Origin of the sequence: Streptomyces sp. Je 1-4 4N24 (genome assembly GCF_026239515.1) — a bacterium.
Lineage (GTDB): Bacteria > Actinomycetota > Actinomycetes > Streptomycetales > Streptomycetaceae > Streptomyces > Streptomyces nigrescens.
In genome coordinates this window covers 2,343,861-2,574,546 of sequence record NZ_CP110836.1, presented here as the reverse complement: position 1 = coordinate 2,574,546, position 230,686 = coordinate 2,343,861, and the positions used below count along the sequence as shown (strand labels likewise).

The 230,686-nt window shown below is 70.1% G+C and carries 170 protein-coding genes, 1 tRNA gene, 6 rRNA genes, 5 pseudogenes and 1 riboswitch (1 of these 183 running past the window's edge); of the genes and pseudogenes, 127 read left to right on the top strand and 55 right to left on the bottom strand.

The features are described from left to right. Positions 1-178, bottom strand: partial view of a ferritin-like domain-containing protein gene (locus SLV14N_RS10830; RefSeq protein ID WP_208680755.1) — the 5' portion only. It extends 338 nt beyond the left edge of the window; 178 of the gene's 516 nt are visible here — the first part of the coding sequence; it begins with the start codon at positions 176-178; its stop codon lies beyond the left edge, outside the window. A gap of 46 nt (positions 179-224) precedes the next feature. Continuing rightward, the gene (locus SLV14N_RS10825) at positions 225-770 is read right to left on the bottom strand and encodes a hypothetical protein (RefSeq protein WP_208680754.1); all 546 of its coding nucleotides are present in this window, start codon (positions 768-770) and stop codon (positions 225-227) included. Between the two features lie 160 nt (positions 771-930). Between SLV14N_RS10825 and rimP the strand changes: the two genes are divergently transcribed. From rimP to SLV14N_RS10780, 9 genes are all read left to right on the top strand, one after another. After that, positions 931-1,473 carry a ribosome maturation factor RimP gene (rimP, locus tag SLV14N_RS10820; RefSeq protein WP_208680753.1) on the top strand — a complete coding sequence of 181 codons (543 nt, stop codon included), beginning with the start codon at positions 931-933 and terminating at the stop codon, positions 1,471-1,473. A gap of 2 nt (positions 1,474-1,475) precedes the next feature. Beyond that, complete coding sequence (nusA, locus tag SLV14N_RS10815) at positions 1,476-2,465, top strand: transcription termination factor NusA (protein WP_127153267.1); 990 nt, start codon at positions 1,476-1,478, stop codon at positions 2,463-2,465. Between the two features lie 136 nt (positions 2,466-2,601). Beyond that, complete coding sequence (locus tag SLV14N_RS10810; RefSeq protein WP_063822565.1) at positions 2,602-2,889, top strand: YlxR family protein; 288 nt, start codon at positions 2,602-2,604, stop codon at positions 2,887-2,889. Between the two features lie 161 nt (positions 2,890-3,050). Further along, positions 3,051-6,164 (top strand): translation initiation factor IF-2, encoded by a 3,114-nt coding sequence (gene infB, locus SLV14N_RS10805; protein WP_093645242.1) that lies wholly within the window; start codon positions 3,051-3,053, stop codon positions 6,162-6,164. Between the two features lie 194 nt (positions 6,165-6,358). Continuing rightward, positions 6,359-6,652: a DUF503 domain-containing protein gene (locus SLV14N_RS10800; RefSeq protein ID WP_208680752.1), complete on the top strand. Its 294-nt coding sequence runs from the start codon at positions 6,359-6,361 to the stop codon at positions 6,650-6,652. 65 nt (positions 6,653-6,717) lie between these two features. Next, positions 6,718-7,173 carry a 30S ribosome-binding factor RbfA gene (rbfA, locus tag SLV14N_RS10795; RefSeq protein WP_018093375.1) on the top strand — a complete coding sequence of 152 codons (456 nt, stop codon included), beginning with the start codon at positions 6,718-6,720 and terminating at the stop codon, positions 7,171-7,173. Next, a complete protein-coding gene (gene truB, locus SLV14N_RS10790; protein ID WP_262042533.1) occupies positions 7,170-8,099 on the top strand; it encodes a tRNA pseudouridine(55) synthase TruB in 930 nt (309 codons plus the stop codon). The genes rbfA and truB overlap by 4 nt, the downstream gene beginning before the upstream one ends. A 325-nt stretch (positions 8,100-8,424) precedes the next feature. Further along, a complete protein-coding gene (locus SLV14N_RS10785) occupies positions 8,425-12,498 on the top strand; it encodes a serine protease (protein ID WP_263269175.1) in 4,074 nt (1,357 codons plus the stop codon). A gap of 205 nt (positions 12,499-12,703) precedes the next feature. Beyond that, on the top strand, positions 12,704-13,651 hold the full coding sequence (locus SLV14N_RS10780; protein ID WP_208680749.1) for a bifunctional riboflavin kinase/FAD synthetase: 948 nt from the start codon (positions 12,704-12,706) through the stop codon (positions 13,649-13,651). A gap of 450 nt (positions 13,652-14,101) precedes the next feature. On the opposite strand, the gene SLV14N_RS10775 is transcribed toward SLV14N_RS10780, so the two are convergent. From SLV14N_RS10775 to eccE, 3 genes are all read right to left on the bottom strand, one after another. Beyond that, a complete protein-coding gene (locus SLV14N_RS10775) occupies positions 14,102-16,894 on the bottom strand; it encodes an SCO5717 family growth-regulating ATPase (RefSeq protein WP_263269173.1) in 2,793 nt (930 codons plus the stop codon). A 333-nt stretch (positions 16,895-17,227) separates the two neighbouring features. Continuing rightward, entirely contained in the window at positions 17,228-18,070 is an 843-nt protein-coding gene (locus SLV14N_RS10770; RefSeq protein WP_208680747.1) for a hypothetical protein, read from the bottom strand. Beyond that, positions 18,070-19,254, bottom strand: coding sequence for a type VII secretion protein EccE (gene eccE / locus SLV14N_RS10765; protein WP_259670232.1), 1,185 nt, complete (start codon positions 19,252-19,254; stop codon positions 18,070-18,072). Before eccE ends, SLV14N_RS10770 begins: the two co-directional genes overlap by 1 nt. A 386-nt stretch (positions 19,255-19,640) precedes the next feature. Between eccE and SLV14N_RS10760 the strand changes: the two genes are divergently transcribed. From SLV14N_RS10760 to SLV14N_RS10725, 8 genes are all read left to right on the top strand, one after another. Beyond that, positions 19,641-21,236: a type VII secretion protein EccB gene (locus tag SLV14N_RS10760; RefSeq protein ID WP_263269171.1), complete on the top strand. Its 1,596-nt coding sequence runs from the start codon at positions 19,641-19,643 to the stop codon at positions 21,234-21,236. Between the two features lie 365 nt (positions 21,237-21,601). Next, positions 21,602-21,925, top strand: a complete 324-nt coding sequence (locus SLV14N_RS10755; protein ID WP_208680744.1) for a WXG100 family type VII secretion target — start codon at positions 21,602-21,604, stop codon at positions 21,923-21,925. 122 nt (positions 21,926-22,047) lie between these two features. Next, the gene (locus SLV14N_RS10750) at positions 22,048-22,341 is read left to right on the top strand and encodes a WXG100 family type VII secretion target (RefSeq protein WP_018093366.1); all 294 of its coding nucleotides are present in this window, start codon (positions 22,048-22,050) and stop codon (positions 22,339-22,341) included. A 315-nt stretch (positions 22,342-22,656) separates the two neighbouring features. Continuing rightward, positions 22,657-23,781 carry a type VII secretion-associated serine protease mycosin gene (gene mycP / locus SLV14N_RS10745; protein WP_263269169.1) on the top strand — a complete coding sequence of 375 codons (1,125 nt, stop codon included), beginning with the start codon at positions 22,657-22,659 and terminating at the stop codon, positions 23,779-23,781. Positions 23,782-23,801: 20 nt separating this feature from the next. Next, positions 23,802-24,104: a hypothetical protein gene (locus SLV14N_RS10740; protein ID WP_263269168.1), complete on the top strand. Its 303-nt coding sequence runs from the start codon at positions 23,802-23,804 to the stop codon at positions 24,102-24,104. Positions 24,105-24,174: 70 nt separating this feature from the next. Further along, entirely contained in the window at positions 24,175-25,638 is a 1,464-nt protein-coding gene (locus SLV14N_RS10735) for a WXG100 family type VII secretion target (protein ID WP_263269166.1), read from the top strand. 90 nt (positions 25,639-25,728) lie between these two features. Continuing rightward, positions 25,729-27,036 carry a S8 family serine peptidase gene (locus tag SLV14N_RS10730; protein ID WP_263269165.1) on the top strand — a complete coding sequence of 436 codons (1,308 nt, stop codon included), beginning with the start codon at positions 25,729-25,731 and terminating at the stop codon, positions 27,034-27,036. Positions 27,037-27,116: 80 nt separating this feature from the next. Further along, a complete protein-coding gene (locus SLV14N_RS10725) occupies positions 27,117-28,457 on the top strand; it encodes a S8 family serine peptidase (protein ID WP_263269163.1) in 1,341 nt (446 codons plus the stop codon). A 222-nt stretch (positions 28,458-28,679) separates the two neighbouring features. Here SLV14N_RS10725 and SLV14N_RS10720 read toward each other — a convergent pair whose 3' ends face one another. Both SLV14N_RS10720 and SLV14N_RS10715 read right to left on the bottom strand, forming a co-directional pair. Then, positions 28,680-29,708 (bottom strand): PE-PGRS family protein, encoded by a 1,029-nt coding sequence (locus tag SLV14N_RS10720; protein WP_263269162.1) that lies wholly within the window; start codon positions 29,706-29,708, stop codon positions 28,680-28,682. A 145-nt stretch (positions 29,709-29,853) separates the two neighbouring features. Further along, positions 29,854-30,186, bottom strand: a complete 333-nt coding sequence (locus SLV14N_RS10715) for a WXG100 family type VII secretion target (RefSeq protein WP_263269160.1) — start codon at positions 30,184-30,186, stop codon at positions 29,854-29,856. Positions 30,187-30,649: 463 nt separating this feature from the next. On the opposite strand from SLV14N_RS10715, the gene SLV14N_RS10710 reads away from it, so the two are divergent. After that, entirely contained in the window at positions 30,650-30,949 is a 300-nt protein-coding gene (locus SLV14N_RS10710; RefSeq protein WP_208680737.1) for a hypothetical protein, read from the top strand. 70 nt (positions 30,950-31,019) lie between these two features. Here SLV14N_RS10710 and SLV14N_RS10705 read toward each other — a convergent pair whose 3' ends face one another. The 3 genes from SLV14N_RS10705 to SLV14N_RS10695 all read right to left on the bottom strand — a co-directional run bounded on the left by SLV14N_RS10705 (position 31,020) and on the right by SLV14N_RS10695 (position 35,276). Beyond that, a complete protein-coding gene (locus tag SLV14N_RS10705) occupies positions 31,020-32,351 on the bottom strand; it encodes an SUKH-4 family immunity protein (protein WP_263269159.1) in 1,332 nt (443 codons plus the stop codon). Then, positions 32,348-34,489, bottom strand: coding sequence for an ATP-binding protein (locus SLV14N_RS10700; protein ID WP_263269158.1), 2,142 nt, complete (start codon positions 34,487-34,489; stop codon positions 32,348-32,350). The genes SLV14N_RS10705 and SLV14N_RS10700 overlap by 4 nt, the downstream gene beginning before the upstream one ends. A gap of 379 nt (positions 34,490-34,868) precedes the next feature. Continuing rightward, positions 34,869-35,276: a hypothetical protein gene (locus SLV14N_RS10695; protein WP_208680734.1), complete on the bottom strand. Its 408-nt coding sequence runs from the start codon at positions 35,274-35,276 to the stop codon at positions 34,869-34,871. 239 nt (positions 35,277-35,515) lie between these two features. Here SLV14N_RS10695 and SLV14N_RS10690 point away from each other — a divergent pair, with 239 nt between their 5' ends. Then, positions 35,516-35,824: a hypothetical protein gene (locus tag SLV14N_RS10690; protein WP_208680733.1), complete on the top strand. Its 309-nt coding sequence runs from the start codon at positions 35,516-35,518 to the stop codon at positions 35,822-35,824. Further along, a complete protein-coding gene (locus SLV14N_RS10685) occupies positions 35,821-36,567 on the top strand; it encodes a WXG100 family type VII secretion target (RefSeq protein WP_263269156.1) in 747 nt (248 codons plus the stop codon). The genes SLV14N_RS10690 and SLV14N_RS10685 overlap by 4 nt, the downstream gene beginning before the upstream one ends. A gap of 114 nt (positions 36,568-36,681) precedes the next feature. On the opposite strand, the gene eccCa is transcribed toward SLV14N_RS10685, so the two are convergent. After that, positions 36,682-40,638 (bottom strand): type VII secretion protein EccCa, encoded by a 3,957-nt coding sequence (gene eccCa, locus SLV14N_RS10680; protein WP_208680731.1) that lies wholly within the window; start codon positions 40,636-40,638, stop codon positions 36,682-36,684. 254 nt (positions 40,639-40,892) lie between these two features. Here eccCa and eccD point away from each other — a divergent pair, with 254 nt between their 5' ends. The 6 genes from eccD to SLV14N_RS10650 all read left to right on the top strand — a co-directional run bounded on the left by eccD (position 40,893) and on the right by SLV14N_RS10650 (position 47,944). Then, the gene (gene eccD, locus SLV14N_RS10675; protein ID WP_018093354.1) at positions 40,893-42,356 is read left to right on the top strand and encodes a type VII secretion integral membrane protein EccD; all 1,464 of its coding nucleotides are present in this window, start codon (positions 40,893-40,895) and stop codon (positions 42,354-42,356) included. A gap of 158 nt (positions 42,357-42,514) precedes the next feature. Further along, complete coding sequence (rpsO, locus tag SLV14N_RS10670; protein WP_006602744.1) at positions 42,515-42,802, top strand: 30S ribosomal protein S15; 288 nt, start codon at positions 42,515-42,517, stop codon at positions 42,800-42,802. A gap of 294 nt (positions 42,803-43,096) precedes the next feature. Beyond that, positions 43,097-45,316, top strand: a complete 2,220-nt coding sequence (locus tag SLV14N_RS10665; RefSeq protein ID WP_208680730.1) for a polyribonucleotide nucleotidyltransferase — start codon at positions 43,097-43,099, stop codon at positions 45,314-45,316. Then, positions 45,313-46,692, top strand: coding sequence for a pitrilysin family protein (locus tag SLV14N_RS10660; protein WP_208680729.1), 1,380 nt, complete (start codon positions 45,313-45,315; stop codon positions 46,690-46,692). Before SLV14N_RS10665 ends, SLV14N_RS10660 begins: the two co-directional genes overlap by 4 nt. A gap of 38 nt (positions 46,693-46,730) precedes the next feature. Then, complete coding sequence (gene dapB / locus SLV14N_RS10655; RefSeq protein ID WP_018093351.1) at positions 46,731-47,483, top strand: 4-hydroxy-tetrahydrodipicolinate reductase; 753 nt, start codon at positions 46,731-46,733, stop codon at positions 47,481-47,483. A gap of 5 nt (positions 47,484-47,488) precedes the next feature. Beyond that, a complete protein-coding gene (locus SLV14N_RS10650) occupies positions 47,489-47,944 on the top strand; it encodes a hypothetical protein (RefSeq protein WP_263269152.1) in 456 nt (151 codons plus the stop codon). 79 nt (positions 47,945-48,023) lie between these two features. Here the strand turns inward: SLV14N_RS10650 and SLV14N_RS10645 are convergent, their stop codons facing one another. Together SLV14N_RS10645 and SLV14N_RS10640 are read right to left on the bottom strand one after the other, a co-directional pair. Further along, positions 48,024-48,581, bottom strand: a complete 558-nt coding sequence (locus tag SLV14N_RS10645; RefSeq protein ID WP_263269150.1) for a hypothetical protein — start codon at positions 48,579-48,581, stop codon at positions 48,024-48,026. A 101-nt stretch (positions 48,582-48,682) separates the two neighbouring features. After that, positions 48,683-48,919, bottom strand: a complete 237-nt coding sequence (locus SLV14N_RS10640; RefSeq protein ID WP_127153296.1) for a hypothetical protein — start codon at positions 48,917-48,919, stop codon at positions 48,683-48,685. A 233-nt stretch (positions 48,920-49,152) separates the two neighbouring features. Here SLV14N_RS10640 and thyX point away from each other — a divergent pair, with 233 nt between their 5' ends. From thyX to SLV14N_RS10600, 8 genes are all read left to right on the top strand, one after another. Beyond that, a complete protein-coding gene (gene thyX / locus SLV14N_RS10635; RefSeq protein ID WP_263269149.1) occupies positions 49,153-49,911 on the top strand; it encodes an FAD-dependent thymidylate synthase in 759 nt (252 codons plus the stop codon). Positions 49,912-50,108: 197 nt separating this feature from the next. Continuing rightward, positions 50,109-51,008: a 4-hydroxy-tetrahydrodipicolinate synthase gene (dapA, locus tag SLV14N_RS10630; RefSeq protein ID WP_018093346.1), complete on the top strand. Its 900-nt coding sequence runs from the start codon at positions 50,109-50,111 to the stop codon at positions 51,006-51,008. 114 nt (positions 51,009-51,122) lie between these two features. Further along, complete coding sequence (locus tag SLV14N_RS10625) at positions 51,123-52,808, top strand: ribonuclease J (RefSeq protein ID WP_208680725.1); 1,686 nt, start codon at positions 51,123-51,125, stop codon at positions 52,806-52,808. 607 nt (positions 52,809-53,415) lie between these two features. Then, a 16S ribosomal RNA gene (locus tag SLV14N_RS10620) occupies positions 53,416-54,944 on the top strand. Positions 54,945-55,245: 301 nt separating this feature from the next. After that, positions 55,246-58,367, top strand: a 23S ribosomal RNA gene (locus SLV14N_RS10615). Positions 58,368-58,441: 74 nt separating this feature from the next. Next, positions 58,442-58,558, top strand: a 5S ribosomal RNA gene (gene rrf, locus SLV14N_RS10610). Together the 16S, 23S and 5S rRNA genes form the textbook arrangement of a ribosomal RNA operon. A 114-nt stretch (positions 58,559-58,672) precedes the next feature. Further along, complete coding sequence (locus SLV14N_RS10605; RefSeq protein WP_208680724.1) at positions 58,673-59,350, top strand: DegT/DnrJ/EryC1/StrS family aminotransferase; 678 nt, start codon at positions 58,673-58,675, stop codon at positions 59,348-59,350. A 62-nt stretch (positions 59,351-59,412) separates the two neighbouring features. After that, positions 59,413-59,488, top strand: a tRNA-Thr gene (locus tag SLV14N_RS10600). 67 nt (positions 59,489-59,555) lie between these two features. Here the strand turns inward: SLV14N_RS10600 and SLV14N_RS10595 are convergent. Beyond that, positions 59,556-60,602 (bottom strand): YncE family protein, encoded by a 1,047-nt coding sequence (locus SLV14N_RS10595; protein ID WP_263269146.1) that lies wholly within the window; start codon positions 60,600-60,602, stop codon positions 59,556-59,558. Positions 60,603-60,746: 144 nt separating this feature from the next. Further along, positions 60,747-63,389, bottom strand: a complete 2,643-nt coding sequence (locus SLV14N_RS10590; RefSeq protein ID WP_263269144.1) for a SpoIIE family protein phosphatase — start codon at positions 63,387-63,389, stop codon at positions 60,747-60,749. Between the two features lie 288 nt (positions 63,390-63,677). Between SLV14N_RS10590 and SLV14N_RS10585 the strand changes: the two genes are divergently transcribed. From SLV14N_RS10585 to SLV14N_RS10545, 9 genes are all read left to right on the top strand, one after another. Beyond that, a complete protein-coding gene (locus tag SLV14N_RS10585) occupies positions 63,678-69,209 on the top strand; it encodes a HAMP domain-containing protein (protein ID WP_263269143.1) in 5,532 nt (1,843 codons plus the stop codon). A gap of 255 nt (positions 69,210-69,464) precedes the next feature. Further along, a complete protein-coding gene (locus tag SLV14N_RS10580; protein WP_018092947.1) occupies positions 69,465-70,124 on the top strand; it encodes a two-component system response regulator in 660 nt (219 codons plus the stop codon). A 93-nt stretch (positions 70,125-70,217) separates the two neighbouring features. Then, positions 70,218-72,977, top strand: a complete 2,760-nt coding sequence (locus SLV14N_RS10575; protein ID WP_263269141.1) for a DNA translocase FtsK — start codon at positions 70,218-70,220, stop codon at positions 72,975-72,977. 224 nt (positions 72,978-73,201) lie between these two features. Continuing rightward, positions 73,202-74,014: a helix-turn-helix domain-containing protein gene (locus SLV14N_RS10570; protein ID WP_263269139.1), complete on the top strand. Its 813-nt coding sequence runs from the start codon at positions 73,202-73,204 to the stop codon at positions 74,012-74,014. Positions 74,015-74,117: 103 nt separating this feature from the next. Further along, a complete protein-coding gene (gene rimO / locus SLV14N_RS10565) occupies positions 74,118-75,602 on the top strand; it encodes a 30S ribosomal protein S12 methylthiotransferase RimO (protein WP_208680719.1) in 1,485 nt (494 codons plus the stop codon). Further along, entirely contained in the window at positions 75,599-76,249 is a 651-nt protein-coding gene (gene pgsA / locus SLV14N_RS10560) for a CDP-diacylglycerol--glycerol-3-phosphate 3-phosphatidyltransferase (RefSeq protein ID WP_208680718.1), read from the top strand. The genes rimO and pgsA overlap by 4 nt, the downstream gene beginning before the upstream one ends. Next, positions 76,246-76,782, top strand: a complete 537-nt coding sequence (locus SLV14N_RS10555; protein WP_263269136.1) for a CinA family protein — start codon at positions 76,246-76,248, stop codon at positions 76,780-76,782. Before pgsA ends, SLV14N_RS10555 begins: the two co-directional genes overlap by 4 nt. 94 nt (positions 76,783-76,876) lie before the next feature. Further along, positions 76,877-77,260: a helix-turn-helix domain-containing protein gene (locus SLV14N_RS10550; RefSeq protein ID WP_018092941.1), complete on the top strand. Its 384-nt coding sequence runs from the start codon at positions 76,877-76,879 to the stop codon at positions 77,258-77,260. Positions 77,261-77,454: 194 nt separating this feature from the next. Next, on the top strand, positions 77,455-77,925 hold the full coding sequence (locus SLV14N_RS10545; protein WP_263269134.1) for a Dps family protein: 471 nt from the start codon (positions 77,455-77,457) through the stop codon (positions 77,923-77,925). Between the two features lie 455 nt (positions 77,926-78,380). Here SLV14N_RS10545 and SLV14N_RS10535 read toward each other — a convergent pair. The 3 genes and pseudogenes from SLV14N_RS10535 to SLV14N_RS10525 form a co-directional block, all read right to left on the bottom strand. Then, positions 78,381-78,792: pseudogene (locus SLV14N_RS10535) on the bottom strand (SDR family oxidoreductase). Positions 78,793-78,852: 60 nt separating this feature from the next. Then, positions 78,853-79,662, bottom strand: coding sequence for an Fpg/Nei family DNA glycosylase (locus tag SLV14N_RS10530; RefSeq protein ID WP_263269132.1), 810 nt, complete (start codon positions 79,660-79,662; stop codon positions 78,853-78,855). 173 nt (positions 79,663-79,835) lie between these two features. After that, the gene (locus tag SLV14N_RS10525; RefSeq protein ID WP_263269131.1) at positions 79,836-84,608 is read right to left on the bottom strand and encodes a DEAD/DEAH box helicase; all 4,773 of its coding nucleotides are present in this window, start codon (positions 84,606-84,608) and stop codon (positions 79,836-79,838) included. A 125-nt stretch (positions 84,609-84,733) separates the two neighbouring features. On the opposite strand from SLV14N_RS10525, the gene SLV14N_RS10520 reads away from it, so the two are divergent. The 3 genes from SLV14N_RS10520 (at position 84,734) to SLV14N_RS10510 (ending at position 86,885) form a co-directional block, all read left to right on the top strand. Then, complete coding sequence (locus SLV14N_RS10520) at positions 84,734-85,615, top strand: AraC family transcriptional regulator (RefSeq protein WP_208680713.1); 882 nt, start codon at positions 84,734-84,736, stop codon at positions 85,613-85,615. A gap of 134 nt (positions 85,616-85,749) precedes the next feature. Continuing rightward, the gene (locus tag SLV14N_RS10515) at positions 85,750-86,580 is read left to right on the top strand and encodes an AzlC family ABC transporter permease (protein WP_259670740.1); all 831 of its coding nucleotides are present in this window, start codon (positions 85,750-85,752) and stop codon (positions 86,578-86,580) included. Beyond that, positions 86,577-86,885, top strand: coding sequence for an AzlD domain-containing protein (locus SLV14N_RS10510; RefSeq protein WP_127153313.1), 309 nt, complete (start codon positions 86,577-86,579; stop codon positions 86,883-86,885). The genes SLV14N_RS10515 and SLV14N_RS10510 overlap by 4 nt, the downstream gene beginning before the upstream one ends. A gap of 3 nt (positions 86,886-86,888) precedes the next feature. On the opposite strand, the gene SLV14N_RS10505 is transcribed toward SLV14N_RS10510, so the two are convergent. Continuing rightward, the gene (locus SLV14N_RS10505; RefSeq protein ID WP_208680711.1) at positions 86,889-87,809 is read right to left on the bottom strand and encodes a hypothetical protein; all 921 of its coding nucleotides are present in this window, start codon (positions 87,807-87,809) and stop codon (positions 86,889-86,891) included. A 77-nt stretch (positions 87,810-87,886) separates the two neighbouring features. Here SLV14N_RS10505 and SLV14N_RS10500 point away from each other — a divergent pair, with 77 nt between their 5' ends. Next, on the top strand, positions 87,887-88,081 hold the full coding sequence (locus tag SLV14N_RS10500) for a DUF3046 domain-containing protein (RefSeq protein WP_208680710.1): 195 nt from the start codon (positions 87,887-87,889) through the stop codon (positions 88,079-88,081). Between the two features lie 181 nt (positions 88,082-88,262). Then, positions 88,263-89,435 (top strand): AI-2E family transporter, encoded by a 1,173-nt coding sequence (locus SLV14N_RS10495; protein ID WP_208687809.1) that lies wholly within the window; start codon positions 88,263-88,265, stop codon positions 89,433-89,435. Positions 89,436-89,576: 141 nt separating this feature from the next. Here the strand turns inward: SLV14N_RS10495 and SLV14N_RS10490 are convergent, their stop codons facing one another. After that, on the bottom strand, positions 89,577-90,050 hold the full coding sequence (locus tag SLV14N_RS10490; protein WP_208680709.1) for a carboxymuconolactone decarboxylase family protein: 474 nt from the start codon (positions 90,048-90,050) through the stop codon (positions 89,577-89,579). A 374-nt stretch (positions 90,051-90,424) separates the two neighbouring features. On the opposite strand from SLV14N_RS10490, the gene recA reads away from it, so the two are divergent. Both recA and recX read left to right on the top strand, forming a co-directional pair. Beyond that, positions 90,425-91,546 carry a recombinase RecA gene (gene recA / locus SLV14N_RS10485; RefSeq protein WP_208680708.1) on the top strand — a complete coding sequence of 374 codons (1,122 nt, stop codon included), beginning with the start codon at positions 90,425-90,427 and terminating at the stop codon, positions 91,544-91,546. 6 nt (positions 91,547-91,552) lie between these two features. Beyond that, positions 91,553-92,209, top strand: coding sequence for a recombination regulator RecX (gene recX, locus SLV14N_RS10480; RefSeq protein WP_208680707.1), 657 nt, complete (start codon positions 91,553-91,555; stop codon positions 92,207-92,209). A 105-nt stretch (positions 92,210-92,314) separates the two neighbouring features. Here the strand turns inward: recX and SLV14N_RS10475 are convergent, their stop codons facing one another. From SLV14N_RS10475 to SLV14N_RS10445, 8 genes are all read right to left on the bottom strand, one after another. After that, positions 92,315-92,707 (bottom strand): rhodanese-like domain-containing protein, encoded by a 393-nt coding sequence (locus SLV14N_RS10475; protein WP_208680706.1) that lies wholly within the window; start codon positions 92,705-92,707, stop codon positions 92,315-92,317. Beyond that, positions 92,704-93,246, bottom strand: a complete 543-nt coding sequence (locus tag SLV14N_RS10470) for a cysteine dioxygenase (protein WP_208680705.1) — start codon at positions 93,244-93,246, stop codon at positions 92,704-92,706. Before SLV14N_RS10470 ends, SLV14N_RS10475 begins: the two co-directional genes overlap by 4 nt. 78 nt (positions 93,247-93,324) lie before the next feature. Then, the gene (locus tag SLV14N_RS38790) at positions 93,325-93,411 is read right to left on the bottom strand and encodes a putative leader peptide (RefSeq protein WP_311044721.1); all 87 of its coding nucleotides are present in this window, start codon (positions 93,409-93,411) and stop codon (positions 93,325-93,327) included. After that, the gene (locus SLV14N_RS10465; RefSeq protein WP_263269126.1) at positions 93,404-95,233 is read right to left on the bottom strand and encodes an FAD-dependent monooxygenase; all 1,830 of its coding nucleotides are present in this window, start codon (positions 95,231-95,233) and stop codon (positions 93,404-93,406) included. The genes SLV14N_RS38790 and SLV14N_RS10465 overlap by 8 nt, the downstream gene beginning before the upstream one ends. Before the next feature lie 185 nt (positions 95,234-95,418). After that, positions 95,419-96,354 carry an amino acid ABC transporter permease gene (locus tag SLV14N_RS10460; RefSeq protein WP_263269124.1) on the bottom strand — a complete coding sequence of 312 codons (936 nt, stop codon included), beginning with the start codon at positions 96,352-96,354 and terminating at the stop codon, positions 95,419-95,421. A 73-nt stretch (positions 96,355-96,427) separates the two neighbouring features. Continuing rightward, positions 96,428-97,075, bottom strand: coding sequence for an amino acid ABC transporter permease (locus tag SLV14N_RS10455; RefSeq protein ID WP_208680702.1), 648 nt, complete (start codon positions 97,073-97,075; stop codon positions 96,428-96,430). A 130-nt stretch (positions 97,076-97,205) separates the two neighbouring features. Next, entirely contained in the window at positions 97,206-98,114 is a 909-nt protein-coding gene (locus SLV14N_RS10450) for a glutamate ABC transporter substrate-binding protein (protein ID WP_208680701.1), read from the bottom strand. Between the two features lie 56 nt (positions 98,115-98,170). Further along, entirely contained in the window at positions 98,171-98,956 is a 786-nt protein-coding gene (locus tag SLV14N_RS10445) for an amino acid ABC transporter ATP-binding protein (protein WP_208680700.1), read from the bottom strand. Positions 98,957-99,235: 279 nt separating this feature from the next. Between SLV14N_RS10445 and SLV14N_RS10440 the strand changes: the two genes are divergently transcribed. The 3 genes from SLV14N_RS10440 (at position 99,236) to SLV14N_RS10430 (ending at position 101,823) form a co-directional block, all read left to right on the top strand. Then, a complete protein-coding gene (locus tag SLV14N_RS10440; RefSeq protein ID WP_208680699.1) occupies positions 99,236-99,976 on the top strand; it encodes a response regulator transcription factor in 741 nt (246 codons plus the stop codon). A 16-nt stretch (positions 99,977-99,992) separates the two neighbouring features. Beyond that, positions 99,993-101,408, top strand: coding sequence for a HAMP domain-containing sensor histidine kinase (locus tag SLV14N_RS10435; protein ID WP_263269122.1), 1,416 nt, complete (start codon positions 99,993-99,995; stop codon positions 101,406-101,408). A 211-nt stretch (positions 101,409-101,619) separates the two neighbouring features. Continuing rightward, positions 101,620-101,823, top strand: a complete 204-nt coding sequence (locus SLV14N_RS10430) for a cold-shock protein (protein WP_006602702.1) — start codon at positions 101,620-101,622, stop codon at positions 101,821-101,823. A gap of 97 nt (positions 101,824-101,920) precedes the next feature. Here SLV14N_RS10430 and SLV14N_RS10425 read toward each other — a convergent pair whose 3' ends face one another. Further along, positions 101,921-102,916 carry a TAXI family TRAP transporter solute-binding subunit gene (locus SLV14N_RS10425; RefSeq protein ID WP_208680698.1) on the bottom strand — a complete coding sequence of 332 codons (996 nt, stop codon included), beginning with the start codon at positions 102,914-102,916 and terminating at the stop codon, positions 101,921-101,923. A gap of 383 nt (positions 102,917-103,299) precedes the next feature. Between SLV14N_RS10425 and SLV14N_RS10420 the strand changes: the two genes are divergently transcribed. From SLV14N_RS10420 to SLV14N_RS10410, 3 genes are all read left to right on the top strand, one after another. Beyond that, positions 103,300-103,842, top strand: a complete 543-nt coding sequence (locus SLV14N_RS10420) for a DoxX family protein (RefSeq protein WP_208680697.1) — start codon at positions 103,300-103,302, stop codon at positions 103,840-103,842. Positions 103,843-103,975: 133 nt separating this feature from the next. Beyond that, the gene (gene miaB, locus SLV14N_RS10415; RefSeq protein WP_263269121.1) at positions 103,976-105,490 is read left to right on the top strand and encodes a tRNA (N6-isopentenyl adenosine(37)-C2)-methylthiotransferase MiaB; all 1,515 of its coding nucleotides are present in this window, start codon (positions 103,976-103,978) and stop codon (positions 105,488-105,490) included. A gap of 70 nt (positions 105,491-105,560) precedes the next feature. Continuing rightward, on the top strand, positions 105,561-106,271 hold the full coding sequence (locus SLV14N_RS10410; protein ID WP_263269120.1) for a class III extradiol dioxygenase subunit B-like domain-containing protein: 711 nt from the start codon (positions 105,561-105,563) through the stop codon (positions 106,269-106,271). Positions 106,272-106,341: 70 nt separating this feature from the next. On the opposite strand, the gene SLV14N_RS10405 is transcribed toward SLV14N_RS10410, so the two are convergent. Then, a complete protein-coding gene (locus tag SLV14N_RS10405) occupies positions 106,342-106,698 on the bottom strand; it encodes a hypothetical protein (protein WP_263269118.1) in 357 nt (118 codons plus the stop codon). 187 nt (positions 106,699-106,885) lie between these two features. On the opposite strand from SLV14N_RS10405, the gene miaA reads away from it, so the two are divergent. The 6 genes from miaA to hflX all read left to right on the top strand — a co-directional run bounded on the left by miaA (position 106,886) and on the right by hflX (position 115,562). Next, the gene (gene miaA / locus SLV14N_RS10400) at positions 106,886-107,824 is read left to right on the top strand and encodes a tRNA (adenosine(37)-N6)-dimethylallyltransferase MiaA (RefSeq protein WP_018092913.1); all 939 of its coding nucleotides are present in this window, start codon (positions 106,886-106,888) and stop codon (positions 107,822-107,824) included. A 108-nt stretch (positions 107,825-107,932) separates the two neighbouring features. Further along, the gene (locus SLV14N_RS10395; RefSeq protein WP_263273095.1) at positions 107,933-108,484 is read left to right on the top strand and encodes a hypothetical protein; all 552 of its coding nucleotides are present in this window, start codon (positions 107,933-107,935) and stop codon (positions 108,482-108,484) included. Between the two features lie 368 nt (positions 108,485-108,852). Further along, entirely contained in the window at positions 108,853-109,728 is an 876-nt protein-coding gene (dapF, locus tag SLV14N_RS10390) for a diaminopimelate epimerase (RefSeq protein ID WP_263269116.1), read from the top strand. A gap of 197 nt (positions 109,729-109,925) precedes the next feature. Then, on the top strand, positions 109,926-112,121 hold the full coding sequence (locus SLV14N_RS10385) for a bifunctional (p)ppGpp synthetase/guanosine-3',5'-bis(diphosphate) 3'-pyrophosphohydrolase (RefSeq protein WP_263269115.1): 2,196 nt from the start codon (positions 109,926-109,928) through the stop codon (positions 112,119-112,121). Between the two features lie 143 nt (positions 112,122-112,264). Further along, positions 112,265-113,893, top strand: coding sequence for a M1 family metallopeptidase (locus tag SLV14N_RS10380; protein WP_263269113.1), 1,629 nt, complete (start codon positions 112,265-112,267; stop codon positions 113,891-113,893). A 181-nt stretch (positions 113,894-114,074) separates the two neighbouring features. Next, entirely contained in the window at positions 114,075-115,562 is a 1,488-nt protein-coding gene (hflX, locus tag SLV14N_RS10375) for a GTPase HflX (RefSeq protein WP_127153333.1), read from the top strand. Positions 115,563-115,674: 112 nt separating this feature from the next. Here hflX and SLV14N_RS10370 read toward each other — a convergent pair whose 3' ends face one another. After that, positions 115,675-116,865: a serine protease gene (locus SLV14N_RS10370; protein WP_208680691.1), complete on the bottom strand. Its 1,191-nt coding sequence runs from the start codon at positions 116,863-116,865 to the stop codon at positions 115,675-115,677. A gap of 282 nt (positions 116,866-117,147) precedes the next feature. Between SLV14N_RS10370 and SLV14N_RS10365 the strand changes: the two genes are divergently transcribed. From SLV14N_RS10365 to SLV14N_RS10345, 5 genes are all read left to right on the top strand, one after another. After that, positions 117,148-118,536, top strand: coding sequence for a diaminobutyrate--2-oxoglutarate transaminase family protein (locus tag SLV14N_RS10365; protein WP_263269111.1), 1,389 nt, complete (start codon positions 117,148-117,150; stop codon positions 118,534-118,536). Next, entirely contained in the window at positions 118,533-120,557 is a 2,025-nt protein-coding gene (locus SLV14N_RS10360; protein ID WP_263269110.1) for an IucA/IucC family siderophore biosynthesis protein, read from the top strand. The genes SLV14N_RS10365 and SLV14N_RS10360 overlap by 4 nt, the downstream gene beginning before the upstream one ends. Before the next feature lie 186 nt (positions 120,558-120,743). Further along, a complete protein-coding gene (locus SLV14N_RS10355; RefSeq protein WP_259670737.1) occupies positions 120,744-121,355 on the top strand; it encodes a GNAT family N-acetyltransferase in 612 nt (203 codons plus the stop codon). 105 nt (positions 121,356-121,460) lie between these two features. Beyond that, on the top strand, positions 121,461-123,227 hold the full coding sequence (locus SLV14N_RS10350; RefSeq protein WP_208680687.1) for an IucA/IucC family siderophore biosynthesis protein: 1,767 nt from the start codon (positions 121,461-121,463) through the stop codon (positions 123,225-123,227). Positions 123,228-123,268: 41 nt separating this feature from the next. Beyond that, positions 123,269-125,239, top strand: coding sequence for an ATP-dependent DNA helicase (locus tag SLV14N_RS10345; protein ID WP_208680686.1), 1,971 nt, complete (start codon positions 123,269-123,271; stop codon positions 125,237-125,239). Between the two features lie 100 nt (positions 125,240-125,339). Here SLV14N_RS10345 and lexA read toward each other — a convergent pair whose 3' ends face one another. Beyond that, positions 125,340-126,137: a transcriptional repressor LexA gene (gene lexA, locus SLV14N_RS10340; protein WP_208680685.1), complete on the bottom strand. Its 798-nt coding sequence runs from the start codon at positions 126,135-126,137 to the stop codon at positions 125,340-125,342. 548 nt (positions 126,138-126,685) lie between these two features. Here lexA and nrdR point away from each other — a divergent pair. Next, entirely contained in the window at positions 126,686-127,216 is a 531-nt protein-coding gene (gene nrdR, locus SLV14N_RS10335; RefSeq protein ID WP_018092899.1) for a transcriptional regulator NrdR, read from the top strand. A 124-nt stretch (positions 127,217-127,340) separates the two neighbouring features. Beyond that, on the top strand, positions 127,341-130,217 hold the full coding sequence (locus SLV14N_RS10330) for a vitamin B12-dependent ribonucleotide reductase (RefSeq protein WP_208680684.1): 2,877 nt from the start codon (positions 127,341-127,343) through the stop codon (positions 130,215-130,217). A 168-nt stretch (positions 130,218-130,385) separates the two neighbouring features. Here SLV14N_RS10330 and SLV14N_RS10325 read toward each other — a convergent pair whose 3' ends face one another. Both SLV14N_RS10325 and SLV14N_RS10320 read right to left on the bottom strand, forming a co-directional pair. Beyond that, positions 130,386-130,907 (bottom strand): TerD family protein, encoded by a 522-nt coding sequence (locus SLV14N_RS10325; RefSeq protein WP_263269108.1) that lies wholly within the window; start codon positions 130,905-130,907, stop codon positions 130,386-130,388. A 204-nt stretch (positions 130,908-131,111) separates the two neighbouring features. Further along, the gene (locus tag SLV14N_RS10320) at positions 131,112-131,699 is read right to left on the bottom strand and encodes a TetR/AcrR family transcriptional regulator (RefSeq protein WP_263269106.1); all 588 of its coding nucleotides are present in this window, start codon (positions 131,697-131,699) and stop codon (positions 131,112-131,114) included. A 137-nt stretch (positions 131,700-131,836) separates the two neighbouring features. Here SLV14N_RS10320 and SLV14N_RS10315 point away from each other — a divergent pair, with 137 nt between their 5' ends. Both SLV14N_RS10315 and SLV14N_RS10310 read left to right on the top strand, forming a co-directional pair. Next, positions 131,837-133,249, top strand: a complete 1,413-nt coding sequence (locus tag SLV14N_RS10315) for an amidase (RefSeq protein WP_263269104.1) — start codon at positions 131,837-131,839, stop codon at positions 133,247-133,249. Between the two features lie 69 nt (positions 133,250-133,318). Then, positions 133,319-133,924: a YdbC family protein gene (locus tag SLV14N_RS10310; protein WP_208680680.1), complete on the top strand. Its 606-nt coding sequence runs from the start codon at positions 133,319-133,321 to the stop codon at positions 133,922-133,924. Between the two features lie 12 nt (positions 133,925-133,936). Here the strand turns inward: SLV14N_RS10310 and SLV14N_RS10305 are convergent, their stop codons facing one another. Beyond that, positions 133,937-134,698 carry a TetR/AcrR family transcriptional regulator gene (locus tag SLV14N_RS10305; protein ID WP_263269103.1) on the bottom strand — a complete coding sequence of 254 codons (762 nt, stop codon included), beginning with the start codon at positions 134,696-134,698 and terminating at the stop codon, positions 133,937-133,939. A 65-nt stretch (positions 134,699-134,763) separates the two neighbouring features. On the opposite strand from SLV14N_RS10305, the gene SLV14N_RS10300 reads away from it, so the two are divergent. From SLV14N_RS10300 to SLV14N_RS10280, 5 genes are all read left to right on the top strand, one after another. Further along, positions 134,764-136,383 (top strand): ABC-F family ATP-binding cassette domain-containing protein, encoded by a 1,620-nt coding sequence (locus tag SLV14N_RS10300; RefSeq protein ID WP_263269101.1) that lies wholly within the window; start codon positions 134,764-134,766, stop codon positions 136,381-136,383. Positions 136,384-136,643: 260 nt separating this feature from the next. Further along, a complete protein-coding gene (locus SLV14N_RS10295) occupies positions 136,644-137,303 on the top strand; it encodes a histidine phosphatase family protein (protein WP_208680677.1) in 660 nt (219 codons plus the stop codon). Between the two features lie 11 nt (positions 137,304-137,314). Further along, a complete protein-coding gene (locus SLV14N_RS10290; protein ID WP_263269100.1) occupies positions 137,315-138,226 on the top strand; it encodes an ADP-ribosylglycohydrolase family protein in 912 nt (303 codons plus the stop codon). Positions 138,227-138,534: 308 nt separating this feature from the next. Further along, complete coding sequence (locus tag SLV14N_RS10285) at positions 138,535-139,236, top strand: ribonuclease HII (protein ID WP_208680675.1); 702 nt, start codon at positions 138,535-138,537, stop codon at positions 139,234-139,236. 66 nt (positions 139,237-139,302) lie between these two features. After that, positions 139,303-139,953 carry a hypothetical protein gene (locus SLV14N_RS10280; RefSeq protein ID WP_208680674.1) on the top strand — a complete coding sequence of 217 codons (651 nt, stop codon included), beginning with the start codon at positions 139,303-139,305 and terminating at the stop codon, positions 139,951-139,953. A gap of 153 nt (positions 139,954-140,106) precedes the next feature. Here SLV14N_RS10280 and SLV14N_RS10275 read toward each other — a convergent pair whose 3' ends face one another. Both SLV14N_RS10275 and SLV14N_RS10270 read right to left on the bottom strand, forming a co-directional pair. Then, positions 140,107-140,814, bottom strand: coding sequence for a hypothetical protein (locus SLV14N_RS10275; RefSeq protein ID WP_263269098.1), 708 nt, complete (start codon positions 140,812-140,814; stop codon positions 140,107-140,109). A 217-nt stretch (positions 140,815-141,031) separates the two neighbouring features. Next, complete coding sequence (locus tag SLV14N_RS10270; RefSeq protein ID WP_208680672.1) at positions 141,032-143,197, bottom strand: RecQ family ATP-dependent DNA helicase; 2,166 nt, start codon at positions 143,195-143,197, stop codon at positions 141,032-141,034. Between the two features lie 125 nt (positions 143,198-143,322). On the opposite strand from SLV14N_RS10270, the gene SLV14N_RS10265 reads away from it, so the two are divergent. The 6 genes from SLV14N_RS10265 to SLV14N_RS10240 all read left to right on the top strand — a co-directional run bounded on the left by SLV14N_RS10265 (position 143,323) and on the right by SLV14N_RS10240 (position 152,716). Next, positions 143,323-144,954, top strand: coding sequence for a DUF4192 domain-containing protein (locus SLV14N_RS10265; RefSeq protein WP_263269096.1), 1,632 nt, complete (start codon positions 143,323-143,325; stop codon positions 144,952-144,954). Positions 144,955-145,169: 215 nt separating this feature from the next. Continuing rightward, positions 145,170-147,173, top strand: coding sequence for a glycogen debranching N-terminal domain-containing protein (locus SLV14N_RS10260; protein ID WP_263269095.1), 2,004 nt, complete (start codon positions 145,170-145,172; stop codon positions 147,171-147,173). A gap of 48 nt (positions 147,174-147,221) precedes the next feature. Beyond that, positions 147,222-147,986 carry an NUDIX domain-containing protein gene (locus SLV14N_RS10255; protein ID WP_176740734.1) on the top strand — a complete coding sequence of 255 codons (765 nt, stop codon included), beginning with the start codon at positions 147,222-147,224 and terminating at the stop codon, positions 147,984-147,986. A gap of 824 nt (positions 147,987-148,810) precedes the next feature. After that, positions 148,811-149,812, top strand: coding sequence for a FadR/GntR family transcriptional regulator (locus SLV14N_RS10250; RefSeq protein WP_037743267.1), 1,002 nt, complete (start codon positions 148,811-148,813; stop codon positions 149,810-149,812). Positions 149,813-150,209: 397 nt separating this feature from the next. Continuing rightward, entirely contained in the window at positions 150,210-151,769 is a 1,560-nt protein-coding gene (locus SLV14N_RS10245) for an RNA polymerase sigma factor (protein ID WP_263269094.1), read from the top strand. 137 nt (positions 151,770-151,906) lie between these two features. Further along, the gene (locus SLV14N_RS10240; protein ID WP_263269093.1) at positions 151,907-152,716 is read left to right on the top strand and encodes a serine protease; all 810 of its coding nucleotides are present in this window, start codon (positions 151,907-151,909) and stop codon (positions 152,714-152,716) included. A 125-nt stretch (positions 152,717-152,841) separates the two neighbouring features. On the opposite strand, the gene SLV14N_RS10235 is transcribed toward SLV14N_RS10240, so the two are convergent. Continuing rightward, positions 152,842-153,072: a hypothetical protein gene (locus tag SLV14N_RS10235; protein WP_006602664.1), complete on the bottom strand. Its 231-nt coding sequence runs from the start codon at positions 153,070-153,072 to the stop codon at positions 152,842-152,844. Positions 153,073-153,514: 442 nt separating this feature from the next. Here SLV14N_RS10235 and SLV14N_RS10230 point away from each other — a divergent pair, with 442 nt between their 5' ends. From SLV14N_RS10230 to SLV14N_RS10205, 5 genes and pseudogenes are all read left to right on the top strand, one after another. Then, positions 153,515-155,635, top strand: coding sequence for a type IIA DNA topoisomerase subunit B (locus tag SLV14N_RS10230; protein WP_018092879.1), 2,121 nt, complete (start codon positions 153,515-153,517; stop codon positions 155,633-155,635). Positions 155,636-156,568: 933 nt separating this feature from the next. Continuing rightward, positions 156,569-156,770 (top strand): annotated as a pseudogene (locus SLV14N_RS10220) (response regulator transcription factor); the annotation flags it as partial. A gap of 95 nt (positions 156,771-156,865) precedes the next feature. After that, a complete protein-coding gene (locus SLV14N_RS10215) occupies positions 156,866-157,357 on the top strand; it encodes a DUF485 domain-containing protein (RefSeq protein ID WP_263269092.1) in 492 nt (163 codons plus the stop codon). After that, positions 157,354-158,958 (top strand): cation acetate symporter, encoded by a 1,605-nt coding sequence (locus tag SLV14N_RS10210; protein ID WP_263269091.1) that lies wholly within the window; start codon positions 157,354-157,356, stop codon positions 158,956-158,958. Before SLV14N_RS10215 ends, SLV14N_RS10210 begins: the two co-directional genes overlap by 4 nt. Before the next feature lie 62 nt (positions 158,959-159,020). After that, positions 159,021-159,497, top strand: a complete 477-nt coding sequence (locus tag SLV14N_RS10205) for an IS5 family transposase (protein WP_263269090.1) — start codon at positions 159,021-159,023, stop codon at positions 159,495-159,497. A 193-nt stretch (positions 159,498-159,690) separates the two neighbouring features. On the opposite strand, the pseudogene SLV14N_RS10200 reads toward SLV14N_RS10205, so the two are convergent. Continuing rightward, a pseudogene (locus SLV14N_RS10200) lies at positions 159,691-160,961 on the bottom strand (IS110 family transposase). 420 nt (positions 160,962-161,381) lie between these two features. On the opposite strand from SLV14N_RS10200, the pseudogene SLV14N_RS10195 reads away from it, so the two are divergent. The 4 genes and pseudogenes from SLV14N_RS10195 to SLV14N_RS10180 all read left to right on the top strand — a co-directional run. After that, positions 161,382-161,690: pseudogene (locus SLV14N_RS10195) on the top strand (transposase); the annotation flags it as partial. Between the two features lie 101 nt (positions 161,691-161,791). Further along, entirely contained in the window at positions 161,792-162,877 is a 1,086-nt protein-coding gene (locus tag SLV14N_RS10190) for an IS630 family transposase (RefSeq protein WP_263268278.1), read from the top strand. Positions 162,878-162,922: 45 nt separating this feature from the next. Beyond that, entirely contained in the window at positions 162,923-164,260 is a 1,338-nt protein-coding gene (locus SLV14N_RS10185) for an IS630 family transposase (RefSeq protein ID WP_263268279.1), read from the top strand. 57 nt (positions 164,261-164,317) lie between these two features. Next, a pseudogene (locus tag SLV14N_RS10180) lies at positions 164,318-164,650 on the top strand (integrase core domain-containing protein); the annotation flags it as partial. Here the strand turns inward: SLV14N_RS10180 and SLV14N_RS10175 are convergent. The 5 genes from SLV14N_RS10175 to SLV14N_RS10155 form a co-directional block, all read right to left on the bottom strand. Continuing rightward, positions 164,647-165,321 (bottom strand): response regulator, encoded by a 675-nt coding sequence (locus SLV14N_RS10175; RefSeq protein WP_208680665.1) that lies wholly within the window; start codon positions 165,319-165,321, stop codon positions 164,647-164,649. The pseudogene SLV14N_RS10180 and the gene SLV14N_RS10175 sit on opposite strands and share 4 nt — an antisense overlap. Then, a complete protein-coding gene (locus tag SLV14N_RS10170; protein WP_263273093.1) occupies positions 165,318-166,973 on the bottom strand; it encodes a sensor histidine kinase in 1,656 nt (551 codons plus the stop codon). The genes SLV14N_RS10175 and SLV14N_RS10170 overlap by 4 nt, the downstream gene beginning before the upstream one ends. A gap of 397 nt (positions 166,974-167,370) precedes the next feature. Beyond that, complete coding sequence (locus SLV14N_RS10165; protein ID WP_208680664.1) at positions 167,371-167,517, bottom strand: hypothetical protein; 147 nt, start codon at positions 167,515-167,517, stop codon at positions 167,371-167,373. Between the two features lie 588 nt (positions 167,518-168,105). After that, a complete protein-coding gene (locus SLV14N_RS10160; RefSeq protein ID WP_263269089.1) occupies positions 168,106-169,104 on the bottom strand; it encodes a sucrase ferredoxin in 999 nt (332 codons plus the stop codon). Positions 169,105-169,296: 192 nt separating this feature from the next. Next, on the bottom strand, positions 169,297-170,544 hold the full coding sequence (locus SLV14N_RS10155; protein WP_263269087.1) for a citrate/2-methylcitrate synthase: 1,248 nt from the start codon (positions 170,542-170,544) through the stop codon (positions 169,297-169,299). Positions 170,545-170,657: 113 nt separating this feature from the next. On the opposite strand from SLV14N_RS10155, the gene SLV14N_RS10150 reads away from it, so the two are divergent. Together SLV14N_RS10150 and SLV14N_RS10145 are read left to right on the top strand one after the other, a co-directional pair. Beyond that, on the top strand, positions 170,658-171,827 hold the full coding sequence (locus tag SLV14N_RS10150; RefSeq protein ID WP_208680661.1) for a citrate synthase/methylcitrate synthase: 1,170 nt from the start codon (positions 170,658-170,660) through the stop codon (positions 171,825-171,827). A 97-nt stretch (positions 171,828-171,924) separates the two neighbouring features. Then, positions 171,925-173,049, top strand: coding sequence for a GTP-binding protein (locus SLV14N_RS10145; RefSeq protein WP_263269085.1), 1,125 nt, complete (start codon positions 171,925-171,927; stop codon positions 173,047-173,049). Between the two features lie 64 nt (positions 173,050-173,113). Here SLV14N_RS10145 and SLV14N_RS10140 read toward each other — a convergent pair whose 3' ends face one another. After that, positions 173,114-175,561 (bottom strand): DNA topoisomerase (ATP-hydrolyzing) subunit A, encoded by a 2,448-nt coding sequence (locus tag SLV14N_RS10140; RefSeq protein ID WP_263269084.1) that lies wholly within the window; start codon positions 175,559-175,561, stop codon positions 173,114-173,116. Between the two features lie 289 nt (positions 175,562-175,850). On the opposite strand from SLV14N_RS10140, the gene SLV14N_RS10135 reads away from it, so the two are divergent. From SLV14N_RS10135 to SLV14N_RS10120, 4 genes are all read left to right on the top strand, one after another. Further along, a complete protein-coding gene (locus SLV14N_RS10135; protein ID WP_018093435.1) occupies positions 175,851-177,188 on the top strand; it encodes a pitrilysin family protein in 1,338 nt (445 codons plus the stop codon). A gap of 38 nt (positions 177,189-177,226) precedes the next feature. Then, positions 177,227-178,609 (top strand): pitrilysin family protein, encoded by a 1,383-nt coding sequence (locus SLV14N_RS10130; RefSeq protein ID WP_263273091.1) that lies wholly within the window; start codon positions 177,227-177,229, stop codon positions 178,607-178,609. Between the two features lie 208 nt (positions 178,610-178,817). Then, a riboswitch (cyclic di-AMP (ydaO/yuaA leader) is annotated at positions 178,818-178,973 on the top strand. A gap of 12 nt (positions 178,974-178,985) precedes the next feature. Continuing rightward, on the top strand, positions 178,986-179,786 hold the full coding sequence (locus tag SLV14N_RS10125) for a M23 family metallopeptidase (RefSeq protein WP_263269083.1): 801 nt from the start codon (positions 178,986-178,988) through the stop codon (positions 179,784-179,786). 263 nt (positions 179,787-180,049) lie between these two features. Next, entirely contained in the window at positions 180,050-180,739 is a 690-nt protein-coding gene (locus tag SLV14N_RS10120; RefSeq protein WP_026170333.1) for a GntR family transcriptional regulator, read from the top strand. A 350-nt stretch (positions 180,740-181,089) separates the two neighbouring features. On the opposite strand, the gene SLV14N_RS10115 is transcribed toward SLV14N_RS10120, so the two are convergent. Then, on the bottom strand, positions 181,090-181,371 hold the full coding sequence (locus tag SLV14N_RS10115; RefSeq protein ID WP_026170334.1) for an HPr family phosphocarrier protein: 282 nt from the start codon (positions 181,369-181,371) through the stop codon (positions 181,090-181,092). A gap of 208 nt (positions 181,372-181,579) precedes the next feature. On the opposite strand from SLV14N_RS10115, the gene SLV14N_RS10110 reads away from it, so the two are divergent. From SLV14N_RS10110 to SLV14N_RS10095, 4 genes are all read left to right on the top strand, one after another. Further along, positions 181,580-184,576 (top strand): bifunctional GNAT family N-acetyltransferase/acetate--CoA ligase family protein, encoded by a 2,997-nt coding sequence (locus tag SLV14N_RS10110; RefSeq protein WP_263269080.1) that lies wholly within the window; start codon positions 181,580-181,582, stop codon positions 184,574-184,576. A 38-nt stretch (positions 184,577-184,614) separates the two neighbouring features. Next, the gene (locus tag SLV14N_RS10105; protein ID WP_006602644.1) at positions 184,615-185,205 is read left to right on the top strand and encodes a DUF5998 family protein; all 591 of its coding nucleotides are present in this window, start codon (positions 184,615-184,617) and stop codon (positions 185,203-185,205) included. After that, a complete protein-coding gene (locus SLV14N_RS10100; RefSeq protein WP_263269079.1) occupies positions 185,205-186,395 on the top strand; it encodes an alkaline phosphatase family protein in 1,191 nt (396 codons plus the stop codon). The genes SLV14N_RS10105 and SLV14N_RS10100 overlap by 1 nt, the downstream gene beginning before the upstream one ends. A 66-nt stretch (positions 186,396-186,461) precedes the next feature. Further along, positions 186,462-187,127 carry a thymidine kinase gene (locus tag SLV14N_RS10095; RefSeq protein WP_208680657.1) on the top strand — a complete coding sequence of 222 codons (666 nt, stop codon included), beginning with the start codon at positions 186,462-186,464 and terminating at the stop codon, positions 187,125-187,127. A 136-nt stretch (positions 187,128-187,263) separates the two neighbouring features. Here SLV14N_RS10095 and SLV14N_RS10090 read toward each other — a convergent pair whose 3' ends face one another. Next, positions 187,264-188,049: a VOC family protein gene (locus SLV14N_RS10090; RefSeq protein ID WP_263269078.1), complete on the bottom strand. Its 786-nt coding sequence runs from the start codon at positions 188,047-188,049 to the stop codon at positions 187,264-187,266. A 250-nt stretch (positions 188,050-188,299) separates the two neighbouring features. Between SLV14N_RS10090 and SLV14N_RS10085 the strand changes: the two genes are divergently transcribed. Beyond that, entirely contained in the window at positions 188,300-189,139 is an 840-nt protein-coding gene (locus SLV14N_RS10085; protein WP_208680655.1) for a sulfurtransferase, read from the top strand. A 101-nt stretch (positions 189,140-189,240) separates the two neighbouring features. Here SLV14N_RS10085 and sepH read toward each other — a convergent pair whose 3' ends face one another. Then, positions 189,241-190,311, bottom strand: a complete 1,071-nt coding sequence (sepH, locus tag SLV14N_RS10080; RefSeq protein WP_018093446.1) for a septation protein SepH — start codon at positions 190,309-190,311, stop codon at positions 189,241-189,243. 496 nt (positions 190,312-190,807) lie between these two features. Here sepH and SLV14N_RS10075 point away from each other — a divergent pair, with 496 nt between their 5' ends. Then, positions 190,808-191,998 (top strand): hypothetical protein, encoded by a 1,191-nt coding sequence (locus tag SLV14N_RS10075; RefSeq protein ID WP_263269077.1) that lies wholly within the window; start codon positions 190,808-190,810, stop codon positions 191,996-191,998. Positions 191,999-192,112: 114 nt separating this feature from the next. Here SLV14N_RS10075 and SLV14N_RS10070 read toward each other — a convergent pair whose 3' ends face one another. Both SLV14N_RS10070 and SLV14N_RS10065 read right to left on the bottom strand, forming a co-directional pair. After that, complete coding sequence (locus SLV14N_RS10070; RefSeq protein ID WP_263269076.1) at positions 192,113-193,456, bottom strand: D-arabinono-1,4-lactone oxidase; 1,344 nt, start codon at positions 193,454-193,456, stop codon at positions 192,113-192,115. A 240-nt stretch (positions 193,457-193,696) separates the two neighbouring features. Beyond that, a complete protein-coding gene (locus SLV14N_RS10065; protein WP_263269075.1) occupies positions 193,697-194,965 on the bottom strand; it encodes an MFS transporter in 1,269 nt (422 codons plus the stop codon). Between the two features lie 178 nt (positions 194,966-195,143). Here SLV14N_RS10065 and SLV14N_RS10060 point away from each other — a divergent pair, with 178 nt between their 5' ends. Then, the gene (locus SLV14N_RS10060; RefSeq protein WP_263269074.1) at positions 195,144-196,298 is read left to right on the top strand and encodes a ferrochelatase; all 1,155 of its coding nucleotides are present in this window, start codon (positions 195,144-195,146) and stop codon (positions 196,296-196,298) included. Positions 196,299-196,343: 45 nt separating this feature from the next. Next, entirely contained in the window at positions 196,344-197,189 is an 846-nt protein-coding gene (locus SLV14N_RS10055) for an inositol monophosphatase family protein (RefSeq protein ID WP_262042457.1), read from the top strand. Between the two features lie 80 nt (positions 197,190-197,269). On the opposite strand, the gene SLV14N_RS10050 is transcribed toward SLV14N_RS10055, so the two are convergent. Then, the gene (locus SLV14N_RS10050; protein ID WP_018093452.1) at positions 197,270-197,446 is read right to left on the bottom strand and encodes a hypothetical protein; all 177 of its coding nucleotides are present in this window, start codon (positions 197,444-197,446) and stop codon (positions 197,270-197,272) included. Positions 197,447-197,768: 322 nt separating this feature from the next. Here SLV14N_RS10050 and SLV14N_RS10045 point away from each other — a divergent pair, with 322 nt between their 5' ends. From SLV14N_RS10045 to SLV14N_RS10030, 4 genes are all read left to right on the top strand, one after another. Beyond that, positions 197,769-198,422, top strand: a complete 654-nt coding sequence (locus SLV14N_RS10045; protein ID WP_006602630.1) for a response regulator transcription factor — start codon at positions 197,769-197,771, stop codon at positions 198,420-198,422. A 4-nt stretch (positions 198,423-198,426) separates the two neighbouring features. Next, positions 198,427-199,689 carry a cell wall metabolism sensor histidine kinase WalK gene (locus tag SLV14N_RS10040; RefSeq protein ID WP_263269073.1) on the top strand — a complete coding sequence of 421 codons (1,263 nt, stop codon included), beginning with the start codon at positions 198,427-198,429 and terminating at the stop codon, positions 199,687-199,689. 526 nt (positions 199,690-200,215) lie between these two features. Continuing rightward, complete coding sequence (locus SLV14N_RS10035) at positions 200,216-200,518, top strand: DUF4193 domain-containing protein (RefSeq protein ID WP_003982531.1); 303 nt, start codon at positions 200,216-200,218, stop codon at positions 200,516-200,518. 101 nt (positions 200,519-200,619) lie between these two features. After that, complete coding sequence (locus tag SLV14N_RS10030) at positions 200,620-201,396, top strand: hypothetical protein (RefSeq protein ID WP_208680649.1); 777 nt, start codon at positions 200,620-200,622, stop codon at positions 201,394-201,396. Between the two features lie 22 nt (positions 201,397-201,418). Here the strand turns inward: SLV14N_RS10030 and SLV14N_RS10025 are convergent, their stop codons facing one another. After that, a complete protein-coding gene (locus tag SLV14N_RS10025) occupies positions 201,419-201,862 on the bottom strand; it encodes a DUF3093 domain-containing protein (protein WP_208680648.1) in 444 nt (147 codons plus the stop codon). A gap of 58 nt (positions 201,863-201,920) precedes the next feature. Here SLV14N_RS10025 and SLV14N_RS10020 point away from each other — a divergent pair, with 58 nt between their 5' ends. The 8 genes from SLV14N_RS10020 to SLV14N_RS09985 all read left to right on the top strand — a co-directional run bounded on the left by SLV14N_RS10020 (position 201,921) and on the right by SLV14N_RS09985 (position 210,112). Then, complete coding sequence (locus SLV14N_RS10020; RefSeq protein ID WP_263269072.1) at positions 201,921-202,514, top strand: PaaI family thioesterase; 594 nt, start codon at positions 201,921-201,923, stop codon at positions 202,512-202,514. Continuing rightward, a complete protein-coding gene (gene dut, locus SLV14N_RS10015) occupies positions 202,511-203,032 on the top strand; it encodes a dUTP diphosphatase (RefSeq protein ID WP_208680646.1) in 522 nt (173 codons plus the stop codon). Before SLV14N_RS10020 ends, dut begins: the two co-directional genes overlap by 4 nt. A gap of 1 nt (position 203,033) precedes the next feature. Then, positions 203,034-203,801, top strand: coding sequence for a DUF3710 domain-containing protein (locus tag SLV14N_RS10010; RefSeq protein ID WP_208680645.1), 768 nt, complete (start codon positions 203,034-203,036; stop codon positions 203,799-203,801). A gap of 324 nt (positions 203,802-204,125) precedes the next feature. After that, a complete protein-coding gene (kdpF, locus tag SLV14N_RS10005) occupies positions 204,126-204,215 on the top strand; it encodes a K(+)-transporting ATPase subunit F (protein ID WP_116214304.1) in 90 nt (29 codons plus the stop codon). A gap of 31 nt (positions 204,216-204,246) precedes the next feature. Beyond that, positions 204,247-205,962: a potassium-transporting ATPase subunit KdpA gene (gene kdpA / locus SLV14N_RS10000; RefSeq protein WP_208687805.1), complete on the top strand. Its 1,716-nt coding sequence runs from the start codon at positions 204,247-204,249 to the stop codon at positions 205,960-205,962. Positions 205,963-205,994: 32 nt separating this feature from the next. Next, entirely contained in the window at positions 205,995-208,094 is a 2,100-nt protein-coding gene (kdpB, locus tag SLV14N_RS09995) for a potassium-transporting ATPase subunit KdpB (protein WP_263269071.1), read from the top strand. Continuing rightward, complete coding sequence (gene kdpC / locus SLV14N_RS09990; protein ID WP_263269070.1) at positions 208,091-208,768, top strand: potassium-transporting ATPase subunit KdpC; 678 nt, start codon at positions 208,091-208,093, stop codon at positions 208,766-208,768. The genes kdpB and kdpC overlap by 4 nt, the downstream gene beginning before the upstream one ends. Positions 208,769-209,422: 654 nt before the next feature. Beyond that, complete coding sequence (locus SLV14N_RS09985; protein ID WP_259670736.1) at positions 209,423-210,112, top strand: ABC transporter ATP-binding protein; 690 nt, start codon at positions 209,423-209,425, stop codon at positions 210,110-210,112. A 136-nt stretch (positions 210,113-210,248) separates the two neighbouring features. On the opposite strand, the gene SLV14N_RS09980 is transcribed toward SLV14N_RS09985, so the two are convergent. Beyond that, entirely contained in the window at positions 210,249-210,812 is a 564-nt protein-coding gene (locus SLV14N_RS09980) for a GNAT family N-acetyltransferase (RefSeq protein ID WP_259670219.1), read from the bottom strand. A gap of 692 nt (positions 210,813-211,504) precedes the next feature. Here SLV14N_RS09980 and SLV14N_RS09975 point away from each other — a divergent pair. From SLV14N_RS09975 to SLV14N_RS09960, 4 genes are all read left to right on the top strand, one after another. Continuing rightward, entirely contained in the window at positions 211,505-214,057 is a 2,553-nt protein-coding gene (locus tag SLV14N_RS09975; RefSeq protein WP_208680642.1) for a sensor histidine kinase KdpD, read from the top strand. 79 nt (positions 214,058-214,136) lie between these two features. Continuing rightward, positions 214,137-214,820, top strand: a complete 684-nt coding sequence (locus SLV14N_RS09970; protein ID WP_018093578.1) for a response regulator — start codon at positions 214,137-214,139, stop codon at positions 214,818-214,820. Between the two features lie 89 nt (positions 214,821-214,909). After that, positions 214,910-215,308, top strand: a complete 399-nt coding sequence (locus SLV14N_RS09965) for an OB-fold nucleic acid binding domain-containing protein (protein ID WP_018093579.1) — start codon at positions 214,910-214,912, stop codon at positions 215,306-215,308. A gap of 3 nt (positions 215,309-215,311) precedes the next feature. Next, positions 215,312-216,196: a DUF3159 domain-containing protein gene (locus SLV14N_RS09960; protein WP_208680641.1), complete on the top strand. Its 885-nt coding sequence runs from the start codon at positions 215,312-215,314 to the stop codon at positions 216,194-216,196. A 123-nt stretch (positions 216,197-216,319) separates the two neighbouring features. On the opposite strand, the gene SLV14N_RS09955 is transcribed toward SLV14N_RS09960, so the two are convergent. After that, a complete protein-coding gene (locus SLV14N_RS09955) occupies positions 216,320-216,991 on the bottom strand; it encodes a TrkA family potassium uptake protein (protein ID WP_030088864.1) in 672 nt (223 codons plus the stop codon). Next, positions 216,988-217,656 (bottom strand): TrkA family potassium uptake protein, encoded by a 669-nt coding sequence (locus SLV14N_RS09950; RefSeq protein ID WP_018093582.1) that lies wholly within the window; start codon positions 217,654-217,656, stop codon positions 216,988-216,990. Before SLV14N_RS09950 ends, SLV14N_RS09955 begins: the two co-directional genes overlap by 4 nt. Before the next feature lie 329 nt (positions 217,657-217,985). On the opposite strand from SLV14N_RS09950, the gene SLV14N_RS09945 reads away from it, so the two are divergent. The 6 genes from SLV14N_RS09945 to rrf (SLV14N_RS09920) all read left to right on the top strand — a co-directional run bounded on the left by SLV14N_RS09945 (position 217,986) and on the right by rrf (SLV14N_RS09920) (position 230,565). Next, entirely contained in the window at positions 217,986-219,959 is a 1,974-nt protein-coding gene (locus SLV14N_RS09945; protein WP_208687802.1) for an NAD(P)-binding protein, read from the top strand. A 380-nt stretch (positions 219,960-220,339) separates the two neighbouring features. Beyond that, positions 220,340-222,391 (top strand): APC family permease, encoded by a 2,052-nt coding sequence (locus SLV14N_RS09940; protein WP_208680640.1) that lies wholly within the window; start codon positions 220,340-220,342, stop codon positions 222,389-222,391. A 327-nt stretch (positions 222,392-222,718) separates the two neighbouring features. Further along, a complete protein-coding gene (locus SLV14N_RS09935; RefSeq protein ID WP_263269069.1) occupies positions 222,719-224,047 on the top strand; it encodes a class I SAM-dependent RNA methyltransferase in 1,329 nt (442 codons plus the stop codon). 1,374 nt (positions 224,048-225,421) lie between these two features. Next, positions 225,422-226,950: ribosomal RNA gene (locus SLV14N_RS09930) — 16S ribosomal RNA — on the top strand. A 301-nt stretch (positions 226,951-227,251) separates the two neighbouring features. Continuing rightward, a 23S ribosomal RNA gene (locus tag SLV14N_RS09925) occupies positions 227,252-230,374 on the top strand. Between the two features lie 74 nt (positions 230,375-230,448). Then, a 5S ribosomal RNA gene (rrf, locus tag SLV14N_RS09920) occupies positions 230,449-230,565 on the top strand. Positions 230,566-230,686 lie beyond the last annotated feature (121 nt).

Here is a 230,686-nt window from a genome sequence, read left to right as displayed (position 1 = left end):
GGCCGTCGTACGCCGCCTGGGCCTCCTTGCGCCGGTCACCGGCGATCCGCCCGCCGACCACGCCGTAGCCGTACACCGCCGCATGCTCGGCGGCCAGCGCCGCCTGCACCGCCGTCAGCTCCTCGTGCCCGCTGTCGTCGTTGTCGCGCCTGCTGCCGCGAGCCGTTCCGGCCGTCATCCGCACGCCCCTTCGCTGGTCCTTGCCCGGCGTCCCGCCGTGCCCGTCATCCGGCCCGCTCCGCCAGCAGATACGCATGCACCGCACCGGCCGCCGCGACCGAGGCCAGCAGCCGGGCCAGTTCCGGGGGCGCGGCGAGCAGCGCCTTGGTGCGGACATCGGCGAGCCGGCGTTCCGCGTCGGCGAGCGCCGAGCGGGCGGCCCGCTCGTCCCGGGGGACCGGGGGACCGGACGGCCGGTCGCCGTGCGGCGAGGGACCGGACGCGGGCGCTCCGGCGTCGCGCGCCGGGCCGTCGGAGGCGCCGCCGCCGGGGGAGGGTGCGGTGCGGTCGTCGCCGAACGCCTCGGCGTGCCGGGCGACTTCGGAGCGCAGCGGGCTCAGCCGTGACTCCAGTGCCGGATGCGCGGCCAGCGTCGCGTCGTAGCGCGCCAGCAGGGCCGTGCTGTCGCGGGCCGAGCGTTTGCGCAGCCGTTCGGCGGCGGAGGAGTGTTCGGCCCGTTCGGGGCCGGAGTCCTCCGAGCAGCCCGTGAGCAGGGCCGCGCCCCCGAGGGCGGCGCCGGCCAGCAGGGTCCTTCTACGCGCGTACGCCACTTTCGGCACGTTGCACTTCCCGGGGTCTTCCGTAGTGATCACCGCAGGCGAGAGTATCCGTGACCACCCACCGAATCGTCAGTACCCCGCCGGAACCGATAGGCTTTGACCCGACACGCGACCTACCCACAACAGCACACGCGGCCGAGGAGTCACCCGGATGAGCACCACCCAGAGCGAGAGGCTGCGCGGACTGCTTGAACCGCTCATCGCCGCGCGCGACCTGGATCTGGAAGAGATCGAGGTGACACCGGCAGGCAAGCGGCGGGTGCTGAGGATCGTGGTCGATTCCGACGAGGGCGTTCAGCTGGACGAGTGCGCCGCGCTGAGCCGCGAGGCCTCCGGGGTCCTGGACGACTCCGATGTGATGGGCGGCGCCCCGTACACCCTCGAGGTGACCTCACCCGGCGCCGACCGCCCGCTGACCGAGCTGCGGCACTACCGCCGCGCCGTCGGCCGCCTCATCAAGGCCCAACTCCACGAGGGCGGCGAGCTGGTGGCCCGGATCACCGCCGTCGACGAGTCCGGACTGGACCTCGAGGTGCCGGGCGTCAAGGGCCGCAAGCCGACCGCCCGCCGGGTCTCCTTCGACGAGATCGCCAAGGCGCGCGTCGAGCTGGAATTCAGCCGTAAGCCCGACAAGACAGACAAGCGCGACGCGCAGCACGACGAGAAGATCGACGAGAACAAGGAGGAGGCGTAGCCGTGGATATCGACATGAGTGCCCTGCGGGGTCTGGTGCGGGAGAAGGAGATCTCTTTCGACCTGCTGGTCGAGGCGATCGAGTCGGCCCTCCTCATCGCCTACCACCGCACCGAAGGCAGCCGCCGTCGGGCGCGGGTGGAGCTGGACCGCAGCACCGGCCATGTGACGGTGTGGGCGAAGGAGGATCCGGAGGACCTGGAGGAGGGCGCGGAGCCCCGCGATTTTGACGACACCCCCTCCGGCTTCGGAAGGATCGCGGCGACCACTGCCAAGCAGGTCATTCTCCAGCGGCTGCGGGACGCCGAGGAGGAGATCACCTTCGGCGAGTTCGCCGGGCGCGAGGGCGACGTCATCACCGGCGTCGTCCAGCAGGGCAAGGACCCCAAGAACGTGCTGGTGGACGTCGGCCCGATGGAGGCCATGCTGCCGGTGCAGGAGCAGGTCCCCGGTGAGGACTACGCACACGGCACCCGGCTGCGCTCGTACGTCGTACGGGTGACCAAGGGTGTCCGCGGCCCGTCGGTGACGCTCTCGCGCACCCACCCCAATCTGGTGAAGAAGCTCTTCGCCATGGAGGTCCCGGAGATCGCGGACGGCTCGGTGGAGATCTCCGCCATCGCCCGAGAGGCCGGCCACCGCACCAAGATCGCCGTACGGTCGACGCGCTCCGGCCTGAACGCCAAGGGCGCCTGCATCGGCCCGATGGGCGGCCGGGTGCGCGCCGTGATGGCCGAGCTGCACGGCGAGAAGATCGACATCGTGGACTGGTCGGACGACCCGGCCGAGCTGGTGGCGAACGCGCTGTCGCCGGCCCGGGTCAGCAAGGTCGAGGTCGTGGACCTGGCGGCGCGCTCCGCCCGGGTCACCGTGCCCGACTACCAGCTGTCACTGGCCATCGGCAAGGAAGGGCAGAATGCCCGGCTCGCCGCCCGCCTCACGGGCTGGCGGATCGACATCCGCCCGGACACCGAGCACACGCCGCAGGACTGAGACCGTCCGAGGCAGCCGGCTGCGCCGCGGCCCCCGAAAAATCGGTGGTGCCGCGGCGCTCCGCCGGGAATTCTGAGCAGCGCTCCGGCCTTCACCCCATCGGGGCCGGGCCGGCGCGGGGAGGTAGACTTAAGCAGTGTCTGGCCGGACGCATGCCCGCGCATGCCCTGAGCGCACCTGTCTGGGATGCCGGGAGCGAGCGGCCAAGGGCGATTTGCTGCGCATCGTGGAGATCGAGGGTGAGTGTGTCCCCGATCCTCGCGGTACGCTGCCCGGCCGGGGTGCTTACGTGCACCCGACACTGGTCTGCCTCGACCCGGCGGTTCGCCGCCGGGCGTTCAACCGGGCCTACCGGGCCCGGGGACCGTTCGACACGACGGCCTTGCGCCAGTACGTCGAACGCGCCGAGCAGCCCCTGCAATAACGCACAGCACGAAATGCACAGCGCACGGAAAACCGTGCGGTCAGGTACCTCGCGAGTCGGAAGTAGGTCGAGATTGCGATGAGCACTCGATGAGTACGCGATGAGTACGCCCATGAAGTAGCGACGGTCCGGTGGACAAACCCGGACCTAGAAGGAGCGAAGTGGCTAAGGTCCGGGTATACGAACTCGCCAAGGAGTTCGGCGTTGAGAGCAAGGTCGTCATGGCCAAGCTCCAAGAACTTGGTGAATTCGTCCGTTCGGCGTCCTCGACGATCGAGGCGCCGGTTGTTCGCAAGTTGACCGACGCTTTCCAGGCAGGCAGCGGCAATGGCCGCGCCGCCGGTAAGCCCGCGGCGCCGCGGAAGTCGGCCCCCGCGAAGCCGTCCGCGCCCTCCCCGGCGCAGGCGGCGCGTCCTGCTGCCCCGAAGCCGGGCGCCCCCAAGCCGGGCCCCGCGGCTCCGGCAGCCCCCGAGGCACCGAAGGCCCCCGAGGCCCCGGTGGCTCCCAAGAGCACTCCCGCCGCCGGCCCCACCCCGGGCCCGCGGCCCACGCCGGCCCCGAAGGCTCCGGCACCCAAGCCCGCTCCGGCCGCCCCCGCGCAGCCCGAGTTCCAGGCTCCGCCGTCCGCGCCGGCCGCTCCCGCCGCCGGCCAGTCGGCTCCCCGTCCCGGTGCCCCCGCCCCGCGTCCGGCCCGTCCGGCGTCCGGCCAGGGTGGTCAGGGCGGCCAGGGTGGTCAGGGCCGCGGTAACGCTCCGCGTCCCGGTGGCGAGCGTCCGGGCCCGCGTCCCGGCGGCCGTCCGTCCGGCCCCCGTCCGGGCAACAACCCCTTCACGTCCGGTGGCTCCACGGGCATGGCCCGTCCGCAGGCTCCCCGTCCCGGTGGCGCTCCGCGTCCCGGCGGCCAGGGTGGTCCCGGCGGCCCGCGTCCGCAGGGCGGCGGCCAGGGTGGCCCCCGTCCCCAGGGCGGCCAGGGCGGCGCGCGTCCGACCCCCGGCGGTATGCCCCGTCCGCAGGGTGCGGCCCCCGGTGGCGCTCCGCGTCCCGGTGGTGGCGGCGGTAACCGTCCGAACCCGGGCATGATGCCGCAGCGTCCCGCTGCCGGCCCGCGTCCGGGCCCCGGCGGTGGCGGTGGCCGTGGTCCCGGCGGCGCCGGTCGTCCCGGTGGTGGCGGCGGTCGTCCCGGTGGTGGCGGCGGCTTCGCCGGCCGTCCCGGTGGTGGCGGCGGTCGTCCGGGTGGCGGCGGCGGTTTCGCCGGTCGTCCCGGTGGCGGCGGTCCCGGTGGTGGCGGCGGCTTCGGCGGCCGTCCCGGCTTCGGTGGCCGTCCCGGCGGTCCTGGTGGCCGTGGTGGCACGCAGGGTGCGTTCGGCCGTCCCGGCGGTCCGGCGCGCCGTGGCCGCAAGTCGAAGCGGCAGAGGCGTCAGGAGTACGAGGCCATGCAGGCCCCGTCGGTGGGCGGCATCATGCTGCCGCGCGGCAACGGCGCGACGGTTCGCCTGTCGCGTGGTGCCTCGCTGACGGACTTCGCCGAGAAGATCAACGCCAACCCGGCGTCGCTGGTCCAGGTCATGCTGAACCTGGGTGAGATGGTCACGGCGACCCAGTCGGTCTCCGACGAGACGCTGCAGCTGCTCGCCGAAGAGATGAACTACGTCGTCGAGATCGTCAGCCCGGAGGAGGAGGACCGCGAGCTGCTCGAGTCCTTCGACATCGACTTCGGTGAGAACGAGGGCGGCGAGGACATGCTCGTCGCGCGTCCGCCGGTGGTGACCGTCATGGGTCACGTCGACCACGGTAAGACGCGACTGCTCGACGCGATCCGCAAGACGAACGTCATCGCGGGCGAGGCCGGCGGCATCACCCAGCACATCGGTGCCTACCAGGTCGCGACCGAGGTCAACGACGAAGAGCGTCGGATCACCTTCATCGACACCCCGGGTCACGAGGCGTTCACCGCCATGCGTGCCCGTGGTGCCAAGTCGACCGACATCGCGATCCTCGTGGTGGCGGCCAACGACGGTGTCATGCCGCAGACGATCGAGGCCCTGAACCACGCCAAGGCGGCCGAGGTGCCGATCGTGGTCGCGGTCAACAAGATCGACGTCGAGGGCGCCGACCCGACCAAGGTGCGCGGCCAGCTCACCGAGTTCGGTCTGGTGGCCGAGGAGTACGGCGGCGACACCATGTTCGTCGACATCTCCGCCCGTGAGGGTCTGAACATCGAGCAGCTGCTCGAGGCCGTCGTTCTGACCGCGGACGCCTCGCTCGACCTGCGCGCCAACGCGGAGCAGGACGCGCAGGGCATCGCGATCGAGGCTCACCTCGACCGTGGCCGCGGCGCCGTGGCGACCGTCCTGGTCCAGCGCGGCACGCTGCGCGTCGGCGAGACGATGGTGGTCGGCGACGCGTACGGCCGGGTCCGTGCGATGTTCGACGACAAGGGCAACAACGTCGAGGAAGCGGGTCCGTCGACCCCCGTCCTGGTCCTGGGTCTGACCAACGTCCCGGGCGCCGGCGACAACTTCCTGGTCGTCGACGAGGACCGTACGGCCCGTCAGATCGCCGAGAAGCGCGCGGCGCGCGAGCGCAACGCCGCCTTCGCCAAGCGCACCCGCCGGGTGTCCCTCGAGGACCTGGACAAGGTGCTCAAGGCCGGCGAGGTCCAGCAGCTCAACCTCATCATCAAGGGTGACGCTTCTGGTTCCGTCGAGGCCCTGGAGTCCTCGCTGCTCCAGCTCGACGTCGGCGAAGAGGTCGACATCCGGGTGCTGCACCGCGGCGTCGGTGCGGTCACCGAGACGGACATCAACCTGGCGTCCGGCTCCGACGCGATCGTCATCGGCTTCAACGTCCGCGCCGAAGGCCGTGCGACGCAGATGGCCGAGCGCGAGGGCGTCGACGTCCGGTACTACTCGGTCATCTACCAGGCGATCGAGGAGATCGAGGCGGCCCTCAAGGGCATGCTCAAGCCGGAGTACGAGGAGGTCGAGCTCGGTACCGCGGAGATCCGCGAGATCTTCCGCTCGTCCAAGCTCGGCAACATCGCGGGTGTGCTCATCCGCTCCGGCGAGGTCAAGCGCAACACCAAGGCGCGCCTCATCCGCGACGGCAAGGTGGTCGCGGAGGACCTCAACATCCAGGGTCTGCGCCGCTTCAAGGACGACGTCACCGAGATCCGCGAAGGCTTCGAGGGCGGTATCAACCTCGGAAACTTCAACGACATCAAGATCGACGACGTCATCGCGACGTACGAGATGCGCGAGAAGCCGCGCGGCTGATCGTGCAGCAGCCCGCGCGTAGCGCGGTCCACCCGGGGTGGTGGCCGCGCGACGGGCGGGCGGCCGGCCGGGGCCGGTCGGCGGAGAAATTTCCGTCGATCGGCCCCGGCCGTTCCGTGTACGGTTCGAAATGACCCTCCGGCGGACGCCGGGCGGTGACCCCAGGGCCCCGCGGGTGGCTTGACCCGTCTTGCATGTACGTAGGGACACTGTCCTTTGACCTGCTTCTCGGCGACGTACGGTCGCTGAAGGAGAAGCGCTCCGTCGTCCGCCCGATCGTCGCCGAGTTGCACCGCAAATACGCGGTGAGCGTCGCGGAGGTCGGGGACCAGGATCTGTACCGCAGGGCCAGGATCGGCCTGGCGGTGGTGTCCGGGGACACGGGGCATCTCACCGATGTCATGGACCGCTGCGAGCGCCTGGTCGCCGCACGGCCCGAAGTGGAGTTGCTGTCGGTACGCCGACGGCTGCACGGCGACGACGACTGACCTGATGACCAGGCATCCCGCCGCCGGCGGAAGCACAATTGTGGAAGAAAGAAGGAGACGGACCAGTGGCCGACAATGCGCGGGCGAAGAAGCTGGCGGACCTCATCCGGGAGGTGGTCGCCCAGAAGCTGCAGCGCGGTATCAAGGACCCGCGGCTCGGTTCGCATGTGACCATCACGGACACCCGGGTCACCGGCGACCTGCGGGAGGCTACGGTCTTCTACACGGTCTACGGGGATGATGAGGACCGCGCCAGCGCCGCCGCCGGACTGGAGAGCGCCAAGGGCATCCTGCGTTCCGCGGTCGGCGCGGCCGCCGGCACGAAGTTCACGCCGACCCTGGCGTTCGTGGCGGACGCCCTGCCGGAGACCGCCAAGACCATCGAGGACCTGCTCGACAAGGCACGGGCCTCGGACGCCAAGGTGCGCGAGGTCTCCTCGGGCGCGCAGTACGCCGGTGAGGCCGATCCGTACCGCAAGCCGGGCGAGGACGAGGACGACGAGGGCACCGCGGCAGAATGAAGCGTGAGAGCAACAAGCCGGGCGGGCTCGTCATCGTCGACAAGCCGTCCGGCTTCACTTCGCACGACGTGGTGGCGAAGATGCGCGGTATGGCGCGCACCCGCCGGGTCGGGCACGCCGGCACCCTCGACCCGATGGCGACGGGCGTACTCGTCCTGGGCATCGAGCGGGCCACCAAGCTGCTGGGCCATCTCGCGCTGACGGAGAAGGAGTACGTCGGCACGATCCGGCTCGGCCAGACGACCGTCACCGATGACGCCGAGGGCGAGATCACCGCGTCGAAGCCGGCGCACGGCCTCGCTCGTGAGGACATCGACGCGGGCGTCGCCGAGCTGTCCGGCGCGATCATGCAGGTCCCGTCGAAGGTCAGCGCCATCAAGATCAACGGCAAGCGTTCGTACTCGCGGGTCCGTGAGGGCGAGGACGTGGAGATCCCGGCCCGCCCGGTGACCGTCTCCTCGTTCGTGGTGCACTCCGCCCACGAGGCCGAGGCCGAGGACGGCACCCCGGTGACCGATCTGCTGGTCTCCGTCGAGTGCTCGTCCGGTACGTACATCCGCGCGCTGGCCCGCGATCTTGGGGCCGGGCTCGGCGTCGGCGGCCATCTGACCGCGCTGCGCCGCACCCGCGTCGGCCCGTACAAGCTGGACCGGGCGCGCACGCTCGAACAGCTCCAGGCCGCGGTGGACGACACCGAGGGCGAGGGCCTGCCGGTCATGCCGCTCGGCGACGCGGCAGCCGCGGCGTTCACCCGCTGGGATGTCGCCGAGCCGCAGGCGCGGCTGCTGCTCAACGGGGCGCGGATCCCGATGCCGCGCTTCGAGGGCTCCGGCCCGGTCGCGGCGTTCGGGCCGGACGGCCGGTTCCTGGCGCTGGTGGAGAACCAGGGCGGGAAGGCCAAGAGCCTGGCGGTGTTCGCGGTCTAGGAAGGGCTCGTGGCCCGACATCGAGGGCCGGGTCCGGAGCGTGGAGACACGCTCCGGACCCGGCCTTCTGCATGGCTGCACACGGGGCACCGGAGGCCACCCGGCGGCGGGGACATGCGTGTGCCGCCGCAACCGGTACCGGCGCCGGCCCGCGCGCCACCCTCCTCTCCTCCCTCCGCTCCGACAGGTTCCGGCCATTCACTCATTCGGTGAGGCGCTCGGAGTGAATCAAGGAGTGGACGGGGGCGCGTTGGCAGCGGTCCCTGTCGGGGCGATCACCGCCTGCTTACCGTTCGGAGGACGGGACAGGGCGAGAGGACCGGCGATGGCATTGCTGGATGCCGATGCGGACGTGGCACTGGTGCGTATCCGCGATCTGGCAGGTCGGACGCGGGGTACGGGCTTCCTTGCGGACCACGACGGCACCGTGGTCACCAGCCACGAAGCGGTGGACGGCGCGGCGCAGCTGGTGCTGCAGCCCATGGCGGACGGCGCGGGCGGGGGTGCGGCCGGGGGCGGCGGATGGACCTGCCTGGTGGCGGCCGATGCGATCACGCCCCTTCCGGAGGCCGGGCTCGCTCTCGTACGGACCGACAGTTTCGGGCCGCACCGGCTCGCGCCGCTCCCCCTCGCCACGGGCCGGCCGGCCCCGGGCACCCGCGCCCGGCTCTGGGCGGGCGGCTGGCTGGACGGCACGGTCGTCGGCCCGGGCTCCGGGGTGATGTACACGGCCACAGCGCGCGTCCATCTGCTCGACGAAACGCTGGAACTCGGCCTCTGCGCGGGCGGCCGGGAGGCGTTGCGGCTGGGCGGTCCCGCGGTCGGCGGACCGGTGCTGGACGCACGGACGGGCGTGGTGCTCGGGGTCCTCGGCACCGCGCTGCACCCCCAGGCCCCCGGCGCCGTCCGGGCGGGGCAGACCCCCGGGCGCCGGGCGGACGGCTTCGCGATCCCGCTGCGCGCGGTCGCCGAGGCCGCGCCGCGCGGCCCGCTCGCCGCACTGCTGGAGCGCAATGCGGCGCAGGTACCGGCCTACGGCAGCGAGCTGAACCAGGCCGGCGCGCAGCACCTCACCGAGGTGGCGCTGGGCTCCGCCGCGCGGCCACGACTGTGGCGCGAGCCGGTCGAACGGCCGGACGTGGCGGCGGAGTTCACACGCTTCGGGGACGGCGGGGCAGCGGGTGCACACGTCCTGGCACTGGTGGGGGAGCCGGGGACCGGGCGGAGCACCGAGCTGGCCGGGCTGGCCGGCCGCCGGGCGCAGGGCCCGGCCCCCGCGCCGACCGTCTGGCTGCGCGGTGCGCAGCTGCGGCCCGGCGACGACGGCGTCCGCAGCGCGGTCGAGCGCGCGCTGCGCTCCGCGGGCCGGACCGTCGCCGACGCGGGCCGTACGGCCGGTGATCCGGCGGACATCACGGCGCAGGGCGTGGCGTGCGCGGCGGCCGCGGCCGGATGTCCGCTGCTCGTGCTGCTCGACGGGCCGGAGGAGATGCCGACGGGCCTGCTGCGGCGGCTGGCCGAGTGGACCGGGGCGACGGCCGACTGGCTCGGTACGGCCGGGGTGCGGCTGGTGATCGCCTGCCGTCCCGAGTACTGGGAGCGGGCCGGTGCGCTCTTCCCGCCCGGCCTGCTGCACCGCCCGCACCGTCCGGTGCCCGCGCTGCCCGCCTGTGTGGAGCTCGGAGACCTTCCCCAGGAGGCGGCGGAGCGCGCCCGCGCCCGCTACGGTCTGACACCCGGCACACCGGCCGCGCCGGACGCCCGCCATCCGCTGGCCCTGCGGCTGCTCGCGGAGGTCCGGGCGGCGCTGCCCAAGGGGGACACGTCCGGACGGGACACCGGCATCGGCACTCCGGACCGCCACCAGATCTTCGACGCCTACCTGGACCTGGTGTGCCTGCGCATCGCCGTACGGATCGCGGCCGCGCACCGGCCCGTGCTGCGCGGCACCGCCGTACGCAGGCTGGCCGCCCAGGTCGCCGGCCAGGTGCACGAGGCGGCCCGCCGCTGTCTCGGCCCCGGTTCGGGCGCGCTGGACCGTACGTCCTTCGAGGAGGTGTTTCCGCGGGCGGCCGGCTGGGCCTCCGCGGTGCTCACCGAGGGGCTGCTGGTCCCGGCGGGCGCGGGATACCGCTTCGCGCACGAGGAGTTCGCGGAGTGGCTGCAGGGCGCCCATGTCGACCTCGATCTGCTGCCCGTCCCCGGACACCGCGCCGGGCCGGTCGTACAGGCGCTGCTGCGGCTCGCCGCCCGGGAGGGCTCGGTACAACTGACCTTCCGGCTGGCGGAGTTGGTGCCGATGGCGACCGCCCCCGCCGCCGGTACACCGGCCCCGCACGCCGTGGACGGCCGCTGGTGGGCCGCCCGCGTGCTCTCCGGGGTGCTGCTCCGGGTCCCCGATGCGAGGCCGTACACGGGCGTGCTGCGGCTGCTCGCCGACCGGATCACCGAACGGTCGCTCCGGGCGGGCGGTTTCACGCACACCGGGCTGGAGACCTTCGGGCCGTGGTTCTGGGAGCGGCTGGCGCTGCCGGACGAGGACCGGATGGATCTGCTGCGCCGCCTGCTGCCGGCCGACGGGCCACCGGCCGGGGCGGGCCGGGTGCGGTGCGAGTCGGGCCGGGCGCCGGGTGGCGGGGAGCGGCCCGGCGCGGCGGACGCCACGGCCGGTGCGCCGGGCGGCCCGTCGGTGCCGCGCAGCCGGTCATCCTTGTCCTCGTCATCGTCCGCCGCCGTCGCTCCTCCGTCCGGACTCTCGTCGTCCGGCCCGTCATCGTCCGGTCTGGCGTCGTCCGGTCCGTCATCGTCCGGCTCGTCTTCCTCCGGCTTGGCGTCGTCCGGTCCGTCGCCGGGTGATCCGTCGTCGGGCGATCCCGTGCCGCCCGACGGCGGGCCGTGTCCCGGCCGCGCCTTCGCCCCACCCCCGCGCGTACGTGTCCATCCCGCCGATGACCCGTCCGCCGGCCGGTGGGACGGTGAGACCTCGCGGGGCCGGACGCACCCGGCCGGAGCGCCCCGCCCCACCCCCGCTGCGGACACCGGCGACGGACCGTCCGGCGAGGACGGGGCCGCCGGAGCGTCCATGGCCGAGGCCGGCGCACCGCGTTCCTCGCGCTTCCTCGACGCCGCGGCCGAGCTGCTGTGCGCGGACCCGGAGCGGATGCAGCCGCTGCTGTGCGCCTGGTTCGACGATTCCCGCCCGCTGCAACGCCCCGGTGGCGACGAGGCCGGCGGCCCGGCTCGCAGTGCCCTGCCCCGCGAGATCACCGTGGCCGCCGCCGCGCAGGCCCTGTTGCACACCCACCGCCGACCGGCGCTCGACGCGCTCACGGAGGCGCTGGTGGAGGCCGCGCACCCCAAGGGCGACGAGCTGATGGACGCGCTCGCCGAGGACGATCCGGCGGCGGTGTGCCGGGCCGTGGACCGCTGGGCGCACGACAAACGCCCCGAGCGCCGGGCCGCCGCCGCGTCATACGGCCTGCGGGCCGCTCCGTACGTCACCGCCGCAGCCGACCGCGCCCTGCTGCGCTACGCCGCCCTCTGCCTCCTGGCCCGGACCGCCGACAGCGCCCACCACGGCTCCGCGCTCGCCCTGTTGATCGGCGACCCGGCCACCCGCGCGCGCTTCCTGGACCGGGCACTGGCCCGCTTCGTGGCGGGGGATCCACAGCTGCCGCCCACGGCGTTCCGGGCCGCCCTCACCGACCATCCCGGGCCGGTGCTGGACGCCTTCCGGGCCCGGCTGGTCGGCGGCGCCGGTCCGCCGGTGGCCGCCGGGCTGCTGCGGATGCTCGCCCGCACCGAGGAGCCGGTGCTCGCCGCCCGTATCGACGGTCTCGTCCGCGACTGTGCCCGGCACTGCCCGGACCGCGCCGCGCGGCCGGTCGCGGAGTTCGTCGAGCGCCGTCTCGAACGCGGACCGGCCGCCCGCGCGGCGCTCCGCCCGCTCGCCGCCGAGCTGCTGACCGGATACCCCGTACCCATCCGGTGCGCGCTCGCTGCGGTGGTGGCTGAGGTCGGTTCCGGCGACTCGGCCCCGCTGCGCCGTGAGCTGCTGGAGGTGCTGCTGACGCAGGAGGCGTCGTACGCGGCGCCGCACAGCGGGTACGAGGAGACCGGGCGGGACACCCGGGTGCTGGAGGCGCTGTTGCAGGCGGCAGCGGAGGGAGCGGAGCGGCGGCCGGCCGAGCGCACCCGGGAGCTGGTGCACCGCACCGGGATGCTGCTGGCCCGTACGCCCGAGGGCGCGGCCTGCTTCGACCGGCGGCTGGTGGAGCTGGGGCGGCGGGTGCCCGGCTTCGCGCGGCGGGTGCAGGACTGGGTGGCGGACGAGCCGGGGGAGTGGGCGGCAGTGGTGGGTCCCGGCGCCCGCGCCACGCTCGCCGGGTCCCTCGGCTGACCGGCGGGCGGGCGGGCCGGACATGCCGCCCGGCCCGCGTGGACGCACCGGCTCGCACCTGCCGGCCGTCCCGCGGACCGGCCGTGAACGGCTGCCCTGAGCCACCCTTCGCGCGGAGCACCACCCACGGCATGGCAGTCTTAGACCTGCGCCATGCCGACGTGGCGCAATGGACGGACAAGGGTTCGGGCGAGGAGCGGGCACAGTGCAGCGCTGGCGTGGCTTGGAGGACATCCCCGAGGGCTGGGGGCGCAGCGTCGTCACCATCGGCTCGTACGACGGAGTGCACCGCGGCCACCAATTGATCATCGGCAAGGCCGTCGCGCGCGCCCGTGAGCTGGGGATTCCCGCGGTGGTCGTCACCTTCGACCCGCACCCGAGCGAGGTCGTGCGGCCCGGCACCCACCCGCCGCTGCTGGCGCCGCACCACCGGCGCGCGGAGCTGATGGCCGGGCTGGGGGTGGACGCGGTGCTGATCCTCCCGTTCACCAAGGAGTTCTCGAAGCTGTCCCCGGCCGACTTCGTGGTCAAGGTGCTGGTCGACAAGCTGCATGCGCAGGTCGTCGTCGAGGGCCCCAACTTCCGCTTCGGGCACAAGGCGACCGGCAATGTCGACACCCTCGCCGAGCTCGGGACCACCTACGACTACACCGTGGAGGTCATCGACCTCTTCGAGCGCGGTGCGGCGGGCGGCGGCGAGCCGTTCTCCTCCACGCTCACCCGCCGGCTGGTCGCCGAGGGCGATGTGGCCGGGGCGATGGAGGTCCTCGGCCGGCCGCACCGCGTCGAGGGCGTCGTCGTACGCGGTGCCCAGCGCGGCCGTGAACTGGGCTTCCCGACGGCCAATGTGGAGACCCTGCCGCACACCGCGATCCCGGCCGACGGTGTCTACGCGGGGCTGCTGCAGGTGGAGGGCGAGGCGATGCCCGCGGCCATCTCGGTCGGCACCAACCCGCAGTTCGACGGCAAGACGCGCACCGTCGAGGCATACGCCATCGACCGCGTCGGCCTGGACCTGTACGGCCTGCACGTCGGGGTGGACTTCCTCGCCTACATCCGCGGCCAGGAGAAGTTCGACACGCTGGACGCCCTGTTGGAGCGGATGGCGGTCGACGTGAAGCTGGCGCGGGGGCTGATCGCGGCGGCGGGGTGAGGGCAGGGGCTGGGTTGTTCCCTCGGCTGGGGTTGTTCCCTCCCTGATTCTCCTGCCTCTGGGTGTTTCCTTTGCTTCTGGGGCTGTTCCCTTGCTGGGGTGTTCCGTTGCGTCTGGGGTGTTCCTTGCTGCCGTTCTTCCGGGGGGGCTGCCGCCTTACTTCCCCCATGCCCCCCATGCCCCCATGCCCCCCATGCCCCCCACGCTCCCCGTGCCCCCCGCCAGGTTTTTCCCCGCCGCCCACCCCCCTTCGGGGGGTGGGCGGGTGTAGGAGGTGAGGTGCGGCAGCTTCGGGGTGGGCGAATCCAGCGGTCGCGCCGTCCCAACTCGGCTGATAGCAGGTGGAGTTCGGCTGGGATCGGTTCACTCGACCGGGGGATGACGTGATAAGGGGCGGGGCCCGGCACTTCACAAGTGCCGGGCCCCGCCCCGTTTTGCGCTACGCCTGTCTCACTGCGGAGGCGGCTGCTGCTGCCACCCCGGCGCCAGACCGGGCCCGTCCGGCTGCGGTGCGTCCGGAGCGGGCTGTTGCTGCTGCCAGTGAGCCGGCGGCTGGCCCTGCTGTGGCTGCTGGGTCCAGCCACCCTGCTGCGGCGGGTAGCCGGCCGGCGGCTGGCCCTGTTGCGGCTGCTGCGGCTGGCCCTGCTGGGGGTACTGCTGCTGCGCGTACGGGTCGCCACCCATCTGCTGCTGGGCGTACGGATCCCCGCCCATCTGCTGCTGCGGGTACATGCCCTGCGCCTGCTGCGCCCGCGCGAAGTCCTCGGCCACCAGGGCGGAGAGGTTGAAGTACGCCTCGCGGGTCTTGGGCCGCATCATGTCGAGGTCGACCTCGGCACCGGCGGCGAGATGCTCGTCGAAGGGGACGACCACGACACCGCGGCAACGGGTCTCGAAGTGCGACACGATGTCATCGATCTTGATCATCTTGCCGGTCTCACGGACACCCGAGATGACCGTGATGCCGCGCTGGACCAGGTCGGCGTAGCCGTGCGCGGACAGCCAGTCCAGGGTGGTGCTCGCACTGCTCGCACCGTCCACGGACGGGGTGGAGATGATGATCAACTGGTCGGCGAGGTCGAGCACTCCGCGCATCGCGCTGTAGAGCAGACCGGTTCCCGAGTCGGTGAGGATGACCGGGTACTGCTTGCCGAGGACATCGATCGCCCGCCGGTAGTCATCGTCGTTGAAGGTCGTCGAGACGGCCGGGTCGACGTCGTTGGCGAGGATCTCCAGGCCCGAGGGGGCCTGCGAGGTGAACCGGCGGATGTCCATGTAGCTGTGCAGATGCGGGATCGCCTGCACCAGGTCACGGATGGTCGCACCGGTCTCGCGGCGCACCCGTCGGCCGAGCGTGCCGGCGTCCGGGTTCGCGTCGATCGCCAGGATCTTGTCCTGCCGCTCGGACGCGAGCGTGGAGCCCAGTGCGGTGGTCGTGGTGGTCTTGCCGACACCGCCCTTGAGGCTGATCACCGCGATCCGGTAACAGGACATCACCGGCGTACGGATCAGCTCCAGCTTGCGCTGCCGCTCCGCCTCTTCCTTCTTCGCGCCCAGCTTGAACTTGGACGGCTGGGCATTGGCGCCCGGCTTGCGCTTCTTGGGCTGGTTGCGCAGCAGCCGGTCAGAGGTCAGCTCGACGGCAGCGCTGTAGCCGAGCGGTGCGCCGGGAGCGGCCCGCTGCTGCGGCTGCTGCTGTCCCGGCTGGGAGTACGACGCGTAGTTGGCCGCGGCGTTCGGGTCGCCGGTCTGCTGACCGGGCAGCGGCTGGTACTGCTGCGCTTGCTGGGCCTGGGCCTGCTGCGCTTGAGCCTGTTGCGCTTGCTGGGCCTGCTGGGCCTGGTGTGCTTGCTGCGCCTGCTGGGCTTGTTGGGCCTGCGCCGCCTGAGCCTGGGCCTGGGCCTGCGCCTGGGCGGCCTGAGCCTGCGCCGCCTGCTGGGCGGCCTGCTGCTGGGCGTAACCGGACTGCGCCTGGCCTTGCTGCGGATAGCCCTGCGCACCGGTCTGCGGGTAGCCGTAAGCCGACTGCTGCGCGGCCGCATGGGGTTGCTGCTGAGCCTGCGGCTGCGGTTGCGGCTGGGCCTGCTGGGGGTAGCCGTACGCGGGCTGCGGGTAGCCGTACGCGGGCTGTTGCTGTTGCTGCGCGGGCGCCCCCTGCTGATGCTGCGGGTAGCCGGCCTGCTGTGTGGGCTGCCCCTGTGCGTACCCGGCCTGCGGCTGCTGGGCCTGCGGTTGCGGCTGCGCCTGCTGCTGGGCCGGTGCCTGCTGCTGGCCCTGCTGCGGCTGCTGAGCGGCCTGGGTCTGGGCCTGTGCCTGCGCCGTCCGCGGGTCCGCGGGCTGGTACTCCGGGGGCAGCGGCGGCAGCGTGCCCTGTCCGGGCACACCCTGCTGCTGACCCTCCGCCGCTGCGCCCCAAGGAGCGCCCTGCTGAGGAACTCCTTGCTGCGGAACGCCCTGCTGGGGGGTCTGCTGCGGAGTTGCCTGGTGCGGCGTCGCCTGCTGCGGAACGTCCTGCTGCTGCGGGGCCGTCTGCTGGGGAACCTCCTGCTGCTGCGGAACACCCTGCACGGGCACGCCCTGCTGGGGCACGCCCTGCTGCGGCTGCGGCTGGGCCGGTGCGGGCTGTGCGCCCTGCGTGGCGGCCTCGGGCGCGGGCTGTGCGGGAATCGCGGCCTCGGCGTCCGGTGCACCGTCCTCGACGGGGGCGGGCGCAGCCGAGGTCTCCGGCTGCGGTGCCGCGTCGGTGGGCGCGACCTCGGGTTCGGACGCGTTCTGCGCCTCCGGCTCCGTGTCATCGTCGTCGTCGCCCCAGAGGGAGACCGAGGGATCGACGCCCGTGCCCGAGCGCTGATTACCGGTACCGGCCCCCTCGTTCGCGGCTGGTGCGGCCTCCGCGGGCACCTCCGGCGTGGCCGGGGGAGCGGCGGCGGCCGGGGCGTCATTGCCCGTTTCCTGGGGGCGCAGCGTCGGGAATCCCGGCGGTGCGGCCTCCGCGGGCCCGGGAAGCGGCTGGCCCAGGGGCGGCCCGACGGGGGGCTGGGCCCCGGCGGTCGGAGTGGCGGGCGAAGACGCAGGAGGAGCCGCGGACGAAGCGGTGGCACCGGTGCCGCCACCGCTGGTGTCGTTGCTCGCGTACCAGGCCGGTGCGGCGAAATCGATCTTGAACTCACCGGTCAGGTCGAACTCGGACTGGTCGTCGTCAGGATCGTTTCCGTCCGGACGGAAAGCCTCCTGCTCGTTCACTGTGCCTCCTGGTGTACTGCAACGCACCTGAACGGCAGGACCGGATACAGGCGGATCGATCGGATGTAGCGGAAGTCGGAACACACCACCCGGGGTTGCGCCAACACTAACTGTCTCCATCCCCGTATCGACTGCCGTCGTGCTGTGCTCCTGCGGCTCTCCCACACAGCCTAATCAAGAGTCGGCCCATAACGGCAGTCGATGTCATGTCGTCTTCATACCGTTCGGCACACTTACGGGCGCACCCGTGGATGCGCCCGTAAGTCGTGCCCCGCGGCCGGTTGCGGACGCGCTGCACACAGCGCTCCGCGGGCTACCGGCCCGCAATGACGGTCAGTCCATCCGGCGTGGCCCGCCGAGCAGGTTGGTCTCGGCCTCCGTGGGCTGCGTCATGACGAACTGGTGGCCATCGCGCGAGCACCACAGCATGGCGTTGTCGCTGAGCGTCGGCAGCACCGCGCCGACCTGCTCCGGCAGCCGCATGATTCGTGTCACAACGTCCGCCTCCTCGGGCGAAAGCCGCTGCAGACCGACCAGATCGGCGCGGCCGAGCATCTGCGGCGACCGCGGTCCGAGGAACGGCAGCACGGTCAGCACCGACTGCCAGGGGCTCGGGGCGAGCTGATTGCGCGGCGGGCGTGCGCCCATGTCCCGTACGACCAGCACGGGGCTGGAAACCGACGGCCCCTGGGGCGCGATCTGGCGTACGTCGTGGACGGACACGCACTGCTGTCCGCCGCCCGCGGCCTGCGCCATCTGGCCCCAGGCCTGCGGACGCGCCGTCTCGACCGCGACCCGGGCGCCGATGGCGACCGTACGCAGCGCCAGTACCTGCGCCATCCACATGCTGCCGACGAGCGCGATCTCCATCGGCGCGGGCCGCAGCAGGCTCAGTACGGCGGGCTGGTTCTGCGGGTCGATGCCGATGATCACGCCGTCGTCGCCGACCGGCAGGGTCAGTGAGGCGAGCGATTCGGCCGTCAGCACATGCGGGCTGCGCCGCGGACCGCGCAGGCCGTAACCGGGCCGCGGCTTCGGACCGGTCGGCCCCGACTGGTCCTCGTCCGGGCGCGGCTGGTGGGAGAGCCGACGGCCGCCGGCGTCGCCGCCGAGAGGGGGATTGCGCCAGCCGTTGCCGCTGGTGTTGACACGGGGCTGATAGGTGGGAGAGGCCATCAGCGGGTACCTCCGAGGGGAAGCGTGGCCAGCAGGCCGGGCAGCTGTTCCCGGTCGAGCCGTACGAGGCCGACCTTCACGGAACCGGAACGACGCTCCAACTCGCTCTGTGCGGCGGAGAGTTCGTTCTCGCTGCGGGTGGAAAGACGGATGTAACCCGAGATCGCCGGGGCGCGGCCGCCGCCGTGGGTGGCGGTCAGCGCGAAGGTGCTGGCCATCGCCCTGGTGCTGGTCAGCAGCTGGGTGACGGCCGCCAGCGGCGCACCGCCCTCGCCCAGTTGGGGCCACCGGCTGATCCAGTACGTGGAGTGCCACCGGTCGTCGCAGCGCATCGCCCGGGTCGTCTCCTGGGTGCGCCGGGCCGCCCGGCCGTCGCGCCCCATCGCACCGTTGGCGGCCCGCGGGCTGACGCACACCGCGGTACCGATCGCGGCCACGACCTCGCGCTCGGCGAGCACCTTGGCGCGCACCCCGTGCGCGGTCAGCCGGCTGACGAGCTGGTCGGCAGCGCGCAGCAGTGAACGCTCGGCGCCCTCCACCCCGCCGCCGCGGGCCTCGATCGCCTCCGCGCACAGCTCGGGGTCGAGCTTGAGCGCGATCCAGGTCAACTGCAGACCCGGGGTCTGCGACTGGGCCTGCAGCGGCGCGTACGAGCGGGCCGCGACGGCCTGTTCGGGCAGATGCGGGGCGGGTGCGGGCTGGGTGTACTGGACGAACTGCACCGACTCCAGGTGGATGTCCTCGATGTCGAGCGCGGTGTGCAGCACCTCGAGCGGCAGCATGTGGCTGCCGCGCTGCGGCCGCAGCGGCTCGTCGCGGGCGTCCACCTGGACGATGGCGGTCAGGAACGTGCCGTCGCCGACGAACCCGATGGCGCGCTGATCCGATTCGGTCGTGAACTCATAGGTCCGCAGCGCCGGTTCGCACTCCACCACCGGGGCGATCGCCGGGTCGACGCCCTGCGTGGCCGCGAGGGCGGCGGCGCTCTCCTTGCCGCGGCGCTTCATGGCGCGCACGGTGGTGATCCATTCCGGCAGCGGAATCCTCCGCCGCCGGCCGAGCGCGAAAATGACCAGAATCGCCGCGATCACGATGGCCGCGGTCAGTGCGGCCGGGTGGATCGACCAGCCCACCAGTACCAGGGCCGCGGCGAGTTCGATGATGGCCAGCTGCTGAACGCGCACCCCGCCGATGGTTCCGGCCTGTTGGCGCAGCCGCGGTGCCACCGGACCTGCCGGGCGGGCCGCGGAACCCCGGCCGCCATTTTCTCTGTTGCCCGGAGCTGTGCCGTTTTGGCCAGCATTTCCCGCGTATTGCGGTGCAGCGGAAGGCTGTTGCTGCTGTTGCCGCCCGTTGCGGCGTCGAGCCCTGGTGGCGCTGGACATCCCCCGGCCTGCTCCTCTACTGGTGGTGTGGCCTCTAGGCGTATCGGCCGCCGCTGAGACTGGTGCGTTGGAAGGTGGCACCCGTACCGTACGGGTCGATCGACACACGGCATAGTAGAGGGCGCTACGGCGTGAGTGCCGGGGGCGGTCGATGTGGATCCGACAGGCGGGGAGAGAAAGCAACAATGGCATCACGTCGGGACGAGCTGAATGCGTATTCGTTCGCTCGAAAGCGCACGAATGCGGCATTTCTGAAGCCGCTGCCGAACGGTTCGATCGAGAGCGCCCCCCGCCCCCTCAAGGCGGTGGTACCCAGCATCGTGATGGGCGTTGTCATCCTCGTGGGATTCGGTGCCTGCGGCATTCTCAAGCCGGTTGCCCCGCAAGGCTGGGACGAGGTCGGGAAGAATGTCGTCGTCGGGGATAAATCCACCACGCGTTATATCGTCCTGAACAACGGCAAGGGTGGCGAGAAGCTGCTGCATCCCATCCTTAATCTCGCCTCCGCCCGACTGCTTATCGACCCGAACTTCAAGGTGGTCAAGGTCAAGGAATCCGAGCTGGACGGAAAGATCCCGCACGGACCGGCCATCGGTATTCCCTACGCCCCTGACCGGCTGCCCACCACGGAGGACGCCGACAAGCCGAAGACCTGGGCGGTGTGCAACCGCCCCGGCAGCGGCCTCAACAGCAAGCCGCAGCAGACCGTGTTCGTCCTCGGTGGCAAGGACAAGAAGGCCGTCGAGGGCAAGGGCAAGCTCGACCCCCGCCAGGCGCTGTACGTCCAGGACCCCGAGAAGAAGAAGTGGCTCGTCGACAGCGAGGGCAAGGCCTTCGAGTTCAACGGCGGCAGCGAAGCGGTCAATGACAGGCTGCGCCGCATCATCTTCGGCTCCGCCAAGCCGCAGCAGGTGTCGCAACAGTTCATGGACACCCTCATCGTCCTCCCGCGCCAGCTCGGGATCACCATGCCCGTGGTTCCCGGGGCCGGCGGAGAGAGCACCGACCCGAAGGTCCCGGCGCGGGCCAAGGAGATCGGCTCCATCCTCCAGGACAGCAACGGCCAGAAGTACGTCGTGGAGCAGGACGGCGTCGAGCAGGTGTCGGACTTCGTCGCGTCCCTCCTGGAGGACGGCGCGAACGCGGACAAGGTGAACGGCGACGGCACGCCGATCAAGCCCGCACCCGTCGCCGCCATCGTCCCGAAGAAGGACGACTCGGGGAACCCGACGAACTTCATGGGTGAGTTCGGCAGCTTCCCCTCCCCGTGGCCGACGGAGAGCCTCTCGGTGGCCAACGACTTCGAGCACGGCTCCCAGACCGGCGGACTGACCCGGCCCACGCCCAACGGCGTGTCGTGCAGCGTCTACAACGGCAAGAACATCAAGCTGCCGGGCGGTGCCGAGAAGGCCCTCCGGTACCCGAACGGCGTGCCCGAAATGCAGGCTTGGGTCGGTACGGACTACCCGGTGAAAATCGCCACCGGAGCCAACTCGTACGTCACCCCCGGCAGCGGCCTGCTCTACACGCAGGTGCGCACTCCCGAGGACAAGACCGGCAGCCAGTTCCTGATCACCGACACCGGACTGCGCTATCCGCTGCCGCGGAACAACGACAGCGACGACAAGTCCGGCAAGGCCGATGACGAACAGGACAAGGCGAAGATCCACCTTGGCTACGAGAGCACGCATCCGCCGCTCATCCTGAAGGCCTGGTCCGAACTCCTCTCGACCGGCCCATCGCTGGACATTCAGAGTGCCAAGAAGCCGCAGTCGTCCTGATATGAGCGATGGCCGCGCCGAGCCCTGGAAAACGGGGCATTCGGCGCGGCCTCGGCGTAGCCCAGATTCCGCCGTCCCCGATTTCCTCCGGGGCCCGCTGTGGACTTCTCGGTGTGATCTTCGCCGGTCCGGCACCCTTGACGAATGACCGATAGCAGTGCATCTGTCCGTTTCTTGTGAACAACGTTTCACTGACGGCCAGTTGACATTGTTGTGATCCCGTCACAACAGCGCTCCCCCTGTTGGGAACAGCCATATCGAGTGGTTAAAGTAGCCAAAGGCGTCAGCAGGAGATGCCTGCCGCGTTGAGCGCCTGTGGCTGCCCGGTGCGGTACGACGTACAAGTCTCATGGGGGACGTTGACTATGGCTGGTCAGCAGTACACAACCACCGAGGAGGAGATGGTCGCGTTCAGCGGCAAGATCTCCTCGGTCAACCAGTCGATCCAGGGCGAGATCTCGCGCCTGAACACGGTCGTCGACACCATCACGTCTGGTTGGAAGGGTGCTGCGGCCTCCTCGTACAACCAGCTCCAGTCAAAGGTGAACGAGGACGCCAACCGTCTCAACCAGCTGCTGGCTGAGATCAAGGAAGCGGTCGACCAGACCACCAAGAACTACTCCGCCTCCGAAGAGGAGCAGGCGCAGTCGATCTCGCACATCTCCGCCTCGGCTTCCCCGTTCGGATGATGGGGCCGCGCCGCTGACCGCGGCGCACGGCCCAGCCGCCGCAGCACGGGCCCGCCGGTCATACCGCCGGCCCGCTGTGGTGCGTGATTCGACCAGGCATCATCAACTCCTGAGGAGACACCATGTCAGGCCAGATCCTCGTTAATTTCGCGACGATCTCGCAGGCCAGCTCCGACGTGCGCGGAACGGCCAACAACATCCGTCAGCAGCTCGACGACCTCGAGGCGGGCGTCAAGAAGATCGCCGCGAGCTGGGAAGGTGCGGCGCAGGAGGGCTACCAGGCCCGCCAGCGCGAGTGGGACCAGCGTGCCGCTTCCCTGCACTCGACGCTCGAGGCCATCGCCAAGGCGCTGGACCAGGCCGCTCAGAACTACCAGGCCACTGAGCACAAGAACTCCGGCATCTGGGGAGGCTGACCTCCGGTCAGTCGAGCCGGATACGGCCAGACCTGAGCAGCCCGGCTGCTCGCACAGTGGTCCATAAGGGCGAGCGCGCTGCATCAGTGCGCTCGCCCTTCTGCCGTCCACCACTCCTTCACCCCTCCGCCTCCTTCCTCTCACCCTTCATTCCTGCCTAATTCGCCACACATGGAGAGCTGAAAGCCCGTGGGATCTCGCGCCATTGGTCACCGATCCGGGCACCGCCGCCGAGCGGCGGGTGCACTGGTCACGGCGGCGTGCATCGTCGGCCTGTCGAGTGCCACCGCCACGCCGGCGGTCGCGGACCCGAACGTGCCGCTCAACAGTGGTGAGTGCAAGTTCGGCACCAACGACATCAAAGAGACCCCCTGGTCGCTCCAGCGCCTCCTGACCAACCAGATGTGGAAGGACACCCGGGGGAAGGGCGTCCGGGTCGCCGTCATCGACACCGGTATCGACGCGGGCAACTCGCAGATCAAGCCCAACATCGAAGGCGCCGGTAAGAAGTTCGTCCCCGGTCCCGGCAAGCCGACCGTCGATCAGGTCGGCCACGGCACCAAGGTGGCGGGGATCATTGCCGCCCGCCCGAAGCTGGGTTCGGGTTTCTACGGAATCGCCCCCGAGGCGAAGGTCATTCCGCTGCAGCAGACCAGCGAGGAAAAGGCCGGCACCTCCGCAAGCCTCGCAGCCGCCATCGACCACGCGGTCGGGCTGGGGGTCGACATCATCAACATCTCCCAGGGTACGGACGCCGGCCCGGAAAAGCTGGGCCCCCTCAGGGCGGCGATCCAGCGCGCCGCCCAGAAGAACATCCTCATCGTCGCGTCGGCGGGAAATGACGGCGCGAGCGGCGAGAAAAAGAACATGTATCCCGCTGCGTTCCAGGAGTTCGACAACGTCCTGTCCGTTGCTGCCTCGGACCGCAACAACGAGCGCGCGCCCTTCTCCCAGCCGGGCGACTGGGTCGACATCGCCGCGCCGGGCGTGAACATGGTCTCCACCGTCCCTGACGGCGGCAACTGCGTCGACCAGGGCACCAGCTTCGCCGCACCCTACGCCGCGGGCGCCGCGGCCCTCCTGATCGCGAAGCACCAAAACGAGACCCCGAAGTGGACTCCGCAGCAGGTCATCTGGCACCTGGAACAGACCGCGGAGCGCGTGCGCCCGAAGGCGGACCAGAACATCGGCTGGGGCGTCGTCGACCCGGTGGCCGCCCTCAACGACGACACCAGGCCCACCGCCTCACCCCAGCCAGACAAGCTCTCCAACGCGGCTGACGGCTCCAATATCCAGCCGGCCGCCGTCACCATCGGCGAATCCGCCGAAGAACGGCGCGCCCGCATTTCCGTCTATATCGTCGGCGGCGGGCTCCTTGCCGTCGCCGCGGTCGTCGGCTCCGCCATCGCGCTCCGCGACTGGCGTCGGAAGAACGCATAGAAGACACGGGGAGGCCAGAAATGGCTAAGGAATATCGCGTTGATCTGGATGCCCTGGATGAAGTGGTCAGGAAGCTCAACGGAGTCCTGAAGGACATGAATGGCACGAAGGGTAAGGCCGGTAGTGGCACTTACCTGCCGCCAAGTTCTTTGGGGAAGAAGTATGAAGAGCACGAAATGTTGCACAAGGCTCACACTGACATGAAGAAGTTCATCGACAGTGAAATCGTCGCCAAGATCGAGAAGTTGGTCGAGGACTTTGGTCAGAAGTCCAAGAAGACGAAGGAAGCCTACGACGATGCCGAGCACGACAACAAGATGTGACATCGAGTGCATCGGTTGAATGTCAGCTGACGGGAAAGGGGGCCCACAGGTGGGTGAAGGAAAGAGTGGCGTGCCTGAAGACAGGTACGAGAGCTATCGGCATGTGACGGACTTCAACCAGAGCAACTTCAATGGTCTGAAGGATATGCTCGATGGTGCCGATCCCGAAGTGCTTTACGCTGTCGCTCAGCACTGGCAGGACCTTGCCGACGCCTTGGAGACACACAAGAAGAGTTTCTCTAAGGCCGTGGATGATGTGATGGAACACTGGCAGGGCGAGTCCGCTGAGCGCTTCCAGAAGAGGGCTCAGCAGATCATCGCGAACTTCGAGTCCGGGAAACCTTGGTGCACTCACACGGCACGGGTTATGGACGAGTCGGCCCAGGCCCTTCAGACGGCCATCGATAAGGTCAGGACGAAGGACGAAAGCTGGGACATCGGCGACCTCAATGACTGGGGGTGGTCGATCTCCGACGACGAACTGGATGAAGCCCTCAAGAGGGGTGAAAGCGCCAAGGGCCTCCTGGAGGCGAACAAGGACGATCTCGACGACGAGCAGACGCTTCGGCTCGAGTCGACCATCGCCATGGAGCAGCTGGGCTCGTCGTTTGTGAGGGCCTCGAAGGCGCTGAAGGCGCCGGCGCCAGGGAGTATTGGCCGTGACGACAAGGTCCCCGACCACCAAAAGGACCCGTCAAACGATCCAGGCGCCATTAACACCCCCATGATTCCGACGGGTGGTGGACCGAAAGGTGGCGGGGGTGGACTCAAGCTCCCGAGCCGGCGCCCGAGCTCCGGTAGCACCCCCAAGATGCCCAGCCCCCCGAGCCTCAAGCATCCGGGCGTCAGCGGTGGTCTGGGAGAGCTGAAGCCCAAGGGGCCCAGCGTGGGGACTGGCCTTGACGGCCTCCACGATGGCCCCAGCGGCGGGCTCAAAGCCCCCAGTGGCAGCCCCGGCGGTGGCGGTCTCCACGCGCCCAGCGGCGGTGGCCCAGGCGGTGGGCCTGGCTTGTCCGGAATGCCGGGCGGCATGCCTGGGGCTGGCGGTCTCAAGAGTGCCGGCTCTGGCGGCCTCAAGGGCAGTGGCCCCGGCGGTCTTAAGAGTGGTGGCCCTGGCGGTCTCAAGGGCGGCGCACCCGGTATCAGCCCAGGAGGTACCCAATCGGGGGGCCGTGCCGGGATGCCGGGCATGGCTGGCGCACATGGTGGTGGCGCAGGCAAGGGCGCGGGCGGTGGGGGCGTCAGCTCCGGCGGTGCCCAAGCGCGGCAGAAGGGCGGGATCATCGGGTCGCCCGGTGGTAGAGCCAGCGGCGGAGCCCAGGGTGGATCCGGCCTGCACCGCAGCCGAGGGGGAACTGCCGGGTCCGATTCGGGTGGCGGGCGTCGCCCGGCAGGCATGATGGGTGGCGCGCATGGTGCGCCCGGCGCCAGGGGCGAGGGCGGAGGTGGGGACGCGAGCCGTCCCGACTACCTCGTAGAAGACGAAGAGACCTGGACGTCCAAGCGTAATGTGGCTCCCCCGGTCATCGAGTAGGAACGGCCGGTCAAGTAATCGGCGGACAGGCTTGGGGCCCGCAGCCCCTCGGGCTGCGGGCCCCACTCTGTGAGGAAGGTGTTATACGGCATGAGCTTCACGCGGACGCTGCGTGCGGTGGGCGGCGCGGTGGTGGCGGGGGCACTGCTCTTCGGCACCGCGCCGGTTGCTTCGGCAGATCAGATCAGGCATGACCAGTGGCCGTTGAGGTCCTTCGGTGCTGACGATGTCTGGAAGGTGTCAACCGGCAAGGGTGTCACCGTCGCGGTTATCGATGCCCCAGTAGATGGAAGTCATCCTGATCTCAAGGGAAGTGTGCTTCCCGGCAAGAGTTTCTTCGCGGGTGGCGGGCCGGCAGATCGCCCGGATGGGAAGGAGGAGCATGGCACCGCCATGGCTTCGCTCATCGCTGGGCACGGGCATGGTCCTGGGGGATCCGAAGGGGTGAAGGGGCTGGCGCCTGACGCCAAGATCCTTCCTGTCGGAATTGACCTTGGCGACGCAGGGACGTCCTATGCGCAACCGTTGAGGTATGCCGTGGACCATGGCGCGAAGGTCGTCAATATGTCTTTCGAGGATTACGAGGACACGTCGCCTGCTGAACGGGCGGCTGTTGACTATGCTCGAAAGCATGATGTTCTGGTAGTTGCGTCATCCGGAAACACTGGCTCTAGCATTCCTCGTCTTCCTTCTGCGGTACCGGGGGTTCTCGCTGTCGGAGCGGTGGACATTGACCTCAAGGTCTGGAAGTTCTCCAGCTACGGGCCTCATATCAAGCTGCTGGCGCCAGGGCTTCATATTCGGTCGGCGGGAGTTGAGACCCCTTATCGCCTGGCCAACGGTACGTCGGACTCCGCAGCGTACGTATCTGCCGCCGCGGCGCTTCTCCGCTCCAAGTTCCCGGACCTGACCGCCGGCCAGATCGCCAACCGTCTGGTGAAGACTGCCGGTCTGCCGGATGACATGAAGGGGAAGAAGCTTCCTGACCCGCGCTACGGCTACGGTTTCATCAGGCCGTCCAAGGCATTGACCGCGAATATTCCTGCTGGCTCGAAGAACGGGCCGCTGCCTCCCCTCAGTGATGGCTCGTCCAAGGAATCCGGTGACGGCAAGGACGCTCAGCAGGCCACCGAGAGCGATAAGGGCATGAGTACGGGCGTCATCATCGGCATTGTCGGTGGTGTGGTCGGCCTTCTCGTTGTCGTGCTGATCGTTGTGCTGGTAGTCAAGAAGAAGAGCGGCCGTAATGGTCCGCCTCCGAGTGGCCCTAGTGGCTTCGGGGGGCCGGGCGGATCCGGTGGCTTTGTGCCGCATCCGCCGAACTCGGGCTACCAGCAGCAGCCGAGCGCGCCTGGTTCGTATCCGTCGGCGCCGCCCACGCAGCCGCCGGGACGGTAAGTCCGAACTTGTTCATCAAAGATGGCGGCCCGCAGCTTTCGAGCTGCGGGCCGCGGCCTGTTGAGGAGAGGTGTTACAGCATGAGCTTCACGCGGACGCTGCGTGCGGTGGGTGGCGTAGCGGTGGCAGGAGCGCTGCTCTTCACCGCCGCGCCTACCGCTTCGGCGGACTACATCAGGGACGGACAGTGGGCGCTTGACGCGTTCAATCCGCAGAAGGTGTGGAATGAGTCGACCGGTAAGAACGTCACCGTGGCGGTCATTGACTCCGGTGTCAACGGGGATCACGTCGACCTCAAGGGCAATGTGCTTCCAGGGAAGAGCTTTGCCGACGGGGGCGGTACAGCCGATCATGAATCCGGCGATGACCACGGCACAGCAATGGCGGCCTTGATCGCGGGGCATGGGCACGGCCCCAACCATGCTGACGGCATCATGGGTCTGGCGCCTGATGCGAAAATCCTTCCGATCAAGAGGAACGAATCGGTTGGTGGAAACGCGAACAGTATCGACGCTCCCATTCGATACGCCGTTGATCACGGCGCAAAGGTCATCAACATGTCCTTTGCGGGGCCTTACGCGCTGAATGAGCAGGAAAAGAGTGCTATCAGCTATGCCGTAAAGAAGGACGTGTTGCTGGTTGCTGGTTCTGGTAACGAGGGCACCAGTAAGCCGTCGTATCCAGCTGCAGCGCCCGGTGTATTGGCGGTCGGCGCAGTAGCCGAAGACGGCAAGGTCCTTGACAAGTCGAACTACGGGCCCCACATCCGCCTGATTGCTCCGGGTGAGAAGATCTACTCTGCCGGAACTTCCCTGAAGTATCGGCAAGCCACCGGCACCTCCGACGCCACGGCCTACGTATCCGCCGCCGCGGCCCTCGTTCGTTCGAAGTTCCCGGATCTCACCGCGGGTCAGGTCGCCAATCGGCTCACGAAGACGGCGATCACTCCTGACGGCAAGACGGGCATCACGTCCCCCGACCCCAAGTACGGCTACGGCGTGATTCGTCCGTACCGGGCCCTCTCGGAAGACGTCCCTGACGGGTCGAAGAACGGGCCGCTCACCATGCCGAAGGATTCTCAGCCTTCTGCCGGCGCGGGTGCGGATGCTCCGGGGAACGATGCTCAGGAGAGCGCGAGCGACGAATCGGGCGGCCTGAGCCCTCTCGCGCTCGCCGGTATGGCTCTCGGCGTGGTTGTTGTGCTGGGAATTGTCATCGGTGTGGTCGTTGCCGCGAAGAAGCGTCGCAACGGTCCGCCTCCGGGCGGCTCCGGTTTCGGTGGTCCGGGTGGCGGTGCGGGAGTTCCGCCTCAGCAGCAGTTCGGTGCCTACCCGCAGTCGGGAGGCCCTGGTGCTTACCCGCAGCCGGGAGGACCCGGCGCTTACCCGTCGGCGCCTCCCACTCAGCCTCCGGGGCAGTGAGGTCTCCCCGCCTTCCCCTGTAGAGATCTCAGGGTGGTGACCAGACGCCGGATCCAGTGATTCACCAGGGCCCCGCTCCTGGTGACGAGCTGGTCGCAGGCGCCTGGCGTAGTAACCGGCCACCGCCCAGCCGCAGTTCAGCAACCGCACAGGGCCCACAGCCGAAGAGGCTGTGGGCCCTACTGGTGCGACAGCGGGATGCCGGATCAGTGGGATGCCGGATCAGCCGAAGACCGAGCGGACCTCGTCCGTTGCGTCCTGGTTGCGGGTGGCCGCGCCGCCGGTGTGGCGGTCGGTGTGGCGCTGGGCGGCGTCGAGGCCTCGGTTGGTGAGGTCTTGCCTGGCGTGGTCGATGTAGGTGCCGGGGTCGGTGAGGCTGGTGACGCCGTCCTTGTACTCCTGGGCGCCTTCCTTGATGCCGTCGACGTATTCGCCGGCCTTGTCCTTGGCGATGTCGGTGGTTTCGCCCCAGTCGATTCCGTCGCGGGCGCCGAAGTGGCTTTCGATGCCCTGCTGCGCGACGTTCTGGGCCATCTCCGTGGCGGCTTCCTGGGCCTTGGCCTTGCCCTCTTCGATGATTTTGTCCCGGGCGATTTCCTTCGCCTGATCGACGACCTTGTCCTTGACGGTTTCCTTGACCGTCTTCTTCACATAGTCCGCCGCAATCTTGCGGGCTTCCTTGGACACGGCCTTCTTCGCCATCTTCTTGATGGCGTCCATGGTGGCGTGCTCCATGGCCTTGGTGGCCGCCTCCATGACCTCGCGTTTGATCTTGTCGAGGATCTGGCGGACGATCACCCGCGTTGCCTGAGTGGCGCCTGCGGCACCGATCTCGGACAGGCCGAGAGTGAAGGGCGCGGCGGCCTGTGCCGCGATGATCTCGGCGGCCAGAATCACGAGCTGGACAATGACCGCGATTTTGCCGGCGAGAACGGCGAGGGCGGCCGCGTCGAAGGCGAGAGCGATGATTTCAGCCGCCGCGGCGGCGTCACGGAGGTAGCTGTCCCCGCTGTCTCCGCCGCCGGAGAAGGAACCCCATTCGTTCGCAAAGCCCTCGATCGCATCGCCGGAGTTGGCGGAGACGACTTCATTGGCTGCCGAAGAGCCCTGGGAGGAGGCTTGGTTGACGGACTCGGCGAAGTTGCGCCAGGCCTGCGCGCATTCGTGGAGCTTGTCCTCGTCGGCGTCCGGCCAGTTGTAACCGAGGAGGTCCAGGACCCAAGCTACCTCGCCTGGCAGCGTCAATGACACAGTGATCGTCCCCCGTGCAGTTGTAGCCGATTGCGGAGTGCAATGGTGGTGGAGAAGAAGGAGAGGCTGATGACGCGCGTCAGGGTGCGGGGTGCGGTGCGGGCCTCAAAGGGCCGGGCCGGGCTCAGATGCGGCGGGCCGGGTGTCAGATGGCCGGGCGGCCGACCGCGCTGATGGTGTGAATGCCCTGCTCGTCGGATTCGGTGTACGAGCCGGCCATCTCCTGGAGCTTGTCGCCGATACCTTCGAGGCGTTCGCCCAGGGAGTCCATCGACTCGAACATACCGTCCCTGATGGGCGTGTAGATCGTTTCGAAAATATCGCCGAAGTCGCAGTTCTCCCAGGGGCTGCCAAGGCCTTCAAGATCGTCTTGAAGCTTTTTCGACGCCTTGGAGAAACCGCTGCCGATGTGAACGAACGCGTTGCCCTGCGTGCGCAGCACATCCGGATCTACATCAAACGCCTTGCCTGTCACCATTGCCCCCGTTTTGCGGGATGTCCCGCACAGATACTTGTCGCATCCTCAGTGATCCCACATTAGGCGATCTGAACGCAGACATGTCAAGGCGAGAGGTGTGGAGGGAATGTGGGCATCCTGCTGCATCAACGTCGTTTGGATTCGGGGGAATTGACCCACCTGGGGTATTGGTGAATCTTGTGGGGGCGGCATGGGTGCGTGTGCCGCGGCGACGTACCGAAAGGGGAGGTTAAATATGGGTACGCCGTTGGTCAATCATTTGGATTTGCGGTGCGGAGCGCCGGGCGGTGGTGGGTGGTGAGTTCTCGTTGCTCGGTGTTGAGTGTTCCGGCGCCGGCCGGCCCGGAATTTGTTCCGCCCGGGAGGGGGAGGCGGCCTAACCAGCCCCTTCGCGGAGTGAGTTGAGGCTCGGTCCGGGGATCGGGGCGGACCGGCGATCACTCGTCCCGTAGCATTCCCGCTCATGGACGCACCCGGCGATGAAGAGCCACTCTCCGAGACTCGTGTGGGACTGACACCTCGTCAGGCCCGGCGAATACGCATCGTCCTGGCCTCGGTGCTGATGGCCGCGATGGCGGGGGTGCTTGTGGTGCGCCTGGCGTCGCGTACGTCGGTGCTGGTGGTCGGGGTGTACGGAGCCGCACTGGTGCTCTGCGGTGTGGTGATCGAACTCAGCCGTAACGGGCGCACCCGGCTCGGCACCTGGCTGCTGGGCATCGGCCTGGCGACCGCGCTCGCCTCTGACTGGCTGCTGTTGCCCTGAGGTGAGGCCGGGGGAGGACCGGGGAGAAGGGGAGAGCAGCCCCAGCCCCCCGATCAAAGCCCCCGGGCCCCTAGAACAACCCGTGCCACATCTGCTCAATGACCAGCGACCACCAGTTGCTGTCGTCGTCCAGGGCCCAGGAGTCGATCGCCGCGATCTGGTCCTGGAAGGTGGCGACCGCCGTTCCTGCCGCGTACGGGTCCATGCCCTGCATCTGCCGGCGCGTGGTGACCAGCAGGGCGAGCGAGCGGAGGTAGGCGGACAGGGTGCGGTTGACGAACCGGCCGCCGCCCGAGGACGGTTGGACCGCCCAGACGGTGCCGACCAGGTTCTGGTTCTCCTCCGCGGCGGTGCACTGGACGGCGAGCGTGTAGAGGCCGTCGGTGCCGATCCGTACGTAGCCGGCGAGGGTGGCCAGGGTCTGCTCCTGGGCCTCGGTGCCGGTTTCCCGCAGGTAGGTCGCCACGTCCGGGAACAGTCCGCCGGCGGGCGGGGAGTCCGGCCGGTCGGCGGTGAAGAAGAACGGCACCTGAGCCGGCAGACCGGCCCAGACCAGGGTGTTCTTCGTGGCCTCGGGCAGCCGGCCGGTGGCGAGGTCATCGGCGTCCGGGCGGGTGACGCCCTGGGGCCCGAAGACCTCCACGAGGTGCTTGCCGAGTGCCACGTCCCGCATCGGCGGTGCGGCCTCGACCCGCTGCGGTACCGGCAGCCGGTGCGGGCGCGGCGGTGCCTGCCGGCCCGCCAGCTGGTGCATCATCTCGACGTGCCGCAGCAGTCCGGCGATGCCCTCGGCGCGTTCCTCGGGCCGCATGCCGTAGCCCTCGGTGCAGGAGAACGTGGCGTTCGGGAAGGTGCGGAGGATGAAGTCGCCGGGGTAGCCGCCGGGCAGCAGTGCCGACCGCAGATCGGTGTGGACCGCGCGGACGTTCGCGGGGTGCACGCCCAGTCGCTGCAGCTCGTCGAAGAGCTGGAACTCGGCGGGCGGCAGTCCGGGCGCAGAGACGCGGGCGAGGCTGGTCTCCTCGCCGGTCGCCGGGTCGGGGTAGGTCGCGACGGCGGTGTTGCCGGGGCCGGTGACCGGAGGTTCGGCGGGTGCCGCCGGAGCAGCGACGGCCCCGGCACCGTGCTTCTGCTGGTACATCCGCACGACCTCGTCGACCGGTACGGACGGCCACACCGTCAGCTCGCCGGACGCCCGGTCCACGACGCCGCAGGCGGCGCCGACCTCGGCGGGCGGGCGCCGCTGCCCGGTCTGCGGGTCGACCTCCGGGGGCGGCGGTACGGCCCACACCACCCAGCCGAGGTCGAACTCCTGCATGGCCACCTCACGCGGGGGACCCTGATGCCCCTCGGGGTTGAGCCAGCGGGCGGCGGTGGCATGTGCCTGCGCCTGGTTGATCACGAGTGGTCTCCTTCGAGGCCGTCGGAAGCATCGGAGTCGGCGGGGCCGGTGCGCTGGGCCGGCACGGTGGGGGTGACCGCGGGTGCCGCGGCGAGGATCTGCCGGGCGGTCACCCCGCGTGCGGTGGCGACGACAAGCACCCCGTCGGGCGAGAGATCGGCGCCGGTGAGCGGGGCGTCCGAGAGCAGTGCGGCCACCACCTCCTGGCCGGCGCGGTCCCAGACCCGCAGATAGTCGGCGCCCCGGCTGAACCCGAAGGGCGCCGCCGCCTTCGCCTCCTCGGAGGGCAGCTGCACCTGCGCCGGGTCGGCGTCGACATATCCGGGCCGCAGCAGATCGTGAAGGAGCAGCGTCGAGCCGCCGCCCTCGGAGGAGTCGCCGTCCGGGCCGGGCACCGTACGGGAGCCGGGAGTGCCCTCGGGGACGACGAAGGCGGCAACGGGACGGGGGGCGGCCTCGCCGGACGCCGGTGCCGGTCCTTCCCCGCCGGCCCCGGTGCCGTCCGCGCCCGGGGCCGTCTCCGCGGTCGCACCCTCCCCGCCCTCCTGGGGCAGGGAACCGGTGGTCACGGCGCGGACGCCGGCCAGCGGTACGCTCCACAGCGTGCGCCACGGCAGCGCGAAGTCGAGGGTGTGCAGTGCCTCCGCGTACGGCGCCAGCCCGTCCTCGACGAAAGCGGTCTCCAGAAAGGCCGCCCGCATGCCGGCCGGGGCCTGGGAGCGGGTCAGCAGCGGAGCGGTGCGCAGGTACGTACGGGCCGGGGCGCCCAGCTGCTCGAGCGGTACGGCCTCGATGGCGGCCCGCATCGTCACCGGGTCGGCATGGGCGAACAGGCCCGGGTCGGTGAGGAGTTGGGGCAGCAGACCGGCGTCGAGGGTGTGGGCGGCGAGATGGTCGCGGATGTACGGATCGGCCTTGGACCAGTTCTGCTGCGGCACCGCTTCCAGCAGCGCCATGGCGATCTTGGTCTGGGCGTCCCGGACGTCCGGCAGCCCGGAGCGGATCTCCTCGGCGATCCCCGGGTGCTGCAGACGCAGCAGCGTACGGCCGCCGTCGGCCCCGGCCTCGTCCTCGGCCTCGTCGTCCGCCTCCCCGGCCTGCTCGACCGGCTGGATGAACGGCGCGGCCAGCAGCATGCCGTCGGCGAGGTCCTGGCTCATGTCCCGTCCGGCCACGGCGTTCGCCAGCGCACCCCACAGCTGGACGGGCAGGCCCTCGCCCTCGGCGAAGGCGAGCGGAGCCAGCAGCAGCCGCAGGGTCTGCGGATCGGCGCCCAGCCGGCGCGCATGCAGATCGAGGGCCTCGCCGACGCTGCCGGGCAGCAGGGCCCCGTCCGCCGGGTCGAAGCCCTCGGGCTGCATGAGCAGCGACTGCACGGCGAGCTGGACGGTCAGCCGACTGCCGTCCGCGCGCCGGGCGAGGTCCTCGGCGAGCGTCCGGCGCACGGCGGGGTCGGTGGTGAAGGGGAGTTCGGGCGCCCCGGCGTCGGGGTCGAGCGCGGTCGTGGCGTGCAGCACCAGACCCTCGGGGTCGGCCCACTCGGCCGCATCGAGATCGATGATCTGCACCTGGCCGGGCGGCAGCGCCTCGGCCAGCTCCGCGGCCAGTTCGCGCGGCACATCGGCGAGCAGCTGCACCGTTTCGGTGGCGGCGAGCGGCTTGAGCACCTCCCGTACGAGGCGGGCCGGCTCGTTGGCGGCACGTACCGGGCCGGCCCGGTCGACATCCGGCACCACAATCGTCACCGGCTCTTCACGAGCGGCGAGTTCGGGGCAGATGTCGTCACTGCGGACCGCGCTCAGTCCGAAATGGTCGGCGATGAGCCACAGGACCTGTGCCGCGGTGCGCCCCGAGGGGCTCGGTACGGCGGGCGCCGGCAGGTCCGGGGGCACGGTCGCCGGGTCCAGGTCGTCCAGCGGCAGCTGCTTGCGGTAGCCGGGATCGCACATCATCAGGAAGCCGGTGACCAGGCGCGAGCGCCCGCTGCCCGGGTTTCCGGTGAGCACGACGACGCGCGGGGCGCCGGGCCACCGCATCCGCCAGGCCGCGAGCGCGCGGAGCGCGGCGGTGCGGCCGCCGACGAACGGATGAGGTGCATATCCGGCCGCTGCGGCGTTTCCTTCATCTGAGGCGCTCATGGCTTCCTCGTCCCCCATCAATCCCGCCTCCACCTTTGTGGATTCCTGCGTGTACCGGCTCGATCCTATGATCCGGACCGCGCAGACGGGACGGCGCGGGGGTGGCTGTGCCGGAACTGGAACACGCAGGCCGGGACCGTGCCGGGCGACTGCGTCAGATGGCTCGCGAGGCGCGCGTCAAGTGAGTTGTCCCTGGGATGTGGTGTGGAGAAATCGGGAATGCCCTGTGCCGAAAGGAAGCAGACCGGCCCGAGGAATCCGGCGGCCGATCTGCTTTCTTCCGTATCGCCTCCATGGACCCTTTGAACTGATTTCGGCGGCGGAAAAGATCAGCCGCTCGCGCCGCACCGCCGCCCGGCATCGCGCGGGCGGTGGCCGGTCAGCCCCGGTGCCCGCCGCCCCGGCCGCCGCGCCGCGGAGTGGACACGATGTTGCCCGTCGGACCGTCGCGCTCGGCGCGCTCCGCGTCCTCCTTGGCCTCCTGCTCCTTCTGCCAGGCGGCGAACTTCTCGCGTGACTCCTCGCGCTCGGCCATGGTCTGGTTCTCCGCGGCCCGCCGGATCTCGTTCATCCGGTCGCCCAGCGCGTCCATGTACCGCGGCGTCTCGATCGCGTCCTTCATGCCGATGCGGCCGGAGAGCACCTCCTTGGCCATCTCCTGGAGCTTGCCGCCGACGTTGGGGTTCTCCGCCAGGACCTTCAGCGCCTTACGCAGCCGGTGTGCCTGCTCCGGATCCTGGGCGACGTCCATCAGGTCCTCGTCCTGGATCTGCCGTTCGTTGCTCATCCCTGCCCCCTTGAACGTGATGGCACAGCAACCGCATGTGCTGCACCGGCGTCCTGAAGTCTAATGACGGATGTGAACAGGTCGTCAAGGAGGGGCTTGTCGGTATTGCCGCATATTGCTCCGTATGCATTCCGCGGTTCGCCGTCCGCCCGTTCCGGAGAGGGCTTCGGGCCTATTGCGGGTGTGCTAGACCTGAGGCGATGTTGGCAGGTAGCTGTCATTCAATTCGGGGAGAAATGATGTCCGACGAAGTCCGGCTCAGTACAGAGGAGTTGCACAAGCTCGGTGCGACCTTCGAGATACGCGCGGAAGAACTGGGCCGGCAGCTTGCCGCATTCAGACGACGGGCCGACGCCGAGGCCCTCCGGGACGGTTTCGGCAGCGAGGAGGAGGCCCGGCCGTTCCGTGAGCTGTACGAGCAGGCCGAGCAGGCCCTCGTCCAGCTGCAGCGGCGGCTCGCCGAGGTCGGCGGAGGGATCAAGGAGACCGTCGCCCATACGGAGGCGGCCGAGGAAGAGCTGGTCGAGATGATGCGGAGCGTCAAGTGAGCGAGCGACGCAACCCCGAAGCCCTGCACGAAGCGGCGGCCGGCTGGCGGGAGATGGGCAAGCACCTCGACGGACTCGTCCGCGACCTGGACCGGCACGTCGGCACCGCCGCCGCGGCCAACTGGCACGGCCCGGCCGGTGAGGCGTTCGCGGGGGAGTGGCACCGCCTCAAGCGGTCCGTCGACGACTCCCTGCCGGCCTTCGAACTGGCCGCCGCCGACCTGGAGAACGCGGCCGCCGCACCCCCCGAGGACAAGGGCGGCGAGGAACACCACGAGGCACCGCCGGTGAAGAACTCCGCCACCACGCAGTCGTCGTCCGGCCCCGAGGTCGCCTACGGCTTCATGGCGCTCGGCCAGCTGGCCAACGGCCTCGGCGGCGCGTTCGGCAAGCGCGGCGGGGGCGGCGGCCAGTCGCGGGGACCGGTCGTACGGCACACCTGGGAGACCTCCACGGCCGCGCAGGGGCCCGACCCGTTCGGACCGGCGAAGAACGGCGACGCCAAGACGCGTGGCGGCGAGGGCCTCGCCAAGGGCGTACGGACCCAGCCGGCCGCCGCGGAGCCGGCCCCGGGCGAGGAACGGGCCCCGAAGACCGAGCAGGACAAGAAGGGGACGGCCGCCAAGCCCGCCGCCGCTGCCGCCACCGGCGGCGACGCCTCCGCCAAGGGCACCCCGGCGTCCGGTGGCGAGACTTCCGGTCAGCCCGCTCCCGACGTCACCCAGCACGGCGCGTTCGGCTGACCGCGCCCGGCCACCGGCCGGCACCCGGCGCGGACGCACCGCGCACCCAAGAAAAACGGCGGTGGGGCGCCCCTCCCAGGAGGGACGCCCCACCGCCGTTCCGTGTGTGACCGGTCAGCGGCCGTTCGCCGGCAGCCAGCCCGTCTGGACCAGCTGCGCACCCCGCTTACGCGTGATGAACGTGGCCCGTCCGGGCGTCAGGCTCTGCCCCTTGATGTTGCCCATCAGCGGCCCCTCGGCCGGATCGGCGGACAGGATCAGACCCTGCGCACCGAGCTCCTTGGTGCGCTGCATCACGGGCTCGAAGGACGACCGTCCGGCACCCGAGGAGCTGCGCGCGATGATCAGGCGCAGACCCAGGTCACGGGCGAACGGCAGATACTCCAGCAGCGGCTGCAGCGGGTTGCCGCTGCTGGTCGCCACCAGGTCGTAGTCGTCCACGATGACGAACGCGTCCGGCAGGTCGTACCAGCTGCGGTTGCGCAGCTGCTCCGGGGTGACGTCCGGGCCCGGCATCCGCCGGCCCAGCGAACCGGCCAGACCGCTGATGACCTCCTGCAACTGCGGCCCTGCGGCGCAGTACTTGTACAGGTGGCTCTCGGGAACCTCGCCGAGCAGCGCGCGCCGGTAGTCGGAGACCACCATCAGCGCCTTGTCGGACGGGTACCGCTCGGCGATCTGCTTGGTCAGCAGGCGCAGCAGCGACGACTTGCCGGACTCGCTCTCGCCGTAGATGACCAGCAGCGGGTCGGTCTCGAAGTCGATGAACGCCGGCGACAGCGTGGTCTCGTCGACACCGATCGCGATGCCGTGGTCCGGGTAGTCGCTGCCCTTGGGCAGCTCGTTGACGTGCAGCATCGTCGGCAGCATCCGCACCGCGGGGGCGGGGTCGCCCTGCCAGTGCTCGCTGACCGTCGACACCAGGTTCGCGACGCCGTCGCTGAGCGTCTCCGGGTCGCTCATCCCGTCCAGCCGCGGCAGCGCCGCCAGGAAGTCGAGCTTCTCGGGGGACATACCGCGACCGGGCTTGCCCATCGGGACGTTCTCCGCGCGCTTGCGGTCGAACTCCGACTCCATCGGGTCACCCAGGCGCAGCTCGACGCGGTTGAGGAGCTGGTCGCGCAGCGCGGGACGCACCTCGGTGTAGCGCGCACCGGCGATGATCAGGTGGACACCGAAACCGAGACCCCGGGCGGCGATGTCCAGGATCACCGGGTCCATCTGCTCGTAGTCGGTCTTGAACGTCGCCCAGCCGTCGATGACCAGGAAGACGTCGCCCCACTTCTGGTCGGGGTAGGTGCCCGCGGCCCGCCGCTGGCGGTAGGTCCCGATCGAGTCGATGTTGTTGGCCCGGAAGAACTCCTCACGCTCGTTGAGGATGCCGACGACCTCGGAGACCGTACGGCGCACCTTCTCCGCGTCCAGACGCGAGGCGACACCACCGACGTGCGGCAGGCCCTCCATGGACAGCATGCCGCCGCCACCGAAGTCGAGGCAGTAGAACTGCACCTCGGCCGGGGTGTGGGTGAGCGCGAACGAGGCGATGGCGGACCGGATCAGCGTGGACTTACCGGACTGCGGACCACCCACGACCAGACCGTGACCGGCACCGGCGGAGAAGTCCAGGTACATCACGTCACGCCGCTGCTCGAACGGCTTGTCCACCAGCGCGACCGGCACCACGAGCTTGCCGAGCGCGGTGTACTCCGGTGCGTGCACACCCCGTTCGGGCGTGACCGCGAGCGTGGGCAGCAGCTGGTTGACCGTCGGCGGCTCGTCCAGCGGCGGCAGCCACACCTGGTGCGCCGGCGGGCCCTGGCCCTGCATGCGCTGCACGATGACGTCGAGCACGGTGTCGGCGAGCGCGTCGTCCTGCTCCGGGGCGACCGGCTCGACCGGCGTGGGGTCCTCGATGATCTGCTCGACGACCGGGGCCGCCGTGAACGGCACCGGCAGCCGCCGCGTCCGGCTGCCGCCGGCGCTGCCGCCGGCACCGGGACCGCGGTAGGGGCCCGAGACATACGCGGCCTTGAACTGGACCATCGTCTCGGTGTCGTACTTGAGGATGCCGGAACCGGGGACGTTCGGCAGGTGGTAGGCGTCCGGCACACCGATCGCGGTCCGCGACTCGGCCGCGGAGAACGTCCGCAGACCCAGCCGGTAGGACAGGAAGGTGTCCAGACCGCGCAGCTTGCCCTCTTCCAGACGCTGCGAGGCGAGCAGCATGTGCACACCCATCGACCGGCCGATACGGCCGATCTGGATGAACATGTCGATGAAGTCGGGCTTGGCGGTCAGCAGCTCGGAGAACTCGTCGAGCACCATCACCAGCGACGGCAGCGGGTCCAGGGGCGCACCCGCGGCACGTGCCTTCTCGTAGTCGGTGATGTTGGCGTAGTTGCCCGCGGAGCGCAGCAGCTCCTGACGGCGCTGGAGTTCACCGGTGATCGAGTCGCGCATGCGGTCGATCAGGGTGACGTCCTCACCGAGGTTGGTGATGACGGCCGCGACGTGCGGCATCTCGGACATACCGGTGAAGGTGGCGCCACCCTTGAAGTCCGCGAGGATGAAGTTGAGCGTCTCCGAGGAGTGGGTCACCGCGAGCGCGAGCACCAGGGTGCGCAGCACCTCGGACTTACCGGAACCGGTCGCACCGACACACAGACCGTGCGGGCCCATGCCCTCCTGGGAGGCCTCCTTGATGTCGAGCATGACGGGCTGGCCGTCCTTGTCGACACCGATCGGCACCCGCAGCCGCTCGTGGAGCGTGCGCGGCCGCCAGGTACGCGACACATCGACGGAACCGGCGTCACCGATGTTCATCAGGTCGGTGAAGTCCAGGTTCGACAGCAGCGGCTCCTCGCCGTCCGCACCGGAACCCGCCCGCAGCGGGGCCAGCTGACGCGCCAGCGCCTCCGCCTCGGGGATCGACAGGGTGTCGCAGCGACCGTGGTAGACCGCGCCGCTGGCCGACTCCAGCACCAGCTTGCCCGGCTGGACCTGTACGGCCAGACCGCCCCGGATCTCGTCCAGATCGCCCGGCACGACCTCCAGGATGGTGACGCCCTGCAGGCCCTCGGCCCCGGCGATCACCGAGTCCATCGGCACATCGCCGCCGTCCAGCACGATCACCACGTGCGGGGAGTCGGTCACCGGAGTGCCCTGCGGGTTGAACCGGCCGCGGCCGTCGAGGTCGTCCGCGAGCAGCTCCTCGACCTCACCGAGGTCGCCGACGACCAGCCGGCGCGAACCGGCGCCGTCCGTGGTCTTGTCCTGCACGTGCGGCAGCCACTTCGTCCACTCCCACTCCGCCTGCGCACCGGGCGCGGCGACGACCGCGACCATCAGGTCCTCGGGCGAGTGCAGAGTGCACAGCTGGGCGATGACGGCCCGCGAGGCGCCGTAGACCGTGTCGGGGTCACCGGAGACGGTCAGGTGGTAGAAGGCGCGCAGCGAGACCGCCAGCGGCAGGTTGTCCAAGTGCCCGTGCTTGTCCAGGAACTCCTTCATCGCATGCGCGGTGAGCGGCTCCAGCTCGTCGACCGGAGCGGTCTCCGGAGCCCGCAGGGGAGTGGCCAGCTGCTGCGGCCCGAGCCCCAGCCGTACCTGTCCGAAGTCCGGATCGCCCGACCGGCGCTCCCATACCCGTTTGCCCTCGGCCACGATGGACCACAACTGGCTCGGGTCGGGGTGGGTGTACAGCTGGGCGTCCCGCTGCTTACGCGCGGTGCGCCGTACCTCTTTTCGCTTCTGCGTAAGGTACTTGAGGTAATCCTGGCGCTCTTGGAGCATTTGCCCGGAAGGCCCTTGGCGGGCCTTGACGATCTGCACGATCGCCATTGCCAGAGTGGACGCCACCATAAAGCCGCCCATGATTTTCATGAACGGCTGATTGCCCATGAACAAGAATCCCGCCGAGGACGCCATGCCCATCATGGGCATAAGGGTCATCAGCATGTTCTCTGATTCACCCTCACGCGGAAGCTCCGGAGGTGCCTCGAGTGTCACCTCCTCCGAGGGGACTTCGGGTGGCAGCGCGCGGGGCGGGCGCTTGACGATGACAACGCTCACCGAGGCATCAGTCCTTCATGCATCTCGCAGTCTCGGACCGCCCCCGTTGGATTCGACGGTCCCCCGAGCCAAGTACTTGGCCCGACGCAGGCGTTGATCCTACTGTTAACCGTCAAGTCTCGGGGCGGGTGGGGCGGTCGCTGAATTGGACGGTACGCTGACGCCTCGCGAGCGTGCCACAGCCCCGTAGAGACGGCTCTATATATAGGGCGCGCGACGCGACAAAACGCCCAACGGATAGGGGGAACCGCCAGGTGAGCACGAGCACTGGCACCGGCTTTTGCCGGGTCACAGTCGCCGCGCCGGATGCACGGATCGACGTGGCTCTGCCGGAGGACGTCGCACTCGTGGACATTTATCCGGAGATTCTGCGGCTCTCCGGTCAGTCCCAGGCGGAGGGCGCCCCGACCGGCTATCACCTTGTACGCCGCGACGGCACGGTACTTGACGCCGGTCAGTCGCTCGCGCAGCAGCAGATCCTCGACGGCGACCTCCTTCTTCTGAAGCCGTTCGCCGAGTCGCTGCCGCTCCCGGTCTTCGACGATGTCTCCGACGCCGTCGCCTCCGCGGTCAAGCGCAACCGCAGCCGCTGGAGCGACGACCTCATGCATGTCGTCGGCCTCACCGCCGGTGTGCTCCTGCTCGTCATGATGGCGTTCGCCCTGTGGTTCTCGAACCCCATCGACCGCGACATGCACCGCCTGCCCGGCATCATCGCCGGTGTCGTCGGCATCGTCCTGGTCGCGCTGGCCGGCGTCCGCGCCCGCGTCTACGACGACCACGGCTCCTCCATCGCGCTGGGCCTGGCCGCACTTCCGCATCTGCTGCTCGCCGGCTCCGGGATCTTCCCCGTCGAGGAGGGCGCCGGCCCCGGCCGCCTGCACCTCCTCGTCGGCTGTGTGACGGTGCTGATCGCCTCCGCGCTTCTGGTGGTCCTGCTGCCGCGCGGTGACGCACCCTTCGTCGCCGCCGCGTTCCTCTCCGCCATGGGCACCCTCGCGGTCTTCGCCGCGATCCTCACCGACGCCGGGCCCAGCGAGGTCGCCGCCGTCACCGCCGTCGTCGCCATCGCACTGGTCGCCTGGCTGCCCGGCCTCTCCGCCCGCTTCGCCCGGCTGCCCATCGGCTACAAGTCGCCCGACCAGATCGCCAAGGGCTCCTACGACAACAGCGGCGAGACCGAGTCCGTCGACTTCGTCAAGATCGGCAACCAGGCCAAGCGCGGGCACGAGCTGCTGCTCGGCCTGGTCGCCGGCTGCGCCGCCCTGGTCGTCGGCTCGGCCGGTGCCGTCCTCGGCTTCTCCGACAACATGTGGGCCCAGCTGCTGGCGATGGCCGCAGGCATCACGATCATGCTCCGCGCCCGGCTCTTCGACTACACCGCGCAGGTCGCCTGCCTGACCATCGCGGGCATCCTCACGATCGTCCTGCTGATCCTGGGCATCGCGCTGAACCCGCCGACGGAGATCTTCGTCGAGCTGCAGCGCTTCCAGGACTCCGGTCCGCTGAACATCCGGACCGTCTGGTTCTCCAGCAGCATCGCGGCGGGCGCCGCCCTCCTGGTGGGCGTCGGCCTGGTCGTCCCGCGCAAGGGCGTCACCCCCTTCTGGGGCCGGATCTTCGACCTCTTCGACGGTCTGATCCTGCTGTCCCTGGTGCCGCTGTGCCTGGCGGTCCTGGACGTGTACGCCACGGTGCGCGGCCTCACCGGCAGCTAGCGCCCCCGCTTCACCGGGCTTTTCCGCGGCCCCCCGACCAGCCGGTCGGGGGGCCGTTGCCAGCTGGTACGCTGTGTGACGGCCCGGTCGAGTCATCCAAGATTCCCTGTGAAGCAAATCCAGGGGCGCTCACGGGCCGAAACCAAGAGGAGTACCGCGTGTCGCTCGACGCCGCCACGAAGAAGCAGATCATGGCCGAGTTCGCCACCAAGGAGGGTGACACCGGTTCCCCCGAGGTTCAGGTCGCGATGCTCTCCCGTCGCATCTCGGACCTGACCGAGCACCTCAAGACCCACAAGCACGACCACCACTCCCGCCGTGGTCTGCTGCTGCTCGTCGGCCAGCGCCGCCGCCTGCTGCAGTACCTGGCGAAGAAGGACATCACGCGCTTCCGTGCGCTGGTCGAGCGCCTGGGCATCCGCCGCGGCGCGGCGGGCGCCAAGTAAGACGCCGTAGAGGGAGCGGTTCCCACCGGGGGCCGCTCCCTTTGCCATATGCACCGGACCTCCGCCCCGCCGCGAGGTGGACGGAAGCTTTGTAGTCTGGTGCCATATCGCAAAAAGCGAACGCGGTAGGAGCGCCACCTGGCCGCCGGTCCTCGGTAGTGGCCCCCGGATGATCCATGGAGATCCATGGCCCTCGCTCCGGGTGCTTCGATCGAAGACCGGCCCGTACCGGCGCTCCACCGAAGACGGTCCCCTGCCACACGGGCAGCGGACACATACGAGGAGATATCCCTGGTGGAGAACGAGACCCACTACGCCGAAGCCGTGATCGACAACGGTTCCTTCGGCACCCGCACCATCCGCTTCGAGACGGGCCGCCTGGCCAAGCAGGCCGCCGGTTCCGCCGTGGCGTACCTGGACGACGACACCATGGTGCTGTCGGCCACCTCCGCTTCCAAGACGCCGAAGGACCAGCTGGACTTCTTCCCGCTGACCGTCGACGTCGAGGAGCGGATGTACGCAGCCGGGAAGATCCCCGGTTCCTTCTTCCGCCGTGAGGGCCGCCCCTCCGAGGACGCGATCCTCACCTGCCGCCTGATCGACCGGCCGCTGCGCCCCTCCTTCAAGAAGGGCCTGCGCAACGAGATCCAGATCGTCGAGACGGTCATGGCGCTCAACCCCGACCACCTCTACGACGTGGTCGCCATCAACGCCGCCTCCTGCTCCACGCAGCTGGCCGGTCTGCCCTTCTCCGGCCCGGTCGGCGGCACCCGTGTCGCCCTGATCAACGGCCAGTGGGTGGCGTTCCCGACCCACAGCGAGCTCGAGAACGCCGTCTTCGACATGGTCGTGGCCGGCCGCGTCCTCCCGGACGGCGACGTCGCGATCATGATGGTCGAGGCCGAGGCCACCGAGAAGACCATCCAGCTGGTCAAGGACGGCGCCGAGGCCCCGACCGAAGAGGTCGTCGCCGCGGGTCTCGAGGCCGCCAAGCCCTTCATCAAGGTCCTGTGCAAGGCGCAGTCGGACCTCGCCGCCAAGGCCGCCAAGCCCGTCGGTGAGTTCCCGATCTTCCTCGACTACCAGGACGACGTCCTGGAGGCGCTCACCGCCGCGGTCAAGGACGAGCTCTCCCAGGCGCTGACCATCGCCGGCAAGCAGGAGCGCGAGACCGAGCTGGACCGCGTCAAGGGCGTGGCCGCCGAGAAGCTGCTCCCGCAGTTCGAGGGCCGCGAGAAGGAGATCTCCGCCGCGTACCGTTCGCTGACCAAGAGCCTGGTCCGTGAGCGCGTCATCAAGGAGAAGAAGCGCATCGACGGCCGCGGCGTCACGGACATCCGTACGCTCGCCGCCGAGGTCGAGGCCATCCCGCGGGTGCACGGTTCCGCCCTGTTCGAGCGTGGCGAGACCCAGATCCTGGGCGTCACCACCCTCAACATGCTCCGCATGGAGCAGCAGCTGGACACCCTCTCCCCGGTGACCCGCAAGCGCTACATGCACAACTACAACTTCCCGCCGTACTCCGTCGGTGAGACCGGCCGCGTGGGTGCGCCCAAGCGCCGGGAGATCGGCCACGGTGCGCTCGCCGAGCGCGCCATCGTGCCGGTGCTGCCGACCCGCGAGGAGTTCCCCTACGCGATCCGCCAGGTCTCCGAGGCGCTGGGCTCCAACGGCTCGACGTCCATGGGCTCGGTCTGCGCCTCGACCATGTCGCTGCTGAACGCCGGTGTGCCCCTCAAGGCCCCGGTCGCCGGTATCGCCATGGGCCTGATCTCCCAGGAGATCGACGGCCAGACCCACTACGTCGCCCTCACCGACATCCTCGGTGCGGAGGACGCCTTCGGCGACATGGACTTCAAGGTCGCCGGCACGAAGACCTTCGTGACCGCCCTCCAGCTGGACACCAAGCTGGACGGCATCCCGGCCTCCGTCCTGGCCGCCGCGCTCAAGCAGGCCCGCGACGCCCGTCTGCACATCCTCGATGTGATGAACGAGGCCATCGACGTTCCGGACGAGATGTCCCCGAACGCCCCGCGGATCATCACCGTCAAGATCCCGGTGGACAAGATCGGTGAGGTCATCGGCCCCAAGGGCAAGATGATCAACCAGATCCAGGAGGACACCGGCGCCGACATCACGATCGAGGACGACGGCACGATCTACATCGGTGCCGCCGACGGCCCGGCCGCCGAGGCCGCCCGCGCCACGATCAACGGCATCGCCAACCCGACCATGCCGGAGGTCGGCGAGCGCTACCTGGGCACGGTCGTCAAGACCACCACCTTCGGTGCGTTCGTCTCCCTGCTCCCGGGCAAGGACGGCCTGCTCCACATCTCGCAGATCCGCAAGCTCGCCGGTGGCAAGCGGGTGGAGAACGTCGAGGACGTGGTCGCGGTCGGCGCCAAGGTCCAGGTCGAGATCGCCGAGATCGACCAGCGCGGCAAGCTCTCCCTGATCCCCGTGATCGAGGAAGAGGATGCGGCCGAGGACACGAAGGACGACGCCGCCAAGTGACGTCTCGTACGCACACGACGACGGCCCGCACCTCCACGGAGGGGCGGGCCGTCGCCCGTACCCAAACGCTTCTCAAGGGCACCGCGGGCGCCGGTACGGTCCGCCGGACCACCCTGCCCGGGGGTCTGCGCATCGTCACCGAGACGCTGCCGACGGTCCGCTCCGTCACCTTCGGGATCTGGGCGAACGTCGGCTCCCGTGACGAGACCCCGTCCCTGAACGGCGCCACGCACTACCTCGAGCACCTGCTCTTCAAGGGCACCGAGCGGCGCAGCGCGCTGGACATCTCCGCCGCCATCGACGCGGTCGGCGGCGAGATGAACGCCTTCACCGCGAAGGAGTACACCTGCTACTACGCGCGGGTGCTCGACACCGATCTGCCGCTCGCCATAGACGTGGTGTGCGACATGCTCACCGGCTCGCTGGTGGAGGCCGAGGACGTGGACGCCGAGCGCGGCGTCATCCTCGAAGAGATCGCGATGACCGAGGACGACCCGGGCGACTGTGTGCACGACCTTTTCGCGCACACCATGCTCGGCGACACCCCGCTCGGCCGCCCGGTCCTGGGCACCGTCGACACCGTCAACGCCCTCACCCCCGAGCGCATCCGCCGCTTCTACAAGAAGCACTACGACCCCACCCACCTCGTCGTCACGGCCGCCGGCAACATCGACCACGCCAAGGTCGTCCGCCTGGTCCGCCGCGCCTTCGAGCAGGCCGGGGCCCTGGACCGGACGGACGCCGCCCCGATGGCGCCGCGCTCCGGCGCCCGCGCCATCCGCACCGCCGGCCGCGTCGAACTGCTCAACCGCAAGACCGAGCAGGCCCATGTGATCCTCGGGATGCCCGGGATGGCGCGCACCGACGACCGGCGCTGGGCGATGGGCGTGCTGAACACCGCCCTGGGCGGCGGGATGAGCTCCCGCCTCTTCCAGGAGGTCCGCGAGAAGCGCGGCCTGGCCTACAGCGTGTACTCGTACACCTCGGGCTTCGCCGACTGCGGGCTGTTCGGCGTCTACGCCGGCTGCCGCCCGAGCCAGGTGCACGACGTCCTCAAGATCTGCCGCGACGAACTCGACCAGGTGGCGTCCCACGGCCTCACCGACGACGAGATCCGCCGGGCGATCGGCCAGCTGCGCGGCTCGACCGTCCTCGGGCTGGAGGACACCGGCGCGCTGATGCACCGCATCGGCAAGAGCGAGCTGTGCTGGGGCGAGCAGATGTCGGTCGACGAGATGCTCGCCCGGATTGCGGCCGTCACCCCGGACGAGGTGCGCGAGGTGGCCCGTGACGTACTGGGCACCCGTCCCTCGCTGTCCGTCATCGGCCCGCTGAAGGACCGGCAGGCGGCCCGGCTGGACGACGTCGTCGCCTAGGCCCCGCTGCGATACCACCAAGAGAGAGACGGGAAACGATGAGCAAGCTGCGCGTGGCCGTACTGGGAGCCCAGGGGCGCATCGGCTCCGAGGCCGTACGGGCCGTCGAGTCCGCCGAGGACATGGAGATGGTCGCCGGGCTGGGCCGGGGCGACAAGCTGGAGACGCTGGTCGAGGCCGGTGCCCAGGTCGTGGTCGAGCTGACCAACCCCGGCGCGGTGATGGGCAACCTCGACTTCTGTGTGCGTCATGGGATTCACGCCGTGGTCGGGACGACCGGGTGGACCGATGAGCGCCTCGCGCAGCTGCGCACCTCGCTCGCCGCCTCGCCCGGCGCGGGCGTGCTCATCGCCCCGAACTTCTCCATCGGTGCGGTGCTGACCATGCAGTTCGCCCAGCAGGCGGCCCGCTTCTTCGAGTCGGTCGAGGTCGTCGAGCTGCACCACCCGAAGAAGGCGGACGCCCCGTCCGGCACCGCCGCCCGCACCGCCCAGCTGATCGCCAAGGCCCGTGAGGAGGCCGGCTGCGCCCCGCAGCCGGACGCCACCAGCACCGCGCTGGACGGCGCCCGCGGCGCGGACGTGGACGGCGTCCCCGTGCACTCCGTACGGCTGCGCGGTCTGCTGGCCCACCAGGAGGTGCTCTTCGGCGGGGAGGGCGAGACCCTCACCATTCGCCATGACTCCCTCCACCACAGCAGCTTCATGCCGGGCATCCTGCTCGGTGTGCGCCGGGTGGTGAACACTCCGGGCCTGACCGTGGGCCTGGAAAACTTCCTCGACCTGGGCTGACGGGCATGGGCGGAAAGATCACGTACTTCTTCCTCGCCACCGTGCTGGTCCTGGTGTTCGGCGTGGTGGCGCTGGAGGGCGTACTCCTTGTGCTGACCGGTGAGCCGGCGGCCATGGGCATGGGAGCGGTGGCCTTCCTGCTGCCGTGCGTCGGCGGCTGGTTCCTCTGGCACAACACCCGCTTCGCCCGCGACGCCCACCGGCTGTCCCGGGTGCTGGAGGCCGAGGGCGGACTGCCCGCCGACGAACTGCAGCGCACCCCCGGCGGCCGGATCGACCGGGACGCGGCCGACGCGGTCTTCACCCGGCGGCAGGCCGAGACGGAGAAGGCCCCCGGCGACTGGCGTACGTGGTTCCGGCTCGCGGTCGCCTACCACGACGCCCGGGACACCCCGCGGGCCCGTAAGGCGATGCAGCGCGCCATCGCCCTGCACGACAACAGGCCCGTACCGGCCGCCTAGGCCGCGCCCATGGATCAGATCCGGCCGGGTCCTGATCGACAGGCGCGGCGGGTGCCCGGTGGGGGTCCGGGCCCGGGACTCAGGCGCGGTACTCCGCCGCCCATGCCTCCAGTACGTCCGCGGCCCGCTCGAAGGCCTCCGGACGGGACAGGAAGTCGCCGTTGTGGTCCGTGACCAGGGTCCGCAGTGGCTCACCCTGGGTGCGCTCGATGATCAGGGCCTGGCCCTGCACCGTCCGCGGCAGCCCCAGCCAGCGCACCGGCTGCTGGCGGGTGCGGACGGAGCCGATGGCGCTCCACGGCTCGGTCGCCGTACGCAGCAGGTTCACCTGGCGCAGACCGTGCGAGCTGACCCACAGGCCGACGCGCAGCAGTCGTAGCGCGAGGGCGATCATCAGTGCCCCCACCACCGAACAGGCCGCGGCGCCGGGCAGCGAGCCGGCCATCGCGATGATCATCGCGGAGAGCAGGACGAACGAGGCGAGCAGCAAAAGCACCGCCGCCGCCCCTACGCGCCACGGTCCGGGGCGGTAGGGACGGCGCCAGTGGTCGGGCTCGTCATGCGGGAGTGCGGCGGCATCCGCGGCACCGGTGTCGAGGTCGAGGTCGCGGTCGGCCGTCAGAAAGGGCAGGGGCACGGCTGATCCTCACTCATGGGCACGCTGACGGAAGCTGTGACCGGTGAGGTTATCGGGACCGGCGGAGCGGAACCACTTTGCGGCACGCCCCGCCCGCCCGTTCAGCGATGCGCCTCGGACTGATGCACCCGGCTCGACCCGGAACTGTCCTGCTGCAGCGCAGGAACGCCGAACAGCAGGGCGCCGGCCAGGCCGCCCACGACTGTCAGCGTGATGAGAGACTGGCCGAGGAGCTGCGCGCGGGAAGCGCGCTGACGCGGCGGGGGAGTGACATTGCTGCGGAACCGGTCTGCCTCGGCAACGAAGGCGAACGGGACGGGCTCTCGCCGGCGGAACATGAGCGGGCTCTCCTAGGAACCTCGAGGTGGGCACTGTCACAGGGTTAGACGTCTGCGGCGTCCGGTTGGTGCCCGTTTTCAGGGACTTCTGTGAAAAATATCAACTGCCGCTCCCCAGGCTGCTACAGAGCCGCCCGTTTTGCGGCTAACGCGGCATCACGTCGCATTTCCCGGACTGTCACCGGCGGGTCGTAGGCTGGGCGCGCACGAGGAACGAATGGAAGGAACCGCCGGTGTCCCAGACCCCTGCCGAGAGCACTGAGAGCCCCGACAGTGCAGCCGTCAGCTTCCGGAGCGAGGTGACGGTCGAGCTGGTCAAGCACAGCGCCGCGGACAGCGATGTGCTCTGGGCGGCCCGTGTCTCCACGGCCGGCGAGCAGTCCCTCGAGGAGCTCCAGAAGGACCCGGAGCGCTCCAAGGGGTTGATCAACTACCTCATGCGGGACCGGCACGGCAGCCCCTTCGAGCACAACTCCATGACCTTCTTCATCAGCGCGCCGATCTTCGTCTTCCGCGAGTTCATGCGGCACCGCGTCGGCTGGTCGTACAACGAGGAGTCCGGCCGCTACCGCCGGCTGGATCCGGTCTTCTACGTCCCCGGCCAGGACCGCAAGCTCGTCCAGCAGGGCCGCCCCGGCAAGTACGAATTCGTCGAGGGCACCCCGGGGCAGCAGGAGCTCACCGGCCGCGTCATGGAGGATTCCTACCGACGGGCCTACGAGGCGTATCAGGAGATGCTCGCCGCCGGCGTCGCCCGCGAGGTCGCCCGCGCGGTGCTCCCCGTCGGCCTGTTCTCCTCGATGTACGCGACCTGCAATGCCCGCTCCCTGATGCACTTCCTGGGGCTGCGCACGCAGCACGAGCAGGCGAAGGTGCCCTCCTTCCCCCAGCGGGAGATCGAGATGGTCGGCGAGCAGATGGAGGCCCACTGGGCCAAGCTCATGCCGCTCACGTACGGCGCATTCAATGCGAATGGCCGGATCGCTCCGTAAGGCCCAGGTTGCGGGCCGGATACCGGAGCGCGCAGGACAGACGTGCGAAGTGTCCGGATTGCGGCATTTTGAGAAGTTCATCTACGCTGAACAGACGGACCCGGCACTGCTTGAACCCCCGAGCAGGCAGTGCCGGTGTCCACATCCCGGCTCCCCAGAGGCGCATCCCGCGGTGAGCTACGAGTAGCGTGGGACCCATGGCTCCGACTTCCACACCGCAGACCCCCTTCGGGCGGGTGCTGACCGCCATGGTCACGCCGTTCACGGCGGATGGCGCTCTCGATCTCGACGGCGCGCAGCGGCTCGCCGCCCATCTGGTGGACGCCGGCAATGACGGCCTCGTCGTCAACGGCACCACCGGAGAGTCCCCGACCACCAGCGATGCGGAGAAAGCGCAGCTGGTCCGCGCGGTGGTCGATGCGGTCGGCGATCGCGCCTTTGTCGTAGCCGGAGCCGGCACCAACGACACCCACCACAGCCTCGAACTGGCCCGCGCCGCCCAGGACGCCGGCGCCCATGGCCTGCTCGCGGTGACCCCGTATTACAGCAAGCCCCCGCAGGAGGGCCTGCTGCGCCACTTCACGGCGATCGCGGACGCCACCGAGCTGCCGGTGATGCTCTACGACATCCCGGGCCGCAGTGGTGTCCCGATCAACACCGAGACCATCGTCCGGCTCGCCGAGCACCCCCGGATCGTCGCCAACAAGGACGCCAAGGGCGACCTCGGCCGCGCCAGCTGGGCGATCGCCCGCTCCAGCCTGGCCTGGTACAGCGGCGACGACATGCTGAACCTCCCGCTGCTCTCGGTCGGCGCCGTCGGCTTCGTCTCCGTGGTCGGCCATATCGTGACCCCCGAGCTGCGCGCGCTCCTGGACGCCCATCTCAATGGCGATGTCACCAAGGCCACCGAGATCCACCAGAAGCTGCTGCCCGTCTTCACCGGCATGTTCCGGACCCAGGGCGTCATCACGACCAAGGCCGCGCTCGGCCTCCAGGGTCTGCCCGCCGGTCCGCTGCGGCTGCCGCTCGTCGAGCTCTCCCCCGAGGAGACCGAGCAGCTGACGCGCGATCTTGCCGCCGGCGGGGTACAGCTCTGATCACAGACTTCATAACTGAATACGGACCAACAATCGCCCTACAGCAAGTGCACGAATGTCATGCGCGCCACGTGCCCACGACGGCAGCGTGGCGCGTGTGGTGAGGAGAGTCTTTTGAGTCATCCGCATCCTGAGCTCGGCGCTCCGCCGAAGCTTCCCAAGGGTGGCCTGCGCGTCACCCCCCTCGGCGGCCTGGGTGAAATCGGCCGCAACATGACGGTCTTCGAATACGACGGCCGGCTGCTGATCGTCGACTGCGGAGTGCTCTTCCCCGAGGAGGAGCAGCCCGGAATCGACCTGATCCTTCCGGACTTCACGTCCATCAGGGACCGCCTCGACGACATCGACGGCATCGTGCTCACGCACGGCCACGAGGACCACATCGGTGGTGTCCCCTACCTCCTGCGCGAGAAGCCGGACATCCCCCTCATCGGCTCGAAGCTGACCCTCGCCCTCATCGAGGCCAAGCTTCAGGAGCACCGCATCCGCCCCTACACCCTTGAGGTGAAGGAGGGGCACACCGAGAGGATCGGCTCGTTCGACTGCGAGTTCGTCGCCGTCAACCACTCGATCCCCGACGCCCTGGCCGTCGCGATCCGCACCCCCGCGGGCATGGTCGTGCACACCGGCGACTTCAAGATGGACCAGCTCCCGCTGGACCGCCGTCTGACCGACCTCCCCGCCTTCGCGCGACTCGGTGAGGAAGGCATCGACCTTCTGCTCTCCGACTCCACGAACGCAGAGGTCCCGGGCTTCGTCCCGCCCGAGCGGGACATCTCCAACGTCCTGCGCACGGTGTTCGCCAACGCCCAGAAGCGCATCATCGTCGCCAGCTTCGCCAGCCATGTGCACCGCATCCAGCAGATCCTCGATGCGGCCCATGAGTACGGCCGCCGGGTCGCCTTCGTCGGCCGCTCGATGGTCCGCAACATGGGCATCGCCCGCGAGCTGGGCTATCTGAAGGTCCCCGCCGGCCTGGTCGTCGACGTCAAGGCGCTGGACGATCTTCCCGACGACGAGGTCGTGCTGGTCTGCACGGGTTCCCAGGGCGAGCCGATGGCCGCCCTCTCCCGGATGGCCAACCGCGATCACCAGATCAGGATCGTCCAGGGCGACACGGTGATCCTGGCCTCGTCCCTCATCCCGGGCAACGAGAACGCGGTCTACCGCGTGATCAACGGCCTCACCCGATGGGGCGCGGACGTGGTCCACAAGGGCAACGCCAAGGTCCATGTCTCGGGCCACGCCTCGGCCGGCGAGCTGCTGTACTTCTACAACATCTGCAAGCCGAAGAACCTCATGCCGGTGCACGGCGAATGGCGCCATCTGCGGGCCAACGCCGAGCTGGGCGCCCTGACCGGCGTACGCAAGGACCGGATCGTCATCGCCGAGGACGGCGTGGTGGTCGACCTGGTCGACGGCGTCGCCAAGATCGTCGGCAAGGTCCAGGCCGGCTATGTCTACGTCGACGGCCTCTCGGTCGGCGATGTCACCGAGGCCCATCTCAAGGACCGCCGCATCCTCGGCGACGAGGGCATCATCTCGGTCTATGTCGTCGTGGACAGCACCACCGGCAAGATCGTCGGCGGCCCGGACATCCACGCCCGTGGCTCGGGCATCGACGACGGCGCCTTCTCCGGCGTGATGCCCAAGATCGACGAGGCCCTGGCCAAGTCGGCCCAGGACGGCATCACGGAGCCCCACCAGCTCCAGCAGCTGGTCCGCCGCACCGTCGGCAAGTGGGTGTCGGACAACTACCGCCGCCGCCCGATGATCCTCCCCGTGGTCGTCGAGGTCTGACGCACAGAGTCGGACGAACGTACTCAAGTAGGAGCGGGGCGCCCGGATTTGCATCCAGGCGCCCCGCTCCAGTACGTTTACGGCTCCGCCTGAACGGGAAGCGCCGCACGCCGTGCGTACGGAGCGCCCCGGGAAGATCGGGCGGAATTCCGACCCAGAGCAATCTGATAAAGTCGGATCAGCCGAAAGGCACCCCCCTCCGACGGGAAATCGGAACGAATTCGAACCGGAAACGGAACGAAATCGGATCTGGTAGAGTCGGAAAAGCGAAGAAGCCGAAAGGTGGAAACGCGCCGGCGAAAATCGGGCCCGCAAGGATCTGATAGAGTCGGAAACGCAAGACCGAAGGGAAGCGCCCGGAGATCCTGGTGAAACAGGAACAAAGGAAGCGTCCGTTCCTTGAGAACTCAACAGCGTGCCAAAAGTCAACGCCAGATATGTTGATACCCCGTCTACCGGAACACTTCCGGCGGATGAGGTTCCTTTGAAAGTCCACCACGGCCCATGCGGTCGGGGTGGCACACACAGCGAGGACGCTGTGAACCACCAGACTTATTCCGTCCGGTGGTTCCGCTCTCGTGTGTGTTGACCCGATTACGGGTAAACATTCACGGAGAGTTTGATCCTGGCTCAGGACGAACGCTGGCGGCGTGCTTAACACATGCAAGTCGAACGATGAACCTCCTTCGGGAGGGGATTAGTGGCGAACGGGTGAGTAACACGTGGGCAATCTGCCCTTCACTCTGGGACAAGCCCTGGAAACGGGGTCTAATACCGGATACGACTACCGACCGCATGGTCTGGTGGTGGAAAGCTCCGGCGGTGAAGGATGAGCCCGCGGCCTATCAGCTTGTTGGTGGGGTGATGGCCTACCAAGGCGACGACGGGTAGCCGGCCTGAGAGGGCGACCGGCCACACTGGGACTGAGACACGGCCCAGACTCCTACGGGAGGCAGCAGTGGGGAATATTGCACAATGGGCGAAAGCCTGATGCAGCGACGCCGCGTGAGGGATGACGGCCTTCGGGTTGTAAACCTCTTTCAGCAGGGAAGAAGCGAAAGTGACGGTACCTGCAGAAGAAGCGCCGGCTAACTACGTGCCAGCAGCCGCGGTAATACGTAGGGCGCAAGCGTTGTCCGGAATTATTGGGCGTAAAGAGCTCGTAGGCGGCTTGTCACGTCGGATGTGAAAGCCCGGGGCTTAACCCCGGGTCTGCATTCGATACGGGCAGGCTAGAGTTCGGTAGGGGAGATCGGAATTCCTGGTGTAGCGGTGAAATGCGCAGATATCAGGAGGAACACCGGTGGCGAAGGCGGATCTCTGGGCCGATACTGACGCTGAGGAGCGAAAGCGTGGGGAGCGAACAGGATTAGATACCCTGGTAGTCCACGCCGTAAACGTTGGGAACTAGGTGTGGGCGACATTCCACGTCGTCCGTGCCGCAGCTAACGCATTAAGTTCCCCGCCTGGGGAGTACGGCCGCAAGGCTAAAACTCAAAGGAATTGACGGGGGCCCGCACAAGCAGCGGAGCATGTGGCTTAATTCGACGCAACGCGAAGAACCTTACCAAGGCTTGACATACACCGGAAAACCCTGGAGACAGGGTCCCCCTTGTGGTCGGTGTACAGGTGGTGCATGGCTGTCGTCAGCTCGTGTCGTGAGATGTTGGGTTAAGTCCCGCAACGAGCGCAACCCTTGTTCTGTGTTGCCAGCATGCCCTTCGGGGTGATGGGGACTCACAGGAGACTGCCGGGGTCAACTCGGAGGAAGGTGGGGACGACGTCAAGTCATCATGCCCCTTATGTCTTGGGCTGCACACGTGCTACAATGGCCGGTACAATGAGCTGCGATACCGCGAGGTGGAGCGAATCTCAAAAAGCCGGTCTCAGTTCGGATTGGGGTCTGCAACTCGACCCCATGAAGTCGGAGTTGCTAGTAATCGCAGATCAGCATTGCTGCGGTGAATACGTTCCCGGGCCTTGTACACACCGCCCGTCACGTCACGAAAGTCGGTAACACCCGAAGCCGGTGGCCCAACCCCTTGTGGGAGGGAATCGTCGAAGGTGGGACTGGCGATTGGGACGAAGTCGTAACAAGGTAGCCGTACCGGAAGGTGCGGCTGGATCACCTCCTTTCTAAGGAGCATCTAGGCAGCCGCAAGGTTGTCCAGAGCCACTACGTCGGCAAATGTTCGACGGTGGTTAGCTCATGGGTGGAACGTTGACTATTCGGCGCACTTGATTGGTTGTCACTAGTACTGCTTCGGCGTGGAACGTGGGGATTGATGGAGTGGGCCGGGCGCGCTGTTGGGTATCTGAGGGTACGGACTGTTGTCTGGACCTTCGCGATGCCGGCCCCGGTGAAGCATCTGATTGCAGGTGTGTGACGGGTGGCTGGTCGTTGCTTGAGAACTGCACAGTGGACGCGAGCATCTGTGGCCAAGTTTTTAAGGGCGCACGGTGGATGCCTTGGCACCAGGAACCGATGAAGGACGTGGGAGGCCACGATAGGCCCCGGGGAGCTGTCAACCGAGCTTTGATCCGGGGGTGTCCGAATGGGGAAACCCGGCAGTCGTCATGGGCTGTCACCCGCTGCTGAACACATAGGCAGTGTGGAGGGAACGCGGGGAAGTGAAACATCTCAGTACCCGCAGGAAGAGAAAACAACCGTGATTCCGGGAGTAGTGGCGAGCGAAACCGGATGAGGCCAAACCAGTCACGTGTGATACCCGGCAGGGGTTGCGTGGTTGGGGTTGTGGGATCTCTTTTCTGCAGTCTGCCGGCTGTGGGACGAGTCAGAAACCGTTGGTGTAGGCGAAGGACATGCGAAAGGTCCGGCGTAGAGGGTAAGACCCCCGTAGCTGAAACATCAACGGCTCGTTTAAGAGACACCCAAGTAGCACGGGGCCCGAGAAATCCCGTGTGAATCTGGCGGGACCACCCGTTAAGCCTAAATATTCCCTGGTGACCGATAGCGGATAGTACCGTGAGGGAATGGTGAAAAGTACCGCGGGAGCGGAGTGAAATAGTACCTGAAACCGTGTGCCTACAAGCCGTGGGAGCGTCGCACAAGGACTTGTTTCTTGTGTCGTGACTGCGTGCCTTTTGAAGAATGAGCCTGCGAGTTTGCGGTATGTTGCGAGGTTAACCCGTGTGGGGAAGCCGTAGCGAAAGCGAGTCCGAATAGGGCGTTGAGTAGCGTGCCCAAGACCCGAAGCGGAGTGATCTAGCCATGGGCAGGTTGAAGCGGAGGTAAGACTTCGTGGAGGACCGAACCCACCAGGGTTGAAAACCTGGGGGATGACCTGTGGTTAGGGGTGAAAGGCCAATCAAACTCCGTGATAGCTGGTTCTCCCCGAAATGCATTTAGGTGCAGCGTCGTGTGTTTCTTGCCGGAGGTAGAGCACTGGATAGGCGATGGGCCCTACCGGGTTACTGACCTTAGCCAAACTCCGAATGCCGGTAAGTGAGAGCGCGGCAGTGAGACTGTGGGGGATAAGCTCCATGGTCGAGAGGGAAACAGCCCAGAGCATCGACTAAGGCCCCTAAGCGTGTGCTAAGTGGGAAAGGATGTGGAGTCGCAGAGACAACCAGGAGGTTGGCTTAGAAGCAGCCATCCTTGAAAGAGTGCGTAATAGCTCACTGGTCAAGTGATTCCGCGCCGACAATGTAGCGGGGCTCAAGCACACCGCCGAAGTCGTGTCATTGCAGCATGAGGGCCAACGCCCGCTGTGATGGGTAGGGGAGCGTCGTGTGCCGGGTGAAGCAGCCGTGGAAACGAGTTGTGGACGGTTCACGAGTGAGAATGCAGGCATGAGTAGCGATACACACGTGGGAAACGTGTGCGCCGATTGACTAAGGGTTCCTGGGTCAAGCTGATCTGCCCAGGGTAAGTCGGGACCTAAGGCGAGGCCGACAGGCGTAGTCGATGGACAACCGGTTGATATTCCGGTACCCGCTTTGAAACGCCCAATATCGAATCCATTAATGCTAAGGCCGTGAAGCCGGCCTGGAGTCTTCGGACAAAGGGACGTGGTGGAGCCGCCGATCCAAGGTGGTAGTAGGTAAGCGATGGGGTGACGCAGGAAGGTAGTCCAGCCCGGGCGGTGGTTGTCCCGGGGTAAGGGTGTAGGCCGTGTGGTAGGTAAATCCGTCACACGTTAAGGCTGAGACCTGATGCCGAGCCGATTGTGGTGAAGTGGATGATCCTATGCTGTCGAGAAAAGCCTCTAGCGAGTTTCATGGCGGCCCGTACCCTAAACCGACTCAGGTGGTCAGGTAGAGAATACCGAGGCGTTCGGGTGAACTATGGTTAAGGAACTCGGCAAAATGCCCCCGTAACTTCGGGAGAAGGGGGGCCATTGCTGGTGATCCGATTTACTCGGTGAGCTGGTGGTGGCCGCAGAGACCAGCGAGAAGCGACTGTTTACTAAAAACACAGGTCCGTGCGAAGCCGTAAGGCGATGTATACGGACTGACGCCTGCCCGGTGCTGGAACGTTAAGGGGACCGGTTAGTCAACTTTCGGGTTGGCGAAGCTGAGAACTTAAGCGCCAGTAAACGGCGGTGGTAACTATAACCATCCTAAGGTAGCGAAATTCCTTGTCGGGTAAGTTCCGACCTGCACGAATGGCGTAACGACTTCTCGACTGTCTCAACCATAGGCCCGGTGAAATTGCATTACGAGTAAAGATGCTCGTTTCGCGCAGCAGGACGGAAAGACCCCGGGACCTTTACTATAGCTTGATATTGGTGTTCGGTTCGGCTTGTGTAGGATAGGTGGGAGACTTTGAAGCGGCCACGCCAGTGGTTGTGGAGTCATTGTTGAAATACCACTCTGGTCGTGCTGGATGTCTAACCTGGGTCCGTGATCCGGATCAGGGACAGTGTCTGGTGGGTAGTTTAACTGGGGCGGTTGCCTCCTAAAGAGTAACGGAGGCGCCCAAAGGTTCCCTCAGCCTGGTTGGCAATCAGGTGTTGAGTGTAAGTGCACAAGGGAGCTTGACTGTGAGACTGACGGGTCGAGCAGGTACGAAAGTAGGGACTAGTGATCCGGCGGTGGCTTGTGGAAGCGCCGTCGCTCAACGGATAAAAGGTACCCCGGGGATAACAGGCTGATCTTCCCCAAGAGTCCATATCGACGGGATGGTTTGGCACCTCGATGTCGGCTCGTCGCATCCTGGGGCTGGAGTCGGTCCCAAGGGTTGGGCTGTTCGCCCATTAAAGCGGTACGCGAGCTGGGTTTAGAACGTCGTGAGACAGTTCGGTCCCTATCCGCTGTGCGCGTAGGAGTCTTGAGAAGGGCTGTCCCTAGTACGAGAGGACCGGGACGGACGAACCTCTGGTGTGCCAGTTGTCCTGCCAAGGGCATGGCTGGTTGGCTACGTTCGGAAAGGATAACCGCTGAAAGCATCTAAGCGGGAAGCCTGCTTCGAGATGAGGACTCCCACCCCCTTTGAGGGGTTAAGGCTCCCAGTAGACGACTGGGTTGATAGGCCAGATATGGAAGCCTGGTAACGGGTGGAGTTGACTGGTACTAATAGGCCGAGGGCTTGTCCTCAGTTGCTCGCGTCCACTGTGTAGGTTCTGAAGTAACGACCTGTGTTTGTGCCGGGTTGGTTAACTTCATAGTGTTTCGGTGGTCATTGCGTTAGGGAAACGCCCGGTTACATTCCGAACCCGGAAGCTAAGCCTTTCAGCGCCGATGGTACTGCAGGGGGGACCCTGTGGGAGAGTAGGACGCCGCCGAACAATTCTTCAGCTCCGGTCCCTGAACCTCTGGTTCAGGGACCGGAGCTTTTTTGTTCTGCCCCCCGGGTGATGGGCGTAACTCGAAGTTCATCTCAGCTGACCAGGATCCGCTGTATGCGGACAGTAGGAACGCTCAAGTCGGCCGGTGTACGTGCGGGTGATGAGGTCGTGGTGCCGGCGTATGGCAGCGCCGAAGTGGCCCGGGCCGTGGTGGAGTTGGGCGCGGTGCCGGTGTTCGCCGATGTGGACGGCGACAGCTACTGCCTCGATCCGGCCGCGGTGGCGGACGTGGTGACGACTCAGACCGCCGCCGTCGTGGCGGTCAACCGCTTCGGGCGGCGGGCGGACGCCGGCTGGATCCGTGAAGTGGGTCAGCGGCACGGACTGCTGGTGCTGGTGGAGGACGAGCCCGGAGCGGACCCGGCGGGCGCGGACCTGCGGCGGGCACATGCGGCGTATCTCGACGGCAGGCTCAACGGGGTCCGGACGCCGGCGCCGGCGGCGGGGCACACCTACGAGCGGTACGTGGTGCGGGTGCCCGGCAACGGGCGGCCGGACCGGGACGCGTTCGCGCGGACGTTGCGGGCCAAGGGCGTGGCGTGCAGCGTGCCCGTGCTGGCGCCGGTGTACCGGATGCCGGGGCTGCGGCGGGATGTGTTTCTGCCGCAGACCGAGCGGGCGGTGGACGAGACGCTGGCGCTGCCCGTGCATGCGGGGATGTCGCGGCGGGAGCTGCACAAGATGGTCGGTGCGTGCAACGCACTGGGCGGATTGCTGCAGCCCGCTTTTTAGCGAGCGGTGCCCCGCGGTTCGAACCTGTCGCCGAGTTGGGGTAATATCTATTCCGCTGCCGCGCCCCAATAGCTCAGTCGGCAGAGCGTCTCCATGGTAAGGAGAAGGTCTACGGTTCGATTCCGTATTGGGGCTCCAGAGGAGAAAGGCCCCCGCCAAGTGGCGGGGGCCTTTGTCATATCGGGACGCGGTGCCGCGGTACGCGTCAGTTTTGCGGGGCTTCGATATAGGCCAGGCCGTGGGCGCCGGATATGTCGGTGCGGTCGACTTCCAGGGTGGCGAGCGGGCTCAGGGTGGTCAGGTCGACGACGGTCACGGTGCTGGAGACATTTCCGGAGACATAGCCGAGGCGGCCGTCGGGGGAGGAGGTGATGGTGAGGGGGAACCGGCCGACCTCGACCTCACCGAGGGGGGCGAGAGTATCGGCGGCGAAGACGGTCAGGGCTCCGGGGAGTTGCGCGCCGAGCGGTCCGCCGGGTGTGGTGTCCGGGCGCAGTTCGCCGGCGAGGAGCAGACCGGTCGACGTGGCGTGGACCGGCATCACCTGTCCCTTGGTGGGGAGGGTGCGGATGATTTCGTGGGTGGCGGTGTCGATGACGTGGATGCCCGTAGGTGCCGAGGACGGGGTGGCGAAGTCGGCCTTGGGAGCCGCCACATAGGCATGACGGCCGTCGGGGGCGATGGTGAGGCCTTCGCTGCCGGCGACGGGGATGCGGCCCGTGCACTCCCCGCGGTCGAGGTCGACGACGGAGACGAACGGGGCTTCCTTGTTGGTGGCGTAGCCGTACCGTCCGTCGGGGATGATGGCGAACCAGTGCGGGCCGGGGGCCATGGTGGAGATGCGGCCGAGGCGGGCGTGGGTGCGGGTGTCGATGACCAGGACGCCGCCGGGCTCGGTGTCGGTGGCCTCGACGCTGGCGTACAGGCGGCCGCGGGCGCGGTCGAGGGCCAGGCCGTGCGGGGCGTGGTCGGGGCTGGTGTCGAGGGTGTCGACGATGGTGCGGGTGTCGACGTCGATGACGGTGATCCGGTGGGCCCGGCCTTCGTGGGCGTGGTAGAAGCCGGAGCGGTAGGTGCTGGCGCAGTACAGCAGTCGGTGGTCCGGGTCGAAGCAGAGTTCGTGCGGCTGCGGCGGGAGTTGCAGCACCTCGAGGCGTTCGTGGGTGGCGGCGTCGAAGAAGGTGACGGTCGGACCGGTCTGGCTGACCACGGCGAGCAGGTCACCGGGCGAGCCGGCGGGTGTGGAAGTCATGGTCCGTATCGTGGGCGGCCGTGGGGAGTGACTCCAGTGCAGTGCGGGCAAGGGTGCTCTGCACCGTACGCAAGGATGCAGGTGGTGGCAGGGGGAGCGGCCGGTGGGCTGTGATCCGGTTCACACGGGCCGCTGCCCCCCTGGTCAGCCCGCCTGGAATTCGGGGACGCGCATGGCGAGGATGGCCATGTCGTCGGAGGCCGGTTCGGCGGCGAAGCGTTCCACGGCGCGCAGCACGCGGGTGGCGACGGCGCCGGCGGTCAGTCCCGTACAGGTCGTCAGGACATCGGTGAGGCCGTCGTCGCCGAGCATGCGGGTGCCCTCGCGGCGTTCGGTGACGCCGTCGGTCACGCACAGCAGGACGTCGCCGGGGTCGAGGGTGACGGTCTGTTCGTAGAGCTCCAGGTCGTCCATGACGCCGAGGAGCGGCTGGGGCTCGGCGGCCGGTTCGACCGTGCCGTCCTGGCGCAGCCGGAGCGGAAGGGGATGGCCCGCGCAGACGACCTTGAGGACGGCGCTGCCGTCGTTCTGCGGCCAGAGCTCGCCGTAAAGGAGCGTCAGGAAGCGGCTGCGGGCGCCCTCGTCGAGGATGGCGGCGTTGAGCCGCTCCAGGACGGCGGGGCCGCCGAAGCCCTCGCGGGCGAGCAGCCGCAGGGCGTGCCGGGCCAGGCCCGTGACGGCAGCGGCCTCCGGGCCCGTACCGCAGACGTCGCCGATGGCGAAGCCGTAGACGCCGTCACGGATCGGGAAGATGTCGTAGAAGTCGCCACCGACCTCGTTGCCCTCGCCGGCCGCGCGGTAGATGACCTCGACCTCCACACCGGGGATCTCGGGCTGCTCGGGGGGCAGCAGACTGCGCTGGAGGGACTGGCTGATGGCCGTGCGCTCGGAGTAGAGGCGGGCGTTGTCGAGGGCGAGCGCGGCCCGGCGGGAGAGGTCCTCGGCGAGTTCCAGGATCTCCTGGCGGAAGTGTTCCTCGGTGGGCTTGCCCAGGGTGAGCATGCCGATGACGCGGTTGCGGGCGACGAGGGGGAGCACGACGGTCTCACCGCCGACGGCGGAGGCGGTGGCGAGCGTGGCGCCCGGACCGGTGGACGGGCGGGCGGAGTTGCCCAGGCCCAGGCTGCGCATCGAGGTGCGCAGCGCGGCGTCGTGGGCGGCGTCGCTGGGGGCGGTCCACACCCGGGCGCCGGGGGTGGGCACCGGCTCGGGCGGATCGACCTTCATCAGAAGGGTCTTGAGGCCGTCGATCCGGTCCTCGTCCTCGTGCAGGACATAGGAGAGTTCGGGTTCGGAGGTCTGGTCGGCGACGGTGTAGACGGCGCACCAGGTGGCGAGGGTGGGGACCGTCATCTGCGCCATCAGGGCCAGGGTCTGGTCGCGGTCGAGGGTGCCGGCCAGGAGGTCGGAGGCCTCGACGAGGAAGGAGAGGGAGCCGCGGCGCAGCTTCTCCAGCTCGGTCAGGCGGGCGCGTTCGACGGCGAGGGCGATGCGGTCGGCGGCGAACTGGAGCCGTAGCGCTTCCTCGTTGGTGTAGCGGCCGGCTCCCTCCGCGGCGACGCCGAGGGAGCCGGTCAGCCGGCCCTCGACCTTCAGCGGGACGGTGACGACCGAGCGCATGCCCGTGCCGCTGAGGAGGGGGACGGCGCCGGGGACGGCGGTGAGGTCCTCGTGGACGGCGGGCATCCGGGCGGAGCCGTAGCGTCCGGATCCGGCTTCGACGGGGACGCGGGCGAACCGCTGGCGGGCGGAGGGCAGGCCCGTGGAGGCGCGGACCTCCAGCTCGGTCTCGTCGTCGGTGGCCAGGAGGAGGTAGGCGGCGTCGCCGTCGAGCATGTCGCGGGCGCGTTCGACGGTGCGCTGGAGCAGCCCGTCGAGGTCGTCGGGGGCCGGGGAGCCGATGAAGACCTCGAACGGGTCGGAGGGGCGTCCCTCCGACGGCGAGGCCTGGGAGGCGGCGTCGGGGGCGGGTGTGCGCTGGGGGCTCTGCAGGATCGCGCGCTCGTGGTCGCGCACCAGGAGGCAGACCGTGGAGGCCTCGCCGTCGGCGTCGCGGACGCGCAGGTGGGAGGCGTAGACGGGGACGACCCGGCCGTCGGCGCCCCTTATGCCGTAGGAGCCCTCCCAGCGGGACAGCTGGAGGGCCTCGGCGATGCCGGTGCCGGTGCCGGGGGTGTGCGGCCAGGCGGCGAAGTCGGTGAGCGGTTTGCCGATGACCTGCTCGGGGTCGTAGGCGAAGAGGTCCTGGGCGTCCTCGTTCCAGAAGCTGACGCAGCCGCCGCGGTCGATCTGGATCACGGCGACCCGGACGCGGGTGTCGGTGACCGGGAGGGCGTCCACGGGCAGCGCGGGGCCCGCGGAGCGGGTGCCGGCTGGGCGCTCGGGGAGGTCGAGCTGGAACCACACGTGTTTTTGTGCGGCGGTGTACTCGACGCCCCAGCGGGCGGCCAGCGCGCCGCACAGCAGCAGGCCGCGGCCACCCTCGCGGTCGGGGTGGACGACGACCTGGCCGGCGTTCTGGAGCGGAATCTCACGTTCGGGGTAGCGGTCGGCGACGGAGATCCGCACTCCGCCGTCGGTGCGCAGACACAGCACATCGGCGGCGGTGCCGGCGTGCACCACGGCGTTGGTGACCAGCTCACTGGTCAGGACGACGGCGTCGTCGACGATGTCGGCGCAGCCCCAGCCCTGGAGGGTGTCGCGGACGAATGCACGGGCAGTGGCGACCGAGCGCCCGACCGGCTCGAAGGTTGCGGCGGCCCGCGCGGTGATCACTGGTCTCCTCATGCGTGTGTCGGTGATCTGCTCCCCCATGGTCGCGGCGCCCCTCCGAATACCTGTTGTGCTCGCCCCACCGCCCGTGCTCGATGGCCGGGGCGGTGGACAGCCGTATGCCAGGTTACTTACCTTCGCCGCACCCAAGGATGCCGGTCACGTGTGTTTCCGCCCCAATCGTGCACCGGGACGGTGTGCGATGCTGCCGAACTGTTATGGCCTGGTTGGGCCATGGTGAAACACTGGGCAAGTATCAAGAGAAAGCCCGGGTAGAACGGTCGACCCTGCGGGAGGGACAACGTGGAGTCTGGCGCAGCGGCGCGGGGCGCAAGCACACGCGCGAAAGGCGGACGATCCCGGAACAACGGGACGACCGAGGTGGATACGGCTGCGCTGAATCGGCTGTTGGTCGCGTTGGTTGCCATGCGGGACGGGAACTTCCGCAAACGGCTCACGGTTTCCGGCGACGGCGTCATGTCGGAGATCGCGGCGGTCTTCAACGAGGTCGCGGACCGCAATCTGCACCTCACGGGCGAGCTGACGCGGGTGCGCCGGGTCGTCGGCCGTGAGGGCAAGCTCACGGAACGGCTGGAGGTCGGCGCCGCCGAGGGCTCCTGGGCCGCGGCGATCGACGCCTCGAATGCGCTGGTCGACGACCTCGTACGGCCCGTCTCCGAGGTGGGACGGGTGCTGTCGGCGGTGTCCGAGGGCGACCTGGAACAGCGGATGGATCTGCGCTCGCGCAGTTCGGACAGCTCTTCGGAGCACCCTCTGCGGGGTGAATTCCTGAAGGTCGGCCGGACCGTCAACGGGCTGGTGGACCAGCTCTCCGCCTTTACCGACGAGGTCACGAGAGTGGCCAGTGAGGTCGGTACGGAGGGCAAGCTCGGCGGCCAGGCGCGGGTGCGCGGAATGTCGGGTTCGTGGAAGGACCTCACGGAATCCGTCAACACCATGGCGTCCCGGCTGACGGCCCAGGTGCGTGACATTGCTCTCGTCACCACGGCGGTGGCCAAGGGTGATCTGTCGCGCAAGGTGACCGTCCATGTCTCCGGCGAGATGCTGGAGCTGAAGAACACCGTCAACACGATGGTCGACCAGCTCTCCTCGTTCGCCTCCGAGGTGACGCGGGTCGCCCGTGAGGTCGGTACGGAGGGTGAGCTCGGCGGTCAGGCGCAGGTCCCCGGTGTCGCCGGCGTGTGGAAGGACCTGACGGATTCGGTCAATCTCATGGCCGGCAACCTCACCGCGCAGGTGCGCGGGATCGCTCAGGTCACCACCGCCGTCGCGAACGGCGATCTGTCGCAGAAGGTCACGGTCAGTGCACGCGGCGAGGTCGCGCAGCTGGCCGACACCATCAACACCATGACCGAGACGCTGCGGACGTTCGCGGACGAAGTGACGCGGGTGGCGAACGAGGTCGGCGCCGAGGGCCAGCTCGGCGGTCAGGCGCAGGTGCCGGGCGCGGCCGGTACGTGGAAGGACCTCACCGATTCGGTGAACACCGCCTTCCGCAACCTGACGGCGCAGGTGCGGGACATCGCACAGGTGACGACGGCGGTCGCCAACGGCGACCTCTCGCAGACCGTCACCGTCGATGTCGCCGGTGAAATGCTGGAGTTGAAGAACACCGTCAACACGATGGTGGGTCAGCTCTCCTCGTTCGGCGCCGAAGTGACGCGCGTTGCGCGGGAGATCGGTGTCGAGGGTGAGCTGGGCGGCCAGGCGGCGGTGCCCGGTGCCGCGGGGACGTGGAAGGACCTCACGGACTCCGTGAACACCGCCTTCCGCAACCTGACCGGGCAGGTGCGCAACATCGCCCAGGTGACGACCGCGGTGGCCAACGGTGATCTGTCGCAGAAGGTCACCGTCGATGTCTCCGGCGAGATGCTGCAGCTGAAGAACACCGTGAACACCATGGTGGATCAGCTGTCCTCGTTCGCCGACCAGGTCACACGGATGGCCAGGGACGTGGGCACGGAGGGCCGGCTGGGCGGTCAGGCCCGGGTGGACGGCGTCAGCGGCACCTGGAAGGAACTGACCGACTCCGTCAACTTCATGGCGGGGAACCTGACTTCACAGGTGCGGCAGATCGCCCAGGTGACGACGGCGGTGGCCCGTGGTGACCTGTCCCAGAAGATCGACGTGGATGCGCGCGGCGAGATCCTGGAGCTGAAGAACACCATCAACACGATGGTGGACCAGCTCTCCGCCTTCGCCGAGCAGGTCACCCGGGTCGCCCGGGAGGTCGGTACGGACGGCAGGCTGGGCGGCCAGGCGCAGGTGCCGGGCGTCGCCGGTGTCTGGCGCGATCTGACCGACTCCGTGAACGGCATGGCCGGCAACCTCACGGCTCAGGTCCGCAACATCGCGCAGGTCGCCACGGCGGTCGCCCGGGGTGACCTGTCGCAGAAGATCGATGTGGACGCCCGGGGCGAGATCCTGGAGCTGAAGAACACCCTGAACACCATGGTCGACCAGCTCTCCTCGTTCGCGGAGCAGGTCACCAGAGTCGCCCGCGAGGTGGGCACCGAGGGCATCCTGGGCGGCCAGGCCGAGGTGCAGGGCGTCAGCGGTACGTGGAAGGACCTCACCCAGTCCGTCAACTTCATGGCGAACAACCTGACCTCGCAGGTGCGCAACATCGCCGAGGTGACGACCGCGGTGGCCCGCGGTGATCTGTCCAAGAAGATCACCGTCGATGCCAAGGGTGAGATCCTCGAACTGGTCACGACCGTCAACACGATGGTCGACCAGCTGTCGTCGTTCGCCGAGCAGGTGACCCGGGTGGCCCGTGAGGTGGGTACCGAGGGCCAGTTGGGCGGTCAGGCGCGGGTGCCGGGTGCCACCGGTATCTGGCTGGACCTCAGCGACAACGTGAACCTGATGGCCAACAACCTGACCATCCAGGTGCGCAACATCTCCCAGGTCTCGGCGGCGGTCGCCAACGGAGACCTGACGAAGAAGGTCACGGTCGAGGCGCGCGGCGAGGTCGCGCAGCTCGCCGACACGGTCAACACGATGGTCACGACGCTGTCGTCGTTCGCCGACGAGGTCACCCGGGTGGCCCGTGAGGTGGGCACCGACGGCATCCTGGGCGGTCAGGCCCGCGTCCCCGGCGTCGCCGGTACGTGGAAGGACCTCACCGAGTCCGTGAACTCGATGGCCAACAACCTGACCGGCCAGGTCCGCAACATCGCCATGGTCACCACCGCCATCGCCAAGGGCGATCTGACCAAGAAGATCGACATCGATGCGCGGGGCGAGATCCTCGCTCTGAAGACCACCATCAACACGATGGTCGACCAGCTCTCTTCCTTCGCCGAACAGGTCACCAGGGTGGCCCGCGAGGTGGGTACGGAAGGGCAGCTCGGTGGGCAGGCGCAGGTGCGCGGTGTGGCGGGCACCTGGCGGGACCTGACCGAATCGGTGAACGAGATGGCGGGCAACCTGACCCGCCAGGTGCGGGCCATCGCCGCGGTCGCCGCGGCGGTCACCCTCGGCGATCACAACGTCCGAATCGATGTGGACGCGGCCGGCGAGATCCTGGAGCTCCAGGACAACGTCAACACCATGATCTCCACGCTCCGGGAGACCACCCTCGCCAACGAGGAACAGGACTGGCTCAAGGGCAACCTGGCCCGGATCTCCGGTCTGATGCAGGGCCGGCGCGACCTCAAGGACGTCGCCACGCTCATCATGAGCGAGCTCTCGCCCGCGGTCTCCGCCCAGCACGGCGCGTTCTTCCTCGCGGCGCAGCCCGACAGCCAGGAGATCGGCGCGGACGGCGGCGAGGCCGGCGCGTACGAACTGCGGCTGATGGGCTCGTACGGCTACGCCATGGGCGGGATGCCGACGACCTTCCGGCCGGGCGAGACGCTGATCGGCACGGCCGCGGAGGAGGGGCGCACGATCCTGGTGGAGAACGTCCCGTCCGGCTATCTCAAGATCGCCTCCGGGCTGGGTGAGGCGCCGCCGGCGAATGTGATCGTGCTGCCGGTGCTGTTCGAGGACAAGGTGCTCGGGGTGATCGAGCTGGCGTCCTTCCAGCCGTTCACCCAGATCCAGAAGGACTTCCTCAGCCAGATCGCCGAGATGATCGCGACCAGCGTCAACACCATCTCGGTGAACACCAAGACCGAGGTGCTGCTCAAGCAGTCGCAGGAGCTGACCGAGCAGCTCAAGGAGCGCTCGGGCGAGCTGGAGAGCCGGCAGAAGGCGCTGGAGCTGTCCAACACGGAGCTGGAGGAGAAGGCCGAGCAGCTGCGTGCGCAGAACCGCGACATCGAGGTGAAGAACACCGAGATCGAGGAGGCGCGGCAGGTCCTGGAGGAGCGTGCCGAGCAGCTCGCGGTCTCGATGCGCTACAAGTCGGAGTTCCTGGCGAACATGTCGCACGAGCTGCGTACGCCGCTCAACTCCCTGCTGATTCTGGCCAAATTGCTGGCCGATAATGCCGAGGGGAATCTCTCCCCGAAGCAGGTCGAATTCGCCGAAACCATCCATGGGGCCGGTTCCGACCTGCTCCAGCTGATCAACGACATTCTGGACCTGTCCAAGGTCGAGGCCGGCAAGATGGACGTCAGCCCGACGCGGATCGCGCTGGTCCAGCTCGTCGACTACGTGGAGGCGACGTTCCGGCCGCTGACCGCGGAGAAGGGACTCGACTTCTCCGTACGGGTCTCCCCGGAGCTGCCGGCGACACTGCACACCGATGAGCAGCGGCTGCTGCAGGTGCTGCGCAACCTGCTGTCCAACGCGGTGAAGTTCACCGACAGCGGCGCCGTCGAGCTGGTGATCCGGCCGGCCGGTGCGGATGTTCCGGTGGCCATCAGGGAGCAGCTGCTGGAGCACGGTTCGCTGCGCGACCCGGACGCGGACATGATCGCCTTCTCGGTGACCGACACCGGTATCGGTATCGCGTCCAGCAAGATGCGGGTCATCTTCGAGGCGTTCAAGCAGGCGGACGGCACGACCAGCCGCAAGTACGGCGGTACGGGCCTGGGCCTGTCCATCAGCCGGGAGATCGCCCGGCTGCTGGGCGGCGAGATCCATGCCGCGAGCGAGCCCAACCGCGGCTCCACGTTCACGCTCTACCTGCCGCACAACCCGGGCGGGCTGCCGCCGCAGGGCTACCCGCAGCTGGTGGCCGGCGGGATCGCGATGGACGCGGAGGCGCGCGAGACGGAGGTCGGGCAGCAGGAGGCCGAGGAGCAGCCGGACCACGAGCAGGGCGTCGGAGGCAGCCTCAGCCGGCGCCGCCGCCGGGCGATTTCGGGGACCCCGCGGCGCTTCGAGCTCTCCGGGCGGCAGTCGTCCGCGGCGCCGCAGCAGGCCCCGCAGCAGGCTCCGCAGGCGCCGCCGCAGACACCGCAGCCGGTCCCGCAGCAGCCCGCGGAGGAGCCCTGGATCGGCAACGGCCAGGATCTGGTGGACCCGGCCTTCGAGGGCGGATTCCACGGTGAGAAGGTGCTGATCGTCGATGACGACATCCGCAATGTCTTCGCGCTCACCAGCGTCCTGGAGCAGCACGGGCTGTCGGTGCTGTACGCGGAGAACGGGCGCGAGGGCATCGAGGTGCTGGAGCAGCACGACGACATCGTCCTGGTCCTGATGGACATCATGATGCCGGAGATGGACGGTTATGCGACCACGGCGGCGATCCGCAGGATGCCGCAGTTCGCCGGACTGCCCATCATCGCGCTGACCGCGAAGGCGATGAAGGGCGACCGGGAGAAGAGCATCGACTCCGGAGCCTCCGACTACGTGACCAAGCCGGTGGATACCGATCATCTGTTGTCGGTCATGGAGCAATGGATGCGCGCGGAGTGACGGAGCGTCCAGTATGGAGGCGAAAGGGGATCATCGCGTGCTGACTCAGTGTTGCCGCGGACGTGTGGAAGCGTGGGATACGGGGAACCTTCTGGTCTCTGTCTGCGTTTCTGCTACGTGCACAGTGACATCGCGGTGACAGGGTGTGGCGACAGGCGGGGTGCAGCTACCATGACCGGCACAAGGACGGGCGGCGTGACGGAGTCGTCCCCTGGGGCGGCGTCCGGTTCCATGCCGGGGCGAGGAGGACGGGCCATGGTGCAGAAGGCCAAGATCCTCCTGGTCGATGACCGGCCGGAGAATCTGCTGGCGCTGGAGGCGATCCTCTCTGCGCTCGATCAGACACTGGTGCGGGCATCGTCCGGGGAGGAAGCGCTCAAAGCACTGCTCACGGACGATTTCGCGGTGATTCTGCTCGATGTGCAGATGCCGGGGATGGACGGTTTCGAGACGGCCGCGCACATCAAGCGGCGCGAGCGGACCCGCGACATCCCGATCATCTTCCTCACGGCCATCAACCACGGCCCGCATCACACCTTCCGCGGATACGCGGCCGGCGCGGTGGACTACATCTCCAAGCCGTTCGACCCGTGGGTGCTGCGCGCCAAGGTCTCGGTGTTCGTCGAGCTGTACATGAAGAACTGCCAACTGCGGGAGCAGGCCTCCCTGCTGAGGCTGCAGCTGGAGGGCGGGCGGCCGAGCGCCGACGAGGCGCGGGAGTCCGCGGGGCTACTCGCCGAGCTCTCCGCGCGGCTGGCCGCGGTCGAGGAGCAGGCCGAGGCGCTGTCCAAGCAGCTGGACGAGACGGCGGATGCGGCGGCGGTCGCCACCGCGGCGCATCTGGAGCGCAAACTGACCGGACTGCGCAGGGCGCTGGACGCCCTGGAGCCGGGGTCGGGGAGCGCCGCGGGGTGAACTGACACCCCTTCATGAGACGGGCGCGCGACACGTTCGGGTGAAGCGCCGTGCGCTCGTGTCATGCCTGCTTTCGCCTGTAATCTCGTCGCCATGGCCTCACGTACGTCCGGCAAGGGAACCCAGAGCACGGCGGGCCCCTCGAAGCAGCGCGCCGGACGGACCGCGGGCGCCGCGAAGAAAGCGCCCGCGAAGCCACCGGCCAAGAAGGCCGCGGCCGCGAAGAAGGCACCGGCCAAGAGGGCACCCGCCAAGAAGGCCGCCCCCAAACCGGCGCCGTCACCCACCGGTGGTGTCTACCGCCTCGCGCGTGCCTGCTGGCTGGGGCTCGCACACGGCATCGGGGCGATGTTCCGCGGTATGGGCCGCGGCGCGAAGAACCTCGATCCGGCGCACCGCAAGGACGGGCTGGCGCTGCTGTTGCTCGGGCTGGCGCTGGTGATCGCGGCCGGTACCTGGTCCAACCTCAGCGGCCCGGTCGGCGACCTCGTCGAGCTGTTGGTGACCGGCGCGTTCGGCCGGCTCGATCTGGTCGTACCGATACTGCTGGGCGGCATCGCCGTACGCCTCATCCGGCACCCCGAGAAGCCGGAGGCCAACGGCCGGATCGTCATCGGGCTGTCCGCGCTGGTCGTCGGCGTCCTCGGACAGGTCGCGATGGCCTGTGGCTCTCCGGGCCGGGACGACGGACTGGCCGCCGTACAGGACGCCGGCGGCTACCTCGGGTGGGTCGCGTCCAAGCCGCTGATCTTCACCGTCGGCCAGACCCTGGCGGTGGCGCTGCTGGCGCTGCTGACCCTCTTCGGGCTGCTGGTGGTCACCGCGACGCCGGTGAACGCCATCCCGCAGCGGCTGCGGGCGCTCGGCATCAAGCTGGGCGTGGTGCACCCGGTGGCGGACGAGGCGGACTACGACGAGGTCGAGGAGTATGCGGAGGAGTGGCGCGAGCAGCCCGTCCGCAGGCAGCGCCGCAGCGCCGCAGCCGCACCGGCCGCGAACGATCCGGACGCGATAGAGGAAGCGGCCCTGGCCAAGCGGCGCCGACCGCGCCGGGCCTCCGCACAGACCGCCCCGGACCGGCCGATGGACGCGGTGGATGTCGCCGCCGCGGCGGCCGCCGCGCTGGACGGCGCGGTGCTGCACGGTGTCCAGCCCTCACCGCTCGTCGCCGGCCTCAGCAGCAGCATCTCCGGGGACCGCCGGGGCCACGACGGCGAGGACACCGCGGGGGAGAGCGGCACGGTGCCGCCGGCCCGCGGCGCGGAGCCGGAGCCGCCCGCGGCCGAGCACACTCCCGCCGTGCCGGACTTCACCAAGGCCCCGCCCGAGCGCTCGGGCGAGCTGCCGGCCCGTGCCGAGCAGCTCCAGCTGTCCGGTGACATCACCTACTCGCTGCCCTCGCTGGACCTGCTCTCGCGGGGCGGGCCCGGCAAGACCCGCAGCGCCGCGAACGACGCCATAGTGACCGCGCTGACCACGGTCTTCCAGGAGTTCAAGGTCGATGCCGCGGTCACCGGCTTCACCCGGGGCCCGACGGTCACCCGCTACGAGGTCGAGCTCGGCCCGGCCGTCAAGGTCGAGAAGATCACCGCGCTGGCCAAGAACATCGCCTACGCGGTGGCCAGCCCCGACGTCCGCATCATCAGCCCGATCCCCGGGAAGTCCGCGGTCGGCATCGAGATCCCCAACACCGACCGCGAGATGGTCAACCTCGGTGATGTGCTGCGGCTGGCCGACGCCGCGGACGACGATCATCCGATGCTGGTGGCGCTCGGCAAGGACGTCGAGGGCGGCTACGTCATGGCCAACATGACGAAGATGCCGCACGTCCTGGTGGCCGGTGCCACCGGCTCCGGAAAGTCCTCCTGCATCAACTGCCTGATCACCTCGGTCATGATGCGGGCCACGCCGGAGGACGTCCGGATGGTGCTGGTCGACCCCAAGCGCGTCGAGCTGACCGCGTACGAGGGCATCCCGCATCTGATCACACCGATCATCACCAACCCCAAGCGGGCCGCCGAGGCGCTGCAGTGGGTGGTGCGCGAGATGGACCTGCGCTACGACGATCTCGCGGCCTACGGCTTCCGGCACATCGACGACTTCAACGAAGCGGTGCGCAGCGGCAAGGTCAGCGCACCGGAGGGCAGCGAGCGCGAGCTGGCGCCGTACCCGTATCTGCTGGTCATCGTCGACGAGCTGGCGGACCTGATGATGGTCGCGCCGCGCGATGTGGAGGACTCGATCGTCCGCATCACCCAGCTCGCCCGTGCGGCAGGCATCCACCTGGTGCTCGCCACCCAGCGCCCGTCCGTCGATGTGGTCACCGGCCTGATCAAGGCCAATGTGCCCTCCCGGCTCGCGTTCGCCACCTCGTCGCTCGCCGACAGCCGGGTCATCCTCGACCAGCCGGGCGCCGAGAAGCTGATCGGCAAGGGCGACGGCCTGTTCCTGCCGATGGGCGCCAACAAGCCGGTGCGTATGCAGGGCGCGTTCGTGACCGAGGCGGAGGTCGGGGCGGTCGTCCAGCACTGCAAGGACCAGATGGCGCCCGTCTTCCGCGACGACGTCACCGTCGGCACGGCCAAGAAGAAGGAGATCGACGAGGACATCGGCGATGACCTCGATCTGCTGTGTCAGGCCGCTGAGCTGGTGGTTTCCACCCAGTTCGGGTCGACGTCCATGCTTCAGCGCAAGCTGCGGGTGGGGTTCGCCAAGGCCGGGCGGCTGATGGACCTGATGGAGTCGCGGAACATCGTCGGTCCGAGCGAGGGGTCGAAGGCTCGTGACGTTCTTGTGAAGCCTGACGAACTGGACGGAGTGCTGGCGGTGATCCGGGGGGAGGCTACGGAGTAGCACAGATATCCGGGTCACCCGCAGGAAAGAAGAAGGCAACCGTTTCTCCTGCCGATACGTCAAGTTGAGGGAGATGAGGGAACGATGCTTCACCATCGAGCCCCAGGGCACCGCCGACGGCGTTCCGATGGCGTACAAAGTCCGCTCTCCCGCTTGCCCGACCCTTTCGCCCCACCCCTAGACTGAACTTCCAGCAGGTGGCTACACGCTCGAAAGGCGCCTCCGTGTCCATCGGCAACTCCCCCGAAGCAGACCGGCCTTCCGTCGGTTCTGCCCTCCAGAAGGCCCGTATCGGAGCGGGACTGACCGTCGAAGAGGTCAGTACGACGACACGGGTGCGCATTCCCCTCGTGCACGCGATCGAGCAGGACGACTTCTCCCGCTGTGGCGGCGACGTCTACGCCCGGGGGCACATCCGGGCGCTCGCCCGCGCCGTATCCCTCGATCCCCGACCCCTGATCGACCAGTTCGACGCCGAGCACGGCGGCCGGCCCGCGCCGACCCCCGCCGCGCCCCTCTTCGAAGCCGAACGGATCCGCTCCGAGCCGCGCCGCCCCAATTGGACCGCGGCGATGGTCGCGGCGATCGTCGTGGTGGTCGGCTTCGCGGGCTTCACGCTCTTCACGGGCGGCGACAAGAGCGACGGCGGCCCGATCGCGGCCGGCGACGCCCATGCGAAGCCGGCGCCGGCGCCCACCCGCCATCCCTCCACCATCAAGCCGCCCATCAAGCCCGACCCCGAGCCGTCCGACAGTGCCGTGGCAGGGCTGCCGAAGGACAAGGTCACGATCAAGGTGACCGCCCGCGACGGCCAGAGCTGGATCTCCGCCAAGGACGCCAACGGCAAGCTCCTGGAGGACGGTCTGCTCAAGCAGGGCGAGTCCAAGACCATCACCGACAAGAAGCGGATCGACCTGGTCCTCGGTAACGCCGGAGCCGTGCAGCTGTACGTCAACGGCAAGGAGGTCAAGCGGGTCGGCGAGAAGGGCACCGTAGAGCGGCTCAGCTACACGCCAGGGGACCCCCAGGCGGGCTGAGCGCCCTCACCGGGGGGCGTCCGCCGCCCGGCCCGGCGGCCCGGGTCCGGCGGCGGAGACCTGCGCGCCAAGGGGGTGGCGGGGACAAAGTAGGCTGAGGCCTATGCCCGAACGCCGTACCGTCGCCCTTGTCACTCTTGGCTGCGCCCGTAACGAGGTGGACTCGGAGGAGCTCGCAGGCCGCCTGGCAGCGGACGGCTGGGACCTCGTCGAGGAAGCCGCCGATGCCGATGTCGCCGTCGTCAACACCTGTGGTTTCGTCGAGGCCGCCAAGAAGGACTCCGTCGATGCCCTGCTGGAAGCCAACGATCTGAAGGATCACGGCAGAACCCAGGCCGTAGTGGCCGTCGGCTGCATGGCCGAGCGCTACGGCAAGGAGCTCGCCGAGGCGCTGCCCGAGGCGGACGGGGTGCTCGGCTTCGACGACTACGGCGATATCTCCGGCCGTCTGCAGACCATCCTGAGCGGCGGCATCCACGCCTCGCACACCCCGCGCGACCGCCGCAAGCTGCTGCCGATCAGCCCGGCCGAGCGCCAGGACGCCGCCGAGGTCGCGCTGCCCGGCCATGCCCAGGACACCCCGCCCGAGGATCTGCCGGAGGGCGTCGCACCGGCCTCCGGACCGCGGGCCCCGCTGCGCCGCCGTCTCGGCAGCAGCCCGGTGGCCTCGGTGAAGCTGGCCTCCGGCTGCGACCGGCGCTGCTCGTTCTGCGCCATCCCGTCCTTCCGCGGCTCCTTCATCTCCCGCCGGCCCTCCGATGTGCTCGGGGAGACGCGCTGGCTGGCCGGGGAGGGTGTGAAGGAGATCATGCTGGTCTCCGAGAACAACACCTCCTACGGCAAGGACCTCGGCGACATCCGGCTGCTGGAGACGCTGCTGCCGGAGCTGGCGGCCGTCGACGGCATCGAGCGGATCCGGGTCAGCTACCTGCAGCCCGCGGAGATGCGGCCCGGCCTCATCGACGTGCTGACCGGCACCGACAAGGTGGCGCCCTACTTCGATCTGTCCTTCCAGCACTCGGCGCCCGGTGTGCTGCGCACCATGCGGCGCTTCGGCGGCACGGACAGCTTCCTGGAGCTGCTGGAGACGATCCGTACCAAGGCGCCGCAGGCCGGTGCCCGCTCGAACTTCATCGTCGGCTTCCCCGGGGAGAGCGAGAGCGACCTGGCGGAACTGGAGCGCTTCATCACCGAGGCCCGGCTCGATGCCATCGGCGTCTTCGGTTACTCCGACGAGGACGGCACCGAGGCCGCCTCGTACGAGGACAAGGTCGACCCGGACGTGGTCGCCGAGCGGCTGGCGCGGGTGTCGCGGCTGGCCGAGGAGCTGACCGCGCAGCGCGCCGAGGAGCGGATCGGCGAGACGCTGCGGGTGCTGGTCGACCGGACCGACGACGAGGACGGTGTCGTCGGGCGGGCCGCGCACCAGGCTCCGGAGACCGACGGCGTCACCCTGCTGTCGACCGGCCAGGAGCTGGAGCCCGGTCGTATGGTCGAAGCAAAGGTGGTGGCGAGCGAGGGCGTGGACCTCGTCGCGGAGGTGCTGTCGGTGGAGGGCACGGGGTGTACCGAGGAGGCGGGCAGATGACCGGAGTCCCGGCATCCGCAGCTGGTGGCCCGCGCACGGCGCCGGTCGTCCGGCAGGCCGGGCTGTGGAACATCGCCAACGTCCTGACGATGCTGCGGCTGGTGCTGGTTCCGGCCTTCGTGCTGCTGCTGATGCACGACGACGGAACGGATCCGGTCTGGCGCGTCTTCGCCTGGGCCGCGTTCGCCGTCGCCATGATCACCGACATTTTCGACGGGCATCTGGCGCGCGCTTACAACCTGGTCACCGACTTCGGCAAGATCGCCGACCCGATCGCGGACAAGGCGATCATGGGTGCCGCGCTGATCTGTCTGTCGGTGCTGGGCGATCTGCCCTGGTGGGTGACCGGAGTGATCCTCTTCCGGGAGCTCGGCATCACGCTGATGCGGTTCTGGGTGATCAAGCATGGAGTCATTCCGGCCAGTCGTGGCGGCAAAATCAAGACATTGGCGCAGGGCACCGCGGTCGGTATGTACGTCCTGGTGCTGACCGGTCCGCTGGCCACTTTCCGCTGGTGGGTGATGGCGGTGGCGGTGGCACTGACCGTCGTCACCGGGCTCGACTACGTCCGGCAGGCCGTGGTGCTGCGCCGGGCCGGGCTGGCCCGGGAGCGGGCCGATCGCGCCGAGCGGGACGCGGCACGGTGAGCGGGCCGGGTTCTGCCGCGGCCGGGGCGCTGGAGCTGCTCGCCGGGCGGGGTCAGAGCCTGGCCGTGGCGGAATCGCTGACCGGTGGACTGGTGGCGGGCGCGCTGACCGCGGTCCCGGGGGCCTCACGGGTGGTCCGGGGCTCCGTCACGGCGTATGCGACCGAGGTCAAGCGGGAGGTGCTGGGCGTGGACGGCGCCCTGCTGGCCGCGCGCGGGGCCGTCGACGGCGAGGTCGCCCGGCAGATGGCGAGCGGTGTGCGGCGGGTGCTGGGTGCCGACTGGGGCCTCGCCACCACGGGTGTGGCCGGCCCCGATGCTCAGGACGGGCATCCCGTGGGCACCGTTTTCGTGGCGGTCCAGGGACCGGACGGTGCCGGAGCGGTGCGCCGCCTGTCGCTGGCGGGTGATCGCGACCGGATCCGCCAGGACACCATTCGCGCCGTGCTCGCACTGTTGTTGAGCGAACTGACAGAAAATACGCGGGCACAGGATACGGAACAACACGGGGGGAATGGATGTTTGCAGCCCTGAGTGAACACGTACTTGCGCCCGGCACTGGTACCGCCCGAGGCGGTACGGTGGGGCGAGAAGGATCCGGATCCGAGGTCCGAGGAGGGAGCCAGCGATGATTCTGCTTCGTCGCCTGCTGGGTGACGTGCTGCGCCGACAGCGTCAGCGCCAGGGCCGAACCCTGCGCGAGGTCTCTTCCTCCGCCCGGGTATCGCTCGGCTATTTGTCCGAGGTCGAGAGGGGGCAGAAGGAGGCGTCCTCCGAACTGCTCTCGTCGATCTGTGACGCGCTGGACGTGCGCATGTCCGAGCTCATGCGGGAGGTCAGCGATGAGCTGGCGCTCGCCGAGCTGGCAGCGTCCGCGGCCGCGAGCGATCCGGTGCCCGCACCGGTGCGGCCCAAGCTCAATTCGGTGTCCGTCACGTCCCTGGCCGGTGTGCCGGAGGACCGCGTGACCATCAAGTCCCCGGCAGACGTCGTGGATGTCGTCGCGGCCTGACACCCCAGTTCGTACGCATCGAAGCCCTGGTAGGCGGAAGCCTGCCGGGGCTTTGTGCTGCCCGCACGGGGGCGGGTGTGCGTGGCGGGCCGGGCCCCGGCGGGCGCCTGCCCGGACGGTCCGGGCAGCTCGGAACGGGCGATTCATTTGTACGATGGCTAAATCGGATAAATCGCCCGAACAGGAGTATCTGGATGTCTGTCGTCAAGAGCACACTCTCCGACGAGGACCTCGGCATCGTCGGGAACGCCCTGCAGGGAGCGCTCGTCGACCTGGTGGATCTCTCCCTCGTCGCGAAGCAGGTGCACTGGAACGTCATCGGTCCGCGCTTCCGCTCCGTCCATCTCCAGCTCGACGAGGTGGTCACCAGTGGGCGGCTGCATGCCGACACGGTGGCCGAGCGGGCGGCCGCGATCGGGGTGTCCCCGGACGGGCGGGCGGTCACCGTCGCCAAGACCAGCGGCATCGGCGAGGTCAAGGACGGCTGGATCAAGGACGGTGACGTGGTGCGGGCGATGGTGGACGCGCTGAGCGCGGTCATCGGCCGGATGCGCGAGCGGATCACCGCCACCGCGGACCCGGACCCGGTCAGCCAGGACATTCTCATCGGTCTGACCGCCGACCTGGAGAAGCACCACTGGATGTTCCAGGCCGAGGCCCGGTGACGGACGGCGAAGGGCGCTGAGGCTCCGGGACTCGGTGTGCCTTCCGGGGCCGGCGTCGTCGAGGCCCGTTCCGGGGCTTGCGGGGCCGGCTGCGCGCCGGAAATGCCCCGGTGCGCCCTCCCGTCGGGCGGCGGGACCCGTCTAGCGTCGGCCGGAGGAGGCAGCCATGAGGTGGCGTGACTTCGCGGCCCGCGGACCGACCGGACGGCGTCCGCGCACCGTGCCGGGGCGCTGGATATCCGGGGCCGTGGTCGGGGGGCTGTGGTGGTGGGCCGCGGTCCGGCTGGTGGTGTGGCCGCAGTCGGCGGGGGTGGTCGAAGGGGCCGTGATGCTGGGCGGCTGGGGGCTCAGTCTGCTGCCGGTGCACTGCGTTCCGCGGGCGAGGCGGAACGACGGGATCTCTCCTCGCGCCATGGCACGGGCGGGCCTGCGGGTCCGGGCAGGCCGGAAGGCGCTCACCAGGGCATGGCGACACCACCGTTCGGGCGGCGGACCAGGCCGGTCATGAAGGGCGAGGCGTCCGACGCCAGGTGCGGCACGGTGTGGGCGACGTCCTCCGGCTCTCCCACCCGCCCCAGCGGTGACATCCGGATCATCGGCGCCTCCGCGTGCTGACCTGGTCGCGCCGGGTGACATCGAGCCGATGGGCGTGCGCGGAGCCCTCTGCCGCGGTGATGGGAGCGGCGGTCGCCTTCGCGCCCTGTTCGTCGAGATCGGCGCAGTGGACGGTGGCTCCGGCCGCGGCGAGGAGGGTGGCGGTGGCGCGGCCGATACCTCCCCCACTGCCTGCAGGGCGTGGGAGGTGCCCCCAGCCGCGCCGGTGACGAGCCCGGTGCGGCCCGTGAGGTCGTACGCCGGGAGGGGCATGGTGCGAGGGTAGGGACAGATCTGACGGGGCGTCAATTGGTGTGCGGGAGGTGCTTCGGGTCAGTCGGCGCGGTGGCCGTCCGGTGGGTCCGGCTGGCAGGCGGGGCACCAGTAGGTGACGCGTTCCTCGGCGGTGGGGTCCTGGTCGGCGGTGCGGATCTCGGTGCCGCAGCGCAGACAGGGGCGGCCGGCCCGGCCGTAGACCCACAGCCGTCGGTCGGGGCGTGCGCTGGGCGTGGTGATACGGGCGGGGCGCCGCTTGTTGGCCTCGAGGAGCTTCTTGGCGAGCGTGGGCACGCGTTCCGGCCGGGGCAGCGCGCCCAGCGGGAGCCAGGGCGAGGCTCCCAGCAGGAAGCACAGCTCGGATTTGTAGACATTGCCGATTCCGGCGAGATTGCGCTGGTCGAGCAGGGCCTCGCCGAGGGGGCGCTCCGGGGTGGCGAGCAGTCGGCGCAGGACTTCGACGGGGTCCCAGTCCGGGCCGAGGAGATCGGGCCCCAGATGGCCGATGACCCGGGACTCGTCGGCGGTGCGCAGCAGATCGAGTACGGGGAGGCGGTAGCCGACGGCGGTGTGGTCCGCGGTGCCGAGGATCGCCCGGATCTGGTGGGCGGGGCCACCGCGCCAGCGCTCGGCCGGGGCGTAGATCTTCCATGCGCCGTCCATCCGCAGATGGGAGTGGAGGGTGAGACCGCCCTCGAAGCGGGTGAGCAGGTGCTTGCCGCGGGGGAGGACGTCCAGCACCTCGCGGCCGGTCAGATCCACCGTCGCCAGCCGGGGGACGCGGAGATCGCAGCGGGTCAGCGGACCGCCGGCCAGCGCGTCGTGGAGCCGCTGGGCCAAGCGCCAGACGGTGTCACCTTCGGGCATGCCACCATCATGCCGGGAGCCGGGAGCCGGGAGCCGGGAGCCGGGAGCCGGGAGCCGGGAGCCGGGAGCCGGGAGCCGGGAGCCGGGAGCCGGGAGCCGGGAGCCGGGAGCCGGGAGCCGGGAGCCGGGAGCCTTCGGCGCGCGCTGTGGGGCGGAGCAGGGCGTTGCTGCGGTCACCCGCGCAGGCGCAGCCCCCGTGGGGTCGGGTGGAAGCCGGCGGTCTCCAGGGTGGCGGCGAAGGGGGAGGTGAGGGCCGCGGTGCCGTTGATGCGTTCGGTGGTGATGGTGCCCAGGGCGCCCGCGCGGGCGGCATCCGTGAGTGCCTCGACGGCGAGCTGGAGGCGCGGGTCCATGGCGGCCCGCTCCGGTTCGTGGCCCAGCGGCCAGAGGAGCAGGGTCTTGCCGCCGCGCTCCATGTAGAGCGTCAGCTCACCGTCGACGAGGATGACCAGGGAGCCCGCCTTGCGGCCGGGCTTGTGCGTTGAGCCCTCGGGCGGCTCGGGCCAGGGCAGCGCGGCGCCGTAGGCATTGGCGGGGTCGGCGGCGGCGAGGACGACGGCGCGCTGCGGGCCGCCGCGCCGGGACTGCGCCGGGCCGCCGTCCGCCAGTGCGTCACCGGCGGTGCGCTCCCGCTGGGTGCTGACCGCGCGCAGCCGGTCCACCGCGCCGTCCATCGCGAACTGGGCGGCGCCCAGCCCCTCCACCACATAGCCGCGACGGGCCTGACCGGACTCCTCGAAGGCGGCCAGCACCCGGTATGCGGCGGAGAACCCGCCCTCGACCCCCTCGGCGGCGACCGCCCCCCGGGTGACGATGCCGTGCCGGTCCAGGAGCGCACGGGCCAGGGCATGGGCGCGGTGGGTGGGGTCCGGCTCGGCGGTGGGCAGGAGCGACCATCGGCCACCCACCGTCGGCGGACCGGAGCGGGAGGCGGTGGGCCGGCCGCCGCGGCCCGCGGCAGCGGTGAGGGAGCCGTACCGCCCCCGGGGGACGGCGCGGCGGGCGCGGTGGGCGGTCGAACCGGCCGTACGGCCCGAGCCGAGGAGGGCGCGCAGCGGGGCGAGGGTGTCGTTGGTCAGCCGGCCCGACCAGGCCAGGTCCCACAGCGCGTCCGCGAGTTGCGGATCGGTGGCGTCCGGGTGGGTGGTGGCGCGGACCTGGTCGGCGAGCTGGCGGAAGAACAGGCCGTATCCGGGGGCGAGGGCGGTCAGCAACGACTCGTGCAGTGCGGTCACTTCCAGCGGGAGCGGCGGTGGGAGCAGCAGCGGGGCGGAGTCGGCGAGATGGAGGGAGAGCCAGCCGTCCTTGCCGGGGAGCGCACCGGCGCCGGCCCACAGCACCTCACCGGTGGCGGTGAGCTCGTCCAGCAGGGCAGGGGTGTAGCCGCCGACGCGGGACGGCAGCACCAGCTTTTCCAGGGCGGAGGCGGGCACCGGAGCGCCCTGGAGCTGCTCGATGGCGCGCACCAGGCCGTCGATGCCGCGCAGGCTGTGCGAGGCGCCGCCGAGTGGGGCCGGCATCCCGCCGGCCGGTGCCGGGCGCGGTGCACCGACGTTCTGCCACTGGGGGAGGAAGGCGGCGAGCGCGGCGGGCGGCACCGGCTCCAGCTCCTCGCGCAGCGCGGCGAGGGAGCGGCGGCGCAGCCTGCGCAGCACCTGGGCGTCACACCACTCCTGGCCGATGCCCGCCGGATGGAACTCGCCCTGGACGACCCGCCCGGCGGCGGCGAGACGCTGCAGCGCCCCGTCGGTGACGGCCGCGCCGAGGCCGAAGCGCGCGGCGGCCTGCTCGGAGGTGAACGGGCCGTGGGTGCGGGCGTAGCGGGACAGCAGATCGCCGAGCGGGTCCTTGACCGGTTCGGTGAACGACTCCGGGACACCGACCGGCAGCGCCGTGCCCAGCGCGTCACGGAGCCGGCCGGCGTCCTCGACGGCGGCCCAGTGGTCGGCACCGGCGATCCGCACGCAGAGGGCGCGGCGGGTGGCGGCCAGCTCCCGGGGCCATGCCGGGTCCGCGCCGCGCTCGGCCAGCTCGGCGTCGGTCAGCGGCCCCAGCAGCCGCAGGACGTCGGCGACGCCCTCGACGTCCTTGACGCGCCGGTCCTCCGTCAGCCACTGCAGCTCACGCTCCAGCTCGGCCAGCACCTCGGCGTCCAGCAGCTCACGCAGCTCGGCCTGGCCGAGCAGCTCGGCGAGCAGCCGGGAGTCCAGGGAGAGCGCGGCGGCGCGGCGCTCGGCGAGCGGGGAGTCGCCCTCGTACAGGAACTGGGCGACATAGCCGAAGAGCAGCGAGCGGGCGAACGGGGACGGCTCGGGGGTGGTGACCTCCACCAGGCGGACCCGGCGGGCCTCCAGGTCCCCCATCAGCTCCGTCAGACCCGGGACATCGAAGACGTCCTGGAGGCATTCGCGGACGGCTTCCAGCACGATCGGGAAGGACCCGAACTCGCTCGCCACCTGGAGGAGTTGGGCGGCCCGCTGGCGCTGCTGCCACAGCGGGGTGCGCTTGCCGGGGCTGCGCCGCGGCAGCAGCAGGGCACGGGCGGCACATTCACGGAACCGGGAGGCGAACAGCGCGGAGCCGCCGACCTGGTCCGTGACGAGCTGGTCGACCTCGCCCTGGTCGAAGGCGACATCGGCGGCCCCCACGGGGGACTGCTCGGGGTCGTACTCCGTGCCGCGGCCGAGCGGGCCGGCGGACGGGGCGAAACCGCCGTCGCCGTCGAGGAGATCGAGGCCCATCAGATCGGCGTCGGGCAGCCGCAGCACGATGCCGTCGTCGGCATGCATCACCTGCGCGTCCATGCCGTAGCGCTCGGCGAGACGGGCGCCGAGGGCCAGCGCCCAGGGGGCGTGGACCTGCGCACCGAACGGGGAGTGGATGACCACCCGCCAGTCGCCGAGCTCGTCGCGGAACCGCTCCACGACGATCGTGCGGTCATCGGGGACATGGCCGCAGGCCTGCTTCTGCTCGGCGAGATAGCCCATCACATTGGACACCGCCCAGTCGTCCAGCCCGGCGGCGGACAGCCGGGCCCCGGCGTCCTCCGGCGCGAGCGAGCCGATCTCGCGGAGGAACGCGCCGAGCGCGCGGCCCAGTTCCAGGGGGCGGCCCAGCTGGTCGCCCTTCCAGAAGGGCAGCCGCCCCGGCACCCCGGGGGCGGGGGTGACCAGGACCCGGTCACGGGTGATGTCCTCGATGCGCCAGGACGTCGTGCCGAGTGTGAAGACATCGCCGACGCGGGACTCGTAGACCATCTCCTCGTCGAGTTCCCCTACCCGTCGCCCACCACCGCCCTTTCCGGAGTCGCCGCCCGCCAGGAACACCCCGAACAGGCCGCGGTCGGGGATGGTGCCGCCGGAGGTGACGGCCAGCCGCTGGGCCCCGGGGCGGCCCGTGACGGTGTGCGCGACGCGGTCCCACACCAGGCGCGGCCGCAGCTCGGCGAAGGCATCGGAGGGGTAGCGGCCGGCGAGCATGTCCAGCACGGCCGTGAACGCCGACTCGGGAAGGGAGGCGAACGGGGCGGCCCGCCGGACCAGGGCCAGCAGCTCCTCGACGTCCCAGGTGTCCATCGCGGCCATGGCGACGAGCTGCTGGGCGAGGACGTCCAGCGGATTGGCCGGCACCCGCAGCGCCTCGATGGCGCCGGAGCGCATCCGCTCGGTGACCACGGCGGCCTGCACCAGATCGCCGCGGTACTTGGGGAAGACGATGCCCGTCGAGACCGCGCCGACCTGATGCCCGGCCCGGCCGACGCGCTGCAGCCCGGAAGCGACCGAAGGCGGCGACTCCACCTGGACGACCAGATCGACCGCGCCCATGTCGATGCCCAGCTCCAGACTCGAGGTGGCGACCACGGCCGGCAGCCGGCCCGCCTTCAGGTCCTCCTCCACCTGGGCGCGTTGTTCCTTGGACACGGAGCCGTGGTGGGCACGGGCCAGCAGCGCCGGCGCGCCCTTGGCGGCACCGGCCTCGGCCATCAGCTCCGCGGGGGAATGGTGCTCGGGCAACGCCTCACCCGTGGACCGCTCGTAGGCGATCTCGTTGAGGCGGTTGCACAGCCGCTCCGCCAGACGGCGGGAGTTGGCGAAGACGATCGTGGAGCGATGGGCCTGGACGAGATCGGCGATCTTCTCCTCGACCTGCGGCCAGATGGACGGCTTCTCGCCGGTGTCGCCCTCCTGGACGGGCGAGCCGCCCAGCTCGCCCATGTCCTCCACCGGGACGACCACCGAGAGGTCGAAGCGCTTCCCGGACGGCGGCTGGACGATCTCCACCCGGCGCCGCGGCGACAGATAGCGGGCCACCTCCTCCACCGGGCGGACCGTCGCCGACAGCCCGATCCGTCTGGCCGGGCGGTCGAGCAGCTCGTCCAACCGCTCCAGGGACAGCGCCAGATGCGCCCCGCGTTTCGTGCCGGCGACGGCATGGACCTCGTCCAGGATCACCGTCTCGACGCCCGCCAGCGCCTCTCGCGCCGAGGACGTCAGCATCAGGAACAGGGACTCGGGGGTCGTGATGAGGATGTCCGGCGGGCGGTTGGCGATCGACCGGCGCTCGGCGGGCGGGGTGTCCCCGGAGCGGATGCCGACCGTGATGTCCGGCTCCGGCAGCCCGAGGCGCACCGACTCCTGGCGGATGCCCGTCTGCGGACTGCGCAGATTGCGCTCGACGTCGACGGCCAGCGCTTTCAGGGGGGAGACGTACAACACCCGGCAGCGCTTCTTCGGCTCGGCGGGCGGCGGGGTGCTCGCCAGCGCGTCCAGCGACGCGAGGAAGGCGGCGAGGGTCTTGCCGGAGCCCGTCGGCGCCACCACGAGGACATCGGAGCCCGCGCCGATCGCCCGCCAGGCGCCTTCCTGCGCGGCCGTGGGCGCGCTGAACGCCCCGGCGAACCAGCCGCGGGTCGCGGCGGAGAACGAGTCGAGCGCTGCCTTGGCCATGTTCCCCATCGTGCACCGGACCACTGACAACGCGGTCCCGCACGCCGCGCCGGCCGGGCCCTCCCCGGCCGTCCACGCTTCGGACGCGCAGGTCGGCGGCCACCCGGCGGACGCACAATGGCGGCATGGTCATGGTCAGCGGGGAGCGCGCGGCCGACGGCGGGCCCGGTGCGGCCGCCGTGCCGCGGGCGCGCGGTGAGTGGGCGCGCCACTGGCGCTACGAGGGGCTGCCCGGCCTCGACCTGCTGCGCGCCCGCTACGTCCGGCACTCCTTCCCCCGTCACGCGCACGACGGCTATGTCGTCTGCGCGGTGACCGCCGGCATCGAGGAGGTCGGGCTCCGGGAGGGCACCGTCCGGGCCGGCCACGGCGGCGTCATCATGCTCAACCCGGAGGTCGCGCACACCGCTCGGGCGGGCGCACCCGAGGGCTGGGCCTACGCCACCCTCTACCCGTCCTACGAGGCCGTCGCGGAGATCGCCGAGGAGACCACGGCGCTGCGCGGCACCGCGGGGTTCGACCGGACGGTCGCCGAGGACCCGCAGCTCGCCGGCATGATCACCGAGATCCACCGGGCCGCCGAGACCGGCAACGCCCTGGCCGCCGACAGTCTGCTGCGGATCGCCGTGGCCCGGCTGCTGCGCCGCTACGGAGGCCCGCTCCCGGCGCGTACGCCCCGCACCGCGGGCGCCCGGACCGCCGCCCGCGCCCGGGCCGTCCTGGAGGAGCGGATGGCCGACCCGCCCTCCCTGGAGACGCTGGCGCGGGAACTCGGTACCGGCCCGTTCGCGCTGCTGCGGGCCTTCAAGGGCGCGTACGGCATGCCGCCGCACACCTGGCTCACCGACGCCCGGGTGCGCCGGGCACGCAGGCTCCTGGAGGCGGGCTGCACACCCGCCGATACGGCCGTCGCCGTGGGCTTCACCGACCAGCCGCATCTGAACCGGCACTTCACCCGGATCGTCGGCGTACCGCCCGGGGCGTACCGGAGGGAGCGCTCGGCCTAGCTAGGGGCGGGCGGTACGGGAGGGGGACGGGCCCTGTGAGCGCCGTGCGGGCGGTGCGTGCCCGGGTGCAAGAACGTACAAGACGTGTGAGGAACCCGAACCCTAAGGTCCGGGACGTGCCAGAACAGACAGAGATACGCACCACGGAGCGGGCCGCGCCACCGCCGCCGGCACCGCCCGCGACATCCGACGCCGCCGTCATCAGGGACGCCCTCGGCGTCGGCGTCGCCGTCGGCCTTTCCGGATTCGCCTTCGGTGTGACGTCGGCCGGCGTCGGGCTCAGCCTCCTGCAGACCTGCGCGCTCAGCCTGCTGGTGTTCACCGGGGCCTCACAGTTCGCCCTGGTCGGCGCGCTGGCGGCGGGCGGCAACCCGCTCACCGCCGCGGCCGGCGCGTTCTTCCTGGGTGCCCGCAACGCCTTCTACGGGCTGCGGCTGTCCGCCGTCCTCGGGTACCGGTCCACGGTCAAACCCTTCGCCGCCCACTGGGTCATCGACGAAACCTCGGCCGTCACCCTGGCCCAGCCCGACCGGCGCACCGCCCGTCTGGGCTTCACCGTCACCGGACTGACCCTCTACGTCCTGTGGAACCTCACCACCCTGGTCGGTGCCCTGGGCGCCGAGGCGCTCGGCGACACCGAGGCCTGGGGGCTGGACGCGGCCGGCCCCGCGGTCTTCCTGGCGCTGCTCGCGCCGATGCTCAAGGAAACCGTGGAACGGGTCGCAGCCGGGCTCGCCGTGGTGCTGGTCATGGTGACGCTGCCGCTGCTGCCCACCGGTGTGCCGGTGCTGGTCTCGGCACTCGCCGCACCCGCCGTCCTCGTCGTCCAGGGGCGCCGCGACCGGGCGAAGGAGGCCGGCACGGCGCAGGAGCCGGGCGCCGTCCCGGCCGGCACCCCCGTGCCGCCCGCGCGCCCGGACGAGGCCCCCGAGAGCCGCACCGCCACCGAGGAGGACCGGGCATGAACGTCTGGATCGCGATCGCCGTCACCGCCGTCGGCTGCTACCTGGTCAAGTACCTCGGCCTGGCGGCGCCCGCCGGCGTGCTGGAGCGCCCGCTCGTCAAGCGGCTGGCCGCGCTGCTGCCGGTGGCGCTGCTGGCCGCGCTCACCGCCCAGCAGACCTTCAGCGACGGCAGCCACCTGATGCTCGACGCCAAGGCCGCGGGGGTGGCCGCCGCGGCCGTCGCGCTCGTCCTGCGGGCGCCGTTCCTCCTGGTCGTCGGCGTCGCCGTGGCGGTCACGGCAGGGGTGCGGGCCCTGGGAGGGTGAGCCCTAGAGAGGACGCCCGTACGCCCGGAGGGTCAGCAGGGCCCTGAGCGTCACCATCGGGCGGCTCTCCAGCGCCGTCCCGGGTGCCCACACCCGCCAGTTGACCGGCCAGCCGCCGTCCTCCTCCTGGAGGGCGACGAGGTGGTCCAGCGCCCGCTCCATCTCCTCGTCGGTGAACCATTCGCGGGCCAGCGAGCCGGGCGCGGGCGCGAAGTCGTACGCCAGGTGGTGTTCCCCCGGGGCGTACCCCGGAGCCACCGGGACGTCCGCGGCCTCCTCCGGGTCCAGCAGCACCAGACGCCGGTCCCGTACCAGCCGGCCGAGCCGCTGGGCCGCCGCGGCGGCCCGCGGCCGGTCCGGGGCCCCGTCCAGGAAGGCCACCGCCGCCTCCACCTCGTACGGGTGGGTCTCTTCCATCGACTCCACGGCCGCCCAGCAGTAGTCCGTGGCCCGGAACAGCCAGGCGTGCCACACCTCGTTACGGTGCAGGACGCCCACCACGGGACCGGTGGCCAGCAGCGCGCTCGGCGGATCGTCGACCACCGGGATCCAGGGCGCGGCCGGATAGCCGCGCAGCGAAGGGTGCAGCGCGGGCAGCGCGCCCTCCGGCGTGGAGATCTTCGTCAGATAGCGGCAGATCCGCTCCACCTGGCGGCCGTCGCACCGCCCGATCAGATCGAGGACCTTCAGGGCGTGCGCGGTGTGCAGCGGCTGGCTGACCGGGCCACGGAGATCGGGCTCCAGCGCGTGGCCGAAGCCGTCGTCGTCATTGCGGTACGCGGCGAGCGCGGTCTCCACGGGGTCGGCCCCGCCGCCGAGGAAGTGGTACTCGAAGAGCCGCTGCTCGAGCACCCGGGCGGTCAGCCAGACGAATCGCTCGGCACGCGCCAGAGGAGTCGAAGGTGAGCTTACGTTTTCGGCCATGGGCTGACCGTAGGGCGGTTTTCTCCCGGTGGCACCGGCTCGCGACCGCTGCCCTCCCAGGGCGGGATACTGAAGGCATGCGGTTGACGGTCTTCTGGCAGCGGATGGCGGATCACTTCGGTGCGGCGTATGCCGACTCCTTCGCGCGCGATCATGTGATGTCCGGCCTCGGCGGCCGGACCGTGCACGAGGCACTGGACGCGGGGTGGAGCGCCAAAGAGGTGTGGCGGGTGGTCTGCTCGGTCATGGATGTGCCGTCCGAGAAACGCTGAACGGGGTTGTCGCAGGGCTCTGACCTGGGCGGAAGAGGGCGCGGTGGCCGGGAATCGCCGCCCGGGGCACGGCCCCGGGCCGGGAGTGTCATGACCGTACGCGACACTTGGCTCCGTGCCCGAGTCAGATGAGATCACCAGCAACGACGTCCCACGCTCCGAGGACCGGACCGATGCGCGGATGCCGCGCTGGCTGCCGCGCGCCATGGTGCTCGCGCTCGCCCTGGTGGCCTGCTTCCAGCTCGCCACCTGGGGATTCCACCAGCTGATCAACCTGCTGCTGAACGTGCTGATCGCGTTCTTCCTCGCGCTGGCCGTCGAACCGGCCGTCGACTGGATGGCGGCCCGGGGCATGCGGCGCGGCCTGGCCACCGGTCTGGTCTTCGTGAGCATCCTCGGCGTCGCGGCCGGATTCTTCGCGCTCCTGGGCTCCATGCTCGCCGGCCAGATAGCCAACATGGTCGAGGAGTTCCCGCAGTACCTGGACTCCGTGATCAGCTGGATCAACAGCACCCTGCACACCCATCTCTCGCGGGTCGAGGTGCAGAACAACCTGCTCAAGTCGGACTGGCTGCAGAAGTACGTCACGGACAGCGCCAACAATGTGCTGGCTGTCTCCGCGACGGTGCTGGGCAGCCTGTTCAACCTTCTGACGGTGGCCCTGTTCTCCTTCTACTTCGCCGCCGACGGCCCCCGGCTGCGCCGCACGCTGTGCTCCGTGCTGCCGCCGCACCGCCAGACGGAGGTGCTGCGCGCCTGGGAGATCGCGGTCGCCAAGACCGGGGGGTATCTCTACTCGCGCGGACTGATGGCGCTGATCTCCGGTATCGCGCACTATGTGCTGCTGGAGGTCCTGGGAGTGCCGTATGCCCCGGCACTGGGCATATGGGTGGGCCTGGTCTCCCAGTTCATCCCGACCATAGGGACCTATCTCGCGGGCGCCCTGCCCATCCTGATCGCGTTCACCGTCGACCCCTGGTACGCCCTGTGGGTCTTCGGCTTCGTGGTGATCTACCAGCAGTTCGAGAACTACGTCCTGCAGCCGCGGATCACCGCCAAGACGGTGGACATCCATCCCGCCGTCGCCTTCGGCTCGGTCGTCGCCGGCACCGCCCTGATGGGTGCGGTGGGCGCACTGATCGCGATCCCGGCGACGGCGACGCTGCAGGCCTTCCTCGGCGCGTACGTGAAGCGGTACGAGGTCACCGACGACCTGCGGGTCCACGGCAGGCGCGGGCGCGGTGTCAGGGTCCTGGCCCGTATGCGGCGGAACCTGCACGAGGCCCAGCCGTCGGCTCCGCTGGAGGACCGGAAGGCGGACGGTACTCAGGTGGAGGGCGAGGACGCCCGCTGACGGAGGGGCGCATCATCGGAGCGGCAGGGCGGCGTTGGCGCGGGGCGGGCCACGGCGACGCCCCGGGACCCGGCGAGGGGTACCCGGGGCGTGTGATGCCGCGGACGCGGGGGCGGCAGTGGTCCGGCCAGGCTCTCCGGGTCAGGCGAACTGGCCGGGCCGGTAGTCGCCGGCGGGCTGCTGGATGATCACGTTCGCCCGGTTGAAGGCGTTGATGAGGGCGATCGCGCACACCAGGGCGGCCAGCTGCTCCTCGTCGTAGTGCTTGGCGGCGTTCGCCCAGGCCTCGTCCGTGACCCCGCCGGCCGCATCCGCGATGCGGGTGCCCTGCTCCGTCAGCTCCAGCGCGGCCCGTTCGGCCTCGGTGAAGACCGTGGCCTCCCGCCACGCCGCGACCAGGTGGAGACGTACCGAGGTCTCCCCGGCCGCGGCGGCGTCCTTGCTGTGCATGTCGGTGCAGAAGCCGCACCCGTTGATCTGGCTGGCGCGGAGCCTGACCAGCTCCTGCGTCGCGGCCGGCAGCGTCGAGTCCTCGAGCACCTTGCCCGCCGCGATGATGTGCTTGAAGACCTTGCCCACGGTCGGGCTGCTGAAGGCGTCCAAACGGGCATTCATGGCGATCTCCTCTGCGTTTTTGATGCTTGCACCCTCATGACGGCCCAGCTCGGCAGGGTGTGACATGAACGCCCGACCTGTGTCTTCCCTTCCGCCGCAGCGGGGCCGGGCGACGGCGTTCACGGCCCCCTGCCGAGAGGCCACGACAACGATCAACCTTTGACCGCGCAGGACGGCGCTCCCCGTCGGCGACGTACGGGTGATGCCGCTTGACACCAAAATCGAACATCCATTCTCATGGGAGATCCGGCCTCTGTTCTCGGGCTTTTCGCGGAGTTATCCACAGGCCGCAGCCGGGTCCGGGCGCATTGTCAGTGGCAGGCGTTAGCGTCATGGACGTGAAGCGATCGACTCAAGCAAATCGGGTGGAACCCATGGCAGGCACTGACCGCGAGAAGGCGCTGGACGCCGCGCTCGCACAGATTGAACGGCAATTCGGCAAGGGCGCCGTGATGCGCATGGGGGAGCGGTCGAAGGAGCCCATCGAGGTCATCCCCACCGGCTCCACCGCCCTCGACGTCGCGCTCGGCGTCGGCGGCCTCCCCCGCGGCCGCGTCATCGAGGTCTACGGCCCGGAGTCCTCCGGTAAAACGACCCTGACCCTGCACGCCGTCGCGAACGCCCAGAAGGCGGGCGGCTCCGTCGCGTTCATCGACGCCGAGCACGCCCTCGACCCGGAGTACGCCAAGAAGCTCGGCGTGGACACCGACTCCCTGATCCTGTCCCAGCCGGACAACGGCGAGCAGGCGCTGGAGATCACGGACATGCTGGTCCGCTCCGGCGCGCTCGACCTCATCGTGATCGACTCCGTCGCCGCCCTGGTGCCGCGGGCCGAGATCGAGGGCGAGATGGGCGACTCCCACGTCGGCCTCCAGGCCCGGCTGATGAGCCAGGCACTGCGCAAGATCACCAGCGCGCTCAACCAGTCCAAGACCACCGCGATCTTCATCAACCAGCTCCGCGAGAAGATCGGCGTGATGTTCGGCTCGCCGGAGACCACGACCGGTGGCCGTGCGCTGAAGTTCTACGCCTCGGTGCGCCTCGACATCCGCCGCATCGAAACCCTCAAGGACGGCACGGACGCGGTCGGCAACCGCACCCGCGTCAAGGTCGTCAAGAACAAGGTCTCCCCGCCCTTCAAGCAGGCCGAGTTCGACATCCTCTACGGCCAGGGCATCAGCCGCGAGGGCGGTCTGATCGACATGGGCGTGGAGCACGGCTTCATCCGCAAGTCCGGCGCCTGGTACACCTACGAAGGCGACCAGCTCGGCCAGGGCAAGGAGAACGCCCGCAACTTCCTCAAGGACAACCCGGATCTCGCCAACGAGATCGAGAAGAAGATCAAGGAGAAGCTCGGCATCGGCGTGAAGCCGCAGGACCCGGCGGTGGAGCCCGGCGCGGACGCCGCGGTGGCGGCGGCCGACCCGGCTGCCACGGCTCCGGCACCGGCGGCCAAGGGCGCCAAGGGTTCCAAGGCCGCCGCGGCCAAGAGCTAGCCCGCCATGACGCGGCGAACGGAATGGCCGGGCAGCGAGGACGAGACCCACAGCGCTGCCGGCGACGCCGAGACCCGTAGCGGCCGCAGGGGCCGTCGTGGCCGTGAGGACAGCGGTGGCCCCTCCTCGTCGAGGGCCGAGTCGGGGCCACCGCGTACGCCCGAGGAGCAGGCGCGGGCCATCTGCCTGCGCCTGCTCACCGGGAATCCGCGTACGCGCAAGCAGCTCGAGGACGCTCTGCGCCAACGGGGCATCCCCGAGGAGGCCGCGGAAGAGGTGCTGTCCCGCTTCGAGGACGTCGGGCTGATCGACGACGCGGCCTTCGCCGACGCCTGGGTGGAGTCCCGCCACCACGGGCGCGGCCTGGCCCGCCGTGCCCTGGCCCGTGAACTACGCACCAAGGGTGTGGACTCCGCCGTCATCGAGGTGGCCGTCGGCCGCCTCGACTCCGATCAGGAGGAGTCCACCGCCCGTGAGTTGGTCGATCGCAAACTGCGCGCCAGCAGAGGCCTGGACCGCGAAAAGCGCCTTCGCCGACTGGCCGGGATGCTGGCACGCAAGGGGTACCCGGAGGGCCTCGCCCTCCGCGTCGTCAAACAGGCGTTGGAGGAGGAAGGCGAGGATCCGGATCTCCTGGAGGAGCGCTGTCTGCCGGATGCGTGAGGGGTGGCGGCGAGGACAACGACAACTTCCTCGCCGCGGGTGCCGGGTGCCGGATGCGGGTGTGGGCGCAGACCTCGGGCAGCCCCACCGTCACCCCCAGCTCCCTCAGCCCCCACCACCGACCTCAACCCCCAACCCAGCCCCCCGCCAAGCCTGGAACCCGCCCGCCAGGTCGGTTGCCCGGTGCAGTCCCAACTGGCGCAGGGAGAGCGCGGCGAGGGTCGAGGCGTAGCCCTCGTTACAGATGACCACGACCGGGAGGTCGTGATGCGCCGCTTCCGGGGCGCGGTGGTCGCCCGTCGGGTCGAGCCGCCATTCCAGCTCGTTGCGCTCGACGATCAGCGCGCCGGGGATGGTGCCGTCGCGCTCCCGCAGCTCCGCATAGCGGATGTCCACCAGCAGCCCGCCCGCCTCCTGGACGGCGACGGCCTCCTGGGGGTCCACCCGGTGCCCCAGCTCGCGCCGGGCCTGCGCCAGCAGTGCGTCGATCGCGCTCATCCCCACTCCTCCGGCTGCTCGACCGCTTCGAGCCGCAGCACCGGCCCGGTGCGGCTGTAGCGGCGCATCAGCGGCAGCGGCGGGTAGTAGGCGTGCACCGACACCGCATGGGTGTCCGCGGAGAGATTGAGCACCTGATGCACATGGTGCGGGCCGAACGCCCTGCCGCGCCCGTCGCTGAGCCGGCGCTCCCGGTCCACGCCGTCGGCGAGTTCCAGGGTCTTCCAGCCCTCGGTGGGCAGCGCGGCGGCGAGCGACTGTTCGGTCAGCTCACCCGCGGCCGCCGCGAAGGCGCCGCGCGAGCCGCCGTGGTCGTGCCAGCCGGTGCCGGTGCCGGGCGGCCAGCCGATCAGCCAGGCCTCGCTGCCGCCCGGTCCGTCCAGCCGGATCCAGGTGCGGCCTTCGGGGTCCAGGGGGAGCGAAGCGACAAGGGCCGGGTCGGTGGCGGCCCGGCGGGCGAAGTCGAGGAGTTCGGAGGCGCCGGGCCCGCCGTCATGGCCGGTGGCAGGCGGGCGCGCAGGGGTACGTACGTCGGGCACGGAAACCGTCCTGAGTGATCGCGAAGAGGCGCGGCTGCCGGACAGAGGCGGGCGGCCGCGCGGGGAAGGAGATGCGGATCAACAGGACGGACGACACATGCAGCCCGCATAGCGGACCAGGTCGAGATGGACCCTCCGCCAGAATCGCGAGCTGTGATCAGTCACTTTCGGAGTGAAGCATGGAGCTTCCCACAGGGTCAACCGCGGAAGCCTCCCCCTCCCCGGCCTCCCCCTCCCCGGCCTCCCCCTCCCCGGCCTCGCCGCCCCCGGACGCCGCCGCGTCCCCGGACCGCCGGGCCCGGCCGGACCCGGTCACCGGCCCGTGTGCCCCGCCCCGCACCGCGTTCGCACACGCCGCCATCTCGGCCGGACGGACGCCGGACAGCGCGGTGACCAGATGCCCGTCCGGCCGCACGAGCAGCACGGTGTGCGCGGCCGCGCCCGGGTAGGCCTCGGTGACCAGGACCTCGGCGTCCATCGGCAGTGCGTCGACCGCGTCGGCCAGCTGGGGCATCAGGCCCGCCGACCGCCAGTGCCGACGGTCCCAGACGCCGGTGCCGGGGGCCACCAGCACCACCAGCAGCCCGCGCCCGAGCCGGTCGCGCAACCGCACCACCGAGCCGTCCGACGCGGTGACCGCCACATCCGTGACCGGTGCGCCGGGCGGTGTCTCGACGAGGAGGCTGCCGCTCTGCCCGTCGGGCGGCGCCAGCGGGGTGCGGGCATAGACCGGCGGTGCGCCGAGCGGGCCGCGGCCCAGGTGGCCGTCGGTCAGCAGGGTGCTGCGGCCGCGGGCCGCGCCCGGGAGGACCGTCCGCCAGCGGACCGCGCGGCCGTCCCGCAGCAGCGGCAGCGCCTGGTCCGCCGCGCGCAGCCGGGCAGCGACCGCGCCCCGGCGCTCGGCCTGGTAGCTGTCGAGCAGCACGTCGGACGCGCCGTGATGCCAGGCCAGCCCCAGCTTCCAGGCGAGGTTCTCGGCGTCCCGCAGCCCCTCGTCCAGGCCCTGGGTGCCGAGCGCGCCCAGCAGATGGGCGGCGTCCCCGGCGAGGAAGGCGCGGCCCTGCCGCCAGTCCCGGGCCAGCCGGTGGTGGACGGTGTGCACACCCGTGTCGAGGAGTTCGTACGGCGGGACCAGCCGGCCGTGGCCGCGTCCCCGGGGGAGCGTGCCGTCGCCCTCCGCGCCGGTCGTGTCCGCCGGGGACTCGCTGGTCCAGCCGGCGAGCGAGTCGCGGATCCGGGCGACCAGGGCGTCCGGTGTGACGAGTTCACGCCCGGGGGGCAGCAGCCAGTCCAGCCGCCAGACATGGCCGGCCAGCGGGCGGGCGGAGACCTCGCTGCCCGGTCCGCCGCCCTGCCGGGGCGGAGAGCGGTGCAGCAGGGCCTCGCCGGGCCAGGGGAGCTCGCAGCGCAGCGCGGCCACCGCATGCCGCTCGACGGCCGTACGGCCCGGGAAACGGACGTCCAGCAGCTTGCGGACGGTCGACCGGGGGCCGTCGCAGCCGATGAGGTAACTCCCGCGCCACCACGTCCCGTTGGGGCCGCGGGTGTGGGCGCTGATGCCGTGCCCGTCCTGTTCGAGATCGGCCAGCCGGCTGCCGGTGACGATCTCGGCGAGCTTCTCGTGGGCGAGTGCGGTGCGCAGGGCGCGGCTGAGCGCGTGCTGCGGGAGGTGGACCGGGGACGCGGTGGCGGGGGCGGCCGCGCCGTCCGGGGTCCGTGGGGCGAAGGCGACGCGTTCCCGCAGGCGCCGGCGGCGCATGGTGCGCCAGGCCGTCCAGTGGGCGCCGGCGCTCTCCAGGGTGTCGGCGCAGCCGAGCCGGGCGACGAAGGCGGCGGTGTCCGGGCGGAGCACGACGGTGCGGGCGGGCCGGGTTTCCTCCTGGCCGGTGGTCTCGTCGAGGACGACGGTGGGGACGCCGAGGCGGGCGAGGGCGAGCGAGAGGGAGAGGCCGACCGGGCCGGCCCCGACGACGATCACCGGGTCCACGGCGCAGCTCCCCGGGGCGGCTGGTACGTACGGGACATGCGGGAACTGGCAGTTGGAGCCCGGTGCGTGATCACACAGCGTATGCAACCCACTGCGACCGCTCGCGTCAAGTGACGGAGGCGGTGGCGAGGGTGCCACCGCCTCCGGACGGATCGTTATCGGCCGCGGGACGGCCTGCTGTGCCGTCAGTCCTTCGTGCCGGCCGCCCCGTCGGGCCTCGCGTCGGCGGTCTCCATCGCGTCGGCGGCCGTGACCGGCTCGCCGGCCGTGGCGACATCGATGCCCGTCTTGGCCCGCCGGCCGCGCCGCTCGATCCAGTTGGCGAGGGCGGACAGCGCCAGGCACATCGCGACGTAGAGGGTGCCGATGACGATGATGAACGGCACGTAGGTGTCATTGCCGTTGACGATGATGTTGGTGCTCATCTGGCGGGCGGTGAAGAGCAGTTCCTCGAAGGTGATGATGTAGCCGAGGGAGGTGTCCTTCAGGGTGACCACGAGCTGGCTGATGATCGTGGGCAGCATGGCCCGCACGGCCTGCGGGATCAGCACCGTCGTCATGACCTGCGTCTTGCTCATGCCCAGGGCGTACGCGGCCTCGCGCTGCCCCGTGGGCACGGAGTTGATGCCGGCCCGCAGCACCTCGGCCTGCACCGAGCCGTTGTAGACCGTCAGTCCGATGACCAGTGCCCAGAACTGCGGCTGGTCCCCGGTCAGGCCGATGGCCTCCCGGTTGGTCAGGAGGATCACCCACAGCGCGTAGATGGTGATCAGCAGCGGAACGGCGCGGAAGAGCTCGATGAACCCGGTCGCCAGCCAGCGGACCGGCTTGTGGTCCGAGAGCCGCGCCACCGCGAGCAGCACGCCCAGCACCAGCGACAGCACCGCCGCGACCGCGAAGACCTGAAGCGTCGTCAGCACACCGTCGCGGATGTTGGTCCGCACACCGGCGTTGTTGAAGATGTTCCACACCTCGGGCGCGAGCTGGCCCTCGGTGTTCAGCCGCATCACGACGAAGGCGATCAGGGCCAGCACCGCGAGCGAGCCGACAACGCTGTAGACGAGGTTACGTGCCTTCGCCTTCGGTCCTGGTACGTCGTAGAGAACGCTGGCGCCGCTCATGCCCTTACCTCGCTTTGTTCCGCCCCGCCTGCGCGTGGCACCCACGTCGTGCTGATCCGCCCCTCACGTCCGTTCATCGGGCGACCCCCATACGGCGCTCCAGCAGCCGGAAGAGGGCGCTGAGGGAGAAGGTGATGACGAGGTAGGCGAGCGCGGTCCACAGGAAGATCCAGGCGATCGCGTATCCCTTGTCGTTGAGCAGCTTGGAGACGTTGAACAGCTCACCGAAGCCGAACGCTCCGGCGATCGCGGAGTTCTTCGTCAGCGCGATGAAGATGCTGCTCAGCGGGGGCAGTACGGTCCGGGTGGCCTGCGGGAGGACGATCTGGCCCAGCGTCTGGGTGAACGTCATACCGAGGCTGCGCGCGGCCTCCGCCTGTCCCAGCGGCACGGTGTTGATGCCGGACCGCACCGCCTCGCACACGAAGGAGGAGGTGTAGAAGCCGAGTGCCAGAGTGGCCAGCACGTACGGGCTCGCGCCCTGGAAGAGGACCTGCGGTACGACGAAGAACGCGACGAGGAAGAGCAGCGTCAGCGGTGTGTTGCGCAGCACCGTGACCCAGGCCGTCCCGAAGGCGCGCAGCGGCGGAATCGGAGAGACCCGGAACCCGGCTATGAGCACGCCGAGTACCAGCGCGAGCAGGGCGCTGGACGCGGTGATCGCCAGGGTTCCGAGGAATCCGTCCCGGAACTCGGGCAGATAATCGAGGAGTACGTTCATGGGGTCTCCGCGGTAGCGGTCATCGGGTCGACGGCGGGAAATGAGTCAGCGGCGGGCGAAGACACTGCGCCCCGTACGCCCGCCGCGGCGGGCGTACGGGGCGGCAGAGTCCGGTCGGTCCGCGAGCGCCTCAGTAGCGGGGCAGCGGCGTTTCCGGGGCGACGAACTTCGACCCGGACTTGCCGAGCGTGCCGTCGTACGCCTTCTTGTAGTCACCGTTCTTGATGTGGTTCTCCAGCGCATCGGTGATCGCGTTGCGCAGGGCCTTGTCGTCCTTCTTCATGCCGACGCCGTAAGGCTCCTTGGTGAACGACTTGCCGACGACCCGGAGCTTCTCGGGACGCTGTGCGGCGTAGCCCTTGAGGATCGCGTCGTCGGTGGTGACCGCGTCGACCTGGCCGTCCAGCAGGGACTTCACACAGTCCGAGTACTTGGACTGCTCGCTGGTCTTGGCGCCGTACTTCTTCTTCTTGATCTCCTGGAGCGGAGTGGAGCCGACGATCGAGCAGACCTCCTTGCCCTTGAGGGCGTCCGGTCCGGTGATGTCCTTCTCGTCCTTGCGCACCAGGAGGTCCGCGCCGGCCGTGTAGTACGGGCCCGCGAAGCCGACCTGCTTCTTGCGCTCGTCGTTGATCGTGTAGGTACCGACGTAGTAGTCGACCTGGCCGTTGGAGATGGTGGTCTCACGGACGTTGGAGTCGATCGTCTTGAACTCGATCTGCTTCTCGGAGAAGCCGAGGTCGGCGGCGACCATCTTGGCGATCTCGATGTCGAAGCCGGAGTACTTGCCGGTGGTGTCCTTGAACCCCAGGAACGGCTGGTCGGCCTTGACGCCGATGACGATCTTCTTGGCCTTCTGCGCCTTCTTCAGGACCGCCGAGTCGATCTTCGGCGCCGAGGCGACCTTGTAGTTGCCGCTGAAGACATCGCCGCCGGCCGGCTTGTCGCCCGCCGCACCCTTTTCGCCGCCACAGGCGGTCGCCGTCGCCGCCAGCGCGAGCACCACCGCACCGGCCGCAGCCGTCTTACGAATCCTCATGGTGAACATCCTTTGGTTCAACAGGTGTTGGCAATGATGGTGGCCCAACTGCGGCCTCAGTGATGGAGGATCTTCGACAGGAAGTCCTTCGCGCGGTCGCTGCGCGGGTTGTTGAAGAACTGGTTCGGCTCGGCCTCTTCGATGATGCGGCCGTCCGCCATGAAGACGACCCGGTTCGCTGCGGAGCGCGCGAACCCCATCTCATGGGTGACCACGACCATCGTCATGCCGTCCCGGGCGAGCTGCTGCATGACGTCCAGCACCTCGTTGATCATTTCCGGGTCGAGCGCGGAGGTCGGCTCGTCGAACAGCATCACCTTCGGGTCCATCGCCAGCGCGCGGGCGATCGCCACACGCTGCTGCTGACCGCCGGAAAGCTGTGCGGGGTACTTGTCCGCCTGGGTGCCGACACCGACCCGGTCGAGCAGGGCGCGGGCCTTCTTGGCGGCTTCCGCCTTGTCCGTTTTGCGGACCTTGGTCTGGCCCAGCATCACGTTCTCGAGCACTGTCTTGTGCGCGAAAAGGTTGAAGGACTGGAAGACCATGCCCACGTCGGCGCGCAGCCGGGCCAGTTCGCGGCCCTCCTGCGGCAGCGGCTTGCCGTCGATCGTGATGCTGCCGCTGTCGACGGTCTCCAGGCGGTTGATCGTGCGGCAGAGCGTCGACTTGCCGGAGCCCGAAGGCCCGATCACGACGACGACCTCGCCGCGGTTGATCGTCAGGTCGATGTCCTGGAGCACGTGCAGCGCGCCGAAGTGCTTGTTCACGTTGTCCAGCACGACCAGCTGGTCCCCTGCCGGCGCGGGACCCTCGGCGTTCTTGGTCACCGATACTTCGCTCATCGGCGTGTAGCTCCGTCCTCCTCGGTTGTGGAGGACCCTAGTAACGCCCTGCGACCAGCGTCATTACATCTGAGGGGAACTTGAGCATAACGATCCGGCTGCGGCGGGACGCCGTGTGCGCGGCGCGGCTCCCGCGGTGGACACACCGCCATGGTGGTGTCTTGGGCGTACCGGCTGGGTAACGGATGGCGGCGCGGAGGTGGCCGCCTCTTGACGCGTAGGCCTCCTATCGCCGTAGATGCCCTGTGGCCTGTACGCACGCACCCGGGAGGAGGCCTGATGAGACTGCTGCTCGTCGAGGATGACGATCATGTGGCCGCGGCCCTGTCCGCGGTGCTCGCCAAGCACGGCCTGGCCGTCGTGCATGCGCGCAACGGCGAGGACGCGCTCAAGGCCCTGCTGCCCGACGAGGCGGAGCCGTTCGCGGTGGTGCTGCTCGACCTCGGGCTGCCCGACCAGGACGGCTTCGAGGTGTGCGGCCGGATCCGCAAGCTCTGCGCCACCCCCGTCATCATGGTCACCGCGCGGTCCGATGTGCGCTCCCGCATCCACGGGCTCAACCTCGGCGCGGACGACTATGTCGTCAAGCCGTACGACACCGGTGAGCTGCTGGCCCGTATCCACGCGGTGAGCCGGCGCACGGCGCCCGGCGGCGGTGAGCAGCCCGCCGAGGAGGGCGCCCCCGAGGAGGCGCTGCATCTGGGCGCGGTCACCGTCGAACTCTCCACCCGGCAGGTGTCGGTGGACGGCGCCGCGGTCCCGCTCACCCGCAAGGAGTTCGACCTGCTCGCCCTGCTCGCCCAGCGTCCCGGTGTGGTCTTCCGCCGGGAGCAGATCATCAGCGAGGTGTGGCGCACGAGCTGGGAGGGCACCGGCCGGACGCTGGAGGTGCATATCGCCTCACTCCGCGCCAAACTGCGCATGCCCGCACTGATCGAGACGGTGCGCGGCGTCGGCTACCGCCTGGTCGTCCCGGCCGCCGGCCCGGGGGTGCGGACGTCCGCCGCCCCGGCCTCCTGAAGGCCGCCGCGACCAGGTGCGCACCCGACTCCTCCCGCTCCTCATCGTCCTCATGGCCGGTGTGCTGCTCGCGCTCGGCATCCCGCTCGGCGTCATCACGGCCGGGGTGGAGCAGCAGCGGGTGGTCGTCGACCGGATCGACGACGCCGCCCGCTTCGCCTCCCTCGCCCAGTTCGTCACCGCCCGCCCCGACGCCGACGCCCGGAACAAAACCCCGGAGGAGGACGAGCGGCGCGCCACCCTCCGTACCGAGCTCGCGCGCTACTACGGCCTCTACGGCATACGTGCCGGTGTCTTCTACCGCGATCGCACCCCCATGGCCGCCGCACCCGCCGGTCTGCCGGTACCCCAGGACGGTGAGGCCGCACGGGCCTTCAGCGAGGCGCTGGCCGGCCGCCGCAGCCATGACCCGCACCAGGTCTGGCCCTGGGACGACACCGGCCGCATCCCGGTCGCCTCACCGGTGATCCGCGACGGCGATGTGGTCGCCGTCGTCATGACCGACTCGCCCACGGACCAGATGCGTGCGCACGTCCTGCGCGGCTGGCTGCTGATCGCGGCCGGCGAGTGCGCGGCCATGCTCGTCGCCGTCGCCGCGGCCTTCCGCCTCACGGGCTGGGTGCTGCGGCCCGTACGGGTCCTGGACGCGGCCAGCCACGACATCGCCACCGGCCGGATGAACGCCCGTGTCGCCGCCACCGCGGGCCCGCCCGAACTGCGCCGGCTGGCCCGCTCCTTCAACGAGATGGCCGACAACGTCGAGGACGTCCTGGAGCAGCAGCGCGCCTTCGTCGCCGATGCGTCCCACCAGCTGCGCAACCCGCTGTCCGCGCTGCTGCTGCGGATCGAGCTGCTGGCCCTCGAACTCCCCGACGGCAACGCGGAGATCGCCTCGGTCCGCACCGAGGGCAAACGGCTGGCCCGGGTCCTGGACGATCTGCTCGATCTGGCCCTCGCCGAACACACCGCCGCCGACCTCCAGCTCACCGATGTCGCGGCGCTGGCCGCCGAACGCGTCGACTCCTGGCGCCCGCTGGCCGACGACAAGGGCGTCGGCCTCACCTACGAGGGGCAGAGCGCCGTCACCGGCTGGGCCGACCCGGTGGCCCTCTCCAGCGCCCTGGACGCCGTGATCGACAACGCCCTGAAATTCACCCCGGAGGGCCGTCCGGTCACCGTCGGCGTCGCACCGGACGGCGAGCGTGTCCACGTCACCGTCGGCGACCGGGGCCCCGGCCTCACCGACGACGAGCTCTCCCGGGTCGGCGACCGCTTCTGGCGCAGCAGCCGCCACCAGAACGTCTCCGGCTCGGGACTCGGTCTGTCGATCACCCGTGCCCTGCTCACCGCGGGCGGCGCCACCATCGCCTACGCCCCGCACCCGCCGCACGGGCTGAAGGTCACCGTCACCGTGCCGCGCACCGCGCCGTGAGGGGAGCCGCGCGGGGCGCTGGACAGCCCGGCCGACTGTGCTAACGTGAACGGCGTTGCAGTTGTGGTACCCATGAACTTTGTGCGCGCCCGGTGGCTGGAAGCCCCGGGCGTTCCTTGTTATCCGGACCTGTTCCGGTGTGGGGCAATCATCTCGGCGACAAGGAGGCCGCGCAGTGTGGTCTCCGGCTTGCCCCATGAAGGAGAAAAACATGGCTTCCGGCACCGTCAAGTGGTTCAACTCGGAAAAGGGCTTCGGCTTCATCGAGCAGGACGGCGGCGGCCCCGATGTCTTCGCCCACTACTCGAACATCGCCGCGCAGGGCTTCCGTGAGCTCCTCGAGGGCCAGAAGGTCACCTTCGACGTGACCCAGGGCCCCAAGGGCCCGCAGGCGGAGAACATCGTCGCCGCCTGACGCACCTCGCGTCCCGCGATCGGGGCCCGCACCGGCACGTCCGGTGCGGGCCCCGGTCCGTTCGTGGGCCCGTCCTCCGGCGCCGGGCCGGAACGCCTCAGGGTTTCTGGGACACGTAATAGCGGCGGGCGCCGGTGTGCAGCTCCAGCGGGTCGGTGAACACCGCCGTCCGCAGATCCACCTTCTGCGCGGCATGCACCTGGCGGCCGATCCAGTCCCGGCTGTCGATGACGGTCCGGGTGATGCCCTCGGTCATTGCGGCATCCTCGCGGTCCGTGGTCACCAGCAGATTCGCCACCGCGATCGTCTTCACCGCCTGCCCGCCCTGGGCCATGGGATAGGCATCGGCAGGCATCACCGCGGCACGGTAGTAGCGGGTGCGCTCCCCCTGGCGGTGCAGTGCCTCGCTCAGATCTCCGAGCTGGACCAGCCGCACCGGGAAGCGCTGCGCCAGCCGCTGCACCGCCGTCGTCGGCAGTCCGCCGGACCAGAAGAACGCATCCAGCTTGTCCTGCTCCAGCAGCTCCGGCATCCGGTCGATGCCGACCCGCACCGGCTCGATGTCCTTGTTGAAGTCCAGCCCGGCCGCCTCCAGCAGCCGCCGGGTGATCAGCTGGACACCGGACCCGTCGGCCCCGACCCCCACCCGCAGCCGCCGCAGATCCTTCGTCGAGCGCACCGCGGAGCCCTTCGGCACCACCAGCTGCATGTAGTCGTCGTACAGCCGCGCGCAGGCCCGCAGCCGGTCCGCGCCCGGCTCGCCCCGCACCTTGTACGCGGCGACCGCGTCCGCCGTCGCGATGGCGAAATCCGCGCGCCTGGCGACCAGCTGCCGCAGATTGTCGATCGAGCCCTCGCTGCGGGCCAGCCGCAGATCCACCTCCGGCAGGTCATGGGCCAGATCCTGCTTCAGCAGCTCCCCGTAGCGCGCATAGACGCCGGTCGGCACGCCCGTCGCCAGCGTCACCTGCCCCCGGGGAGCGGGCGTACCGCCCATCGACATCAGCCACCACAGTCCCAGCCCGAGAACGACCAGGGCCGCGATCGCCGACTGGACGGCACGGCTGCCGGTGCGGGGGAGTGCTGTGACCATGGGCGGGATCCTGCCAGGACCACGCCGGGAAGGGGAGGGGTGGGCCGGTCCGGCGATGTCACATGTGGCCCGGCCCGGTCTCCCGACTGCCGGTGCGGCACGGCCGGCCGCCCTCGGCTCTCGCTCAGGGAGAGGCCGGGCGTCGCGGCCCGGACCATGGCTTGCGCGCAGATCAGCAGGAGTTACGGTGGCGAAGTGGCGCCCGGTCCGCTCCGGCGGCAGCGGCAGCCCCTCCCCCCTTCTCGACCCCGCGGGGACCCGGCACGTCCCCACCGCGCGCCTGGCGGCGCGCACGCCCAGAGAATCCCTCCACCCTGAGCGCACCGGCGCCAGGTGTCCCACACCGCGGCCCCCTGACGCGCCGGTGCGGGAAGCGGCACCTCATGAAACCGCCCACCGAACTGCGGCCCCACACCCGTGCCCGGTCCGAAGCCGTCCGCCCGCCCCCCGTCGCCGCCGATGCCGGGCTGCTCCTCCTGCGGCTGACCGTCGGACTGATCCTGGCCGGCCACGGCGCCCAGAAGCTCTTCGGTCTCTTCGGCGGCCCCGGGCTCGACGCCACCGGCAAGGGCTTCGAAGCCTTCGGCTACCGCCCCGGCGCATTCTTCGCCGGCCTCGCCGGAGCCTCGGAGGTCCTCGGCGGCCTCGGCCTCGCCGCCGGGCTGCTCACCCCTCTGGCGTCCGCCGCACTGATCGGCGTGATGATCAACGCCATGGCTCTTGCTGCGCCCAAGGGGCTCTGGGCGGAGACCGGCGGCTTCGAGTATCCGCTGATCATCGCCGTCGTTGCACTGACCGTCGCGGCCACCGGACCCGGCCGCTTCGCGCTCGACCGGCCCTTCCGCTGGGGGCACGGCGGCTGGCGCAGCGCGGCCTTCGCCCTGGTGGCCGGCGGTCTCGGCGCCGCCCTCGTGCTGGCCCTGTGAGCGGACCCCCGCCCCACTCTCGTGCCGGCCCTGTGAGCGGACCCCCGCCCCGCCCTCCTGTGCCCGGAGCCGGATGATCCCGCCCGGGCCTCCGGCGTCGGGAGGTACTTCCGGCACCGCCTACCCTTGTGGCATGAGCAGCAGCGACCGGAGCCAGGCAGTGGGCGTGAACAAGAGTTACGAGATCCGCACCTACGGGTGCCAGATGAACGTCCACGACTCCGAGCGGCTGTCCGGCCTGCTGGAAGAGGCCGGATACGTCCCCGCTCCCAAGGACGGCGAGGGCGCCGATGTCGTGGTCTTCAACACCTGCGCGGTGCGGGAGAACGCCGACAACCGGCTCTACGGCAACCTCGGTCAGCTCGCCCCGAAGAAGGCCGCGCGGCCCGGTATGCAGATCGCCGTGGGCGGCTGCCTCGCCCAGAAGGACCGCGACACCATCGTCAAGAAGGCCCCCTGGGTCGATGTGGTCTTCGGGACGCACAACATCGGCAAGCTGCCGGTGCTGCTGGAGCGTGCCCGCATCCAGGAAGAGGCGCAGGTCGAGATCGCCGAGTCGCTGGAGGCGTTCCCCTCGACCCTGCCCACCCGGCGGGAGAGCGCCTACGCGGCCTGGGTCTCCATCTCCGTGGGCTGCAACAACACCTGCACCTTCTGCATCGTGCCCGCGCTGCGCGGCAAGGAGAAGGACCGCCGGCCCGGCGACATCCTCGCCGAGATCGAGGCGCTGGTCTCCGAGGGCGTCAGCGAGATCACCCTGCTCGGCCAGAACGTCAACGCCTACGGCTCCGACATCGGCGACCGCGAGGCCTTCAGCAAGCTGCTGCGCGCCTGCGGCACGATCGAGGGCCTGGAGCGGGTCCGCTTCACCTCCCCGCACCCCCGTGACTTCACCGACGACGTCATCGCCGCCATGGCCGAGACGCCGAACGTGATGCCGCAGCTCCACATGCCGCTGCAGTCCGGCTCCGACCGCGTCCTGAAGGCGATGCGCCGCTCGTACCGCCAGGAGCGCTTCCTCGGCATCATCGAGAAGGTGCGCGCCGCGATGCCGGACGCCGCGATCTCGACCGACATCATCGTCGGATTCCCGGGCGAGACCGAGGAGGACTTCGAGCAGACCCTGCACACGGTCCGTGAGTCCCGCTTCGCCCAGGCCTTCACCTTCCAGTACTCCAAGCGCCCCGGGACCCCGGCCGCCGACATGGACGGCCAGATCCCCAAGGCCGTCGTCCAGGAACGCTACGAGCGCCTGGTCGCCCTCCAGGAGGAGATCTCCTGGGAGGAGAACAAGAAGCAGGTCGGCCGCACCCTGGAGGTCCTGGTCGCCGAGGGCGAAGGCCGCAAGGACGAGGCCACCCACCGCCTGTCCGGCCGCGCCCCCGACAACCGTCTGGTCCACTTCACCCGCCCCGACGAGCCGGTCCGCCCCGGCGATGTGGTGACCGTCGAGGTCACCTACGCCGCTCCGCACCACCTCCTGGCGGAGGGCCCGGCCCAGGCGGTCCGACGTACCCGGGCCGGGGACGCCTGGGAGAAGCGCAACGCCGCCCCGGCGGAGAAGCCCCAGGGCGTGCTGCTGGGCCTGCCCACCATCGGGGCCCCGGCGCCGAGCCCGGCGCCCGCCGCCGGCTGCGGCTGCGACTGACCCGGCCTGCGACGGGCGGTCCGCAGGCCATGGCGAACGGCTCCGCACCAGGGGCGTTACGCTGCGTGTCATGCTCGTAGCCGCCGCCCTCTGCCCCTGCCCGCCGCTGCTCGTCCCGGAGGTGGCCGCCGGGGCGGCGCCCGAACTCGATGCGCTGCGCGCCGCCTGTCTGGACGCGATCGGCGTGCTCGCGGCGGCCCGTCCCGACCGGCTGGTCGTCCTCGGTCCCGTCGACGAGGCCGGCGGCGGCCCGTATCCCCAGGGCGCCATCGGCTCCTTCCGCGGCTTCGGGGTGGACCTCGAAGTGCCGTTGGGCGCCGCGGAGACCGCACCGGACCGGGAACTCCCGCCGTCGCTGTCCGTCGGCGCCTGGCTGCTGTCCCGTACGGACTGGGACGACGCCCCCGTGGAGGCGCTGGGGGTGGCACGGTCGCTGCCCCGCGACCGCTGTCTCGCCATGGGACAGGAGATCGCCGCGGCCGCTCCCCGGGTCGCCCTGCTGGTGCTGGGGGACGGCAGCGCCTGCCGGACGGTCAAGGCACCCGGCTACTTCGACGAGCGGGCCGAGAGCTTCGACGCCGAGGTGGCCCGCGCCCTGGGCGACGCCGACATCGCCGCCCTGGCCGCGCTCGGCGAGGAGCCGGCCGCCGGCCTCCAGGCGTCCGGACGGGCCTGCTGGCAGGTCCTGGCGGGTGCGGCGCAGGGCGCGGGCCTGAGCGGCCGGCTGCTCCGCGAGGAGGCCCCCTACGGCGTGGGCTACTTCGTGGCGGCCTGGTCGTAGCGCGGCAGCACGACGGGTACGACAACGGCCGCGAGGCGCTGTGCCCGCGGCCGTTGTGGCGGTGCTCCGATCAGCGCGCCTGGTGCCGCGTGCTCTCGCTGTCCGCGGCGGCCTCCACCGACTGCTGCCGGGGAATCCCGGCGCTCTCGCCGGCCTGCTCCGCGCGCGCCTCCCCGGCGTCCGGCGCCCCCGCCGTCGTGTCACCGGACGCCTCCGGAGCCGCCGCCTCCTCCGCTTCGGCCTCGGCCTCGGCCGCTGCCGGGCGCCCGGCAGCGGCCGCGTCGTTGGCGTCCCCGTGATCCCCGTGGTCCCCGGCGTCCGCCGAAACGGCCGTCGCCGTCGGCTCCTCCGCCTCGGGCGTCACCGCCGTAGCGGCGCTCTCCTCCGTCATCGCTTCGGACTTACGGCGGCGAAACCGCGAAAACACGCCCATAACTGCTCCTACGCTCTTCATGTGGCGAAATCCCCGGCCGCCCGGGAGCGGACCGTTGCGCCGCCCGCGGGCGCCGGGTGCTGCTCCGGCTCTCGGGACCTCGCAACAGGCAACGAGGTCATCGGTGGCCCGTCACGTCGCTCGTTCGAGATGGGGGCGTGATGTTTGCGAGACTGACGGGGTGAACACCGCCGTTCCCGCTCCGCGGGTCATCGCCGTCGTCGGTCCCACCGCGGCCGGAAAGTCCGATCTGGGCGTCGCGCTCGCACAGCACATGGGGGGCGAGGTCATCAACGCCGACTCCATGCAGCTCTACCGCGGCATGGACATCGGCACCGCCAAGCTCACGCCCGAGGAGCAGCAGGGCGTTCCGCACCGCCTCCTGGACATCTGGGATGTGACCCGCGCCGCCAGCGTCGCCGAGTACCAGCGGCTGGCCCGCGCCGAGATCGACCGGCTGCTCGCCGAGGGCCGCACCCCGGTCCTGGTCGGCGGCTCCGGCCTCTACGTACGCGGCGCCATCGACGCGCTCGACTTCCCCGGCACCGACCCCGAGGTGCGCGCCCGACTGGAGGCCGAACTGGCCGAATCGGGCAGCGGCGCCCTGCACGCCCGGCTGGCCGCCGCCGACCCCGAGGCCGGCCGCGCGATCCTGGCGAGCAACGGCCGCCGTATCGTGCGCGCCCTGGAGGTCATCGAGATCACCGGCCGCCCCTTCACCGCCAACCTCCCCGGCCACGAAGCGGTCTACGACACCCTGCAGATCGGCGTCGACGTCGCCCGCCCCGAGCTCGACGAGCGGATCGCGCGGCGGGTCGACCGCATGTGGGAGGCGGGCCTGGTCGACGAGGTGCGCCGGCTGGAGGGCGAGGGGCTGCGCGAGGGCCGTACGGCCTCCCGGGCGCTCGGCTACCAGCAGGTGCTCGCCCAGCTCGCGGGGGAGTGCACCGAGCAGGAGGCGCGCGACGAGACGGTGCGCGCCACCAAGCGCTTCGCGCGCCGCCAGGACTCCTGGTTCCGCCGGGACCCGCGGGTCCACTGGCTCAGCGGCGCCGCCGAGCACCGGGGGGAACTTCCGGGGCAGGCGCTGGCGTTGCTCGAACGACCGGTCACAGCCTGATCACGTCATGGCATCGGGACGCTCCGGCCGTCATCCGGGCCCCTGAGGGCGTGTCATCATCGACCTTCGATCGAGGCGTGCAGTCTGCAGTGGGGAGGGCGCGTGGCAATGGAGGCCGGCCCTCGCAACGGAGCGCAGCAACCGGACAGCGGCGCCGACACGGCACCCCTGACCGATGACGGGCCGGACACCGACGACGGCCTGTCCGGCACCGAAGGTGCCGGCAGCGGACCGATCACCGACCCCGGCGCCCTGGACGACCCCAACGCCTTGGACGACTCCGACGCCCCGGACTCCGGAGCCGACGGTCCCGAGGGCGGTGAGTCCTTCCGGGAGCTGCGCCCGCCGCGCCGGCTGCGGCTGTGGCAGCTGGCGCCGATCGTCGCACTGTCCGCCCTCGGCTCGCTGATGTTCGCCTTCCCCCTCGCCTTTGAGCTCGGCGGCGACGGCGGCGCGATGATCGCGATGCTCGGCCTGCTGCTGTGCTGCTGCGCCGCGGGCTGGGGCATGATGGCCGCGCGCCGCGTCGGCTACACCTGGCCCGGCCTCCCGGCGCAGGGCTCCGGCCGCCGCGTCGGCTGGCGCGTGGTGCTCATCTACGCCGTCCTGGTGGCCATTCCGGCATCGCTGGCCATCTGGCGAGTGGCCCGGCTGCGCTGAGGCCCGGCTGAGCTGAGGACCGGCTGAGCTGGGCGGACGGCCGTGGGGTTGCTCGGTTTCATGAGGGGGCCGCGTGTTTTCGGGCGGCCCGCTTTCCTGTTTCAGGCAGCTCTCAGGCAGCTTTCAGGCAGCTTTCAGGCATTCAGGCAGCCCCTTTTCATGCGGCCCGTTTTTTCCCCGCCGCCCACCCCCCTTCGGGGGGTGGGCGGGTATAGGCGTGCATCTCCGTGGGCGGGAGCAGACCAGCCGGAGCCCCCCCCCAGGCGGGTGCAGACGAGGCCGAGCACCTCCCCAGGCGGTGCAGACGAGGCCGAGCACCTCCCCAGGCGGTGCAGACGGGGCCGAACGCCTCCCCGTACGATGCAAGGGTGACCAGCACGCAGCGCATCGCCTTCCTCAAGGGCCACGGCACCGAGAACGACTTTGTGATCGTCCCCGACCCGGACGGCCGGCTCGATCTGCCCGCCACCGCCGTCGCCAGGATCTGCGACCGGCGGGCCGGCCTCGGCGGCGACGGTCTGCTGCACGTCGTACGCTCCGCCGCGCACCCCGAGGCGCAGATCCAGGCCGACGAGGCCGAGTGGTTCATGGACTACCGCAACGGCGACGGCTCGGTCGCCGAGATGTGCGGCAACGGCGTCCGCGTCTTCGCGCGTTATCTGCTGCACGCCGGCCTGGTCGAGGCCGGCGACCTCGCCATCGCCACCCGTGCCGGCGTACGCCGCGTCCACGTCGCCAAGACCGGCGATGTCACGGTCTCCATGGGCCGCGCCGAACTCCCCGAGGAGAGCGTCGTCGTCACCCTGGACGGCCGCAGCTGGCCGGCCCGCAACGTGAACATGGGCAATCCGCACGCGGTCGCCTTCGTCGAGGATCTGGCCCACGCCGGCGAACTGCGGGCCGTACCTCCGTTCAGCCCAGCGTCGGTTTATCCCCAGGGCGTGAACATCGAGTTCGTCGTCGACCGCGGTCCGCGCCATGTGGCGATGCGGGTCCACGAGCGCGGTTCGGGTGAGACCCGCTCCTGCGGCACCGGCGCCTGCGCGGTCGCCGTCGCCGCGGCCCGCCGGGACGGTCTGGACCCCGCCGAGACCGCCGTGCCCGTCACCTACACGGTCGATGTGCTCGGCGGCAGCCTCTCGATCACCGAGCAGCCCGACGGCACGGTCGAGATGACCGGCCCGGCCGAGATCGTCGCCGAGGGCACCTTCGACGCCGCCTGGCTGGCCGCCGCGCTCGCCTGACGCGACCTGCGGCGTTCCCTGATCCCGGGCCCTGTTCGAGAAACGGTTCCGGCCAAAAGATTCGCTCGAACGGGTGATCCGTATCACGCTGAGCGAGAGGTGGACAGCGGTGCGTGATGGGCTCGGTAGCATCAAGCACCGGCCCGGACGCCCGAACTGACGCGCCCCACCGCCGGTCGACGCTGCCGGAGGTGCCCATGAGCGCAGAGGCCACTAACCCTGGTAATCCTGGAGCAGCGGGCCGCAAGCGCGGCCGCCGCCGACTGGAACTCAGAGGGCTGCGCCGCATCGGCCGCGCCGCGCTGCTCGGCCCGGCCCCGCGCGACGGCCTCCCGCACGCCCTCGAACACGTCGCCAAGGTGCACCGCGGCCACCATCCCGACGCCGACCTGGATACCCTCACCAGGGCCTATCTGCTCGCCGAGTCCTCGCACCGCGGGCAGCTGCGCAAGAGCGGCGAGCCGTACATCACCCACCCGCTCGCGGTGACCCTCATCCTCGCCGAACTCGGCGCGGAGACCACGACGTTGACCGCCTCCCTGCTCCACGACACCGTCGAGGACACGGAAGTGACACTGGACCAGGTGCGGGACCTGTTCGGCGACGAGGTCTGCTATCTCGTCGACGGGGTCACCAAGCTGGAGAAGGTCGACTACGGTGCGGCCGCCGAGCCGGAGACCTTCCGCAAGATGCTGGTGGCGACCGGCAACGACGTCCGGGTGATGTCCATCAAGCTCGCCGACCGGCTGCACAACATGCGCACCCTCGGCGTGATGCGCCCCGAGAAGCAGGCCCGGATCGCCAAGGTGACCCGCGATGTGCTGATCCCGCTCGCCGAACGCCTCGGTGTGCAGGCGCTGAAGGCCGAGCTGGAGGACCTGGTCTTCGCGATCCTGCATCCGGAGGAGTACGCCACCACCCGGGCCCTGGTCATGGAGTACACCGCCCGGCCCGATCCGCTCGCCGCCCTCGCGCTGCGGGTGCGCTCGGTCCTCGACGAGGCCGGTATCGACGCCGAAGTCCTCGTCCGGCCCCGGCACTTCGTCTCCGTCCACCGGGTGCGTCTCGCGCGCCGGGAGCTGACCGGGGCTGACCTGGGGCGGCTGCTGGTGCTGGTGGCCGAGGACGCCGACTGCTACGCCGTCCTCGGCGAACTGCACACCTGCTTCACCCCGGTCATCTCCGAGTTCAAGGACTTCATCGCGGCCCCCAAGTTCAACCTCTACCAGTCGCTGCACACCGCGGTCACCGGCCCGTCCGGGGAGGTCGCCGAGACCCTGATCCGTACGCACCAGATGCACCGGGTCGCCGAGGCCGGGGTGATCGCGCTCGGCAACCCCTACGCCCCCACGGACGGCGTGGACGCCCCCGAGGGCGAGCGGGCCGACCCGACCCGCCCCGGATGGCTCTCCCGGCTGCTGGAGTGGCAGCGCACCACCCCCGACCCGGACACGTTCTGGACCTCGCTGCGCGACGATCTCGCCCAGGACCGGGAGATCACCGTCTTCTGCACCGACGCCCCACCGGACGGTCCGTCCGGCGGCACGGGCGGTGTCATCGGTCTGCCGGCCGGGGCGAGTTGCGTGGACGCCGCGTACGAACGGCACGGCGAGGCGGCGCACTGCTGCATCGGCGCCCGGGTCAACGGCCGGCTCGCCACCCTCTCCACCGTCCTGCGCGACGGCGACAGCCTGCAGCTGCTGATGGCTCCGGACTCCGCGGCCGGCCCCTCGCCCGAATGGCTCGAGCACGCCCGTACCCCCGCCGCCCGGCTCGCCATCGCCCGGTGGCTGGCCGGGCCACGGGAGTCCTGCGCCCGCCCGGCAGGCCCCGGCGAGGGGTTCGGCGCGGCGCCTCCCGCCGACCGCGGCGCCGTGGGGCAGGACCGCCCCGGAGCGGGGCCGGTCGCCCCCGCCTCGGTCCTCGCGGTGGCGGATCTGCCCGGTGCCGCGGTCCGGTTGGCCGGCTGCTGCACCCCGGTGCCGCCGGACGCCGTCACCGGCTTCGCCGTACGCGGCGGCACGGTCACCGTGCACCGCGCCCTGTGCCCCGTCGTGGCGCGGATGGCGGCCACCGGCCGGCCGCCGGTCGGGGTGCGCTGGCGCGGCGCGGACCAGGGGGGCCACGGCTGCCGGGTCACCCTCCTGGCCGAGGCCTTCAGCCGGCCGCACCTCCTTGCCGACCTCACCGAAGCCATCGCCTCCCAGGGCGCCGCCGTGGTGTCGGCCGCCGTCGAACCCCCGCACGAGCAGCGGGTCCGCCACACCTACACGCTGCATCTGCCGAACGCCGCCGGGCTGCCGTCCCTGATGCGCGCCATGCGCCAAGTGCCCGGCGTCTTCGATGTGTTGCGCGCGGGCCGGGCCCGGCAGCCCGCGGCCCTGCGTCCCTGAAGCGGTCAGGGGGACGGCATCTGACGGCCCATCGGGAGCTGCTCCGCCCGGCGGCGTAAGACGGGTGCCCGATCCGCCGCCCGTTCGGGTGCCGTTTGCCCCGTCACCCGCGGGGGAGGGGGCCGCGTTGGTAGCCGTAGTTCATGTCCCTTCCCTTGCGCCGCCCGTCCCGCGACCCCGACCGCCCCGTTCCCGCCCTGCCCCGTGGCCCGAGCAGGCGGGGCCGGCGGACCGGCCTGCGGGCCGCCGCCCTCGGGCTGGCCGGCCTGGTCACCCTCGGCGTGGCCGAGCTGCCGGCCGTGGGGCCGCAGGGCCTCGGCGACCGGCTCTTCCCCACTCTCGGCAACACCGGCTACGACGTCACGTCCTATGACGTCACCCTGGACTACTCCGGCCACAACGACCGGCCGATGAACGCCACCACCGAGATCACCGCCCGCGCCACCGGCGAGCTCGACCACCTCAACCTCGACTTCGCCCGCGGCGCCGTACGCTCGGTGAAGATCGGCGGCCAGGCCGCCCGGCACGAGCAGCACGGCGAGGACCTGGTGCTCACCCCGCCCTCCCACATCTCCCGGGGCCAGGAGCTGAAGATCTCCGTCGAGCACACCAGCGATCCCCGCATCAAGAACGACGGCGGCTGGATCCGCACCTCCGACGGGCTGGCGATGGCCAACCAGGCCGACGCCGCACACCGCGTCTTCCCCTGCAACGACCACCCCTCCGACAAGGCGCTCTTCACCTTCCACATCACCGCGCCCCAGCAGCTGACCGCCGTCGCCAACGGGCTGCCCCTGCGCCCCGGCACCCGCGCGGGGCGCCGCACCTGGACCTACCGCACCACCCACCCCATGGCCACGGAGCTGGCGCAGGTCTCCATCGGGAAGTCCAGCGTGCTGCTGCGCCACGGGCCGCACGGCCTGCCCCTCCGCGATGTCGTACCGACCGCGCACCGCGCCGCGCTCAAGCACTGGCTGGCCAAGACCCCGGGCCACGTGTCCTGGATGGAGCGCAAGATCGGTCCCTTCCCCTTCGAGGCGTACGGGGTGCTGATCGCCAACGCCAAGACCGGTTTCGAGCTGGAGACCCAGACCCTGTCGCTCTTCGAGAAGGGCCTGTTCACCTCCGACCATCTGCCCGCCTGGTACGTCGAGTCCGTGATGGTGCACGAGCTGGCCCACCAGTGGTTCGGCGACAGCGTCAGCCCGCGCCGCTGGTCCGACGTCTGGCTCAACGAGGCCCATGCCACCTGGTACGAGGCCCTCTACGCCCAGGAGAAGGGCGGCCACCGGGCCTCTCTGGACGCCCGTATGCGCCACGCCTACGAGCAGTCCGACGGCTGGCGCGCCGAGGGCGGGCCGCCCGCCGCGCCCAAGACTCCCAGCCCGGGACAGAAGATCAGCATCTTCCGCCCGATCGTCTACGACGGCAGCGCGCTGGTCCTCTACGCCCTTCGCCAGAAGATCGGCCCCGCCGCCTTCGACCGGATCGAACGCGAGTGGGTGACCCGGCACCGCGACGGTGTGGCCGACACCGCCGACTTCATCCAGCTGGCCTCCCAGATCTCCGGAGAGAACCTCACGGCCTTCTTCCAGGGATGGCTCTACGGGGACCGGACCCCGCCGATGCCGGGGCATCCGCAATGGGCGCCCAGGAAGGGCGCGGACAAGCCCGGGGCCAAGGGGGCCGCCCCCGGCCACGGGGCCAAGGGAGCCGCCCCGACACCCGGGGGACCCAAGGGAGCCGCCGGACACCCCGGAAAACCCGCGTGACGGCCCCTTCCGGCCGTGGGACCATCGTCAGGTCGGCACCGTCCCGGCCCGGGAATCTCCCGGACGGCTCGGACGTTGACATCAGCGACGGCCGCGGGACCACCGCGACGGTCGCCATGACGACAGTCCCGGCGGGACCACCAGGTCCCCGTGAGGGCTTCCCAACGACGCGAAGGATCAAATGACCTCCTCTTCTTCCCTTCCGCAGGACCGGCAGCGCCTCCCCGAGAGCCTTCGGGCCAACGCCCTGATGGAAGAGGACGTCGCCTGGAGCCACGAGATCGACGGGGAGCGTGACGGCGACCAGTACGACCGCTCGGCACGTGCCGCACTACGCCGTGTAGCGGGCCTTTCCACCGAGCTCGAGGACGTCACCGAGGTCGAGTACCGGCAGCTCCGCCTGGAGCGGGTGGTGCTCGTCGGCGTCTGGACCACGGGCACGGTCCAGGAAGCGGAGAACTCGCTCGCCGAGCTCGCCGCCCTCGCCGAGACCGCCGGCGCCATGGTGCTCGACGGTGTCATCCAGCGCCGTGACAAGCCCGACCCGGCCACGTACATCGGCTCGGGCAAGGCCCTGGAGCTGCGGGACATCGTGCTCGAATCCGGGGCGGACACCGTGGTGTGTGACGGTGAGCTCTCCCCGGGCCAGCTGATCCACCTGGAGGATGTCGTCAAGGTCAAGGTGGTCGACCGGACCGCCCTGATCCTCGACATCTTCGCCCAGCACGCCAAGTCCCGGGAGGGCAAGGCGCAGGTCGCGCTGGCGCAGATGCAGTACATGCTCCCCCGGCTCCGTGGCTGGGGTCAGTCGCTCTCCCGGCAGATGGGTGGCGGTGGCTCCGGTTCGGCGGGCGGCGGTATGGCCACCCGTGGTCCCGGTGAGACCAAGATCGAGACGGACCGGCGGCGGATCCGCGAGAAGATGGCGAAGATGCGCCGGGAGATCGCGGAGATGAAGACCGGCCGGGACATCAAGCGCCAGGAACGCCGGCGCAACAAGGTCCCCTCGGTCGCCATCGCCGGCTACACCAACGCCGGCAAGTCCTCCCTGCTCAACCGCCTCACCGGCGCCGGCGTCCTGGTGGAGAACGCCCTGTTCGCCACCCTGGACCCGACCGTCCGGCGGGCCGAGACTCCCAGCGGACGGCTCTACACCCTCGCCGACACCGTCGGCTTCGTCCGGCATCTCCCGCATCACCTCGTCGAGGCCTTCCGCTCCACGATGGAGGAGGTCGGCGAGTCCGATCTCATCCTGCATGTGGTCGACGGCTCGCACCCGGTGCCGGAGGAGCAGCTGGCCGCGGTCCGTGAGGTGATCCGCGAGGTGGGCGCGACGGACGTGCCCGAGATCGTGGTGGTCAACAAGGCCGACGCGGCCGATCCGCTGGTGCTGCAGCGACTGCTGCGCCAGGAGAAGCACGCCCTCGCGGTCTCGGCCCGTACGGGCCAGGGCATGGCGGAGCTGCTGACCCTGCTCGACGAGGAACTTCCCCGCCCGCAGGTCGAGATCGAGGTGCTGGTGCCCTACACCCAGGGCGCCCTGGTCTCGCGGGCCCACGCCGAGGGCGAGGTCATCTCCGAGGAGCACACCGCGGACGGCACGGTCCTCAAGGCACGGGTGCACGAGGAGCTGGCCGCCGAGTTCGAGCCGTTCGTGCCGGCTGCCTGACGGCTCCGCCACAGCAGACACAAGGCCCGCCCCCGGGAGACCGGGGGCGGGCCTTCGTCCTGCCCATGGGCGCAGTGGGTGGTGCCGTCCCGGCACCACCCACCTCATGCGGCTACTGCTTGCTCGCCCACTTCTTGCTCATGTTGTCGAAGAGGGTCTTGGCCTCGGGGCCCAGGTGCGGGCCGGCCGACCAGCGGGCCGGACGCGGCCCCATCGACATGTTGGAGACCAGCACCGGCTTGCCGTCCGCGCCCTTGACGAACCAGGGGCCACCGGAGGATCCACCGGTCATGGTGCAGCCGATCCGGTACATGGTCGGCTTCTTGGCGTCCATCGACAGCCGGGTCGGCTTGTCGGTGCACTGCTGCTGCGCCGCACCGTCGAACGGCGGCTCGGCCGGGTAGCCCTGCGCGGTCAGGCTCGGGATCTTGGCCATCGCCGGGGCGTTGAAGTCGACCTTGTAGGCGCCGCCGGCCATCTCCTCCAGCGACTTGCCGCCGGTGCTCTGCTCCGGCTTCACATGCATCAGCGCGTAGTCGTACGGAGCCATCGGGACACCCGGAACGGCGCCGCCGGCCTTGATCCACTGCTGGGACGTCGCCATGTCGTCCGCCCACCACTTGCCCGACGGGACCCGGTCCTCGAAGGGCTTGTTCTTCAACTGGCCCGCGGAACCGCCGGTCTTGTTGAAGTTCGGCACGAACATCATGTTGCGGTACCAGCCGCCGCTCTTGCCGGCGTGCACACAGTGCGCCGCGGTCCACACGAGGTTGGACTTACCGGGGTGCGCCGGGTCCTTGACGACGGTGGCGGAGCAACGCGACTCGCCCTTCGGGGTGCTGAACAGCAGCAGGCCCACGCCGGGGGCGGTGGAGGTGTACGGGGTCTTGACGGCCTGAGCCGGGACGGCGGCCGGCTCGGGGTCGGTCTTGCCCTGGTCCTCGGAGATGTCCTCGGGCTTGCTGGGGTCCTGGGGCGGCTTGACCTTGTCGATCTTGTCCTTGTCCCAGAAGTCCTTGATGATCGGGTTGATGAACTCACCGGCTTCCCGGAGCCACTTGTCCCGGTCCCAGTTCTTCCACTCGCCGTTCTTCCACTTGTCCAGGTCGACGCCGTGTTCCTTGAGCTTGTCCTGGATCTCCTGAGGGATCTTGAAGTCACCCCCGCCCGTGGTGTCCTGGGCCGCGGACTGGCTGGGATTGGCGTCCGCGTTGTCGCCCTCCGGCCCGCAGCCGGTGGCAGTCAGCGCCATGACGGCGGTGAGAGCGGCGGCGGCCAGGACTGGCCGACGTATGGATCGCATGGGTGAGTTCCCCCTGGTGAATCGGACTGAGCCGGTGTGACGTGAGCTGATTTTGCGCCGGTCCCGTTCTTTGTCATGAACCTCAAGATCCCGGCGCAACACCCCACTATGCCGGTGACGATGGGGACGGCGGTACTCGGGTCCCCGGTTCCAGGCCGCCAAGGATCTTGGCGACAACCGTGATCCCGCGTCGCCACCGTCGTTGGTACGGACGGGGGACGGCCGGGCCGCCCGCAGGGCCCGCGGCCTTCAGCAGCTCACCAGCAGGAGGACACAACTGCCGTGGCGTTGACCGAAACCGTGCCGGCGGCACCGGCCCACGAGGGGATCCTGCGCCGGCAGTCCCTGCGTGAGTCCGCTGCCCGCACCTATGCGCGCTCGCTGCCCATCGTCCCGGTCCGCGCCCGCGGGCTCACCATCGAGGGCGCCGACGGCAGGCGCTATCTCGACTGTCTCTCCGGCGCCGGCACCCTGGCGCTCGGCCACAACCACCCGGTGGTGCTCGAAGCGATCCGCACGGTCCTCGACTCCGGCGCGCCGCTGCACGTCCTCGACCTGGCGACGCCCGTCAAGGACGCCTTCACCACCGAGCTCTTCGCCACGCTGCCCCGAGAGTTGGCCGAAAAGGCCCGTATCCAGTTCTGTGGCCCGGCCGGCACGGACGCCGTCGAGGCCGCCTTCAAACTCGTCCGCACCGCGACCGGGCGGGACGGTCTGATGGCCTTCTCCGGCGCCTACCACGGCATGACCGCGGAGGCGCTCGCCGCCTCCGGGGGAGCGCAGCACACCAGCGTGGTCCGGCTGCCCTATCCGTATGACTACCGCTGCCCCTTCGGGACCGGCGGCGAGCGCGGCGCCGAACTCGCCGCGCGCTGGACGCAGAGCCTGCTGGACGACCAGAAGAGCGGGGTGCCCCACCCGGCCGGAATGATCCTGGAACCCGTCCAGGGGGAGGGCGGGGTGATCCCCGCACCGGACAGCTGGCTGCGGCGGATGCGGGAGATCACCGCCGCCCGGCAGATCCCGCTGATCGTGGACGAAGTGCAGACCGGTGTCGGCCGCACCGGCGCCTTCTGGGCGGTGGACCACAGCGGCATCGTGCCCGACGTGATCGTGCTGTCGAAGGCGATCGGCGGCAGTCTGCCGCTCGCCGTGATCGTCTACCGCGAGGAACTGGACTCCTGGCAGCCCGGCGCCCACGCCGGCACCTTCCGCGGCAACCAGCTCGCCATGGCCGCCGGTGCCGCCACCCTCGCCTACGTCCGGGCGAACGGCCTCGACCGGCGTGCCGGGGAGCTCGGAGCCCGGATGCTCACCCGGCTCGATTCCCTCGCCGCCGCCCACGACTGCATCGGCGAGGTCCGCGGCCGCGGCCTGATGCTCGGCGTCGAACTCGTCGACCGTGAAGCCGCCCCCGACGCCACGGGAGCCCGCCCCGCCGACCCCGGGCTCGCCGCCGCCGTCCGGGACGCCTGCCTGGACCGTGGCCTGATCGTCGAACTGGGCGGCCGGCACTCCGCCGTCGTCCGGCTGCTGCCACCCCTGACCATCACCGACGAACAGGCGGACGCGATCCTCGACCGCCTCGCCGACGCCCTCACGGCGGCGGTCCGCACCACCCCCGGGCCGACGGGCTCGTCCCCCACGACAATGCGAGGCACCACCCCATGAACGAACGCCCCGGCCCCGACGGCGGCCAGCCCGCCGAGCGCGTCCCCGCCCACCAGGGCGCGGGCACCATCGAATCGGTACCGCGCCAGCAGCGGCGCGCCCCGGACGAGACCTGCCACCAGCAGCCCCATGAGCCCCCGGACCGGGCCGTTCCTCATGGCGTCCCCGGCCCCGCCGACCACGCCCGCAGCGGTGACCACGACCCGCTCGACCACCCGGATCCGGCGGTCGCCGCCGACGCCGCGGGCATCGAGCACCTCCTGCGCTGCTGGCTCCGGGAGAGCGGACCCCACCACCCGGCCGAAGGCCGGCTGCGCCTCCCGCTGCAGGCCGCCGCGAGCGCCCTGATCATCCCCGTCCGCTACTGGTCACCCACGGGCTGGCACCGCCTGGGCGCCCCCACCCTCGAAGGTGCCCCTCCCGGCGCCGCCCCGCTGGATGCCGTCACCCTCGCCGCGCTGCTGCGCCGGGAGGCCGCGCACGGCGACCGGCGGGCCTCCGACGGCGGTGAGCACCGCGTGGCGGACGGCGAGCAGGGTCCGGCGCCGGCCGGCGCGCCGCAGCAGGCACCGGACGGTGTCGGGGCCGAACTCGTCGGCCGGGTCGCCAACTCCGTCCGCAATGTCGCCGTCTTCCTCACCGACCGGCGCGCCCGGCCCGCCGACGACCACGGCGCCCTCTTCCTCGAAGCCGAACAGTCCCTCCTCCTCGGCCACCCGCTGCACCCCACACCCAAGAGCCGCGAAGGTCTCTCCGAGGCCGAGACCCGCGCCTATTCGCCCGAACTGCGCGGTGCCTTCCCGCTGCACTGGATGGCCGTGCACCGCTCCGTCCTGGCCACCGACTCCGCCTGGACGGAGCGCGGCAAGCCCGTACCGGCCGAGCAGCTCACCAGGGGCCTCGCCGGGGGAGACTGCCGGCTCCCCGACGACACCGTGCCGTTGCCGCTGCACCCCTGGCAGGCCAGGGAACTCGCCGACCGTCCCGACATCGCCGCCCTCCGCGAGGCCGGTCTGCTGCACGATCTCGGCGCCCACGGCCCGCTCTGGCACCCCACCTCCTCCGTCCGGACGGTCTACCGCCCCGACGCGGACGCCATGCTCAAGCTCTCCCTCGGGCTGCGCATCACCAACTCCCGGCGGGAGAACCTCCGTAAGGAGCTGGCCCGCGGTGTCGAGGTGCACCGGCTGCTGCGCACCGGCCTCGCCAAGCAGTGGCAGACCGTCCACCCCGGCTTCGACATCGTCCGCGACCCCGCCTATCTCGCCGTCGACGGCCCCGACGGCGCGCCCGTACAGGGCCTCGATGTCGTCATCCGCCACAACCCCTTCAGCACCACCGACGACGCCGTCTGCATCGCCGGCCTCACCTCCCCCCGGCCCTGGCAAGGCCGCTCCGGCGTACGCTCCCGGCTCGAAGATCTCGTCGGCACGCTCAGTGCCCGCACCGGCCGCCCCCTCGGCGCGGTGGCCACCGAGTGGTTCCTGCGCTACCTCGAAGCGGTCGTACGGCCCGTGCTGTGGCTCGACGGCACGGCCGGCATCGTGCTGGAGGCCCACCAGCAGAACACCGTGGTGCTGCTGGACCCCGACGGCTGGCCGGTCGGCGGCCGCTACCGCGACAACCAGGGCTACTACTTCCGCACCTCGCGCCGCGCCGAACTGGAACGACGGCTGCCCGGCATCGGCGCGGCCAGCGACACCTTCGTCGCCGACGACGTCACCGATGAACGCTTCGCCTACTACCTCGGCATCAACAACGTCCTCGGCCTCATCGGGGCCTTCGGCTCCCAGCGCCTGGTCCGCGAGGAGATCCTGCTCGCCGCCTTCCGCCGGTTCCTCGCCGATGCCGCCGCGGCCCCGCCGGCGCACCGCTCGCCGCTCCCGGAGCAGCTGCTGGCCGCCCGCACCCTGCGCTGCAAGGCGAATCTGGCGACCCGGCTGCACGGCCTGGACGAACTCGTCGGCCCGGTAGAAACCCAGTCCGTCTACGTCACCCTCCCCAGCCCCCTCGCCCCGTAGCCGCCCCTCACGACCCCCGACAGCAGACCCCCGCATCCAGCCCCCGGCGCCGGCGCCCCGCGACCGATACGGCCACGCGGCACGCGGCCACGAGAGGAGAGCGTCGCCGTGCCACCCACCGACCCCGGCCTCAGCTTGAGCTCCGCCGACCCCCTTGGCCGACGGCTGCCGCCGGAATGCCGCGCATTGTCCGACGACGGCCGGCGGCCGCCCGCCCCGGCCGCCGGCCCGCTGCTCGACAACCTGGCGGGCTGGGGAGCGGCCGACACCTCCGCCGGGCCGTTCGCGCTCGTGCCCGTCCGGCCGGACCGCGATCTCGACCGGATCACGGGCTGGATGAACGATCCGGCCGTCGCGGCCTTCTGGGAGCTGGCGGGCCCGCCGGAGACCACCGCCGCCCATCTGCGCGGCCGGCTCGACGGCGACGGCCGCAGCGTGCCCTGCCTGGGGGTGCTGGCCGGGGTCCCGATGAGCTACTGGGAGATCTACCGCGCCGACCTCGACCCCCTCGCCCGCCACTACGCCGCCCGGCCCCAGGACACCGGTGTCCATCTGCTCATCGGCGGGGCCGGCGACCGGGGGCGCGGGCTGGGCAGCACCCTGCTGCGCGCCACCGCCGATCTCGTCCTCGACCACCGCCCGCAGTGCACACGGGTCGTCGCCGAGCCCGATCTGCGCAACACCGCCTCCGTCGCGGCCTTCCTGAGTGCGGGGTTCCGCTACGCCGACGAGATCGAACTGCCCGAGAAACGCGCGGCGTTGATGGTCCGCGACCGGGCCCGCCGCCACCTGCTCTGACCGCGGGGCCGTCTCTCGACGGCCCCGCTCCGGTCCGCCGTCCACCGCGCTGCCCCGGTTGTCCCCCGTACGAGCCGGGGCGGTCCCGCTTCGAGGAGTCCCGCCTTGTCTCCTGAGCCCCAGCCTTCGCACCGCGCCTGGCAGCACGCCGCGCGCCGACTGTTCGCCAAGACCCTGGCGGAGTTCGCCTACGAGGAAGTCCTCACTCCCGAGCCCGACGGCACCGCCCCCGACGGCACCCCGCAATACCGCCTGCCGGTCACGGACACACTGGTCTACCGCTTCCGCGCCCGACGCGGCGCCTACGGCCACTGGCGCGTCGACCCCGACTCGATCACCCCGGACACGGACCCCTTCCACTTCCTCACGCATGCCCACGACGCCGTGCTGGGCCTGTCCGGCGACACCACCGGCCACCTCATCCGCGAGCTGACCGCCACCCTCGCCGCCGACACCCGCCTCGACGCCGGCGCGCTCAGCGCCGCCGAACTCGCCGACCTGGACTACGCCTCCCTCGAAGGCCACCAGACCGGCCACCCCTGGCTCGTCGCCAACAAGGGCAGGCTCGGCTTCTCCGCCACCGACGCGGCGACCTGGGCCCCCGAGGCCCGCACCGCCCGGCGCCTGCCCTGGCTCGCCGCGCACCACAGCATCGCCCACTACCGCGGTATCCCCACCCTCGCCACCCCCGATCGTCTCTACGGCGAGGAACTCGCCCCCGCCACCCGGCACGCCTTCGCCCGCACCATCAGCGACCAGGGCCTCGACCCCGCCGACTACCTCTATCTCCCCGTGCACCCCTGGCAATGGGACGAGACCATCGCCCCGCTCTTCGCCCCACAGCTCGCGGACAGATCCATCATCGCGCTGCCCACTGACAACGACCTCCGCCTGCCGCAGCAGTCGATCCGCACCTTCCTCAACCTCAGCCGGCCCGAGGCCCGGACGGTCAAGCTGCCGCTGTCCATCCTCAACACCCTCGTCTGGCGCGGTCTTCCCACCGAACGCACCCTCGCCGCGCCCGCCGTCACCCGCTGGGTCCACGGCCTGCGCGACGCCGACCCCTATCTGCGCGACGAGACCCGGGTGATCCTGCTCGGCGAGACCGCGTCCGTCACCGTCGAGCACCCTCTCTACGACCGGCTGCCCGGCGTCCCGTACCAGTTCAAGGAGCTGCTCGGCTGTATCTGGCGCGAGCCGGTCACCGGCCATCTGGACCCCGGCGAACGCGCCCGCACGCTGGCCGCGCTGCTGCAGACCGATCCCCGTGGCCGCGCCCTGACCGCGGAGCTGGTGCGCCGCTCGGGTCTGGCCCCGCGCGCCTGGCTGGCCCGGCTGTTCGCCGCGCTGCTGCCGCCGCTGCTGCACTTCCTCTACCGGTACGGCACGGTCTTCTCCCCGCACGGCGAGAACGCCATCGTCGTCTTCGACGAGCAGGACGTCCCCACCCGCCTCGCGGTCAAGGACTTCGTCGACGACGTCAACACCAGCTCCCGGCCGCTCCCGGAGCACGACTCCATGCCGGACGACGTACGGGCGGTGCTGCTGACCGAACCGCCCGCCTTCCTCACCCAGTTCATCCACTCAGGCCTCTTCGTCGGCGTCTTCCGCTACCTCGCGCCGCTGTGTGCGGACCAACTGGGCGTGCCCGAGGCCGAGTTCTGGTCACTCGTACGGGCGGAGATCCTGCGCCACCATGAACGTTTCCCCTCCCTCAAGGAGCGGCACGAGACCTTCGACCTGCTCACCCCGCGGATCGAGCGGCTGTGTCTGAACCGCAACCGTCTGCACGTGGATGGCTACCGGGACCGCACCCACCGCCCGCACGCGGCCGTGCACGGCACCGTCCCCAATCCGCTCCACATGCTGTGACGGACCCGGCTGTCAGTGGTCCCGCGTAGGCTTGCAGCGCTATGACAAAGCCCTCCCTCCCCGATCTGCTCCACGCCGCCGTCACCGCCGTCGGCGGCACCGAGCGCCCCGGCCAGGTGGCGATGGCCGAAGCCGTCGCCGAGGCCGTGGACGAACAGGCCCATCTGCTGGTGCAGGCCGGCACCGGCACCGGCAAGTCCCTCGGCTATCTGGTCCCGGCGCTCGCGCACGGCGAGAGAGTGGTGGTCGCCACGGCCACCCTGGCGCTGCAGCGCCAGCTCGTGGAGCGTGATCTGCCGCGGACGGTCGAGGCCCTGCATCCGCTGCTGCGCCGCCGCCCGGAGTTCGCCATGCTCAAGGGCCGCTCGAACTACCTGTGTCTGCACCGCCTCCATGAGGGCGTCCCGCAGGAAGAGGAGGACGGCCTCTTCGACGTGTTCGAGCAGGCGACGCCGACCAGCAAGCTCGGCAAGGACCTGCTGCGGCTGCGCGACTGGGCGGACGAGACCGAGACCGGCGACCGCGACGCGCTGACCCCCGGGGTCTCCGACCGCGCCTGGGGCCAGGTCTCGGTCTCCTCCCGGGAGTGCCTGGGCGCCTCGAAGTGCGCGTACGGGGCGGAGTGCTTCGCCGAGGCCGCCAGGGAGCGCGCCAAGCTCGCCGATGTGGTCGTCACCAACCATGCGCTGCTCGCCATCGATGCGATCGAGGGCGCTCCGGTCCTCCCGCAGCACGAGGTCCTGATCATCGACGAGGCCCATGAGCTGGTCTCCCGGGTCACCGGCGTCGCCACCGGCGAGCTCACGCCCGGCCAGGTCAACCGCGCCGTCCGCCGGGCCGCCAAGCTCGTCAACGAAAAGGCCGCCGACCAGCTCCAGACGGCGTCGGAGACCTTCGAGCGCCTCATGGAGCTGGCCCTGCCCGGCCGCCTCGAGGAGATCCCCGAAGATCTCGGCTACTGCCTGATGGCGCTGCGGGACGCGGCCCGTACGGTCATCTCGGCGCTCGGCTCGACCCGCGACAAGTCGGTCCAGGACGAGGACGCCGTCCGCAAGCAGGCCCTCGCCGCGGTGGAGAACGTCCATGCCGTCGCCGAGCGCATCGCCAACGGCTCCGAGTACGACGTCGTCTGGTACGAGCGCCATGACCGCTTCGGCGCGTCCCTCCGGGTGGCTCCGCTGTCCGTCTCGGGCCTGCTGCGCGAGAAGCTCTTCGACGACCGCTCGGTGACCCTCACCTCCGCGACCCTCAAGCTGGGCGGCGACTTCAACGGGGTCGCCGCCTCCCTGGGCCTGGCCCCCGAGGGCACCGAGGGCGAGGACGTCCCGCCCTGGAAGGGCCTGGATGTCGGCTCCCCCTTCGACTACTCGAAGCAGGGCATCCTGTACGTCGCCAAGCATCTGGCCCAGCCGGGCCGGGAGGGCAGCCGTACGGACATGCTCGATGAGCTCACCGAGCTGATCGAGGCGGCGGGCGGCCGCACTCTCGGCCTCTTCTCCTCCATGCGCGCCGCCCAGGCCGCCGCGGAGGAGCTGCGCGGCCGTCTGGACGTGCCGATCCTGCTCCAGGGTGAGGAGACCCTCGGCGAGCTGATCCGCGCCTTTGCCGAGGATGCGCGTACCTGTCTGTTCGGCACCCTTTCCCTCTGGCAGGGCGTCGATGTGCCGGGGGCGAACTGCCAGCTGGTGGTGATGGACCGGGTGCCGTTCCCGCGTCCGGACGACCCGCTGATGAGCGCCCGGCAGAAGGCCGTGGAGGAAGGCGGCGGCAATGGCTTCATGGCGGTGGCGGCGACCCATGCGGCTCTGCTGATGGCCCAGGGCGCCGGCCGTCTGGTCCGCGCCACCGGCGACCGCGGTGTGGTCGCGGTCCTCGACCCCCGGGTGGAGCGGGCCCGCTACGGCTCCTTCCTCCGCAAGTCCATGCCGGAGTTCTGGTACACGACGGACCGCAACCAGGTCCGCCGGTCGTTGGCGGCGATCGACGCAGCGGCGAAAACGGCGGAGAACTAAGGCCTGTCCGGATCACGTCCGGACAGGCCCTGGCCGCGGAGCACAACACAGAGCCCCGGAACCGGCGCAGTGGTTCCGGGGCTCGGCCGTGAGGGGTGGGTCAGACGCGGCGCAGTACCGCCACCACCTTGCCGAGGATGGTCGCCTCGTCACCGGGGATCGGCTGGTACGCGGAGTTGTGCGGCAGCAGCCACACATGGCCGTCCTCGCGCTTGAAGCGCTTGACGGTGGCCTCGCCGTCCAGCATGGCGGCGACGATGTCACCGTTCTCGGCGACCGGCTGGCGGCGGACGGTGACCCAGTCGCCGTCGCAGATGGCGGCTTCGATCATGGAGTCGCCGACGACCTTCAGTACGAACAGTTCGCCGTCGCCGACGAGCTGGCGGGGGAGCGGGAAGACGTCCTCGACCGACTCCTCCGCGAGGATCGGACCGCCGGCGGCGATCCGGCCGACCAGCGGGACGTAGGACGCGGCGGGCTTGCCCGCGGTCTCCGTCGCGGCGGTGCTGGCCTGGTCCGAACCGCGGACCTCGTACGCCCGGGGGCGGTGCGGGTCGCGCCGCAGGAAGCCCTTGCGCTCGAGCGCCATGAGCTGGTGGGCGACGGAGGAGGTGCTGGACAGGCCGACGGCCTGGCCGATCTCGCGCATGGACGGCGGGTAGCCGCGCCGCTGCACGGAATCCCGGATCACTTCGATCACCCGGCGCTGGCGGTCGGTGAGCCCGGAGCTGTCGGCCCGGATCCCTGGGGGCCGGCCGGGCAGTGCGCGGGCGGGCTTCTGCTCTTCGGAGTCCAACGTGGCGTCGTCCATCGGCCGCTGTACCTTCTGCGGGTGCTCGAACCGGCTCTGGGAGTGGCTTTGTGCAGTGATGGTCGCGCTGTCTGCGGTGGTGGTCACGTCGGCCCCTCTCGAAATGTTCTCCCTAGTTAGCCAACGGTAGTTGCTTTCGAAAGGTTGCGCCAAACACACGTTCGAGTGAAATATTCGCTGATTGCCTACCCGGATCAAGTGGCTGGGTGTATGGCCGAGCGGTATTTCGGGTCCTGGGCCGCACGCGTCCGCCCGGATTTTGCGGGCGGACGGGGGCCGGGCCGTCGTCGTACGGAGGCCTCGGCGGCCGGCCGTTCCGACCCGGCCGATTCTGTCATCCCGGCCCCACCGCGCCGCCGGCCGGGTGGCTTCCCGTACTCTCATGGGCGACCGCACGGCCCGTCTCCGCCGCGACACGCGGTAGGCAGATGTAAGCGGGCCGACACCACATCTAGTGGTTGAATGCGTTCGGTCGCCCAGAAGTTGTGGTGCCTGGTCCCTCAGGGGCTGGGAATCGCCTATGCTGGTGGCTGCTCCGAAGGGCCCGTACGGACCGGCTGCAGGTCTGTCGCCGTACGCCGGGCCCGATGGCGTACGTACGTCCGTATATCAAAGGGTGAGGAGGGTGGAGAGTCATGCACTGCCCCTTCTGCAGGCACCCGGACAGCCGGGTCGTCGACAGCCGCACCACCGATGACGGGACGGCGATCCGCCGGCGACGCCAGTGCCCCGACTGCTCCCGCCGTTTCACCACCATCGAGACGGCGTCACTGATGGTGATCAAGCGGAGCGGGGTCACCGAGCCCTTCAGCCGCAACAAGGTCATCGCGGGGGTGCGCAAGGCGTGCCAGGGGCGCCCGGTCACCGAGGACGCCCTCGCCAAGCTCGGCCAGCGGGTCGAGGAGGCGGTGCGTGCCACCGGCAGTGCCGAGCTGTCCACCCATGACGTGGGGCTCGCCATACTGGGGCCGCTGCAGGAACTCGACCTGGTCGCGTACCTGCGCTTCGCGTCCGTTTACCGGGCCTTCGATTCGCTTGAGGACTTCGAGGCGGCCATCGCCGAGCTGCGGGAGCAGCGCGAGCAGGGGCCGCCCGGGCAGGAATGCGGGACCGATGGGGAGGCCGGCGGACCGGCCGTCCCCGTCCCCGCCACCGCCGCCGACTGAGCTCGGCGCGCATCCAGGACCTGTGTCGGGGCGAGAGCAGGGCGTCCCGGTATCAGAAAGACATACACCGTGCCACGGAATGCGTGCGCACATATGGGCGTTTGCCCGTATACAGGGAGGCGGCATGACAGAGACGACGAGCGGCCCGGCACGAGGCTCCCGCGCCAAGGGCAGCAAGGCGAGCAAGGGTCTGCGTATCGAGCGCATTCACACCACACCCGGCGTGCATCCGTACGACGAGGTGGAGTGGGCGTCTCGTGACGTCGTCATGACCAACTGGCGCGACGGCTCGGTCAACTTCGAGCAGCGTGGCGTCGAGTTCCCCGACTTCTGGTCGGTGAACGCGGTCAACATCGTCACGAGCAAGTACTTCCGTGGCGCGGTGGGTTCCCCGACCCGCGAGGCGAGCCTCAAGCAGCTCATCGACCGCGTGGTCAAGACCTACCGGAAGAGCGGAGAGGAGAACGGTTACTTCGCCTCCCCGGCGGACGCCGAGATCTTCGAGCACGAGCTGGCGTACGCCCTGCTCCACCAGGTCTTCAGCTTCAACTCGCCGGTGTGGTTCAACGTCGGCACCCAGCAGCCGCAGCAGGTCAGCGCCTGCTTCATCCTCTCCGTCGACGACTCCATGGAGTCGATCCTCGACTGGTACAAGGAAGAGGGGATGATCTTCAAGGGCGGCTCCGGCGCCGGCCTGAACCTCTCCCGCATCCGCTCCTCCAAGGAGCTGCTCTCCTCCGGCGGCAACGCCTCCGGCCCGGTCTCCTTCATGCGCGGCGCCGACGCGTCCGCCGGAACGATCAAGTCGGGCGGCGCCACTCGCCGTGCGGCCAAGATGGTCGTCCTGGACGTGGACCACCCCGACGTCGAGGCCTTCATCGAGACCAAGGTGAAGGAGGAGGAGAAGATCCGCGCGCTGCGCGACGCGGGCTTCGACATGGACCTGGGCGGTGACGACATCACGTCCGTCCAGTACCAGAACGCCAACAACTCGGTCCGCGTCAACGACGAGTTCATGAAGGCCGTCGAGACCGGCTCGAAGTTCGGGCTGCGCGGCCGGATGACCGGTGAGGTCATCGAGGAGGTCGACGCCAAGGGGCTCTTCCGCAAGATGGCGGAGGCCGCCTGGGCGTGCGCCGACCCCGGTATCCAGTACGACGACACCATCAACCACTGGCACACCTCGCCGGAGTCGGGCCGGATCACCGCGTCCAACCCCTGCAGCGAGTACATGCACCTGGACAACTCCTCGTGCAACCTCGCCTCGCTCAACCTCCTGAAGTTCCTGCGCGACGACGACCTGGGCAACCAGTCCTTCGACGCCGAGCGCTTCGCCAAGGTCGTCGAGCTGGTCATCACCGCGATGGACATCTCCATCTGCTTCGCCGACTTCCCGACCCAGAAGATCGGCGAGACCACCCGCGCCTACCGCCAGCTGGGCATCGGCTACGCCAACCTCGGCGCCCTGCTGATGGCCACCGGCCACGCCTACGACTCGGACGGCGGCCGCGCGCTGGCCGGTGCCATCACCTCCCTGATGACGGGCACCTCCTACAAGCGCTCGGCGGAACTCGCCGCGGTCGTCGGCCCGTACGACGGCTACGCCCGGAACGCCGACGCCCACAAGCGCGTCATGAAGCAGCACTCCGACGCCAACGGTGCCGCGGTGCGCATGGACGACCTGGACAACCCGGTGTGGGCGGCGGCCACCGAGGCCTGGCAGGACGTCCTGCGCCTCGGCGAGAAGAACGGCTTCCGCAACGCGCAGGCCTCCGTGCTGGCCCCGACCGGCACCATCGGCCTGATGATGGACTGCGACACCACGGGCGTCGAGCCGGACCTGGCGCTGGTCAAGTTCAAGAAGCTGGTCGGCGGCGGCTCCATGCAGATCGTGAACAACACGGTCCCCAAGGCGCTCAAGCGGCTCGGCTACCAGCCGGAGCAGGTCGAGGCGATCGTCGCCCACATCGCCGACCACGGCAATGTCGTCGACGCCCCCGGCCTCAAGCCGGCGCACTACGAGGTCTTCGACTGCGCCATGGGCGAGCGTGCCATCTCCCCGATGGGCCACGTCCGCATGATGGCCGCGGCGCAGCCCTTCCTCTCCGGCGCGATCTCCAAGACGGTCAACGTCCCCGAGACCGCCACCGTCGAGGAGATCGAGGACGTCTACTTCCAGGGCTGGAAGCTCGGCCTGAAGGCGCTGGCGATCTACCGCGACAACTGCAAGGTCGGCCAGCCGCTCTCCGCCAAGAAGAAGGAGGAGGAGAAGAAGCCCGAGCCGGTCGCCGAGAAGAAGGTCGTCGAGTACCGCCCGGTCCGCAACCGCCTCCCCAAGGGCCGTCCCGGCATCACCACCTCCTTCACGGTCGGTGGCGCCGAGGGCTACATGACCGCCAACTCCTACCCGGACGACGGTCTCGGTGAGGTCTTCCTGAAGATGTCCAAGCAGGGCTCGACCCTCGCGGGCATGATGGACGCCTTCTCCATCGCGGTGTCGGTGGGCCTCCAGTACGGCGTGCCGCTGGAGACCTACGTCTCGAAGTTCACCAACATGCGCTTCGAGCCGGCCGGTATGACGGACGACCCGGACGTGCGGATGGCGCAGTCGATCGTCGACTACATCTTCCGCCGCCTGGCGCTGGACTTCCTGCCGTTCGAGACCCGCTCGGCGCTCGGCATCCACTCCGTCGAGGAGCGCCAGCGCCACCTGGAGACCGGTTCGTACGAGCCGTCCGAGGACGAGGTCGACGTCGAGGGCCTGGCCCAGTCGGCGCCCCGTCAGACGGAGTCGGTGAAGGAGTCCACCCCGGCGGTGAAGATCGTCGAGGACGCCGCCGCCCCGGCCCCCAAGCAGGCGCACACCAACGCCGAACTCGTCGAGATGCAGCTGGGCATCAACGCCGACGCTCCCCTGTGCTTCTCCTGCGGGACGAAGATGCAGCGGGCCGGCAGCTGCTACCTGTGCGAGGGCTGCGGGTCCACCAGCGGCTGCAGCTGACACCGCCCGGAAGGCGTCCGGCGCACCTCTGAGCATCTGCCGAGGACGCTGAGCCGCACGTGAGAGAGGGTGCCGACCACCGGTCGGCACCCTCTTCCGCATTGCCACCCCGCGCAGGCCCGTGAACTTCGCCGTGGTGCCCGTCCGGGGGCGCCGGCCAGGGGTGCGTCAGCGGCCCATTTCCGAGGTGAACGCGTGCGGGTCGGTGTCGAATCCCCGGAGTGCCGGGTGGATGCGCCACTGTCCCGCCTCGTCCCGGACGAATTCGGCGACCGTCGCGGCGGTCGCCCCTGCGATCTCGGTGAAGTCGTGCTCCACCAGATCGGTGTAGCCCTCGCGGATCCGGACGGCGGTGTTCGCGATATCGCCGAAGACCTTGCGGCCCTCGCCCTGCTGGATGGCCACCCCCACGATCACCCGGGTGTAGTTCTCGGCCAGCCGGTCCAGCTCCAGCGTCATGATCTCGTCGAAGCCGAATCCCTGGCCGGTCCTGCTGTCCCGGTTGAGGGTGATGGTCCCGTCGGGAGACCGGCTGTCGAAGTGCACCAGATAGGCCGGTTCGCCGTGCGGCGCGTCGGCCGTATAGGTCGCCGCGACGATGTCGAGGTCATTGTCCGGCGTCCCGATGGGGCTCGGGTCCCACTTGAGCGTTACCTCGACCTTCTCGATCCCTTTGTTGAGCGTGCTCACCGGACTTCCCTCCCGTCATCTCCCGGGGGCGTGGCGCGACCTGCGCGGCCACGCGGACAACTCCCCGGGGCTTCCCGTTGGCTGACCATCGTGCCACGCCCGACGCCCCGTGGGCGGAGTGAACTGCCCCTGGTCACACGTGGTTTGTATCCGACTCGGGGTGGCTGAAAAGTGCCGTCAGGTCAGGGGGTGACGGGCGCCGGTTCAGCTTGTCCGCTCGTCCCAGAGGCGGTTGAGCTGGCCGTCCAGTACGTCCAGTGCATCGGCGGGGGAGAGGTGGCCGATCAGCACATGGGTGGTGAGACCGTCGGCAAGGGCGAGGAGGGTGCGGGCCGCACGGTCCGGGTCGGCGGTGTCGGACGCCTCGGCGATCAGCTGCGCGAACACCGTCTGCAGACCGGCGTAGTTGGTGCGCAGAATTTTGGCCAGGGGCGGACTGACGGCGGCCTGGGCCACAAAGGCCAGCCAGACCCGTGCTTCGGCGCGATGTTCCTCCTGGAGCAGCGACACCTCGGTCGCGGCGTGCCCCAGCGCCGTCCGGGCCGACTGGGCGGGTGAGGCGGCGAGCCGGGCCGACACCCGCGCGGTGACCCGTTCGCCGATGTGGCCGAGCGCGAAGACCAGCATCTCCTCCTTGGTGCCGAAGCAGCGCTGGACGGCGCCCATGGACACCTGCGCGCGGGCCGCTACGTCGCGGAGCGTGACGCCCTCCAGGCCGCTCTCGTCGGCGAGTTGGCACACCGCCTCGGCGATCTGCCGGCGCCGGCTCTCGTGGTCGACCTGCTTGGGCATACCTCGTACTCCGGTTATTCGATGCGTGTGTATCGGTGACAAGGTTACGATGCCGAAGCGATGCAAGTGCATCGGAACGTTCGGGAGACGGTCTGAGCGGCCCAGGAGGGCAGGCCGGGCCATGAAATGGGGAGGACATGCGCAACGCGCTGTGGAAGATGACGGCCCGCGCCCAGGCGGCGGCGGTACGTACCGGCGAGGTGTCGGCGGTGGAGCTGGTCGAGGCGCATCTGGAGCGGATCGCCGAGGTCAACCCGGCCGTCAACGCCGTCACCCAGCTGCTCGCCGAGCGGGCGCGGGGCGAGGCGGCGGAGGTCGACCGTCGGCGTGCGGCGGGCGCGGAGCCGGGGCCGCTGGCCGGTGTGCCGTTCACCGTCAAGGAGACCACGGCCATCGAAGGTGTGCCGACGACCTACGGCGCGGAGCGCTTCCGTGACTTTGTCGCGCGCTCCGATGCGCCCCCGGTGGCGCGTCTGCGCGCGGCGGGCGGCATCCCCGTCGGACACAGCAACATGCCGACGCTCATCCTGGCCGGCATCCATTCCCGCAGCGAGCTGTTCGGGGACACCGTGAACCCCTGGAGTGCCGCGGTGACGCCGGGCGGCAGCAGTGGCGGCGACGGAGCGGCCGTGGCGAGCGGTATGGCCCCGCTCGGACTCGGCAACGACTCCGGAGGTTCGGTGCGCATTCCCGCGGCCTTCTGCGGCGTCGCGGGTCTGAAGCCGACCTACGGGCGGTTCGCCGCCGATCACCGTATCGGGCCGGACGACCCCTCGCTCGCCGCCCAGTTCCTCGTGGTCGACGGCCCGTTGGCCCGTACGGTCGATGATCTGCGGCTCGCGTACGAGGTGCTGGCCGGGGCGGATCCGCGCGACCCGCGGGCCGTGCCGGTGCCGCCCTATGGGACGCCGCTGGGGCGTCCCCTCAAGGTGGCGATGGTGACGGACCCCGGAGGCCGCGGCGTGCACCCCGTGGTGCGCCGGGCCGTGGAGGGCGCTGCGGACGCGCTGCGGGACGCGGGGTACCAGGTGAGCGAAGTGGCGGACGTGCCGCGGCTGGACGATGCGCTTGACGCCTACGGCCGGATGACGCTCACGGAATTCGCCACCACCTGGCCGGCCGTCAAGCCGTTGCTCGGGGAGGGCGGGCATCGCTATGTCGAGTGGGGGATGGCGAGGTCGGCCCCCGTGGAGCTGCCGGAGTATCTGCGGCTGACCGGGGTGCGGATGGGGATCCAGCGGGACTGGGCGGCCTTTCTGGACGAGTATCCGCTGGTCCTGGGGCCGGTGTTCACCGATCCGCCGTTCGCGCCGGGGGAGGAGGTGCGGGATGAGGGGAGCTATCAGCAGGTGCAGAACGCACTGCGGCTGTGTACCGCGACCAGTTTCGTCGGCGTGCCCGCGGTGGCCGTGCCCACGGGGTTGGTGGACGGGCTCCCGTACGGAGTGCAACTGATCGGGCGCTCCTACCGGGAGGATCTGTGCCTGGAGGCGGCCGAGGCGGTGGAACGGCGGCTCGGGGTCTGCACGCCCATCGATCCGCGTCCGTAAGGAAGTTCGGGGTGGTGGGAATGTGACGCGCAGTGATCCCGGTCCATGCTGGGGCCGTACGATGGCGCGGTGCTGGTCAAGTGGATTCGCCTCACCGTTGTGGACCGTCGAGGGTTCGAGCGGGGGCAGCGGAAATGGGCGGGGCTGCTGGGTGAGCCGGGGTTCCGAGGGCAGGGCGGGGGGTGGAGCCGGGGGCGGCCGGGCGTCGCGCATCTGGTCGCCTTCTGGGAGAGCCGGGCGTTCTACGACTCCTTCATGGCGCGCTCGCACGACCGGCTGGCGGCCGCCCAGGTCGGCACGTACAAGGACGCCCAGGTCCGGCTCTTCGAGCACGAGTTTGATGTGAAGGTGGGCTTCCGCCCGTCCTTCGGTGATGTGGACGTCCTGCGGCTGGCGCACTGCCAGGTGCGCCAGGAGCGGGTGGATCACTTCAAGCTGATGCAGGAGAAGGTCTGGAACCCGGCGATGGCGGGCTCGCCGGGCATGCTGCGAGGGATGCTGGGGCGGGCTCCGGGGGAGGAGTTCCTGGTGCTGTCGATGTGGCAGTCGGCGGCGGAGCGGGGGAAGTACCGGCCCGAGCGGGTGGAGCGGCTGGCGCTGCGCGCCCAGATAGCCGCGGATGTCCGGGCGATCGCGGGCGACGTGGTGCAGCTCGAACCGTCGTGGACGGTGTGAGGGGCGGCGCGGTCAGCGGGCCGCTCCGGGGGATGCCCCGGCCTTGCCGACGGCCGTGAACGCCCCGGCGCGGGCGGCCGCCAGAGTTGCCGCCACGGCCTGCTCGGCGACGGTGTCGTCGACCGGCTCCCGGGTGATGAACAGGCGGAAGAACAGCGGCGCGGAGACGGAGCGGACGAGCGCTCCGGCGTCGATGCCGCGGTGCGAAGTGGCGTCGGAGGCGGTGTCCGCCGGGGTTTCCGGCGCAGCGTCCGGGGGCGCGGGCAACTCCCCGCGCCGGACAGCGCGTTCGACGAGGGCCTCGCAGCGCGCGAACCGCTCGATGTAGTAGTCGCGCAGGGCTTCGGCCGCCCGCTCCGACTGGAAGGCGGCGGCGATCATCGCGGAGCCCGACGCCGCCACTGCCGGGTCCGTGAACGAGGTGACGACCTCCTGGGCCAGGGCGCGCAGATCGCCCTCCAGGGACCCGGTGTCGGGCGGGACCCAGCTGTCCTCCCCCGCAAGGTCCAGGGCGTCCGCCACCAGGCCCTCGATGTCCTTCCAGCGCCGGTAGAGCGTCGTCTTGTGCACGCCGGAGTGGGCGGCGACGTATTCGACGGTCAGGCCGGGATAGCCGTGCTCGGTGAGGCCGGCCAGTACGGCGTCGCGGACGGCGGCGCGGGTGCGGGCGGTGCGGCCGCCGGGGCGCCGGGTGCCGGGGGTGGGTGCGGGGCCGCCGCTCTCGCGGCCGTTGCCGGGCGCCGTCTGCTCGGGCAATTGCGACTCCAGTTGCATTAGCGGACTCCGTCTGTCATCATCATCGTAATGCAACGAGGGTTGCATTTACCTCGGGGGGATGATTGCCCACTCAGATTTCCTTGCACGACATCACCAAGTCCTACGGCGACCGCCCGCTGCTCGACGGCGTCTCCCTGTCGGTGCGCCCCGGCGAGCGCGTCGGGATCGTGGGGGAGAACGGCGCCGGGAAGTCGACGCTGCTGCGCATCCTCGCAGGCGCCGAGCGGCCTGACGAAGGCCAGGTGGTGCTCCGGGCCGACGGCGGCGTCGGCTACCTCGGTCAGACCCCTGACCTGCCGCCGGACCGCACCGTCCAGGACGCGATCGACGCCGCGCTGGCGGAGCACAGGGAGATGGAGCGCCGGCTCCGGTCGCTGGAGCGCGAACTCGACCGGGCCACGCCCGCCGGCCTGGAGGAGTACGGCGATCTGCTCACCGTCTTCGAGCTGCGCGGCGGCTACGAAGCCGACGCCCGCGTCGACCGGGCACTGCACGCCCTGGGGCTGGCGCGGCTGGGCCACGACCGACGGCTCGGCAGCCTCTCCGGCGGCGAGCAGGCCCGGCTGGGGATTGCCTGCCTGATCGCCGCGGCACCCGAGATCATGCTGCTCGACGAGCCCACCAACCACCTCGATGCCACCGCCCTCGACTGGCTGGAAGGCGCCCTGCTCGCCCACCGGGGCACGGTCCTCACCGTCTCGCACGACCGGCTCTTCCTCCAGCGCATCGCTACCGCCCTCGTCGAGGTCGACGCCGACCGCCGGAGCCTGGTCCGCTACGGCGGCGGATACGGCACCTTCATCACGGCCAAGGACGCGGCCCGCCGGCGCTGGGAGCAGGACCATGCCCAGTGGTGCGAACAGATCACGCAGCTCACCGACTTCGCCGGGGGCGCGGCGCGGAGCGTCGCCCGGGGCCGGCCCATGAAGGACGGCAACAAGATGGCGTACGACCGGGACAGGGGCCGCGTCCAGGCATCCGTGTCCAGCCGGGTGCGCAACGCCCAGGAGCGGCTGCGCCGGCTCCGGGAGAATCCCGTCCCCAGACCGCCCGATCCGCTCCGGTTCCGTGCCGCGCCGGACGTCGGCGAGGCCGAGGGCACCCTCGTGCGGCTCGACGGCGTGCGGGTGGAGGACCGGCTCGCGGTGGACTCCCTCACCGTCGCCGCCGGTGAACGCCTGCTGATCCACGGCGCCAACGGCGCCGGCAAGACCACGCTGCTCCGGGTTCTGGCGGGGCTCACCACACCGGACCGCGGCACGGTGCTGCGCCGAGGGCGGATCGGCTTCCTCGCGCAGGAAATACCGGTCTCCCGTCCCGCCGAACCGCTGCTTACGGTGTTCCGCCGCGGGCTGGCCGGGGATGTGGAGGAGCTCACCGCCCTGCTGCTGTCGTTCGGCCTGTTCCGCGAGCGCGACCTCCATGTGCCCGTCGGGGCGCTTTCCGCAGGTCAGCGGCGCCGGCTCGCGCTGGCCCGGCTGCTGGCCCGCCCGGCGGACCTGCTGCTGCTCGATGAACCGACCAACCACCTGGCGCTCGGCCTCGTCGAAGAGCTCGAAGACGCGCTGTCGGCATGGCCCGGCGCGCTGGTCGTCGTCTCCCACGACCGTCTGCTGCGGCGGCGCTTCAGCGGCCGTTCCTACGAGATATGCGACGGCCGCCCGGCCCTGTCGGCCCACTGACCGGCGACCATCGGCCGGTACGCCCCTACGGCCCGGCGTGGCATCCACCAGGCCGCTTCCCCGGGTGTCGAGACCACCGCAGGGCCCGGCCATGGATACCCGACAGCTACGGGCCCACGGCCATGCCCCCTGGCACCCGGACCGCACCAACGCGCAGAAGCGCGCAGAAGGAGACGGGAAGGACAACGGACGGATGTGCGACAGAGCTGCGACCGCGGCAGCGTGCGACATGTACAGGGCACCCGATCTAGGCTGGCGGCATGGCTCGGCCCCGACGCATCGTTCTCATCCGCCATGGAGAGTCGGAGGGGAATGTCGACGACACCGTGTACGAGCGGGAACCCGATCATGCGCTCGCTCTTACCAGGTCCGGGCTGCGGCAGGCGGCGGACGCCGGCGCCGCGGTACGCGAGATGTTCGGCGACGAGCGGGTCTCCGCCTACGTCTCCCCGTACCGCCGCACCCACCAGACCTTCCGCGAACTCCGCCTCGACCCGGCCAGGGTCCGGGTGCGCGAGGAACCCCGGCTGCGCGAGCAGGACTGGGGCAACTGGCAGGACCGCGAGGACGTACGACGGCAGAAGGCCTACCGGGATGCCTACGGCCACTTCTTCTACCGCTTCGCCCAGGGGGAGTCCGGAGCCGACGTCTACGACCGGGTCGGGGCGTTCCTGGAGAGCCTGTGGCGCAGCTTCGAGGACCCCCACCACCCGCCGAACGTCCTGATCGTCACGCACGGGCTCACCATGCGGCTGTTCTGTATGCGCTGGTTCCACTGGACGGTGGCCGACTTCGAGTCGCTGTCCAACCCCGGCAACGCGGAATGGCGCACCCTGCTGCTCGGCCCGGACGGCCGCTACACCCTCGACCGGCCCTTCGAGCGCTGGTGTGAACCCGTGCCTTATGGGGCCACCGGTTAGAGTGCACACCGATGACCCTCGACCACCGTGACGCAGACCGCTGTGAGCGGGCTCTGGCGAGCCTGCGCGGACTGTCCGTGGGTGATGCCCTCGGATCTCAGTTCTTCGTCCCCGCGAACTACCCCTCCCTCAAGCGCCGTGAGCTGCCTCCCGCCCCCTGGCAGTGGACCGACGACACCGAGATGGCCTGCTCCGTCCTGACCGTCCTCACCACCCACGGACGGATCGACCAGGACGCCCTGGCCCGCTCCTTCGCCGACCACCACGACTTCGACCGTGGCTACGGGCCGGCCGTCAACCGCATGCTGCGGCTGATCCGCGAGGGCGGCGACTGGCGTGAGCTGGCGTCCGGGCTCTTCAACGGCCAGGGCTCGTGGGGCAACGGAGCCGCGATGCGCATCGCTCCCCTCGGCGCCTGGTACGCCGACGACCCCGAGCAGGCCACCCACCAGGCGGAGATCTCCGCCTACACCACCCACCAGCACCGCGAGGCCGTCGTCGGCGCCATGGCCGTCGCCGCCGCGGCCGCCCTGGTGGCCGACCCGACCCGCGACACCGGCCCCGAGAAGCTGCTCGACGGGGTGCTGGAGCTGATCCCGCGCAGCGCCGTAGAGGCAGGGCTGCGCCGGGCCCGCGACATGCTCGACTACGCCGACTCCGGCACCGTCGCCGCCGTCCTGGGCTGCGGACGACGCACCAGCGCCCACGACACCGTGCCGTTCGCCCTGTGGGCCGCCGCCCAGCATCTCGGCAACTACGAGCAGGCGTTCTGGACCACGGTGCAGGCGGGCGGTGACGTCGACACCACCTGCGCCATCGTCGGTGGCATCGTCGCCGCCGCCGGACGCGCCGGTGCCCCGCCCGAGGCGTGGCTGGACGGCACCGAGCCCCTCCCGTCGTGGTCCCCGGCCCTCGCCGACTGATCACCGCCGTACCGCTCCACCCCTTGCTCTCCTCACCTGTCGCGAGCCGGTCGTCCGCGCCCGCTTCCGTGCGCTCCGGCGCCCTCCAACAGGCGGCGCCGAGCGGTGACTTCGGCTCCGTGCGGGGGCGCGTGAGTCAACGGAACAGCGGCGTCCGCTACCGGCTCCGGCCCACCCGCGCCCGCTTCGGCATACCCGCCGGTAGCGGCACCGTCCGGTCCCGCTCACACGGTCGCCGACGCCGTTTGCCGCCAGGTTCGGATCCGATGCGGACGGCTGGGCCGAATAGGCGTAACCTGGCTGGCGCCATGCCGTACGAGCCCCCCACACATTCCGTCGAGCGATCATTGCGCGCCACGACGGGCGCCAAGATCGTTGTAGGTATCGACGAGGTCGGACGCGGAGCGTGGGCCGGTCCGGTCAGCGTTTGCGCAGCCATCACCGGTCTGCGCCGGCCGCCCGACGGACTCACCGATTCCAAGCTGCTGACCCCCAAGCGCCGCACCGAACTGTGCGATGTGCTCGGCGAGTGGGTCACGTCGTATGCCCTGGGGCACTCCTCACCGGAGGAGATCGACGAGCTGGGCATGACCGCTGCCCTGCGGCTCGCGGCCGTACGCGCCCTGGAGGCGCTGCCGGTCCGGCCGGACGCGATCATCCTCGACGGCAAGCACGACTACCTGGGCGCGCCATGGCGGGTCCGCACGGTCATCAAGGGCGACCAGTCCTGTATCGCGGTTGCCGCCGCGTCCGTGATCGCCAAGGTGCGACGCGACGCGATGATGACCGAACTGGGCCTGGCATACGCCGACTTCGACTTTGCGGCAAACGCCGGTTACCCCTCGCCGACCCATCGCATCGCCCTGGAGGAGTACGGTCCTACGCCGCACCACCGAGTGTCGTGGTCCTACATGGACGCCCTGCCCCGGTGGCGGCATCTGAAGAAGGTGCGCATCACCCCCGAAGCAGCCGCTCTGCAAGCCGGTGGCCAACTCGGCTTCGACTTCTGAGCGGTGTGGACATGAATTCGGTACCCGATGACATGTTCCGCACTTACGTTTGATAGACATCCCTTTATGCCTCTCATCCCCGAGGAGCCTCAGATTCACGAGAGTGTCCCGGGTCCCCGCGCAACTCCGGCCGCCGGCCGTACCGCGCCGACCCCCCGCCCCGTTCCTGGTCCCGGTCCCCGCCCCGCGCCTCCGCGCGGCGCTCCCGCGTCCAGTGTCCGTCCGGGCAAGCCCGGACCTGCTGCCCCGCCGCGTGGGCCTGTCGCCGCTCCGCCGGCGCAGCGCACCAACTCCCCGCAGCCGCCTGCCGGTGAGCCCGGCACCGCTGCGGGAACGCAGCTCCAGCTGATCCCGGCCCCCGCCGACGGCGCCGTCGACGCCGCCGACGAGGCCGTCGACCTGCTGCTGGACTCCGGGCGTGCGCCGGGCGAAATCCTGGTGCTGACCACCGGCGAAACCCATCCGTGGGCCGCGCATGAACTGTCCTTCGGTGAGGCGTCCTACTGGGCCCAACACAACGCCGCGGACGATGTGTTCTACGCGGACGCCGCGGCCGAGCGCGCCACCGGCCGGCCCGTCGTGGTCGTCGCCGTCAACGGTGGTTCGGACGAGGTCACCGCCAAGGCGCTGCCCGCGGCGATGGCCCGTGCCGGAGCGTTGCTGGTCGTCTGCGGTGACCCGCAGCGGATCAACGACGTGCTCGGCGCCAACGCCTGACCGCTGCCGGTTCGCAACAGCCCGTCGGCCCTGGAGGCCGTCGGGCTCGCTGCGCACCCTACGGGCGAGGCCCGGGCGGTACGGCGGTGCCGAGCAGGGCGGCTCGCTCTCCCGCCGCGTGCGGGAACAGGGAAGCCCACCCGCTCAGTCCGCTCAGCGCGCTGCCGTGTGCCGATGGGCTTCCGGGGCGCCGCCGCCGGTACGCCGCGGCGCCGACCGGCTCTGCACCGGAATGTTCACGGCCGTACGTTGCGCCTCCGGACGTGCTGCCGTCGTGCGTCGCATCTCCCTGCGCCGCACCCCCGAGGGGCCCGGTTGTCCGAGCGGCTCGTCCGTCGCGGAAGGCCTGGGGCGGCGCCCGCCCCGGCCCTCTCCCAGTACCTGCCAGCGGTCCGGGGTCAGCGTGATGTACGCCCCGCAGCGCAGCCCGTGCAGGGTGCAGGCGTCACGCAGCCCCCACATCCACGCCCCGTCCGTCTCCGTCCAACGGGACTCGCCCTCACGGCAGTAGAGCAGCACGGCGGTGCGCACCGGGGCGCGCAGCCGCAGGTCGTGCGGGATGACCCGGCGCAGATGCGCCAACAGCACATTGCGGAACTCCCAGCCGTCGGGAGCGGCCGCGAGCTCGGTGAACGAAGCACTCGCCGTCACCCGCTCCTGCGGATCGAGCACCGCGACGATGGCCGTCGACGGCCCCGGGCGATGACGATCGTGCAGGCCGGCGACGACCTCACGGGGGTTGCGCAGCAACGGGATGCCTGCCGAGGCCCATTCTGCGGGCTCCAGCATCCGTCCCAGTCGGGCGGAATCGGCGGACGCGGGCGGGGAAATATGCGGGGGCGAGGCGAAGCCGAAGGTCACGTTCCTCCCTTCGTCTACGCGTCCGCACGTCGGGCGGGGGCCGGGCGCGGGTACGCACCACGACATGGCCCTGCTGACCACGGACGGCCGGTAAGGGGAACAACTCCAATTCTCGCGGTCGCACACCCATGCGGCAACGAGCAATTCCCGCCCATGACCGGAATCGCCGCAACAATCCCAAATATCCCCGCTCGCCGCCGCGGGGGGCGTACCGCGCTCAGCCCTGTACGGCGAGGACCAGCGGAAACACCCCCTCTGCTCCCGCCCGGCGCAGCAGCCGGGCGGCCATCGCCAGGGTCCAGCCGGTGTCGGCGAAGTCGTCCACCAACAGCACCGGGCCATCTGCCGCAGCCAGGGCCTGCGCCAGCTCCGGCGGCACGCCCAGTGAACCGTGCAGGGCCCGCAGCCGCTGGGCGCTGTTGCTACGCGGAATCCTGCCGTCGGCACCGTCGTCCGACGAGGACACCGTGCCCAGGAACGGCATCCGGCCGACCGCGGCGATCCGCTCGGCCAGCGACCGGATCAGCTGCGGACGGCTGCTCGACGAGAGCGCGACGACGCCCACCGGGCGGGCCGGTGCCTCCGCCGCCCCAGAGGCCCAACCACCGGGGCCCTTGGCCCAGTCGGCGAGAACCGTGACCACCGCGTTCGCCACATCGTCCGGGACCGGGCCGTCCGGAGCCTGCGGGGCGAGCATCGGACGCAGCCGGTTGCCCCACCCGATGTCGGAGAGCCGCCCCAGGGCGCGGCCGGTCGCGGCCAGCTCGCCCGCCGGGATCCGCCCCTTGAGATCGACACCGACGGCCGGCAGGCCCGTCGGCCACATCCGCCGCGGCTCGACCTCCACCCCCGGCCGGCCCAGCTCACCGCGCGCGGCGTCCAGCGAGGCGGCGGACACCTCGGTGGTGAACCGTGCACCACCACAGTTGTCGCAGCGGCCGCATGCCACAGCCGCTTCGTCGTCCAACTGCCGCCGCAGGAACTCCATCCGGCAGCCCGTCGTGGTGGCGTACTCGCGCATCGCCTGCTGTTCGGCCTCGCGCTGGCGTGACACCCACGCATAGCGCTCGGCGTCGTACGCCCACGGCCGGCCGGTGGACGTCCATCCCCCCTTGACGCGCTGCACGGCGCCGTCCACATCGAGGACCTTGAGCATGATCTCCAGGCGCGAGCGGCGCAGTTCGACCTGGGGCTCCAGGGCCGGCAGCGACACCGGCCGGCCGGCGGCCGCCAGCACGTCCAGGGTCCGCCGCACCTGCTCCTCGGGCGGGAACGCCAGCGAAGCGAAGTACTTCCAGATCGCCTCGTCCTCCCGCCCGGGCAGCAGCAGCACCTCGGCGTGCTTGACGCCACGGCCGGCCCGGCCCACCTGCTGGTAGTACGCGATGGGCGACGACGGCGAGCCCAGATGCACCACGAACCCCAGGTCGGGCTTGTCGAAGCCCATGCCCAGCGCCGAGGTCGCCACCAGTGCCTTGACCCGGTTGGCGAGCAGATCGTCCTCGGCCTGCTGGCGGTCCGCGTTCTCCGTCTTGCCGGTGTACGAGGAGACCGTGTGCCCCCGATGTCGGAGGAACGCCGTGACCTCCTCGGCGGCGGCGACGGTGAGCGTGTAGATGATCCCCGAGCCCGGCAGCTCGTGCAGATGGTCCGCGAGCCAGGCGAGTCGGTGCGCGGCATCCGGCAGCGGAAGCACACCCAGGCTCAGGCTCTCCCGGTCCAGTGGCCCGCGCAGGACCAGCGCCTCGGTGGAGCCCTCGCCCGTCCCGAGTTGTTCGGCGACATCGGCCGTCACCCGCGCGTTGGCCGTCGCGGTGGTGGCGAGCACCGGCACACCGGGCGGGAGATCGGTGAGCATCGTGCGCAGCCGTCGGTAGTCCGGCCGGAAATCATGGCCCCAGTCGGAGATGCAATGGGCCTCGTCGACCACCAGCAGACCCGTCGCCGCGGCGAGCTTGGGGAGCACCTGATCGCGGAAATCGGGGTTGTTGAGCCGCTCGGGGCTCACCAGCAGGACATCCACGTCACCGGCCGCCACCTCGGCCTGGACGGTGTCCCACTCCTCGGTGTTGGCGGAGTTGATCGTGCGCGCGCGGATCCCCGCCCGCGCGGCCGCCTCGACCTGATTACGCATCAGGGCGAGCAGTGGGGAGACGATCACGGTCGGCCCGCTGCCGCGCTCGCGCAGCAGCGCCGTCGCGACGAAATAGACCGCGGACTTGCCCCAGCCCGTGCGCTGCACGACCAGGGCACGGCGGTGGTCGGCGACCAGGGCCTCGATCGCGCGCCACTGATCCTCCCGCAGGCTGACCTCGCCGCCCGGATCCCCGACGAGGCGGGTCAGGACGGCATCGGCTGCGGCACGCAGATCTTCGTTGCTCATGCCCCCATGCAACCCGATGCCACTGACATCGCGCGAACCCCCGCCCGAACCTGTGGATAACCTCGTCGCCCGAGAGTTATCCACAGGGGTCGCGGTGCAGCGGCCGGCCGCGGGATCTTCGAGCCATGAATCCGCACAGCGACCCGAGCAAGCGCAGCGGCGACAGCAAGCCCGCCGACACCTCCTCCGACTCGTCCGCCCAGACCCCCTCGAACTCTCCCCGCCCGCCCAAGCCGTCGGCCCCGGCCAACCCGCCGAGCGCCGCCAGGCCCTCCCGGCGCATCGCACCTACTGGTCCCACTGACCCCAACAGCACCGCGGAACCGGCCGGCCCGGCTGGTCCCGCAGACACCACCAACCCTTCCGCCCTCTCCCACCCTGCCTACATCGCCGGCTCCCCGACCCCGTCCGACCCCTCCCACTCCACCGCTCCCACCGATGAGGCCACGGCACCGTCCGCCGACGCCCAGGTCACCCTGCGCAGTCCGGCCGAGCTTGCCGACGCCCTGCCGTATCTTCTCGGCTTCTATCCGGACGACAGCGTGGTCATGGTCGCTCTGCACAGCGAGCGCGGACGCTTCGGCGGCCGGGTCAGGCTCGGCATCCCTACCGACCGCGCGCACTGGCCGGACGTTGCCGACCAGCTCGCCGACTGTCTGATCTCGGCAGGTCAGGAGCGTGACGAACGGCCCGCGGCGATCATCGTCTACCTCTGTCAGGAGCCCGCGGCGGGCGAGAGCGGCAAGGACGTCAAGGACCGGCTCCGCCCCCTCGCCCAGCGGCTGCGTACCGCCTGCGGTGCGCTCGACGTACCGGTCCTGGAAGCCCTCTGCCTCTCCAACGGCCGCTTCTGGTCCTACTGCTGCCCCGACTTCCGCTGCTGCCCCGCCGAGGGCACACCCCTGGTCATGCCCGGGACATCCGTGATGGCCGCGGCCGCCGCATACGCGGGGATGCAGGTGCGCGGCTCCCTCAAGGAGATGGAGGCCAGGCTGAGGCCCCGCACCGGCCCGCGGGCCGCCGAACAGGAAAAGGTGCTGGACACGGCAGCCGGTGCGCTGGTGCCGCGCATGCTCCGGCGGGACGGTGCGGCGGCCGTCCGCCGGGACACCCTCGAGCTGGCCGGCGCCATGATCCACCGGTTCCGTCAGGACACCCCCTCGGGCAGCAACCGGGCCAGGGACGCCTGCGACGACGCACTGATCACCGACGCCGAGGCCGCCGATCTGATTCTCGGCCTCCAGGACCGGGTCACCCGTGACCGGGCGGCGGAGTGGATGGACGGCTCCGCCGCCGCGCCGGTCCTCCGGCTCTGGCGCGCCCTCGCCCGGCGCTGCGCCGGCGGCTATGCCGAACACGCGGTGGCACCGCTCACCCTCGCCGGCTGGGTGTGCTGGTCCACCGAGGACGGACCCTCGGCGCGCGTCGCCCTCAGCTGCGCCTTGGCCATCGACCCCGACTACACCTTCGCTCAGCTGCTGCACCACGCCATCAACGAAGGCCTCGATCCGGAGCCGTTGCGCCGCTGCCTGCGCGAGCAGCACCGAGAGGCGGTGGCTGCCACCGAGGCGCCCACGCCTTCCACCACTCCGGCCGCCGAGGAGACGCCGCGGCCCACGAAACGCCCCGGGCCGGCCCGCCCCGGCCCCGCCGGCCGTCCCCGGGGACCGCGCGGTGCCACGGGCCCGGGCTCCCGTACGACCGACGGGCGCAGCAGGCGCAGGGCCGGCCGGGACGGCGACCGGAGCCGTCGGTGACCGGGCCGCTTCTGCGCGGCCGGCGTGACCTGGGCGCCGTTCGGAACGTTCACCCGAGTGGCGTAATCCGTAGGGAGTCCCGACCTCACCAGGGAGCACAGCGCGTGCCAGGCATCGTCCCCACTGCTCAGCCGGCGCACCGGCTGCCCGGAGCGCGGCGCACGGCCCCGCCCCGGGCCCCACAACCGCAACCCGTCCACTCCTCACTCATCTGTGTGGCCCTCCCGTCCCTCGCTGTCTCCCCGGCGTCGGGGCAGCTGACCGGCCAGGGCATGGACGGCTTCTATCGCGATGGCCGGCGGGTCCTGTCCCGCTGCGAACTGCTGGTCGCGGGCGAGGAACCGCTCGTTGTCCAGGGCCGGTTGGCCGGAGCGGACCGTGCCCGGTTCATCGGGACGATCCGCAGGATCGGCGAGCGCGGGCCGGATCCGGAGATCCACGTGGAGAGGGAGCGGTCCGCCGACGGCACCGAGCAGATCACGTTCCGCAGCAGCGCCAACCGGCCCGTCCGGCTTCCGGTCGAGATCCGGCTGGGCATGGATCTCGCGGAGCTCGGTGCCGTCGCCGTCGGCCTCCCGGGCCCCGGCCTGCGGGCCGTGGTCCGTGGCTCCGGACTCCGCTGGTCCGGGGCCGGTGTACACACGGTGGTGTCCGCGACGCCCGGCCCCGCGGATGTGCTGGCATCGGCGGGCCTGCTGCGCTGGGAACTGAATCTGCCGCCGGGTGCCCGCCAGACCATCGAACTGAGAGCTGGACTGGAACACGACAAGGGCGGACCGGGCGGGACTCCGGGGCACCACCGGCGCCCCGGTACCGCCCGTATCCCCGGCCCACGCACCGGGCCGGTCGCCCCGCGGGCGCGCAGCGACCGGCCGCCGCGTCCCTGGACGGCGGCCCGCGTGGAGTGCGACGACCCTCGGGCCGACGCACTTATGGCGGGCAGTCTCGACGATCTCCACGGCCTGGTGATGCGCGACCCGGCGGCCACCGCGGACCTGTATGTCGCCGGTGGATTCCCCTGGCGTTGCGGCCTTGCGCCGGTCGAGGCGCTGTGGGCCGCCCGGATGCTGCTTCCCCTGGGCACCCGGCTCGCCGCGGGCACGCTGCGCGCGCTCGCCCGTGGTCAACAAGCCGCACCAGGGGCGGATTTCGGCCGAATCCCCGGGCCGCTCAGGGATGCCGGACCACACGCCCCACCGAGCTGCACCGGCATCGAGGCCACCCTTCTGTTCCCCGCCGTTCTCGCGGAGGCCCGCCGCTGGGGTCTGCCCGAACGTGAGACGGAGCGGCTCCTCCCCGCAGCGGAGCGCTGTCTGCGATGGCTGAGGATCGTCACCGACCCACCGGGCGGCGGCTCCGGAGGCTACGTCCCCGACCCGGCTCCCGGCGGCCCGTACCGCTGCGAGACCCAGGCCCATGCCCACCGTGCCGCCCTCCTGGGTGCCGATCTCCTCGATTCCTGCGGATCCTCCGACGCGGCGGCGCTACGTGACTGGGCCGACGATCTGCGCACCCGGTTCCGCAGGGACTTCTGGCTGGAGGACTGCGCGGGCGGCCGCCCCGCCGCCCTGCTCACCGCCGACGGGCGACCTGTTCCGCACCTCGCTTCCACGACCGCCTCGCTGCTCGACACCGGCCTGCTCGGCGGCGGCGCGCTGGCCCCCGGCCTGCTGGACGCGGCACAGACCGACCAGCTGGCCGGACTGCTGGGCAGCCCGGCCAGGGACTCCGGATGGGGCCTGCGCGGACTGGGCGTCAAGGAGAGCGGCTACAACCCGTTCGGGCACCGCAGCGGCGCGGTCCGCGTCCACGAAACGGCGATCGCCGCCGCCGGGCTGGCCGCGGCCGGCCATGAGCGGACAGCCGGCGCTCTGACCAAAGGGGTCCTCGACGCCGCGGACGGCTTCGGGTACCGCCTCCCCGAGATGTACGCGGGGGAGCAGCGCACCGCCGGCGGTGCCCCCGTGCCACATCCGGCAGCCTGCCGCCCCGCAGCCGTGGCGGCGGCCGGCGCGGTGCACATACTGGTCGCACTCGCCGGCCTGCGCCCCGACGTTCCCGCCGGGACAGTGTCCGTGCGGCCGCCCGCCACGGCCCCGCTCGGCGCACTGCAGCTCACCGGCCTGAGCGTCGCGGAGCAGCCGTTCGCCGTACGGATCAGCAGACTCGGCATGGGGGTGGTGGAGACCGCGGCGGACGGTCTGCAGCTGGGCTCCTGAGGTGCTTCGGACCTGTTTATCGTCAGGCGGACGACTATGATCACGCCCATGCCTCCCTACGACCCGTCGGCCTTCCCGCCCTTCGCTGTCACCGTCGACCTGGTCGTGCTCACCGTGCGCCGCCACGCCCTGTGCGCGCTGGCCGTGCGCCGCGGTGAGCCGCCGTTCCAGGGCCGCTGGGCCCTGCCCGGTGGATTCGTCCGGGCCGATGAGGACCTCGAGGGCGCGGCCGCCCGGGAGCTCGCCGAGGAGACCGGTCTGCACCCCCAGTCCCCGGCGGGCTCGTCGCCCGTCTACGGCGCACACCTCGAGCAGCTCGCCACCTATGGCGACCCCAAGCGGGACCCCCGGATGCGGGTGGTCAGCGTCGCGCACCTGGTCCTCGCCCCCGACCTGCCCGCTCCCAAGGCCGGCGGCGACGCCCACAGCGCACGCTGGGCACCGGTCGAGACCCTCCTGGAGCAGGACGACACCCACACCCGGGAGGGCGAGCTGGCGGCCCCGCTCGCCTTCGACCACGCCCGGATCCTCGGCGACGGTGTGGAGCGCGCCCGCTCGAAGATCGAATACTCCTCGCTGGCCACGGCCTTCTGCCCGCCCGAGTTCACCGTCGGCGAGCTGCGTCGGGTATACGAGGCGGTCTGGGGCGTCGCGCTCGACCCCCGCAACTTCCATCGCAAGGTGACCGGCACCCCCGGGTTCCTGGTGCCCACGGGCGGTACGACGACGCGTCAGGGCGGCCGTCCCGCACAACTGTTCAGAGCCGGTGGGGCGACGTTGCTCAACCCGCCGATGCTGCGCCCGGAGGTCTGAGGCCGGGGTGCGGCTACAGGCACCGTGGGACCGAAGTTCACCCGCGGTGACACGGCGAACCATCAAATTGGAACAATTGCGAGACAATAGGACATATTGCGGTACCTTGGCCGGGTGAGTCCTCTCGTGTCCCCCGCAGCTCCCGACCGGCCTCACGCCCCACGAGGGGTGCGATGCCTCGCACTACCGGGCCGCCCGGCGCTCCCCACGGCTTGCGTCCGGCTGCCGTCCGCGCGCCTGGTCGTGCAGCGCCGCTCGACCGGGGCGCCACCTCCCTGGCGCCCGGCCCGAACGAACTACGCCCGACGCCCCTGACGCGTCGGCCCGCTCGCCCTGCTTCCTGCTCACCCGCCCTCGCCCCGACGTTCCCCCTTGGGTGGACTGCGTCGCCGCTGCCCATCGAGTGGCCTTTTCATGGCGTCAGTTGGGCGCGCTGCCGACCGACTGAGCCCCGCCGCGAGTGCGGGGTGTCGGCGTATTCCGTTCCCCCGCAATGGGATTGTCTGCGGCGCTTCCCATAACGCCTCTCCTGGGGTCGTCCTGCCGTTCAGGGGCCGCGTCAAGAGTCCGTTCGGAATCGACCAAGGTGCCTCTGTTCGTGATGCGGCTCACGCACCAACCCCTAGTCGGTGCAACGGTGTTGCCGCCGACCGGTCTGGTCTGCGGCGATGTCCCCACGCTGTCGGGTGGCTTCAGCCGCTGATCGAGAAATGCATATGTTTTGGCGTCCTGTTGTTGTGGCCGCTGTCCACAACTCGCCTGGGAGAGCGCATTTCTTTCCGATAAAGCGTCAATTCGGGGATGGGGGGCGATCACCCTTTCGTGTGCTTTTCACCAAAGACCTCAAGGGTGTTCAGGGTGTCGCCGACAAAAGATGCGTGAGTACCCTTGCGCACACCATGATGACCGCGGCTCGCCCCGGCGACACCGGCCTCGCAGGCCCGGGCGAGCTCGACCGCTACCCCTACGCCAACGCGGCCAACGCCGCGAACGCCAACAACGCAGCCGGCCAGGACCGTGCCGAGCGGGTTTCGCAGGTCTGGGACGGCTCCGAAGCAGACATCGGCCGGGTCGGCCGTCGCGCGGCCGGCAGTCGCGGCCGTGGCCTGCACGGCCAACTCGTCCAGCAGCTCGGCCAGATGATCGTCTCCGGCGATCTCGGCGCCGACCGCCCGCTCGTCCCCGAGGAGATCGGCCAGCGCTTCGAGGTCTCCCGCACCGTCGTCCGTGAGTCGCTGCGAGTCCTCGAGGCCAAGGGCCTCGTCAGCGCCCGCCCGAACGTGGGCACCCGAGTGCGTCCGGTCAGTGACTGGAACCTCCTCGACCCCGACATCATCGAATGGCGGGCCTACGGGCCACAGCGCGACGACCAGCGCCGTGAGCTGTGTGAGCTGCGCTGGACGATCGAGCCCCTCGCCGCCCGGCTCGCCGCCGGCCACGGCCGTGAGGACATCCAGCAGCGGCTGGCGGACATGGTCGAGATCATGGGCCACTCCGCGGCCCAGGGCGACACCATGACCTTCTCCCGCGCCGACGCCGAGTTCCACTCGCTGTTGCTGCAGCTCGCCGGCAACCGCATGCTCGAGCACCTCTCGGGCATCGTCTCCGCCGCCCTGCACGTCTCCGGTGGCCCCGGCGGCGGCTGCGAGCGACCGGTCGAGACGTCCGTGGGCCAGCACATGCGGGTCGTTGACGCCATCGGATCCGGCGACGCCACGGCGGCCGAATCCGCGATGCGGCAGCTCCTCGCCGCCCACGGCGAGGCCGTCGGTCAGGGCTCCGGGACGCCCGTGGACCACGTCGTCCCCGCGCCCCGCGAGCACTGAAGGCCGTACCCGACCGCGTACGGACTGTAGGCGCCGCGCGTCCCCCGTGCCCTGCACACCCCTCCGGGCAGGGCACGCCGTACGCGGCGATGGCGCACGAGATCGCCGGATCCGGGTCGTCGACCGGATCCGGCGAGAGACCTTGGGAGGGTTGCATGTCATATGACTGGGAATGGGTCGTTATGGGGTGTGACTCGGGCCACGCAGATTGGGCGTAACGCTCTTCAGGGAAGCGCGATGACTTAAGAGGTGATAGCCGAGGAGGGAATACGAGCGGCGTTCGTGACGCTGTTCAACTCCCCGGTTGCCCCTGCGCCGTCGGTCCATCCCCACCGGCGGTCGTCGGCTCCGATCCACACAGGACGGGGTCGGAAGCCGTTTCCATCGTTCCGAGAGGTTGTTCGTGTCGGCCAGCACATCCCGTACGCTCCCGCCGGAGATCGCCGAGTCCGAGTCTGTGATGGCGCTCATCGAGCGGGGAAAGGCAGATGGGCAGATCGCCGGCGATGACGTGCGTCGGGCCTTCGAGGCTGACCAGATTCCGCCAACCCAGTGGAAGAACGTTCTGCGCAGCCTCAACCAAATCCTCGACGAGGAGGGTGTGACGCTGATGGTCAGTGCCGCAGAGGCGCCCAAGCGCACCCGCAAGAGCGTCGCAGCGAAGAGTCCGGCGAAGCGCACCGCCACCAAGACCGTCGCGGCGAAGGCCGCCACGGTCAAGAAGACCACCGCAGCCGCGGCCCCCGCCCCCGTGGCGGACCCGTCGGCCGGTGAGTCCGAGTCCGCGCCTGCGAAGAAGGCCGCGGCGAAGAAGGCGACCGCCAAGAAGACGGTCGCGAAGAAGACCACGGCCAAGAAGGCCACCGCGAAGAAGACCGCGTCCAAGAAGGACGTCGACGAGCTGCTCGACGACGAGGTGACCGAGGAGACCCCGGCGCCCGGTAAGGGCGAGGCACCCGAGGCTGCCGAGGGCGCGGAGAACGCCGGCTTCGTCCTGTCCGACGACGACGAGGACGACGCCCCTGCTCAGCAGGTCGCCGCGGCCGGCGCCACCGCCGACCCGGTCAAGGACTACCTCAAGCAGATCGGTAAGGTCCCGCTCCTCAACGCCGAGCAGGAGGTCGAGCTCGCCAAGCGCATCGAGGCGGGCCTGTTCGCCGAGGACAAGCTGGCGAACTCCGACAAGCTCGCCCCGAAGCTCAAGCGCGAGCTGGAGATCATCGCCGAGGACGGCCGCCGGGCGAAGAACCACCTCCTGGAGGCCAACCTCCGTCTGGTCGTCTCCCTGGCCAAGCGGTACACGGGCCGCGGCATGCTCTTCCTGGACCTGATCCAGGAGGGCAACCTCGGTCTGATCCGTGCGGTCGAGAAGTTCGACTACACCAAGGGCTACAAGTTCTCGACCTACGCGACGTGGTGGATCCGCCAGGCCATCACCCGCGCCATGGCCGACCAGGCCCGTACGATCCGTATCCCCGTCCACATGGTCGAGGTCATCAACAAGCTCGCGCGCGTCCAGCGCCAGATGCTCCAGGACCTGGGCCGTGAGCCCACCCCGGAGGAGCTGGCCAAGGAGCTCGACATGACCCCTGAAAAGGTCATCGAGGTCCAGAAGTACGGCCGTGAGCCGATCTCGCTGCACACCCCGCTGGGCGAGGACGGCGACAGCGAGTTCGGTGACCTCATCGAGGACTCCGAGGCGGTCGTCCCGGCCGACGCGGTCAGCTTCACGCTTCTGCAGGAGCAGCTGCACTCGGTGCTGGACACCCTCTCCGAGCGTGAGGCCGGCGTGGTGTCCATGCGCTTCGGTCTCACCGACGGCCAGCCCAAGACGCTGGACGAGATCGGCAAGGTCTACGGCGTCACGCGTGAGCGGATCCGCCAGATCGAGTCGAAGACGATGTCGAAGCTGCGTCACCCGTCGCGCTCCCAGGTGCTGCGCGACTACCTCGACTAGTCCCACCCGTCCGGACGGCATCACGAGCCCGGTCCCTCCTAGCCGGAGGGGCCGGGCTCGCGCCCGTCCGGGGTGCGCGGGGCCGCCGATTGGGTCACTCTGGGTATGCGCGCACTGCCTCAGAGTCAGGAGTCCGAATGCGTCCGATCGCCCACGCTGCCCTCGGAGCCCTCGCGCTGGTCCTCGCCCTGCCGACGCCGGCGGCCGCGGACGAGTCGGTGATCGGTGGAAAGCCCGCACCGCTGTCGCACAGCCCTTGGGCGGTGGCACTGGCTTCCCATGAGCGTTTCGGGGCCCAGCGCTCGGGACAGTTCTGCGGCGGCGTGCTCGTCGGGCATTCGACGGTGGTGACGGCGGCGCACTGCCTGAGCAAGGAGGTGCTGGGCGTCCCCTGGCGTCAGGTACGGGACCTGAGGATCGTCGTCGGACGCGACAACCTTGCCGGCGGCGGCGGACAGGAGCTCAAGCCTGCGAAGATCTGGGTCAACCCGCGCTACAACAGTTGGACGAACGACGGCGACATGGCCGTCCTCACGCTCGACAAGCCGCTCCCGAACCGGCCCATCCCGATGGCTGGACGACAGGACAGCGCCTACCAGCCGGGCAATGCGGCCACCGTGTACGGCTGGGGCGACACCACAGGCGGGGGCAGCTATGCGTCACGCCTGCGGGCGGCGCACGTCAATGTGCTGCGTGATGCGGTCTGTGCGCGGGCCTATCCGGGCAGTGCCGACGGCAGATACAGGGCGCAATCAATGCTGTGCGCAGGGGAGCCGGCCGGCGGCCGGGATGCCTGTCAGGGCGACAGCGGCGGGCCGCTCGTCGTGCACGGGCGGCTGGTGGGCCTGGTGTCGTGGGGGACCGGCTGCGGTCAGGCAGGCAGTCCGGGGGTCTATACGCGCGCCTCAGCGCTGCTCCCGGCTGTGTCCGCACACGGGGCCGGCTGAGCGGCGCGGGGAGCTGTCAGGCGTGTGTGTGAGCGTACGAGTGCGGGCGGTCTCCCCGGTGGTGCCGGGGAGACCGCCCGCGATACGGCGCTGGGCCGCTGCTCGCTCGTCGTGGATGCGAAGTGTCAGCGTTCCTCTTCGGACGCGGACGCCGGAGAAGCGGTCAGCCGCTCCGTCTCGTCCTGTATTTCCGCGGCGATCTTCTTGAGTTCTGGCTCGAACTTGCGACCGTGGTGGGCGCAGAAGAGCAGTTCTCCGCCGGACATCAGGACGACGCGCAGGTATGCCTGGGCGCCGCAGCGGTCGCAGCGGTCAGCGGCCGTCAGCGGGCTCGCGGGTGTCAGAACAGTAGTCACGTCGCCTCTTCTCTAGCTCGACGAGCTGTCGTACCAGGGTCAACATCCAACCAGGCCGAAAACGTTCCCGCTCGTGCCTTTTCCTCGAAAAAATTCTTCGAGGGGGCCGGGTGCTGCCGGGTGGCGGCGAATGAGCCGTATTGCGTGGTGGTCTGATTCACGTTGGTTGTTGGTCTGTCCTCCCGGCCGGCTTGCCGGTTGTTGATGAGGACGTGCCCGGAGCCTAAATGGTTCATGCCTCGAAGGGAACGTGATGTGCACGTCACTCGGACGTCACCCCAACGAGGGATCGAACGTACGAGCGAAATTCTACTACCATGGTCGTGCTTACGGGTGGCGTCACATCGGCTCTACCAGGCCTCGGTACCCTCTGACCGGCGACACCGCCACAACCGAGTCCGCGGAATGCGGACTGCCAGAAATTCAGCGAGGAGCGAACCGCGTGACCGCCGAGATGTCCGTGCCGTCCACCGCAGTGCTGACCGGGGCAGACCGGGACGGTTCCAACTACACCGCGCGGCATCTGCTCGTCCTCGAGGGGCTCGAAGCCGTCCGCAAGCGCCCCGGCATGTATATCGGCTCGACGGACAGCCGGGGACTGATGCACTGCCTCTGGGAGATCATCGACAACTCCGTCGATGAGGCACTGGGCGGCTACTGCGACCACATCGAGGTAATCCTCCACGACGACGGGTCGGTGGAGGTCAGGGACAACGGCCGCGGCATCCCCGTGGATGTCGAGCCCAAGACAGGTCTCAGCGGCGTCGAGGTCGTGATGACCAAGCTGCACGCCGGCGGAAAGTTCGGCGGCGGCTCGTACGCGGCCTCCGGCGGTCTGCACGGTGTCGGCGCCTCGGTCGTCAACGCCCTGTCCGCCCGGCTGGACGTCGAGGTGGACCGCAGCAGCAAGACACATTCGATCAGCTTCCGCCGCGGCGTCCCCGGCATCTTCACCGAATCGGGCCCCGACGCCCCCTTCGACCCGGGCAACGGCCTGCTCAAGGGCAAGCGGATCGCCAAGACGAAGACCGGCACCCGGGTGCGCTACTGGGCCGACCGGCAGATCTTCCTCAAGGACGCCAAGCTCTCCCTGGAGACGCTGCACGCCCGCGCCCGCCAGACGGCCTTCCTCGTGCCGGGCCTGACCCTTGTGGTCCGTGACGAGCGCGGTATCGACGGTGCCGGAAAGACCGAAGAGACGTTCCGCTACGACGGCGGCATCAGCGAATTCTGCGAGTACCTCGCGCAGGACAAGGCCGTCTGCGACGTGCTCCGGCTGAGCGGACAGGGCACCTTCAAGGAGACCGTGCCGGTCCTCGACGACCGTGGTCACATGACACCGACCGAGGTGACCCGGGAGCTGGGCGTCGATGTCGCGCTGCGCTGGGGCACCGGCTACGACGCGACGGTGAAGTCGTTTGTCAACATCATCGCGACGCCCAAGGGCGGCACCCACGTCTCCGGCTTCGAGCGATCGGTCGCCAAGACGGTCAACGAGGTGCTGCGGTCGAGCAAGCTGCTGCGCGTCGCCGAGGACGACGTCGTCAAGGACGACGCCATGGAGGGGCTCACCGCCGTCGTGACCGTACGACTTGCGGAGCCGCAGTTCGAGGGCCAGACCAAGGAGGTGCTCGGTACCTCCGCCGCCTCGCGGATCGTCGCCCAGGTGGTGAGCAAGGAACTCAAGTCGTTCCTGACCTCCACCAAGCGGGATGACAAGCAGCAGGCGCGCTCCGTCATGGAGAAGATCGTCGCCGCGGCCCGTACCCGCATCGCCGCCCGTCAGCACAAGGAGGCCCAGCGGCGGAAGACGGCGCTGGAGTCCTCCTCGCTGCCGGCCAAGCTCGCGGACTGCCGCAGCGACGACGTCGACCGCAGCGAGTTGTTCATCGTCGAGGGAGACTCGGCGCTGGGTACTGCCAAGCTGGCGCGGAATTCGGAGTTCCAGGCCTTGCTGCCGATCCGCGGCAAGATTCTGAATGTCCAGAAGTCATCGGTTTCGGACATGCTCAAGAACGCCGAGTGCGGCGCCATCATCCAGGTCATAGGGGCCGGATCCGGCCGTACCTTCGACATCGACACCGCCCGCTACGGCAAGGTCATCTTCCTTGCCGACGCGGACGTCGACGGTGCTCACATCCGCTGCCTGTTGCTGACCCTCTTCCAGCGCTACATGCGCCCGATGGTCGAACAGGGCCGGGTGTTCTCCGCCGTCCCACCCCTGCACCGCGTCGAACTGATCAACCCCAAAAAGGGCCAGGAAAAGTACATCTACACGTACTCGGACAACGAACTGCGCCAGACCCTGCTCGAACTCCAGCGCAAGAAGGTCCGCTACAAGGACAGCATCCAGCGCTACAAGGGCCTGGGTGAGATGGACGCCGACCAGCTCGCCGAGACGACCATGGACCCGCGCCACCGCACCCTGCGTCGCATCAACATCAGCGATCTCGAAGCGGCGGAGAAGGCCTTCGACCTCCTGATGGGCAACGAAGTCGCCCCCCGTAAGGAGTTCATCACCAACTCCGCGTCCACTCTGGACCGTTCGCGTATCGACACCTAAGGGGGCTGCAGCTCCCGACGGGCGCCTGTCCACCCCTGGGTGGACAGGCGCCCGTCGCCGTTTCCACCCGGGCCCCGCCCTGGCTCCGATCCGGACGGCAGTACCGCTCCGTAGCGCCGGACGGTCGAATTCCCCGGCCCGGTGGATGCTCATGGCTGCGGCGATGCCTATGAGGCCTGCGCAGCACCAGACTGCAGAGCCGCCGCTGCCGCCCTCGGTGCGTACGCAGCGGCGAACACGGACAAGGAGACGGCGCCCGCCGCCGCCACCGTGGGCCTGGCGCTGGCGGGCTACGTCGTACGGCTGGATGCCGAGGCGCGCGGCAACACTCAACGGTTGCTGGCCCAGGAGCGAGCGGCCCGCAAGGCGGAGGCCGAATCGGCGGCGCGTGCCGAATGCGGGCGGACAGCACGAGAGATCCACGACGTCTCGCCCACAGCCTCAGCGCACAACTGGTGCGTTCGGAGGCGGCGCGACTGATGATCCGGCCGAGCGCTGACCTTGAGGCCGACCGCGACCAGCTCCTGAGGCGGGCGGGGGCGTGCCGGGGGATAGCCCGTGACGGGCTGGAAGGGGCCCGTGAGGCGCTTTCCGGGCTGCGTGGGGGATGGGTTGGGTCGAGGGCTTTCTGCGCCGTCTGGCCGCCGCTGAGGGCGCTTATCTGCACGTGGGCGGGCGAGGTCCGCACCGTGCTGGCTGAAGCGGGCCTCGCTGACCGCAAGGTCGCCCAGGAGGCGCTGACGAACGTGCGCAAGCACGCTCCGGGAGTCCGGGTGAGCGTGCGAATGGAGTCAGGGACGGACGACGGTGAGGCTCGAGATGCGGGACTCCGGTGGCCGCGGCGTGCCTGGTGAACTCGCCAAAAGCGACTCCGGAATCGGTCTGCCCGATGGCACCCGCCGCACCTGTGTCGAGCACCCGGACGAGCCGGCCGCCCGTGAGGTGGAGGTGCTGCGGATGATCGCCGAGGGCCAGTCCAACCCGGAGGTCGCGCACACTGCATGTCTCCACCGCGACCGTGAAGACCCACATCAACAATCTCCTCGCCAAAGCGGGGCTACGGGACCGCGCCCAGGCCATCCACTACGCGTACCGCCACGGCCTCGCACAGCCGCCCGGGCAGCCCATCACCTGATGGGGTGAAGGATTCGCAATGAAGAGTCCCGGATCTTCCTTTCTGTCCACCCTTGGGCCGCACGGACAACAGACCCGTGCATCAAGGAGAGTTCGGTGGACAAGCAGGACGGCCGCTCGGTCGGTGAGCCAGGGGCCCTACGGCTCGACGACCCCTGGTACGACGCTCTCGCCTCCGGGTGGGGCGAACGGGACGACGCGGCGGAGACAACGGACCGGTGGGGTGGCACGCAGCCACCGCCGCCGGAACCGCGGTCCGCGCCGCACGACGAGGTTTATCTGGCGGTGCAGCGGAGCGCGGCCTTCCAGGAGGTGCGCCGCCGCTATCGGCGGTTCGTCCTGCCCGGCACGGTGGCCTTTCTGGGTTGGTACCTCGCCTATGTGATCGCGGCGACCGCCGCGCCGGACCTCATGGCCCACCGCGTCGCCGGCGCCCTGAACGTCGCGATGCTCGCCGGACTCGGCCAGTTCGCCACCACTTTCCTGCTCACCTGGGCGTACGCGCGTCATGCCCGGCTGCGCAGGGACAGTGCGGCGCTCGACATCCGCTGGGAAACCCAGGAACTGACCGGAGGGAACATCCGGTGACCGGTGACCACCAGACTCTCGCGCTGCTCCTGTTCAGCGTGTTCATCGCCGTCACCCTGGCGATCACCACCTGGGTGAGCCGCCGCCGGCGCGGTTCCACCGAGGAGTTCTACGCGGGCGGAAGACTGTTCTCCCCTATGGAGAACGGATTCGCCATTGCGGGGGACTACATGTCCGCCGCATCCTTCCTCGGCATCTCCGGACTGATCGCCCTCTTCGGATACGACGGCCTGCTGTACTCGGTCGGCTTCCTTGTTGCCTGGCTCATCGTCTTGTTCCTTGTCGCCGAACTGGTCCGCAACTGTGGCAGGTTCACCCTCGCCGATGTCGTCGCTGCCCGGATGCGGGAACGCCCCGTCCGTATCGCCGCCGGCGCGGCCTCCGTCACCGTGTCCGTGCTCTACCTGGTGGCGCAAATGGTCGGTGCGGGCAGCCTGGTCGCCCTGCTCGTGGGGAGTGCGGGCCAGCAGGCCCGTACCTGGATGGTGATCGGTGTCGGCGCCCTGATGGTGGTCTATGTCGCCTTCGGCGGCATGCGGGCCACGACCTGGATCCAGGTCGTCAAAGCCGTACTCCTCATGGGCGGCGCCGTCGCGCTGACCGTCCTGGTACTCGCCCGCTTCCACGGAGACATCAACGAACTGCTGAGCACTGCCGCAGAACGCAGCGGCCACGGCCGCGACTTCCTCGCGCCCGGCCTCAAATACGGCGGCGACTGGATCTCGCGGCTCGACTTCATCAGCCTCGGCATCGCGCTCGTCCTCGGCACGGCCGGACTGCCGCACATCCTCTCCCGCTTCTACACCGTCCCCACGGCGCGCGCCGCCCGGCGCTCCGTCGTATGGTCCATCGGTCTGATCGGTGGCTTCTACCTGATGACCATCGTGCTCGGGTTCGGTGCCGCTGCCGTACTCGGCAGCGACGCTGTCAGGGCGTCCAATACGGCCGGCAACACCGCCGTTCCGCTGCTCGCCCTCGATCTGGGAGGCGGCGCCGGTTCGACCGGAGGGACTGTGCTCTTCGCCGTGGTGGCCGCGGTCGCGTTCGCCACCATCCTGGCCGTGGTCGCCGGCATCACGCTCGCGTCGTCCGCCTCTGTGGCACACGACCTGTATGCCTCCCTACGACGCCCACGCGGCACGGCACAGGACGCCCAGCGCGCCGAGGTAGCCGTGGCGCGCATCGCAGCGGTGGCTGTCGGCGCGGTCGCCATCGGCCTCGCCCTGCTTGCCCAGGACTTGAACGTGGCCTTCCTGGTGGGGCTGGCGTTCGCCGTCGCCGCGTCGGCCAATCTGCCGGTCCTGCTGTACACCCTCTTCTGGCGACGCTTCACGACCCGCGGCGCCGTGTGGTCCGTCTACGGAGGTCTGATTCCTGCGATCACCCTGGTCGTCATCTCACCAGTGGTTTCTGGGAGTCCGGAGTCGCTCTTCCCCGGCCTGGACTTCGCCGTCTTCCCGCTCGACAACCCCGGCGTCGTATCGATCCCGCTGGGCTTTCTGATGGGCTGGCTGGGAACGGTGCTGTCCCCGGAGGCCGCCGACGAGGCACGGCACGCGGAGACGGAGGTACGGGCGCTCACGGGGGCGGGGGCTGCTTAGGCCGTTTCTGATGGCTCTTGCTGCGGTGGTGGATCAGTTCATCGGCTGGGCAGGCGCGTCTTATGGTGCGGCGACATGAACTCACGGACGCGCAGTGGCAGACGATCGAGGCTTTACTGCCCGCCAACGGCAAGCCCGGCGGGCAGTGGGCCGATCACCGCAGAGTGATCAACGGGGTGCTGTTCCGGGCCCGTACCGGCGTGCCCTGGCCGGACCTGCCCGAACGCTACGGCCCCTGGCAAACCGTTTACGAGCGGCACCGCCGCTGGTCAGCGGACGGTACCTGGCAGCAGATCCTGACCGCGTTACAGATCGAGGCTGACGCCACCGACCCCGACGAGGCGCTGACCAACACCGTGGAGAAGGAAAGCGTGCAGCGGTGGGAATGGGCGGTGAACATCGACTCCACGTCGTGCCGGGCCCATCAGCACGCGGCCGGTGCCCGCCGGCGGCCGCCACATGACTTCCCGCAAAAGGGGGCGGTGCGCGTGTGGAAGCCGATGGGCGTGAGGCGCTGGGACGCTCACGAGGCGGACTGACCAGCAAGGTCCATCTGCTGGCCGACGACCGGGCCCGGCCGCTGACCTGGCAGACCTCTCCGGGCCAGCGGGGCGACAGCCCGATGTTCATCCCTGTGCTGGAGGGCCTGCGCATCCGGCGGCGCGGACCTGGCCGACCCCGCAGCCGACCGGATCGCGTCCGCGGTGACAAGACATCCCACGCGAATAAGCGTCAAGCTGCCGCTGAGGTATGACTGGTTGAGGGCTGTGGGAAGGCGATTGCTTCGTCGTAGGTGTGACCGTTCTGGAGGCAGTGGAACAGTGCCCATGAAACGGTTGAAGAGGTTCCGCTGTGCTGCGACATGGCGGTCGCCGGCTGCTCTGCGGCGGTCGTAGTGAGCTCTGGCGCCTGGTGACCTGGTGAGTGAGACGAAGGCCCAGACGTAGCCGACGGCAGCCAGTCGCTGGTTCTTGACCTTCCGGCTCATGACCTTGCAGCTCTTGGCAGCTCTTGCCGCTGGCTCTGGTAACCGGGGCGCTTCCCGCATATGCCTTCAGTGATCCGGCGTTGGCGAACCGGGTCCGGTCATCGCCGATCTCCGCCAGGACCCGGGCGCCGGTCAGTGCGGCGAGGCCTGGAAAGCTCCGGATGACCGGTGCATCCGGATGCTCCTCGAAGGCCTGCGTAGCGGCTTCCTCGAGCTGGTCAGCGTTGTCGCAGGCGGTGTTCAGCTGCCTGAGCAGAGCGGACATCTGATGCCCGAGAGCCGCCTCCACCTGCGGGAGCTGGTGGAGGTAGTCGCGTTTGAAGACCTCGTGGAGACGTTCGGCTTCGGCCTGGATGCCGCGGATGCGGCCGGCCTGCCTGAGCAGCGACTGCAGGCGCCGCCGTGTCAGCTTCGCAGCCGATGTCGGGGTCGGTGCTGCGGCCAGGATGCTGCGGGCTTCCCTCGAGCACAGGCCGTGCTTGTGACTCGCGAAGGCGTCGAGGATCGACGGGTAGAACTCTCTGAGCTGGGAGCGAAGCTTGTTGTGTGCCTGGCCGCGAGCCCAGACGGCGTCCTGCTGGGCCCGGGCGAGCACGGCGATGGCCTGAACGAGTTCGGAGTCCGCCGGCAGCGGCCGGTGGGCAGCCATGTCGGTTCGCAGGATGTTGGCCAGGGCCACGGCGTCGACAGCGTCTGACTTCTTGCGGGCGACGGAGTGGCGGTCCCGGTAGCGGGCGACCGCCAGCGGATTGATCGCGAAGACCGGTCGGCCGGTGGTCCGCAGACACGCGACGAGCAGTCCGCGTGACGTCTCGATCGCCACCGGAATTGGGGTGTCCTCGTCATCACCGTGCTCGGCCAGTAGAGCCATGAGCTGGGCAAACCCTGCGGCATCGTCGCTGATCCGCACCTTTGCGAGCTGTTGCCCACCCGCATCGACCAGCGCGATGTCGTGGTGATCTTCGGCCCAGTCCACCCCGCAGAACACTGGTGTCGGTAACCCGGTGATCTCCATCCGGTCCTCCTTCGTGACGACTTTCTTTCCAGGTCAGAGCCTGTGCAGGGTGCGCGTCCTCCCTAATGGAAGTGCTCAAGGCACGTCATCCCACCAGCCGTTCGCAACCCCAGCGAGTCGCGCGGCCCTCGGTCCACGTCAGAGCTGAAAGCTCAAGGCAGAGTGGAGAGGTGATCCGCGCAACCGGCTCGGACTACGAACAGCCAAGTGCCCGAGAGCCGCGGGCGGGCCGTCCCGCAGTAACAGGACCTCTTCGAGGCTCAATCAGGACGAACCACACCTGATTCCGAACACTCTTGCCCAGAGGGCTGGGCGCGAGCCAGCCTCGTCTTGTCAACAGGGCTCTCAGGCCCGGGCATACTCAAAGGCTCGGCTCACGCCCACGAAGGTCAACTCCCGTCGGCCTTCGCCTCCCATTAGGCGTACTCCAGTTACGACAACCGTGCTTATCTGCGACGACGCAGCATCAAAGCGACCATCGCCCAGCCCGATGACCAGCGGGCCAAACGCCAGCGAAAGGGCTCAGCCGGCGGACGTCCGCCGGCCTTCGACAAGGCCCAGTACCGCCACCGCAGTGCCGTCGAGCGATGTGTCAGCAAGTGGAAGCAGTACCGCGCAGTGGCCAGCAGGTACGACAAACGTGACTACATCTTCAACGGCACCCTGACCGTTGCAGCCATCGTCATCTGGCTCCGCGACACCGTCGAAGAGCCATCAGAAACGGCCTAGTGAGCTGGTCTTGAGTTCTCGGGTCGCCACGTGAGTCGTGTTCTGTTTCAGATCTTGGCGTTCGGCTGAGGGGGCCGGTCTTCCCGCGCTGTGCTGGGGAGATGGGCGATACCAGGCTGGAGCCGTTGGTGTTAACAGGGGCCGAGCGGCTGATCTTGCAGAACTGGGCCAGACGCCGCACGACCGCGCAGGGTCTGGCGAAGCGGGCACGGATCGTGTTGGCGTGTGCTGACGGGCTGAACAACACCGCGGCAGCCGCACGGCTGGCCACCGACCGCAAAACGGTGCGTCGGTGGCGCACACGGTTCCTGCGCGACCGGCTCGACGGGCTGTCCGACGAGCCACGGCCCGGTGTCCCGCGCACCATCACCGACGCCCAGGTGGAGGAGGTGGTGGTGCGCACCCTGGAAGAGACCCCGCAGGGGGCGACGCACTGGCCGAAGCGGGAGATGGCCCGGCAGGTGGGGATCTCGCCCACGAGCGTGCTGCGGATCTGGCGGGCGTTCGGCCTCCAGCCATGGCGGACCGAGGTTTTCAAGATCTCCCCGGACCCGCTGCTGATCGACAAGATCCGCGACGTGGTCGGTCTCTACCTGGCTCCGCCGGCGAACGCGGCAGTGTTCGCGGTGGACGAGAAACCGCAGATCCAGGCACTTGAGCGGACCGCTCCGGTGCTGCCGATGCTGCCTGGAGTGCCCGAACGGCGCAGCTTCGACTACGTCCGGCACGGCACCATCGACTTGTTCGCTGCGCTGAACACCGCGACCGGAAAAGTGATCGGAAAGCTCTCGGCCCAGCACCGGGCCGTGGACTTCAGGGACTTCCTCGACGAGATCGACCGCCAGACCGAGTCCGGCCTGGCGGTCCACGTCATCTGCGACAACCTCCGCACCCACAAAGCACCTGTCGTGCACAAGTGGCTGCTTGCGCATCCCCGGTTCGAGCTGCACTTCACACCCACGTACTCATCCTGGATCAACCAGGTCGAGCGGTGGTTTGCCGAACTGCAACGGCGCTGCCTCGAACGCGGCGTGTTCTGCTCACTGGACGAGCTGACGGCCACGCTTGAGGACTGGATCAAGACCTGGAACGACCAGGCCCGGCCCTTCAGATGGACCAAGACCGCAGACCAGATCATCGACCGCATCTGCCGCTACTACGACAAGATCTCCGGACCAGCTCACTAGTGTGATGCGCCAGAAATGACGAGACTAAGTCTGTAGGCTGTTTTCATGGTGTCTCGGGGTCCTCGTGCTGTCGAAGTCGTGCTGTCTGCCGAGGAGCGGGCGGAGCTGGCGCATTGGGCGGGTGGTGCGGTGTCGGCCCGTGTGGCAGAGCGGGCCCGGGTCATTCTGGCCTGTGCGGAGGGAGCGTCAAATACCGGTGTAGCAGCGGACTTCGGGGTGTCGACGGAGACGGTGCGCAAGTGGCGTTCGCGGTTCGTGGCCCGGCGGATGGCGGGCCTGGTGGACGAGCCGCGGACGGGTCGGCGCAAGCCGGAGCTGGTGCTCTCCGAGGCTGAGCGTGCGGAACTGAGGCGCTGGGCGCGGCGGGCGAAGACCGCGCAGTTCCTGGCGCTGCGGGCGAAGATCGTGCTGCGGTGCGCGGAAGACGGGACGAACAAGGAGATCGCCGCCGAACTCGGTGTATCGCAGGGAACGGTGAATCGCTGGCGGTCGAGGTTCCTCCGGTTGCGGCTGGACGGGCTGACCGATGAGCCGCGTCCCGGCAGGCCGCCCTCGATCCTGCTGGACCAGGTCGAGGACGTGCTCACCGCGACGCTGGAGTCCACCCCGGGAAAGGACACCCACTGGTCGCGGGCCTCGATGGCGAAGCACTCAGGGCTGTCGAAGTCCACCATCGGGCGGATCTGGAAGAAGTTCGACCTCAAGCCTCATCTCCAGGACGCCTTCAAGCTCTCCACCGACCCGCAGTTCATCGCGAAGGTCGTCGACGTCGTCGGCCTGTACCACGATCCGCCCGAGAAAGCGGTGGTGCTGTGCGTGGATGAGAAGAGCCAAATCCAGGCGCTGGACCGGTCCCAGCCGGTGCTGCCGATGATGCCGGGCATGCCCGAGCGCCGTACCCACGACTACCTGCGGCGCGGCATCACCAGCCTGTTCGCCGCCTTCAATATCGCCGACGGCAGCGTCATATCGGAGCTGCACCGCCGCCACCGGGCGATCGAGTTCAAGAAGTTCCTGGTCACGATCGACAAGGCCGTGCCCGCCGGCCTCGACGTCCACCTGGTCTGTGACAATTACGCCACCCACAACACCGCCGAGATCAAGACGTGGCTGGGCAAGCATCCCCGCTTCCACGTCCACTTCACCCCCACCGGCTCCTCCTGGATGAACCAGGTCGAGCGGTGGTTCGGCCTGCTGACCGACAAGCTCATCCGCCGCGGGGTGCACACCTCCGTGAAGGCCCTGGAGCAAGACATCAGGGCCTGGATCGACGGATGGAACGAGAACCCCAGGCCCTTCACCTGGACCAAGACCGCCGACGAGATCCTCAACTCCCTCGCCGACTACCTCACCAAAATCAACCCGCCGACCACTGAAACCTGAAACAGACTTAGTCTCGTCATTTCAGGCGCATCACACTAGGTGTGCTGTCCCGGCACATGGTTCGCCGCCCGCGGCGTCACCGTCGAACGCGTCCTGACCGACAATGCCTGGTCCTACAGCAAGAACACTTGGCGCCAGACCTGCCGCGACCTGGGCATCCAGCCCCGCTGGACACGGCCCTGGCGCCCCCAGACCAACGGCAAGGTCGAACGCTTCCACCGCACCCTGCTCGACGAATGGGCCTACCACCGGCCCTACACCTCAGACGCCGAACGGCAGGCAGCGTTTCCCGACTGGCTGGACTGGTACAACTACCACCGACCCCACACCGGCATCAGCGGCCACACCCCAGCCAGCCGCGTCACCAACCTCTCCGGACAGCACACCTAGACCCATTCATAGCGGTGCTCGGGGCGGCCGGTCTCGCCGTACCTGAGCGTCAGACGCACTCGCCCGGCGCGTTCCAAGAGTTTGAGGTAGCGCTGGGCGGTCTGCCGGCTCAGTCCCGCCCGCAGGGCAACGTCCTGTGCGGACAGCGGGGCATCCGCGGAGCGCAGCACCGAGCGCACACGGTCGGCGGTTGCGGTGGAGTGCCCCTTCGGCAACTCGGCCGATCCGGCGTTGGCAGCTCCCAACGCCCCGAAGATCCGGTCCACTTCGGACTGCTCCGCCTGCCCGCCGCCCGCAAACGTGCGGTGCAGCGCCGCGTAACCCTCCAGCTTGGAGCGCAGGCCCGCGAAGGTGAACGGCTTGACCAGGTACTGCAGCGCACCGTGGCGCATCGCCGCCTGCACGGTGGCGATATCGCGAGCCGCAGTCACCATGATCACGTCGGTGAGCAGACCACGGCGCCGTAGCTCGCTGACCAGTTGGAGCCCTGTTCTGTCGGGGAGGTAGTGGTCCAGGAGGATCAGGTCGACAGGGTGGGTCTCGAGGGCGGTAAGGGCCTCTGCAGCGGTGTGCGCGAGGCAGCTGACGCGGAATCCCTCGATTTTGCCGACGTATGCCGCATTGATCTTCGCGACGTGCACATCGTCGTCCACGACCAGTACATCGATCATCGGCCGGCCTCCGTGGCGCCTTGGGGGCGGTGAGCGCCCGCTGCGGCCCGCCTGGTGGTGTGAGTGTCGGTGACTGCTTCCTGTGGGGCTGCTGCACGGGGCTCAGGAAGCTCATCGGAGAGTGCGTCGGGGACCGTCACGGTGAATACCGCACCGCCACCGGGGCGCTCGGCGACCTCGGCGTTACCTCCGTAGCGCTCGGCGAGTCGGCATACGAGTGCCAGGCCGATGCCGCGCTGTCCGTGGGCGGGCGGCTCCTTGGTCGTCCATCCTTCGGTGAAGATTTCCGCGCGACGTTCCATAGGCACGCCCGGCCCGTTGTCGCTGACGCGCACGATGGCGGTTCGGCCGTAAGCGCGGATCTCCGCCTCCAATTGGGCGTCGCGCTTGCCCGATGTGGCATCCAGGGCGTTGTCGACGAGGTTCCCGAGGATGGTGACCAGGCTGGGCGGGTCGACGAGACGGTCGGGCAGGTGCGTTTCGGGGGAGATGCTCAAGGACACGCCCCGCTCGGTGGCGACGGTGGCCTTGCCCACCAGGAGGGCGGCGATCAGCGGATCGTGGATGCGCTCGGTGACCTGCTCGGCGGTCGCGCGATGCACGCCCACCGCCTGGGTCACAAACTCCACGGCTTCCTCGTGCAGCCCGAGTTCGAGCAGGCCGAGCAGGGTGTGCAGCCGGTTGGCGTGCTCGTGGTCCTGGGCGCGGAGGGCGTCGATGAGGCCACGGGTGCCGTCCAGTTCGCGCCCCAGCCGCTCCAGTTCGGTGCGGTCGCGCAGGGTGACCACGGCACCTCCGTCATCGGTTGGCATACGGTTCGCCACCAGGACCCGCTGCCCGCTGACGGCCAGTAGGTCCGGCCCCGAAACACGACCCACCAGAACATCGGTGGTGCGGCCCGGTGGCATGGCTGCTTCCAGACGGTGCCCGGTGTGCTCGTGGCGGAGGTCCAGGAGGCGCTGCGCCTCGTCGTTCATGAGACGGATGCGGCCGTGTTTGTCGAGCGCGAGGAACCCCTCGCGGATGCCGTGCAACATCGCCTCCCGCTCGGCGAGCAGCGCGGAGATGTCGGAGAAGGCCAGATCGTGGGTGCGGCGCTGGAGGCGGCGGGAAACGAGATATGCGGCGAGCGCGCCCACGGCGAGCGCGCCGCCCGCGTAGGCGAGCAACTGGGGGACGGTAGAGAGCAGCCGTTCCTGCACGCTCTCGTACGCGATGCCGACGGAGACGGCGCCCACGACCTTGCCGTCCTCGTCACGGAGCGGCACCTTGCCGCGCGCGGACCGGCCGAGCGTGCCCTCGTCAATCTGCATGACGTCCTGACCGGAAAGCGCGGCGCTCGGGTCGGTGGAAACGTGGCGCCCGATCTCATCAGGGTCGGTGTGGGACCAGCGCACACCCCGCTTGTCCATGATCACCACGTACTCGGCACCGGTGGCGGCGCGAATCCGCTCCGCCTCGTTCTGCACGGGGCCATGACGCGTCGGACGGGAGGCCTCCAGGGCATCGTCGAGGCGAGGCCCGGCGGCGGTGGTCTGTGCGATGGCGAGAGCGCGGCGCATCGCCTGGTCATCGAGCTGCGTACTGAGTGGGGCGAGGAACAGGCCGGTCGCCAGCGCCGTGACACCGGTGGCGATGGCCAGCTGCACCATCAGCACCTGGGAGAACACTCGACGCGGCCAGCCCAGGCGTGGCCGAGTACGGCGCGGCAGCTTTGGGGCGGCCGGCCCGCGGTTGGCTCGGGCGGTGGCCTCGACGGCAGGTCGGTTGCCGGCCGTGTGCGGGGTGCTGCCCGGCTTGCCGGCGGCGTCGGAGGCCGGGGTGTCGGCGGGAAACGGCACGGAACCCGAGGGCTCTGCGCCGCTCGGGCGTGGAACCGACTCTTCCTTTTCGCCCATATGAACGAACAGTAAGCGTGGCGGCAGTCGGGCGGGAATCCCAGACGGGGGGAATTCGGAGGGTGTCCGGGGCGGCGACTCGGTTGTGACTCCGTCCAGCCCGGAACTGGGAACCTGGGGTCGAGTGCGTGCCCCCGCTGTTGTTGGCGTCTTACCCCAAGGCGAACACCAAGATCCCCAACGCCGTCACAATCGCCCATGCCACGACGCCAGCAGCCATCACGAGGAGGATGGCGCGACTCACAGCCGCCATGGTGGGCTCGTCCTGCTCGGGGCCGTTGGTCTCCGGTTCGTCCATGCGATCCCCCGAGCGGGAGGCTACTCATGCGCCGGGAGCCGTCATCGGCCCGCTGATGGGCCCGGAGACTGTCTTTCGCAGCGAAGGCGCAGGTCAGGTGCTCATCAGTGGGCCGGGGGAGAGGTGATGGGAGTTATCCACAGGTCTTTTGGCTGCGGACTGTGCACGCTTAGCCTCGCATGGTGAAAACGAAAGGCCTTGCGCGGGGCGGTCAGGGCCGCCAGGGCGAAGGTGAGTCGCGCGGCGGGTGCGCAGAAGGGAGCGGTCATGGGGTCGGCGGGGGATGGCTGTGGGGTGTGGCGTCAGAGGTGGAAGAGGGCGGGCGGCGTGGCGTTCGACCGCCGAGGCGGGGTTGTGGGGGCTCGGCGCAGTTGGTCAGTGCGCTTCGTCTGCCGCCTCACCTGGTCCTGGGACGGCCCCGCCCTGCCGGACAGCCCTGTCGGACTGGGCCATGCGTCAGGGGGCCGGGACGGCCACCGGCTCCCAGACGGCCATCAGTCCGGCAAACGCGCGGACCCGCACCGGACGCGTGTGGTGCAAGCGGAGGCTGCGGAAAGAGTCGGCGACTGGCGCAGAAAACTCGCGAGATCACCTACTGGCGGCCAGGTGCGTCTCGTGAAGCATGACGCTCGCCGCAGTGACGGAGACAACCGCCATGCGCGCCGGTGGACCGAGCGGCGCACCACAGCTAGCGGGCGCCGCAGCACCATCGGCCCGCTGTTCGACGGTGACCAGCCAGGTGCGCCCGTCGGAGTGCGCAACGGTAACGGCCCAGGCAGGGGAGGCTTCCGCGACCGCCGAGCTGCCGGGCGTCCGGCTGTCGGCAGGCTTGGGTTCGGGCCACACCGTGTCGGTCCGTACGACGTCGAGTGCGTCCGCCCGGTCCTCCCCGATCAGCCTGCGGACGGCAAGGTCAGCGGCCTGACCCGGCCGGTCCCAGGCCGAGCGCCCACGGCAGTGGTCGCCCGAGATCCGTCCGTCGCGCGCCGCCTCCACGGCCTCCTTGACCAAGGGGGCCGACGCCCGTCCGTAGGCGTAGCCGTACGGGAGGACGAAAAGCGTGGGGGAGAAGCGGTGGCCCCCGATGTGGGTGACCTCCCAGACCTCGGTTCCGCAGGTGGCGAGCTCGGCTGCGAGCGGGCGGCCGAGCAGGGCGCAGCAGCGGTCCCGCTTGCCGTTGGTGCACACGAGGACCAGCGGTTCACCGATGTACGGCTCCCAGAGGCCGTGGTGCTCTCCCGCCCCCAAGGCCGCGAAGTCCAGGCTGAGGGCGGCCCGCGGGTCGGTGACGGCGGTCGTACGGATCCAGGAGCGGCCCGGGGCGGTGTGCGCAAGGAAAAGGCGTCGCCTGGAGGTTTCGTGACAGTCGGCATGGCGTCCCGGCCGCCGGATCAGAGCGACGCGTACGCCCGTCCCCTCTGCCGCGGCCTCAAGGGCCCGGCCGACGTCAGGATCGAGGTGGCTGTCTGTCAGCGCGTGGGCTCCCCAGGGCCCTGTCTGCTCGATGAGCAGCCAGGTCCGGGCAGGTGCCGCGGTGCCGGCGAGAGATTCGGCCGATTCACGGGAAGCGGTGGCGCAGGTACTCACATAGGTGAGCCTAACCTCATCCGGTCGGCGCCGGATTTTGGGTGTGCGTCCAGGGACGATGGCGAGCGGATCGCCCCGAGGCGTAGTGGGTGCCGCTCCGTGTGAGGTTCGGCGATGTCGATGCCGGCCGAGCCGGTGCCGGCAATGTCAGGGTCGGCTCCGTTTCCCATCCGTGCGCTCGCAGGCCGCCTGTCACGGCAACGGTTGTGGCGGGTGGGGGCCGTGGTACTGGCCGCTGGGGCGCATACGGAGAGGGCGTTCGGCGTATTCCTCCAGGGCGTGGGCGATCCAGCCCGCCGTGCGGGAGATGGCGAAGATGGTCTCGCCCGCCTCGGTCGGCATGCCTGTCGAGACGGTCAGTACGGCCAAGGCCAGGTCGACGTTGGCATGCAGCTCCGTATGGCGGGCCGTGGTGGTGATCACTTGACGGGCTGCTTCCAGGGCGGGGCGGGCCCGCGGTACGTCCTCCAGGAGCTGGAAAAGAGTGCGGGCTCGTGGGTCCTCGCCTGGATAGAGACGGTGGCCGAGGCCCGGTACTTGGCGACCGGCCCGCAGGTGGTCGGCGACCACAGCGGCTGCGCTCCCCCGGTCCAGCACCTCCAGCAGCATCCGGTGGGCGAGCCCGCTCGCCGCGCCGTGCAGCACGCCGTCCAGTGCCCCGAAGCCGGCCGAGACGATCGCGTACGGATGGGCGCGCGCGGAGGCGGCGACCCGGACCGCGAATGTCGAGGCGGCGAGGTCGTGGTCGATGAGCAGGACCAGCGCTGCGTCCAGGACGCGGAGCACCGTGGCGTCGGCCGGTTCGGCGGTCAGCCGTGACCAGAGGCGTGGTGCGAGTGAACCGGCAGCTCGTTGCTGCGCGGCGTGCGACGGCAAGGCGTCGACAAGGGCCGGGATGAGGCTGCGAGCGGTGTCGACGACGGTGTCCTCGGACAGGTCGAAGCGCAGGGGGTCGGCTGCCGCGGCGGCGATCGCGGCGACCCGTAGCCGGTCCATCGGTCCGCTGTGGGCCGGCAGCGCCTGAACGGCACGGCGGGCGGCGGACAGTGCGTCCTGCGGCGCGGTGAAGTGGATGCCCGGCCGCATGTCACCGGTCCACAGCCACTCGGCGACTTCCTCGTAGCTGTAGTGGGCGGCGAGTTCCGATGTGTCGACACCGCGGAAGTAGCAGTGGTCGCGGTCGATCAGTGTGATGCCCGTACGGACCGCCAACTCGCTGCCAGAGGCGGAAGGTTCGCGGCGTCCGGCACGGCGGGCCAGTGCGTCGACCTCCTTCGCGTCGAAGGTGCTGCCCCGGCCTCCCGGCTCGCGGCGGCTGGTGAGCTGGCCGCGGCTGACGTAGGCATACACCGTCTCCGGCTTCACGCCGAGCCGGTCGGCTGCTTCCCGGGTGCTCAGCCGCTGCCCGCCCGTACCTTGCACCGTTTCTCGATCCGCCATGAGGTCACCGTATCCAGTCCCGTCCATATTGATTCAATCAACATTGACAATTATTGAGTCAAGCATAGACAGTCGGATCAATGTTCGGGTGAGGAAGAGCAAGGAGATCAGCCATGCCGACCGCCGAGGTGAACGCACCGATCGACGCTCCCAGGGGGCTTGCGGGTGTCATCGTCACCGAGACCCAACTGGGCGACGTCCGGGGCACCGAGGGCTTCTACCACTACCGCCAGTACTCCGCCGTCGAGCTGGCCACGGCCCGCACCTTCGAGGACGTCTGGTACCTGATGTTCCACGGGGAGCTGCCCGACGCCGCGCAGCTGGCGGCGTTCAGGGCCGAGACCGCGGCCATGCGTTCACTGCCTGCGGCCGTACGTGACGCGCTGCCCGCCCTCGCCCGAGCCGGTGCGCTCTCCGGTCCGCTCGCCGGGCTGCGCACCGCGCTGTCGCTGCTCGGTGCAACGGTGGGCTTCCGTCCGCTGTACGACATCGATGCCGGCCGCCGCCGTGCCGACGCGCTCGCCGCCTGCGCCGCCGTACCGACCCTGATCACCGCCCTGCACCGGCTCGGCCAGGGCCTGCAGCCCGTCGAGCCGCGCGCCGACCTCGGCCATGCGGCCAACTACCTCTACATGCTCACCGGTGACGAGCCGGAGCCGGAACAGGTCCGGGCCATCGAGGCGTACCTGATCTCCACCATCGACCACGGTTTCAACGCCTCGACCTTCACCGCGCGCGTCATCACCTCCACGGGCGCCGACCTCGCGGCCTGCCTCGTCGGCGCCGTCGGCGCGCTCTCCGGGCCGCTGCACGGCGGTGCGCCCAGCCGGGCACTGGACATGCTCGACGCCATCGGCACCCCCGACCGCATCGACTCCTGGATCCGCGAACGCGTACTGCGCGGCGACCGGATCATGGGGTTCGGGCACTCCGTCTACCGCACCGAGGACCCGCGTTCCCGGATGCTGCGAGGCATTGCCGAGCGCTTCGGTGGCCCGCTGGTGGAGTTCGCCGTCCAAGTGGAGGCGAGGGTCGAAGAGCTGCTCGCCGAGCTCAAGCCCGGACGTGAGCTGCACATCAATGTGGAGCTCTACGCGGGTGTCGTCATGGAGCTGTGCGGACTGCCGCGCGAGATGTTCACGCCCACCTTCTGCGCGGCCCGGGTGGTCGGCTGGAGCGCCAACATCCTGGAGCAGGCCGAGGATTCGAAGATCATCCGTCCCGCGGCGCGGTATGTCGGACCGCCTCCGCCGCAGCCACTGCCCGTCGTCGCGCCCCTTTAGCCGGGCCGGGCCCGCGCCGCCGGCGGTCCGTTACGATCGACAGCTCGTCCGCCGCCGGTCCGCGCGGCCCGCCACCCGCACCATGGAGGCGCCCCCCTTGGCCACGCAACAGATCCCGGTCGTCGTGCTCGCGGGCTTCCTCGGGTCGGGCAAGACCACCCTCCTCAACCATCTGCTCGGCAACGGCGACGGCACCCGTATCGGCGCGATCGTCAATGACTTCGGCAGCATCGAGATCGACGCCATGACCGTCGCCGGGCAGGTCGACTCGATGGTCTCGCTCGGTAACGGCTGTCTGTGCTGTGCGGTCGACACCAGCGAGCTGGACACCTACCTGGAGCGGCTGGCCCGCCCTTCCGCCCGTATCGACGTGATCGTCATCGAGGCCAGCGGGCTGGCCGAGCCGCAGGAACTCATCCGGATGATCCTCGCCAGCGACAACGACCGGATCGTCTACGGCGGGCTGATCGAGGTCATCGACGCCGCGGAGTTCGAGGACACCCGGGCCCGGCATCCCGAACTGGACCGGCATGTGGGCATCGCCGACATCGTGGTGCTCAACAAGGCCGATCGCATCGGCGACGTGGCGCGGCAGTCACTCATGGACACACTCGCCGGCCTCGCACCCGGCCGCCCGGTGATCTGCACCGCATACGGGCGGGTCGATCCCGAGCTGTTCTTCGACCGCGGGCCGGGCGAGGATCATGACGCGGCCGTCCGCCAGCTGTCCTTCGAGGACCTGCTGCGCGAGGCCGCGGCAAACGGGGCGGCCGCCCACGACGGCCACGACATCCATGACGCCGACGACCGCTGCGGCCACCCCGGTCACACCCACCACGCAGGCCACCTCCACGCCGCCTACGAGAGCGTGGAGTTCACCTCCGCCGAGCCGATGCACCCGCGCCGTCTCATGGACTTCCTCGACAGCCGGCCGGCCGGCCTCTACCGCATCAAGGGCTTCGTCCACTTCGACGTACCGGAGAACCGCCAGAAGTTCACGGTGCACGCCGTCGGTGACTTCCTGCGCTTCTACCCCGCGCCGTGGCCGAAGGGCGAGGAACGGTGCACCCAGCTCGTCATGATCGGCAGCGGCATCGACGCCCCGGCCCTGCGCAAGGAGCTGGAGAACTGCCGGCAGAGCGCACCGTCGGAAGCCGATCCGAACAGCATGTGGGGCGTGCTGCGGTACGTGGCGGCACGCGAGGAGGCGGAGGACGAGTGACGCCGCCGGGCCGGCTGTCCACCGGCCCGACGGCGTCGACCACCTCTGCCGCCGAGGCTGCTGGTTACACCGGCCCCGCCAGCGCCGTCACCGGCTTCATCAGCGGCACTCCCGAGCCGTCCCGGCGCGGATCCACCTCCGGCAGCTCGACCGGGCTGCCCTTGGCGTCCGCGGCCCGCACCGGAGCCGGCCCGGCCCACGCCTGGGTCAGACAGTCCTCGCCCTTCAGGAACCGCTGGCAGCGCACACCGCCCGTCGCCCGGCCCTTGCGCGGGTACTGGTCGAACGGGGTGAGCTTGGCCGTCGCCACCGAGTCGTCCAGCGTGCCGTGCGAGCCGGCGACCGTGAACACCATGGCGTCGGCGGCCGGATCGACCGCGGCGAACGAGATCACCTTCGCACCCTCGCCCAGCTTGACGCCCGTCATACCGCTCGCGGGCCGGCCCTGCGGCCGCACCTGCGACGCCGGATAGCGCAGCAGCTGCGCCTCGTTGGTGATGAAGACCAGGTCCTCCTCGCCGGTGCGCAGCTCGACCGCGCCCACGATGCGGTCGCCGTCCTTGAGGGTGATGACCTCCAACTCCTCCTTGTTGGAGGGGTAGTCGGGCACCACCCGCTTGACGACGCCCTGTTCCGTGCCGAGCGCCAGGCCCGGCGAGGACTCGTCCAGCGTGGTCAGACAGATCAGATCCTCGCCGTCCTCCAAGGTGAGGAACTCGGAGAGCTGTGCGCCACCGGAGAGGTTGGGCGCCGCCGCGGTCTCCGGGAGCTGCGGCAGATCGATCACCGAGATCCGCAGCAGCCGGCCCAGGGACGTCACCGCCCCCACCTCGCCGCGGGTCGTCGCCGGCACCGCCGAAACGATCACATCGTGCTTGACGCGCTTGGCATCGGCGTCGAAGGGCACGTCCCCGGTGACCGTACGCGCCAGCAGGCCCGTCGAGGAGATCAGCACCCGGCACGGGTCGTCGGAGACCTCCAGCGGCACCGCGCCGACCGAGGTACCCGCCGACTCCAGCAGGACCGTCCGCCGGTCCGTGCCGTACTTCTTCGCGACCGCGGCCAGCTCGCCGGAGACCAGCTTGCGCAGCTCGGTGTCCGACTCCAGGATCCGCGTCAGCTTCTCGATCTCGTCCTGCAGCCGGTCACGCTCCGACTCCAGCTCGATACGGTCGAACTTGGTCAGCCGGCGCAGCGGGGTGTCGAGGATGTACTGCGTCTGGATGTCGCTCAGTGAGAAGCGCTCGATCAGCCGCTCCTTGGCCTGCGCGCTGTTCTCGCTGGAGCGGATGAGGCGGATGACCTCGTCGATGTCCAGCAGGGCCGTCAGCAGGCCCTCGACCAGGTGGAGACGGTCGCGCCGCTTGGTCCGCCGGAACTCGCTGCGCCGGCGCACCACGTTGAAGCGGTGGTCGACATAGACCTCCAGCAGCTCCTTGAGGCCCAGCGTCAGCGGCTGGCCGTCCACCAGCGCGACGTTGTTGATGCCGAAGGACTCCTCCATCGGCGTGAGCTTGTAGAGCTGCTCCAATACGGCCTCGGGGTTGAAGCCGTTCTTGACCTCGATCACCAGCCGCAGGCCGTGCTCGCGGTCGGTGAGGTCCTTGACGTCCGCGATGCCCTGGAGCTTCTTCGAGCCGACCAGGTCCTTGATCTTGGAGATGACCTTCTCGGGGCCGACCGTGAAGGGGAGTTCGGTGACGACCAGGCCCTTGCGGCGGGCGCTGACGTTCTCCACGGTGACCGTCGCACGGATCTTGAACGTGCCACGGCCCTTCTCGTACGCGTCCCGTACGCCGCCGAGGCCCACGATCCGGCCGCCCGTCGGCAGATCGGGACCCGGCACGAAGCGCATCAGCGTGTCGAGGTCGGCGCTGGGGTGCTTGATCAGATGGCGGGCGGCGGCAATGACCTCGCCCAGGTTGTGCGGCGGCATGTTCGTCGCCATACCGACGGCGATGCCGGAGGCGCCGTTGACGAGGAGGTTCGGATACGCGGCGGGGAGGGCTGCCGGTTCCTGCTCCTGGCCGTCGTAGTTCGGCGAGAAGTCGACGGTGTCCTCTTCGATGGACTCCGTCATCAGGGACGTGGCGGACGCCATCCGGCACTCGGTGTACCGCATCGCGGCGGGCGGGTCGTCATTGCCCAGGGAACCGAAGTTGCCGTGGCCGTCCACCAGGGGCAGCCGCATGGAGAACGGCTGTGCCATGCGCACCAGCGCGTCGTAGATCGATGCGTCGCCGTGCGGATGGAGCTTACCCATCACCTCGCCGACGACGCGGGCACACTTGACGTACCCGCGGTCGGGGCGCAGCCCCATTTCGTTCATCTGGTACAGAATGCGGCGGTGTACGGGCTTGAGACCGTCGCGGGCGTCCGGCAGGGCGCGCGAGTAGATGACCGAATACGCGTACTCAAGGAAGGAACCCTGCATCTCGTCGACGACGTCGATGTCGAGGATCCTCTCCTCGAAGTCGTCCGGCGGCGGGGTCTTCGTGCTGCGGCGGGCCATCGCGGCTGCGGCTCCTTCTGCTGCGTCTACTGCCGATGTCGGGAAAGCGTCGGGTCAACCAGGCGGGTCAACCAGCTGGGGGATCAACCCGCGAGTATGTCTGAGTCTGACGCGGACCATTGTGGACCGCCCCACTGACAACGCCGACCGCGACTCCCCCTTCGGCTCCCACCGGGCCGAGCGCGGGGCACGTTCGGGGCCGGTCGGACGGGAACTTCGCCAGATGCCGACGCGCTTGCATACAGTGACAGAACTTCCTCGCAAGCGGATCGAAGGGACGTACATGCCCATGGGTCACACGGCCACAGAACAAGCCGGCTCCGGCGGCCTGACAGCAACCGAGCACCGGCTGGCCAATGGCCTGCGCGTGGTGCTCTCCGAAGACCACCTGACCCCGGTCGCAGCGGTCTGCCTGTGGTACGACGTCGGCTCCCGCCACGAGGTCAAGGGCCGTACGGGCCTGGCTCACCTCTTCGAGCATCTGATGTTCCAGGGTTCCGCGCAGGTGAAGGGCAACGGCCACTTCGAGCTGGTGCAGGGCGCCGGCGGTTCGCTCAACGGCACCACGAGCTTCGAGCGCACCAACTACTTCGAGACCATGCCCGCCCATGAGCTGGAGCTCGCGCTCTGGCTGGAGGCGGACCGCATGGGCTCGCTGCTGACCGCGCTGGACGACGAGTCCCTGGAGAACCAGCGCGACGTCGTCAAGAACGAGCGCCGCCAGCGCTACGACAACGTCCCCTACGGCACGGCCTTCGAGAAGCTGACGGCCATGGCGTACCCCGAGGGCCACCCGTACCACCACACGCCCATCGGGTCGATGGCAGACCTGGACGCGGCCTCCCTGGAGGACGCGCGGGCGTTCTTCCGTACGTACTACGCGCCCAACAACGCCGTCCTGTCGGTCGTCGGCGACATCGACCCCGAGCGGACGCTGGCCTGGATCGAGAAGTACTTCGGATCGATCCCCTCGCACGACGGCAAGCAGCCGCCCCGGGACGGCACCCTGCCGGACGTCATCGGCGGCGAGCTGCGCGAGGTCGTCGAGGAGGATGTGCCCTCCCGCGCCCTCATGGCGGCCTACCGCCTGCCGCACGACGGCACCCGTGAGGCGGACGCCGCGGACCTCGCGCTGACCGTCCTGGGCGGCGGCGAGTCCTCCCGCCTCTACAACCGGCTGGTGCGCCGCGACCGCAGCGCCGTCGCCGCCGGCTTCGGCCTGCTGCGGCTGGCCGGTGCCCCTTCGCTGGGCTGGCTGGACGTGAAGACGTCCGGCGGGGTCGAGGTCCCCGACATCGAGCGCGCGGTCGACGAGGAGCTGGCCCGCTTCGCCGCCGAGGGCCCGACCCCGGAGGAGATGGAGCGGGCGCAGGCCCAGCTGGAGCGCGAATGGCTGGACCGGCTGGCCACGGTCAGCGGCCGCGCCGACGAACTGTGCCGCTTCGCCGTCCTGTTCGGCGACCCGCAGCTCGCGCTGTCCGCCGTCCAGCGCGTCCTGGACATCACCCCCGAGGAGGTGCAGGCGGTCGCCAAGGCCCGGCTGCGCCCCGACAACCGCGCGGCGCTCGTCTACGAGCCCACCGAGCCGTCCGACGCCGACACCGAGGAAGGGGAGGCGGACCAGTGAGCGACGCCACCACCCACGCCGATTCCCCCGTGAGCCCCATGGACTTCCACCCGCAGCCCCAGGGGGGCGCGCCCAAGCCGTGGGCCTTCCCTGCCCCCGAGCGCAGCCAACTGCCCAACGGGCTCACCCTCCTGACCAGCCACCGCCCCGGCCAGCAGGTCGTCGCCGTCGAGATCAACCTCGTCGCGCCGCTGGACGCCGAACCCGAGGGCCTGGACGGCGTCGCCACGATCATGGCGCGTGCGCTGTCCGAGGGCACCGACACGCATGACGCGGAGGAGTTCGCCGCCGAGCTGGAGCGCTGCGGCGCCACCCTGGACGCGCACGCCGACCACCCCGGCGTACGGGTCTCCCTCGAGGTGCCGGCGTCCCGGCTGACCCGTGCGCTCGGCCTGCTCGCCGACGCGCTGCGGGCGCCCGCCTTCCCGGAGAGCGAGGTCGAGCGGCTGGTACGCAACCGCCTCGACGAGATTCCGCACGAGCTCGCCAACCCGGCCCGCCGCGCCGCGATGGCACTGTCCAAGGAGCTGTTCCCGGCCACCGCCCGCATGTCGCGGCCCCGGCAGGGCACCGAGGAGACCGTCGCCCGCATCGACGCCGCCGCCGTCCGCGCCTTCTACGACGCCCATGTACGGCCCGCCACTGCCACCGCCGTCATCGTCGGTGACTTCACCGGCGTCGACCTCGGCGCGGCGCTCGCCGACACTCTCGGTGCCTGGAGCGGCTCCACGGCCGAGCCGCTGAAGGCCTCGGCGATCGTCGCCGACGACACCGGCCGGGTGGTGATCGTGGACCGCCCCGGTGCCGTCCAGACGCAGCTGCTCATCGGCCGGATCGGTGCCGACCGGCACGACCGCGTGTGGCCCGCGCAGGTCCTCGGCGCCTATTGCCTGGGCGGCACCCTCACCTCCCGTCTGGACCGTGTGCTGCGGGAGGAGAAGGGCTACACCTACGGGGTGCGCGCCTTCGGCCAGGTGCTCCGCTCCACCGCCCCCACCTCCCCCGAGGGATCCACGGGCGCCGCGCTGCTCGCCATCAGCGGCTCGGTGGACACCGGCTCCACCGTCCCGGCCCTCGAGGACCTGTGGAAGGTGCTGCGCACCCTCGCGGCAGAGGGGCTGACGGACGAGGAGCGGGATGTCGCCGTGCAGAACCTCGTCGGGGTCGCTCCGCTGAAGTACGAGACCGCGGCGGCCGTCGCGGGCACCCTCGCCGACCAGGTGGAGCAGCAGCTCCCGGACGACTTCCAGGCGCAGTTGTACGCCCGCCTCGCGGAGACCGGCACCGTCGAGGCCACCGCCGCGGCGGTCAACGCCTTCCCCGTGGACCGGCTGGTGACGGTCCTGGTGGGCGATGCGGCGCAGATCGCCGAGCCGGTCAAGGCGCTGGGCATCGGTGAGGTGACCGTCGTCAGCGGCTAGCCCCGTATGACGGAAGGTCATCTGCAGACCGTGCGGCTCCCGTGGTGCTTGTCAGCCACGGGAGCCGCCGTATGTCCGGTTTATTGCGGCTGGTGCCCCGGTTCTTGTGGCATCCCGCACAAAAAAGCGGTTCTGTTTGCCGATTGAAAGTTGCCCCGTTTAGCGTCGGTCCGGCTGTTCGTCACAAGTCCGCCACAACAGTGGCACCGGACAGCCATCGCCGAGTCCCCGTACGGCGCGAGCCAGGGGAGCCGGGGACCCAAACGTCCCTTGGGGTGAATCGGCCTCCTCTCCGAGGAGTCCGTAGGAGACCTTCCTGCTCCGAACCCGTCAGCTAACCCGGTAGGCGAGAAGGAGGGAAAGGACAAGCCAGCACATGGCGTTCATCCGTGCCACCGGGAAGCACCGTCGCGCGAGCCGTCCCGTTCGGACGACCCGCAACGTCGCCGGCATAGCCACCCTCGCGGCCGGCGGTGTGGTCGCCTCCGTGGCCTCGCCGGCGCTGGCCGCGACGGACGAGGCGCGCCCCCACGACACCGGACTGCAGCAGGCCGTCGTGCTGGGCGACGAGCTCGCCAACCGTGTCGAGGCCCAGGCCGACGCGCAGCAGGCCGACGCCGAGGCCGCCGCGGCGAGGGCGAAGGCCGAGGCCGTCGCCAAGAAGCAGGCCGATGAGGCCAAGCGGCGTGCCGAGGCGGCGAAGAAGAAGGCCAAGGCCGCCCATGAGGCCAAGGTGCGCGCCGCCCGCGACGCGGAGCGCAAGCGCCTCAACGCCTTTGTCGCCCCCATTGGCGACTCCTACGTGTCCACCGCCTACAAGGCCTCCAGTGGCCTGTGGTCCTCCGGCAGCCACACCGGCATCGACTTCCACGCCGCCTCCGGCACCAGCGTCCACGCGGTCGGCTCGGGCACCGTCGTCGAGGCCGGCTGGGGCGGCTCGTACGGCAACAACATCGTGATCAAGATGAACGACGGCACGTACACCCAGTACGGCCACCTGTCGTCGCTCGGTGTCTCGGTCGGCCAGCAGGTCACCCCGGGTCAGCAGATCGGCCTCTCCGGCGCCACCGGCAACGTCACCGGCCCGCACCTGCACTTCGAGGCCCGCACCGGCGCCGACTACGGCTCGGACATCGACCCCATCTCGTACCTGCGCGGGCACGGCGTCAACGTCTGATTCCCGGCCTCGCCGGCGGCGCCCCGTACGGGTCCTGCGCCCCACGCCGAGCGTCCCTCCGGAGCCCCGGTCCCACGGCCGGGGCTTCGGTGTATCCGGAGTGCGGTGGGTACGCACCGGATACGCCGGTGCCCCGCGACTTCCGGCCAAAAAATATCCATGAATATCCCGAGGCCGTCGGAAAAGCCGTGCCGGTCGAATAGAGTCACGGAAAAGTCGCCGACCGGCGGCGTTTTCAGGGGATTACGGCGGAGGCACGGAAGATGCGAGGCCATATTTCCGCGCATGCGGTGTGCACGGCGATTCGCGACGACATTGTCTCCGGTGCGCTGGCGCCGGGGAGCCGGCTGATCGAGGAGATCCTGGCGGCCCGTTACGGCGTCTCCAGAGTGCCGGTCCGCGAAGCACTGCGCACCCTGCAGTCCGAGGGCTTCGTCACCACCCGCCACCACGCGGGCGCCTGCGTCGCCGAGCCCACCGAGCAGGAGGCCGCCGATCTCCTCGACGTCCGCGCCCTGTTGGAGCCGCTGGGCGCCGCCCGCGCGGCCGCCCGCCGCAGTCCGGCCCACCTGAAGGTGCTCCGCGGCCTGGTACGGCTCGGCCGCGAGCGGGCCCGGCACGGCAACCCCGCGGATCTGCGCCAACTGGACGGCTGGTTCCACGAAACGCTGGCCCAGGCGGCCGGCAGCCCCAGCCTGACGGCGCTGCTGACCCAGTTGCGGCGCAAGATCGAGTGGATGTACGCGGTGGAACTGCCGCCCCGGGCCGGCGAGTCCTGGGACGAACACGGCGCGGTGCTGGACGCGGTGGCCCGTGGGGACGCCGAACGGGCGCGCGCCCTGATGGCGGCTCATGTCGAGCGCTCGCTTCCGGTCTACCGGCTGCGGCTCCCCGCCAAGGCCGAGGTGAGGGATCCGAAACCGCCCGTCAACACGGCACGCGTCCGCCCTTAACAATCGCCCCGTATACAAAGAAGCGCGGAATTTGCTGCGCCCGCGCATAGCGGTGCTTTATTCGGCGCCCGATCCTGCATTTGGTGTGCCTATTTTTGCCGCACTGCATGTGCTTAATGGTGTGTGCATTTCCTGGCGGAACCCGGACGGCGGTCACCCCGGCAATTCCGCGCCCCCTCCCCGCGGAATGCGCGGCGCCGTATGCGGCATTGCCGCGCAGACCCACCGGGCGCGGCGGACCGTCACCCCCACTGGCACCGCGGATACCGGCCCAGCAAAACGGCCCCGCCGCGGCAACCGATTCGGTCACCACGGCGGGGCCGCCGCAGACGGCAGAAGTCCTGGCGGACTCAGACGGTCTCGGGGAGCTCCTCGAGGCCCTCGGCCACGAGCTTGGCCAGACGGTCGAGCGCCGCCTCGGCGCCCTCGGCGTCGGAGGCCAGCACGATCTCCTCGCCGCCCTGGGCGCCCAGGCCGAGGACCGCGAGCATGGAGGCCGCGTTGACGGGGTTGCCATCAGCCTTGGCGATCGTCATCGGGACGCCGGAGGCGGTGGCCGCACGGACGAAGATCGACGCGGGGCGGGCGTGCAGGCCCTCGGCCCAACCGACATTGACGCGGCGCTCTGCCATGGTGTTGCCCTTCAAAGTCGTGACAGTTGTCTAGACCAGTCTCTCACGCTGCGGTGTGTGGTCCGCCGGCCCTTCGTCCTGGCCTCTGCGGCAGTGGGGCCCGGGGAAGACCCGGCAGGCCGCACGTCCTACGGCGCACCGGCCTGCCCCGCACCCCGAGCGTACGCGCGCAGGCCCGGTTGTCGGTGGCCGGTCGTACGCTGTCCGCATGCAGACGCCGCCGGAGCACGCGTACCCGACCCACTGGGAAGCCGACGTGGTGCTGCGTGACGGCGGCACAGCACGGATCCGCCCCATCACCACCGATGACGCCGAGCGGCTGGTCTCCTTCTACGAGCAGGTCTCGGACGAGTCGAAGTACTACCGCTTCTTCGCGCCCTACCCGCGTCTGTCCGACCGTGATGTGCACCGTTTCACCCACCACGACTACGTCGACCGGGTCGGGCTCGCCGCCACGATCGGCGGCGAGTTCATCGGCACCGTCCGCTACGACCGGATCAACGAGCAGGGGCTGCCCGCCAAGAACCCCGAGGACGATCAGGCGGAGGTCGCCTTCCTCGTCCAGGACGCCCACCAGGGCCGCGGAGTCGCCTCCGCCCTCCTGGAGCACATCGCGGCCGTCGCCCGCGAACGCGGCATCCGCCGGTTCGCCGCCGAGGTGCTCCCCGCGAACTCCAAGATGATCAAGGTGTTCACGGACGCCGGCTACACCCACAAGCGCACCTTCGAGGACGGTGTGGTCCGTCTCGAGTTCGATCTGGAGCCGACCGAGCAGTCCATGGCCGTGATGCGCGGACGTGAACAGCGCGCGGAGGCCCGCTCCGTACAGCGGCTGCTCGCGCCGGGCTCGGTCGCCGTCATCGGTACCGGCCGGGCCCCCGGCGGCGTCGGCCGTACCGCCCTGCGCAGCCTCCTGGACTCCGGCTTCACGGGCCGGGTGCACGCCGTCAACCACGCCTTCCCCGAGGGCCTGCGGCGGCTGGACCCCGAAGACGTGCCGGCCGTCCGCACCCTGCGGGAGATCACCGACCCGGTCGACCTCGCCGTCATCGCCGTCCCCGCGGACAGCGTCCCCGACGTGATCCGCGACTGCGGCGAACACGGCGTCCAGGGCGTGCTGGTCCTGTCCTCCGGCTACGCCGAGGCGGGCCCGGACGGCAGAGAGCGGCAGCGCGCCCTGCTCCGCCAGGCCCGCTCGTACGGCATGCGGCTGATCGGGCCCAACGCCTTCGGCCTGATCAACACCGCCCCCGACGTCCGGCTGAACGCCTCCCTCGCCCCCCAGATGCCCGGCGCCGGCCACATCGGCCTGTTCACCCAGTCCGGCGCCATCGGCATCGCCCTGCTCAGCGGACTGCATGCGCGCGGCCCCGGTGACGGCGGTATCGCCGGTATCTCCGCCTTCGTCTCGGCCGGCAACCGCGCCGATGTCTCCGGCAACGACCTGCTCCAGTACTGGTACGAGGACCCGGACACCGATGTCGTGATCCTCTATCTGGAGTCCATCGGCAACCCCCGCAAGTTCGCCCGGCTCGCCCGCCGCACCGCCGCCGTCAAACCGGTGGTGGTCGCCAAGGGAGCCCGGCACAACGGCACCGCTCCGCCCGGTCATGCCGTGCCCACCGTCCGGGTTCCCGACAGCACCGTCGCCGCCCTGATGCGCCAGGCCGGTGTGATCCGTGTGGACACGGTCACCGAGCTGATCGACGCCGGGCTGCTGCTGGCCTCCCAGCCGCTGCCGGCCGGCCCGCGGATCGCCATTCTCGGCAACTCCGAGTCGCTGGCGCTGCTGGCGTACGACGCCTGCCTGACCGAGGGGCTGCGCCCGCAGCGCCCCCGTGTACTGGCCTCCGCCGCGACACCGGACGACTTCCGGGCCGCGCTCGCCGAGGCGCTGTCCGCCGACGGCTGCGATGCCGTGGTCGTCACGGCCATCCCCTGGGTGGGGGAGGGGGCCGCCGTCTCCCCGGGCGGCAGCGAGGGCGCCGCGCTCGCCGACGCCCTGCGCACCGCGGCGGCAGCCCACCCGGAGAAGCCGGTCACGGTCGTCCACCTCGCGATGGACGACCTGGCGCAGACGCTCGCGGCGCCGGCGCCGGCACCGGCAGAGTCCGCAGCTCCCGCCCGCGACGAGGCGGCCCGCCCCGAGCCGCCGGCCCGCCCCATGAGCCCCGCCCCGGCGCCCCCGCCGGTCCCGCCCGCCCCGTCCCACCTCCCACGCCCCCCGGCCCCCACCGGCCCGCCGCCCCCTCTCGCCGCACGCCAGGCGACCCCGGCCCGCGACGCCGAGGCCGGCATCCCGCGCCGGCCCCGCCGTGAGCGCCTCCGGATCCCCGCCTACCCCGCCGCCGAGCGCGCCGTCCGCTCGCTCGCCGAGGCCGTCCGCTACGCCGCCTGGCGCCGGGAGGCCGCCGACCCGGGCCGGGTGCCGGAGTACGACGACATCCAGGAGGCCGCGGCCGGCGCGGACATCGAGCGCCTCCTGGACGGGCTCGGCCCCGACGTCCCCACCGGCCGTTCCGTCCCGGTGCCGCCCGAGGACGCCGAGGCCCTGCTCGCCCGTTACGGCATCCACACGCTCCCCGTCCTCCCGGCCCCCGACCCGGACACCGCCGTCCGCGCCGCCGCCCGCCTCGGCTATCCGGTGGCCCTCAAGACCACCGCACCCCATCTGCGCCACCGCCCCGACCTCGGCGGTGTGCGCCTGGACATCGCCGGTGAGGCCGAACTCCGCCGTACCTATTCCGAATTGACCGACTACCTCGGCTCCCCGGAGGAGCTGCGCCCGGTCGTCCAGTCGATGGTGCCGCGCGGGGTGGACACCGTCGTCCGTGCCGCCATCGACCCCGCCGCCGGCGCCGTCCTCTCCTTCGGCCTGGCCGGGGCGCCCTCCCAGCTGCTCGGCGATATCGCCCACCGCCTCATCCCGGCCACCGACCGCGAGGTCGCCGAGCAGATCCGCTCGATCCGCGCCGCCCCGCTGCTGTTCGGCTGGCGCGGCTCCCAGCCCGTGGACACCGCCGCCCTGGCGGAGCTGCTGCTGCGCGTCTCCCGGCTCGTCGACGACCACCCCGAGGTCGTCGGCGTGGACCTCGAACCGGTCGTCGTCGCCGCCCAGGGCCTCTCCGTCCTGGGCGCCACCGTCCGGCTGGCCCGGCCGCCCGCCACGACTGACCTCGGCCCCCGCCGACTGCCCGTCTACTGAGGCTCTCGCGGCCCGGTTCGCCCCGTAAGATGGACTCCATGGCTAAGACCGGTACGACGACCCAGGGGCTGCGCGCGGCGATCGAGCGCAGTGGCTATTACCCGACGCTCGTGGCCGAGGCGGTGCAGGCCGCGGTCGGCGGCGAGCCGGTGGTGTCGTACCTCGTCCATCAAGAGACGACCTTCGACGCCAACGAGGTCCGCCGCCATGTCACGGTCCTGGTCCTGACCGGCACCCGCTTCATCGTCAGCCACACCGACGAGCAGGCCGCCGACGCCACCTCCCCGTCGCCGTACGCCACCACCTCCACCGAGTCGGTCAAGCTGGGCCGGATCTCCTCCGTGGTGCTCAGCCGGGTGGTCGCCAACCCGGAGTCGTACACCCCCGGGCAGCTGCCCCGCGAAGTCGTGCTGACCATCGGCTGGGGCGCGGTCGCCCGCCTGGACCTGGAGCCCGCCGCCTGCGGCGACCCCAACTGCGAGGCGGACCACGGCTACACGGGCTCCTCCACCGCCGACGACCTCTCGCTGCGGGTCAGTGAGGCCGGGGACGGACCGGACTCGGTGCGCGAGACGCTCACCTTCGCCCAGGCCCTCTCCGAGGCCACCGCGGCCACCACCACCCGCTGATGGTCCACACCGCCCCCGCCTGGCCGGAACCCGAACCGCTCGACCCGCTCAGCGCCCCGGTGCCCCGCTACGGCACCGCCTCACTCGCCGATCTGCTGCCCACCATCGCCGCCGGGCTGGGCATACCCGGCCTCACCGGCGCGATGGAGCTGGCCCCCGCCGACCGGGCCTGTGTCTTCCTGATCGACGGTCTCGGCTGGGAGCTGCTGCGTGCCCACCCGGAGGAGGCACCGTTCCTCACTTCGTTCCTGGGTACGTCGTTCAACGGCAGCGGCCGTCCGCTCACCGCGGGCTTCCCGTCCACCACCGCCACCTCCCTCGCCTCGGTCGGCACCGGACTGCCGCCGGGCGCCCACGGCCTGCCCGGCTACACCTGTGAGGACCCGGCGACCGGCGCCCTGATGAACCAGCTGCGCTGGTCCCCGTGGACCGATCCCTACGTCTGGCAGCCGTATCCGACGGTCTTCCAGCTCGCGGACACCGCCGGCATCCACACCTGCCAGGTCTCCGCACCGAATTTCCAGCACACCCCGCTCACCAAGGTCGCGCTCAGCGGCGGCACCTTCCACGGCCGGCTCTCCGGCGAGGAGCGGATGGACCTCGCCGCCGAGCAGCTCGCCGCCGGCGACCGCTCGCTGGTCTACACGTACTACTCCGAGGTCGACGGCAAGGGGCACCGCTACGGCGTCAACTCCGACGCCTGGCGCGGCCAGTTGATGTACGTCGACCGGCTCGCCCAGCGGCTGGCCGAGCAGCTGCCGCCGCGCAGCGCGCTCTACATCACCGCCGACCACGGCATGATCGACATCCCCTTCGACCCCGAGTCGCGGATCGACTTCGACGAGGACTGGGAACTGCGCGCCGGCGTACGCCTGTTGGGTGGCGAGGGCCGGGCCCGGCATGTGTACGCCCACCAGGGAGCGGCCGCCGATGTGCTCGCCGTATGGCGCGAGGTGGTCGGTGAGCAGATGTGGGTGGCGAGCCGTGAAGAGGCCATCGCGGCCGGGTGGTTCGGGCCGCGGGTCGACGACCGGGTGCGTGCCCGGATCGGCGATGTCGTCGCGGCCGCCCATGCCGACATGGTGATCATCGCGACGGAACGAGAGCCCCGGGAGTCGGAGATGGTCGGGATGCACGGCTCCATGACCCCGGTGGAGCAGCTGGTGCCGCTCCTGGAAGTCCGCACCTGACCCGCAGGGCCGCTCGCCCGCACCTCGCCCCGCCCCCTCACGAGCCCGAAAGGCCCGCAACTTCCCATGCCCGAGCTGGTGTTCTTCTCCGGAACGATGGACTGTGGAAAGTCGACACTGGCTCTGCAGATCGAGCACAACCGCTCCTCCCGCGGCCTGCAAGGAATGATCTACAGCCGCAACGACCGGGCCGGCCATGGCAAGCTCTCCTCCCGCCTCGGCCTGGTCACCGAGGCCGTCGAGGCGGCGGACGACATGGACTTCTACGCCCATGTCGTCGGCCATCTCTCCTCCGGCGGCCGGGTCGACTACGTCATCGCCGACGAGGCACAGTTCCTCGCCCCCGAACAGATCGACCAGCTCGCCCGCGTCGTCGACGACCTCGAACTGGACGTCTTCGCCTTCGGCATCTCCACCGACTTCCGCAGCAAGCTCTTCCCCGGGTCCCAGCGCCTGGTCGAACTGGCCGACCGGGTGGAGGTGCTGCAGGTCGAGGCGCTGTGCTGGTGCGGCGCCCGTGCCACGCACAACGCCCGCACGGTCGGCAACCGGATGGTCGTCGAGGGCGCACAGGTCGTGGTCGGGGATGTCGTCGGTGACGTGGACGGCCCGTCGGCCGAGGTCGGCTACGAGGTGCTGTGCCGGCGTCACCACCGCCGCCGCCAGACCTCGGCGACCGCCCGCGCGGCCGCGCTCTCCCCGGACGTCCTGCCGGTCGACGGTGCGCGGTAGGAGCCGTGGACGGGCTGAGGCGGCGACCGGCGATCCCGGGTCCCGGCGGCGGTGCCGGCTGCCTCCGTATGCGCCTCCACACGGCCCTGGGGCGGGCCCGCGCCGGACGGCGGACACGGCCCGGTGCGACGGGCGTTCAGCCCTTCTGAATGATCGTGAAGACGGCGCCCTCGCTGTCGGCAACGGTCGCCAGCCTGCCGTGCGCGGAGTCCCGGGCGCCGTCCAGCACCCGTCCGCCCAGCTCGGTCACCCGGCGGACAGCCGCGTCCGTATCGGAGACCGCGAAGTACGTCATCCAGTGGGAACCCCGGTCACGCGGCAGGGCGCTGCCCACACCGTGGATGCCGGCCACCGGGTGGTCCTTCAGGTGCAGCGTCAGATAGTCGAAGCCGGCGTCGTCGTCCGAAGACAGGGGTTCCGTCTCGAAACCGAAGACATGCTCGTAGAACGGCCCGACGGAGCCGGTGTCCCGGGTGACCAGCTCGTTCCACACCGCGGTGCCCGGCTCCCCGGTGAACGCGGTGCCCATCATCGTCCTGCCCTGCCAGACGCCGAAGATCGCCCCTTGTGGGTCGGAGGCGATGGCCATCCGTCCCGTGTCGTCGTCGGCGTCCAGCGGCCCGACGCCCACCGTCCCACCGCAGGAACGGATCTGTTCGGCGGTCACATCCGCGTCGTCGCTGGCCAGATACGTGGTCCAGGAGACCGGGAGATGGCGGTCGGGGGCCAGCTCGCCGACCCCGGCGACTTCCCGGCCGTCGAGGAAGGCCCGGGCGTACGGACCGAAGTGCTGCGGCCCCGGGCGGAACTCCCAGCCGAACAGCGCGCCGTAGAACTCCTGCGTCGCGGGCAGGCTGTGGGCAAGGAGGCTCACCCAGCAGGGCGCGCCGGGCATCCGCCGGGTCGCTGCCTCGGTCGTCATTGTCACTCTCTCCTCGGAGCGTCGGGTGCTGACCATGTGCGGTACGGGCGCGGGTCCCGTCCAGATGCTCGCACCCGGTGACCTGGTGTGCGCCCCGGCCGCGCCGTCGATGGCACGTTCGCGAGGGAGAATGCCCGTTTTGATGTTCCCCCATCCGTTTCGGCGCGGTTGCGGCAGGGTGTAACTGCGCCATACGGAGGGTGGGCACCCACCTTCTGTACGTAGTCGTTGCTACGCAAGGATGAGTCCCATGAACGCCATCATCACCGCTACCGAACTCGCGAGCGAGTTGGCACGGCCCGCCCCGCCGGTGCTCCTGGACGTCCGCTATCAGCTCGGCGGGCCGCCCGGCCGCCCCGAGTACGCGGCCGGCCACGTCCCCGGCGCGGTCTATGTCGATCTCGACAGTGAGCTGGCCTCGCCCCCCGGCCCGGCCGGCCGTCATCCGCTCCCCGATCTCGATGTCTTCGCCGGGGCCATGCGGGCCGCGGGCGTCCGCGCGGACCGCCCCGTGGTCGTCTACGACGGCGGTCAGGGCTGGGCGGCCGCCCGTGCCTGGTGGCTGCTGCGCTGGACCGGTCACCCCGATGTGCGGGTGCTGGACGGCGGTCTCGCCGCATGGAGGGCGTCCGGTGGCGCCCTGAGTGCCGAGCAACCGGCGCCGCCGGCCGGTGACTTCACGCCCCTGCCGGGCGCGGTGCCGCTGCTCACGGCGGACGACGCGGCCGCCCTGGCCCGCCGCGGAGTCCTGCTGGACGCCCGCGCCGCCGAGCGCTACCGAGGCGAGGTCGAGCCCATCGACCGGGTCGCCGGCCATATCCCGGGCGCCGTGTCCGCGCCGACGACCGAGAACGTCGTCGAGGGTGACACCGTCTTCCGTGACGCCGCGGACCTGGCCAAGCGGTTCGCGTCGCTGGGCGCCACCGCGGACGTGGAGGTCGGCGTCTACTGCGGCTCCGGCGTCTCTGCCGCCCATCAGGTGCTGGCCCTCGCGGTCGCGGGCGTCCCCGCCGCGCTGTACGTCGGCTCCTGGAGCGAGTGGTCGGCCGACCCGTCCCGTCCGGTCGCCACCGGCCCGCAGCCCGGCTGAGCCCCCGCCGGGCCCGTCACGAGGCCCCGTACAACGCTGTCCGCCCGCCCCGGGGAGCCGGGGCGGGCGGACAGCGTTACGCGCTGGGGGCGGCGGCCCCGTTACTCCGGTTTCTTGCGCCGGGTGCCGAAGACGATCTCGTCCCAACTGGGCACCGCTGCACGGCGCCCGGGCCGTACGCCGTCCGCCTCGGCCTGCCGGTCCGTCGTCCCGGTCAGCCGGTCACGATGCCCGGCCACCGCGCGCGGCATCAGCACATCGGCGTACGCGGAACCCGCGCCCGCACCCGCGCTCGCCGCCGGAGCGGGCGGCTCCTCGACCTCGGCCTCGGACTCCTCATCGCTCTGCGGCGACTTCACGCTCTCCGGTACGACCATGTCGCCACGGAAGCTCGGCACCGCCTCCAGCAGGCTGGTCAGCGAATCCCGCTCCCGCTCGCCCGTGGCCTCCTCCGCGACCCGCGGCTCGTCGTCCTCACCGCCGGACTGCGCCGCGCGCTCGCCGCGCTCGGACGACTGCCGGTCCAGGGCGCGGTCCAGCGGCCGGTCGCGCGGCAGCCGCGCGATCCGCGGCACGAACGGGAAGCTCGGCTCGGGCGTGTCGTCGCTCTCGCCGATCAGTGCCCGGGCCTCGTCGTCCACGGCCTGGACGAGCCGCCGCGGCGGGTCGTACGTCCAGCTCGCCGAGTGCGGTTCGGTTGCGACGCGGTAGACCAGCAGCACCTCCCAGGTGCCGTCGTCCCGGCGCCAGGAGTCCCACTGGACGCTCTCCTTGTCGGCGCCGCGCAGCAGCAGCCGCTCCGCGACCGCTTCACCGAGCTGCGGACCGGTGTTCTCACCGGGGCGCCGTACCGGGGTCTTACGGGCCCGCTCGGCCATGAACGCACGCTCGGCGAGCACCGGGCCCTCGAAGCGGCGCACCCGGTCGACGGGGATGCCGGCGAGCTGGGCGACCTCTTCGGCGGAGGCACCGGCTCTTATACGCGCCTGGATGTCCCGCGGCCGCAGGTGGCTCTCGACCTCGATCTCGATCTGGCCGAGCCGCGCGCGGTCATTGCGGACGGCGGCGCGCAGCCGTTCGTCGATCGGAAGCGTGTACTCGGTGCTGTCCGCAGCTTTGAGCACCAGCCGTGTGCCGTCGTTGGAGACGGCCACGACACGCAGTTCGGGCATGGGGACCTCCCGGGTGGTGCCTGCCGACGTCACGTGCGTCGCTGCTTCCGCTAGTCGAGTGTGGCCTGCCCGGGTGCAGCCTGCCACAACATTGCCGAGTTGCCCGGCGTGTCGGGGCTTGGCCCTGAAACGCCGTTATGACACGGTTACCAGTTCGCCACGCTCAGTGACCGTGTCGCTTGCCCTGTCGCCGTGCACCCGTGCAGAGCGGCGGCGCCCCGGGTGAGAGCCGCCTTCAGGGCCCCTCCCGCGGGTTCCGGGCAGCCGGACGGGAACCGGGGCCAGGGCTCGCCACAGTACTCCATTTGGACCACTTAGGTGGACCGCCGCGCCGCCGAACTTCTGGGTGGGCAAGGGTGTTCGGTCGTCTTGTCGACCTCTCTACCTGGCACTCAGGTGGCGAGTTTCACAGATTCCCCAAAATCGGAACTAATGGCTCCGCCGAATGGTCACTTCTCCATGCAAGATGGATCGAAGGGGCTATCAAAGGTTGGAGATGGACGAAGAAACCGAAACCGACACGAAGAAGAAGGAGAGGCGGATAGACCTGAGCGTGGCTCAGGTAGCCGGCAGTGCGCTCGCCGCAGCCGTCGCCGCGTACCTCGCAGGCCGGCTCGGCATCTACGGAACCATCATCGGCGCGGGTCTGGTCAGTGTCGTGGCCACCACCGGCGGCTCGATATTCCAGCACCTGTTCCGGCGCACCGGCGAACAGCTCAAGGAGGCGACGGTCACCACGCGGCCGAAGCCACGCCGCTCCTCCTCCACCCGCACTCGATCCACCACACCGCACGCACGGCCGGCCGAGCCCACGATGGTGCTGCCGACCTTCGACAAGCAGGGCACGGAGGACAAGGTCACCTCCGTCGCCGCCAGGACACCCGGGCGCGACACCGCCCGTACCCAGCTCATCCCGCGGGCCGAACAGGCCCGCCGCCGTGATCCGGCGAGCGCCCACCCGGCTCCGCAGTCCGACGACGCGACGCGGATCTTGCGCGCGGCCGGCCAGGGCGCGATCGGCGCCCCGCGCACGGCGGACGGCGCGGGCCGGGGGCGGCCCGCCGACCGGACGCAGCTGGTGCCGCGCCTCGACGAGCGGAGCATGACGCCCGCCCGTCCGACCGGTCCGCCCGCGCGGCAGCCGGCCGGACCGCCCGAGGAGCTCGGCACCACGACGTACGGCACCCGGCTGCGCGGCTGGAAGCGGCCGGCGCTCGGTGCGCTCGCGGTCTTCGTGCTCGCCATGGGGGTGGTCACCGGCACCGAGCTGGTCACCGGGCAGACGCCGAGCGGCGAGAAGGGCACCACGCTGAGCCGGCTCACCCACACCGGGGGAGGGGGCGGGCAGCAGCCCGGTTCACCGCAGTCGCCCGACCCCGGTTCGCCGGAGCACGGCAAGCGCCACGGCAACGGCGGTGAGCCGAGCCCGGACCCGGGCACGTCGGAGGACCCCGGCACGGACAAGAAGAAGGACGGCGACGCCCCCTCGCCCGCCCCGAGCCCGTCCGACGGCGACAAGACGTCGCCGGACCCCGGCACGCCCTCGTCCCCGGATCCGTCCCCGAGCGAATCCACCGGCGACGGTGGCGCCGGCAACGACGACGGTTCGACCGGCGGCGAGGACCAGGGGGACCGGCAGCACCAGCAGGAGTCCGACGCACAGGACCCGGCCCCCGGAGCCTCCTGACCCCGGCCGGCGGTCCGATCGATCCGAAGGAACGGACCGCCCGGTCGGGCGGACCCTGCGACGGCCGCGCCCCGGTACCCCTTATGGGCGCCGGGGCGCGGCCGTCGTCGTCGGTCAGTCCCCCAGGACCCGCCGCAGATACGGGTTGGCGAACCGGCGCTCCGGATCCAGCCGGTCGCGCACGGCGGTGAACTCGCCGAACCGCGGATAGACATCAGCGAGAGAGGCGGCGTCGCGGGTGTGCAGCTTCCCCCAGTGCGGACGCCCGTCGTGTGCCGTCATGATCCGCTCGGCGGCCGCGAAATACGCCTGGTGCGGCGTGCCGCGGTACATGTGCACGGCGAGGTACACGGTGTCCCGGCCCGAAGCGGTGGACAGCGGAATGTCGTCGGCCGGCGCGGTGCGCACCTCCACCGGGAAGCTGACCTTGAAGTCGGAGCGCTCCACCAGGGCCCTGAGCTCACTCAGCGCCGCGACCGCGGCCGCGCGGGGCAGCGCGTACTCCATCTCCACGAACCGCACCCGCCGCGGCGAGGTGAACACCTTGTACGGGATGTCGGTGTACGTACGGGCCGACAGCGCGCGGCTGGAGATCCTGGCGATGCCCGGTATGGCGGCCGGCACCGCCCGGCCGACGGCGCAGGCGAGCTGGAAGACCCCGTTGGACAGCAGCTCGTCCTCGATCCACCCACTGACCTTCCCGGGGGGCGCCGCCGGGCCCTGGCTGCGGTTGTTGCGCTTGGTGTTGCAGCTGCCGGTGTGCGGGAACCAGTAGAACTCGAAGTGTTCGTTCTCGGCGACCAGTTCGTCGAACCGGTCCGTCACCTCGTCGAAGGGCATCGGCTCCTCGCGGGCGGTCAGCAGGAACTCCGGCTCCACGGCGAAGGTGAGCTCGCTGATCACGCCGAGCGCGCCCAGGCCCAGCCGTGCCGACGCGAAGACCTCCGGGTTCTCCCCGGCGGAACAGGTCAGCACCGAGCCGTCGGCGGTGACCAGTTCGAGGGCGGTGATCTGGGCGGCGATCGACGCCGAGTCGCGGCCCGTCCCATGGGTGCCGGTGCCGGCCGCCCCGGAGACGGTCTGCTCCATGATGTCGCCCATGTTGGTCAGTGACAGCCCGTGCGCGGCCAGCCTCTCGTTGAGGTGCTTGAGCGGCGTACCGGCCGCCACCGTCACCGTCCCGGCCTCGCGGTCGACCGTACGGATTCCGGTCAGCCGCTCGGGGCGGATCAGCAGTCCGTCGGTGACGGCCGCCGGGGTGAAGGAGTGCCCGGTGCCGGCCGCCTTGACCGTCAGCCCGTCCGCGGCGGCGGCGCGGACCGCGGCCGCCAGCTCCTCGGTGCTCGCCGGGGCCACGCTCCGGGCGGGGCGGGCGGTGACATTGCCCGCCCAGTTGCGCCAGGGTCCGGTGGCCGGAGCACGCCCTCCCGAGCCGCCGACGGCGTTGCTGACTGCCATGGTGACGTCCCCTCCCTCCGCGCGGGCCGGCCGCGTACGGCCGCCGTTGGTGTGAGCGCATGATGTCAGTCACCGACGCGACATCCAGGTGGGGTGACGGGAATCACAGGGGCGGGGAATCGGCCGGAATCAACCGGCTCCCGGACATGTCGTACCGCCGGTAACAGGCAAGCGGGCGGCGGCCGTTCACGCATGTGCGCCGGATCGGCCCGGTGTGACCCGGGCTCCGTCGGAACGGCCCTACGCCACGCTCTCCTCGCCCTGCCGTTCCGGGTCGCCCTGACCGGGCAGCCCGCCGGCCGCCGCCGGGCCCGCCACCGGAGCGGTGGGCTGCGGACGGAGCCTGCGGTAGCCGGCGAACGCCACCAGCGCGGCGAGCAGTCCGGCCGCGCCCGGCACCAGATAGCCCCGGGCGGCCCCCGCGGCGTCCACCACCCAGCCGGCCGCCGACGACCCCAGCGCGACGCCCACCGCCAGGCCGGTGCTGGTCCAGGTCATGCCCTCGGTCAGCTGCGACCGCGGGACATGCTCCTCGATCAGCGCCATCGTGGTCACCATCGTCGGGGCGACGGACAGCCCCGCGACGAACAGCGCAACGGCCAGCAGCGGCAGCGAACCCACCAGCTGCAGCGGCACCATGCTCACCGCCATCACACCGACCCCCACCATCCACCGCCGGGACGGATGCCCCTTGAGGTGCAGCAGCCCGAAGACGGCACCGGCCAGACACGAGCCGAGCGCATAGACCGCCAGCACCAGGCTGGCCGCGGCCTTGTGCCCGACCTCCTCGGCGAACGCCACGGTCACCACATCGATCGCCCCGAAGATCGCGCCGGTCGCCACGAACGTCACCACCAGCACCTGCAGCCCCCGTGAGCGCAGCGCCGACCCCTTGGCGTGCTGCTCCCGCGGATGCGGCACCGGCTCCGTCGCACGCTGCGCCGTCAGCCAGAAGACCCCGACGGCCAGAAAACCGGCGGCCAGCAGCGGACCGGCTTCCGGGAACCACGCGGTGGACAGGCCGATGGACAGGATCGGCCCGAAGATGAAGCACGTCTCGTCGACGATCGACTCCCACGAATACGCGGTGTGCAGCTTGCGTGGGGAGCCCCGGTAGATCTCCGCCCAGCGTGCCCGGATCATCGAGCCGACGCTCGGCACACACCCCACACAGGCCGCGAAGACGAACAGGGTCCAGTCCGGCCAGCGCTGCTGCGCGCTCAGCAGCAGACCGGCGACCGCGGCGATCGACACCAGGGTGGCCGGGCGCAGCACCCGGCTCTGGCCGTGCCGGTCCACCAGCCGGGAGATCTGCGGGCCGAGGACCGCGGCGGACAGCGCGAGGGTCGCGGACAGCGCGCCCGCCAGGCCGTAGCGGCCGGTCAGCTGGGAGATCATCGTGACGATGCCGATGCCCATCATCGACAGGGGCATCCGGCCCAGGAGCCCGGCGGCGGAGAACGACTTGGTGCCGGGGCGGCCGAATATGGCGCGGTAGGGACTGGGCAACGGGGAGGCTCCGCCGGTGAGGACCGAAGATCGGTAAGGGATGTCTGTGGCCGATACAGCTTACGGGTGAGGGGCCGTCGGCCGCCTCCGGATTCCCGGCGACCCCACCCGGCCCGTCGCCTGGTCCGCGCCGGGACCTGGCCGCCGCCCCCAGGGGAAGGGTGGCAGGATCGATGGCATGCCCGAACAGCGCGACCCCAGCCCCTATGACGCCCTGCTGCTGCTGTCGTTCGGCGGCCCCGAAGGCCCCGACGACGTCGTCCCGTTCCTGGAGAACGTGACCCGCGGCCGCGGCATCCCCCGTGAGCGCCTCAAGGAGGTGGGGCAGCACTACTTCCTGTTCGGCGGCGTCAGCCCCATCAACGCACAGAACCGGGAACTGCTGGACGCGCTGCGCAGCGACTTCGCCGAGAACGGCCTGGACCTGCCCGTCTACTGGGGCAACCGCAACTGGGCGCCCTACCTGACCGACACCCTGCGCACCATGGTGCACGACGGCCACCGCCGGATCGCCGTCCTGGCGACCAGCGCCTACGCCTCGTACTCGGGCTGCCGGCAGTACCGCGAGAACCTCGCCGACGCGCTCGCCATCCTGCAGTCCGAGGACCTGCCGGCGCCGCAGGTCGACAAACTGCGGCACTACTTCAACCACCCCGGTTTCGTCCGCCCCATGGTCGACGGGGTGCTGGCCTCCCTCGCCGAACTGCCCCAGGACGTGCGGGACGGCGCCCATCTCGCCTTCACCACGCACTCCATCCCCACCGCCGCCGCCGACACCTCCGGCACACCCGGCGACCACACCCCGGGCGGTGAGGGCGGCGCCTATGTCGCCCAGCACCTGGACGTGGCACGGACGATCGCGGACGCGGTCCGTGCGGAGACCGGTGTGGACCACCCCTGGCGGCTCGTCTACCAGTCCCGCAGCGGCGCCCCGCACATCCCCTGGCTGGAGCCGGACATCTGCGACCACCTGGAAGAGCAGCACGCCGCGGGCGTCCCGGCCGTCGTCATGGCCCCCATCGGGTTCGTCTCCGACCACATGGAGGTCAGGTACGACCTCGACACCGAGGCCACCGCCAAGGCCGCCGAACTGGGACTGCCGGTCGCCAGGTCGGCCACCGTGGGTGCCGACCCCCGGTTCGCCGCGGCCGTCCGCGACCTCCTCCTGGAGCGCGCGGCCACCGAACGGGGTGGCACCCCGCAGCGCTGCGCCCTGGGCGCCCTCGCCGCGAGCCACGACCTGTGTCCGGTCGGCTGCTGCCCCGCGCGCGCACCGCGCCCGGCCGCGGCCGGCGCCGACTGGCGGGGCCCGGTCGCCGAGGCCCCCGCGTAAGCCCGTACGCCCGCCCGACCACCGCTCGTCCGAGCAAGGAGCATCGTGCCCGATCCGCTGCACCCCGACGCCCCGCAGACCGACCCGGCGCAGACCGAAGCGCTGTACGACGAACTTCTCGAACTGGCCCTGGAGGCCGCCCGCCGCGCGGGGACCCTGCTGCGCGACGGCCGGCCCGCCGACCTCGGTGTGGCCGCCACCAAGTCCAGCCCCATCGACGTCGTCACCGAGATGGACATCGCCTCCGAGAAGCTGATCACCGGCTTCATCGGGGAGCGCCGCCCCGACGACGGCTTCCTGGGGGAGGAGGGCGCCAGCACCGACGGCACCAGCGGTATCCGCTGGGTCATCGACCCCGTCGACGGCACCGTGAACTACCTCTACGGGCTGCCGTCCTGGTCCGTGTCCATCGCGGCGGAGAAGGACGGGGAGGTGGTCGTCGGTGTCGTCGCCGCCCCGATGCGCGGGGAGACCTACCAGGCCGTCCTGGGTCGTGGCGCGTTCAACAACGGCGAGCGCATCCGGCACCGGCCCGCCCCGCCGCTCTCCCAGGCGCTGCTCGGCACCGGTTTCTCGTACCTGGCCGAGCGCCGGGCCGCACAGGCCGAGGTGCTGCGCACGCTGCTGCCGCAGGTCCGCGACATCCGGCGCGGCGGCTCGGCCGCGATCGACCTGTGCGATGTGGCCTGCGGCCGGCTCGACGCCTACTACGAGCGTGGTCTGAACCCCTGGGACCTGGCGGCCGGCGCCCTGATCGCCCGCGAGGCCGGTGCGCTCACCGGCGGCCGCCCCGGCCGTGCGGTCTCCCTGGAGCTGACCCTCGCCGCCTCCCCGGACCTCTTCGCGCAGCTCCAGCCGCTTCTGGACGAGCTCGGCGCCTGGCACGACTGACCGGACCCCGTCCGGGCACGACAGCGCCCCGGCACCATCCCCTGGATGCCGGGGCGCTGTCGTCGTGCGCAGTGGAGCGGTCAGGCGTTGCTGACCGCTCCATAACGCACGCCGTGCTCGGTCGCCAGTCGCTGCAGGTCCTCAAGCTCCGCCTGTTCGACCTCGGCGAGGAAGTCATCGCCCGCAGCGCGGGCCCGGTCCAGATCAGCTTCGGTGTTCTGTATGCGCTGCAAAATGCCTGCGGTGAACGCGTCCATGTGCGCCCCCTCGTCGTGGGTCGGTGGGCACGGGGGTGTGCCGACGGGTGGGTCGATCACGGCGTGGTCCCTGCGATGGATCAGTCCATGGCAAGTAGCCGGAGAAACAGGGCGTGATCGCGGGTGTGCAGTCGTCCTCCCCATCCGCCACCTCAGGGAAACCTCAACCCGCCCAGGAATCCTGCCCGTCGGGTCCCCGGCCCCGCCCTCCACCCACCCCGCACCCCTCTTACCGCCGGTTTATGGCTCTTGGGGGCAGGATGGAAGAGCTTTCAGACATGTTTTTGCCTGCCCGCAAGGGCCCTGAGGAAGGACTAGCGACGTGCGTGTTCTCGTCGTCGAGGACGAGCAGCTGCTCGCCGATGCGGTGGCCACCGGACTACGCCGGGAGGCCATGGCGGTCGACGTGGTCTACGACGGCGCTGCCGCTCTGGAACGGATCGCGGTCAACGACTATGACGTCGTGGTGCTCGACCGTGACCTTCCGGTCGTCCACGGTGACGACGTCTGCCGCAAGATCGTCGAGCTGGGGATGCCCACCCGCGTTCTGATGCTCACCGCCTCCGGCGACGTCAGCGACCGCGTCGAGGGCCTGGAGATCGGCGCGGACGACTACCTTCCCAAGCCCTTCGCCTTCACCGAGCTGACCGCCCGGGTGCGCGCCCTGGGGCGCCGTACGACCGTCGCGCTGCCGCCCGTCCTGGAGCGGGCCGGCATCAAGCTCGACCCCAATCGCCGTGAGGTCTTCCGCGACGGCAAGGAGGTCCAGCTCGCGCCGAAGGAGTTCGCGGTGCTGGAGGTCCTGATGCGCAGCGAGGGCACGGTCGTCTCGGCCGAGCAGCTCCTGGAGAAGGCCTGGGACGAGAACACCGACCCGTTCACCAACGTCGTACGGGTCACGGTCATGACCCTGCGGCGCAAGCTCGGCGAGCCCGCGGTGATCGTCACCGTCCCGGGCTCGGGATACCGGATCTGACGGAATGCCCTCCCTGCCTTCGTTCTCCAAGGCGGCCGGCCCCCCGCCGTCCGCTCCGCCCAAGCCCACGTGGGACCCCCGGCCGGTCAATGTCCGGCCCTTCCCGTGGCTGCGCCCCACGATCCGGATACGGCTGACGCTGCTGTACGGCGGCATGTTCCTGATGGCCGGCATCGTGCTGCTGACGATCATCTACATGCTGGCCGCGGACGCGCTGCACGACGGCAGCGCGCTGCCGCTGAAGATCCTCGGCGGCAAGTTCCAGTCGACCAGTGACATCTGTGACCTGCCCACCGAGACGTCCGGACAGCTGCTCCAGGAAGCCGTCAACAACTGTCTGCAGCACCAGCGGGCAGTGGCGCTCAACAGCCTCCTCAACCGCTCCCTGCTGGCCCTGCTCGGTCTGACGGTGGTGGCGTTCGCGTTCGGTTATGCGATGGCGGGGCGGGTGTTGTCGCCGTTGGGGCGGATCACGCGGACGGCGCAGCGGGTGGCGGGTTCGGATCTGCATCGGCGGATCGAGCTGGGGGGTCCGGATGATGAGCTGAAGGAGCTGGCGGACACGTTCGATCAGATGCTGGACCGGTTGGACCGGGCGTTCGAGTCGCAGCGGCGGTTCGTGGCGAATGCGTCGCATGAGCTGCGGACGCCGTTGGCGATCAATCGGACGTTGTTGGAGGTGCAGCTGGCCGATCCGGGGGCGTCGCCGGAGCTGGCGCAGCTGGGCAAGACGTTGCTGGCGACCAATGAGCGCAGTGAGCAGTTGGTGGAGGGTCTGCTGTTGTTGGCGCGCAGTGAGAACAAGGTGGTGGACAAGAAGCCGGTCGATCTGTCGGAGGTCGCGGCGCAGGCGGTGGACCAGACGCGGGAGGAGGCGCATGCCAAGGGGGTGGAGCTGCGCGGGGTGCGTCATCAGGTGTTGGTGCAGGGCAATGGTGTGCTGCTGGAGCGGATCGCGTTGAATCTGGTGCAGAACGCGGTGCGCTACAACGTGCCGGAGGAGGGGTGGGTGGAGGTGGTCACCGAGCCGCAGCCGGGGTGTGCGGTGTTGGTGGTGGCCAATACGGGGCCGGTGGTTCCGGCGTATGAGGTGGAGAACCTCTTCGAGCCGTTCCGGCGGCTGCGGACCGAGCGCACGGGCAGTGACAAGGGTGTCGGTCTGGGCCTGTCCATCGTCCGGTCGGTGGTCCGCGCCCACGACGGCACCATCACCGCCCGGCCCCGCGAGGGCGGCGGACTGGTCATGCGGGTCGTCCTGCCGCTCTGATGCAGGCCAGAGGGCGGTTGTACGCCCGCTGGAGCCCCTGTGCGCCCCCATGGGCAGTCGTCGGACATCTGTGCGTACGATCGCTCGTCTCGCGGCCGTACACCGCCTCGCCTCCCGGTTTGACGAGAAGGGGGGTCGGCGTGGATCCTTCGCCGAGTTCGCTTTGCGCGGAATTGAACCGGTCCGCCCGCCGGCCTTTGCGTGTGTGATCCCTCACAGGCGCGAAATTCCGGCCATCTACCCTCTGTGATCAAAATGCCCGCCGGAATGCCGGGGAAGTCCGGGTTTCCGGGGGGCCAGATCACGGGAAGTACAGGTGATGGGCTGCGCGAGGTGCGACATTCGGACCGTGTACGGTCCTGATCGCCATCCAAACCGATCACCTCTTCAGGGGTGCGGTTGGGTGTCGATTGAGTAACAGACCTTGATGTGAGGCAAAATCTCCGCCTCAGGTCGGGCACAAGTCCGGCCTCTCACGCGTTACGAGCGCTGAGACACCGCAGACACCCAGAGGGGGAGAGCGAAAATGGCTACGGATTACGACACCCCACGCAAGACCGACGACGACCTCAACGAGGACAGCATTGAAGAGCTGAAGTCGCGGCGGAACGACAAGTCCGCCTCGGCCGTCGACGTCGACGAGTTCGAGCAGGCCGAGGGCCTGGAGCTGCCGGGCGCTGACCTGTCCAACGAAGAGCTCGCCGTGCGCGTGCTGCCCAAGCAGCAGGACGAGTTCACGTGCATGAGCTGCTTCCTGGTCCACCACCGCAGCCAGCTCGCTGCGGAGGACAAGAACGGGCAGCCGATCTGCCGCGACTGCGCGGCCTGAGACCGGACTGCGCCGTGGCAGGCGTGAACCCGTTCCGTAAGGGACCCAAGGGCGCCGAAGGCCCGGCGGCCGGCGCACGATCACGCGAGGAAACCGCGCCCGTGCCCGCCGACCCGACCGCCCTCCCCGCGGAGCGGACGACCGGTGCACCACAGGAGCGAGGCCGCACGGCCTCGCTCGCGGCCATGCTCGGCCGCGGTGCCGGAAGAGGCGGCGGCAGGGTGCGGGCGGGGCTCGCCGTGGTCGCCGACCGGATCATCGACCTCGCCCCGCGGATCCCGGTCCGCGACCTCGCCACCCTGCGCGCCCAGTTCCCCGGACTGTCCCCCGAGGACCTGGCCGACAAGCTCGTCGCGGGCGCCTGCAAGGGCACCGCCACCGTCGGAGCGGGCGTCGGCGCGGCAGCGATGCTGCCCGTACCGCCCGCCATGCCGGCCGAGCTGGCCGCCGAGGTCACGGGCGTCGCCTCGGTCGAGATCAAGCTGATCGCCGAGCTCCACGAGGTCTACGGCCTGAGGCCCGCGGGCAATTTCCGGCAGCGGGGGATGGCCTATCTGACGTCCTGGACGGAGGAGCGGGGCGTCGAGATCACGAAACCGGCCTCGCTGAACTTCGCCCTCGGTATGCAGATGAGGCGTGAACTGCGCCAGCAGATCATGAAGCGCACGCTGCGCAACCTCCCCAACCTAATCCCGTTCATGATCGGCGCCTCCGTCGGCGCGTTCATGAACCGCAGGGACACCCGGAAACTCGCGGACAAGGTCCGTAAGGACCTGCGCACGAAGCAGGTCCCCTGGGACGCCCTCCCCGACTCCGCCCCGGCCGCCCTGACGGACGGCGAGCGGACCGGAGAACCCCCGCCCCCGGCAGGCGGCTGAAGCAGCCCCCACCGGCCACCGGTCAGGCGCGTACGGCCGCCAGCGCGGCCACCAGCCGCTCCGGCTCCCGCGTCGAGAGATAGGCGTACGGCGTCGGGTCCTGCGGGTCCGTGATCTCCACCCGCACCGCGGTGCGGATGTAGCTGCGCAGCAGCATGAACGCACGGGCATCGGCCTTGTGCGTACGCCACGCCACCGCCTCGTCCGCGTCCAGCACCCGTGCCTCGCCCAGCGCCGTCGCCGGGATCTTCGCGTCGCCGGCGATCAGCGCGCCGCCCACCACCCGGATCCGCGCCGAGCCGTACGCGCTCACCGCCACCGCGGACAGCGCCGCGCCGCCGATCAGTCCGCCGAGCATCGGGAGTGTCCCCAGGGGCAGCAGCATCACAGCACAGGCGACGCCGATCAGCGCGGCGATCACCCACCAGGACCGGGGCGCGGTGAGACGTTCTTCGTACGACTGCATGGCTCCAGCTTGGCACGGCGGCGCGGGCCCGTTACGCGCGCGGGTAGGGTCTGCACTCGTGAGTGGAACTGACGAACCCAGAGCACGGCTGACGCCACCGACGGACGCCGTCGCTCCGGTCCGGCATGCCGAGGCGCCGGCACCCGGAGAACTCCTCGGCGCGCACTACGACCGGTGCTTCGGCTGTGGCACGGGTCAGCCCCACGGTCTGCACCTGGAGGCGCGGGCCGGTGACGCCGTGAGCGTGTCCGCCGAGTTCACCGTCAAGGAGGCCCACCAGGGCGCGCCCGGCCTGGCGCACGGCGGAGTGCTGGCCACCGCGCTGGACGAGACGCTCGGCTCGCTGAACTGGCTGCTGCGGGTGATCGCGGTGACCGGCCGGCTGGAGACCGACTTCGTACGGCCGGTGCCGCTGGGCACCGTGCTGCACCTGGACGCGCGGGTCACCGCCGTGCACGGCAGGAAGATCTACTCGACGGCCGTGGGGCGCATAGGCGGCCCGGACGGCCCGGTCGCGGTGCGCGCCGAGGCCGTCTTCATCGAGGTGAAGGTCGACCACTTCATCGACAACGGAAGGGCCGAGGAGATCCAGGCGGCGATGGCCGACCCGGACCAGGTCAAACGAGCGCGTGCCTTCGAGGTGAACCCGTGAGTCAGGTACGGAATCCGGTGGATGTGCTGCTGCGCCGGCTGGACCCGGAGGTGCCCGTGCCGTCGTACGGGCACCCCGGCGACGCGGGGGTGGATCTGGTGACCACCGAGGCCGCCGAGCTGGCGCCGGGGGAGCGCGCCGTGCTGCCCACCGGGGTGTCGATCGCGCTGCCCGACGGCTACGCGGCCTTTGTGCACCCGCGCTCGGGGCTGGCCGCGCGCTGCGGACTGGCGCTGGTGAATGCCCCCGGGACGGTGGATGCCGGGTACCGTGGAGAGATCAAGGTGATCGTGGTCAATCTGGATCCGCGCGACAGCGTGCGGTTCGAACGATTCGACCGGATCGCCCAACTGGTCGTCCAGCAGGTCGAGAAGGTGCGCTTCCACGAGGTGGCGGAACTTCCCGGCTCGGCGCGGGCCGAGGGGGGATTCGGTTCCACCGGCGGTCATGCGGCGGTGGGCGGCTCCACGGGCGGGAATGAATACGCATCGGTCGGTGCCGACCGGGAAGGACAGTGACGTGTTCGGACGTCGCAAGAAGAACGAGGCTCCTGAAGAGTCGGCCAAGGACACCGCGCTCACCGACGAGCGAGCGGTGAGCGACGCCGACGAGGACGAGGCGGCGCAGCAGCGGCTCAGTCTTCCGCCCGCACCGCGTCCCGACGGTCCCTGGGACGCGTCGGAGGTCTCCGAGCCCGGCGAGGGCCGGGTGGACCTCGGCGGGCTGTTCGTGCCCGGTGTCGAGGGCATGGAACTCCGGGTGGAGGTCGCCGGTGACGCCATCGTCGCCGCGACCGTGGTGCTGCAGGACAGCGCCGTACAGCTGCAGGCCTTCGCCGCTCCCAAGAACGAGGGGATCTGGGGCGAGGTGCGCGAGGAGATCGCCTCCGGCATCACCCAGCAGGGCGGGGTCATCGACGAGGTCGAGGGCCCGCTGGGCTGGGAGCTGCGCGCCCAGGTACCCGTACAGCTGCCGGACGGCACCAACGGGGTGCAGGTCGTGCGCTTCATCGGTGTCGACGGCCCGCGGTGGTTCCTGCGTGGTGTGATCTCCGGCCAGGGCGCGGTGCAGCCGCAGGCCGCGGGCGTGCTGGAGCACATCTTCCGGGACACCGTGATCATCCGCGGCGATGCCCCGATGGCGCCCCGCGACCCGATCGTCCTGAAGCTGCCGGACGACGCCCAGATGGTGCCGGACGGTGTGCAGCAGGAGCCGGTCGAGCAGTCGCGCTTCGGCGGCGGTGTGGAGCGTCTGGAGCGCGGACCGGAGATCACCGAGATCCGCTGACACCATCCGGCCGCCGGGCGGCGGGAAGGCACCCGGCGACGGCCGGATCACGACGGTCACAAGGGCCCGTACTCCCCGATGGGGGGTGCGGGCCCTTCCGTTTGTGCAGGTCAGGTCGGGATGCGTAAGAAAGCCGTCAACGGAGCGCTAATGGCCGTAAGGGAGGCGTCAACGGCGGTCACGCGGGGCGGGAAGGGCGCTTTGCTCTAGGGGTCCTGTCCGCCCGTCCATAGAGGAGCACACGATGGCCGACGCGGCCTTCGTCGTCGTCACGATCGCGGTCTTCGCGCTGGTGGCTCTCGTCGCCAAGGGGGTGGCGAAGCTGTGACCGTCGAAAACATCGTCGGCCTGGTCGTGGCCGTCGCCCTGCTCGGCTATCTGATCCTCGCCCTCGTCTTCCCGGAGAGGTTCTGAGGTGTCGACTGCCGCTGCCGCAGCGGGCCACATGAGCCCCGTTCTCGCAGGCGTGCTCCAGCTGACCGCGCTTGTCGCGGCGCTGGCCCTGGTGTACCGCCCCCTCGGCGACTACATGGCCGCCGTCTACAGCTCCCCCAAGCACCTCCGTGCCGAGAAGGTCATCTACCGCTGCATCGGCGCCAATGCGGACGCCCGGATGCGCTGGCCGGCCTACCTGCGCAGCGTCCTGGCGTTCTCCGCGGCGGGCGTGCTCCTCCTCTACCTGCTGCAGCGTCTCCAGGGCGGGATGCCGATGTCCCTCGGCTTCGCGTCGATCAGCCCGGACCAGGCGTTCAACACGGCGGCCTCCTTCGTCGCCAACACCAACTGGCAGTCCTACAGCGGCGAGCAGGCCATGGGCCACGTCGTACAGACCGCCGGTCTCGCGGTGCAGAACTTCGTCTCCGCCGCCACCGGCATGGCCGTCGCCATCGCCCTCGTCCGCGGTTTCGCCCTCACCCGGGGAATCGGCTCCGCCCGAGCAGGGGGCACGCCCATACGGGCGGGCGAGCTCGGCAACTTCTGGGCCGACCTGGTCCGCGGCACCGTGCGGGTACTCGTCCCGATCGCCGTCATCGGCGCCGTCGTCCTGGTCGCCTGCGGCGCCATCCAGAACTTCTCCGGCATCCATGAGGTCGGCCAGTTCATGGGCGGCTCCCAGCAGACCAACGGCGGTGCGGTCGCCTCCCAGGAGGTCATCAAGGAACTCGGCACCAACGGGGGCGGCTACTTCAACGCCAACTCCGCCCACCCCTTCGAGAACCCCGACGCCTTCACCAACCTCTTCGAGATCTTCCTGATCCTCGTCATCCCCTTCGCGCTGACCCGCACCTTCGGCAAGCTCGTCGGGAACGTGAGGCAGGGCTACGCCGTCCTCGCCGCGATGGGCGTCATCTGGCTCGGCTTCACGGCGCTGATGCTGTGGACCGAGTTCGCCCACGGCGGCCCGGCCCTGCAGGCCGCGGGCGCCGCCATGGAAGGCAAGGAGACCCGTTTCGGGGTCGGCGGCTCCTCGATCTTCTCGGTGGCCACCACCCTCACCTCCACCGGCGCGGTCAACTCCTTCCACTCCTCGTTCACGGCCTTCGGCGGGGGCATCCAGCTGCTCGGCATGATGCTGGGCGAGATCGCCCCCGGCGGTGTCGGCTCCGGCCTCTACGGCATGCTCGTGATGGCGGTCATCGCGGTGTTCATCGCCGGACTGATGGTGGGCCGCACGCCCGAGTACCTCGGCAAGAAGATCGGCACCCGCGAGATCAAGCTCGCCGCCTGCTTCATCCTCGTCACCCCGACACTGGTGCTCGGCTTCACCGCCGCCTCGATGGTGCTGCCGGACGCACTGGGCTCGATGCTCAACACCAAGGCGCTGGGCGCCGGTTCGCACGGCTTCTCCGAGGTGTTGTACGCCTTCACCTCCGGCGCCAACAACAACGGCTCCGCGTTCGGCGGCCTCAACGCCAACACCCCCTGGTACAACACCACGATCGGTCTGGCGATGCTGCTCGGCCGCTTCCTGCCGATGGTGTTCGTGCTCGCACTGGCCGGCTCGCTCGCCGAGCAGCGGCCCGTCCCGGTGACCGCCGGCACCCTCCGTACCGAGAAGCCGCTCTTCGCCGGGCTGCTCGTCGGCACGATCCTGATCATCACCGGTCTGACCTACTTCCCGGCGCTGGCCCTCGGGCCCCTGGCGGAGGGTCTGTCATGACCGCCCCCGTGAAACCGGAGGAGCCCGGCTCCATGTCCACCGTCACACCGACGCGCGCTCCGCACCAGGACGTCCCCAGCGGGCACCAGCCCGGCGACGGCCGGGTGGGCGGCGGTCTCTTCGACCCCCAGCAGTTGATCAAGTCCTTCCCGGACGCGCTGCGCAAGCTCGACCCACGGGTGATGGCCAAGTCCCCCGTGATGTTCGTGGTCGAGGTCGGCTCCGTACTGACCACGGTCTTCGCCTGCACCTCCCCGTCGGACTGGTTCGGCTGGGCGATCGCCCTCTGGCTGTGGCTGACCGTCATCTTCGCCAACCTGGCGGAGGCGGTCGCCGAGGGCCGCGGCAAGGCGCAGGCCGACACCCTGCGCAAGGCCAAGACCGACACGGTGGCGCGTCGGCTGAACGGGGACGCCGAGGAGCAGGTGCCCGGCACCGCGCTGCGCATCGGTGACCTGGTCGTCTGCGAGGCCGGTGACATCATCCCCGGTGACGGTGATGTCGTCGAAGGCGTCGCGTCCGTCGACGAGTCCGCGATCACGGGCGAATCGGCCCCGGTCATCCGCGAGTCCGGCGGTGACCGCTCCGCGGTGACGGGCGGCACGAAGGTGCTCTCCGACCGCATCGTCATCAAGATCACGACGAAGCCCGGCGAGACCTTCATCGACCGGATGATCAACCTCGTCGAGGGCGCCGCACGGCAGAAGACCCCCAACGAGATCGCGCTGAACATCCTGCTCGCGTCGCTCACCATCGTCTTCCTGCTGGCGGTCGTCACCCTCCAGCCGTTCGCGATCTACGCGGGCGCCGAACAGCCCATGATCGTGCTGCTCGCCCTGCTGGTCTGTCTGATTCCGACGACCATCGGTGCACTGCTCTCGGCCATCGGCATCGCCGGTATGGACCGGCTGGTGCAGCGCAACGTCCTGGCCATGTCCGGCCGCGCCGTCGAAGCCGCAGGCGATGTATCGACATTGCTGCTCGACAAGACCGGCACCATCACCCTCGGCAACCGCCAGGCCGCCGAGCTCGTCCCCGTACGCGGCACCACGGAGGCCGAGGTCGCGGACGCCGCCCAACTGTCCTCACTGGCCGACGAGACCCCCGAGGGCCGCTCCATCGTCGTCCTCGCCAAGGAGAAGTACGGTCTCCGTGAGCGCCATCAGGGCGAGCTGGAGCACGCCGAGTGGATCGCCTTCACCGCCCAGACCCGGATGTCGGGTGTGGACGTCGACGGGCGCAAGGTCCGTAAGGGCGCGTCCGGTTCGGTCCTCGCCTGGGTCAAGGAGCGCGGCGGCACGGTCGCCGAGGACGCCCAGCAGCTCACCGACGCGATCTCGCAGGCCGGCGGCACCCCGCTGCTGGTCGCCCTGGAGGACGAGAGCGGCCCCCGTGTCCTGGGAGTCATCCACCTCAAGGACGTCGTCAAGGACGGGATGCGCGAACGCTTCGTCGAGCTGCGCAAGATGGGCATCAAGACCGTCATGATCACGGGTGACAACCCGCTGACCGCCAAGGCCATCGCCGACGAGGCGGGCGTGGACGACTTCCTCGCTGAGGCCACGCCCGAGGACAAGATGGCGCTCATCAAGCGTGAGCAGGCCGGCGGCAAGCTGGTCGCGATGACCGGCGACGGTACCAACGACGCCCCCGCGCTGGCGCAGGCGGACGTCGGGGTGGCCATGAACACCGGCACCTCGGCCGCCAAGGAGGCCGGGAACATGGTGGACCTGGACTCCAACCCGACCAAGCTCATCGAGATCGTCGAGATCGGCAAGCAACTGCTGATCACCCGGGGTGCGCTGACCACCTTCTCCATCGCCAACGACGTCGCGAAGTACTTCGCGATCATCCCGGCCATGTTCGCGGTGGCCTATCCGGGCCTGGACACCCTCAACATCATGCGGCTGTCCAGCCCCAACTCCGCGATCCTCTCGGCGATCATCTTCAACGCGCTGATCATCGTCGCCCTGGTGCCGCTCGCCCTCAAGGGCGTGCGGTACCGCCCCGTCAGCGCCGACAAGATGCTGCGACGCAACCTGGCGGTCTACGGACTCGGTGGCCTGATCGCCCCCTTCATCGGCATCAAACTCATCGACCTGCTGCTCTCTCTCCTCCCCGGAATCGGGTGACCGCCGTGAACAACTCCGTACGCAACACCGCCCGGTTGATCGGGGCGGGCCTGCGCGCCCTGCTCGTACTGACCGTGGTCTGCGGCGTCCTCTACCCGCTGGTGGTCACCGGAGTGGCGCAGGCGGCGTTCCCCCATAAGGCCAACGGTTCCGAGGTCAGCCACCAGGGCAAGGTCATCGGCTCCTCGCTGATCGGCCAGCGCTACGACAAGGGCAAGGACAAGGACGGCAATCCCGTCCCCGACCTGAGGTACTTCCAGCCGCGCCCCTCGGCGGGACTGGGCAGCAACAAGGCCAACGGCGTCAACACCCAGTACGATCTCCAGGTCTCCGGCGCCTCCAACCTGGGCGCCACCAACACCGACCTCATCAAGGCGGTGAAGGAGCGCAGACAGTGGGTCTCCGCCACGTACGGAGTCCCCGAGTCGAAGGTCCCGGCGGACGCCGTCACCTCCTCCGGCTCCGGCCTCGACCCGGACATCTCCCCGGTCTACGCCCAACTGCAGACCGCCACGGTCGCCCGGCGGAACCACCTCCCCGCCGGCACGGTGGACAAGCTGGTCAAGGAACACACCGACGGACGCACCCTCGGCTTCCTGGGGGAGCCACGGGTGAACGTCCTGGAGCTGAACATCGCGCTGAAGGAACTGGTGCGGAGCGAAGGCAAGGGCTGAGCGCGGGTGACGGAGCGCGGGCGCGGCTGAGCCGGCCGGTGCGGGGCGGCAGTGCTGCGCCGGATCGATGGTCGCGTTGCCGCTGCGCGCCACGAAGGGGCGGCCCCGGGGAGACTTCCCGGGGCCGCTCTGCCTTTCCTGCGAGGGGTGTCGGGGGTGTCGGCGAACCGCCGTTGTGTGCAGGGTGACTGACGAGGTCTCAACCTCTTCGTCGGCTGGGAGACCTTGACCCACGTGGAGAACCCGGGCTGAGTTGGGGCTGATGCGGAGCTGGTCCGGACCGGTCCGGGGGCGTGAGGCGGAGCCGTCCGAGAGTTATCCACAGGCGTTGCCTGCCGAAGCGCGCGGTACGCATACTGACGCCACCGGCAGGCAACCCGAGGTCCGCAGACAGGGGCGGTCAAGGTGTAGGCAGGCCGGGGTAGTTGGCGCGGCAGGGTTTGTTCGAGAGCGGTGGCCGGCCCGGCGCGGGGGAAGCGGTGTGTGAACGGAGTGGGGGATCAGACCATGAATGGCGGGGGAAGCGCGTCGGGCGAGAGCCGACGCAGGAGCAGGGCCCGGAACGAGGCGCACGAGGCGCACGAGGCGCACGAGGCGCCGGGGGAGGGGACGAGGACGGGAGTGGCGGTCGCCGGTCCGCCGGCGGCCGGCCCGATGGTCGTCGTCGAGGACCTGCACCGCAGCTACGGCATCGATGCCGGCGCCGTACATGCCCTGCGCGGGGTGTCCTGCAGCGTCCCGAGGGGCGAACTGGTCGCCCTGCGCGGCCGTTCCGGATCGGGCAAGACGACCCTTCTCAACCTCATCGGGGGCCTGGACACCCCAGACTCCGGACGGATCACCGTCGACGGGACACCGCTGGCCGACCTCGGCGAGAGCGGGCTGCTGGAGATGCGCCGCGACCGCATAGGGTTCGTCTTCCAGTCGTTCGGGCTGATACCGATACTCAGCGCCGCGGAGAACGTCGGGGTGCCGCTGCGGCTGCGCAGGGTGCCACCGCGCGAGCGTGAGGACCGCGTCGCGCTCCTGCTGTCCTTGGTGGGCCTGTCCGACCATGCCGAGCAGCGGCCCGGCGAACTCTCCGGCGGTCAGCAGCAGCGTGTGGCCATCGCCCGCGCGCTCGCCAACCGGCCCGCCCTGCTCATAGCCGACGAGCCGACCGGGCAACTGGACGCCGAGACCGGCATGGAGGTGATGGACCTGCTGCGCGCCGTCGTCCGCAGCGAGGGCGTCACGGCCCTGGTGGCCACCCACGACGCCAACCTCCTGGGCCTGGCCGACCGCGTCCTGGAGCTGAGCGATGGCGTGATCACGGAGGCGGGTGCGGGGCCGGGGGTGGGGTGAGGTGGGGGAGGGGAGGGCCCCGCCCCGGGGGGCATCCCACTCCGCCCCGGGGCGCCCCACCCAGCCCCCAGCCCACTCCACCCAGCCCCCAGCCCACCCAGCCCACGCCGACGCCCCCACCCGCCCCTCCCGGGTCTCACCAGACGTCGCCGTCGCGCCAGTCGCAGGTGAGGTCGGTGTCGAGGTCGAGCGGGGTGGCCGCGGTCGGCAGGACGTAGATGCAGCCGTCCTCGTCGGCGGTGCGCTGGATGCCGTCCGGGGTGAGTGCCCAGGAGCGGCCGCGCCACCGCTGCCAGCCACGGGCCGCGTAGAAGGCCGCGGCTTCGTCGGCGGCGCCGAGCGCGCCGAGGTCGTAGCCGCTGCGCACCACCCGCTCCAGGGCGTCCATCAGGGCCGCGCCATGGCCGCGGCCGCGCCGGTCCGCGCGTACGCCGACGCCCTCCACATATCCGCAGCGCAGGGCCCGGCCGTCGTGCAGCAGGCGTCGTTGGACGACGGACGCATGGCCGATCAGTTCGCCGTCCTCGTGGATCAGGGCGTGCAGTCCGCCGAGTGAGTGTTCCCAGTCCTCCGCGGTCATGTCGTCGAAGACGTCGTAGAGGAGGGTGCGGGCCGCCTTGAGGGTGGCGGCGTCCAGGTCGGCGGTGTGGGCGATGCGTACGTCGGTCATGCGGGGCGTCGTCAGATGTGCCTCGGTCATGTGGGGCATCGTTGCAGGCGGCCGGTGGCCGAGCGACGGCATATTCCGGCCATGGTCCACACCTTCCCCGGGGGCATTCGGTGTCAGGGAAGCGTCAGAGAAGGCGTCTTGGGCTGGTGTGCCTCCGCCCCGGCCGGTGTCATGGGGGCATGACCGGGCGATCTGCGCCGCCGGGGCAGCCGCCGCCCGGCGGCGCGTGGTGTGCGCCGTCCGGGTCCGGCCCGTCAGCCGGACGCGCGGCGGGCGTCGCGTACCTCTTCGCGCGGCGCCCGCCTGCATGTGCCCGTACGGGGCGCGCCCCGGCCGCATCGACTTCGCGGCCGGCCGTTCCACCTCATCCACATCCCTGGGCCGGCTCCCCCTGACCCGCCGCCCCAGCCCGATTGGCGCCACTCGACGTGCCACCTCACGCATCCGACCGCGGCCACCTGACGCGCTGACTCACCACCTCGCTCGCCGTCATCCGATGCGCCACCCCACGGACCCGACCGCGGTCACCCGACGCGACATCCCACGCACCCACATCCCACGCACCCACGCCCCACGCACCCACACCCCACCCCCCCCGTATCAGAGTCGCGTCAAGACCCGCCCCGAAGCAGTCAACTGCACCTTTTGTCCCCTTGTTCGGTCGGTAGGGTCGCAGCAGGTTCAGCCCGGTGGGGGCGGCCTTCACGTAAGACAATGGGGCCATGGCACGCGGCAAGCTACGGATATATCTCGGCGCGGCACCGGGCGTCGGCAAGACGTACGCGATGCTGTCCGAGGCGCACCGGCGTGTGGAGCGGGGGACGGATGTCGTCGTGGCGTTCGTCGAGCACCACGACAGGCCCCGTACGGAGGTCATGCTGCACGGGCTGGAGCAGATCCAGCGCCGGGAGCTGGAGTACCGCGGCACGGTTTTCACCGAAATGGACGTGGACGCGGTCCTGGAGCGCGGGCCGGCCGTGGCGCTGGTCGACGAGCTGGCGCACACCAATGTTCCCGGCTCGCGCAACGGCAAGCGCTGGCAGGACATCGAGGAGCTGCTGGAAGCCGGGATCCATGTGATCTCGACGGTGAACATCCAGCATCTGGAGTCGCTCGGGGATGTCGTCGAGTCCATAACGGGTGTGCGGCAGCGCGAGACCGTACCGGACGAGATCGTCCGCCGGGCCGATCAGATCGAGCTGGTCGACATGTCGCCCCAGGCGATCCGCCGTCGTATGGCGCACGGCAACATCTACCAGCCCGACAAGGTGGACGCCGCGCTGTCCAACTACTTCCGGCCGGGCAACCTCACGGCGCTGCGCGAGCTGGCGCTGCTGTGGGTCGCCGACCGGGTGGACGAGTATCTGCAGGAGTACCGCGCGGAGCATTCGATCCGCTCCACCTGGCAGGCGCGGGAGCGCATCGTCGTCGGACTGACCGGCGGGCCGGAGGGGCGCACGCTGATCCGCCGCGCGGCCCGGATGGCGGCCAAGGGATCGGGCAGCGAGGTGCTCGCCGTCTACATAGCGCGCAGCGACGGGCTGACCTCGGCCTCGCCCAAGGAACTCGCCGTCCAGCGCACCCTGGTGGAGGACCTCGGCGGGACGTTTCATCACGTCATCGGCGACGACATACCGAGCGCACTGCTGGAGTTCGCGCGGGGGGTCAACGCCACCCAGATCGTGCTGGGCTCCAGTCGCCGCAAGGCCTGGCAGTACATCTTCGGGCCGGGGGTGGGCGCGACGGTCGCCCGCGAGTCCGGGCCCGATCTCGATGTGCACATCGTCACCCATGACGAGGTCGCCAAGGGCCGGGGGCTGCCGGTGGCGCGCGGTGCGCGGCTGGGGCGGACCCGGATCATCGCCGGCTGGCTCGTCGGCGTCGTCGGACCCGTCCTGCTCTCGCTGCTGCTGACGAGCATGGCGAACGGACCCGGCCTGGCCAACGACGTCCTGCTCTTCCTCTTCCTGACGGTCGTCGCCGCGCTGCTCGGCGGGCAGCTGCCGGCGCTGGCGTCGGCCGCGGTCGGCTCGCTGCTGCTGAACTTCTACTTCACCCCGCCCACCCACACCCTCACGGTCAGCGACCCCCAGAACCTCGTCGCCATCGTGATCTTCTTCGCGGTGGCCGTCTCGGTCGCCTCCGTAGTGGATCTCGCCGCCCGCCGCACCCATCAGGCCGCCAGGCTGCGCGCCGAGTCGGAGATCCTGTCCTTCCTCGCGGGCAGTGTGCTGCGCGGTGAGACGACCCTGGACGCCCTGCTGGAGCGGGTACGCGAGACCTTCGGGATGGAGACGGTGGCGCTGCTGGAGCGGGCCGGCGATGTCGAGCCGTGGACCTGTGCGGGCCGGGCCGGTACGGATCACGGCAAGCCGCTGCTGCGCCCCGAGGACGCCGATGTCGACATGCCCGTGGGCGACCACATGGCGCTGGCGCTGACCGGCCGGGTACTGCCCGCCGAGGACCGCCGGGTGCTGGCCGCGTTCGCCGCCCAGGCCGCCGTCGTCCTGGACCGGCAGCGGCTGGTGGGCGAGGCGGAGCGGGCCCGGGAGCTGGCCGAGGGCAACCGCATCAGGACCGCGTTGCTGGCCGCCGTCAGCCATGACCTGCGGACCCCGCTGGCGAGCATCAAGGCCTCCGTCACCTCCCTGCGCTCCGACGACGTCGCCTGGTCCCAGGAGGACGAGGCGGAGCTGCTGGCCGGCATCGAGGCGGGCGCCGACCGGCTGGACCATCTCGTCGGCAATCTTCTGGACATGTCCCGGCTGCAGACCGGCACGGTCACCCCGCTGATCCGGGAGATCGACCTCGACGAGGTGGTGCCGATGGCGCTCGGCGGCGTCCCGGAGGGCAGCGTCACCCTCGACATCCCCGAGGAGCTGCCGATCGTCGCCGTCGATCCGGGGCTGCTGGAACGCGCGGTCGCCAATCTCGTCGAGAACGCCGTGAAGTACAGCCCAGACGGTGCGGCGGTGCTGGTTTCGGCCAGTGCGCTCGGCGACCGGGTGGAGCTGCGCATCGCCGACCGCGGCCCGGGGGTGCCGGACAGCGCCAAGGACCGGATCTTCGAGCCCTTCCAGCGCTACGGTGACGCTCCGCGCGGTGCCGGGGTGGGCCTGGGACTGGCCGTGGCGCGCGGTTTCGCGGAGGCGATGAGCGGCACGCTCGCCGCCGAGGACACCCCCGGAGGCGGGATGACCATGGTCCTGACCCTCCGGGCCGCGCCCGGCCGCCCGCCGGCCAGGCCCGATCTTCCCGCCCAGGCCACCACATGAGCCGGGCCGCACGGAGCCCCCTCATCCCACGCCCGGCGGGCCCGGCCCGCCGGGAGACGACACCACGAGGAGAACGCCAGTGAACCGGGTGCTTGTGGTCGATGACGAGCCGCAGATCGTGCGCGCCCTCGTGATCAACCTGAAGGCGCGCAAGTACGAGGTCGACGCCGCCCCCGACGGGGCCACCGCCCTCAAACTCGCCGCCGCCCGCCACCCCGATGTCATCGTCCTTGACCTCGGCCTGCCCGATATGGACGGGGTCGAGGTGATCAAGGGGCTGCGGGGCTGGACACGGGTGCCGATCCTGGTGCTCTCCGCCCGGCAGACCTCCGACGAGAAGGTGGAGGCGCTGGACGCGGGCGCGGACGACTACGTCACCAAGCCGTTCGGCATGGACGAGCTGCTGGCCCGGCTACGGGCGGCGGTGCGCCGGGCCGAGCCGACCGGGCCGGCCGAGGACGAGGTGATCGTGGAGACGGAAGGTTTCTCCGTCGATCTCGCCGCGAAGAAGGTCAACCGCGGCGGCCGGGACATCCGGCTGACCCCCACCGAGTGGCATCTGCTGGAGGTCCTGGTCCGCAACGCGGGCCGGCTGGTCAGCCAGAAGCAGCTGCTCCAGGAGGTCTGGGGCCCCTCGTACGGCACCGAGACCAACTATCTGCGGGTGTACATGGCCCAGCTCCGCCGCAAGCTGGAGAGCGACCCCTCGCATCCGAAGCACTTCATCACGGAGCCGGGGATGGGCTACCGGTTCGAGCAGTAGCGCCGGCGGCCGGACGCGGGTTGTTCGGTGGGGACGAACTCCGTGTGCGGGCCGTGATCCCGGGACCCGGCCACCGGTACGCTGGGGCCATGAGTGCTGGGACCCGATCCGAGAAGCCGGCCGGACGCTTCCGCCGGCTGCTCGACAGGCTGTCCTCCTCCGAGGAGGAGCTGCAGTCCGCCGAGCTGCAACAGGATGCGCAGGACGCGGGATGCACCCGTATCTGCGACTGTGACGACCGGCAGATAGTGAAGGTCACCGGCACCCTGCGGCATGTCACGCTGCGGCCACGCGCCGGTGTGCCCGCACTCGAGGCGGAGCTGTTCGACGGCACCGCCGCGCTCGACGTGGTGTGGCTCGGACGCCGCTCCATCGTCGGGATAGAGCCGGGCCGCAAGCTCATCGCCTCGGGCCGGGTCTCGTTGAGCCATGGACGCCGGGTGCTCTTCAATCCGAAGTACGAACTCCGACCGCTCGGACAGGAGTAGCCGGTGACGTCTTACGACCGACCGACCACTGACGCGCACGCCGACCACGACGCCTCCGCAGGAACCTCATCCGCCTCGCCCGACCCGGGCGCCGACGGAGCCGCCGACGGCAGGCAGGTGACCGAGGCGGCGCTGTTCGAGGCGTTCGGCGGGGTGCGCGGCATGGTGGAGACCGTCGCCCCCGGCCTGCTGTTCGTCACGATCTTCACGATCAACAAGGACCTGCACCTCTCGGCGATCGCCGCGCTGGCCGTCTCGCTGGTGCTGGCAGCCGCCCGCCTGATCCGCAAGGACACCGTCAAGCACGCCTTCAGCGGCGTCTTCGGGGTGGCCTTCGGCGTGGTCTTCGCGATGATGACCGGCAACGCCAAGGACTTCTATCTGCCGGGCATGCTCTACACCCTCGGGCTGGCCTTCGCCTACATCCTCACCACGCTCGCCGGCGTCCCGCTGATCGGGCTGATCCTGGGACCGGTGTTCAAGGAGAACCTCTCCTGGCGCACCCGCAACCCGGGCCGGAAGAAGGCCTACGCGAAGGCCAGCTGGGCCTGGGGGCTGATCCTGCTCGGCAAGTGCGCGATCCTCTTCCCGCTGTACTGGTGGGCGGACACCACCCAGCTCGGCTGGGTACTGATCGCGCTGAAGATCCCACCGTTCCTGCTGGCGGTCTATCTCACCTGGGTCTTCCTGGCGAAGGCGCCGGCGCCGATCGATGTCTTCGCGGAGATGGAGGCGAAGGAGAAGGCCGAGCAGGAGGCCGAGGAGCGGCGCCGCGGCGAGCGCGAGACGCTCGACCGGGCCGCCGTCGACCTCCCTCCGGATCTGACGGCCGGGAGCGCCGCGGAGGCCGCCACGGAGCGTCCGCGCGGACCGCGCCACCGCCGCTGACAGCAGGCACCCACACGAACGCCGGGGCCCGGGAACCGCTTGGTTCCCGGGCCCCGGCGTCGTTATCACCGGCGGGTGCGCCCCGGCGCCGGACGGCTGCCCGGGCGCCCCCGCCGGCCGGCGCTACGCGTCCTCGCGCCGCACCGACAGCAGATCCTCCAGCTGCTCCTCGCGCGACTGCGCCGCCACGAACAGCAGCTCGTCGCCGGCCTCCAGCGCGTCCTCCTTGTTGGGCGTGAGCACCCGCGTACCGCGGATGATCGTGACCAGGGAGGTGTCCTCGGGCCACTCGACATCGCCGACCCGGGTACCGGCCAGCGCGGCCTCCGGGGGCAGCGTCAGCTCGACGAGGTTGGCGTCACCGTGGCTGAAGCGCAGCAGCCGTACGAGATCGCCGACGCTCACCGCCTCCTCGACCAGGGCCGACATCAGACGCGGTGTGGAGACCGCGACATCGACGCCCCAGGACTCGTTGAACAGCCACTCGTTCTTCGGGTTGTTGACCCGCGCGACCACCCGCGGCACGCCGTACTCGGTCTTGGCGAGCAGCGAGACGACGAGGTTGACCTTGTCGTCGCCGGTCGCCGCGATGACGACGTTGCAGCGCTGCAGCGCCGCCTCGTCGAGCGAGGTGATCTCGCAGGCGTCGGCCAGCAGCCACTCCGCCAGCGGCACCCGCTCGACCGAGATGGCGGTCGGCGCCTTGTCGATCAGCAGGATCTCGTGACCGTTCTCCAGCAGCTCGCCCGCGATGGAACGGCCCACCGCGCCCGCGCCCGCGATTGCGACCCTCATGCGTGCGCCCCCTCAGGACCCGTGGCGAATGCCGCTTCGACCTTCTCGACCTCGTCGGTGCGCATCATCACGTGCACCAGGTCGCCTTCCTGCAGCACCGTCTGCGAGGTCGGCAGCATGGCCTCGCCCAGTCGGGTGAGGAAGGCGACGCGGACGCCGGTCTCCTCCTGCAGGGTGCTGATCTTGTGCCCCACCCAGGAGGCGGCGGTGTGCACCTCTGCGAGCTGGACGCCGCCGCTCGGGTCGCGCCACAGCGGTTCGGCGCCCGACGGCAGCAGCCGGCGCAGCATCTGGTCGGCCGTCCAGCGGACGGTGGCGACGGTGGGGATGCCCAGGCGCTGGTAGACCTCGGCGCGGCGAGGGTCGTAAATACGGGCCGCGACATTCTCGACACCGAACATCTCGCGGGCCACCCGGGCGGCGATGATGTTCGAGTTGTCACCACTGGAGACGGCCGCGAAGGCACCCGCCTCCTCGATACCGGCCTCGCGCAGAGTGTCCTGGTCGAAGCCGACGCCGGTCACCCGGCGGCCGCCGAAGGACGAGCCCAGGCGGCGGAACGCGGTCGGGTCCTGGTCGACCACCGCGATGGTGTGACCCTGGCTCTCCAGGGTCTGCGCGAGCGCGGAGCCCACCCGCCCGCACCCCATGATGACGATGTGCATGCTGATTACCCCGTGCCCTGTACTAGCGCGCTGACCTGCACAAACACCCTGCTCACTACCTTCTTCTCCCAGTACCGGCGACACGAGGCCACGGCTCGTGACAGGACCGGGTGCGTCTGCGGGAGCGCCGGGCGCACCGTGGTCCGGTACAACCGTAGCCGTAATGGCGGTTCCGGTAGGGGGCGCGGTGGGCAGTGGTCCACAGCGGATCCGCACCGCCGGTGCGACGGCATCCCGCGCCGGGCTGCGCCGCGCCGGGCCCGTAAGGCACGCTACGAGGTGTGCCCAACCTGCCTCTCCAGCCCCAACAGGGCTCCTACATCTCGCACATGGTGGTCTGCGGTGACGATGCGCTGGCCCATCGTCTGGCCGCCGAACTCCGGGACGTCTACGGCGAACGGGTGACGCTCGTCGTCCCCTCCGCCCGGGAGCCGCACCGCCCCCGCATTCCGCCGCCGGCCCGCGCGCTCGGCCGGGCCGGCGCGCTGCTGGGCCGGATGTCGGCGGCGATGGTGCGTCCGTCGTCGCCGGGGTCCGAGGCGCCCGGGGACGGTGCGGAGCCACCGGAGGAGACGGTACGGATCCTGGAGGCGGCACAGCCGGACGACGCGGCACTGCGCGAGGCCGGCATCGCCGGGGCGGGCGCGCTGGCACTGGTCTACGACGACGATGAGCTCAACATCCATGCCGCGTTGCGCGCCCGCCGTCTCAACCCCCGGCTGCGGCTGGTCATCCGGCTCTACAACCGCAAACTCGGCCAGCATCTGGAGGAGTTGCTCGACCAGGCGGCGGCGGTCGCCGCGCTGGACTTAGAAGAGGGCGGGGACGCGCAGGGCGTCGACGCCTCCACGACCGTGCTGTCCGACGCCGACACCGTGGCCCCCGCGCTGGCGGGCGCCGCGGTCGCCGGCACCAGCAAGGTCATCGAGGCGGACGGGCTGCTGCTACGGGCCACGGAGCGTACGCCGGTGCCGCCCGGCCGGCCCGGCGACCCCGGGTTGTGCACCCTGGCGCTGCTCTCCGCGTCCGCCAACGACCCGGCGGACGCGCCCGGTTCGGCGTCCGGTGACGAGGGGCCCGTCCTCCTGCCGGACGATGCCGCGGCCGCGGCCGCCGTCGGCTGCGGCACCGTCGTCCTGGAGACCGTCTCCTATACGGGCCGGCCGGTACGCCGCCGATGGCTCCGTGGCCGGGGCGCCCCGCTCGCGTCCCTCTTCTCCCGGCGGCTGCGCTGGTCCCTGGCCGGGGTCGTCGGTGCGGTCCTGGCGCTGGCCGTCGCATCCTCCCTGACCATGGGCGAGGACCCGGTGCACGCCGTCTACCTCTCGCTGCTGGACCTCTTCGCGATCAACGAGCCGGCGATCAACGATCCGGCGCCCCGCAAGGTGCTGCAGCTGCTGTCCGGACTGACCGGGCTGTTGCTGCTGCCGGTGCTGGTCGCGGCGGCGTTCGAGGGGCTCGGCACCTTCCGCAGCGCCTCGGCGCTGCGCCGTCCGCCGCGCGGGCTGTCGGGCCATGTGGTGCTGCTGGGCCTCGGCAAGGTCGGCACCCGGGTACTGGCGCGGCTGCACGAGATGGGCATCCCCGTGGTGTGCATCGAGGGGGACCCGGAGGCACGGGGCGTTGCCCTGGCCCGCCGGCTACGGGTGCCGACCGTCCTGGGGGACGTCACACAGGAAGGCGTCCTGGAATCCGCAATGATCGACCGTGCGGCCACTCTGCTCGCCCTGACCAGCGAGGACACCACGAATCTGGAGGCCGCTCTCTACGCCCGTTCGGTCAGTCCCCGGCTACGGGTGACACTGCGGCTGTTCGACGACCGGTTCGCCACCGCCGTCTACCGCACCCTGCGCGCCGCGCACCCGGGGGCGCTGACCCGCAGCCGGAGCGTCACCTACCTGGCCGCGCCCGCCTTCGCCGGCGCGATGATGGGGCGCCAGATCCTCGGGGCCATTCCGGTCGAGCGCCGGGTCCTGCTGATCGCCCGGGTGGAGGCACGGGGCCATGCCGCGCTGGAGGGCCGTACGGTCGCCGAGGTGCTCCGGCCGGGGCGGCTGCGGGTGCTGGCGGTCGACACCTCCGCACCCGACGACCCGGAGCCGGACGCCGCGGGTACCGCCGCCGCGCCCCCGCCGGCCGAGGAGCGCACCCTGGCGCAGCTGGTGCACGAGCTCGGCGACGACTATGTCCTGCGGCCGCAGGACCGGGTGCTGCTGGTCGCCACCCGGCAGGGGCTGGGCGACCTGCACGTCCGTAACCCGCCGGCGGCCGCGGCCCGGCCGAGCAGCGTCCGGCAGGAGTGACCGCGCCCGGCAGGAGCGGCCGGGGGCGGGACCGATCCCCGCCGGCCGACGCCGCGGCGCCCACCACACGCCCGGCCACGAGGGCCCCTGCCCACCCGCCCCCGACCGCTCCGCCACCTCGCTGTGATACCGCCGTCGCGCCCTGTGACGGCACCGGCCTCCCCGTGACGAATGCCACGAAGGCGCCCTGACAGCGTCCTCGCGGCGCCCTGGCGGGGGCGTGACGTGCGCGTGACGTGCGGATCCTGTGGAGGCGTGGCCTGTGGTGCGCCCCTCAGCAGGCCGGACGCGCCCCGGCCGCCCCGCTCTGCTCCTCCTCGCCGCAGACCGTGCGGGGAGCGGGTGGGCGCAGACCTTGACGAAGGCTTAGCATCCTCTGCGTGTCCAAACTGACCGACGTGCCCAAACGGATCTTGATCGGGCGCGCACTGCGCAGCGACAAGCTCGGGGAAACCCTGCTTCCCAAGCGCATCGCACTCCCCGTCTTCGCCTCCGACCCGCTGTCCTCCGTGGCCTATGCGCCGGGCGAGGTGCTGCTCGTCCTGTCCGTCGCGGGTGTGTCTGCGTACAGCTTCAGCCCCTGGATCGCGGTCGCGGTCGTGGTGCTGATGTTCACCGTCGTCGCGTCGTACCGGCAGAACGTGCACGCCTACCCGAGCGGCGGCGGCGACTACGAGGTGGCCAACACCAACCTCGGTCCCAAGGCCGGTCTCACCGTCGCCAGCGCCCTGCTCGTCGACTATGTGCTGACCGTCGCCGTCTCCATCTCCTCCGGAGTGGAGAACCTGGGCTCCGCGATCCCGTTCGTCGTCGAGCACAAGACCCTGTGCGCGATCGGCATCATCGTGCTGCTGACGCTGATGAACCTGCGCGGCGTCAAGGAATCGGGCAAGCTCTTCGCGATCCCGACCTATGTCTTCGTGGCCGGCGTCTTCATCATGATCATCTGGGGTGTGATCCGCGGCGCCGTCATGGGCGACACCATGAAGGCCCCCACCGCCGACTACACCATCCACGCCGAGCAGGGCGGCCTGGCCGGCTTCGCCCTGATCTTCCTGATGCTGCGCGCCTTCTCCTCCGGCTGTGCCGCGCTCACCGGCGTCGAGGCGATCTCCAACGGTGTGCCGGCCTTCCGCAAGCCGAAGTCCAAGAACGCCGCGACCACCCTGGCCCTCATGGGCGGGCTGGCCGTCACCATGTTCTGCGGCATCATCGGCCTGGCGATGGCCACCAACGTCCGGATGGCCGAGACCCCCGCCAAGGACCTGCTCGACCACGGCAAGCCGGTCGGCGCCGACTACACCCAGAACCCGGTCATCTCGCAGGTGGCCGAGGCGGTCTTCGGCAAGGGCAGCCTGCTGTTCGTCGTGCTCGCCGCCGCCACCGCGCTGGTGCTGTTCCTGGCCGCCAACACCGCCTACAACGGCTTCCCGCTGCTCGGCTCGATCCTCGCCCAGGACCGCTATCTGCCGCGCCAGCTGCACACCCGCGGCGACCGCCTGGCGTTCTCCAACGGCATCGTCCTGCTGGCCGGCGCCGCCGCGGTCCTGGTCTACCTCTACGGTGCGGACTCCACCCGCCTCATCCAGCTCTACATCGTCGGCGTCTTCGTCTCCTTCACGCTCAGCCAGATCGGCATGGTCCGTCACTGGAACCGCCATCTGATCACCGAGAAGGACCCCGCCAAGCGCCGCCGTATGCACCGCTCGCGCGCCATCAACGCCTTCGGCGCCTTCTTCACCGGCCTGGTCCTCGTGGTCGTCCTCCTGACGAAGTTCACCCACGGTGCCTGGGTCGCCCTGCTCGGCATGGTCATCTTCTTCGTGACGATGTCCGCGATCCGCCGCCACTACGACCGGGTCGCCGACGAGATCGCCGCCGAGGACACCCCCGACGACGATGTGGTCCGCCCCTCCCGGGTGCACTCCCTCGTCCTGGTCTCCAAGGTGCACAAGCCCACCCTGCGCGCCCTGAACTACGCCAAGCTGATGCGCTCCGACACCCTCGAAGCGGTCAGCGTGGACGTCGACCAGGCCGACACCAAGGCCCTGCGGGAGGAGTGGGAGCGCCGCGGCATCGAGGTGCCGCTGAAGGTCCTGGCCTCCCCGTACCGCGAGATCACCCGGCCGATCATCGACTATGTGAAGTCGCTGCGCCGGCAGAGCCCGCGCGCCGCCGTCTCCGTCTACATCCCGGAGTACGTCGTCGGCCACTGGTACGAACACCTCCTCCACAACCAGTCCGCACTCCGCCTCAAGGGACGCCTCCTCTTCACCCCCGGCGTCATGGTCACCTCCGTGCCCTGGCAGCTGGACTCCTCCGAGGCCGCCAAGAAGCGCGCCCGCAAGCGCGCCGAGTGGAACGCTCCGGGCGCGGTCCGCCGCGGCCCGGTCGCCCAGCCGAAGAAGGAAAAGGCAGCCACCACGAAGTAGCGGCTGCCATGGGGCGAGAGGGCGGGGCGCCGCCGGTGCCCCGCCCGGGGGCGGTGGCCGTGCCGGGGCGACGGCGGGCGTGCCGGCCGGGCGGGCCTCGGCACGTCCGACGGCGCAGGGGCGCGGGCGTCGCACGGGCCGGGCTACTGCACGCACCGGGCTACTGCACGGACCGGGGCCCTGTGCCGACCGGCCACCACACGGACGGGGCACCCTGCCGACCGTGACACCGCACCGACCGTGGCACCACACGCCGGGACGTAGACTTGACGGTCGGCGTCCCGCCGTACCGCCCCGGCACCACCCCACCCCAGGAGCCCTCCCGCCATGCAGGCAGAACCCAAGAAGTCGCTGGTCGGCGAGGAGTACGAGGTCGAGGTCGGCCCGGTCGCCCACGGTGGCCACTGCATCGCCCGCACCGACGAGGGCCAGGTCCTCTTCGTACGGCATGCGCTGCCCGGCGAACGCGTCATCGCCCGCGTCACCGACGGCGAGGAGGGCGCCCGCTTCCTGCGCACCGACGCCGTCTCGATCCTGGAGGCCTCCAAGGACAGGGTCGAGGCCCCCTGCCCCTTCTCCGGCCCCGGCCGCTGCGGCGGCTGCGACTGGCAGCACGCCGCGCCCGGCGCCCAGCGCCGCCTGAAGTCCTCGGTCATCGCCGAACAGCTGGAGCGGCTGGCCGGCCTCTCACCCGAGGAAGCGGGCTGGGACGGCACCGTCGAGCCCGCCCCCGGCGACAAGGTCGCCAAGGGCGAGGTACCGGCCTGGCGCACCCGCGTCCAGTACGCGGTGGACGCCGACGGTCACGCGGGCCTGCGCAAGCACCGCTCCCACGACATCGAGCCGGTCACCCACTGCATGATCGCCGCCCCCGGTGTCTCCGAACTCGGCATCGAGCAGCGCGAATGGCCGCAGATCGCCACCGTCGAAGCGATCGCAGCCACCGGCTCCCACGACCGCCAGGTCATCCTCACGCCCCGCCCCGGCGGCCGCCTCCCCATCGTCGAACTCGACAAGCCGGTCTCGGTCATGCGGGTCGGGGAGAAGGACGGCGGCGTGCACCGCGTCCACGGCCGCCCCTTCGTCCGCGAACGGGCCGCCGACCGCACCTGGCGCGTCGGCAACGGCGGCTTCTGGCAGGTCCACCCGAAGGCCGCCGACCTTCTGGTCGAGGCCGTCATGCAGGGCCTGATGCCCAAGAAGGGCGACATGGCCCTCGACCTCTACTGCGGCGTCGGCCTCTTCGCCGGCGCCCTCGCCGAACGCGTCGGCGACAAGGGCGCGGTCCTCGGCATCGAATCGGGCAAGCGCGCCGTCGAGGACGCCCGCCACAACCTCCAGGACCTCGACCGCGTCCGCATCGAACACGGCAAGGTCGACCAGATCCTGCCCCGCACCGGCATCACCGACGTCGACCTCGTCGTCCTCGACCCACCCCGCGCCGGCGCCGGCAAGAAGACCGTCACCCACCTCGCCTCCCTCACCCCCCGCCGCATCGCCTACGTAGCCTGCGACCCGGCCGCCCTCGCCCGCGACCTCAAGTACTTCGCCGAGTCCGGGTATGCGCCGCGGCGGATGCGGGCGTTTGATTTGTTTCCGATGACGCATCATGTGGAGTGCGTTGTGGTACTGGAGAAGGCGCCTAAGGCCGCCTGACCTGCGGTTTTGGGTGTGCGCACTATGTGCGGAGTGGACGTTACGGGCGATATCTTGACGCTGAAATGACGCTAGTGGCGCTCCTTTGACGTCGTTCCGGTGATCTGATGGCTCGCCCATCGCTGATCGTGCAGGTCACGCACGGCGGATGGTCCGCTTCCCGGGGTCTGGCTTCGCGGAAACCCGGCAGAGCGCCGCCCACAGCCGTCCCCGTGGTGAGCGTGCCGCAAGCCGTGCTTCGGCGTAGCTCCGCGGTCGGTTGGGCGCACGGAGCACCCCTCGGCGCCTGGACTCCTGGCACTCCGGTGCCGGGCACCAGGCGCCGGCATCTCCGGGACCGGAGGTGTGATGCATGCGCTGGGGAGCCCTCGGGCCCTATGGGGAACGACTCTTGTGGCGTCTCAGGCGGTGCCCGCGTCTGCCTGCTCCCACTCTTCCGACGGGGCCGCCGAGATCGTCGAGGCGCTGTTGGTCGCCGCCGCAGCGGCGGCGCTCGGCCCACCTCCTGGAGAGCGGCGCCTTCAGCGGAGTGGCAGGACAGCACCAACGCTCAATGTGTCCATCACGGCTCCCCTCGCGGGCGGCCCACCACTGCGCGTGTGCTGACCCGGGATAGCTCGAACCACCGCCGAAGTGCCCCCGAGTCGTGCCGCACCCATAGGATCGTGTAACTTATTCGAGTTGCCACGGAGCCGACAGGCGCCGGGCAGCCATCCCGCCGCTTCGCGGCACACCACTACTGCACGGCCCCTCACCGGGAACGATTTCGGCATGCCGGAATTCGGACCGCGACGTGATTATGCGTCAAAGAGGAATTCCGCTAACGTAGTGACCACGCTGAAAGGCGCGGCAACGCAAATAGCCGCACCACGGCGGAACCCCCTTCCGACGGGGATTCGGAAACGAATTCGGACCGGCAACGGACCGAAACGGATCTGATAGAGTCGGAAAGGCCGAAAAGTGAAAGCGAAGCGGCCGACCCCGCTCCAACACGGGGCCAGAGACGGAAACGGATCTGGTAAGGTTGGAAACGCGAAGAAGCCGAAAGGCGGAAACGCGCCGGCGAAAATCGGGCCCGCAAGGATCTGATAGAGTCGGAAACGCAAGACCGAAGGGAAGCGCCCGGAGATCCTGGTGAAACAGGAACAAAGGAAGCGTCCGTTCCTTGAGAACTCAACAGCGTGCCAAAAGTCAACGCCAGATATGTTGATACCCCGTCTACCGGAAACACTTCCGGCGGATGAGGTTCCTTTGAAAGTCCACCACGGCCGATGCGGTCGGGGTGGCACACACAGCGAGGACGCTGTGAACCACCAGACTTATTCCGTCCGGTGGTTCCGCTCTCGTGTGTGTTGACCCGATTACGGGTAAACATTCACGGAGAGTTTGATCCTGGCTCAGGACGAACGCTGGCGGCGTGCTTAACACATGCAAGTCGAACGATGAACCTCCTTCGGGAGGGGATTAGTGGCGAACGGGTGAGTAACACGTGGGCAATCTGCCCTTCACTCTGGGACAAGCCCTGGAAACGGGGTCTAATACCGGATACGACCACCGACCGCATGGTCTGGTGGTGGAAAGCTCCGGCGGTGAAGGATGAGCCCGCGGCCTATCAGCTTGTTGGTGGGGTGATGGCCTACCAAGGCGACGACGGGTAGCCGGCCTGAGAGGGCGACCGGCCACACTGGGACTGAGACACGGCCCAGACTCCTACGGGAGGCAGCAGTGGGGAATATTGCACAATGGGCGAAAGCCTGATGCAGCGACGCCGCGTGAGGGATGACGGCCTTCGGGTTGTAAACCTCTTTCAGCAGGGAAGAAGCGAGAGTGACGGTACCTGCAGAAGAAGCGCCGGCTAACTACGTGCCAGCAGCCGCGGTAATACGTAGGGCGCAAGCGTTGTCCGGAATTATTGGGCGTAAAGAGCTCGTAGGCGGCTTGTCACGTCGGATGTGAAAGCCCGGGGCTTAACCCCGGGTCTGCATTCGATACGGGCAGGCTAGAGTTCGGTAGGGGAGATCGGAATTCCTGGTGTAGCGGTGAAATGCGCAGATATCAGGAGGAACACCGGTGGCGAAGGCGGATCTCTGGGCCGATACTGACGCTGAGGAGCGAAAGCGTGGGGAGCGAACAGGATTAGATACCCTGGTAGTCCACGCCGTAAACGTTGGGAACTAGGTGTGGGCGACATTCCACGTCGTCCGTGCCGCAGCTAACGCATTAAGTTCCCCGCCTGGGGAGTACGGCCGCAAGGCTAAAACTCAAAGGAATTGACGGGGGCCCGCACAAGCAGCGGAGCATGTGGCTTAATTCGACGCAACGCGAAGAACCTTACCAAGGCTTGACATACACCGGAAAACCCTGGAGACAGGGTCCCCCTTGTGGTCGGTGTACAGGTGGTGCATGGCTGTCGTCAGCTCGTGTCGTGAGATGTTGGGTTAAGTCCCGCAACGAGCGCAACCCTTGTTCTGTGTTGCCAGCATGCCCTTCGGGGTGATGGGGACTCACAGGAGACTGCCGGGGTCAACTCGGAGGAAGGTGGGGACGACGTCAAGTCATCATGCCCCTTATGTCTTGGGCTGCACACGTGCTACAATGGCCGGTACAATGAGCTGCGATACCGCGAGGTGGAGCGAATCTCAAAAAGCCGGTCTCAGTTCGGATTGGGGTCTGCAACTCGACCCCATGAAGTCGGAGTTGCTAGTAATCGCAGATCAGCATTGCTGCGGTGAATACGTTCCCGGGCCTTGTACACACCGCCCGTCACGTCACGAAAGTCGGTAACACCCGAAGCCGGTGGCCCAACCCCTTGTGGGAGGGAATCGTCGAAGGTGGGACTGGCGATTGGGACGAAGTCGTAACAAGGTAGCCGTACCGGAAGGTGCGGCTGGATCACCTCCTTTCTAAGGAGCATCTAGGCAGCCGCAAGGTTGTCCAGAGCCACTACGTCGGCAAATGTTCGACGGTGGTTAGCTCATGGGTGGAACGTTGACTATTCGGCGCACTTGATTGGTTGTCACTAGTACTGCTTCGGCGTGGAACGTGGGGATTGATGGAGTGGGCCGGGCGCGCTGTTGGGTATCTGAGGGTACGGACTTGAGTCTGGACCTTCGCGATGCCGGCCCCAGTGAACTCAGCCTTCGGGTTGGGGTGGTGGGTGGCTGGTCGTTGCTTGAGAACTGCACAGTGGACGCGAGCATCTGTGGCCAAGTTTTTAAGGGCGCACGGTGGATGCCTTGGCACCAGGAACCGATGAAGGACGTGGGAGGCCACGATAGGCCCCGGGGAGCTGTCAACCGAGCTTTGATCCGGGGGTGTCCGAATGGGGAAACCCGGCAGTCGTCATGGGCTGTCACCCGCTGCTGAACACATAGGCAGTGTGGAGGGAACGCGGGGAAGTGAAACATCTCAGTACCCGCAGGAAGAGAAAACAACCGTGATTCCGGGAGTAGTGGCGAGCGAAACCGGATGAGGCCAAACCAGTCACGTGTGATACCCGGCAGGGGTTGCGTGGTTGGGGTTGTGGGATCTCTTTTCTGCAGTCTGCCGGCTGTGGGACGAGTCAGAAACCGTTGGTGTAGGCGAAGGACATGCGAAAGGTCCGGCGTAGAGGGTAAGACCCCCGTAGCTGAAACATCAACGGCTCGTTTAAGAGACACCCAAGTAGCACGGGGCCCGAGAAATCCCGTGTGAATCTGGCGGGACCACCCGTTAAGCCTAAATATTCCCTGGTGACCGATAGCGGATAGTACCGTGAGGGAATGGTGAAAAGTACCGCGGGAGCGGAGTGAAATAGTACCTGAAACCGTGTGCCTACAAGCCGTGGGAGCGTCGCTGTGTGTGCTTGCACATGCAGTCGTGACTGCGTGCCTTTTGAAGAATGAGCCTGCGAGTTTGCGGTATGTTGCGAGGTTAACCCGTGTGGGGAAGCCGTAGCGAAAGCGAGTCCGAATAGGGCGTTGAGTAGCGTGCCCAAGACCCGAAGCGGAGTGATCTAGCCATGGGCAGGTTGAAGCGGAGGTAAGACTTCGTGGAGGACCGAACCCACCAGGGTTGAAAACCTGGGGGATGACCTGTGGTTAGGGGTGAAAGGCCAATCAAACTCCGTGATAGCTGGTTCTCCCCGAAATGCATTTAGGTGCAGCGTCGTGTGTTTCTTGCCGGAGGTAGAGCACTGGATAGGCGATGGGCCCTACCGGGTTACTGACCTTAGCCAAACTCCGAATGCCGGTAAGTGAGAGCGCGGCAGTGAGACTGTGGGGGATAAGCTCCATGGTCGAGAGGGAAACAGCCCAGAGCATCGACTAAGGCCCCTAAGCGTGTGCTAAGTGGGAAAGGATGTGGAGTCGCAGAGACAACCAGGAGGTTGGCTTAGAAGCAGCCATCCTTGAAAGAGTGCGTAATAGCTCACTGGTCAAGTGATTCCGCGCCGACAATGTAGCGGGGCTCAAGCACACCGCCGAAGTCGTGTCATTGCAGCATGAGGGCCAACGCCCGCTGTGATGGGTAGGGGAGCGTCGTGTGCCGGGTGAAGCAGCCGTGGAAACGAGTTGTGGACGGTTCACGAGTGAGAATGCAGGCATGAGTAGCGATACACACGTGGGAAACGTGTGCGCCGATTGACTAAGGGTTCCTGGGTCAAGCTGATCTGCCCAGGGTAAGTCGGGACCTAAGGCGAGGCCGACAGGCGTAGTCGATGGACAACCGGTTGATATTCCGGTACCCGCTTTGAAACGCCCAATATCGAATCCATTAATGCTAAGGCCGTGAAGCCGGCCTGGAGTCTTCGGACAAAGGGACGTGGTGGAGCCGCCGATCCAAGGTGGTAGTAGGTAAGCGATGGGGTGACGCAGGAAGGTAGTCCAGCCCGGGCGGTGGTTGTCCCGGGGTAAGGGTGTAGGGCGCTGTCCAGGTAAATCCGGACAGCATGAAGCCTGAGACCTGATGCCGAGCCGATTGTGGTGAAGTGGATGATCCTATGCTGTCGAGAAAAGCCTCTAGCGAGTTTCATGGCGGCCCGTACCCTAAACCGACTCAGGTGGTCAGGTAGAGAATACCGAGGCGTTCGGGTGAACTATGGTTAAGGAACTCGGCAAAATGCCCCCGTAACTTCGGGAGAAGGGGGGCCATTGCTGGTGATCCGATTTACTCGGTGAGCTGGTGGTGGCCGCAGAGACCAGCGAGAAGCGACTGTTTACTAAAAACACAGGTCCGTGCGAAGCCGTAAGGCGATGTATACGGACTGACGCCTGCCCGGTGCTGGAACGTTAAGGGGACCGGTTAGTCAACTTTCGGGTTGGCGAAGCTGAGAACTTAAGCGCCAGTAAACGGCGGTGGTAACTATAACCATCCTAAGGTAGCGAAATTCCTTGTCGGGTAAGTTCCGACCTGCACGAATGGCGTAACGACTTCTCGACTGTCTCAACCATAGGCCCGGTGAAATTGCATTACGAGTAAAGATGCTCGTTTCGCGCAGCAGGACGGAAAGACCCCGGGACCTTTACTATAGCTTGATATTGGTGTTCGGTTCGGCTTGTGTAGGATAGGTGGGAGACTTTGAAGCGGCCACGCCAGTGGTTGTGGAGTCATTGTTGAAATACCACTCTGGTCGTGCTGGATGTCTAACCTGGGTCCGTGATCCGGATCAGGGACAGTGTCTGGTGGGTAGTTTAACTGGGGCGGTTGCCTCCTAAAGAGTAACGGAGGCGCCCAAAGGTTCCCTCAGCCTGGTTGGCAATCAGGTGTTGAGTGTAAGTGCACAAGGGAGCTTGACTGTGAGACTGACGGGTCGAGCAGGTACGAAAGTAGGGACTAGTGATCCGGCGGTGGCTTGTGGAAGCGCCGTCGCTCAACGGATAAAAGGTACCCCGGGGATAACAGGCTGATCTTCCCCAAGAGTCCATATCGACGGGATGGTTTGGCACCTCGATGTCGGCTCGTCGCATCCTGGGGCTGGAGTCGGTCCCAAGGGTTGGGCTGTTCGCCCATTAAAGCGGTACGCGAGCTGGGTTTAGAACGTCGTGAGACAGTTCGGTCCCTATCCGCTGTGCGCGTAGGAGTCTTGAGAAGGGCTGTCCCTAGTACGAGAGGACCGGGACGGACGAACCTCTGGTGTGCCAGTTGTCCTGCCAAGGGCATGGCTGGTTGGCTACGTTCGGAAAGGATAACCGCTGAAAGCATCTAAGCGGGAAGCCTGCTTCGAGATGAGGACTCCCACCCCCTTTGAGGGGTTAAGGCTCCCAGTAGACGACTGGGTTGATAGGCCAGATATGGAAGCCTGGTAACGGGTGGAGTTGACTGGTACTAATAGGCCGAGGGCTTGTCCTCAGTTGCTCGCGTCCACTGTGTAGGTTCTGAAGTAACGACCTGTGATTGTGCCGGGTTGGTTAACTTCATAGTGTTTCGGTGGTCATTGCGTTAGGGAAACGCCCGGTTACATTCCGAACCCGGAAGCTAAGCCTTTCAGCGCCGATGGTACTGCAGGGGGGACCCTGTGGGAGAGTAGGACGCCGCCGAACAATCATTGTGGGAAAGCCCCGCACCTTATGGTGCGGGGCTTTTCTGCGTTCAGGGCTCGTTCGCCCTCTTCCGCGTGCCGGTCGCCTGCGCCGGCTCTACGGGTTCATCCGTCGAGGGTGC

Coding starts and splice junctions, on each gene's coding strand:
- rimP (WP_208680753.1), top strand. CDS start 931: ATGAGCACCACCCAGAGCGAGAGGCTGCGCGGACTGCTTGAACCGCTC.
- SLV14N_RS10800 (WP_208680752.1), top strand. CDS start 6,359: ATGTACGTAGGGACACTGTCCTTTGACCTGCTTCTCGGCGACGTACGG.
- truB (WP_262042533.1), top strand. CDS start 7,170: ATGAAGCGTGAGAGCAACAAGCCGGGCGGGCTCGTCATCGTCGACAAG.
- SLV14N_RS10785 (WP_263269175.1), top strand. CDS start 8,425: ATGGCATTGCTGGATGCCGATGCGGACGTGGCACTGGTGCGTATCCGC.
- SLV14N_RS10770 (WP_208680747.1), bottom strand. CDS start 18,070: ATGGCCTCTCCCACCTATCAGCCCCGTGTCAACACCAGCGGCAACGGC.
- SLV14N_RS10760 (WP_263269171.1), top strand. CDS start 19,641: ATGGCATCACGTCGGGACGAGCTGAATGCGTATTCGTTCGCTCGAAAG.
- SLV14N_RS10755 (WP_208680744.1), top strand. CDS start 21,602: ATGGCTGGTCAGCAGTACACAACCACCGAGGAGGAGATGGTCGCGTTC.
- SLV14N_RS10750 (WP_018093366.1), top strand. CDS start 22,048: ATGTCAGGCCAGATCCTCGTTAATTTCGCGACGATCTCGCAGGCCAGC.
- SLV14N_RS10740 (WP_263269168.1), top strand. CDS start 23,802: ATGGCTAAGGAATATCGCGTTGATCTGGATGCCCTGGATGAAGTGGTC.
- SLV14N_RS10730 (WP_263269165.1), top strand. CDS start 25,729: ATGAGCTTCACGCGGACGCTGCGTGCGGTGGGCGGCGCGGTGGTGGCG.
- SLV14N_RS10725 (WP_263269163.1), top strand. CDS start 27,117: ATGAGCTTCACGCGGACGCTGCGTGCGGTGGGTGGCGTAGCGGTGGCA.
- SLV14N_RS10715 (WP_263269160.1), bottom strand. CDS start 30,186: ATGGTGACAGGCAAGGCGTTTGATGTAGATCCGGATGTGCTGCGCACG.
- SLV14N_RS10710 (WP_208680737.1), top strand. CDS start 30,650: ATGGACGCACCCGGCGATGAAGAGCCACTCTCCGAGACTCGTGTGGGA.
- SLV14N_RS10700 (WP_263269158.1), bottom strand. CDS start 34,489: ATGAGCGCCTCAGATGAAGGAAACGCCGCAGCGGCCGGATATGCACCT.
- SLV14N_RS10695 (WP_208680734.1), bottom strand. CDS start 35,276: ATGAGCAACGAACGGCAGATCCAGGACGAGGACCTGATGGACGTCGCC.
- SLV14N_RS10690 (WP_208680733.1), top strand. CDS start 35,516: ATGTCCGACGAAGTCCGGCTCAGTACAGAGGAGTTGCACAAGCTCGGT.
- dapB (WP_018093351.1), top strand. CDS start 46,731: ATGAGCAAGCTGCGCGTGGCCGTACTGGGAGCCCAGGGGCGCATCGGC.
- SLV14N_RS10650 (WP_263269152.1), top strand. CDS start 47,489: ATGGGCGGAAAGATCACGTACTTCTTCCTCGCCACCGTGCTGGTCCTG.
- SLV14N_RS10640 (WP_127153296.1), bottom strand. CDS start 48,919: ATGTTCCGCCGGCGAGAGCCCGTCCCGTTCGCCTTCGTTGCCGAGGCA.
- dapA (WP_018093346.1), top strand. CDS start 50,109: ATGGCTCCGACTTCCACACCGCAGACCCCCTTCGGGCGGGTGCTGACC.
- SLV14N_RS10605 (WP_208680724.1), top strand. CDS start 58,673: ATGCGGACAGTAGGAACGCTCAAGTCGGCCGGTGTACGTGCGGGTGAT.
- SLV14N_RS10595 (WP_263269146.1), bottom strand. CDS start 60,602: ATGACTTCCACACCCGCCGGCTCGCCCGGTGACCTGCTCGCCGTGGTC.
- SLV14N_RS10590 (WP_263269144.1), bottom strand. CDS start 63,389: ATGAGGAGACCAGTGATCACCGCGCGGGCCGCCGCAACCTTCGAGCCG.
- SLV14N_RS10580 (WP_018092947.1), top strand. CDS start 69,465: ATGGTGCAGAAGGCCAAGATCCTCCTGGTCGATGACCGGCCGGAGAAT.
- SLV14N_RS10575 (WP_263269141.1), top strand. CDS start 70,218: ATGGCCTCACGTACGTCCGGCAAGGGAACCCAGAGCACGGCGGGCCCC.
- rimO (WP_208680719.1), top strand. CDS start 74,118: ATGCCCGAACGCCGTACCGTCGCCCTTGTCACTCTTGGCTGCGCCCGT.
- pgsA (WP_208680718.1), top strand. CDS start 75,599: ATGACCGGAGTCCCGGCATCCGCAGCTGGTGGCCCGCGCACGGCGCCG.
- SLV14N_RS10550 (WP_018092941.1), top strand. CDS start 76,877: ATGATTCTGCTTCGTCGCCTGCTGGGTGACGTGCTGCGCCGACAGCGT.
- SLV14N_RS10545 (WP_263269134.1), top strand. CDS start 77,455: ATGTCTGTCGTCAAGAGCACACTCTCCGACGAGGACCTCGGCATCGTC.
- SLV14N_RS10530 (WP_263269132.1), bottom strand. CDS start 79,662: ATGCCCGAAGGTGACACCGTCTGGCGCTTGGCCCAGCGGCTCCACGAC.
- SLV14N_RS10525 (WP_263269131.1), bottom strand. CDS start 84,608: ATGGCCAAGGCAGCGCTCGACTCGTTCTCCGCCGCGACCCGCGGCTGG.
- SLV14N_RS10520 (WP_208680713.1), top strand. CDS start 84,734: ATGGTCATGGTCAGCGGGGAGCGCGCGGCCGACGGCGGGCCCGGTGCG.
- SLV14N_RS10510 (WP_127153313.1), top strand. CDS start 86,577: ATGAACGTCTGGATCGCGATCGCCGTCACCGCCGTCGGCTGCTACCTG.
- SLV14N_RS10505 (WP_208680711.1), bottom strand. CDS start 87,809: ATGGCCGAAAACGTAAGCTCACCTTCGACTCCTCTGGCGCGTGCCGAG.
- SLV14N_RS10500 (WP_208680710.1), top strand. CDS start 87,887: ATGCGGTTGACGGTCTTCTGGCAGCGGATGGCGGATCACTTCGGTGCG.
- SLV14N_RS10495 (WP_208687809.1), top strand. CDS start 88,263: ATGCCGCGCTGGCTGCCGCGCGCCATGGTGCTCGCGCTCGCCCTGGTG.
- SLV14N_RS10490 (WP_208680709.1), bottom strand. CDS start 90,050: ATGAATGCCCGTTTGGACGCCTTCAGCAGCCCGACCGTGGGCAAGGTC.
- recA (WP_208680708.1), top strand. CDS start 90,425: ATGGCAGGCACTGACCGCGAGAAGGCGCTGGACGCCGCGCTCGCACAG.
- recX (WP_208680707.1), top strand. CDS start 91,553: ATGACGCGGCGAACGGAATGGCCGGGCAGCGAGGACGAGACCCACAGC.
- SLV14N_RS10475 (WP_208680706.1), bottom strand. CDS start 92,707: ATGAGCGCGATCGACGCACTGCTGGCGCAGGCCCGGCGCGAGCTGGGG.
- SLV14N_RS10460 (WP_263269124.1), bottom strand. CDS start 96,354: ATGAGCGGCGCCAGCGTTCTCTACGACGTACCAGGACCGAAGGCGAAG.
- SLV14N_RS10455 (WP_208680702.1), bottom strand. CDS start 97,075: ATGAACGTACTCCTCGATTATCTGCCCGAGTTCCGGGACGGATTCCTC.
- SLV14N_RS10450 (WP_208680701.1), bottom strand. CDS start 98,114: ATGAGGATTCGTAAGACGGCTGCGGCCGGTGCGGTGGTGCTCGCGCTG.
- SLV14N_RS10445 (WP_208680700.1), bottom strand. CDS start 98,956: ATGAGCGAAGTATCGGTGACCAAGAACGCCGAGGGTCCCGCGCCGGCA.
- SLV14N_RS10440 (WP_208680699.1), top strand. CDS start 99,236: ATGAGACTGCTGCTCGTCGAGGATGACGATCATGTGGCCGCGGCCCTG.
- SLV14N_RS10430 (WP_006602702.1), top strand. CDS start 101,620: ATGGCTTCCGGCACCGTCAAGTGGTTCAACTCGGAAAAGGGCTTCGGC.
- SLV14N_RS10425 (WP_208680698.1), bottom strand. CDS start 102,916: ATGGTCACAGCACTCCCCCGCACCGGCAGCCGTGCCGTCCAGTCGGCG.
- SLV14N_RS10420 (WP_208680697.1), top strand. CDS start 103,300: ATGAAACCGCCCACCGAACTGCGGCCCCACACCCGTGCCCGGTCCGAA.
- miaB (WP_263269121.1), top strand. CDS start 103,976: ATGAGCAGCAGCGACCGGAGCCAGGCAGTGGGCGTGAACAAGAGTTAC.
- SLV14N_RS10410 (WP_263269120.1), top strand. CDS start 105,561: ATGCTCGTAGCCGCCGCCCTCTGCCCCTGCCCGCCGCTGCTCGTCCCG.
- SLV14N_RS10395 (WP_263273095.1), top strand. CDS start 107,933: ATGGAGGCCGGCCCTCGCAACGGAGCGCAGCAACCGGACAGCGGCGCC.
- SLV14N_RS10385 (WP_263269115.1), top strand. CDS start 109,926: ATGAGCGCAGAGGCCACTAACCCTGGTAATCCTGGAGCAGCGGGCCGC.
- SLV14N_RS10380 (WP_263269113.1), top strand. CDS start 112,265: ATGTCCCTTCCCTTGCGCCGCCCGTCCCGCGACCCCGACCGCCCCGTT.
- hflX (WP_127153333.1), top strand. CDS start 114,075: ATGACCTCCTCTTCTTCCCTTCCGCAGGACCGGCAGCGCCTCCCCGAG.
- SLV14N_RS10370 (WP_208680691.1), bottom strand. CDS start 116,865: ATGCGATCCATACGTCGGCCAGTCCTGGCCGCCGCCGCTCTCACCGCC.
- SLV14N_RS10360 (WP_263269110.1), top strand. CDS start 118,533: ATGAACGAACGCCCCGGCCCCGACGGCGGCCAGCCCGCCGAGCGCGTC.
- SLV14N_RS10345 (WP_208680686.1), top strand. CDS start 123,269: ATGACAAAGCCCTCCCTCCCCGATCTGCTCCACGCCGCCGTCACCGCC.
- nrdR (WP_018092899.1), top strand. CDS start 126,686: ATGCACTGCCCCTTCTGCAGGCACCCGGACAGCCGGGTCGTCGACAGC.
- SLV14N_RS10330 (WP_208680684.1), top strand. CDS start 127,341: ATGACAGAGACGACGAGCGGCCCGGCACGAGGCTCCCGCGCCAAGGGC.
- SLV14N_RS10320 (WP_263269106.1), bottom strand. CDS start 131,699: ATGCCCAAGCAGGTCGACCACGAGAGCCGGCGCCGGCAGATCGCCGAG.
- SLV14N_RS10315 (WP_263269104.1), top strand. CDS start 131,837: ATGCGCAACGCGCTGTGGAAGATGACGGCCCGCGCCCAGGCGGCGGCG.
- SLV14N_RS10305 (WP_263269103.1), bottom strand. CDS start 134,698: ATGCAACTGGAGTCGCAATTGCCCGAGCAGACGGCGCCCGGCAACGGC.
- SLV14N_RS10295 (WP_208680677.1), top strand. CDS start 136,644: ATGGCTCGGCCCCGACGCATCGTTCTCATCCGCCATGGAGAGTCGGAG.
- SLV14N_RS10290 (WP_263269100.1), top strand. CDS start 137,315: ATGACCCTCGACCACCGTGACGCAGACCGCTGTGAGCGGGCTCTGGCG.
- SLV14N_RS10285 (WP_208680675.1), top strand. CDS start 138,535: ATGCCGTACGAGCCCCCCACACATTCCGTCGAGCGATCATTGCGCGCC.
- SLV14N_RS10280 (WP_208680674.1), top strand. CDS start 139,303: ATGCCTCTCATCCCCGAGGAGCCTCAGATTCACGAGAGTGTCCCGGGT.
- SLV14N_RS10270 (WP_208680672.1), bottom strand. CDS start 143,197: ATGAGCAACGAAGATCTGCGTGCCGCAGCCGATGCCGTCCTGACCCGC.
- SLV14N_RS10265 (WP_263269096.1), top strand. CDS start 143,323: ATGAATCCGCACAGCGACCCGAGCAAGCGCAGCGGCGACAGCAAGCCC.
- SLV14N_RS10255 (WP_176740734.1), top strand. CDS start 147,222: ATGCCTCCCTACGACCCGTCGGCCTTCCCGCCCTTCGCTGTCACCGTC.
- SLV14N_RS10240 (WP_263269093.1), top strand. CDS start 151,907: ATGCGTCCGATCGCCCACGCTGCCCTCGGAGCCCTCGCGCTGGTCCTC.
- SLV14N_RS10205 (WP_263269090.1), top strand. CDS start 159,021: ATGGTGCGGCGACATGAACTCACGGACGCGCAGTGGCAGACGATCGAG.
- SLV14N_RS10190 (WP_263268278.1), top strand. CDS start 161,792: ATGGGCGATACCAGGCTGGAGCCGTTGGTGTTAACAGGGGCCGAGCGG.
- SLV14N_RS10185 (WP_263268279.1), top strand. CDS start 162,923: ATGGTGTCTCGGGGTCCTCGTGCTGTCGAAGTCGTGCTGTCTGCCGAG.
- SLV14N_RS10175 (WP_208680665.1), bottom strand. CDS start 165,321: ATGATCGATGTACTGGTCGTGGACGACGATGTGCACGTCGCGAAGATC.
- SLV14N_RS10170 (WP_263273093.1), bottom strand. CDS start 166,973: ATGGTGCAGCTGGCCATCGCCACCGGTGTCACGGCGCTGGCGACCGGC.
- SLV14N_RS10165 (WP_208680664.1), bottom strand. CDS start 167,517: ATGGACGAACCGGAGACCAACGGCCCCGAGCAGGACGAGCCCACCATG.
- SLV14N_RS10155 (WP_263269087.1), bottom strand. CDS start 170,544: ATGGCGGATCGAGAAACGGTGCAAGGTACGGGCGGGCAGCGGCTGAGC.
- SLV14N_RS10150 (WP_208680661.1), top strand. CDS start 170,658: ATGCCGACCGCCGAGGTGAACGCACCGATCGACGCTCCCAGGGGGCTT.
- SLV14N_RS10140 (WP_263269084.1), bottom strand. CDS start 175,561: ATGGCCCGCCGCAGCACGAAGACCCCGCCGCCGGACGACTTCGAGGAG.
- SLV14N_RS10135 (WP_018093435.1), top strand. CDS start 175,851: ATGGGTCACACGGCCACAGAACAAGCCGGCTCCGGCGGCCTGACAGCA.
- SLV14N_RS10130 (WP_263273091.1), top strand. CDS start 177,227: ATGGACTTCCACCCGCAGCCCCAGGGGGGCGCGCCCAAGCCGTGGGCC.
- SLV14N_RS10125 (WP_263269083.1), top strand. CDS start 178,986: ATGGCGTTCATCCGTGCCACCGGGAAGCACCGTCGCGCGAGCCGTCCC.
- SLV14N_RS10120 (WP_026170333.1), top strand. CDS start 180,050: ATGCGAGGCCATATTTCCGCGCATGCGGTGTGCACGGCGATTCGCGAC.
- SLV14N_RS10115 (WP_026170334.1), bottom strand. CDS start 181,371: ATGGCAGAGCGCCGCGTCAATGTCGGTTGGGCCGAGGGCCTGCACGCC.
- SLV14N_RS10110 (WP_263269080.1), top strand. CDS start 181,580: ATGCAGACGCCGCCGGAGCACGCGTACCCGACCCACTGGGAAGCCGAC.
- SLV14N_RS10105 (WP_006602644.1), top strand. CDS start 184,615: ATGGCTAAGACCGGTACGACGACCCAGGGGCTGCGCGCGGCGATCGAG.
- SLV14N_RS10100 (WP_263269079.1), top strand. CDS start 185,205: ATGGTCCACACCGCCCCCGCCTGGCCGGAACCCGAACCGCTCGACCCG.
- SLV14N_RS10095 (WP_208680657.1), top strand. CDS start 186,462: ATGCCCGAGCTGGTGTTCTTCTCCGGAACGATGGACTGTGGAAAGTCG.
- SLV14N_RS10090 (WP_263269078.1), bottom strand. CDS start 188,049: ATGACGACCGAGGCAGCGACCCGGCGGATGCCCGGCGCGCCCTGCTGG.
- SLV14N_RS10085 (WP_208680655.1), top strand. CDS start 188,300: ATGAACGCCATCATCACCGCTACCGAACTCGCGAGCGAGTTGGCACGG.
- sepH (WP_018093446.1), bottom strand. CDS start 190,311: ATGCCCGAACTGCGTGTCGTGGCCGTCTCCAACGACGGCACACGGCTG.
- SLV14N_RS10075 (WP_263269077.1), top strand. CDS start 190,808: ATGGACGAAGAAACCGAAACCGACACGAAGAAGAAGGAGAGGCGGATA.
- SLV14N_RS10070 (WP_263269076.1), bottom strand. CDS start 193,456: ATGGCAGTCAGCAACGCCGTCGGCGGCTCGGGAGGGCGTGCTCCGGCC.
- SLV14N_RS10060 (WP_263269074.1), top strand. CDS start 195,144: ATGCCCGAACAGCGCGACCCCAGCCCCTATGACGCCCTGCTGCTGCTG.
- SLV14N_RS10050 (WP_018093452.1), bottom strand. CDS start 197,446: ATGGACGCGTTCACCGCAGGCATTTTGCAGCGCATACAGAACACCGAA.
- SLV14N_RS10040 (WP_263269073.1), top strand. CDS start 198,427: ATGCCCTCCCTGCCTTCGTTCTCCAAGGCGGCCGGCCCCCCGCCGTCC.
- SLV14N_RS10035 (WP_003982531.1), top strand. CDS start 200,216: ATGGCTACGGATTACGACACCCCACGCAAGACCGACGACGACCTCAAC.
- SLV14N_RS10025 (WP_208680648.1), bottom strand. CDS start 201,862: ATGCAGTCGTACGAAGAACGTCTCACCGCGCCCCGGTCCTGGTGGGTG.
- kdpA (WP_208687805.1), top strand. CDS start 204,247: ATGAGCCCCGTTCTCGCAGGCGTGCTCCAGCTGACCGCGCTTGTCGCG.
- kdpB (WP_263269071.1), top strand. CDS start 205,995: ATGTCCACCGTCACACCGACGCGCGCTCCGCACCAGGACGTCCCCAGC.
- SLV14N_RS09985 (WP_259670736.1), top strand. CDS start 209,423: ATGGTCGTCGTCGAGGACCTGCACCGCAGCTACGGCATCGATGCCGGC.
- SLV14N_RS09980 (WP_259670219.1), bottom strand. CDS start 210,812: ATGACCGAGGCACATCTGACGACGCCCCGCATGACCGACGTACGCATC.
- SLV14N_RS09975 (WP_208680642.1), top strand. CDS start 211,505: ATGGCACGCGGCAAGCTACGGATATATCTCGGCGCGGCACCGGGCGTC.
- SLV14N_RS09965 (WP_018093579.1), top strand. CDS start 214,910: ATGAGTGCTGGGACCCGATCCGAGAAGCCGGCCGGACGCTTCCGCCGG.
- SLV14N_RS09955 (WP_030088864.1), bottom strand. CDS start 216,991: ATGAGGGTCGCAATCGCGGGCGCGGGCGCGGTGGGCCGTTCCATCGCG.
- SLV14N_RS09950 (WP_018093582.1), bottom strand. CDS start 217,656: ATGCACATCGTCATCATGGGGTGCGGGCGGGTGGGCTCCGCGCTCGCG.
- SLV14N_RS09945 (WP_208687802.1), top strand. CDS start 217,986: ATGGTGGTCTGCGGTGACGATGCGCTGGCCCATCGTCTGGCCGCCGAA.
- SLV14N_RS09935 (WP_263269069.1), top strand. CDS start 222,719: ATGCAGGCAGAACCCAAGAAGTCGCTGGTCGGCGAGGAGTACGAGGTC.